General features: G+C 64.7%; 189 protein-coding genes, 1 tRNA gene and 3 pseudogenes (1 of these 193 cut by a window edge). 104 read left to right on the plus strand and 89 right to left on the minus strand.

Annotated features, from left to right (window positions below; translation table 11 throughout):
* Window positions 1-8,715 carry the 3' portion of a non-ribosomal peptide synthetase gene (locus QQ25_RS16395; RefSeq protein WP_082017540.1) on the plus strand. 693 nt of this gene lie to the left of the window's left edge, so 8,715 of the gene's 9,408 nt are visible here — the last part of the coding sequence; the start codon falls outside the window, past its left edge; it ends in the stop codon at window positions 8,713-8,715.
* A 26-nt stretch (window positions 8,716-8,741) separates the two neighbouring features.
* Here the strand turns inward: QQ25_RS16395 and QQ25_RS16400 are convergent, their stop codons facing one another.
* Together QQ25_RS16400 and QQ25_RS16405 are read right to left on the minus strand one after the other, a co-directional pair.
* Window positions 8,742-9,416: a methyltransferase family protein gene (locus QQ25_RS16400; RefSeq protein WP_039379599.1), complete on the minus strand. Its 675-nt coding sequence runs from the start codon at window positions 9,414-9,416 to the stop codon at window positions 8,742-8,744.
* Window positions 9,417-9,606: 190 nt separating this feature from the next.
* Window positions 9,607-9,683, minus strand: a tRNA-Leu gene (locus QQ25_RS16405).
* Between the two features lie 83 nt (window positions 9,684-9,766).
* On the opposite strand from QQ25_RS16405, the gene QQ25_RS16410 reads away from it, so the two are divergent.
* The 7 genes from QQ25_RS16410 to QQ25_RS16440 all read left to right on the plus strand — a co-directional run bounded on the left by QQ25_RS16410 (window position 9,767) and on the right by QQ25_RS16440 (window position 16,034).
* Window positions 9,767-10,393: a two-component system response regulator PdtaR gene (locus QQ25_RS16410; protein WP_039320683.1), complete on the plus strand. Its 627-nt coding sequence runs from the start codon at window positions 9,767-9,769 to the stop codon at window positions 10,391-10,393.
* Window positions 10,394-10,590: 197 nt separating this feature from the next.
* Entirely contained in the window at window positions 10,591-11,802 is a 1,212-nt protein-coding gene (locus tag QQ25_RS16415; RefSeq protein WP_039379601.1) for a branched-chain amino acid ABC transporter substrate-binding protein, read from the plus strand.
* 84 nt (window positions 11,803-11,886) lie between these two features.
* Window positions 11,887-12,924, plus strand: coding sequence for a branched-chain amino acid ABC transporter permease (locus tag QQ25_RS16420; RefSeq protein ID WP_039320064.1), 1,038 nt, complete (start codon window positions 11,887-11,889; stop codon window positions 12,922-12,924).
* Window positions 12,921-14,123, plus strand: a complete 1,203-nt coding sequence (locus tag QQ25_RS16425) for a branched-chain amino acid ABC transporter permease (RefSeq protein WP_039379603.1) — start codon at window positions 12,921-12,923, stop codon at window positions 14,121-14,123. The genes QQ25_RS16420 and QQ25_RS16425 overlap by 4 nt, the downstream gene beginning before the upstream one ends.
* Window positions 14,120-14,974 (plus strand): ABC transporter ATP-binding protein, encoded by an 855-nt coding sequence (locus QQ25_RS16430; RefSeq protein WP_039320068.1) that lies wholly within the window; start codon window positions 14,120-14,122, stop codon window positions 14,972-14,974. The genes QQ25_RS16425 and QQ25_RS16430 overlap by 4 nt, the downstream gene beginning before the upstream one ends.
* Window positions 14,958-15,704, plus strand: coding sequence for an ABC transporter ATP-binding protein (locus QQ25_RS16435; protein WP_039320071.1), 747 nt, complete (start codon window positions 14,958-14,960; stop codon window positions 15,702-15,704). The genes QQ25_RS16430 and QQ25_RS16435 overlap by 17 nt, the downstream gene beginning before the upstream one ends.
* Before the next feature lie 3 nt (window positions 15,705-15,707).
* Entirely contained in the window at window positions 15,708-16,034 is a 327-nt protein-coding gene (locus tag QQ25_RS16440) for a YnfA family protein (RefSeq protein WP_039320074.1), read from the plus strand.
* Between the two features lie 5 nt (window positions 16,035-16,039).
* Here the strand turns inward: QQ25_RS16440 and QQ25_RS16445 are convergent, their stop codons facing one another.
* Both QQ25_RS16445 and QQ25_RS16450 read right to left on the minus strand, forming a co-directional pair.
* Window positions 16,040-16,924 (minus strand): SCO6745 family protein, encoded by an 885-nt coding sequence (locus tag QQ25_RS16445; RefSeq protein ID WP_039379604.1) that lies wholly within the window; start codon window positions 16,922-16,924, stop codon window positions 16,040-16,042.
* Between the two features lie 8 nt (window positions 16,925-16,932).
* Window positions 16,933-17,649: a FadR/GntR family transcriptional regulator gene (locus QQ25_RS16450; RefSeq protein ID WP_039320079.1), complete on the minus strand. Its 717-nt coding sequence runs from the start codon at window positions 17,647-17,649 to the stop codon at window positions 16,933-16,935.
* Between the two features lie 123 nt (window positions 17,650-17,772).
* Here QQ25_RS16450 and QQ25_RS16455 point away from each other — a divergent pair, with 123 nt between their 5' ends.
* Together QQ25_RS16455 and QQ25_RS16460 are read left to right on the plus strand one after the other, a co-directional pair.
* The gene (locus QQ25_RS16455) at window positions 17,773-18,300 is read left to right on the plus strand and encodes a gluconokinase (protein ID WP_039320081.1); all 528 of its coding nucleotides are present in this window, start codon (window positions 17,773-17,775) and stop codon (window positions 18,298-18,300) included.
* On the plus strand, window positions 18,297-19,727 hold the full coding sequence (locus QQ25_RS16460; RefSeq protein ID WP_039379606.1) for a GntP family permease: 1,431 nt from the start codon (window positions 18,297-18,299) through the stop codon (window positions 19,725-19,727). Before QQ25_RS16455 ends, QQ25_RS16460 begins: the two co-directional genes overlap by 4 nt.
* Window positions 19,728-19,735: 8 nt before the next feature.
* Here the strand turns inward: QQ25_RS16460 and QQ25_RS16465 are convergent, their stop codons facing one another.
* Both QQ25_RS16465 and QQ25_RS16470 read right to left on the minus strand, forming a co-directional pair.
* On the minus strand, window positions 19,736-20,266 hold the full coding sequence (locus QQ25_RS16465) for an RDD family protein (RefSeq protein ID WP_039320087.1): 531 nt from the start codon (window positions 20,264-20,266) through the stop codon (window positions 19,736-19,738).
* 9 nt (window positions 20,267-20,275) lie between these two features.
* Window positions 20,276-21,043, minus strand: a complete 768-nt coding sequence (locus tag QQ25_RS16470; RefSeq protein WP_039320090.1) for a DoxX family protein — start codon at window positions 21,041-21,043, stop codon at window positions 20,276-20,278.
* A gap of 144 nt (window positions 21,044-21,187) precedes the next feature.
* Here QQ25_RS16470 and QQ25_RS16475 point away from each other — a divergent pair, with 144 nt between their 5' ends.
* The 3 genes from QQ25_RS16475 to QQ25_RS16485 all read left to right on the plus strand — a co-directional run bounded on the left by QQ25_RS16475 (window position 21,188) and on the right by QQ25_RS16485 (window position 23,885).
* Window positions 21,188-21,886, plus strand: coding sequence for an MBL fold metallo-hydrolase (locus QQ25_RS16475; RefSeq protein ID WP_039320093.1), 699 nt, complete (start codon window positions 21,188-21,190; stop codon window positions 21,884-21,886).
* Between the two features lie 44 nt (window positions 21,887-21,930).
* On the plus strand, window positions 21,931-22,749 hold the full coding sequence (locus tag QQ25_RS16480; RefSeq protein ID WP_039379607.1) for an acyl-CoA thioesterase domain-containing protein: 819 nt from the start codon (window positions 21,931-21,933) through the stop codon (window positions 22,747-22,749).
* A gap of 65 nt (window positions 22,750-22,814) precedes the next feature.
* Window positions 22,815-23,885, plus strand: a complete 1,071-nt coding sequence (locus tag QQ25_RS16485; protein WP_039379609.1) for a M20/M25/M40 family metallo-hydrolase — start codon at window positions 22,815-22,817, stop codon at window positions 23,883-23,885.
* Here QQ25_RS16485 and QQ25_RS16490 read toward each other — a convergent pair.
* The gene (locus QQ25_RS16490; protein ID WP_052235846.1) at window positions 23,839-24,363 is read right to left on the minus strand and encodes a GtrA family protein; all 525 of its coding nucleotides are present in this window, start codon (window positions 24,361-24,363) and stop codon (window positions 23,839-23,841) included. The genes QQ25_RS16485 and QQ25_RS16490 overlap by 47 nt on opposite strands.
* Window positions 24,364-24,448: 85 nt before the next feature.
* Here QQ25_RS16490 and QQ25_RS16495 point away from each other — a divergent pair, with 85 nt between their 5' ends.
* Together QQ25_RS16495 and QQ25_RS16500 are read left to right on the plus strand one after the other, a co-directional pair.
* On the plus strand, window positions 24,449-25,336 hold the full coding sequence (locus QQ25_RS16495) for an EamA family transporter (protein WP_101906152.1): 888 nt from the start codon (window positions 24,449-24,451) through the stop codon (window positions 25,334-25,336).
* A gap of 19 nt (window positions 25,337-25,355) precedes the next feature.
* Window positions 25,356-25,712, plus strand: coding sequence for a hypothetical protein (locus QQ25_RS16500; protein WP_039320101.1), 357 nt, complete (start codon window positions 25,356-25,358; stop codon window positions 25,710-25,712).
* Between the two features lie 2 nt (window positions 25,713-25,714).
* Here the strand turns inward: QQ25_RS16500 and QQ25_RS16505 are convergent, their stop codons facing one another.
* From QQ25_RS16505 to QQ25_RS16525, 5 genes are all read right to left on the minus strand, one after another.
* On the minus strand, window positions 25,715-26,560 hold the full coding sequence (locus tag QQ25_RS16505) for an ABC transporter permease (protein WP_039320102.1): 846 nt from the start codon (window positions 26,558-26,560) through the stop codon (window positions 25,715-25,717).
* Entirely contained in the window at window positions 26,557-27,432 is an 876-nt protein-coding gene (locus QQ25_RS16510) for an ABC transporter permease (protein WP_029107748.1), read from the minus strand. Before QQ25_RS16510 ends, QQ25_RS16505 begins: the two co-directional genes overlap by 4 nt.
* Window positions 27,433-27,437: 5 nt before the next feature.
* Entirely contained in the window at window positions 27,438-28,631 is a 1,194-nt protein-coding gene (locus QQ25_RS16515; protein WP_039320104.1) for a polyamine ABC transporter substrate-binding protein, read from the minus strand.
* A gap of 60 nt (window positions 28,632-28,691) precedes the next feature.
* Window positions 28,692-29,873, minus strand: coding sequence for an ABC transporter ATP-binding protein (locus QQ25_RS16520; RefSeq protein ID WP_407661805.1), 1,182 nt, complete (start codon window positions 29,871-29,873; stop codon window positions 28,692-28,694).
* Between the two features lie 296 nt (window positions 29,874-30,169).
* Complete coding sequence (locus QQ25_RS16525; protein ID WP_039320106.1) at window positions 30,170-31,636, minus strand: MFS transporter; 1,467 nt, start codon at window positions 31,634-31,636, stop codon at window positions 30,170-30,172.
* Between the two features lie 93 nt (window positions 31,637-31,729).
* Here QQ25_RS16525 and QQ25_RS16530 point away from each other — a divergent pair, with 93 nt between their 5' ends.
* Complete coding sequence (locus QQ25_RS16530) at window positions 31,730-33,118, plus strand: purine-cytosine permease family protein (protein ID WP_039379611.1); 1,389 nt, start codon at window positions 31,730-31,732, stop codon at window positions 33,116-33,118.
* A 2-nt stretch (window positions 33,119-33,120) separates the two neighbouring features.
* Here QQ25_RS16530 and QQ25_RS16535 read toward each other — a convergent pair whose 3' ends face one another.
* Together QQ25_RS16535 and QQ25_RS16540 are read right to left on the minus strand one after the other, a co-directional pair.
* Window positions 33,121-33,969: an alpha/beta fold hydrolase gene (locus QQ25_RS16535; RefSeq protein ID WP_039320689.1), complete on the minus strand. Its 849-nt coding sequence runs from the start codon at window positions 33,967-33,969 to the stop codon at window positions 33,121-33,123.
* 36 nt (window positions 33,970-34,005) lie between these two features.
* Window positions 34,006-35,028: a hypothetical protein gene (locus QQ25_RS16540; RefSeq protein WP_039320110.1), complete on the minus strand. Its 1,023-nt coding sequence runs from the start codon at window positions 35,026-35,028 to the stop codon at window positions 34,006-34,008.
* Between the two features lie 404 nt (window positions 35,029-35,432).
* On the opposite strand from QQ25_RS16540, the gene QQ25_RS16545 reads away from it, so the two are divergent.
* The gene (locus tag QQ25_RS16545; RefSeq protein ID WP_039379612.1) at window positions 35,433-36,320 is read left to right on the plus strand and encodes an ESX-1 system-associated protein; all 888 of its coding nucleotides are present in this window, start codon (window positions 35,433-35,435) and stop codon (window positions 36,318-36,320) included.
* 63 nt (window positions 36,321-36,383) lie between these two features.
* Here QQ25_RS16545 and QQ25_RS16550 read toward each other — a convergent pair whose 3' ends face one another.
* A complete protein-coding gene (locus QQ25_RS16550) occupies window positions 36,384-36,689 on the minus strand; it encodes a hypothetical protein (RefSeq protein ID WP_039379614.1) in 306 nt (101 codons plus the stop codon).
* A 180-nt stretch (window positions 36,690-36,869) separates the two neighbouring features.
* A complete protein-coding gene (locus tag QQ25_RS31570; RefSeq protein WP_308205470.1) occupies window positions 36,870-37,028 on the minus strand; it encodes a hypothetical protein in 159 nt (52 codons plus the stop codon).
* A gap of 30 nt (window positions 37,029-37,058) precedes the next feature.
* Here QQ25_RS31570 and QQ25_RS16560 point away from each other — a divergent pair, with 30 nt between their 5' ends.
* Window positions 37,059-38,273, plus strand: a complete 1,215-nt coding sequence (locus QQ25_RS16560; RefSeq protein WP_234711917.1) for an SAM-dependent methyltransferase — start codon at window positions 37,059-37,061, stop codon at window positions 38,271-38,273.
* On the opposite strand, the gene QQ25_RS16565 is transcribed toward QQ25_RS16560, so the two are convergent.
* Entirely contained in the window at window positions 38,251-39,279 is a 1,029-nt protein-coding gene (locus QQ25_RS16565; RefSeq protein ID WP_039320691.1) for an NADP-dependent oxidoreductase, read from the minus strand. The two genes, QQ25_RS16560 and QQ25_RS16565, sit on opposite strands and share 23 nt — an antisense overlap.
* Before the next feature lie 117 nt (window positions 39,280-39,396).
* Between QQ25_RS16565 and QQ25_RS16570 the strand changes: the two genes are divergently transcribed.
* The gene (locus QQ25_RS16570) at window positions 39,397-40,077 is read left to right on the plus strand and encodes a TetR family transcriptional regulator (RefSeq protein WP_039379617.1); all 681 of its coding nucleotides are present in this window, start codon (window positions 39,397-39,399) and stop codon (window positions 40,075-40,077) included.
* 73 nt (window positions 40,078-40,150) lie between these two features.
* Window positions 40,151-40,537 carry a hypothetical protein gene (locus QQ25_RS16575; protein WP_039320120.1) on the plus strand — a complete coding sequence of 129 codons (387 nt, stop codon included), beginning with the start codon at window positions 40,151-40,153 and terminating at the stop codon, window positions 40,535-40,537.
* 25 nt (window positions 40,538-40,562) lie between these two features.
* Here the strand turns inward: QQ25_RS16575 and QQ25_RS16580 are convergent, their stop codons facing one another.
* Entirely contained in the window at window positions 40,563-41,138 is a 576-nt protein-coding gene (locus tag QQ25_RS16580) for a TetR/AcrR family transcriptional regulator (RefSeq protein ID WP_039379619.1), read from the minus strand.
* A 47-nt stretch (window positions 41,139-41,185) separates the two neighbouring features.
* On the opposite strand from QQ25_RS16580, the gene QQ25_RS16585 reads away from it, so the two are divergent.
* Complete coding sequence (locus QQ25_RS16585; RefSeq protein WP_039379620.1) at window positions 41,186-42,040, plus strand: phytanoyl-CoA dioxygenase family protein; 855 nt, start codon at window positions 41,186-41,188, stop codon at window positions 42,038-42,040.
* A gap of 13 nt (window positions 42,041-42,053) precedes the next feature.
* Here the strand turns inward: QQ25_RS16585 and QQ25_RS16590 are convergent, their stop codons facing one another.
* Both QQ25_RS16590 and QQ25_RS16595 read right to left on the minus strand, forming a co-directional pair.
* Window positions 42,054-44,060: a fatty acid desaturase gene (locus QQ25_RS16590; protein WP_039379622.1), complete on the minus strand. Its 2,007-nt coding sequence runs from the start codon at window positions 44,058-44,060 to the stop codon at window positions 42,054-42,056.
* A 130-nt stretch (window positions 44,061-44,190) separates the two neighbouring features.
* Window positions 44,191-45,432 carry a PucR family transcriptional regulator gene (locus QQ25_RS16595; protein ID WP_039379623.1) on the minus strand — a complete coding sequence of 414 codons (1,242 nt, stop codon included), beginning with the start codon at window positions 45,430-45,432 and terminating at the stop codon, window positions 44,191-44,193.
* 188 nt (window positions 45,433-45,620) lie between these two features.
* On the opposite strand from QQ25_RS16595, the gene QQ25_RS16600 reads away from it, so the two are divergent.
* Both QQ25_RS16600 and QQ25_RS16605 read left to right on the plus strand, forming a co-directional pair.
* Entirely contained in the window at window positions 45,621-46,364 is a 744-nt protein-coding gene (locus tag QQ25_RS16600; RefSeq protein WP_052235848.1) for a TetR/AcrR family transcriptional regulator, read from the plus strand.
* 165 nt (window positions 46,365-46,529) lie between these two features.
* The gene (locus QQ25_RS16605; RefSeq protein ID WP_082017541.1) at window positions 46,530-47,543 is read left to right on the plus strand and encodes an AurF N-oxygenase family protein; all 1,014 of its coding nucleotides are present in this window, start codon (window positions 46,530-46,532) and stop codon (window positions 47,541-47,543) included.
* Between the two features lie 64 nt (window positions 47,544-47,607).
* On the opposite strand, the gene QQ25_RS16610 is transcribed toward QQ25_RS16605, so the two are convergent.
* Window positions 47,608-48,813, minus strand: a complete 1,206-nt coding sequence (locus QQ25_RS16610) for a DUF7373 family lipoprotein (protein WP_131546176.1) — start codon at window positions 48,811-48,813, stop codon at window positions 47,608-47,610.
* A gap of 389 nt (window positions 48,814-49,202) precedes the next feature.
* Between QQ25_RS16610 and QQ25_RS31365 the strand changes: the two genes are divergently transcribed.
* On the plus strand, window positions 49,203-49,370 hold the full coding sequence (locus QQ25_RS31365; protein WP_234711918.1) for a hypothetical protein: 168 nt from the start codon (window positions 49,203-49,205) through the stop codon (window positions 49,368-49,370).
* A 60-nt stretch (window positions 49,371-49,430) separates the two neighbouring features.
* Here the strand turns inward: QQ25_RS31365 and QQ25_RS16620 are convergent, their stop codons facing one another.
* Window positions 49,431-50,057 carry a hypothetical protein gene (locus QQ25_RS16620; protein WP_039379629.1) on the minus strand — a complete coding sequence of 209 codons (627 nt, stop codon included), beginning with the start codon at window positions 50,055-50,057 and terminating at the stop codon, window positions 49,431-49,433.
* Window positions 50,058-50,724: 667 nt separating this feature from the next.
* Window positions 50,725-51,696 (minus strand): LysR family transcriptional regulator, encoded by a 972-nt coding sequence (locus QQ25_RS16625; protein WP_052235850.1) that lies wholly within the window; start codon window positions 51,694-51,696, stop codon window positions 50,725-50,727.
* 221 nt (window positions 51,697-51,917) lie between these two features.
* Here QQ25_RS16625 and QQ25_RS16630 point away from each other — a divergent pair, with 221 nt between their 5' ends.
* Entirely contained in the window at window positions 51,918-52,673 is a 756-nt protein-coding gene (locus tag QQ25_RS16630) for an SDR family oxidoreductase (RefSeq protein ID WP_039379631.1), read from the plus strand.
* A 198-nt stretch (window positions 52,674-52,871) separates the two neighbouring features.
* Here the strand turns inward: QQ25_RS16630 and bioB are convergent, their stop codons facing one another.
* Both bioB and QQ25_RS16640 read right to left on the minus strand, forming a co-directional pair.
* Window positions 52,872-53,936, minus strand: coding sequence for a biotin synthase BioB (gene bioB / locus QQ25_RS16635; RefSeq protein ID WP_039379632.1), 1,065 nt, complete (start codon window positions 53,934-53,936; stop codon window positions 52,872-52,874).
* Window positions 53,937-54,132: 196 nt separating this feature from the next.
* The gene (locus tag QQ25_RS16640; RefSeq protein ID WP_039379634.1) at window positions 54,133-55,581 is read right to left on the minus strand and encodes an FAD-dependent monooxygenase; all 1,449 of its coding nucleotides are present in this window, start codon (window positions 55,579-55,581) and stop codon (window positions 54,133-54,135) included.
* 92 nt (window positions 55,582-55,673) lie between these two features.
* Here QQ25_RS16640 and QQ25_RS29760 point away from each other — a divergent pair, with 92 nt between their 5' ends.
* The 6 genes and pseudogenes from QQ25_RS29760 (at window position 55,674) to QQ25_RS16665 (ending at window position 60,246) form a co-directional block, all read left to right on the plus strand.
* Complete coding sequence (locus QQ25_RS29760) at window positions 55,674-56,315, plus strand: TetR/AcrR family transcriptional regulator (RefSeq protein WP_052235851.1); 642 nt, start codon at window positions 55,674-55,676, stop codon at window positions 56,313-56,315.
* Between the two features lie 90 nt (window positions 56,316-56,405).
* Window positions 56,406-57,572, plus strand: coding sequence for an 8-amino-7-oxononanoate synthase (locus QQ25_RS16650; RefSeq protein ID WP_039379635.1), 1,167 nt, complete (start codon window positions 56,406-56,408; stop codon window positions 57,570-57,572).
* 148 nt (window positions 57,573-57,720) lie between these two features.
* A complete protein-coding gene (locus tag QQ25_RS16655; protein WP_201774234.1) occupies window positions 57,721-58,341 on the plus strand; it encodes a hypothetical protein in 621 nt (206 codons plus the stop codon).
* Window positions 58,342-58,671: 330 nt separating this feature from the next.
* Entirely contained in the window at window positions 58,672-59,331 is a 660-nt protein-coding gene (locus QQ25_RS16660; protein WP_052235852.1) for a PAS and ANTAR domain-containing protein, read from the plus strand.
* 113 nt (window positions 59,332-59,444) lie between these two features.
* A pseudogene (locus QQ25_RS31370) lies at window positions 59,445-59,585 on the plus strand (phosphoenolpyruvate carboxylase); the annotation flags it as partial.
* Window positions 59,586-59,643: 58 nt separating this feature from the next.
* Window positions 59,644-60,246 carry a TetR/AcrR family transcriptional regulator gene (locus QQ25_RS16665; protein ID WP_039379639.1) on the plus strand — a complete coding sequence of 201 codons (603 nt, stop codon included), beginning with the start codon at window positions 59,644-59,646 and terminating at the stop codon, window positions 60,244-60,246.
* Here the strand turns inward: QQ25_RS16665 and QQ25_RS16670 are convergent.
* Complete coding sequence (locus QQ25_RS16670) at window positions 60,239-61,387, minus strand: DUF1214 domain-containing protein (protein WP_039379641.1); 1,149 nt, start codon at window positions 61,385-61,387, stop codon at window positions 60,239-60,241. The genes QQ25_RS16665 and QQ25_RS16670 overlap by 8 nt on opposite strands.
* Window positions 61,388-61,466: 79 nt before the next feature.
* Between QQ25_RS16670 and QQ25_RS16675 the strand changes: the two genes are divergently transcribed.
* Window positions 61,467-62,702 (plus strand): sulfotransferase family protein, encoded by a 1,236-nt coding sequence (locus QQ25_RS16675; protein WP_039379642.1) that lies wholly within the window; start codon window positions 61,467-61,469, stop codon window positions 62,700-62,702.
* Between the two features lie 65 nt (window positions 62,703-62,767).
* Complete coding sequence (locus QQ25_RS31635) at window positions 62,768-63,013, plus strand: cyclic nucleotide-binding domain-containing protein (protein WP_082017543.1); 246 nt, start codon at window positions 62,768-62,770, stop codon at window positions 63,011-63,013.
* Between the two features lie 173 nt (window positions 63,014-63,186).
* On the opposite strand, the gene QQ25_RS16680 is transcribed toward QQ25_RS31635, so the two are convergent.
* Window positions 63,187-64,143 (minus strand): alcohol dehydrogenase catalytic domain-containing protein, encoded by a 957-nt coding sequence (locus QQ25_RS16680; protein ID WP_039379644.1) that lies wholly within the window; start codon window positions 64,141-64,143, stop codon window positions 63,187-63,189.
* Window positions 64,144-64,286: 143 nt separating this feature from the next.
* Complete coding sequence (locus QQ25_RS16685; protein ID WP_039379646.1) at window positions 64,287-65,258, minus strand: GlxA family transcriptional regulator; 972 nt, start codon at window positions 65,256-65,258, stop codon at window positions 64,287-64,289.
* A 165-nt stretch (window positions 65,259-65,423) separates the two neighbouring features.
* Between QQ25_RS16685 and QQ25_RS16690 the strand changes: the two genes are divergently transcribed.
* Together QQ25_RS16690 and QQ25_RS30605 are read left to right on the plus strand one after the other, a co-directional pair.
* Window positions 65,424-66,092 (plus strand): DJ-1/PfpI family protein, encoded by a 669-nt coding sequence (locus QQ25_RS16690; protein WP_276015326.1) that lies wholly within the window; start codon window positions 65,424-65,426, stop codon window positions 66,090-66,092.
* A gap of 77 nt (window positions 66,093-66,169) precedes the next feature.
* Entirely contained in the window at window positions 66,170-66,607 is a 438-nt protein-coding gene (locus QQ25_RS30605; protein ID WP_101906149.1) for a hypothetical protein, read from the plus strand.
* Window positions 66,608-66,905: 298 nt separating this feature from the next.
* Here QQ25_RS30605 and QQ25_RS16700 read toward each other — a convergent pair whose 3' ends face one another.
* The 4 genes from QQ25_RS16700 to QQ25_RS16715 form a co-directional block, all read right to left on the minus strand.
* On the minus strand, window positions 66,906-68,564 hold the full coding sequence (locus QQ25_RS16700) for an acyl-CoA synthetase (protein WP_039379647.1): 1,659 nt from the start codon (window positions 68,562-68,564) through the stop codon (window positions 66,906-66,908).
* Window positions 68,561-70,291 carry a DUF3556 domain-containing protein gene (locus QQ25_RS16705; RefSeq protein WP_039379649.1) on the minus strand — a complete coding sequence of 577 codons (1,731 nt, stop codon included), beginning with the start codon at window positions 70,289-70,291 and terminating at the stop codon, window positions 68,561-68,563. Before QQ25_RS16705 ends, QQ25_RS16700 begins: the two co-directional genes overlap by 4 nt.
* Before the next feature lie 120 nt (window positions 70,292-70,411).
* The gene (locus QQ25_RS16710) at window positions 70,412-71,080 is read right to left on the minus strand and encodes a TetR/AcrR family transcriptional regulator (protein ID WP_039380068.1); all 669 of its coding nucleotides are present in this window, start codon (window positions 71,078-71,080) and stop codon (window positions 70,412-70,414) included.
* A 56-nt stretch (window positions 71,081-71,136) separates the two neighbouring features.
* A complete protein-coding gene (locus QQ25_RS16715; protein ID WP_039380069.1) occupies window positions 71,137-72,060 on the minus strand; it encodes a metal-dependent hydrolase in 924 nt (307 codons plus the stop codon).
* 130 nt (window positions 72,061-72,190) lie between these two features.
* On the opposite strand from QQ25_RS16715, the gene QQ25_RS16720 reads away from it, so the two are divergent.
* Genes QQ25_RS16720 through QQ25_RS16730 form a run of 3 tightly spaced genes read left to right on the plus strand, consistent with a single transcriptional unit; the run spans window position 72,191 to window position 76,628 of the window.
* Entirely contained in the window at window positions 72,191-74,164 is a 1,974-nt protein-coding gene (locus QQ25_RS16720) for a flavin-containing monooxygenase (RefSeq protein WP_039379651.1), read from the plus strand.
* Window positions 74,164-75,606 carry a phytoene desaturase family protein gene (locus QQ25_RS16725; RefSeq protein WP_039379653.1) on the plus strand — a complete coding sequence of 481 codons (1,443 nt, stop codon included), beginning with the start codon at window positions 74,164-74,166 and terminating at the stop codon, window positions 75,604-75,606. The genes QQ25_RS16720 and QQ25_RS16725 overlap by 1 nt, the downstream gene beginning before the upstream one ends.
* Complete coding sequence (locus QQ25_RS16730) at window positions 75,603-76,628, plus strand: zinc-binding dehydrogenase (RefSeq protein WP_039379654.1); 1,026 nt, start codon at window positions 75,603-75,605, stop codon at window positions 76,626-76,628. The genes QQ25_RS16725 and QQ25_RS16730 overlap by 4 nt, the downstream gene beginning before the upstream one ends.
* Before the next feature lie 2 nt (window positions 76,629-76,630).
* Here QQ25_RS16730 and QQ25_RS16735 read toward each other — a convergent pair whose 3' ends face one another.
* Complete coding sequence (locus QQ25_RS16735; protein WP_039379656.1) at window positions 76,631-77,527, minus strand: alpha/beta fold hydrolase; 897 nt, start codon at window positions 77,525-77,527, stop codon at window positions 76,631-76,633.
* Window positions 77,528-77,594: 67 nt separating this feature from the next.
* Here QQ25_RS16735 and QQ25_RS16740 point away from each other — a divergent pair, with 67 nt between their 5' ends.
* The 3 genes and pseudogenes from QQ25_RS16740 to QQ25_RS16750 form a co-directional block, all read left to right on the plus strand.
* A complete protein-coding gene (locus QQ25_RS16740; RefSeq protein WP_039379658.1) occupies window positions 77,595-79,370 on the plus strand; it encodes an N-acyl-D-amino-acid deacylase family protein in 1,776 nt (591 codons plus the stop codon).
* A complete protein-coding gene (locus tag QQ25_RS16745; protein ID WP_039379659.1) occupies window positions 79,363-80,277 on the plus strand; it encodes an alpha/beta hydrolase in 915 nt (304 codons plus the stop codon). Before QQ25_RS16740 ends, QQ25_RS16745 begins: the two co-directional genes overlap by 8 nt.
* A gap of 85 nt (window positions 80,278-80,362) precedes the next feature.
* Window positions 80,363-80,584, plus strand: a pseudogene (locus QQ25_RS16750) (YybH family protein); the annotation flags it as partial.
* 601 nt (window positions 80,585-81,185) lie between these two features.
* Here QQ25_RS16750 and QQ25_RS16760 read toward each other — a convergent pair.
* Entirely contained in the window at window positions 81,186-81,695 is a 510-nt protein-coding gene (locus QQ25_RS16760) for a MarR family winged helix-turn-helix transcriptional regulator (RefSeq protein WP_039379661.1), read from the minus strand.
* 242 nt (window positions 81,696-81,937) lie between these two features.
* Here QQ25_RS16760 and QQ25_RS16765 point away from each other — a divergent pair, with 242 nt between their 5' ends.
* Complete coding sequence (locus QQ25_RS16765) at window positions 81,938-82,876, plus strand: NAD(P)/FAD-dependent oxidoreductase (protein WP_039379662.1); 939 nt, start codon at window positions 81,938-81,940, stop codon at window positions 82,874-82,876.
* Window positions 82,877-82,949: 73 nt separating this feature from the next.
* Window positions 82,950-84,182, plus strand: coding sequence for an ISL3 family transposase (locus QQ25_RS30205; RefSeq protein WP_234711920.1), 1,233 nt, complete (start codon window positions 82,950-82,952; stop codon window positions 84,180-84,182).
* A gap of 202 nt (window positions 84,183-84,384) precedes the next feature.
* Here QQ25_RS30205 and QQ25_RS30840 read toward each other — a convergent pair whose 3' ends face one another.
* Window positions 84,385-85,395, minus strand: a complete 1,011-nt coding sequence (locus QQ25_RS30840; protein WP_082017585.1) for a TetR/AcrR family transcriptional regulator — start codon at window positions 85,393-85,395, stop codon at window positions 84,385-84,387.
* Here QQ25_RS30840 and QQ25_RS16780 point away from each other — a divergent pair.
* Window positions 85,361-86,212, plus strand: coding sequence for a phytanoyl-CoA dioxygenase family protein (locus QQ25_RS16780; RefSeq protein WP_052235854.1), 852 nt, complete (start codon window positions 85,361-85,363; stop codon window positions 86,210-86,212). The two genes, QQ25_RS30840 and QQ25_RS16780, sit on opposite strands and share 35 nt — an antisense overlap.
* Before the next feature lie 97 nt (window positions 86,213-86,309).
* Here the strand turns inward: QQ25_RS16780 and QQ25_RS16785 are convergent, their stop codons facing one another.
* Both QQ25_RS16785 and QQ25_RS16790 read right to left on the minus strand, forming a co-directional pair.
* Window positions 86,310-87,302, minus strand: a complete 993-nt coding sequence (locus QQ25_RS16785) for a DUF2332 domain-containing protein (protein WP_039379665.1) — start codon at window positions 87,300-87,302, stop codon at window positions 86,310-86,312.
* 212 nt (window positions 87,303-87,514) lie between these two features.
* On the minus strand, window positions 87,515-87,877 hold the full coding sequence (locus QQ25_RS16790; RefSeq protein ID WP_039379667.1) for a VOC family protein: 363 nt from the start codon (window positions 87,875-87,877) through the stop codon (window positions 87,515-87,517).
* A 473-nt stretch (window positions 87,878-88,350) separates the two neighbouring features.
* Between QQ25_RS16790 and QQ25_RS16795 the strand changes: the two genes are divergently transcribed.
* Together QQ25_RS16795 and QQ25_RS16800 are read left to right on the plus strand one after the other, a co-directional pair.
* Window positions 88,351-88,950 (plus strand): HAD-IA family hydrolase, encoded by a 600-nt coding sequence (locus tag QQ25_RS16795; protein WP_039379668.1) that lies wholly within the window; start codon window positions 88,351-88,353, stop codon window positions 88,948-88,950.
* A gap of 337 nt (window positions 88,951-89,287) precedes the next feature.
* A complete protein-coding gene (locus tag QQ25_RS16800) occupies window positions 89,288-89,836 on the plus strand; it encodes a DUF1062 domain-containing protein (protein ID WP_039379670.1) in 549 nt (182 codons plus the stop codon).
* Between the two features lie 219 nt (window positions 89,837-90,055).
* Here the strand turns inward: QQ25_RS16800 and QQ25_RS30215 are convergent, their stop codons facing one another.
* The gene (locus tag QQ25_RS30215) at window positions 90,056-90,892 is read right to left on the minus strand and encodes a phosphotransferase (RefSeq protein ID WP_162627803.1); all 837 of its coding nucleotides are present in this window, start codon (window positions 90,890-90,892) and stop codon (window positions 90,056-90,058) included.
* 732 nt (window positions 90,893-91,624) lie between these two features.
* Here QQ25_RS30215 and QQ25_RS29775 point away from each other — a divergent pair.
* The 7 genes from QQ25_RS29775 (at window position 91,625) to QQ25_RS31535 (ending at window position 99,015) form a co-directional block, all read left to right on the plus strand.
* Window positions 91,625-92,779: an alpha/beta hydrolase family protein gene (locus QQ25_RS29775; RefSeq protein ID WP_052235855.1), complete on the plus strand. Its 1,155-nt coding sequence runs from the start codon at window positions 91,625-91,627 to the stop codon at window positions 92,777-92,779.
* Entirely contained in the window at window positions 92,766-93,401 is a 636-nt protein-coding gene (locus QQ25_RS16815; RefSeq protein ID WP_082017547.1) for a TetR/AcrR family transcriptional regulator, read from the plus strand. The genes QQ25_RS29775 and QQ25_RS16815 overlap by 14 nt, the downstream gene beginning before the upstream one ends.
* Complete coding sequence (locus QQ25_RS16820) at window positions 93,398-93,766, plus strand: hypothetical protein (RefSeq protein ID WP_039379674.1); 369 nt, start codon at window positions 93,398-93,400, stop codon at window positions 93,764-93,766. The genes QQ25_RS16815 and QQ25_RS16820 overlap by 4 nt, the downstream gene beginning before the upstream one ends.
* Before the next feature lie 273 nt (window positions 93,767-94,039).
* Window positions 94,040-95,059 (plus strand): LLM class flavin-dependent oxidoreductase, encoded by a 1,020-nt coding sequence (locus QQ25_RS16825; protein ID WP_082017549.1) that lies wholly within the window; start codon window positions 94,040-94,042, stop codon window positions 95,057-95,059.
* Between the two features lie 339 nt (window positions 95,060-95,398).
* Window positions 95,399-95,719 (plus strand): hypothetical protein, encoded by a 321-nt coding sequence (locus tag QQ25_RS16830; protein WP_039379676.1) that lies wholly within the window; start codon window positions 95,399-95,401, stop codon window positions 95,717-95,719.
* Window positions 95,716-98,049, plus strand: coding sequence for a TPR repeat domain-containing protein (locus tag QQ25_RS16835; protein ID WP_131546180.1), 2,334 nt, complete (start codon window positions 95,716-95,718; stop codon window positions 98,047-98,049). Before QQ25_RS16830 ends, QQ25_RS16835 begins: the two co-directional genes overlap by 4 nt.
* Window positions 98,050-98,892: 843 nt before the next feature.
* Window positions 98,893-99,015, plus strand: a complete 123-nt coding sequence (locus tag QQ25_RS31535; protein ID WP_264020353.1) for a hypothetical protein — start codon at window positions 98,893-98,895, stop codon at window positions 99,013-99,015.
* Window positions 99,016-99,171: 156 nt separating this feature from the next.
* Here QQ25_RS31535 and QQ25_RS16845 read toward each other — a convergent pair whose 3' ends face one another.
* Window positions 99,172-99,897, minus strand: a complete 726-nt coding sequence (locus tag QQ25_RS16845; protein WP_039379680.1) for a TetR/AcrR family transcriptional regulator — start codon at window positions 99,895-99,897, stop codon at window positions 99,172-99,174.
* Between the two features lie 64 nt (window positions 99,898-99,961).
* Between QQ25_RS16845 and QQ25_RS16850 the strand changes: the two genes are divergently transcribed.
* Entirely contained in the window at window positions 99,962-101,149 is a 1,188-nt protein-coding gene (locus QQ25_RS16850; RefSeq protein ID WP_052235856.1) for an FAD-dependent monooxygenase, read from the plus strand.
* Window positions 101,150-101,283: 134 nt separating this feature from the next.
* Here QQ25_RS16850 and QQ25_RS16855 read toward each other — a convergent pair.
* The 5 genes and pseudogenes from QQ25_RS16855 to QQ25_RS16875 all read right to left on the minus strand — a co-directional run.
* Window positions 101,284-101,633, minus strand: a pseudogene (locus QQ25_RS16855) (amidohydrolase family protein); the annotation flags it as partial.
* A gap of 713 nt (window positions 101,634-102,346) precedes the next feature.
* Window positions 102,347-102,646: a type II toxin-antitoxin system PemK/MazF family toxin gene (locus tag QQ25_RS16860; protein ID WP_039379684.1), complete on the minus strand. Its 300-nt coding sequence runs from the start codon at window positions 102,644-102,646 to the stop codon at window positions 102,347-102,349.
* Window positions 102,643-102,879 (minus strand): YlcI/YnfO family protein, encoded by a 237-nt coding sequence (locus QQ25_RS16865; RefSeq protein ID WP_039379686.1) that lies wholly within the window; start codon window positions 102,877-102,879, stop codon window positions 102,643-102,645. Before QQ25_RS16865 ends, QQ25_RS16860 begins: the two co-directional genes overlap by 4 nt.
* 286 nt (window positions 102,880-103,165) lie before the next feature.
* The gene (locus tag QQ25_RS16870) at window positions 103,166-103,477 is read right to left on the minus strand and encodes a type II toxin-antitoxin system PemK/MazF family toxin (RefSeq protein WP_039379687.1); all 312 of its coding nucleotides are present in this window, start codon (window positions 103,475-103,477) and stop codon (window positions 103,166-103,168) included.
* Window positions 103,467-103,700: a hypothetical protein gene (locus tag QQ25_RS16875; protein ID WP_039379689.1), complete on the minus strand. Its 234-nt coding sequence runs from the start codon at window positions 103,698-103,700 to the stop codon at window positions 103,467-103,469. The genes QQ25_RS16870 and QQ25_RS16875 overlap by 11 nt, the downstream gene beginning before the upstream one ends.
* Window positions 103,701-103,868: 168 nt before the next feature.
* Here QQ25_RS16875 and QQ25_RS16880 point away from each other — a divergent pair, with 168 nt between their 5' ends.
* Complete coding sequence (locus tag QQ25_RS16880; protein WP_039379690.1) at window positions 103,869-104,783, plus strand: decaprenyl-phosphate phosphoribosyltransferase; 915 nt, start codon at window positions 103,869-103,871, stop codon at window positions 104,781-104,783.
* A gap of 253 nt (window positions 104,784-105,036) precedes the next feature.
* Here the strand turns inward: QQ25_RS16880 and QQ25_RS16885 are convergent, their stop codons facing one another.
* Window positions 105,037-105,840, minus strand: a complete 804-nt coding sequence (locus QQ25_RS16885; protein ID WP_039379692.1) for a ParA family protein — start codon at window positions 105,838-105,840, stop codon at window positions 105,037-105,039.
* Window positions 105,841-106,113: 273 nt separating this feature from the next.
* On the opposite strand from QQ25_RS16885, the gene QQ25_RS16890 reads away from it, so the two are divergent.
* From QQ25_RS16890 to QQ25_RS16900, 3 genes are all read left to right on the plus strand, one after another.
* Complete coding sequence (locus tag QQ25_RS16890; RefSeq protein ID WP_039379694.1) at window positions 106,114-106,665, plus strand: YaeQ family protein; 552 nt, start codon at window positions 106,114-106,116, stop codon at window positions 106,663-106,665.
* Window positions 106,666-106,770: 105 nt separating this feature from the next.
* Window positions 106,771-107,919 (plus strand): LLM class flavin-dependent oxidoreductase, encoded by a 1,149-nt coding sequence (locus QQ25_RS16895; RefSeq protein ID WP_039379696.1) that lies wholly within the window; start codon window positions 106,771-106,773, stop codon window positions 107,917-107,919.
* A 44-nt stretch (window positions 107,920-107,963) separates the two neighbouring features.
* A complete protein-coding gene (locus tag QQ25_RS16900) occupies window positions 107,964-108,404 on the plus strand; it encodes a hypothetical protein (protein ID WP_039379697.1) in 441 nt (146 codons plus the stop codon).
* 95 nt (window positions 108,405-108,499) lie between these two features.
* Here QQ25_RS16900 and allB read toward each other — a convergent pair whose 3' ends face one another.
* Entirely contained in the window at window positions 108,500-109,867 is a 1,368-nt protein-coding gene (gene allB, locus QQ25_RS16905; protein WP_039379699.1) for an allantoinase AllB, read from the minus strand.
* A gap of 223 nt (window positions 109,868-110,090) precedes the next feature.
* Between allB and QQ25_RS16910 the strand changes: the two genes are divergently transcribed.
* On the plus strand, window positions 110,091-111,596 hold the full coding sequence (locus tag QQ25_RS16910; RefSeq protein ID WP_101906144.1) for an NCS1 family nucleobase:cation symporter-1: 1,506 nt from the start codon (window positions 110,091-110,093) through the stop codon (window positions 111,594-111,596).
* A gap of 11 nt (window positions 111,597-111,607) precedes the next feature.
* Complete coding sequence (locus tag QQ25_RS16915) at window positions 111,608-112,330, plus strand: aspartate/glutamate racemase family protein (RefSeq protein WP_039379702.1); 723 nt, start codon at window positions 111,608-111,610, stop codon at window positions 112,328-112,330.
* A gap of 57 nt (window positions 112,331-112,387) precedes the next feature.
* Here the strand turns inward: QQ25_RS16915 and QQ25_RS16920 are convergent, their stop codons facing one another.
* A complete protein-coding gene (locus tag QQ25_RS16920; RefSeq protein ID WP_039379704.1) occupies window positions 112,388-113,203 on the minus strand; it encodes a bifunctional allantoicase/(S)-ureidoglycine aminohydrolase in 816 nt (271 codons plus the stop codon).
* Window positions 113,204-113,211: 8 nt separating this feature from the next.
* Window positions 113,212-114,489 carry a DUF6986 family protein gene (locus QQ25_RS16925; RefSeq protein WP_039379705.1) on the minus strand — a complete coding sequence of 426 codons (1,278 nt, stop codon included), beginning with the start codon at window positions 114,487-114,489 and terminating at the stop codon, window positions 113,212-113,214.
* Window positions 114,490-114,666: 177 nt separating this feature from the next.
* Between QQ25_RS16925 and QQ25_RS16930 the strand changes: the two genes are divergently transcribed.
* From QQ25_RS16930 to QQ25_RS16940, 3 genes are all read left to right on the plus strand, one after another.
* On the plus strand, window positions 114,667-115,428 hold the full coding sequence (locus QQ25_RS16930) for an IclR family transcriptional regulator (RefSeq protein ID WP_039379707.1): 762 nt from the start codon (window positions 114,667-114,669) through the stop codon (window positions 115,426-115,428).
* Window positions 115,429-115,553: 125 nt separating this feature from the next.
* Window positions 115,554-117,239 (plus strand): GMC family oxidoreductase, encoded by a 1,686-nt coding sequence (locus tag QQ25_RS16935; protein ID WP_039379709.1) that lies wholly within the window; start codon window positions 115,554-115,556, stop codon window positions 117,237-117,239.
* Between the two features lie 88 nt (window positions 117,240-117,327).
* Entirely contained in the window at window positions 117,328-118,137 is an 810-nt protein-coding gene (locus QQ25_RS16940; RefSeq protein ID WP_039379710.1) for an LLM class F420-dependent oxidoreductase, read from the plus strand.
* On the opposite strand, the gene QQ25_RS16945 is transcribed toward QQ25_RS16940, so the two are convergent.
* Window positions 118,086-118,709 carry a TetR/AcrR family transcriptional regulator gene (locus QQ25_RS16945; RefSeq protein ID WP_052235857.1) on the minus strand — a complete coding sequence of 208 codons (624 nt, stop codon included), beginning with the start codon at window positions 118,707-118,709 and terminating at the stop codon, window positions 118,086-118,088. The genes QQ25_RS16940 and QQ25_RS16945 overlap by 52 nt on opposite strands.
* A 95-nt stretch (window positions 118,710-118,804) precedes the next feature.
* On the opposite strand from QQ25_RS16945, the gene QQ25_RS16950 reads away from it, so the two are divergent.
* The 3 genes from QQ25_RS16950 to QQ25_RS16960 all read left to right on the plus strand — a co-directional run bounded on the left by QQ25_RS16950 (window position 118,805) and on the right by QQ25_RS16960 (window position 120,625).
* Entirely contained in the window at window positions 118,805-119,659 is an 855-nt protein-coding gene (locus tag QQ25_RS16950) for an alpha/beta hydrolase (RefSeq protein ID WP_039379712.1), read from the plus strand.
* Between the two features lie 157 nt (window positions 119,660-119,816).
* Window positions 119,817-120,158, plus strand: coding sequence for an ArsR/SmtB family transcription factor (locus QQ25_RS16955; protein ID WP_039320175.1), 342 nt, complete (start codon window positions 119,817-119,819; stop codon window positions 120,156-120,158).
* Entirely contained in the window at window positions 120,155-120,625 is a 471-nt protein-coding gene (locus QQ25_RS16960) for an SRPBCC domain-containing protein (protein ID WP_039379713.1), read from the plus strand. Before QQ25_RS16955 ends, QQ25_RS16960 begins: the two co-directional genes overlap by 4 nt.
* Before the next feature lie 93 nt (window positions 120,626-120,718).
* On the opposite strand, the gene QQ25_RS16965 is transcribed toward QQ25_RS16960, so the two are convergent.
* Window positions 120,719-121,402, minus strand: a complete 684-nt coding sequence (locus QQ25_RS16965; protein ID WP_039320180.1) for a DUF4304 domain-containing protein — start codon at window positions 121,400-121,402, stop codon at window positions 120,719-120,721.
* Between the two features lie 111 nt (window positions 121,403-121,513).
* Window positions 121,514-121,780, minus strand: a complete 267-nt coding sequence (locus QQ25_RS16970) for a hypothetical protein (RefSeq protein ID WP_131546182.1) — start codon at window positions 121,778-121,780, stop codon at window positions 121,514-121,516.
* 112 nt (window positions 121,781-121,892) lie between these two features.
* Here QQ25_RS16970 and QQ25_RS16975 point away from each other — a divergent pair, with 112 nt between their 5' ends.
* Complete coding sequence (locus QQ25_RS16975) at window positions 121,893-122,129, plus strand: type II toxin-antitoxin system Phd/YefM family antitoxin (RefSeq protein ID WP_039320185.1); 237 nt, start codon at window positions 121,893-121,895, stop codon at window positions 122,127-122,129.
* Complete coding sequence (locus QQ25_RS16980) at window positions 122,126-122,533, plus strand: type II toxin-antitoxin system VapC family toxin (protein ID WP_039320188.1); 408 nt, start codon at window positions 122,126-122,128, stop codon at window positions 122,531-122,533. Before QQ25_RS16975 ends, QQ25_RS16980 begins: the two co-directional genes overlap by 4 nt.
* A gap of 85 nt (window positions 122,534-122,618) precedes the next feature.
* On the opposite strand, the gene QQ25_RS16985 is transcribed toward QQ25_RS16980, so the two are convergent.
* Entirely contained in the window at window positions 122,619-123,185 is a 567-nt protein-coding gene (locus tag QQ25_RS16985) for a dihydrofolate reductase family protein (RefSeq protein ID WP_039320191.1), read from the minus strand.
* A gap of 60 nt (window positions 123,186-123,245) precedes the next feature.
* On the opposite strand from QQ25_RS16985, the gene QQ25_RS16990 reads away from it, so the two are divergent.
* The gene (locus QQ25_RS16990; RefSeq protein WP_234711922.1) at window positions 123,246-124,187 is read left to right on the plus strand and encodes a hypothetical protein; all 942 of its coding nucleotides are present in this window, start codon (window positions 123,246-123,248) and stop codon (window positions 124,185-124,187) included.
* 14 nt (window positions 124,188-124,201) lie between these two features.
* Here the strand turns inward: QQ25_RS16990 and QQ25_RS16995 are convergent, their stop codons facing one another.
* From QQ25_RS16995 to QQ25_RS17005, 3 genes are all read right to left on the minus strand, one after another.
* Window positions 124,202-124,810, minus strand: a complete 609-nt coding sequence (locus QQ25_RS16995) for an LGFP repeat-containing protein (RefSeq protein ID WP_039379717.1) — start codon at window positions 124,808-124,810, stop codon at window positions 124,202-124,204.
* A 313-nt stretch (window positions 124,811-125,123) separates the two neighbouring features.
* Window positions 125,124-125,552, minus strand: a complete 429-nt coding sequence (locus QQ25_RS17000; RefSeq protein WP_039320702.1) for a cellulose-binding domain-containing protein — start codon at window positions 125,550-125,552, stop codon at window positions 125,124-125,126.
* A 184-nt stretch (window positions 125,553-125,736) separates the two neighbouring features.
* Window positions 125,737-126,207 (minus strand): hypothetical protein, encoded by a 471-nt coding sequence (locus QQ25_RS17005; RefSeq protein ID WP_234711923.1) that lies wholly within the window; start codon window positions 126,205-126,207, stop codon window positions 125,737-125,739.
* A 798-nt stretch (window positions 126,208-127,005) separates the two neighbouring features.
* On the opposite strand from QQ25_RS17005, the gene QQ25_RS17010 reads away from it, so the two are divergent.
* Window positions 127,006-127,290 (plus strand): DUF1905 domain-containing protein, encoded by a 285-nt coding sequence (locus QQ25_RS17010; RefSeq protein WP_039320195.1) that lies wholly within the window; start codon window positions 127,006-127,008, stop codon window positions 127,288-127,290.
* Window positions 127,291-127,315: 25 nt separating this feature from the next.
* Here the strand turns inward: QQ25_RS17010 and QQ25_RS17015 are convergent, their stop codons facing one another.
* Together QQ25_RS17015 and QQ25_RS17020 are read right to left on the minus strand one after the other, a co-directional pair.
* Entirely contained in the window at window positions 127,316-128,161 is an 846-nt protein-coding gene (locus QQ25_RS17015) for an MBL fold metallo-hydrolase (RefSeq protein ID WP_039379719.1), read from the minus strand.
* Window positions 128,162-128,171: 10 nt separating this feature from the next.
* Window positions 128,172-128,831, minus strand: coding sequence for a TetR/AcrR family transcriptional regulator (locus QQ25_RS17020; protein ID WP_039320200.1), 660 nt, complete (start codon window positions 128,829-128,831; stop codon window positions 128,172-128,174).
* 95 nt (window positions 128,832-128,926) lie between these two features.
* Here QQ25_RS17020 and QQ25_RS17025 point away from each other — a divergent pair, with 95 nt between their 5' ends.
* Together QQ25_RS17025 and QQ25_RS17030 are read left to right on the plus strand one after the other, a co-directional pair.
* The gene (locus QQ25_RS17025; protein ID WP_234711924.1) at window positions 128,927-129,883 is read left to right on the plus strand and encodes a zinc-binding dehydrogenase; all 957 of its coding nucleotides are present in this window, start codon (window positions 128,927-128,929) and stop codon (window positions 129,881-129,883) included.
* 69 nt (window positions 129,884-129,952) lie between these two features.
* Window positions 129,953-130,603: a maleylpyruvate isomerase family mycothiol-dependent enzyme gene (locus QQ25_RS17030; RefSeq protein WP_157847830.1), complete on the plus strand. Its 651-nt coding sequence runs from the start codon at window positions 129,953-129,955 to the stop codon at window positions 130,601-130,603.
* Here QQ25_RS17030 and QQ25_RS17035 read toward each other — a convergent pair.
* The gene (locus QQ25_RS17035; protein ID WP_082017550.1) at window positions 130,577-131,068 is read right to left on the minus strand and encodes a MerR family transcriptional regulator; all 492 of its coding nucleotides are present in this window, start codon (window positions 131,066-131,068) and stop codon (window positions 130,577-130,579) included. The two genes, QQ25_RS17030 and QQ25_RS17035, sit on opposite strands and share 27 nt — an antisense overlap.
* 84 nt (window positions 131,069-131,152) lie before the next feature.
* Here QQ25_RS17035 and QQ25_RS17040 point away from each other — a divergent pair, with 84 nt between their 5' ends.
* A complete protein-coding gene (locus QQ25_RS17040; protein WP_234706114.1) occupies window positions 131,153-131,884 on the plus strand; it encodes a PAS and ANTAR domain-containing protein in 732 nt (243 codons plus the stop codon).
* Window positions 131,885-131,968: 84 nt separating this feature from the next.
* Here QQ25_RS17040 and QQ25_RS17045 read toward each other — a convergent pair whose 3' ends face one another.
* Window positions 131,969-132,730, minus strand: coding sequence for a dienelactone hydrolase family protein (locus QQ25_RS17045; RefSeq protein WP_039379722.1), 762 nt, complete (start codon window positions 132,728-132,730; stop codon window positions 131,969-131,971).
* Between the two features lie 480 nt (window positions 132,731-133,210).
* Between QQ25_RS17045 and QQ25_RS17050 the strand changes: the two genes are divergently transcribed.
* Both QQ25_RS17050 and QQ25_RS17055 read left to right on the plus strand, forming a co-directional pair.
* Entirely contained in the window at window positions 133,211-133,714 is a 504-nt protein-coding gene (locus QQ25_RS17050) for a DinB family protein (RefSeq protein WP_039379724.1), read from the plus strand.
* A 33-nt stretch (window positions 133,715-133,747) separates the two neighbouring features.
* A complete protein-coding gene (locus QQ25_RS17055; protein ID WP_039320210.1) occupies window positions 133,748-134,167 on the plus strand; it encodes a nuclear transport factor 2 family protein in 420 nt (139 codons plus the stop codon).
* Window positions 134,168-134,407: 240 nt separating this feature from the next.
* Here QQ25_RS17055 and QQ25_RS30845 read toward each other — a convergent pair whose 3' ends face one another.
* Window positions 134,408-134,785 (minus strand): hypothetical protein, encoded by a 378-nt coding sequence (locus tag QQ25_RS30845; RefSeq protein WP_131546184.1) that lies wholly within the window; start codon window positions 134,783-134,785, stop codon window positions 134,408-134,410.
* A gap of 133 nt (window positions 134,786-134,918) precedes the next feature.
* On the opposite strand from QQ25_RS30845, the gene QQ25_RS17060 reads away from it, so the two are divergent.
* Window positions 134,919-135,248, plus strand: coding sequence for an ArsR/SmtB family transcription factor (locus tag QQ25_RS17060; protein ID WP_039320214.1), 330 nt, complete (start codon window positions 134,919-134,921; stop codon window positions 135,246-135,248).
* The gene (locus tag QQ25_RS17065) at window positions 135,248-135,940 is read left to right on the plus strand and encodes a cation diffusion facilitator family transporter (protein ID WP_039380090.1); all 693 of its coding nucleotides are present in this window, start codon (window positions 135,248-135,250) and stop codon (window positions 135,938-135,940) included. The genes QQ25_RS17060 and QQ25_RS17065 overlap by 1 nt, the downstream gene beginning before the upstream one ends.
* On the opposite strand, the gene QQ25_RS17070 is transcribed toward QQ25_RS17065, so the two are convergent.
* The 3 genes from QQ25_RS17070 to QQ25_RS17080 all read right to left on the minus strand — a co-directional run bounded on the left by QQ25_RS17070 (window position 135,941) and on the right by QQ25_RS17080 (window position 139,818).
* The gene (locus QQ25_RS17070; protein ID WP_039380092.1) at window positions 135,941-137,185 is read right to left on the minus strand and encodes a S1C family serine protease; all 1,245 of its coding nucleotides are present in this window, start codon (window positions 137,183-137,185) and stop codon (window positions 135,941-135,943) included.
* 478 nt (window positions 137,186-137,663) lie between these two features.
* Window positions 137,664-138,074 carry a transglycosylase family protein gene (locus tag QQ25_RS17075; protein ID WP_039320217.1) on the minus strand — a complete coding sequence of 137 codons (411 nt, stop codon included), beginning with the start codon at window positions 138,072-138,074 and terminating at the stop codon, window positions 137,664-137,666.
* A gap of 388 nt (window positions 138,075-138,462) precedes the next feature.
* Window positions 138,463-139,818: an alpha/beta hydrolase-fold protein gene (locus QQ25_RS17080; RefSeq protein WP_039320221.1), complete on the minus strand. Its 1,356-nt coding sequence runs from the start codon at window positions 139,816-139,818 to the stop codon at window positions 138,463-138,465.
* A 438-nt stretch (window positions 139,819-140,256) separates the two neighbouring features.
* Here QQ25_RS17080 and QQ25_RS17090 point away from each other — a divergent pair, with 438 nt between their 5' ends.
* Both QQ25_RS17090 and QQ25_RS17095 read left to right on the plus strand, forming a co-directional pair.
* A complete protein-coding gene (locus QQ25_RS17090) occupies window positions 140,257-140,646 on the plus strand; it encodes a TA system antitoxin ParD family protein (RefSeq protein WP_039320227.1) in 390 nt (129 codons plus the stop codon).
* 37 nt (window positions 140,647-140,683) lie between these two features.
* Window positions 140,684-141,262 (plus strand): ATPase, encoded by a 579-nt coding sequence (locus QQ25_RS17095; RefSeq protein WP_039379727.1) that lies wholly within the window; start codon window positions 140,684-140,686, stop codon window positions 141,260-141,262.
* Window positions 141,263-141,287: 25 nt separating this feature from the next.
* Here the strand turns inward: QQ25_RS17095 and katG are convergent, their stop codons facing one another.
* Window positions 141,288-143,543 carry a catalase/peroxidase HPI gene (gene katG, locus QQ25_RS17100; RefSeq protein WP_039379729.1) on the minus strand — a complete coding sequence of 752 codons (2,256 nt, stop codon included), beginning with the start codon at window positions 143,541-143,543 and terminating at the stop codon, window positions 141,288-141,290.
* A gap of 36 nt (window positions 143,544-143,579) precedes the next feature.
* Window positions 143,580-144,011, minus strand: a complete 432-nt coding sequence (locus QQ25_RS17105; protein WP_039379731.1) for a Fur family transcriptional regulator — start codon at window positions 144,009-144,011, stop codon at window positions 143,580-143,582.
* A 173-nt stretch (window positions 144,012-144,184) separates the two neighbouring features.
* Between QQ25_RS17105 and QQ25_RS17115 the strand changes: the two genes are divergently transcribed.
* The 4 genes from QQ25_RS17115 (at window position 144,185) to QQ25_RS17130 (ending at window position 147,433) form a co-directional block, all read left to right on the plus strand.
* Window positions 144,185-144,823, plus strand: coding sequence for an FKBP-type peptidyl-prolyl cis-trans isomerase (locus QQ25_RS17115; protein WP_101906143.1), 639 nt, complete (start codon window positions 144,185-144,187; stop codon window positions 144,821-144,823).
* Window positions 144,824-144,871: 48 nt separating this feature from the next.
* The gene (locus QQ25_RS17120; RefSeq protein WP_039379734.1) at window positions 144,872-145,477 is read left to right on the plus strand and encodes a class I SAM-dependent methyltransferase; all 606 of its coding nucleotides are present in this window, start codon (window positions 144,872-144,874) and stop codon (window positions 145,475-145,477) included.
* Between the two features lie 150 nt (window positions 145,478-145,627).
* Window positions 145,628-146,065: a hypothetical protein gene (locus tag QQ25_RS17125; RefSeq protein WP_039379736.1), complete on the plus strand. Its 438-nt coding sequence runs from the start codon at window positions 145,628-145,630 to the stop codon at window positions 146,063-146,065.
* A gap of 9 nt (window positions 146,066-146,074) precedes the next feature.
* Window positions 146,075-147,433, plus strand: coding sequence for a TIGR01777 family oxidoreductase (locus QQ25_RS17130; RefSeq protein ID WP_039379738.1), 1,359 nt, complete (start codon window positions 146,075-146,077; stop codon window positions 147,431-147,433).
* Here QQ25_RS17130 and QQ25_RS17135 read toward each other — a convergent pair.
* Window positions 147,423-147,986: a hypothetical protein gene (locus tag QQ25_RS17135; protein WP_039320244.1), complete on the minus strand. Its 564-nt coding sequence runs from the start codon at window positions 147,984-147,986 to the stop codon at window positions 147,423-147,425. The genes QQ25_RS17130 and QQ25_RS17135 overlap by 11 nt on opposite strands.
* Window positions 147,987-148,255: 269 nt before the next feature.
* On the opposite strand from QQ25_RS17135, the gene QQ25_RS17140 reads away from it, so the two are divergent.
* Both QQ25_RS17140 and QQ25_RS17145 read left to right on the plus strand, forming a co-directional pair.
* On the plus strand, window positions 148,256-149,542 hold the full coding sequence (locus QQ25_RS17140; protein ID WP_082017552.1) for a glycosyltransferase 87 family protein: 1,287 nt from the start codon (window positions 148,256-148,258) through the stop codon (window positions 149,540-149,542).
* A 4-nt stretch (window positions 149,543-149,546) separates the two neighbouring features.
* On the plus strand, window positions 149,547-150,764 hold the full coding sequence (locus QQ25_RS17145; RefSeq protein ID WP_039379740.1) for an NAD(P)/FAD-dependent oxidoreductase: 1,218 nt from the start codon (window positions 149,547-149,549) through the stop codon (window positions 150,762-150,764).
* Window positions 150,765-150,795: 31 nt separating this feature from the next.
* Here the strand turns inward: QQ25_RS17145 and QQ25_RS17150 are convergent, their stop codons facing one another.
* The 3 genes from QQ25_RS17150 to QQ25_RS17160 are packed head-to-tail and all read right to left on the minus strand — an operon-like array spanning window position 150,796 to window position 153,748.
* Window positions 150,796-152,145 carry an NAD(P)/FAD-dependent oxidoreductase gene (locus tag QQ25_RS17150; protein ID WP_101906141.1) on the minus strand — a complete coding sequence of 450 codons (1,350 nt, stop codon included), beginning with the start codon at window positions 152,143-152,145 and terminating at the stop codon, window positions 150,796-150,798.
* A gap of 25 nt (window positions 152,146-152,170) precedes the next feature.
* On the minus strand, window positions 152,171-153,340 hold the full coding sequence (locus QQ25_RS17155; protein WP_039379742.1) for an RNA polymerase sigma factor: 1,170 nt from the start codon (window positions 153,338-153,340) through the stop codon (window positions 152,171-152,173).
* Window positions 153,341-153,748: a YciI family protein gene (locus tag QQ25_RS17160; protein ID WP_039320252.1), complete on the minus strand. Its 408-nt coding sequence runs from the start codon at window positions 153,746-153,748 to the stop codon at window positions 153,341-153,343.
* 242 nt (window positions 153,749-153,990) lie between these two features.
* Between QQ25_RS17160 and QQ25_RS17165 the strand changes: the two genes are divergently transcribed.
* Together QQ25_RS17165 and QQ25_RS17170 are read left to right on the plus strand one after the other, a co-directional pair.
* Window positions 153,991-154,221 (plus strand): hypothetical protein, encoded by a 231-nt coding sequence (locus QQ25_RS17165; RefSeq protein ID WP_407661800.1) that lies wholly within the window; start codon window positions 153,991-153,993, stop codon window positions 154,219-154,221.
* A gap of 25 nt (window positions 154,222-154,246) precedes the next feature.
* Window positions 154,247-155,095, plus strand: a complete 849-nt coding sequence (locus QQ25_RS17170; protein ID WP_039379744.1) for an SMP-30/gluconolactonase/LRE family protein — start codon at window positions 154,247-154,249, stop codon at window positions 155,093-155,095.
* Window positions 155,096-155,104: 9 nt separating this feature from the next.
* Here the strand turns inward: QQ25_RS17170 and QQ25_RS17175 are convergent, their stop codons facing one another.
* The 9 genes from QQ25_RS17175 to QQ25_RS17215 form a co-directional block, all read right to left on the minus strand.
* On the minus strand, window positions 155,105-156,661 hold the full coding sequence (locus QQ25_RS17175) for a threonine/serine exporter family protein (protein ID WP_039320259.1): 1,557 nt from the start codon (window positions 156,659-156,661) through the stop codon (window positions 155,105-155,107).
* A gap of 64 nt (window positions 156,662-156,725) precedes the next feature.
* Entirely contained in the window at window positions 156,726-157,382 is a 657-nt protein-coding gene (locus QQ25_RS17180) for a class I SAM-dependent methyltransferase family protein (RefSeq protein WP_039379747.1), read from the minus strand.
* Between the two features lie 212 nt (window positions 157,383-157,594).
* On the minus strand, window positions 157,595-158,518 hold the full coding sequence (locus tag QQ25_RS17185; protein ID WP_162627801.1) for an extracellular catalytic domain type 1 short-chain-length polyhydroxyalkanoate depolymerase: 924 nt from the start codon (window positions 158,516-158,518) through the stop codon (window positions 157,595-157,597).
* Window positions 158,519-158,696: 178 nt separating this feature from the next.
* A complete protein-coding gene (locus tag QQ25_RS17190; protein ID WP_039379749.1) occupies window positions 158,697-159,710 on the minus strand; it encodes an alcohol dehydrogenase catalytic domain-containing protein in 1,014 nt (337 codons plus the stop codon).
* 73 nt (window positions 159,711-159,783) lie between these two features.
* Entirely contained in the window at window positions 159,784-160,440 is a 657-nt protein-coding gene (locus QQ25_RS17195; RefSeq protein ID WP_039379751.1) for a maleylpyruvate isomerase N-terminal domain-containing protein, read from the minus strand.
* Between the two features lie 9 nt (window positions 160,441-160,449).
* The gene (gene cynS / locus QQ25_RS17200) at window positions 160,450-160,917 is read right to left on the minus strand and encodes a cyanase (protein WP_039320269.1); all 468 of its coding nucleotides are present in this window, start codon (window positions 160,915-160,917) and stop codon (window positions 160,450-160,452) included.
* 26 nt (window positions 160,918-160,943) lie between these two features.
* Window positions 160,944-162,794, minus strand: a complete 1,851-nt coding sequence (locus QQ25_RS17205) for a fatty acyl-AMP ligase (protein ID WP_039379753.1) — start codon at window positions 162,792-162,794, stop codon at window positions 160,944-160,946.
* Between the two features lie 10 nt (window positions 162,795-162,804).
* A complete protein-coding gene (locus tag QQ25_RS17210; protein ID WP_039320273.1) occupies window positions 162,805-163,248 on the minus strand; it encodes an SRPBCC family protein in 444 nt (147 codons plus the stop codon).
* The gene (locus tag QQ25_RS17215; protein WP_039320275.1) at window positions 163,245-163,577 is read right to left on the minus strand and encodes an ArsR/SmtB family transcription factor; all 333 of its coding nucleotides are present in this window, start codon (window positions 163,575-163,577) and stop codon (window positions 163,245-163,247) included. The genes QQ25_RS17210 and QQ25_RS17215 overlap by 4 nt, the downstream gene beginning before the upstream one ends.
* Before the next feature lie 104 nt (window positions 163,578-163,681).
* Here QQ25_RS17215 and QQ25_RS17220 point away from each other — a divergent pair, with 104 nt between their 5' ends.
* Window positions 163,682-164,455 (plus strand): DUF899 domain-containing protein, encoded by a 774-nt coding sequence (locus tag QQ25_RS17220; protein WP_039379755.1) that lies wholly within the window; start codon window positions 163,682-163,684, stop codon window positions 164,453-164,455.
* A gap of 43 nt (window positions 164,456-164,498) precedes the next feature.
* Entirely contained in the window at window positions 164,499-166,052 is a 1,554-nt protein-coding gene (locus QQ25_RS17225; protein WP_039380097.1) for a class I adenylate-forming enzyme family protein, read from the plus strand.
* A 19-nt stretch (window positions 166,053-166,071) separates the two neighbouring features.
* Here the strand turns inward: QQ25_RS17225 and QQ25_RS17230 are convergent, their stop codons facing one another.
* Window positions 166,072-166,446, minus strand: a complete 375-nt coding sequence (locus tag QQ25_RS17230) for an NYN domain-containing protein (protein ID WP_039320719.1) — start codon at window positions 166,444-166,446, stop codon at window positions 166,072-166,074.
* Window positions 166,447-166,543: 97 nt separating this feature from the next.
* Between QQ25_RS17230 and QQ25_RS17235 the strand changes: the two genes are divergently transcribed.
* The 4 genes from QQ25_RS17235 to QQ25_RS17250 are packed head-to-tail and all read left to right on the plus strand — an operon-like array spanning window position 166,544 to window position 170,354.
* Entirely contained in the window at window positions 166,544-167,818 is a 1,275-nt protein-coding gene (locus tag QQ25_RS17235; protein ID WP_039379757.1) for a GTP cyclohydrolase II, read from the plus strand.
* Complete coding sequence (locus QQ25_RS17240) at window positions 167,815-169,032, plus strand: URC4/urg3 family protein (RefSeq protein WP_039379759.1); 1,218 nt, start codon at window positions 167,815-167,817, stop codon at window positions 169,030-169,032. The genes QQ25_RS17235 and QQ25_RS17240 overlap by 4 nt, the downstream gene beginning before the upstream one ends.
* A 9-nt stretch (window positions 169,033-169,041) precedes the next feature.
* A complete protein-coding gene (gene upp, locus QQ25_RS17245) occupies window positions 169,042-169,671 on the plus strand; it encodes a uracil phosphoribosyltransferase (RefSeq protein ID WP_039320284.1) in 630 nt (209 codons plus the stop codon).
* The gene (locus QQ25_RS17250) at window positions 169,668-170,354 is read left to right on the plus strand and encodes a CPBP family intramembrane glutamic endopeptidase (RefSeq protein WP_101906140.1); all 687 of its coding nucleotides are present in this window, start codon (window positions 169,668-169,670) and stop codon (window positions 170,352-170,354) included. The genes upp and QQ25_RS17250 overlap by 4 nt, the downstream gene beginning before the upstream one ends.
* Window positions 170,355-170,373: 19 nt before the next feature.
* Here the strand turns inward: QQ25_RS17250 and QQ25_RS17255 are convergent, their stop codons facing one another.
* The 3 genes from QQ25_RS17255 to ripD all read right to left on the minus strand — a co-directional run bounded on the left by QQ25_RS17255 (window position 170,374) and on the right by ripD (window position 172,967).
* Window positions 170,374-171,156, minus strand: a complete 783-nt coding sequence (locus QQ25_RS17255; RefSeq protein ID WP_039379761.1) for a hypothetical protein — start codon at window positions 171,154-171,156, stop codon at window positions 170,374-170,376.
* Between the two features lie 54 nt (window positions 171,157-171,210).
* Window positions 171,211-172,269 carry a M48 family metallopeptidase gene (locus QQ25_RS17260; protein WP_039320286.1) on the minus strand — a complete coding sequence of 353 codons (1,059 nt, stop codon included), beginning with the start codon at window positions 172,267-172,269 and terminating at the stop codon, window positions 171,211-171,213.
* An 80-nt stretch (window positions 172,270-172,349) separates the two neighbouring features.
* Entirely contained in the window at window positions 172,350-172,967 is a 618-nt protein-coding gene (gene ripD, locus QQ25_RS17265) for an NlpC/P60 family peptidoglycan-binding protein RipD (RefSeq protein WP_039320288.1), read from the minus strand.
* A 346-nt stretch (window positions 172,968-173,313) separates the two neighbouring features.
* Here ripD and tenA point away from each other — a divergent pair, with 346 nt between their 5' ends.
* Window positions 173,314-173,997: a thiaminase II gene (gene tenA / locus QQ25_RS17270; RefSeq protein WP_039379763.1), complete on the plus strand. Its 684-nt coding sequence runs from the start codon at window positions 173,314-173,316 to the stop codon at window positions 173,995-173,997.
* Between the two features lie 63 nt (window positions 173,998-174,060).
* Here the strand turns inward: tenA and tpx are convergent, their stop codons facing one another.
* Window positions 174,061-174,555 carry a thiol peroxidase gene (tpx, locus tag QQ25_RS17275; protein ID WP_039320292.1) on the minus strand — a complete coding sequence of 165 codons (495 nt, stop codon included), beginning with the start codon at window positions 174,553-174,555 and terminating at the stop codon, window positions 174,061-174,063.
* 61 nt (window positions 174,556-174,616) lie between these two features.
* Between tpx and QQ25_RS17280 the strand changes: the two genes are divergently transcribed.
* Window positions 174,617-175,510, plus strand: a complete 894-nt coding sequence (locus QQ25_RS17280) for an aminoglycoside phosphotransferase family protein (protein WP_039320726.1) — start codon at window positions 174,617-174,619, stop codon at window positions 175,508-175,510.
* Window positions 175,511-175,522: 12 nt separating this feature from the next.
* Here the strand turns inward: QQ25_RS17280 and QQ25_RS17285 are convergent, their stop codons facing one another.
* Both QQ25_RS17285 and QQ25_RS17290 read right to left on the minus strand, forming a co-directional pair.
* Complete coding sequence (locus QQ25_RS17285; RefSeq protein ID WP_131546186.1) at window positions 175,523-175,846, minus strand: hypothetical protein; 324 nt, start codon at window positions 175,844-175,846, stop codon at window positions 175,523-175,525.
* 160 nt (window positions 175,847-176,006) lie between these two features.
* A complete protein-coding gene (locus tag QQ25_RS17290; RefSeq protein ID WP_039380099.1) occupies window positions 176,007-176,975 on the minus strand; it encodes an o-succinylbenzoate synthase in 969 nt (322 codons plus the stop codon).
* Between the two features lie 128 nt (window positions 176,976-177,103).
* On the opposite strand from QQ25_RS17290, the gene QQ25_RS17295 reads away from it, so the two are divergent.
* Window positions 177,104-177,355 carry a hypothetical protein gene (locus tag QQ25_RS17295; RefSeq protein WP_039320296.1) on the plus strand — a complete coding sequence of 84 codons (252 nt, stop codon included), beginning with the start codon at window positions 177,104-177,106 and terminating at the stop codon, window positions 177,353-177,355.
* Between the two features lie 18 nt (window positions 177,356-177,373).
* Window positions 177,374-178,036, plus strand: coding sequence for an MOSC domain-containing protein (locus QQ25_RS17300; RefSeq protein ID WP_039379765.1), 663 nt, complete (start codon window positions 177,374-177,376; stop codon window positions 178,034-178,036).
* A gap of 56 nt (window positions 178,037-178,092) precedes the next feature.
* Here the strand turns inward: QQ25_RS17300 and QQ25_RS17305 are convergent, their stop codons facing one another.
* A complete protein-coding gene (locus QQ25_RS17305) occupies window positions 178,093-178,746 on the minus strand; it encodes an HD domain-containing protein (RefSeq protein ID WP_039379767.1) in 654 nt (217 codons plus the stop codon).
* 159 nt (window positions 178,747-178,905) lie between these two features.
* Here QQ25_RS17305 and QQ25_RS17310 point away from each other — a divergent pair, with 159 nt between their 5' ends.
* Window positions 178,906-179,877 (plus strand): GlxA family transcriptional regulator, encoded by a 972-nt coding sequence (locus tag QQ25_RS17310; protein ID WP_039379769.1) that lies wholly within the window; start codon window positions 178,906-178,908, stop codon window positions 179,875-179,877.
* Window positions 179,878-179,886: 9 nt separating this feature from the next.
* Here the strand turns inward: QQ25_RS17310 and QQ25_RS17315 are convergent, their stop codons facing one another.
* Window positions 179,887-180,576: an Rv0518 family GDSL lipase gene (locus QQ25_RS17315; protein WP_039320305.1), complete on the minus strand. Its 690-nt coding sequence runs from the start codon at window positions 180,574-180,576 to the stop codon at window positions 179,887-179,889.
* 168 nt (window positions 180,577-180,744) lie between these two features.
* The gene (locus QQ25_RS17320) at window positions 180,745-181,959 is read right to left on the minus strand and encodes an acyltransferase family protein (RefSeq protein ID WP_039320308.1); all 1,215 of its coding nucleotides are present in this window, start codon (window positions 181,957-181,959) and stop codon (window positions 180,745-180,747) included.
* Between the two features lie 408 nt (window positions 181,960-182,367).
* Here QQ25_RS17320 and QQ25_RS17325 point away from each other — a divergent pair, with 408 nt between their 5' ends.
* Window positions 182,368-182,616 carry a hypothetical protein gene (locus QQ25_RS17325; RefSeq protein ID WP_162627824.1) on the plus strand — a complete coding sequence of 83 codons (249 nt, stop codon included), beginning with the start codon at window positions 182,368-182,370 and terminating at the stop codon, window positions 182,614-182,616.
* A gap of 46 nt (window positions 182,617-182,662) precedes the next feature.
* Here the strand turns inward: QQ25_RS17325 and QQ25_RS17330 are convergent, their stop codons facing one another.
* Window positions 182,663-183,217, minus strand: a complete 555-nt coding sequence (locus QQ25_RS17330; RefSeq protein ID WP_039379771.1) for an Rv1352/Rv1906c domain-containing protein — start codon at window positions 183,215-183,217, stop codon at window positions 182,663-182,665.
* 101 nt (window positions 183,218-183,318) lie between these two features.
* Here QQ25_RS17330 and QQ25_RS17335 point away from each other — a divergent pair, with 101 nt between their 5' ends.
* The 5 genes from QQ25_RS17335 to QQ25_RS17355 form a co-directional block, all read left to right on the plus strand.
* A complete protein-coding gene (locus tag QQ25_RS17335; protein WP_039379774.1) occupies window positions 183,319-184,479 on the plus strand; it encodes an alkaline phosphatase family protein in 1,161 nt (386 codons plus the stop codon).
* Window positions 184,480-184,526: 47 nt separating this feature from the next.
* Window positions 184,527-184,859, plus strand: coding sequence for a DUF732 domain-containing protein (locus QQ25_RS17340; RefSeq protein WP_039320318.1), 333 nt, complete (start codon window positions 184,527-184,529; stop codon window positions 184,857-184,859).
* 39 nt (window positions 184,860-184,898) lie between these two features.
* Window positions 184,899-185,378, plus strand: a complete 480-nt coding sequence (locus tag QQ25_RS17345; protein ID WP_052235859.1) for a DUF5078 domain-containing protein — start codon at window positions 184,899-184,901, stop codon at window positions 185,376-185,378.
* Between the two features lie 413 nt (window positions 185,379-185,791).
* Window positions 185,792-186,265 carry an MmpS family transport accessory protein gene (locus QQ25_RS17350; RefSeq protein WP_082017554.1) on the plus strand — a complete coding sequence of 158 codons (474 nt, stop codon included), beginning with the start codon at window positions 185,792-185,794 and terminating at the stop codon, window positions 186,263-186,265.
* Window positions 186,262-188,740 (plus strand): MMPL/RND family transporter (locus QQ25_RS17355; protein ID WP_039379776.1); only part of this gene is annotated, 2,479 nt, incomplete at its 3' end. The genes QQ25_RS17350 and QQ25_RS17355, both read left to right, overlap by 4 nt.

Here is a 188,740-nt window from a genome sequence, read left to right on the forward strand (position 1 = left end):
TCTTCCGTCGTAGCCAGAGCCCGCGGCCTGGCGAAAGCTCTTGGGGTGCGCCGCGCGTCGGTGATCACCGCGGCGTATGCGCTGCTGGTGCACGGCGAGGTGGGTGGATCCGCGGTGGCACTCGATTTTCCGGTGAGTAGACGGGTGCATCCACAGGCCCTGATGGTGCCCGGCATGGTCTCCGGCGTCGTGCCGTTGATTCTCGAGCTGTCGCCCCGATCCACGGTGGCAGACTTGTGTGGGCACGTGGACCAGCAGATCCGGGATGCACTGCGTCATCAACGCTTTCCGCTGCGGGCGATCGAGAACAAGTCGCGATTTCAGGGCACCGGTGAGCCGTCGACCCGGCCTGCGATCAACTTCATTCCGACCATTCCGATAGCCGATTTCCATGGCGCGCCAGGGTCGGGAACTGTCACGCACACGGGACTGGTGGATCAGTTCGGGTTGGTTTTCCTCCAGAAGGACGACGAGCTCTTTCTCAGCACGACGGGTGTAGGTCAGTTGTTCGTCGGTTGCGACGCCCGCGACCTGGCGGACCGGTTCGAACGGGTATTGAGTTCGATGACGGCCGACCCAGGTCGGTTGCTTCCGGCGGTCGACGTCCGTCAACCACCCGACGAATTGGATGCATGCGGAAACCGGGCTGCCCTTGGTGTGGCCCTGCCGGTGTCGGTGTCGATTCCGGAGTTGTTCTCCGAGCAGGTGGCTCGTGATCCGGGTGCGTTGGCGGTCAGTTTCGGTGATGGTTCGATGTCGTATCGCGGACTGGATTCGGCCTCGAATCGGTTGGCGCAGTTGCTTGTCGAGCAGGGCGTCGGTCCGGGTCTGCGCGTGGCGTTGTTGTTCTCGCGGTCGGTTGATGCGGTTGTGGCGATCCTGGGGGTGCTGAAGACGGGCGCGGCGTATGTGCCGGTCGATCCGTCGGTACCCGATGCTCGGCTGGATTTCGTGTTGGCCGATTCCGGTGCGTCGGTTGCGGTGACGACCGCTGATCTGGCCCATCGGTTGGGTGGGCACAACTTGACGGTGATCGATGTCAACGGCCGTGCGGTGTACAGCCGGCCGTGCACCGCGCCGGAAGTGGCGGTGGCTCCCGATGATGTCGCGTATGTGATCTATACGTCGGGGACGACGGGCGTGCCCAAGGGCGTGGCGATTGCGCATCGGAATGTCATTCGTCTGCTTGACGCGATCGGTCGGGACGTGAAGTTGTCGGCGGGTCAGGTGTGGGCGCAGTGTCATTCGTTGGCGTTCGACTTTTCGGTGTGGGAGATTTTCGGCGCACTGTTGCATGGTGGCCGGTTGGTCGTGGTGCCCGAGTCGGTGACACGTTCGGCTGAAGAGTTGCACGCGCTGTTGATCGCCGAGCGGGTCGGCGTGTTGAGTCAGACGCCGTCGGCGTTTTATGCGTTGCAGGCGGTGGATGCGACGCAGCCGGAGAATCCGATGGCGCTGAAGGTCGTCGTGTTCGGCGGGGAGGCACTGGATCCGTCGCGCTTGGGCCCGTGGCTGACCGAGCATCCGAGGCTGCCGCGGTTGATCAACATGTATGGGATCACGGAGACGACGGTGCATGCCTCGTTGCGTGAGATCACTGCCGCTGACGTTGGGCGTGCGGTGTCGCCGATCGGTGTGCCGTTGGCGGATCTGGCGTTCTTCGTGCTCGATGATTGGTTGCGCCCGGTGCCTGCGGGTGCAGTGGGCGAGTTGTATGTGGCCGGCGCGGGTTTGGGTTACGGCTACGTCGGGCGGGCAGAGTTGACCTCGACGCGGTACGTGGCGTGTCCGTTCGGTCGTACGGGCATGCCGGCGACGCGGATGTATCGCACCGGGGATCTGGTCAGCTGGGGTGCCGATGGGCAGCTGCGGTATCTGGGGCGTGCCGATGAGCAGGTCAAGATCCGTGGATATCGCATCGAGTTGGGTGAAGTCCAAGCTGCGTTGACGGAGTTGGATGGTGTCGGTCAGGCCGTGGTGATCGCCCGTGAGGATCGGCCGGGGGACAAGCGGCTGGTCGGCTATATCACCGGTCCGGCCGATCCCGCCGTGTTGCGTGCCGCGTTGGGGGAGAAGCTGCCGCCGTACATGGTGCCCGCGGCCGTCGTCTCCATCGATGCGTTGCCGTTGACGGTCAACGGTAAGCTCGACAAGAAGGCCTTGCCCGCACCGGAATACCAGCATCGCGATGACTACCGGGGCCCGTCGACTCCGACCGAGGAGATCCTGGCCGGCATCTATGCCCAGATTCTGGGCCTGGACCGCGTCGGCGTCAACGATTCGTTCTTCGAACTGGGCGGCGATTCGCTGCAGGCCATGCGCCTGGTCGCCGCGCTCAACCGGACCCTGGACGCCGGGCTCGAAGAACGTGTCGTGTTCGACGCCCCGACGGTTGCCCAATTGGTGCTCCGGATCGGCGCGGAAGAACGCAGGCAGCAGCCATTGCTGGCCGGCGAGCGGCCGGCGGTGATGCCGTTGTCCTTCGCGCAGAGCCGGTTGTGGTTCATCGACCAATTGCAGGGGCCGTCACCGGTGTACAACCTGGCGGCAGGTCTGCGCCTCGAAGGGTCGCTCGATGTCGACGCGCTGGGCGCTGCCTTCGCGGACGTACTCGAGCGCCACGAAAGCCTGCGCACCCTGTTCCCGACAGTGGATGGAACGCCCCAGCAGCTGATCGTTCCGGCGGATCAGACCGGGTTCGCCTGGGACGTCGTCGACGCCGCGGGATGGCCGGAAAGCCGCTTACAGGATGCGATCGAGGAGGCAGCCCGGCACAGTTTCGACCTGGCTACCGAGATCCCGTTGAGCGCAAAGATTTTCCGCGTCGCAGACGACGAGCACGTACTTGTCGTGCTGGTGCACCATATCGCCGCCGACGGTTGGTCGATCACACCACTGGTGGCCGATCTGGGCAGGGCGTACGCCGGCCGGTGCGCAGGGCACGCCCCGGACTGGGAGCCACTGGCGGTCCAGTATGCGGACTACACATTGTGGCAGCGCGCGCAGCTCGGCGATCTTGAGGACAGCGACAGCCGCATCTCCCGGCAACTGACGTTCTGGGCCGACACCCTGGCGGGCATGCCCGAGCGTCTGGCGTTGCCCACCGACCGTCCGTACCCCTTGGTGGCTGATCAGCATGGTGACCGGGTCGATGTGGAGTGGCCGGCCGACCTGCAGCAACAGGTTGCTCGGCTGGCTCGCGATCACAATGCGACCAAATTCATGGTGGTCCAGGCGGCGCTGCTGACCCTGCTTGCGAAGCTGAGCTCCAGTTCCGATGTGGCGGTGGGCTTCCCGATTGCCGGGCGCCGTGATCCGGCCCTCGATGATCTGGTCGGGTTCTTCGTCAACACCTTGGTACTACGCGTGGATCTGGCGGGAGATCCTAGTATCACCGAGGTGCTGGCCCAGGTACGAGCCGGCAGCCTCAGCGCCTTCGAGCATCAAGATGTGCCCTTCGAGGTGCTCGTCGAGCGGCTCAACCCCACCCGTTCGCTGACCCATCACCCTCTGGTCCAGGTCATGTTGGCCTGGCAGAACGTTCCCGGACACGGCACGTCCGGCGGCTTCGCCCTCGGGGACCTGCGGGCCGACCAGATACCTCTGGACACCCATACCGCCCGGATGGACCTCTCCTTCTCTCTGGCCGAACGCTGGACTGAAACCGGTGATGCCGCGGGGATTTCCGGCACGGTGGAGTTCCGCACCGACGTGTACGACACCGCTACTGTGGAAGCGCTGATCGATCGGCTGCAACGGGTGCTCACGGCGATGGCGGCCGACCCGACCCGGCGCTTGTCGACGATCGACGTGGTCGATCCGGACGAACAGGTGCGCCTGGCCACGGTGGGTAACCGAGCAGCCCTGACCGGCCCGTCGCCCGCGCCGATGTCGATTCCGGCGCTGTTCGACACACAGGTGGCCCGAGACCCTGGCGCGGTGGCTGTCAGCTTCGAGGGCAGCCACATCACCTACGGAGACCTCGACCGGGCCGCTAACCGGTTGGCGCACCTGCTCATCGAGCAGGGCGCGGGGCCGGGGCAACAGGTCGCGCTGTTGTTCTCCCGGTCGGTCGAGGCGATCGTCGCGATCTTCGCGGTGCTCAAAACCGGTGCGGCGTATGTACCGATCGACCCCGCGGTGCCCGATACCCGATTGGACTTCGTGCTCAGCGATTCCGCGCCGCTGGCAGCGGTCACCACCACGGATCTGGCCGATCGGCTGTCCGGGCATGAACTGAGCGTGGTCGCGATCGACGACGCCGCGGTGGCCGGGCAGCCCGATACCGCCGTGCCGGGACCCGCGCCGGACGATATCGCCTACCTGATCTACACCTCGGGCACCACGGGCGTGCCCAAGGGGGTGGCGATCCCGCACCGCAACGTGACCCGACTCCTGCAGGCACTGGACGGGTATCTCGAACTGTCGACGGAACAGGTTTGGGCGCATTGCCATTCGCTGGCCTTCGACTTCTCCGTGTGGGAGATTTTCGGCGCCCTGCTGCACGGTGGGCGGGTGGTCGTGGTGTCGGATTCGGTGGCGCGGTCTCCTGAGGAGCTCCACGCCCTGCTGATCGATGAACGCGTCAGCGTGTTGAGCCAGACGCCATCGGCGTTCTATGCGCTGCAGACCGTGGACGAACTCTCGCCGGCATCCGGGTCTGAGCTCGAACTCGACCTGGTCGTGTTCGGTGGTGAGGCGCTCGACCCCACGCGCTTGGCTGAGTGGCTGCAGGACCATCCGGCATTGCCGCGGTTGATCAACATGTACGGCATCACCGAGACGACGGTGCATGCCTCGTTCCGTGAGATCACGTCCGCTGACGTCGAAGCGGCGGTCAGCCCGATCGGCGTTCCGCTGAGTCATCTGGCTTTTTTCGTGCTCGACCGTTGGCTGCGGCCGATGCCGGTCGGTGTCGTGGGCGAGTTGTACGTGGCCGGTGCGGGTTTGGCGGCCGGCTACGTGGGTCGGCCGGGCTTGAGCGCGTCGCGGTTTGTGGCCTGCCCGTTCGGGACACCGGGAACGCGGATGTATCGCACCGGGGATCTGGTCTGCTGGCGCCAGGACGGGGAACTGCACTACCTGGGACGTGCCGATGAACAGGTCAAGATCCGTGGTTATCGCATCGAATTGGGCGAGATCCAATCGGCACTGACAGCTTTGGACGGTGTCGAGCAGGCCGTCGTGATCGCGCGTGAGGAGCGCCCCGGCGACAAGCGCCTGGTCGGCTACGTCACCGGGCCCGCCGATCCTGCCGAGTTGCGTGCGGCACTGGGGGAGACGCTGCCGCCCTACATGGTGCCCGTCGCGGTTGTCGCCATCGACGCGTTGCCGTTGACGGTCAACGGCAAACTCGACACCCGTGCGCTGCCGGCGCCCGAATACCAGGACGTCGACCACTACCGCGCCCCGGCCACCCGCATCGAAGAGCTGCTCGCCGATATCTTCGCCCAGGTCCTCGGGCTGGAGCAGGTCGGCGTCGACGATTCGTTCTTCGACCTTGGTGGCGACAGCATTTCGGCCATCCAGGTGATCTGGCGTGCCCACAGTGCCGGCCTGACGGGTCGCCCGCGCGACATCTTCGTGCAGCAGACCGTTGCCCGGTTGGCGCGGGTGGTGAGGATGGCCGACAACACCGGCAGCGTGACCGACGTGGGGCTCGGCCCGGTGGTGGCGACCCCGATCATGTTGTGGCTCAAGAGCCTGGAAAGTCCCGGTGGCCCGATCGACGAGTTCAACCAGACCGTGGTGCTGCAAGCCCCGGCCGGTGCCACCGACGCCGACGTGGTGATCGTGTTGCAGGCGTTGCTCGATCGGCACGGCATGCTGCGCCTGCGCGCCGCGGACGACGGGGCGGGCGGATGGTCGCTGACAGTGCCGGACGCCGAAGCGGTGGACGCGCGCGCGTACCTGTGCACCGTGGACCTGTTGACCGAGGACGCCCTGGCGGCGGCGCGATCACGGTTGGATCCTGCCGCCGGCGTGATGGTGAGCGCGGTGTGGAGCTCGTCCACGGGACAGCTGGCATTGGTCGTCCACCATTTGGCCATCGACGGCGTGTCGTGGCGAATTGTCTTGGAGGACATCAACATCGCCTGGACGCAGCATCGCGGCGGACAACCCGTGCTGCTGCCCCCGGCGGGCACGTCGTTTCCGAGATGGGCCGAACTGCTGTCGGAGTACGCCCGTCATCCCGACGTCGTCGCCCACGTCGACGTGTGGCGGCAGGTGGCATCGATCCCCGCCGCGTTGCCGGCACCGCAACCGGCCGATGACACGTTCGCCACCGCGGGTTACCTGACCGAGTTCCTGGATGCGGAGACCACCCACATGCTGCTCGGCGACGTGCCTGCGGCATTTCACGCCGGGGTGCACGAGATCCTGTTGATCGCTTTCGCTTTGGCGTGGGCACAGTACCTGGGTACCGGCGGCGCCCCGATCGCGATCGACGTGGAGGGTCACGGGCGCCAGGACGATGTGGCCGGTCTGGGCGGTGGTGAGGACAGAGGTGTCGACGTGTCCCGCACCGTCGGGTGGTTCACCACCAAGTACCCGGTGTCGTTGAGCTTCGGCGGCCGGGGCGGGGGGCTGCGCTGGACTCAGGTGGTGGCCGGTGATGCGGCGCTCGGTGCGGTGATCAAAGACGCCAAAGAGCAACTTCGATCCCTGCCCGACGGGCTGACCTACGGTCTGCTGCGCTATCTCAACCCCGAAAAGGAGCTGCCGGCAGCCGATCCCGTGATCGGATTCAACTATCTCGGACGGCTGGGCTCCCCGGCGGCCTATGCGTCTGGTGACGTATGGCGCTTCAGCCAGGAAGGCCTGTCGTTGACCGGCGCCGCCGGAGCGATGCCGATCGTGCTGGCGCACTCCGTCGAGCTCAACGCCGTCACGATCGACACCGACACCGGTCCGCATCTGAACGCCACCTGGACGTGGGCTCCCAGTGCGCTGGATCGCACGGCCGTCACCCGCATCAGCCGGTTGTGGTTCGACGCGCTGGCAGGCATCTGCGCCCACGTCAGGCGCGGCGGGGGCGGGCTGACGCCGTCGGACATCGCGCCGGCCCGGCTGAGCCAGCAGCAGATCGACGCCCTCTACGATGAATTTCCCATCGCCGACGTGCTTCTCTTGACGCCCCTGCAGCAGGGACTTCTGTACCACGCCGGCATCGCGAACAGCTCCGGCGACGACGTCTACGCGGTGCAGCTGGATCTGGCATTGAGCGGTCCGCTCGACGTTCCGCGGCTCCGCGATGCCGTGCAAACAGTGGTCCGCCGGCATCCGCATCTGGCGGCCCGTTTCTGCCCCCAATTCGAGCAACCCGTGCAGGTCATTCCCGCCGACCCGGTGCCGCCCTGGCGGTATGTCGAGTTGGGCGCCAAGGGGATTGGCGTCGACGACGAGATTCAGCAGATATGTGCGGCCGAGCGCGCGGCGGTGTGCGATCTGGAGAACCAACCTGCCTTCCGGGCCGCGCTCATTCGCCTCGCGGACGGCCGGCACCGGTTCGTCCTGACCAACCATCACATCGTGCTCGACGGATGGTCGATGCCGATTCTGATGCAGGAGATCTTCGCCTGCTACCAGGGTCTGCGGCTGCCGGCGGCCTCGCCGTACCGCAGTTTCATGACGTGGTTGTCCGAACGCGATCATCATGCCGCCCACGCGGCATGGCGTGAGGTGCTGGCCGGTTTCGACACCCCGATTCTGGTCGGACCGCCGCAGAGGCTGCGGTTCGGGGAGCGATGCGTCGCCTTGTATCGGGTGCCTGCGAAGACCACGCGGGCCCTCACCAAACTGGCCCGCGCGCATCGCACCACCGTCAACGTCGTACTGCAGGGTGCCTGGGCGCTCCTGCTGAGCTCGCTGACCGGCCACCGTGACGTCGCATTCGGAACTGTCGTCTCGGGCAGACCTCCCGAGGTCGACGGTGCGGATTCGATGGTCGGTCTGCTGATCAACACCGTGCCGGTGCGGGCCACCTTCACACCGGACACCACCACGGCCGATCTGCTCGATCAACTACAGAGCGCCCACAACGACACGCTCGAGCACCAGCACGTGGCGCTCAGCGACATCCACCGCATGACCGGCCAGGACAGCCTGTTCGACACCGTGTTCGTCTACGAGAACTATCCGACCGAGGCCAAGGCGCAACCGGATGGCGACGGCTTGACCATCACCGGTTTCAGCAGCCGCGACTACTACCACTATCCGATCTCGGTGCAAGCCGGGCCGGGCCGCGAATTGGAACTCCGCGTCCAATACGACACCGATGTCTTCGACGCGGAAACCATCGAAGCGCTGATGGAGCGCTTCAAGAAAGTCCTGGTGGAGATGGCCGCCCATCCCGGGCGCCGCGTGTCGTCGCTGGGTCCGTTGACGAAGACCGACCGGTTGGACGCGTGGGGCCGCACGCCGGTGCCGCCGTCCGACGTCACCGATACGGATACCGATACCGACGGTGCCTACTGCCCTCCGGCCACCTTGATCGAGCAGATTCTGGCCAGCATCTTTGCCGAGGTGCTGGGCGTGGACCGCGTCGGGGTGGACGAGTCGTTCTTCGATTCGGGCGGCGATTCGATTTCTGCGATGCGCGCCATCGCCGCGATCAACGGGGCCCTCGACGTCGAAATCACGATGCTGACGCTGGTCGACGCCCCGTCCGTACGGAGGTTGGCTCAGGAGTTGTCCAACGCATCCGCTCTGTGACGGACCGGCCGCTCACGCGCGGCCGGTCACCACATGTAGGGCACCAGGCGGTAGCGCGCCTTCTCCGCGTATTCGCGGTATCCGTCCAATTCTGCGACGAGCAGCTTTTCCTCATCCCGGATGCGGAAGATGAGCACGATGAGGCCGGGTATGACAGGCAGAAGTCCCCAGTAGGAGCCGAGCGCCAGGGGGAAGCCGACGATGGTCAGCACGTTGCCGGTGTACATGGGGTGACGTACCAGCCCATACAGGCCGGTGGAGGCCAGCTTCTGGTCTGTCTCCACCTGCACGGTGGACGCCGCGAAGCTGTTCTGGATGACCACCAGGCTCGTGACACCGAGCCCGACGGCTACCAGAACGTCGCCGGCCACGCAGATCGCCCCTGGTACCGACGACCAATCGAAGCGGTGGTCCAGGGCGCTGACCACCACCATCGTCGCCAGCGACAGGTACCAGGCGGCGATCAGGACCTTCTGCACCACTCGGCTTTCGGCAGCCGGTCCTGCGTGCTTACGCCGTTGGTGTGCCTCGGGATCTGCGCGTTGCAGGTAGATGCTGGGGATCCACGTCGAAAGCGCGAACACCACGAGAAACACCCAGGCTTGCCAGAAGTCGAGGGTTCCGGCGAGTGAGAACAGGACCAACCCGAAGACGATGAGTTCGATCAGCCCGAATGCCACCACTCGCGCAACGGCTTTCACGAATCCTCCTGTCGTTCACCGCAGCACAGACCGCGGCGGGCGCAACAACGCTCGGCTCAACCTACCGTCGGTCAGTCCGCAGGAGGGTGCGATTGGTCTCAAGGGCTGAGCGGGATGTTCGGCGCCGCGCTGATCGGGTATCTGCCCGCCGCGCTCGTCGCCTGCGCCACTGCCATTGAATGACAGCGTGTGGTGCCCTCGGTGAGATTCGAACTCACACTGTACGGGTTTTGAATCCGTTTCCTCTGCCAGTTGGGATACGAGGGCGTGCCGATCAGTACTGCGGCCTACCACCATAGAGGATGGACCCGCGGTCGCCGAACGGTGGCCTCCACGACACAATGTTCCCCATGACCGGGTCACCGAACGACGCTGACAGCCCCCGCCGCGTGCTCATCGCCGAGGATGAGGCGCTCATCCGGCTCGACCTCGCGGAGATGCTCCGTGAGGAGGGCTACGAGGTCGTCGGTCAGGCGGGTGACGGCCAGGAGGCTGTCGAGCTCGCCGAGTCGCTACGCCCGGACCTGGTGATCATGGACGTGAAGATGCCGCGCCGCGACGGCATCGATGCGGCCTCTGAGATCGCCAGCAAGCGCATCGCCCCGATCGTCATCCTGACGGCGTTCAGCCAGCGGGAGCTGGTCGAACGGGCCCGCGATGCCGGGGCGATGGCCTACCTGGTCAAGCCGTTCAGCATCACCGATCTGGTGCCGGCGATCGAGGTGGCGGTCAGCCGGTTCAGCGAGATCTCCGCGCTGGAAAACGAAGTGGCGACGCTCGGCGATCGGCTGGAGACCCGCAAGCTCGTCGAGCGGGCCAAGGGTTTGCTGCAGAGCAAACACCAGATGACCGAGCCCGAGGCGTTCAAGTGGATTCAGCGGGCCGCGATGGACCGCCGAACCACCATGAAACGCGTGGCCGAAGTCGTGCTGGAGACGCTCGAAGATTCCGAGGAAGCGTCCGCGCCGGAGAACTGATCGGCGGCCCCGGTTGTTAATTGTGCGTTTCTGCCGGGCCGATATTCCGCGTTCAGCCAGTACCCGCGAGAGAACCATTCACTCAACATCCCGCACTGCGGCCGGTGGTTGGCTATGTTCTACCCGAAGCATCGGCGCCCGACCTTCACAAGGTCAGGGCGCCGGTGCCGCTGACAACTCTGACCCGGAGGTGAAGCGTGCGCGGTCGCGTGGCACGGAAAGCATTTGCTCTCGGAAGTGCGGGTGTGGTTGCGCTGGCGATTGCCGGCTGCAACCAATCCTCGCCGGAAGGTGAGACATCGCAGACCGATTTGAAGATCGTCGAGAAGGTTCAGATCGACGAGAACGGCGCCGAGGTCAAGGCGGCCGCCGATGTCGCCCCCGCCGATCCCGCCGGTGACGGCAAGGCCAACTGCCCGCCGGTGATGATCGGCATGATGGGCGCGCTCAACGGTCCGGACGCTGCGCTCGGCATCAACATCAAGAACGGTGTGCAGCTGGCGATCGACAAGCACAACGCGGCCAACGCCCATTGCCAGGTGCAGCTCAAGAGCTTTGACACCGAAGGCGATCCGCAGAAGGCCACCGGCGTGGCCCCGCAGATCGTCGACGAGGCGTTCATCGTCGGCCTGATCGGGCCGGCGTTCTCCGGCGAGACCAAGGCCACCGGTGACGTGTTCAACCAGGCCGGCCTGGTCGCGGCCACCGCGTCGGCCACCAACGTCACGTTGAGTGAGAACGGGTGGCGGACCTTCTTCCGTGGCCTGGCCAACGACGGCGTCCAGGGGCCTGCGGTGGCGAACTACCTCAAGAACACTTTGGGCCACAAGAAGGTGTGCGTGGTCGACGACAGCACCGACTACGGCCTCGGCCTGGCCCAGGCTGTGCGTGAAACCCTTGGCCCGGTTGCAGATTCGTCGTGCAACATCTCGGTGAAGAAGGGGGACAAGGAGTTCTCGGCCGCGGTCACCCAGATCAAGGGTGCCGCTCCTGATTCGGTGTTCTACAGCGGCTATTACTCCGAGGCCGCGCCCATCGTTCAGCAGCTCAAGGACGGCGGTGTGACGGCGACGTTCGTCAGCGCCGACGGCACCAAGGACCCGGAGTTCGTCAAGCAGGCCGGCGAATCGTCGAAGGGTGCCCTGCTGTCGTGCCCGTGCGGTCCGGCCACCGGGGCGTTCGCCGACGAGTACACCAAGAAGTTCAACCAGGCGCCCGGCACCTACAGCACCGAGGGTTATGACCTGGGCACCATCCTGCTCAAGGGCATCGATTCCGGTGCCATCACCCGGCCGGCTCTGCTGGACTTCGTCCGCAAGTACGGGGGCCAGGGGGTGGGCCGCAAGTACCAGTGGACCGACAAGGGCGAGCTCACCACCACGCTGATCTGGATGTACGAAGTCAAGTAGCCGACCAGGCGAAACGCGTCCGAGACCTCTCCCTGGACTCGGACGCGTTTCGTTACACACCACGAACTCAGGAGCCGCCGCCGGATGATCCACCAGTGCGTCGAGCAGTCCGCCTGCCTGGCCTCCAACATCAGCTTCAATCTGGATGGCCTGCGAGACGGCTTCTGGCAGTTGACGATCGACGGTCTGTCCTGGGGCGCGATCTATGCGCTGGTGGCTGTCGGTTACACCCTGGTGTTCGGTGTGCTGCGCCTGATCAACTTCGCCCATTCCGAGATCTTCATGCTGGGCATGTTCGGCGCCTACTTCTGTCTGGACGTCATTCTCGGTTTCACCCCGAGCGGCAACGCCTACAACAAGGGTGTCGCGCTGACCGTGCTGTACCTCGGTGTCGCCATGCTGTTCGCCACGCTGGTCTCGGGTTCGGCGGCGATCGGTCTGGAATTCATCGCCTACCGGCCGCTGCGAAAACGCAACGCCCGCGCGCTGACCTTCCTCATCACGGCCATCGGGATGTCGTTCGTGCTGCAGGAGTTCGTGCACTTCGTGTTGCCGAAGCTCTTGAAGGGCTACGGCGGCAGTAACGCTCAACAACCGATCGTCCTGGTCCAGCCCAAAACGCAGTTCACGATCTTCGGCGCCACGGTGTCGAACGTGACGCTGGTGATCGTGGGCGCGGCCCTGGTGTTGGCGGTGCTGACCGACATCGCGATCAACCGCACCAAGTTCGGCCGCGGCATCCGGGCCGTCGCACAGGACCCGACAACCGCCACGCTGATGGGTGTCTCCCGGGAACGCATCATCATGCGGACCTTCCTCATCGGGGGTCTGCTGGCCGGCGCCGCAGCGCTGCTCTACACGTTGAAGGTCCCCCAGGGCATCATCTACTCGGGCGGATTCCTGCTCGGCATCAAGGCATTCTCGGCAGCCGTGCTCGGCGGTATCGGCAATCTCCGTGGGGCACTGCTCGGCGGTCTGCTGCTGGGCATCATGGAGAACTACGGGCAGGCCGTGTTCGGAACGCAGTGGCGCGATGTCGTGGCGTTCGTCCTGCTGGTGTTGGTCCTGCTGTTCCGGCCGACCGGCATACTCGGTGAAAGCCTCGGGAAGGCGCGGGTATGAGCGAGCATCACGGTTCAGAGTCCGCCGGGGCGGTGACCAAGACGTTGCTGGCTCCGGGCGACGCCCTTCGGGGCTGGTGGTCGACGCTGCCGCGGTCGGCCAAATGGCTTGCCGGGATAGTGGGTTTCGGATTCCTGGCACTGCTTCCGCTGATCACACCCAGCTTCCTCAACACCCCCGGAATCAGCTTCGGCGGCACCATGGCACAGTTCGCGATGATCGCCATCATCGCCATCGGCCTCAACGTCGTGGTCGGGCAGGCAGGCCTGCTGGACCTCGGCTACGTCGGCTTCTACGCGGTGGGCGCGTACACGGTCGCGCTACTGACCAGCCCCGACAGCCCGTGGAACAAGGTGGGGCCCGACGGCTTCTTCAGCAAGGACTGGGCCTGGCTGTCCTGCGTGCCGCTGGCCATGGCCGTCACCGCGCTGGCCGGGCTCATCCTGGGGACACCCACCCTGCGGTTGCGTGGCGACTATCTGGCCATCGTCACCCTCGGCTTCGGTGAGATCATCCGGCTGCTCGCCGACAATCTGTCCGATGTCACCAATGGCTCGCGCGGGCTCAACCAGGTCGCCTATCCGCGACTGGGGGAGAGCGAGAAGCTGCCCAACGGGGTGTTCTCCAGCGGCAACTCGGCAGGCGAGGCGAACTACGGCACATGGTGGTTCTGGCTGGGCCTGATCCTGATGATCGGCATCCTGCTGCTGGTGGGCAACCTGGAACGCAGCCGGGTCGGTCGGGCCTGGGTGGCGATCCGCGAGGATGAGGACGCCGCAGAGGTGATGGGCGTCAACACTTTCCGGTTCAAGTTGTGGGCGTTCGTGATCGGTGCCGCGATCGGTGGGCTCTCGGGGGCGCTGTATGCGGGCCAGGTCCAGTACGTCGCGCCGCCCACATTCAACATCATCAACTCGATGCTGTTCCTGTGCGCGGTGGTGCTCGGCGGTCAGGGCAACAAGCTCGGCGTCATCTTCGGCGCGTTCATCGTGGTGTATCTACCCAACCGGCTGTTGGGCGTCGAGTTCCTCGGCATCAACCTCGGTGACCTCAAGTATCTGTTCTTCGGTCTCGCACTGGTGGTGCTCATGATCTTCCGGCCGCAGGGCCTGTTCCCGGTGCGCCAGCAGCTGTTGACCTACGGACGGTCGGCTCGACAGTTGTTACGCGGCAGCACGGAAAGCGAGCCGGTGCGATGAGCGAGCCCATGCCCGGCGTGACCGAGAGCGTCGAGGAACTGGCCGGGGTGCACCGGGAGATCCAGGCCGCCGAAGGCGAGACCCTGATGGAGATAAAGGATCTCACCGTCAGGTTCGGTGGACTGGTCGCGCTGGACTCGGTGAGTTTCAACATCCGCCGCGGCGAGATCCTGGGTCTGATCGGCCCCAACGGTGCGGGCAAGACCACCTGCTTCAACGCGGTCACCGGTGTGTACCGGCCCAGTGCGGGTTCGGTGACCTTCGACGGCGCCCCGCTGGGCCGGATCAAGCGTCACCAGATCACCCGCAGGGGCATCGCCCGCACCTTCCAGAACATCCGGCTCTTCGGTGAGATGACCGCACTGGAGAACGTCATGGTGGGAACCGATGCGCGGCACAAGACTTCGGTGCCGGGCGCCCTGGCGCGGTCGCCGCGGCACCGCAGGGAGGAGCGGTCGGCGATCGAGAGATCGGCTGCGCTCCTGCACTTTGTCGGCATCGCCCATCGCGGCGAGGAGAAGGCCAAGAATCTGCCCTACGGTGATCAGCGGCGCCTCGAGATCGCTCGCGCGCTGGCCACCGAGCCCAAGCTGCTGTGTCTGGACGAGCCGGCTGCCGGATTCAATCCGGCCGAGAAGGCGTCTCTGATCGAGTTGATCCGCAAGATCCGCGACGACGGCTACACCGTGCTGTTGATCGAGCACGACATGCGGCTGGTGATGGGGGTGACCGACCGCATCGTGGTGCTGGAGTTCGGCCGCAAGATCGCCGACGGATTGCCGCACGAAATCCGCGAAGACCCGACGGTCATCGCCGCCTATCTGGGGGTACCCGATGACGAACTCGACTGAGACCAGCAGGCCGGTGCTGCTCGAGGTCCGCGACGCGGTGGTGCACTACGGCCGGATCAAGGCATTGCACGGCGTATCGCTGGTGGTGCACGAGGGGGAGTTGGTCACGCTGCTCGGCTCCAACGGGGCAGGCAAGACCACCATGATGCGGGCGATTTCGGGCTTGCGTCCGTTGACTTCCGGATCGGTGTGGTTCGAGGGCCGCGACATCTCCCGGGTGAAGGCACATCAACGCGTCATCGACGGACTGATCCAGGCCCCCGAGGGGCGCGGCGTGTTCCCCGGGATGACGGTGCTGGAGAACCTCGAGATGGGTTGCTACGGACGTAAATTCGCGTCCCGTGCGGAGCACGACGAGCGGTTGGGATGGGTGTTCGACACGTTCCCCCGGCTGGCTGAGCGGCGGTCCCAGGTGGGCGGCACCCTCTCCGGCGGGGAACAGCAGATGCTGGCCATCGGCCGGGCCCTCATGGCGCGCCCGAGAGTACTGCTGCTCGACGAGCCGTCGATGGGATTGGCTCCGATGGTGATCTCGCAGATCTTCAAGATCATTTCCGAGATCAACGCGCAGGGCACCACGGTGCTGCTGGTCGAGCAGAATGCCCAACAGGCGCTGAGCCGGTCGGACCGGGCCTACATCCTGGAGACCGGAGACGTCACCCGTACCGGAGACGCGCGGGAATTGTTGGCAGACGACAGCATTCGTGCCGCATACCTTGGGGTCGCGTAGTCGATGGTGGGCAAATCGATCGCGTTGTTCGTGCTGGCGGCCGTCCTGGAGATCGGCGGCGCCTGGTTGGTCTGGCAAGGCGTTCGCGAGCATCGCGGTTGGATGTGGATGGGCGCCGGGGTGATCGCGCTCGGTGCCTACGGCTTCGTCGCGGCGTTCCAGCCCGACGCGCATTTCGGCCGGGTCCTGGCTGCCTACGGCGGGGTGTTCATCGCCGGGTCGCTGTTGTGGGGCATGGCCGCCGACGGATTCCGGCCCGACCGCTGGGATGTCACGGGTGCGCTCGTGGCCCTGGCCGGGGTCGGTCTGATCATGTACGCGCCACGCTGAACGGTTCAGTCCAGATGGGCGCTGTCGTCGTCGAGATCGTCGCGGCTCAGGCCCATGGGCGTGGCGGCCGGAACGTCACCGGTGGCCACCACCTGTCGGGTGATCGGCGTCAACACCCGGAACAGGGTGGTGATCTCGTCGTCGGTCAATGCATCCAGCGCACCCAACGACAGCGCGTCGGTGCGGTCCTCGATTGCCTGCTTGATGTCTCGCCCGGCGTCGGTGAGGTTGCCCTGGGCGTCCAGCCAGCCGCGTGAGCGCAGCTGGCCGGCGTAGCGCTCCCACTGCTCCTCGTCGTAATCGCGGCTGCGCATGATCATCTCGCGTGGCACCCGACCGGCCGCGGCGTGCAGCACGTTGCATTCCCGGCCACTGATCCCTTCCGAGACCAATACAGCGACGTGGGAATCGCCGCGTTGCTCGCGCAGCAGGGTGACCGCGTGCCACAGCTTGGCGATCGGCTCGTCGGGCCACGGCAGTGCCCGGTTGGCGGCGTAGAGAGGACGGCCGTCCAAGGGGGCAGTGCGGGCGGCTTTGGCGGACAGCTCGGCGGCAAGACGCGTCGACTCGGAGTCCGCGACGCCGGATCGGCGCAGTGCCGCCACCGCCGAGTCCGAGCGCAGCGCCAACAGTGTTGCTGGACTGGCTATGTCCCAGACTGCGGGCAGAGCCTTCGCGACCCGCTCTAGGGTGAAGTTGTAGAACGCGGCGGCGACGACGGCCGGCACGATGCCCAGCGGGGCCGACCGGGCGGCGAAGTAGCCCATCCAGAAGCCGCGGAAGCCGAGGGCATCGAGCGCTGCGCGCGGCTCGGGGGCGAAATAGGTGACACCGTGCACCGGTTCCAGACGATCGAAGAAACGACGTGCCAATGCGGGAGAACGGCCCATTCGCCTAGTTAAACATCGGGGCGATCACCGTTGGTCACCGCGGTGGCGGCCTCGTCGATGATGGCTCGCATCGCCTGTTCAGCGCCGTCCGCGTCCCGCAGCCGAATGGCCCGGGCCACCACATCGTGCAACTCGATTGCCGCCGGATTGGGGGTGTCCGGCATCAACCCGTGTTGGGTACGTCCGGCCAGGACCTCGGCCACCACGTCACTGAGGGCGCGGAACATCTCGTTACCGCTGGCCTCAAGGAGGGTCTGATGGAAGACCTTGTCCGCCAACAGGTATGCCTGGAGATTGCCCGAGCGCCCGTGCACCACCATGTCGGAGACGGCCGCGGCGAGGATGCGGCATTGGTCGGGGTTCGCGCGCCGGGCCGCGAGTGCCGCGGCGGCCGGTTCGAAACCTCGCCGCAGTTCGGACAGCGAGGCCAGCAGTGCGGCCCGGTCGCCCGCCTGTAGGCGCCACCGAATCAGCCTGGGGTCGAAGACATTCCACTTGCGAGGTGGCTGCACGGTGATCCCGACCCGGCGGCGCGACTCGACCATGCCCATCGACTCCAGCACCCGGATCACCTCGCGTGCGACGCTGCGGGACACCTCGTGCTCGGTGCTGAGCCGGTCCAGGGTCAGCACCTGATCGGCCGCCAGCTCGCCGGACACGATTCCGGTACCGAGCGCGGTGAGCAGGGTGGCATGCAGCGCACCGACGTTTGAGGGCGAGGACACGCTTACATCGTGTCATATAGGACGGTGCAGGGTTAAAGAACAGATCTAATCGCCCAACAGTTGCAAACGTATGCTTTTTGAGCGATGCTGTGTGACGGCAGACACACACATGAGGCGGGTTGTATGGGTTCACCAGTGGTGGTCATGGGCGTATCGGGGTCGGGCAAGTCGACCGTCGGTGCCGCGCTGGCGCAGCGAATGCGGGTGCCGTTCGCCGATGGCGACGACTTTCATCCCGCCGCCAACATCGCCAAGATGTCGGCAGGCCACGCCCTCGATGACGAGGACCGCCATCCGTGGCTGGAATCGATCGGCGAATGGCTGGTCGATCACCATGACGGCGGCGTGATGAGCTGCTCGGCACTCAAACGCAAGTACCGCGACCAATTGCGGCGACACTGCCCCGATGTGGTGTTCCTGTACCTGAGCGGATCACCGGAGGTGATTCGAAGGCGCCAGGCCAGTCGGCCCGGGCACTTCATGCCGGCGGCACTCCTCGATTCCCAGTTCGCGACGCTGGAGCCGCTCGGGCCCGACGAGAGCGGCATCGTCATCGACGTCGATCAGAGCATCGACGCCATCGTGCATGAGTACGTCGAACAAGCGGCAACCCAATCAAACACTGCGACAACAGAACAGGAAAACCGATGACATCGGCGCTCACCAACCTCGCGGCCGGGACCGAACTCGTTGAACCGGTGGCCGGCGGCGGGCAGCTGATCGTCGCCGCGCTGGCCGGGATCGCGCTGATCGTCGTTCTCATCACGATCGCCAAGCTGCATCCGTTCCTGGCATTGATCTTCGGCGCCCTGACGGTGGGTCTGGTCGCGGGGGAGAACATCGGGACCGTACTCGACTCGTTCTCCACGGGCTTCGGCTCCACCGCCGCAAGTGTCGGCATCCTCATCGCACTGGGTGCGATGTTCGCCAAACTTCTGGCCGATTCGGGCGGCGCCGACGAGATTGTGGACACCATCGTCGGCCACGCGTCCCCACGGGCGCTGCCATGGGCAATGGCGTTGGTGGGCGCGATCATCGGTCTGCCGATGTTCTTCGAGATCGGCCTGGTGCTGTTGATGCCGGTGATCTACCTGGTGGCCCGGCGTTCACAGCTTTCTCTCGTCACGGTGGGCATCCCGGCGCTGGCAGGCCTGTCGGCGATGCATGGATTCGTGCCGCCGCATCCGGGCCCGGTCGCCGCGATCTCGCTGCTCAACGCCGATCTCGGCATCACGTTGGCCTTGGGCGTGCTCGTCGCGATCCCGACGATCGTGGTGGCCGGTCCGCTGTTCGGCAAGCTCGCCGGACGCTGGGTCGTTCTCGATGTGCCCGACCGCTTCGACGCCACGGACGCGAGTGCGAACTCCGCCAACGGCACTGTCGCCGGCACCGCGACCGTGACGAACACCCGACCGAGCTTCGGCATCACCATTTTCAGCGTGCTGCTGCCGGTCGGCCTCATGATGGGCAAGGCGCTCGTCGACATCTTCGTCGACGACGAGTCAAACGTACTGCGCCAGACGTTCGACATTCTCGGGCGGCCCTTGATGGCGCTGCTCATCGCTGTGGTGGTCGGAATGTTCACCCTCGGCCGCGGTGCGCGGATGTCTCGCGAGCAGATCGTGAAGTGCATCGAGTCGTCGTTGCCGCCGGTGGCCGGCATCATCCTGATCGTGGCCGCCGGTGGTGGTTTCAAGCAGGTTCTGGTCGACACCGGCATCGGTACCCTGCTGGCGGAATGGGCCAAGGGCGCCAACCTGTCGGTGGTGCTGCTGGCCTGGGTGCTGGCCGTGCTGATCCGGTTGGCCACAGGGTCGGCCACGGTCGCCACCATCACCGCGTCGTCACTGATGCTGGGGCTCGTCGAGGGAATGAGCACCGGCGAGGTGTCGCTGGTGGTGCTCGCGGTGGGTGCCGGTTCGTTGTTCTTCTCGCATGTGAACGACGCCGGATTCTGGCTTGTGAAGGAGTATTTCGGGATGACCGTCGGTCAGACCATCAAGTCCTGGTCTCTGATGGAGACTGCGCTGTCGGTGTCCGGTCTGATCTTCGTGCTGCTGCTCGGGCTCGTGATCTGAGCCGGTTTTCAGCCTCGGACCACCTGTGTGCCGCCGGCGAGTTCGTCGTGCTTGCCCTGCTTGGTGGGGCTGGAGCTGATGGTCACCCCGATCACGATCATCGCGATGATGCCGAGGAACCCGCCCACGAGCGGGATGATCGGCAGCACGGTGAACGCGTTGCGGATCGCCGACTCTTTGGCCGTCGGCTTGGGTGTGTTGCCCGCGCCATGTACAGCCAGCCCGAGCAGCTTCTTGCCCGGCGTAGCGCCCGTCGTCACTTCGAGACCGACGAAGTAGACGAACATCAGCAATCCGCTGAACAGGCCGGTGACCCAGTAGCTCGACAGCGAATCGGTGATGAACGACAGGAAGAACGCCACGATCCCGACGATGATGCCGTCGATCACGCGGGCGAAGAACCGTCGGCCCAAACCGCCCGGGGCTTGGGTGCCATAGGGCGGGGGATAACCACCTGGAACTTGCCCACCGTGGGGCGGCGGATAGCCACCCGGTTGTCCGTACTGCCCGAATTCCGGTTGGTAGTCACCCGTGGTCATGCCACAACGCTACCGATCTCGGCGCTGGTCGAGTTGAGTTCGTGCGAGATCGGCCAGGGCCGCCGAGCGTTCGCGGGCAGCCTCGGCCAGCTCCGGCGCGCGTTCGCGGGCGACGAGGGCGAACTCCTCGGCACGTGCACGCGCCGCATCGGCGACCTCGGGACCGCGTTCACGCGCACGGTGGGCCAACTCGCCGGCCAGTTCGGTCGTCCGCTCCACGGCAGCGTCGGCCAACTCTCGGCCCCGTTCGGCCCCGACAGCAAGACCGTGGCCGATCTTCTCGGCGATGGCGCTGTCGGCGAGTCCGTCACCGCCGGCCGCCACACCCGGAACGGCCGCGGCGACACTGGCCGAGACATGGCGTGCGGCGCGGCGTCCACGCCAGGCCAGCGACGGTTTGCCCGCGGTGTCGGCCGCCGCGATGATCAGGCCGCCCAGCAGGCTCACGTCGGTCAGAAACTCCCGTCGCTGCGCCGCAGCCTGCTGTGGGTCGGAATCTTTCAGAAATGCCTGTGAGCCAATGCTTCTCGGAATCATCGTGACGGCCAGCGCGGCCGCGGTCAGCCGGGGAGCACGGCCGAGTGCCAAGAGCAGCCCACCTGCCACCTGAACCGCCGCGTTGACCCGGGCAACCGCGTCGGCATTGTTGGGAACCCCGGCCCCGACCGGGCCGGGCAGTGCGCTCAGCGCACCGAGCGTTCTGCGCGTCGTCTCGGTGGAGGCACTCGGGTCGCGCAGGGTTTCGACACCTCGGGCGATGAAGGTCGCAGACAACATGGGGCGGGCGATTCGTCTGATCAACATGAGCTAGTAGTTGCCCATAGCCCGCCTGGGCAAACCTGTGCGGTCAGGTCACCGGAGCCCGGCCGGAAGGAGTAACTTCGCAGGCGTGCGTCGCAGTGTCGGCATCGACGGTGGACGATGAACTTCGACTGGGAGCAGTTGGGTGCAGGGGTGTGGCGTACCCGGCTGCCATTTCTCGATGTGACGGTCGGACTCGTCAGTGGCGGCGAGCAGGCGCTACTGGTGGATTCCGGCACCACGTTGGCCGAGGCCGAGGGAATCGAGGCGGACGTCGCGGCGCTGACGGGGCAACGCGTCGGCCATATCGTCCTGACCCACAACCATTTCGACCATATCCTCGGTTCCTCCTGGTTCCGCGATGCTGAAATCCATTGTGCCCCAGAAGTTGCTGTCGCCATGACATCCGATCGTGCGCACCTGCGTGCGGATGCGATCGCCCACGGTGCCGCTATCGACGACGTCGACCAGGCGATCGCGGCAATGTCGGTGCCCACGCACCAGACTTCCGGCGGCACTGTCGATCTCGGTGGCCGGTCGGTGAACGTCTGCCGTCCCGGCCGAGGTCACACGAGTCACGACCTCATTGTTTCGGTGCCTGACAGACACACGGTGGTGTTCTGCGGTGATCTCGTCGAACAGTCGGGAGACCCTGTCGTCGATGCCGAGTCCGATCTCGTGGCCTGGCCGGCCACGCTCGAGGTGGTGCTGGCCGCGGGCGGGCAGGACGGAGTGTTCGTTCCGGGCCATGGTGCCGTCGTCGACGCCCATTTCATTCGGCTCCAGCAGCGCTGGCTCGATGCGCGGCGCACTTCGTGATCCCCGCCGACGAATTTAGTTAGCCCATATGCGACGATTCGCCGATGACCGAGGTTGACGCCCATTTCGTGCAGTCCGAGCCGGACAGGTTCCAGCCGACCCGCTTTGCGCAGAGCCACTGGGGTGAGGATCACCTCAACGGCCCGGCGCTGGTCGGGCTGGCGGCCCGGGCGCTGGAATGTGCCTTCGGACTGCCAGAATTTCTGCCGGCCCGGCTGACGGTCGACCTCTTCAAGGCTGCGCGTGGTGTACCGACCATGACAAAGGTGGCGTTGGTCCGCGATGGCCGGCGGGTCCGCAACTCCGAATGTGAGCTGGTGCAGGACGGCGTGACCGTGGCACATGCGACGCTGGTGCAGTACCGGTTGAGCGAGCCACCGCGGGGGCAAGAGTGGACAGGCCAGGCCCGGTTCGAACCGCCGGCCACACTGGACGCGGACCGGATGACCTATATCGGCAGCGACGCCGCGGGGTGGAGTCGCTCCATCGCCGAACATCAGAACGCGTCCCGCAAACGGTTCATGAACCGCACCATCACCGTGGTGCAGGGGCAACTGAACTCACCGTTCGTGCGGGCGGCGATGGCCGCCGAGGGCACCAGCCTGGTGACCAATCTGGGCACCGCCGGCGTCGGCTACATCAACGGCGACCTGACTGTCGCACTGTCGCGGTTGCCCGGTGACGAGTGGATCGGCGTGCAGGCCGATTCGCATCTGGCCGCCGGTGGTGTCGCCGTGGGCGCTTCGACACTGTTCGACAGTGCCGGACCGTTCGGCACCGGCCTCGTCACCGCCATCAGCAACCCCGCTGCGCAGATCGATTTCACCAACGACCCGTTTCCCGAACGCAGCGCACCCAGGTGAGGAGCTGACCCAGCGCCCGTCACCGGCCGAGGTTTCCACATCCGCGCCACCGGGCAATCCCAGGTATGCCGGTTCTGGACGACGGGTACGAGCGTGAGTTGTTACAGGAACTGTTGTTCGCCTACGGACCGTGTGGGCAGGAAGACGCTGTGCGCGACGTGTGTCGTCGAGAGCTCGAACCCTACGCCGACGAACTGTGGACCGACGCCGCCGGGAACCTCGTCGCTCTGATATCCGGCGCGCAGCGCAGCGCCCCTGTCACCAGGGTGCTGGCCCACCTCGACGAGTTGTCGATGCTCGTCAAAAGAGTTGAGCCGGACGGCACACTGCGGCTGACGCCGTTGGGGACGATGTACCCCGCCAACTTCGGCCTTGGCCCGGTGGCTGTCCTCGGTGACAACGAAACCATCTGCGGTGTACTGGCATTGGGTTCGGAACACACCACGCAGGAGACCGCACACGTCTGGCGGACGAAACCGGATCAAGGCGACAAGGCACTGGACTGGCCCGATGTCTACGTGTTCACCGGGCAACAACCCGATTCTCTCGAGAAGTCCGGCATCGGGCCGGGTACCAGGGTGTGTATCGACCGCAGCAAGCGTGAGCTGGTCGAGGTGGGCGACTACCTGGGCTGCTATTTCATGGATGACAGGGCGGCAGTGCTTTCCCTGCTACTACTCGCACGACGAGTGCACGAGAGCGGACGACGGCCCGCCGGAGACGTGTATCTGGTGTTCACCACGAACGAGGAGGTCGGCGGGGTAGGGGCGGCTCACGCCTGCCGGACGCTGCCCGGCGATCTCACGATCGCTGTGGAGGTCGGCCCGACAGAGGCCGAATACGGCACCACCGTCACGGGTGGACCGATCGTGGGCTACAGCGATGCGCAGTGCGTGTACGACAAGGACATCGCCGATCGTTTGTGCTCTGTCGCAGACCATTTGGGTCTCGCGGCGCAGCCGGCAGTGCTCGGCGCCTTCGAATCTGACGCATCCCATACCAAGGCGGCGGGTTTGTCCCCGAAAGCCGGGCTGCTCTGTCTGCCGACCCTGAGTACGCACGGCTACGAGGTGATCTCCCGAACCGCGGTCACCGCGGTGCTCGACGTGTTGGCCGAGTTCGTGGCCGGCTCTTGACTGTTGCATCTGACTGCCGGAACACCACCCAGCGCAGGGCGCTGTACATGTAGATCGCCTCGCACCCTCCGGCGACGATCCTGGCCAGGTGGTATTCGACTCCCAGCGCCGCGAGGCCACTGGAAACACCGAGGATGAACGCGACGTAGTTCAGCAGGACGACCACCACGTAGACGGTCAGCTGGGGCCCCACCGCTGCGTGCGAGCGGAAGTTCAGCGTGCGGTTGAGGTAGTAGGCAAGGCCGAACGCCCCGGCATATCCGACGGTCACCGCGACCGGCAGCGGCGCCCGTAATCCGCCGTGGAGGGCGGTCAGGATCGCCAGATCGACGCCGAAGGTGAAGGTGTTGATGAGGGCGAAGCCGAGGAACGTCGGCGCCACCACGGCATTCAGCGGCGCCGGCAGGGCACGCACGAGCAGGACGCAGAACCGGTGAAACCGCTCCGCTGTACACCCCCGACCCGCTTCGCTGCGCACATGGACACCGTCGCATCGGAAAGTGTCACGACCGTGAGCACCGAGCGAACATCATCGGAGTGCGGGCCTTTGACAGGATGGGGCCATGGCCGAACGCTGCACCACTCAGGCGGGGCATCCGGCTCGTACCGGCGCGCTGATGGCCATGGCCTCCATGCTCTGCGTACAGATCGGCCTGGCGGTCGCCGTCGGGTTGATCGACCAGGTCGGCGCCGAGGGCGCGGCATGGCTACGGCTGGCGTGGGCCGGGGTTCTGATGCTCGCGATCGTGCGGCCTCGCCCCTCGTCCTTCACGAAGTCGGCATTCTGGACCTGCGTCGCGCTCGGCGTCGTCACCGCCGGGGTGACGATGCTGTTCATGGCGGCACTGTCCCGCATTCCGCTGGGCACGGCCAGCGCGCTGGAGTTCCTGGGCCCGCTCGGGGTCGCCGTCGCGCACGGCAAGGGCCGTAATCGGATCCTGTGGCCCGGGCTGGCGGCGGCCGGCGTCGTACTGCTCACCGAACCGTGGACGGGTGACGTCGACCTCGTCGGCGTGCTCTACGCACTGAGCGCCGCCCTGTGCTGGGCCTGCTACATCCTGCTCACCCAACGCGTCGGCGACGAGGTGGCCGGCATCAAGGGGCTCGGGGTGTCCATGCCGGTCGCGGGTCTGGTCGGTACCGCGGTCGTCGGGCCATCGGTGTTTCCTCACCTGACCCCGCAGTTGCTGCTGATCGGTGTGGGACTGGCGATCCTGCTGCCGATGGTGCCGTTCGCCCTCGAGATGTCCGCGCTGCGTTATCTGAGCACCGCCGCGTTCGGCACGTTGATGGCGCTCGAGCCGGCGTTCGCGATGCTTGTCGGCCTCGTGCTGCTGCGTCAGATCCCGGCCCCGGCCGCCGTGGTCGGCATCTGCTTCGTGGTGGCCGCCGGGATCGGTGCGGCGCGCACCGGAGCGCGCGACACACCGGTCCCTGCCGAGATCGGTTGACCGGATTACGCTGGCGCCAATGTCACGTGGAATCTTCAATTCCCCCGTCGTCCGGTGGTTCAACGCGGCCGCGGTGGGCCTCACCCGAGTTCCGGTGCTCGGCCGGTGGATCGGCCACGGCGTGGTCGTCATCCGGTACACGGGGCGCCGGTCGGGCCGCACGTTCGAGACTCCGGTTTCGGTAACCCGCGACGGCAACCAGGTGACCATCAACGTGATGACGCCGGACAGCAAGAACTGGTGGCGCAACTTCCTCGGTGAGGGTGGTCAGCTCACCTTGCTGAACCTGGACGGCAGCGACCGTACTGGGCATGCCGTCGCGCACCGTGACGACCGGGGCAAAGTGGCCGTCACGGTGCAGCTCGACGCTCGCTGAGCTCAGGCGTCGATCCGCTTGCGCCGGTACAACGTGCCGACCATGAGCAGCAACAGGCTCACCACCAGGATCGCCGTGGCCAGCACGTTGATCTGCGGAGGCACTGCGGCCTTGACCGCCGCGTTGACATACAGCGGATAGGTGACCGTGGAACCGCTGACGAAGTAGGTGATGATGAAGTCGTCGAGCGACAAGGCGAACGACAGCATCGCCGCGGCCACGATGCCCGGAACGATCAGCGGCAGCGTCACTTTGAAGAATGTCCGGCTGGGGCTCGCGCCGAGATCCATCGAGGCATCCTCGAGCGTCCAGTCGAAACCGCGCACCCGGGCCCGCACCGTCATCGCGATGAAGCTGACCTGGAAGGCGATGTGGGCCACCACGATCGTGGTGTAGCCGGTGGCCCAACCCAGATCGAGGAACAGGGTCAACAGCGAGGCACCCATGACCACCTCGGGCGCGGTCAGCGGTAGCACCAGAAAGGTGTCTACGGCCTTCTGGCCACGGAAACGCTGGCGCACCAGGGCGATTGCGACCAGGGTGCCCAGCACCAGGGCCACGGCGGTCGACACGGCGGCGACGTTGAGGCTCAATTTCAGGGCCTCGGTCAGCGCCGGATACTTGAACGGGTGCGCCCAGTTGTCGAGGGTGAATCCCTGCCAGGTGTAGTTGAACTTGCCTGCCGGATTGTTGAACGAGAACAGCACGATCACGAAGATCGGCAGGAACAGGTACAACAACACCAGCCCGGCGATGAGCCGTAACACCAGGTCGCCCCATCGCGGGGAGCCCTTGACGATCTTCGGTTCGGCCGGGTTGATCGCGGCCTCGACTGCGGCGGCGGTCATACCAGATCCTCCGTTCCCAGGGCCCGGGTGTAGAGCAGCACACCGACCAGGATGATGGCCATCAGCACCATGCTGAGCGCCGCGGCGGCGGGATAGTCCTTGACCACCAGGAACTGTTTCTGGATCACGTTGCCGATCATGCTGGTCTGGGTACTGCCCAGATAGTCGGCATTGATGAAGTCACCCGCGGCGGGGATGAACACCAGCATGCTGCCCGCCAGCACTCCTGGCATCGACAGCGGCAGAATCACTTTGGTGAAACTGCGGGCGTTCGACGAGTAGAGGTCTTTGGACGCCTCGATCAGCCGGGGATCGATCTTCTCCAGGCTCACGTACAGCGGCAGGATCATGAAGATGATCCAGTTGTAGGTGAGGCCGCCGATCACAGCCCAGCTGGTCGACAACAATCTGCCTTCGTCAGGCAACAGACCGATGGTGCCGAGCGCACTCACCACCCAGCCGTCATCGGCCAGGATCGTCTTCCAGGCGATCGTGCGGATCAGGAAGGTGACGAAGAACGGCAGGATCACCAGGCCCAGGATGAGGTTCTTGAACCGGCCGGCTTTGAACGCGATGACGTAGGCCAACGGGAAGGCGAGGATCGCGCACAGCACCGTCGCGACGAACGCGTACCCGAACGTCCGCAGAATCTGATCCTGATACTCGGTGAAGGCGTGCGCGTAATTGCCGAAGTTCCAATCGAACTCCAGCGTCGGCAAATACACCGAGCCGCCCGACGTCGACAACGACGTGCGCGCCAACGAGAAGAACGGCACCACGAAGAAGATCCCGAGGTAAACCAGGGCCGGCAGGATCATCAGGTACGGGGCGATCTTGCTCCGTTGCCGGCTGCTGGTGGCCACACCTGCCATCGGCGTCAGCCTCCGGTCACGGCGGCGTAGAGGCTGTTGAACTCTTGGGTCTGCTCGTCGGTGAGGGCCGCCCACGACTTCAGTTTCGCGAGGATGTCGGCAGGCGGGTTGATCAACGGATTGCCGGCCACCTTGGGGTCGATCTTGGCGAGTTCATCGGTCATGTCGGACAAGACGGGCACGAACTGGGTGAAGGCGATGAGCTTGGCGTAGTTGGCCCGGTCGTACACATAGTCGATCCAGGCCTCGGCGGCCTTCTGGTTCTGTGTGGTGTAGGGAATCACCATGGTATCGATGAACCAGTCGCCGCCGGACTCCGGAACGATGAACTTCAGGTCCGGATTGTCGGCCTGGAGCTGCACGACATCACCCGAATATGCCTGGGCCACAGCGATATTGCCCGCCGCGAGATCGTCGGCGTAGTCGTTGCCCGTAAAGCGCCGGATCTGGCCCTTGTCCTTCTGCTCGCGGATCACGTCGACGGCCTTCGTGACCGCCTCGGTGGTCGGATCCTCGACGGAATTGCCCTGCCACTGCATGATCATGCCGAGCCCGTCCTGGACGTCGGAGAACAAGCTGACCCGGCCCTTGAACGCGGGATCCCACAGGTCCTCGATCTTGGTGATGTCACGCCCGGTGGCCGCGCGGTTGTAGGCGAGACCCACCATGCCGGTCATGTAGGGGGCGGTCACCTTGCGCCCCGGGTCCACCTTCGAGTTCAGCAGGTCCTGGCGCAGGTTCTTCTTGTTGGGGACCCGGGTCTCGCTGATCTCGTTGAGCCACTTGAGTCCATTGAGCCGAGCCGCCATGAATTCGGTGGGCACCACGAGGTCGGCACCGATGTCTTGCTTGCGCGACAGCGGTTCTTTGGCCTTGGCGAACCACTGCTCGTTGTCGTTGAAGTCTTCTTTGTAGTCCACGGTCAGACCCGACGCGGTCTGGAACGCGGCGACGAATCCGTCAGCCATGTACAGCGGCCAGTTCGAGATACGGACGGTGCCGGTGGCCGGTGACCCGTCGTCGGGTGCCGCCGAGGTGGTTGGGGCACTGGAGTTCTCACCTGAACTACACGCGGCCAGGACCGAAGGCCCGAGCGCCAGTGCGGCTGCGGCAGCCGCACCGCCACCCAGGAATCGGCGACGTGATGTGCGGTTCGCGGTGAGCCGGGCGAGCAGTCGGGGGTCGAGGTTGTCGGGCATGGGCGACCTTTCGGGGAATTCGGGCGCTTCCGTAAATGAGGGGAATTGGATGGAGAGTGTCTAGGCGTTGTCGTCGAGCATTTCTTCGAGGTCTTCGGCGGTGGGGATGTCTGCCGCCGGAAGTACTCGCGAAGCCTCCGGTGACCAACTGACATGTACGGCATCTCCCGGACGCAGCAGCGGCAGGTCCTGCTCGGGTCCGACATGGGCGATGATCGTCGAATCATCCGGTGCGGCAAGGGAAAGCCGTAGAACCGGACCCTGGAATGTCAGATCTCTGACGGTGGCGGGTACGGTCGCGACGTCGCCTGACGGCTGATCGAGCGAGACGCGTACGCGCTCGGGACGGATCATCAGGGTGGCGTGCCCGCCGGATTCGATGGTGGTGTCGCCGGGTTTGGCCTTGAGCGTCGTTCCGAGTACGTCGATCTCGACGAAGTCCCGGTTGGTCCGCCCGGTCTGCCGGCCCGGCCACAGGTTGGCCTGACCGATGAAGCTGGCGACGAACACCGTTGCCGGACGGTCGTAGATCTCGGTGGGACTGCCGATCTGCTCGACGTTGCCGTTGTTCATCACCGCGATCCGGTCGCTCATGGTGAGCGCCTCTTCCTGATCGTGGGTGACGTAGATGAACGTGATGCCGACCTCGCGCTGGATGCGTTTCAGTTCGAACTGCATCGCATGGCGCAGTTTGAGGTCGAGGGCGCCGAGCGGCTCGTCGAGCAGGAGCGCACTGGGGTAGTTGACCAGGGCACGCGCCAATGCCACGCGCTGCTGTTGGCCGCCGGAAAGCTGGCCGGGTTTGCGCTTGGCGAAGTCGGTGAGCCGCACGATTTCCAGCAGCTCGTCGACGCTGCGCTTGATCTCGGTCTTGCTCTTCTTCTGACTACGTGGCCCATAGGCGACGTTGTCCCACACGGTCATGTGTGGAAACAGCGCATAGTGCTGGAAGACGGTGTTGACGTTGCGCTTGTGCGGTGGCACGCGCGAGACGTCGACCCCTTCGAGCCGGATGGCGCCATCGGTGGGGCTTTCGAACCCCGCGATCATGCGCAGCGTGGTGGTCTTCCCACAGCCCGAGGGGCCGAGCATCGAGAAGAACTCGCCCGATGCGATAGAGAAGTCCGCGTCGGCCACGGCCACGTAGTCGGCGAACCGCTTCGTGACATGGTCGATCTCGATGACGGGCGCGCCACTCCGTGGCGTGCCGTCGTGTTCCGTCGATTTGTCGACGGCGGTGATATCTGGGCCGGTCAGCGGTCTCCTCCTCCGGTGCAGCTTGGAAGCTGTCGGTAAACAATCGCGGATAACGGCCACCTTCGCAAGCGATTCCGCAATGAATTAACAATTTTTCAATGGAATCCTTCGTCTGAAGCGGCTTGACAGCGTGATTCCATAGCGCGGCGGCTCAACGGCCACGGTGGGCCCGGTCAGTTCCGGACTGGTCGATTCCAAGGGCCGGACGGGTGGTCCGGCCGGCTCAGTTTCGCAGTTCCCGGCGTTGCCACGACAGGAAACCGGCGACTGGGGACGGCGAGTCAGCCCCACTCGTGGTTCATCGCGCGAGACTCCGACAGCGTGTGCACGGACTCGCCGTGTCGGTCTGGTGCACGGGACACCGCGATGAGCGCCATCGCCATCGCGGCGGTGACCGCGCCGGCGACGAAGATGGTCACGAAGCTGCCTTCCGATGGCACCATCCGATGCCCGAGCAGCACGGCGACGACGGCCGCCGCCACCGAGCTGCCGATCGTTCGCGCGATGGCATTCATGCTGGTGGCGATGCCCGTCTCGCCGCTGTCCACCTCGCTGACGACCAATGCGGGCAATGCGCCGTACCCGAGGCTGATGTAGGCGTTGGCCAGCATCCCGGCCACCACCACCTGCCAAGGGTGATCATGTGCGACGGCGAGCATGACGAATCCGGCGATACCCGCGACGGCGGCGACCACCAGGACTCGGCGGGCGCCGTACCGGTCGATGAACCGACCACTGACGAGTGCCACCACAAATCCGGTGAGGGCTCCCGGGAGCAGGAAGTAGACGCTGGCTTGCAGCACCCCGGCGCCGAAGCCATAGCCGGCGACCTGGCGGGACATCTGCACGAACTGGGTGAGGCCGAGGAACGCGAAGTACAGACCCATTCCGACCAGGATCGTGGCCAGATTGGTCAGCAGGATGGGTCGTCGGGCCAGCATCGTCGTCGAGACCAGGGGATCGGCGGCACGTCGTTCCCACCACCACCAGCCGATCAGCACGCTGACGCCGCCGAAAAGAAACCCGATCGTGCCCGGGTGGGTCCATCCCCACGAGTTGCCCTGGGTGATGGCGAGCAGCACCGACGACAGCCCGATCGCCAGGCCCGCCGCGCCCAGCCAGTCGATGGCGCCACCGGCGGCAGCGGGGCGACTGGGTACGACCACGACGGCCACCACGATGACGACGGCGGTGAATGCGGTGGTGAGCCAGAAGACCCGGTGATACCCGGCGTCGCCCGACATCATCAGGCCGGTGACGACGAGGCCCACGCCGCCGCCGAAGCCCAGCGTTCCGGACAGCACCGACATCGCACCGACCAGGCGATCCTCGGCGAGCTCCTCCCGCAGGATCGCGATGCTGATCGGGTAGAGCGCGTAGGAGGCGCCCTGAAGAACGCGCGCCGCCACCAGTAACGGGACCGACGCCGTCACCGCGGCCAACACCGAGCCCGCCAACACGACCACCAGCACGCCGAGCAGCACGCGTTTCTTGCTGTAGAGATCGGCGAGCCGGCCGATCAGCGGAGTCGAGGCGGCTGCCGCCAACAGGTTGGCGGTGACGGCCCAGCTGACCGCCACCCCCGAGGTGTTCAACTGACGGGCGATGATGCCCAGGATCGGGACGACCGCGGTCTGCAAGATGGCGACCGTGAGTGCCACCAGGCTCAGGCCCGCGATCAGGACACCGGCGCGGCGGCCCGTCTCCCCGGACGCGGGGGAGGACCGGTCCACTTCGGTCCTCGCCACTTCCGCTCCGATCGTTAGCTCATCTTGATGTTTGTCCGATTATGGCGCGGGTCCAGCCCAGGTGGGCACACCGGGGCCGTGGTCGAATAGGTGATGGCATTCGGAGTCGGTGCGCTCAACGCGTCCACGTTCAGCGGGCGCCGCCCGACCGGCTCGGGTGATCTGACCGTGGAGACTCACGGGATCACACCGCTGGCAACAGACCAGAGATATGGCCATCCAGCCCGCCTGTTCACCGTGTGGTTCGCACCCCAGGTGAACATGACCGGGGTCTTCACCGGGACACTCGCGATCACCCTGGGGCTGGGGTTCTGGCTGGGACTGCTGGCCATGGTGATCGGCACAGTTCTGGGTTCGGCCGTCGTCGCCTACCTGTCGACGTGGGGGCCGCGCACCGGAGCGGGTCAGCTTCCGAACGCGCGCATGGCATTTGGCGGCGCGGTCGTGGTACCCGGCATTTTGCAGTGGGGATCCTCGATCGCCTGGGACGCGCTCGTCGGCCTGTTCGGCGGGGAGGCGCTCGCAGCACTTCTGGGCATCCCGTTCTGGAGCGCGGTGTTGATCGTGCTGGCCGTACAAGGCGCCGTCGGCTTTTTCGGCTACGAGTTGATCCACCGCCTGCAAGCGGTGTTGACCGTGATCCTGTTCGTCACGTTCGCGGTCTTCACGGTCAAGCTGGTGAGTGGCCATGACATCGTGGTGGCGCCGTCGGCGGCCGGTGCCGATCTGGCCGGAGCGTTCATCTTCGAGATCACGATCGCACTGAGCCTGGCCGTTTCCTGGGCCAGTTACGCCGCAGATTTCAGTCGCTATCTCCCGGCTGACTCGTCGCGGCGGCAGGTGTTCGGCTACTCGTTCGCCGGGATCGTGTTGGGCTACGTGTTCGTTCAGGGCATCGGGATCGCGGCCGCATCCGTCATCGGTGATCACACCGCCGTCGGTGTCCATGCCGTGATGGGCGGGGGTCTGCTCGGCGGTCTGGCGTTGCTGGTGATCGCGCTCGCCGCGATCGGGTCGGGGGTGATGAATGACTACAGCGGTTCGTTGGCGTTGCAGACCATCGGTGTGCGAGTGCGCAGGCCAGTGTCCGCGATCATTGTGACGGCGCTGGCATTCGGCTTGATCCTGTGGTTGCACGCCGCCGATACGGCGACCCGGTTCACCGACGTGCTGCTGTTGGTCAGCTACTGGATTCCGGCGTTTGTCGCTGTGGTCGTGGTGGATTGGGTGATCAGGGTTCGCGGGCGCAGCAGTATCGATCCGAGCGTCGAGTCCGTCTCGCGCCGTGACGCAGCGGCTGCCCTCATCGCCTTCCTGATCGCCTACGGCGTCGCCGTCCCGTTCATGAACACCACGCTGATCCAGGGCGCGGTGGCCGCCGCATGGCACGGGGCCGATATCGCCTACTTCGTCAATTTCATTGTCGCGCTGGCGTTTTACGGTGGCTATCGGTTGCTCACCCGGCGCGACAGTCGACCCTAACGCTAGGCCGGATAGGTGGCGAACCGCTGCAACAACATCTCCGCGACCTCGACCGGCTTCTCCTCCGGAAGCCAGTGCGAGGCCCCGTGCAGCGTTTCGAACCGATAAGGACCGCTGACGTACTGCGCGGTGTCGTGTGCCGGTTTCGCAGTGATCGCGATGTCCCGGTCGCTCCAGACGTACAAAGTCGGCACCGTGATCTTCGACGAACCGCCCCGGCCCGAGCGACTCATCGGCACGGCCCGGTACCAGTTGAGCGCGGCCGTCAAGGCCCCCGCTTCGGCCATGGCCCGCGCATCGCGTTCGGCAGCCGCCGGGGGTAGCCCGCTGCGGATCAGGGATTTGGCGATGGTCGCGCCCTTGCCGTCGCGTCCGAGCATGAATCGTTCGGCCAGCCACGGAAGTTGGTTGACGTACATGTACCAGGACGCCAGTCCCTGCCGGCTGGTGAGCAGGGACCGCAGGAAGGCCCGCGGGTGGGGAACCGACAATGCCGACAGAGAGGCCAGCCGCTCGGGTGCGTACTCGGCGACGCCCCAGGCCACCGCAGCACCCCAGTCGTGGCCGACGAGGTGCACCCGTTCGGCGCCGCTGGCATCGATCAGCGCGAGGGTGTCCTTCACCAGCTCCTCCACGCGGTAGTCGCGGCGGCGAAGCGGCCGGGCGCCGGGCGAGTACCCACGCTGGTTGGGTGCCAGGCACCGGTAACCGGCGGCGGTGAGCAGCGCGATAATTGGCTGCCAGCTGGCGTTCTGCTGCGGAAAACCGTGCAGCAGCACGACCACCGGGCCGTCGGCGGGACCGTCGTCGATGACGTCGAACACGAATTCCCCGCGGCTGTACTGATCCATATCCAGCATCATGCCAAGCCGGCCGCCGGCCGATGATCAGGCGTTGTCTTTGGAGGAGATGTTGTTCAGCAGGCTCTGGGCCTGACGGTCCACCATCCCGGTAATACCCTGCTGCGAAGCTCCGAACAGCAGCGAGTAGCCGACCACGTGGGCGCTTGTGGTGAGGCTGACGCCGTTACCGGCAATGCCCGCCTTGACCATCAGCAGACCGGCGACGGCGGTCAACGCGCCGGTCGGAAGCTTCAGCAACAATGAGGCCATCGGCACCGCGTAGGCGGTAGACGTCCCTTTCATCTTCCGGATTGCCAGAGCGCCAACAAGGCTCGCGCTCACCAGGCCCAGCAACTCAGCGATCGCGATGTCGGCCCCCGACAGTGAGGTGCCTGACGTGACGAGCCCGAAGGTGTCGGATCGATGCGCGCCGACGACGGCGACACAGACGGCGAGCAGCGCCAGCACTGCCGTGGCGCCGAGAAGGATGTTGCGGAAACTGCGCAGCCGCATGTTCTCACTGTCCGACGCGGCGTGGACGGCCTTTACGTTGTGCGCCAGCGCTTCCCGGTCGTGGTCCGTCCACTCGGCGCGGCCCATGATCTCGCGGATGGTCGTCACCGAGTCATGGCTTTCGCCGAGAAGTTCCTTACCGGTGGTGACGATCTCGGGCAACCGCGCTCGGACCACATCGGGTGTCGCCAGCCGGATGACCGCCACATCCACGGCGTGAATGCGAAGCCAGGCGGCTTCCACTGCGGCTCCGTTCAGCAGACCCCGCAGCCCGCGTGGCGCATCGACGATCCGGTTGGCCTCCTCGAGCCTGCTCCGCGCGTCGAGATAGCCCGGGTCGTCCCGGCTGTCAGCCGGGATCCGGTCGAGCTCGACCCGCAGGTCCGCCAGCCTGCCGCCGGCCACTTCGCGCCATACCGACGCGGGCCGGGGGCGCAGCCTGTCACGAGGCTCGGCGCCGGTGCGCTCATCGAGGGCAGGCGGCGATTCACTGCCGGCGAGGGTGAGCGTCCGGCGGTCGCCTGTCGCGGAGTGCGCAGCGGCCACGGAGGTCATGTCCGCACCTCATACGTCATCGTCATCACCGTTCGGCAGCTGTACTGGCGGGTCGAGCATTCTCAGCATCGCCGCGACGGGGTAGTGAGGACACGCGTAGTGCACTACCTCAATCTGTCCTTCGCGGGTTCCGCCCATCCCGTTGCGGTAGGCCGGCGGCTGCAGTGTCCTCAGGCCGGTTCCGTTCACCGGTCAGGCGGTGTGCTCGGCTCCGCAATTACGTCGTTGCCGACGAGATTTGTTATTTGCCAGTCGATCCCGCGCAAGCACCGACTTCGGCGGTCGTGACCTTTCGGTGGCCAACTTGTGACGGCAACGTGGCGGCCCTCGGCTGCCTGCCCGGTTGCAGCACCCGCGCACCGTGTTGTACCAATCATCAGGTGTGGACGAGAGGGATCATCTGAATGACCGGTATTGGGGCAGAAGATGTTCCGGGACGCTGGCTCACCGCGACGGAAATCGCGCGTGCGTCACAGCTGCGTGAGGACCTCATCGAGCGGTTCCTGCCTGCGACGCAACCCCAAGAGAACCTCTACGGACGCGACCTCGTGTCGGTGGCGCGGTTCGTCAAGGTCCTCACCGACCTGGGGACGCCAACCGCAGCCGTCGAAGTGGCGGTGACCGAACTACGGGCTCGTCCGGACGCGGCATTCAAGGTGGCGCTTCAAGGGGCGGGGGACGGCGGCCGTTGGCCGTTCAATTCCCGCCCGGATGCCGGCTTCGCCAAACACCACAGGATGAAGACCGTGATCGGAGTGACCACCGCCGCGGCATTGCTGGTCGGCGGCGTCCTGACGGTCGCGTTGTCGGGGCGCGAGCATGAGCCGACCGCTGCCGAACCGGAAACGTCGGCCGCAGCGAAACCCGTTCCCGCCGAGGTGATTGCGTCGTCCGAGCGTGCGGATCCGGGTGCCAAACCCGCCCAGGCATTTGCCGCGGCCAAACCTGACCCGGTGTGTGCTCAATGGCAACGGGCCAGTGCCGGATTTGACGGCAAGCAGCAGGCATGGGCGAAGACGGACCACCGTGTGGCCGCCGCGCGCTGGTCGCCCAAGCAGCGGGCGGTGACGATGTCCGTTATCCCGGTCATGCGACAGGAGGCGGCCGAACTGCGCCGTCTGGCAGACGCGTCAACGGATCCGCTTCTGAGCGGCCTGCTGCGGGCCCAGTCTCGGTACGTGGACAACTATGCCGCCAAGCTGCCGAAGTTCGAGCCGGCAGATCATGCGAGCTGGTCTGCGGCCGCTGCTATGGACGGTGCGGTGAAAGCGGTCTGCTCGACGCCGCGTTGAGCGTCGCCTCCCGGTATCTGGTGGGGCACCAGGGGATGGGTGCCCCACCAGGAACCGGTTCGGCTACAGCGGAATCCAGGTGCCGAGAAACCAGAAGCCCCAGCCGCGTCCGTCGCCGGAGGGCATCGGGGTGACCCGCTGGCCGTTCCACTCGAATGGCTGATGGTCGCGACGTCCCTGGTCGATCCCACGACCGTGCCACTGGTCGGGCTGGGGACCGCGGTCGTCACGGTGCTCACACGGCGTGCCCGGACGGTCGCAGCCAGGGCCTGGATCAGCGCTGGCAGTGCCGCCGCCGAGACCAAGGAGGCCGGCCGCACCGATCGCTGCCGCCATCGCCGATACGCCCACGGATTTCTTGAAACGCATTGCTCTACTCCGTTTCTGACTGGTGCGACGACGGTGCCGCACGGAGAGCAAAGCTATTTCGTCATGTTGTGTTTGCCCTGTCCGCAGTGTTGGCGCGGGCTGTGTGAGCGGTAACGAATGAAGAACGCCCGCGAACCGTCACCCCGGGGAGAATCCGGGGTGACGGAGGGCGAACCTTCGTTAGTACGTCGGCACGAACACGCCGTTCATCCAGACGCCCCAGTGGTTCCAGCCCTCATCCCATACCTGCGGGTTTCCGGCACCCCACGCCGGCGACGCAGGCTTCGGCGGTGCCCAGGCAGGCGGTGTGCCGGGGTTGGGGCCACCTGGGATGGTCATCGATATCATCGGCTGGTTAGGTGCCGGTGCTTGCGGTGGAGCGGCATTCGCGGCGGCCGCACTCAGTCCGGCGGCTCCGGCCGCCATCCCACCTGCAACAGCTGCACTGGCAATGATCTTGGTGATCTTCATAGCAAGTCGACCTCCAATCTGAATGCGAATGATTTCGCCAGATCCATTGGCTATCCGACCTCGTGGAGCCGTAAACCTAATCAGCACAATGAAAAGAACCGAGCGGGCTGCGGCGCATCGGCATTTGTCGCGGCAGCTGCGGGAATGGTTGACGGCTTGCACGGCCGCGGCCTAGCGTCCTGGATGTCGCACATGAATGACCGTGGGCCACGTCATATCTCTGGGGGAAATGTGGGGGAAGCAAGTTCTGCGGTGCCGGTCGACGGTGTCGCGATGACGGCGATCGGGGTCGCTGTCATCCGCATGCGCGAAAGTCGACGTCCGGATCGGCTGTACCTCGATCCAGTGGCACAATCGTTTGTCGACGCAGCGCGTGAAGGGTTTTCGTCCGATCGATGGACATCCCTGGAGCAGGTCGCCGACCAGTTCTACGAGGGACGCTCGGTGGCGGTCCGGTTGGTCGATGACCGAGTCCGGGATGCGGTCGGCGCCGGTATCACGCAAATCGTCGTGCTGGGCGCAGGCTTGGACACCCGGGCGTACCGGATGGACTTGCCGGCCGAGGTGACCGTTTTCGAGGTTGACCTACCTGAGCTCTTCGCCTTCAAGGAGCCTGTACTGGCAAGACAGGCGATCGAACCCACCTGTCACCGCCACGTCATCGCGGCCGATTTGCGGGGGGATTGGTCGACGGCCCTGTGTGAGAGCGGCTTTGAACCGGAAACACCGACGTTGTGGGTCGATGAAGGCGCTCTGGCCTTTATTCCCCCCGCCGCGCGTCACGACGCGGTGGCGGTTCTCAGCGAATTGTCAGCGCCGGGTAGCCGATTCGGTGTCAGTCAATACTCGGTCGACGCCACCAGCGCCCCGTACACCGGGCTACGCAACCTCATGGGCAGCGGCGATTCAGAAGACGCGCCGCGGCAAAGTGATGCTGGGCAAAGTGATGCCGACGTGCGGGCACAGCTGAATCGCCTGGGCTGGGACACCGAATTCGAGAGCTGGAACGACGCGGTGGCGCGGCTGGATCGCACGGTTCCGGCGGCCGATCCATCGGTAGGGCACATCGCGGCTGTGCGCCGGGGCACCGTCAGCTTTGACGCGGCTCGTTGATCTTGACCAGCATCTTGCCGATGTTGGCGCCGGTGAACAGCCCGTTGAGTGCGTCGATGCTGGATTCGAGCCCCTCGTACACGGTTTCGCGGTGCACCAGCAGCCCCTTCTGTTCCCAACCCTGCAGTGCGGTGAATGCCTCGTCGAAGCGCGCCCATTCCTCGAGTGCGATGAAGCCCTGCATCGTCGAGGCGGTGGCCAGCAGGTTGACGTAGTTGGACGGGCCCGGGTGATCACCGTTGAGATAGCTGGAAATGATGCCGCACATCACCACGCGTGCCTTGTGCGCCAGGTTGGCCAGCACGGCATTCAGAATGTCGCCGCCGACGTTGTCGAAGTAGACATTGATTCCGTCGGGGCACGCTTCCCGTAGCGCGGCGGTCAGGTTGCCTGCCTTGTAGTCGATACAGGCATCGAAGCCGAAGTCTTCGACCACGGCACGGCATTTCTCCGGACCACCGGCGATACCGACCACGCGAGCGCCGGCGATCTTGGCGATCTGGCCCGCCACCGACCCGGTGGCACCCGCGGCCGCTGATACGACGACCGTTTCTCCGGCCTGTGGATTGCCGACGCCCTTCATTCCGAAATAGGCCGTGGCGCCGGTCGGCCCGTAGATCGACATCACGGCCAGCGGATCGGTGTACCCGACCACCGGTGTGCTGAAGAGGTCGTCGCGGATGATCGCGTAATCCTGCAGTCCGGTCAGAGTGGTGACAAGGTCGCCGACTTTGTATGCATCACAATGTGTTTCGACGACCTCGCCGATTCCCGCGACCCGCACCACCTCGCCGAGTTCGAGGGCCGGAAGGTAGCCGGGCTCGCCGTCCAGCCACGTGCGAGCGGCAGCGTCGATGCCGACATAGGTGGTGCGCAGCAGCGCCTCGCCCTCCGCGGGAGCCGGAGCAGGCGTCGTCACCATCTCGGTGTCCTCGGGGGAGACCAGACCATTGGGGCGGCGGCGCAACAGGACCTGACGGTTCTGGCGGTGCACGGTGTCAGTCATGTCGCGGCTCATTTCTGTGGCGGCTTCGAGATGCCCATCCGAATTTTCATATTGATTCTTAGAACTCCCATCGATTAACGTCAACCCCCAGATCGGAGCGCCAGGCAGGAGGATTGCGTGACCTCCAACGACTCAACGCCGCGTCGGGGCCGCCCGCCACGCATCGACCAGAGCGCGATCGTCGCCGCGGTGCGTGAGATCGGCAGTGAGAACGTCACCATGCGCCGGGTTGCCGAGCACCTCGGTATCAGCCTTCCGGGGCTGTACCACCACGTGAAGAACCAGGACGATCTCCTGAGTCTGGCCGCCGAGAGCGCACTCGTCATGTCGCCACCACCGCGGTACACCGGCGAGCACTGGGCAACCTGGATGCGAAGCTACGCGTCGTATATCCGGACAGTGCTGGCCTCCGAGCCGGCGCTGGTGGAGAAGTTCGTCACGGGCGGGGTGCGCGACGAAATGGAGATGCAGTGCAACGGCGATGCGGTGGAGGTGCTGGCAGAACACGGCCTGGCGCCTGATGACGCGATGGCCGTGTGGTCCGCGGTGAGCGCGATCGCCATCGGCAGTGTCACCGAGGCGCATCGCGAACACCTGCACGCTGACAGTGGACAGCCGTGGCTCGCCCGGATCTTCAAACTCCTCGCCAAACGTCCCGTATCCGACTATCCCACGCTGCGTGCAGTTGCCCAGTCCGGTTATGACCCGTTCAGCGATGACACTTTTCAACAACGAATGACGATGTTGCTCACCGGCATAGCGGTGCAATACGGGCTTCCGCCGGAGCCGACGGGTTAGCCGGCGCGTCGTCCCCGGTTGATTTTGCTGGTTGTAGGCAACGGCGTGGCCGATGTGGTGGACAGTTGCCAGTATGAGTAGCCAGAAAGTGCCCAAACCCAGCGACCTCAAATCAGCCGCTCAGGCGGCGGTCGACACGGCCCAGTCCGCCGTGGGGGCCGCGCAGGCGGTGGCGAGCGGCGCGATGCGTATCCCACCTGCGTCGGCTCAGCTCGCCGCGCAGTTGCCCGATTTGCTCGAGAATCTCGCTGTCGCGACCGAACGGCTGAACACCACGCTCGACCGGACCGAACGGTACATGGCGATGGCCGACCCGATGTTTCGGACGGTAGACCGCCTGCTGCCGCAACTCGAATCGTTGATCAACACTGGCAACGACGTTTTCCGGATGCTGACCAACATCCCCGGCATCTCGTCCCTGAACCGAATCACCGGCCGCGGCCAGGCCGGCCGGGACTGACAGCGGGTGGTGCAGCACCGCCCGCCTACGTGATGCCGAGGACCGCAGCGGTGAAGCGCCAAAGCAGTTGTGTGGCTTGGTCGGAGTTCGGTGTCGGGGTGACCCGCAGTTGTTGTGCGATGCCGTGGCGCAGGCCGCCGATGACATAGGCGCTCGCACCGTCGGGGTCCAGATCAGCCGGTAGCTCACCGAGGTCCTGGCCATGGCGGATGTTGGCGGCGGCGTTGTCGATGAGGTCGTGGATATAGGCCGCTTCGAGTTCGGTCAGCTGTGGATCACCGGCTGTGCGGTTGAGCAGGATCGGCGCCAGCGGATCGGCGAGGTGGTATGCGACGAAGCGGTGGGTGCGGTTGCGTTCGCGAGTCGCCCAATCGCCGGTGGGGAGATGGGCATCGGCGATCGCGTGGCGCAACCCGTCGTAGAACGCGTCGTAGATCGCGGTGAGAAGCCCGCTTTTCGAACCGAAGTGGTGGTAGAGCGCGCCGGTGCTGAGGCCGGCGCGGCGGGTCAGCCCGCTCAGTTCGATGACACCGTTTCCGTGGACGAGTTCGTCGCGGGCGGCGTCGAGTAGTTGTTGACGCCCGATCGGGGCCCGTGCCATAGTGCGAACCATAACAGAAGTCAGTTATGTTTCGGGTAGGGGCCGCTATGAGCACTGAAGTGACATCGTTGATGGAGTTGGCCGGCGATCTGGCAGGTACGTATCGACGGACCCGCAGCAGTGGTGAGCAGATCGACCCGAAGGTAGCCGAGGCAGACCTGGCGGCAGTGCTGCGTGACGGGTATGTGATCCTGCCCGATCTGCTCACCGCGGCCGAGCTCGATGCCATTCGCGACTCTGTTGAGTCGCTGCTGGATCAGCGGGGCCGCAACGGATTCGAAGGACGCACAACCCAGCGGGTGTACAGCGTGTTGAACAAGACCCGCAGCTGCGACCACCTCGCCGACCATCCGCGGGTGCTGGCGCTGCTGGATCGGCTGCTGATGCCGAACTATCTGTTGTCGATGTTGCAGGTGATCAACATTCTGCCGGGGGAGCAGGCCCAGTTCCTGCACACCGACGACGGTTTCTATCCTTTGCCGAGGCCACGAAAAGCGTTGAGTGCGGCCACGATCTGGGCAATCGACGAGTTCACCGCCGACAACGGGGCCACTGACATCGTCGCCGGTAGCCACGAGTGGGGCAACCGGCTGCCCGAATCGGCCGAACGTGAGCCTGTGGTGATGAGTGCCGGATCGTGCGTGTTCTTTCTCGGGACGTTGTGGCATGGCGGAGGCGCCAACCGAACCGCGAACGCACGCTTGGCGGTGACGGCGCAGTACTGCGAGCCGTGGCTGCGCCCGCAGGAGGCGTTCACCTTGTCGATGACCCGTGACACGGTGCGTGCGGTATCCGAAGACATTCGCCGCATGCTCGGCTACAGCATCCACCCGCCATTCATCGGCCAAGTCGACGGCATGCACCCGAAGCGTCTGCTCGAATCGGGTGCACAGCCCCTCTGATGTATCCCTCGCGTCAGGTGTCGTAGTCGACGGCGACTGTGGGGGTCGTCGGATGCGATTGGCAGGTCAGGATGAAGCCGGCGTCGACCTCGGCAGTGTTGAGGGCAAAGTTCTGCTCCATCGACACCGCTCCGGTGTTGATCTTGGCTTTGCAGGTGCCACACGCGCCGCCGAGACAGGCATATGGGGCGTCGATGTTGTTCTTCAGGGCGGATTCGAGGATGGTTTCACCCGCGGCGAGTTCCACGGTGTGCGCCGCGCCGGACAGCGTGATGGTCACGTCGGCCCCGACGAAGCCTTCGATGTGTGCGGGTTGCTTTGTGCTGCGGAACAGTTCGAGATGTATCCGCTCGGTCGGCAGCCCGGCAGTCATGAGGCCCTCGTGTATGGTCATGACGAGATCGCTTGGGCCGCAGAGGTACCACCGCGCGATCGAGATGGGATCGTCGGCGAGCAGTCGTCGGACCATCGCCAGGTCGATGCGGCCGCGAAGAGCGGCGGGGTGGTGCGCCTCGGCTGAGCGGATGTGGATGACGCGTAACCGGTCGGCATATCGAGCTTCCAGTTCGTCGAGTTCGTCGGCGAACATGGTCGACTCTGCGGTGCGGTTGCCGTAGAAGACGGTGAAGCGGCTCTCGGTTTCGATCTCCATGGTGGTGCGCACGATCGACAGGATCGGCGTGATGCCGCTTCCGGCCGCCACCGCGACGTAGTCGCGCCGGGCCAGTGGTTCAAGGGGTGCACCGAAGCTACCCGTGGGTGTCATCAGCTCCAAAACATCACCGGCGCGCAGGGTTTCGACCGCGAAGGTTGAGAAGACCCCGCCGGCGATGTGCCGAACTCCGATGGCCAGTTCTCCCGATGCGGCAGAGGTGCAGATCGAGTAGTTTCGTCGCACCTCCTTCCCATCGATGCGGTGTTTGACGGTCAGATGTTGGCCTGCCTGGAACCGGAATTGGTCGCGGAGGTGATCGGGAACGTCGAACGTGACCTTGACGCTGTCCGGGGTCAGGGGCTCGACGCGTTTGACCGGGATCGGGTGGGTACTGGCGTGGCGCGCCGCAGACGATCGCGGCATTCGTACCGGGAGCAGCGCGGCGAGCTTGCCGTTGAGTCGTTTCCACTCGTGGTACTGAGCGGCGTCGAGCTGCTGCCCGAAGACGGTGCTCATTGCCGAGTCGCGCTCGAGGTAGGCAGCCTCGTTGCGCCGCCAGGCCGCGACGTAGCGGTAGAACGGGACGGAAGGGTGCAGGTGATGGACCAGGTGATAGTTCTGCGACAAGAGCAGGGGAGTGAGGATCCACTCTGAGCCGACGCGGTTGCGTGTCGCGCGATAGCGATTGTCGCGTTGGGTGTCTTCCAGGTCATGGTGGGGCAGCCAGTCGAACCACCAAGCCAGCACGAACATCGCCACCCGCTCGGGAATCAGGTAGATCAGCGCGAGGGTCCACAGCTGCCCGGTAAGGGCGGCCGCCACGATCACCGTCACCGAGACCGTCATCAGGGCAACGGTTTCCAAGATCTCGGTCCGTGGGCGCCGGCGCAGGTTGCGTATCAAGAACCCGATGTATGGCACGTCCATTGCCGGGAAGCGGATGGGCAGCTGCCACCAGGGCGCGGCGCTGACGAAGTGATCAGGATCGGAGTCACCGTCATTGGTGTTGCGGTGGTGCTCGATGTGGATGAAGGAGAACGACTTGAACGAGATCAGTGGCGAGACAAAGAACATCGCGACGCGGCCGAAGGCGACGTTGACCCAGCGATGTGAGCTGATCGAGTAGTGCGAGGCGTCGTGCAACACGGTGAACAGGATGAAGATCGCCGCGGCGCTCGCGGCGATGGTGGCGAGCGCAGGCAGTGCGTCGGTGACGGCAGCCCAGGTGGATGCGCTGAAGAGTGCAACCGCGAAGGTGAAGATGCCGACGATCGGCCAGGACAGCGCAGGTACCCGCTCGCCCGGATCAGGCAAGGCATGCTGCGAGGGTGCCGGGGGCCGGGAGTCTTGAGCGGTGGTCAACATCGGAGTCCTTCGCGCTCGGGATGAGATGCCTCGAAACCTATAAACCGCCGACGTCGGCCAACAAGGCCCTCTCAGCCCTCTCCGGTGTGCCGTCAGCACATCCCGGCGCGCTCGGTCTCCGGCGGTGAGGCTACGGCTCGCGCAGTACCGAGGCCCCCAGCACGTCGCAGACGAGTAGGGCGGCGTGCAGTTCCGCGACCTTGATCGTCGCGGCCCGGCCCCTGCGGTCCTCGGCGCGACGCATCCTTTGCAGGACCGTGTTCTTGTGGACGCCCAGGGTCTGCGCGGCGGCCGTCAGACTGCCTTGCGCGTCGAGAACGGCCAGCAGTGTGGTGCGCTCGTCCCGCTCTTTCGCAGCATCACGTGCGAGATCGCCGAGCTGAGCGGCGACGAATGCCCTCGCCGCATCCAGATCGCGCGAGATGGCGTCCACCAGGGCGATATCGCTGAACTCAGTGATCGATGGCGCCGCGCGCCCAGACAGTTCGATGACCCGGCGCGTACGCAGAGCCTCGAGGTGGGAGGTGCGAAATCCGGCGGACCCCGGATGCGGCGAGCCCACCGCGATGTGAACCTTCTCGCCGCCGCCTGCCCACTCCGTTGCCATGCCTGTCAGTGGCGTTCTCGGGCTCCCGGTGAGCGATACCCACCCCCACACACCGAGCGGGCCATCGGTCACGACGAGGGAGTGAGCGGACCCGAGCGACCGACCTACTTGCCGGGCGAGTCCCTCTAGGTCGACACCGCGGTCATCGGTCCAGCATGCGAAACCGATCTGCCGACCGGTGAGCCGGTGGCTCAGCACGCGTTCGGCCCGGGCGTTGTCGATCCGTTCGCCGGCGAGCAGTGCCCGTACGACATCGTCGCGCTCGGCCCTCGCCTGGTTCTGGCGCCGATCGAGCTCGGCGACATACTCGGCAGCCACCAGACTGGAGATGCGGTCGATGTATCGAAACCCGTACCGCTCGAGATCGACAAACGTCCTCAGCGCGACGGCGGGATCGTCGATCTGGTCAGTCAGCCAGCCGGAGAGCTTGTCGGTGAAGTACTCGTGGCCCAACCGATAGAACCTCAGCATCACATCGACGCTGTGCCCTCGTGATGCCATTACTCGCGCGTGTTCGAGGGCGGTCACCGGCGCCTCGGCCGCCGTTACGTCAATCCCATGACGGAACATCGAAAGTACCGCTTCGAGATTCGACGAGCACGATCCCAGGGTCAGGCCGCGAAGCTCGGCGTCGCCGCCAACCTCCGGTATTCGCTCGGCGATGTATTGGGCCATGTCCTCGGCGAGGTCGGACACATTGGTCAGCAAAGACGCAGCGATACCGCTTCCGACGTCCGCACCATGCGCCGGCTCCCGCGCGTCCATAACTGCACACTAACGGCGACAGAACGTCGAACGCCGCGGCTCGACACCAGGAGAGCCGTATTCCTGGCGGCCATCCCGGTGAGTTCAGGATCGGACAGACGGAATGCGTTTCCACATGAAACACTGAATTCCCGTAGCGCTGGCAAGAGCCTTCTGGGCTTCACGATGCTGGAAGTGGAGATGACGACGTGGGTGCCGTTCCCACTGCCTCCGATAACCGCGCCGGTGAGGCGCATCCGATCCACGATGCACGTTGGGCTGAACACAATTCGGCCAGGCGTGCCCGTCTCGTCGAGGCTGCGGTAGCCCTGTTGGACGAGAAGCCGGTTGGCCGCGATGTGAGCGTTGAGGAGATCGCCCACCGGGCCGGTCTGTCCAGGTCGGTGTTCTACCGGCAGTTCGACAGCCGGGAAGTCTTCGATTGTCGCGTTCGGACGGTCATTCTCGATCAGTGCTTCGACATGTATGCGGCGAACCTCGATTTCTCGACGGGATCGATCGATGAGATCGTCTCCAGAACCGCTGGCTCGCTGCTTAATTGGCGGATCGAACACCCTGCCTGGTATGCCTTTCTCGGTACCGGCCCGACCGATTTCGACAATCCGGAGTCGGACGCGGTCCAGAGCCTCAGTCGCCGCTTCGAGAGGCTTATCGACGCGCTGCTCTCCGAAATCGCACAGTTGGTCGGCCTCGATTACGCACCGTTGCGAACGTTGCCGTCTGCTGTGGTGGCGATGGTCGACGGCGCCTTCACGCGATGGCTGTCGGATCCGTCGCCGGTGCAGAGCAGGGCACAGGTTGTGCGTGACGTAGCCGACTTTGCGTGGTACATGCTCGACGGTGCGGCGCGCCGCAGCGGATTGCACGTCGATCGGGGCCAGACGGTTGGTGAAGTGATAGCGGCCGCGTCTGGCCCCGCGCCTCCGCATTGACTTGGCCCACAAGCGGACGCGCGCCACATGCTGCGCAGTCTGACTGATCGCCCGCTGCACCCTTGACAGGCGTATGGGACAGGGTGTCTCATACCACCAATGAATGGGACTCAGCGTCCCGGTAAATCGACCCGGGTGCTGATCTTGCCTAGGAGTGGCGACGTCATGGCATTAACGAAGGCGGTCCGTCGGTGGCGGGACGGGATGCAGGTCAGCGACGACGCGGACTACTGCACGAGGCTGGAAACCCTGTCAGAGGGATCGGTGCACCGCAACTTCCATCCGTACTTGGACATCCCGTGGGATTCGCCGGAGTTCACGGTGACGGAGGATGACCCGCGCTGGGTGCTGCCCAGAAGTGACCCCATGGGCGCGAACCCGTGGTACCAGGCGCAGCCGCTGGACAAGCAGATCGCGATCGGCATGTGGCGTCAGGCGAACGTCGCCAGGGCCGGCCTGCAATTCGAGAGCATGCTGATCCGGGGCATTCTGAATTACACGTTCTGGGTGCCCAACGGCAGCCCCGAATACCGGTACTGCCTGCACGAGGCGGTGGAGGAGTGCAACCACACCCTGATGTTCCAGGAGTTGGTGAACCACACAGGCGTGGACGCTCCGGGTTTGGTGCGGTGGCTCAGATGGATCAATTGGCTACCCCCGCTGTTCGCGAGTCCGATGCCGACGTTCTTCTTCATGATGGTGTTGTGTGGCGAGGAGCCGATCGACCACCTGCAGAAATCCATCCTGCGCGAGAGCGGCAACGTCCACCCGATCATGGAGCGCGTGATGGCGATCCACGTCGCCGAGGAAGCCCGACACATCTCATTCGCTCACGAGTTTCTGCGTAGACGAATCCCGGAGATGCGGCGGTTCAACCGATTTGGGCTGTCGATCATGTATCCGCTGAGCTTCCGGCTGGCAGCCAAGCTCATCGCCAAACCTCCGCGCTCCTTCTGGCGTGAGTTCGACGTTCCGCGATCAGTCAAGAAGGACATCTACTGGCGGTCACCCAATTCCCGGGCGATGCTGCGCGAGATCTACGGCGACGTGAGGATGCTTGCCGAGGACACCGGCCTGATGAACCCGATCGCCAAGATCCTGTGGCGAATTCTGCGAATTGACGGTCCGGCATCGCGCTACCGGAGCGAACCGGTGCGCCAAGCTGTCGCTGTGGGTTGAACACACTCGGTGAAGGCCTTCTGGCACACGGCACTTCGCCGGCCACCTACGGTCGAATCGAGCGTCAGCGCGGTGAGTTGAGCATCAGATATTGCGCAGCGGTGCGTTGGCCGACGTCGAGCTTCTGGCGGGAGAAGACGCGGAACGCATAGCGGCCCGCGCCGGCGACACATTGGAACATCTTGTTTTCAGGCCCGCCGCGGCCGCTTGTGCCGTCGTAGCAACGTGATTGGGGCAGTCCGGGCACCGGCGGTATCGGTTTGAATTCCGGATCACCATCGGCATCCTTGACGAGGGCGTCTGTAAACCGGCGCGCTGAGGCGGGATCTTTGGTCTGGTACACGACCGTGGTTCCTCGCACGACGGCATCCACGCCGGTATGGGTGTAGAGCTCACCCATGGTCGCTGTGCTGCCCTCGTAGGCCAACGCGCCGTGCGGGCCGTAGACACCTTGGGTGAAGTCTTTCGCGTCGCTTTGCTGATGAAGCGTCGCGGCATACAGGCCATCGGGATCAAGCGGCAGATCGCCAAGTCTTGCGGGGTCTGTCGGCGTGAACTCGTCGATGCGTGGCACTTGTCGGTCCAACGTCGCGGCCGCGAGATCGGCGGCGACGCCCAGTGATTCCTGGGAGTTGACGAACTGGTACAAGACGTACGGGCCATGCGCGGTGTAGCTCTCGACGTAATGGGCGCCGTCACCCGCATCGAAGGTGGTGCCCAACGCCTCAGGGTGCCGGGGGATGGGGAAGGGGGTGCGTGACCCGCGTGGAGCGGGCACCGCGGCCATCTGATGGGCTGCGTCGGCCGCGGTCGGCACATCCGGAAAGCGGGCCACCATCACCGTCATGGCCTTCGTGGGCCCGAATCGCTGCGCGGCGAACCCGGCGACATAGCCGTGCGATTCAAGGATCCGTTGTGTGTCGCTGGTGACGAATCCGTCGACAAGCGCGGCCGTCGGTAGCGGTATGGCGGTACCGAGGCCATTGAGGTTGCCCTGGGCCGTGATGGTCTTCTCGACATCGCCAGGCAGAACGAGATGCTCAGCCATCCGCTGTGATTCGACAACGTGACCACGACCGCCCGCGGCCCCCAGCGGGTCGACGGGCTTGGTGGGGTAGTTGCCCGGGTCGAGGACGGCAACGATCGCCCCGTCGCTATTGGCCGCGAGGGCCGGGTCCCGGACGGCGTGCCCATCCTCCACGGATGTGCAGGCGGCGACCGTCATCACCGACATCGCCAAGGCCACAGCGATGCCATCGGTTCTCCGCACCGCTGACCTCCCCGGCTTGCCTTTACGGTCGCCAGTATCGCAGAGGTAACGACGCGGTCGGCGCACCAAATCTTGTCGAGTTGTCGGCAATCCATATGAATCGGCAATGCGTTTCCTATGGGGATAGTTATGCGTCACGTATGAATTCCTGGCCATAAATTCGAACCTGGCTAAACTCGATGAAAAGGCCGTGCACCAAATAGAGCGTGCACCGAATAAGAGTCGGAAAGGGAAATAAATTGGCGAACGGCAGAGTCGCAGGGTGCGTTGTCGTCGCGTCAGCTGCGGCCTTACTGGGATTGTCCGTACCTGCGACTGCGTCAGCGGCGCCGACCGGTCAGACGTCAGCACAAGCGACGATCAGTGAGCTTGAGGCCCAGGGATTTCGGGTGATCCTGAACAAGGTCGGCAACGCGCCGATGGATCAATGCACGGTGACCGCCGTGCGCCAGGGCACTGACGTCAAGCATTCGTGGGTGCAGCGGGGCCCCACCGGCAGAGTAAACAATCTCGTGCGCTATACAACCGCGTACGTCGATCTGATGTGCAAACGCTGAATGTCCCGCAAGAGCGAATTCACGCACCGATAGGGTGCGTCAATCCGATTCTGTTCTGAATTACGGGCGAGTGCTGGTCACCGAATGGAGAATGAACCGACCCATCTCACCCGCAGGCAGATAGGGGCTGGGCAGTAAGGTCACCGTGCGTCCCTGGAAGCGCTCGTCAGGTTCGTCCAACGCGCGCACACCGGTAGCCGGGTCGGCGACGCAGAATCCGTCCACCGAGATGGCGAGGTTGTCGAAGGCCGCTTCGGTGTCGGCGTACCGTCCGGGGGCTTCGTTGAGCCGTTCCAGCAGCGCAAGTGGCTCCAGGCCGCGCAGTGCGAATATGTCTGTGCCATCGAGAAACAGCGGGCGCTGCTTTTGGGCCGGCATGATCTCGACGAGGCGGTCAGCTTCGTATCGCAAGACAAGGCCCGGGTTGCCACGCGTTTCGGTCACGCTGTCAGGGGCAGGGCCACTTTCTGCATACGCGGCGATGAGAGCCTGCTTTTCCTCTGCGGTCATTTCGTCGCCGAAGGTCGCCAGGGTGTCGCGCAGGATGTCATCGGGGATTCGATCATTGCCCCGCCCGGTGACAGCGCCGTAGGTATCCGACAGGGCGTCAACCTGTACTGGAGACATGCCAAATTCGAGCTTGCCCAGTCCCTTACGGGGAAAGACCGTCCAGTCAGCTTGTGCCATCGTGATTCCTCAATCTCTCACCACATGCCTCTGACGCCCGCTATGAGGATGTCACGAGACTCGGCCCGACTCCTTCTCGGTTGACTGCCCGGCCGCCTGGTTGCGGTGTGAGCCGGGAGGATGAGTTTGCGGCGCAGGGCTCCGCGCGGTGCCAACGGCAACCAGATGGCGAGGCATTCGCCCGCGAGGAGCGGGGCACCTAAACCCGTTACGGCGCAGCACAATCCGTCACCGTGACGGATTGTGCTGCGCCGTTGCCCTTTGGTCACGGAAAGGGGATAGGAGGGATCGCGGACGGAAGTTGAATCCGGGGAAGCTCAGCAGGCAATTCCACTAGCGGTACGTCTGCCGGAATTGGCGCCCGCGGAATCTCGTTCGGCAGCTGCACGATGGGGACGGAGCTCGGCAATGGCACCGGCGGAATTTCGCTGGGCAACGGGAACGGTGGTACATGGACCGGCGCCGGAAGCGTCGTCACCGGATCATCCGAAGCAGTTGCCCGCGACGAGTCGGCGCCACAGCCGACAGTCAATACCACAGTAGACACCAGAGACAAGAGCAGCGCAGCTCGTCGCGTCCCAATCAACATCTGGCCCGGCTGCCGGGGTCGCGGGTGCCTCCGCTAAACGAACGGTTAAACCAGCAACATGTATGACGTGTACGCATCTCACCCTTGTGGAGACTGGCGATCGACAGGTGTCCTGACGAGGGTACTTCGCGCGGACTTTACGAAGACCTCAACGAGGGGGTTGTGATCATCTGCCCGGGTAAAGACGGCGACCTGGCACGGTTCGATGCCGTCGACGGGCATAGTGACGAGGTCGTCACGCAATGTGCTGCGACGGTCGTCGGCTGGAACCAGGGCGACGGCCCGTCCGTCGGCGACAACCTCGAGCTTGTCCTCGAATGTGTCCACCAGTATTGGACCCGGCTCCGGGCCACCGTCTGGCCGAGGATGTAGGCGCCAGAATCCGGTCCAGGCTGCGGCCATGCCGGCAGTAGCGACGAGGGGTTCGTCAGCGAAGTCGCCGGCGCGGACCGATTCCTTTCCGGCAAGACGATGGGTTGTGGGAACGAGGAGCGCCCGAGGCTCGTCGTAAAGGACCGTCACCCGCAGATCGTCGGGAGGAACCGGAAGCGGGGTGCGGGCCACCAAGACGTCGACTCGTCCGTCGGTCAGGGCCTTCGCCTCATCCCAGTCGAGGTGTTGCGTTCTGACGTGCAGATCGGGATGGTTTCGCCGCAGATCACGCACTGCGGCAGTGATCATGAGGTCCTCGAGGTAGCCGACTGTGAGGGTCCGCGATGGCGCGGCGGCCCTGGCGGCCAACGCCGCCTGAGTAGCCATGTCCAGAAGGCCTTGCGCCCGTGGAAGAAATGCCGCGCCGGCAGCGCTGAGGACGCTGCCGTGCGGGGTGCGCTCCAGCAGGCGGACTCCCAGTGCGGCTTCGAGTCGTTTGATTTGACGGCTCAACGACGGCTGGGCAACGTGCAGAGCTTCTGCCGCCCGACCGAAGTTCAGGTGCTCAGCGACGACGGTGAAGTACCGGACCAACCGTAGGTCAAGATCGAGGACCGGATCGGGGATTGACGGCTGATCGTCGTAATCCTCACGCCCTTCGTCTGCACTGTCCGCCATACGCTCACGGTACTGGGGGTCGCCTCTCGGTGGCGGGTCGAGCAGCTGATGCGCTGACGCCTCAGGTCCCTCGTGTGATGCATCTGCTGCATGGCCGGTTGCCGAACAGGTCTTGGACGCCAATTGGCGCCGCGAGGTCCACTGACAGTGCGCCCCCGACAAGAACACGAGTATTCAAATGGGCGCGAAGACAGAACGTAAACAACAACATCGGAGAAATAGTGACTGACACCTCGCAGCCGTACAGGGACAGGAACATCGTCATCACCGGAGGTAGCACCGGGTTCGGTCTGGCGACGGCCCGCCTCCTGACCGACGGTGGAGCCCGGGTGATGATCACCGGCCGGAACCAGGAGGCACTTGCCGCCGCGCAAGCAAGTCTTGGCGACGCGGCCATCGCCGTAGGCAGCGACGCCGCGTCGTTACCGGACATCGAGGCACTTGCCACGCGAGTCAAAGGTGAATTTGGCACGCTCGACGGCTTATTCGCCAATGCCGGCATCAGCGGCTTCGCACCGTTCCTCGAGACCAGCAAGCACATGTTCGAGCAGCTGCTGAGTATCAACACACTAGGTCCGTACTTCACGGTTCAGAAACTCGCACCCCACCTCGCACCAGGCAGCGGAGTCGTCCTCACCACCTCTGTAGCAAACACACTGGGACTGCCGATGCTGAGCGCATACTCGGCCGGCAAGGCTGCCGTGCGCGCGATGGCACGCGGACTCGGACGTGAGCTGCTGCCGCAAGGAATTCGGGTGAATGCCATCAGTCCCGGGCCCATCGATTCCGGTGTCCTCGCTAAGTCGATGCCACCCGAGGTAGCCGCACAGACCGAGTCACAGATGGCGGCCGACAACCCGATGCAGCGCATGGGATCGGTCGACGAGATTGCGAAGGCTGTGGTGTTTCTGCTGTTTGACGCCACCTACACAACCGGCGCTGAGTTGGTTGTCGACGGCGGCGGTTCACAGCTCTGAATCACGTGCACCGCGTATGTCCGGTGTAACTCCCTGGCGGGGACGCTGGCGTTTGACGCAATCGGAATTCGTATCGCCCTACGTGACCCCGAACCGCGTGATCGGGCCGCAGTCGCGGATGAACCGAGGCCGTTTGAATTCGCCCGATTACACACATCATCACGGCGAGATTCCCGTTCGTCGCAACGTTCAAGGCCGTCAGGTATTGGAGGGCAGGGCTGTTCCGGCTCCGCGGCGTCGAAGGGCGACCAGATCGTGGCGGGCGCGAGGCAACGTCGGCTCATCGACTCCTTCAATGGTGAAGCCAGCGTCAATGATCATCTGACGGTCGTCATTGCCTGGTTGGCCCTCGCTGGTGAGGTAGTCGCCCAGGAAGATCGAGTTGGCCAAATGCAGTGCCAAAGGCTGCAGAGTGCGCAGGTGGATTTCGCGGCCGCCTGCGAGCCTGACCTCGACGTCAGGGAAGAAGAAGCGGAATAGGGCCAAGATGCGAAGACAGCGATCCGGGGTGAGATCCCAGTGATCGCCCAGCGGGGTGCCGTCAAACGGAATGAGGAAATTCACCGGTACCGAATCGGGGTCCAGTTTGCGCAGTGCTACGGCGACATCGACGACATCCGTATCAGATTCTCCCATTCCGAAAATGGCGCCGGAGCACGGCGACAGTCCGGCGGCCGCGGCGCGGCGCACCGTGTCTACCCGGTCGGTGAATGCGTGAGTGGTGCATATCTCGGCGTAGCGGTCCTCGGCGGTGTTGAGGTTGTGACTGTAGGCGTGTGCGCCCGCTGCCGCGAGACGTTCGGCCTGGCCGTCGCTGAGCAGCCCGAGGCACACGCAGACTTCGACCTGTGGATGATCGAGTTTGATTGCGGCGATGGTGTTTTCGATGCGAGTGAGGTCGCGATCACCGGGGCCGCGACCACTGGCGACCAGGCACACACGTTTTGCGCCGGCTTCGACGGCGCCGCCGGCGATCTGAGCTGCTTTCTCCGGAGCGATCCATGAGTATTTGAGTACCTCGGCCTGCGAGCCGAGACGTTGCGAGCAATAGCCACAGTCTTCCGGGCATAGGCCGCTCTTCATGTTCACGATCGTGTTGAGTTTGACGCGCTTGCCGAAGAACTCCCGGCGGACTCGAGACCCCGCGGCCACCACATCGATGAGCTCATCCGAGCCCCTGAGTAACGCTAGGGATTCGTCGCGGGTGGGCGTCTCCTTTCGAAATGCCTTCTCCGTCAACGTAGATAACAGATCTCTCGTCATGAGAGCCAACCTAACTCACGATTGAACACTGTTCAAGTTACTGGTTGACGTGCTATTTCATTAGTTGTGCCATCGGCCTACGCCGCTGCACCCTCCAGTTTTGGTACCCACCACATCGGTGTTCGCAGGGGCACCTCGGTTCAGCTGTTGCGGCGGGACTGGTTGCGAGATTGCGCCAGCCCGGTGATGGATCTAGTTAGGCGAACCACGTGTTGAGCGCTTCTGCCAGTCCGATCCCGCGGTGATCGCCTGTCCACGCAACATGGCCGTCAGGGCGCACCAACACAGCTGCCGGGGCGGCTATTTCGCCTAGAACCGGGATTGCCCAGGTGTCAGCGGCGCGGGCGTCGACGACCGAGACCCGCGCCGCCCACCGCGTCATATCGAGGCCGATTCGCTGGTCGAGCGACAAGAGTATCCCCCGGACATCGTGCAGTAGGCCGAAGAGTCGGCTTGGGCCTTCGGGAGTTTGGAGGTCGAGGTCGGGCATGCGACGGCCGAGTAGTGGGTGTGCGCCGCCAAAGTCGTAACCAATGTCCAGCCCGCACATCATCGCCGCGATTTGGGCGCGGGGCTCGGCCAGGGTGAGCAGCTCTGTCATGGTGTCCCGTAGCGCCTCGACACGGGGACCTGGTCCGTTGAGGGCACTTTGGGCCATGGTGTTGCGCAGTACGCGCTCGGCCACTGGATGGCGCTCGGTTTGATAGGAGTCCAGCAGACTCTGGTCGGAGGTCTCGTTGATGACCTGACCCAGTTTCCAGCCCAGGTTCACGGCGTCCTGCATCCCGGTGTTGAGACCTTGGCCACCGATCGGAAAGTGAACATGGGCAGCGTCACCGGCTAGAAGCACGCGTCGTTGACGATAGGTGGTGGCTTGGCGGGTGGTGTCGGTGAATCGGGAAACCCAGGCGGCACTGCGTAACCCGTAGTCGGTTCCGCGCGCCGCGATCAATGCGGCGCTGACATCCCGCAGAGTGGGTTCGTCGGTGTTGGTGATCGTGGGTTCCGTCACCATGATTCGAACGGTGTCTTCGCCGTCGAACACAAAGAATGAGTGAAACGTAGGGTCCCGGTGTAGTCCCCAAGGTGGGGTGTCGGTGAGTTCGACGTCGGCGACCAGACAGCTCGTCGATGCCCCCCATCCCTGGAAGGCGATGCCGGTCGCTTTGCGGATGCGGCTGCGTCCCCCGTCGCAGCCCACCAGGTATGCAGCGTGGAATTTCGCGCCGCTGGCCACGGTGACATCAACACCTGCGAGGTCTTGGGTGAAGCCAGACACGTCGCATCCGTAGTGGATCGTGACTCCGAGTTCGGATACCCAGTCGGCAAGGATGTTCTCGACACGGTATTGCAGCAGCGCCAGTCCATAATTGTGCCGCGTCGGCAGATCTGACACATCGAAGAAGATCCCGGAGTAGTGGCCATTTTGGCCAATCATCCCTTCTTCTAAGAACCGATCGACGATCCCGCGCTGGTCAAGGACTTCCAGCGTGCGCGGCGTCATCCCGCCGGCCCGAGAGCCCTCCAGGTTGCGGTCGGTGCGGCGTTCGAGCACCGCGACATCGACTCCGGCCAGCGCCAGCTCACCGGCCAGCATCAGCCCGGTCGGCCCGGCGCCGGAGATGAGCACGTCGTGTTCGATCATGTAAACCTCCCGCCTCCGGTGAACATTGTTCACCTGAAACGGTAAGTGGACTTGAGATCATCGTCAACACCGGCGATCTAGGCTGGGTGGCGATGGTGAAACGGGGTTGGACGCGCGAGACGCTGGTGGCGCTCGCGCATCAGTACGTGAGTGACCACGGAATCGACGCGTTGACCATGCGCCGGTTGGCCACCGCAGCAGACGTCAGCCCGAGCGCCCTTTACAAGCATTTTCGTGATCGAAAAGACCTCCAGCGAGCGATGGCCGACGCGGTCTACGCGACGATCGACCTATCCGACATCGATACCGCCGATTCGTCAGTGCAGCAGGTAAAAACCTGCTGCCGACGCATGCGCGCCGCCATGTTGGCGTTCCGTGACGGCGGACGCATCATTGCTGGCTCCTACGCGCCCTTGGAGGCGACGCTCGCGCTGTCGGCGACACTGAGGACACTGCTGGAGTCTGTCGCTTTGCCCCATTACAGTTCAGGGCACGTCGCGGCGTTGTTGCGTTCGTATACAATCGGATTCGTCATCGACGAACAGTCGTTTCTCGAACTCGAAGCCAGTGGTGAATGGGTCGATTTGGTCGGACAGATCACCGAACGCGGCTATCATCGGCGCGCCGACGCCGATGATCTCATCGCCATCGTGACTGGCGACCGCGACCAACGGTTCGATACCGGCCTGGACATGATCCTCACGGGACTCGTTCGCGACAGCGCTAGTCGCTAGCACCGTGCGCGGTGGCCCTAAATGCTTCCAAGCCACAGGGACAGCCTGCTATTTGACCGACTTGAACACTGTTCAAGTAGAGTCCGCGGAATGAGCATCGAGGACCCGCTCGCGTGGTTAGAGGCCGTCGCCCACCACCGGTTGCAGAACGGATTGCATCGGCAGTTGCGCCCACGGGTTCCTCACAGCGGGCTGATCGACCTGGCGTCCAACGACTACTTAGGGCTCACACAACACCCCGACGTGATCGCGGCAGCCGTGGATGCGGTGCACAAGTGGGGCACCGGATCGACTGGTTCTCGGCTGGTGACCGGCAGCACCACCGATCATGAACAGCTTGAAGGCGAGTTGGCCGAGTTCGTCGGCGCGCAAGCAGGATTGGTGTTCGCGACCGGATATGCTGCCAATCTGGCCGCAGTCACCGCCCTCGCCGACGCGGACACTCTCGTGATCTCCGATGCGCACAACCACGCATCGATCATCGACGGCTGCCGTCTGTCGCGGGCACGGCTACAGGTCGTGGCGCACAACGACACCGCTGCGGTCGCGCGTTTCCTCGCGAGCCGCACTGAAGCCAAAGCCCTCGTGGTGACCGAGTCGGTGTTTAGTACCGATGGCGACCTTGCCCCACTGAATGACCTGCACAGCAACGCACGCCGCTACGGCGCGGTGCTCGTTGTCGACGAGGCCCATGCGATCGGTGTACGTGGGCATGGGGGTAGAGGCCTGGTCCACGAAGTGGGCCTGGCTGGCACACCGGACGTGGTGATTACTGCAACGCTATCGAAATCGCTAGCGGCACAGGGCGGTGCTGTACTGGGAAGCGAAAAGGTGCGTTCACACCTGATCAACGCCGCACGCACCTTCATCTTCGATACCGGATTGGCACCGGCCGCAGTCGGTGCGGCGCTGGCGGCGCTGCGCGTGTTGCGTAGGCACCCCGAGATGGCTTCGCAGGTGCTTGCCAACGCCGCGACCATCGCCCGGATAGCACACGTCGACGCGCCTCCATCGGCGGTGGTTCCGGTCGTGCTTGGTGAGCCGGACGTCGCCTACGCCGCGGCGCAAGCCTGTTGGAGGCGAGGGCTGAATGTCGGCTGCTTCCGACCGCCGTCGGTTCCGGCGGGCACCTCGCGACTGCGGATCACCGCGCGTGCGGATCTGTCCGAGAACGAGATGGCAGTCGTTGAGACGGTGCTGGGTGAGGTGTTCGCAAACGCCGACGTCATCCGCCCAAGGCAGCCGCAGCGAGAATAGCGTGCCCAACCGAACGATCCGGCAGTGACCGCCGACGCTACCCCCGGCGCTGCTGACCTTGGGCGCGAGCCATGGTCGCAGTGAACGCTGATCACCGCGTCCAGATTAAGCTCGATCGGTGCGAATGCAATTGATCCCTGGCAGGCTGGTGGAAGTCCCCACCCCGGATGCGTCTGGTATCGACCGCCGATCATTCGGTGAATTCATTGGCGCCCAAGGCGAACTCGCCTCGTATGCGTTGGGTTGGACGACGGGTGCTGATCCACACGCAGCACGTATCAGTGTGGGAATCGGTGCTGGTAACCCCGGCGGCGGAACCTTCCATGCCGTCGTTTTCGTCAACGACGGCTCACCCGCGTACTCTCTGGTTGACGCGCCTTTTGAGCAGGTCCCACAGGGTGGGCCGGATCTGACAGCCGACCAAGCCCGCGCCCATCAAGACCTGCCGTTCATATGGTGGCTCGTTGATTTCATCGCCGAACAGGACGGTCGGGCCTGGTGGATGCGGCACTGGCTGATGCAGACGCCCTCCTTTCAGACCCCAGGCGTCTTCGGCAAACATGAGCCCATTCTGCGAGTTTGCCACCACGCCAACGGGACATGGCACCTTGCTGGCTCGGCCCATTCCGATGACGGGCGATTCGGGCATCTACACCATGCCATCGACGAGGATCCCACCTTGATCGAAATACTGAACCTGGAACCGGGTCAGCAGGCCACCCGCGGCGCCCGCGGCCAGGCTTGGCGACGCGTCGATCTCAGCCACTGAACCGGGACCGCCATCCGCTCGATCGAGCCCCGGCCTATGCGCCTTCGGGTTTCGTGAGAAGGCTGGCTTGGCATTGTATTTGTGGACAGCCCAAATGTGGTTGATTAAGATAGAAACACAATCTATTCAGTTACGAACCGGCAATTCGTGGGCCTGCCTTGGATATCGGCCGATCGCGAAGTATGTCAGGTGATGCGCGGTAGTGGGGACGTTGCTTCGGCTCGTTGCACGATGCCCCGATGTCGGAGGCACCCATGGCGGGTTCGGCCGCCGGTTTGCGGTTGCGCCGGGCGGCTGCATGCAACTCGGCGGGACGGGAGCCTGGATCGCATGGGGTGGTTCTCTTTCTATTTCGATGATCAGCGGTGGGAATGGTCGCCGGAAGTGCAGGAGTTGCACGGCTATACCCCGGGCACCGTGACACCCACGACCGACCTCGTCCTGCGGCACAAGCATCCGGAAGATCGCGACTATGTCGCCGCGACCATCGACGCCATCGTTAGCAACCGTGGCGCACTGAGTAGTCGTCACCGCATCATCGACACCGCCGGCGGCGTGCATTGGGTGCTGATCATCGGCGATCGGTTGACCGACGGGAACGGCAAGGTCATCGGCACATCCGGGTTGTACCTCGACGTGACGCCGGTTGAGTTGGCCCGCGAGGCGGAAGCCCGGCGGCGGGAGTCGCTCGTCAGCGCGCGGGTCGCTGAGATCACAGCGAACCGGGCGCGGATCGAGCAGGTGAAGGGAATGATGATGCTCATCTACGACATCAACGAGGAAGTCGCGTTCGGAGTCCTTCGGTGGCTGTCGCAGACGCATAACGTGAAACTTCGTCAACTGGCCGAGCAGCTTCTCGTCGATCTGCAGGCCACGGTTAATCAGACGCTGGACCAATCTCGCTTCGATCGCGTGCTCCTCACCGCGCACGAGCGCCTCGCCGTAGGCGACCACGCCGGAGACGGGACGCACTCGCACGAACCGATGTAGCCTCTCACGCAGGAGTCGCGCAAGCGTTCGTCACACGCGCTGATGCACGGCGTAGCCGTGCGCCTGTACTCGACGCGGCGCGACGCACATTCGCCGATGAAGGGGTGGATGCCTTCCCCTACCTGGAGACGCTCAACCATCTTCAGGTCGAGCTGCTGCGCCGGTACCGGGCGGGGGACACCGACGAACTGGTGCAGCGCGGCACCCTGCTCACGATGAGCGGCCTAGCCACCGCGCTGCGAAACAGCGGCTGACAGACACCATTACACTCCGGTGTATTGATCATCATGCATCAGACAGGTCGAGTCAGGTATGGGACGCAGAGGATGGCGCGGTGCACCGCCGGCAGATGACGCCGAGGCCCGCAAGCGCATCGTCGACTCCGCACTGCGGATGATCGAGCGGCACGGACCGCAGCGCACCACGTTGTCGATCATCGCCGACGACCTCGGCGTCACCCGACCGACGATCTATCGGCACTTCGCCACCACCGAGGAGATGCTGGCCGCGGCCGCCGATGTGGCGCTGGCAGGTTGGACCGCGCGTATCGGCGAGTTGACGGTGGGGCTCGACGATCCGGCGGAGCTTCTGGTGCAGGCTGTGGCCTACCTGATCGAGCGGTTGCCGGAGGAGCCGTTGCTCGCACTGCTGCTCGACACCGACCGTGCTCGAATGGTCAGTCAGCGCATGGTGTTATCGGAGGCGGTCGCACGATCGCGAATCATGTTGGAGCACACGCCAATTGACTGGGCGTCGCTGGGGTTCGCCGGCCCCGCGATGGACGACCTGGTGGAATACGTGTTGCGGATGATTCAGTCGATGGTAATCGCACCGTCGGACCCGCCACGGTCTCCGGCGGTATTGCGGGCATATCTGCGCCGGTGGATCGCACCGGTGCTCGTCCCCGTCAGCTGAGCGCAGTCGGTGCCTCGGCGACCGGGACGACTGCGGTGTGCGGGTGTTCGGGAAGTTCGTCCGCGTGGAACCAACGGAACGACATCAGTCCTTCGGGATGGTCCTTGGTCGAGATGGCATTGGGATGATCGAGCAGCTCGCGGCTGATCACAATGGTGACCGAGCCGTCGCTGTTGGGTACCGCGGTCCCGGAATTGATTCCGGCCCGGCCGTATTCGACGTCCAGGGCCGCCATGTACTGGTTCCACAGTGTCAAGTTCCAGAATCGGCAGGCCGGATGGCTCGACGTGATCACCAATGCCTCTCCCGGTTCCAGCGAGAATCCGCCGAGGCAGTAGCAGGCATCCTGCATCGAGTAGCCGAAGGTGGCATCGCCGGCCCGATACGGCGGCGCCAGGGTATTCGAGGTCAGCGCTTGGCCGTCGGCCAGTTCGACGGGCTGGCGTTCCATCAGGATCAGCGGGATCAGGGCGTACATGTCCTTGGCGAACCGCAGCGCGGCGCGCAGCCCGCGGGCCACGTCGGCATCGGACTTCGGCGGCGCGACCTCGAGCCCGGCATGATCGATCACCTCGATCTCCCAATCGACGCGGCGGCCGGTGTCCGGATGCTCGTGATAGTCGCGGGTGAGAATGCCGCGGGCATCGGGGGACAGTTCGATGAACGGCCCGTCGTAGCCCTGCGGGCGGCGGGGTCCGAGCACGGCCGCGAAGCGCCCGCTCTCGTCCACCCCGATATCGGTGTCGTAGAGCAGTCCGACGGTGCGGTTCGGCCAGGCGCCCGGTTCCGGTTCGTTGTAGACCGTGACCGAGTACATCGCGCTGTCGTTCGCCGCACCGCTGACCCGGTAGGTACGGCGCGGATCCACCACCGCATACCCGTAGTAGCAGTCGGTGTTGTCACCGCCCCAGCGCCGGTCGGGCCGGAACGGCGTCAGCGTGTCGATGAACCTGGGTGCCACCGGGTCGGCGAAGAAGTTCATGTCCAGCGACAGCGCCAGCATGGTCGCCAGGTTCTGATAGCCCTCGGCCACCGCGAGCTGACCACGCACGGCCTTGGGGCCATCCAGGAAATTGGTGTCGAATTCCGCGAAGGCAGAAAGCAATTCGCGCCACGCCGCCGCGCTCTCGGGGGTAGACATAGGGCAGATCATAAGCGCAGGTGAACTTACAGCACAACACTTCTTGTAAAAACTGTAACGCGCCGCTACAGTCCCGATCATGACCGATGCGATTCGCCTCACCGATCTGGCCCGCCCGACATTCTCGCCGGAGGCCCAACAGGTCATCGACGGCATGGCCGCGATGGCCGATTATTGTCCGCTGACCGCCGACGGGCTCCACCAGCAGGCCAGCGCACAGACGGGCCTGAGCGACTTCGGTGATCAGGGCTACCGCGACCGAATGGACGTGCTGCTGCAGGCGTTTGGTGAGCTGCCGAATTTCACCGCGTTCGGCCGCACCTACGCTTTTTCGTTGATGCTGACCTTCCTGAAAGGCCGGCTGCGGGTGATCGACCATCTGAAGCGGCACCCGGAAATCTTCGACGTCGAGGTGAAGGCTCCGCTGATCATCGCCGGCCTGCCCCGCACCGGCACCACACATCTGCACAGCATGCTCGCCGCCGATCCGGCACTGCGTTCGCTGCCGTACTGGGAGGCCCAAGAACCGCTGCCGGCTCCGGGGGAGGAAGGCACCGTCGAACCTCGGCGGCAGCGCACCGGCGACGCGCTGAACATCTCCAACACCTTGATGCCGTACTTCCAGTTGATGCACGAGATGACCATCGACCACATCCATGAGGACATCGGCCTGATGGTGCAGGATTTCGCCAGCGGGTTCTTCACCACGCTGACCCACCTGCCGCGTTGGTCGGATTACCTGGCCACCCACGATCAGACCTCGGGCTATCAGTTCCTGCGGCTGATGCTGCAGGTGCTGACCCACCAGGACGGTCGCGACCGGCGTTGGGTTCTCAAGAGCCCGCAGCACCTCGAGCAGTTCGTGCCGCTGCTCAAGGTCTTTCCCGACGCGACATTCATTGTCACGCACCGTGATCCGGTCGAAGTGGCAGTGTCGATGGCCACCATGATGACCTACACCATGCGGATGAGCGTGGACAAGGTCGACGTACCGACCGTCGCCAACTACTGGATCACCCGCATCGAGGAAATGCTGAACGCCTGCATGCGCGATCGCGATCTGCTGCCCGCCGACCGCTCGATCGACGTTCGGTTCGACGAGTTCATGGCCGATGATCTGGCGATGGTGCGACGGGTCTGGGACGTCGCGGAATACGCGCCGAGTGAGGCATCGCAGCGCGCCGTCGCGGATTACCTGGCCGGCCACACCCGTGGCAGGCTCGGCCGAATTGACTACCGCACCGAGGATCTCGGCCTGGACCGCGAACAGCTCGAAGCACGCTTCGCGCCCTACGTGGCCCGGTTCGTCCGGTAATGCGGTTACAACCCGGCCCGGTTGCGGACCGCGTTGATCGCGCCGCGGCGGCGCTTGTTGGCTAACTGAACCAGGTCAGTTTCCCAGCTGGCTACACGATCTTCACCGAAGGCGACCCTGGTGAAGAGCTCTACCTCATCGAATCAGGCAACGTGAAGATCGGCCGAACAGGCACTCGTCGACTTCGCTCAACGCGGGTGGATAACCACCGAATCCAAAACCGTCAAAATCCTCGCTCCCGACCGTCTCGCGCGCCGCGCGAGATGAAGTGTCCACGAAAAGCTGAAGACGCGATGGTGTGGGATACGTAGTACCTGGCGGACCGATCTGCACTGGACTGTATTTGTGGGCGCTCATCGCTCCTGCCCGAAGACAGGTCACAACGACCTAACCCTGACCACTCACCTGGATCAATTCGTCTCTGGACTGCACATCGAACGCAATTCCTCCGGTCCTATTGTCAAGGGCACGCGCGTTCCAGAGATCATCCCGGCATCAAGACGACCTTTCCGAACTTGCCTGGTGCGGCGAGCCGGCCGTAGGCGTCGGAGTATTTGTCAAGTCGATATTCCGTCTCGATCGGCACCTGGATGCGGTTGTCGGTGAGTAGTGGCACAACCTTCATCCGGATGTTTTGGGACAGCGCTGCCTTTTCCGCGTGGCTGCGACCCCGGATCGTCGTACCGATCAATTGGGCGCGTGCCAGCATCAACTCGAACAATGGCAATGACGCCGCGGCTCCAGCTTGCACACCGACAACGAGTAGGCGCCCGCCGGTGCTTAGTCGGGAAACCCGTTGCAAGCAATCGGCCCCGCCCACGAGCTCAACGATCACATCGAACGCGTCCGCGTCGGCTTCCTCGTCTGGGGTCACCACGATCAAGTGTTTCTGATCGGGGACAAGATTTCTCACCTTGCCGTGCAGTTCGCGACGACGCACACTGGCGACCACATCGGCACCTGTTGCCGACGCGATTTGCAGCATGGCGGTACCCACGCCTCCGGCGGCACCGGTGATCAACACGCGATCGCCGACTCCGACCTGCGCCTGCGTCACCAAAGCGTCCCAGGCAGTGCTGAATATTTCGGAAAACGCACCGGCCTGCGCCCACAGCACCTCAGCGGGCACCGGGATCAGCAGATCGGCCGCGACAACCACACGTTCGGCGTGACCACCGCCGCCAAGCAGTGCCATCACCCGATCCCCGGGCAAAAAGCCCGTCACGGACGCGCCCACCGCGAGGATCTCTCCGGCGACCTCCAGACCAGGGATATCCGGTGGCCATCCTGGCGGGGCTGGATAGTCGCCACGCGCCTGCTGCAGATCCGCAGCGTTAAGTCCTGCTGCCCGAACACTGATCAACACTTCTCCGGGTCCGGGAACCGGCTCATCGCGCTGTCGCAGCTCGAACTGTCCGTTTCTGATTACGATCGCACGCACCTCTCAACCCTATGGTGGTTAGCCTCGTGCATTCACTCATTCATGCGGCGAGCGTTGCGCCGGAGGGCGCTGGCGAAGTGTATGTGTCTGCTCCACAGGTATGTTGATCGTGTACTTCGCTGGGACTTGAGTGTTCGTGCCGTTCAATTTTGCGAGTCGCTGCGGGCGAGGTCGCGGCTCTGGAAAGCCGCGCGGTACGCGGTCGGACTCGTGCCGACGATGCGTTTGAAGCGGTCGCGAAACGCGGTGGGGGAGCCGAAGCCAACCTGATTTGCGATCCGGTCGACGGGTCGGTCGGTGGTTTCAAGCAGGTACTGTGCCTTCCGGATTCGGGTGCGGTGTAGCCACTGCAATGGTGTCGTGCCGGTCTGTTCGCGAAAACGACGGTTGAGGGTTCGCGGACTCATTCCCGCATACGACGCAATTTCGGCGAGCGTCAAATCGCTGTGCGCCTGGGCATCCATCCACTGCAGTACGGGCTCCAGGGCTGAGCCCTGGGGAGTGGGTGGCAGGTCGCGGACGATGAACTGGGACTGTCCGCCTTCGCGTTCCAGTGGCATGACCGACAGCCTGGCGGCGTCGGCGGCCACCGCCGAGCCGTGATCTCGACGGATGAGGTGCAGGCACAGATCCAACCCGGCCGCAGCGCCGGCGGAAGTTAGGAACTGGCCGTTATCTACGTACAGCACACCAGGATCCACCTCGATCTGGGGATATAGAACGGCGAGCTCTGTGCCTTTGAGCCAATGTGTGGTCGCCCGCAGTCCGTCAAGCAGACCGGTCGCGGCAAGGATGAACGCTCCGGTGCAGATCGAAGCTATCCTCGTGCCGTTGGCCGCCGCTCGACGCAGCGCATCGACGACATCGGTGGGGACTGCGACGGTGGGGTGGGTGCACCCCGGCAAGATGATCGTGTCTGCATCGTTGAGCGCTTCAAGTCCCCATCGCGTTTGGAGGGTGAGCATCTCGGTGTCCACCGCGCGACCGGGAGCGCAGACCTGGACGCGATAGGCGGGCCGACCGCCGGGCAGTGGGGTGCGGGTGAACACCTCTATCGGGGTCGCCAGGTCGAAAGGAACAACGTCGTCCAGGGCCAGTACAGCGACAGTGTGCATGGCAATACGCTAAGACCTCAGCTCATACCCGCCAACGACATCGGATAGGCCTATCCCACAAAGGCGCCGGACAGAGGTGGCGAGAATCCGTTGATATTGGGCAATCCAGCCGGTTCTGTCCGCGCTGAGCGGTGATTAGCGTCCGTAGCAGCGACCGAAAGGAAGATGATCGAAGTGTTAGCGCAGATCGTGTTGTTCGACGGGTTCGCCCCGCTCGATGTCATCGCACCGTTCGACGTGTTGGCTGCGGGGCGGATTTTCACCGGCGGTGCCGTCGAGGTCGAGCTTGTCTCGGCCCAGGGGCCGCGGCAGGTGCCCAGCGGCATCAGTCCGCTGTCACTGGAAGCGACGGCCCGGTTGGATCCACGACGAGCGGACGTGATCGTTGTGCCGGGTGCGGCCGGAAAGTTCAGTGGAGCAGACGAACTCGATGACGACAACATCGCCGTGATCCAGGCCCGCACGCTATCGACCGAGCTGCCGGGCCTACTCAAGGAGGCAATGGAGCGTCCCGAACTGACGATGGCTACGGTGTGCGGTGGTTCGATGGTGCTTGCGGCGGCCGGCCTCATCGATGGTCGGTCGGCGACGACGCATCACCTCGGGATGGATGCGCTGGCCGGCATGGGTGTAATAGCGATCGATGCCCGCGTGGTCGACGACGGTGATTTGGTCACGGCCGCCGGGGTCACCTCCGGGCTGGACTTGGGAATCTATCTGCTGGAGCGGGAACTGGGGCCGCGTATCGCCCACGCGGTGGAGGCACTGTTCGACTACGAACGGCGTGGCATCGTCTGGCGAAACACCGGGCCGGAGCCGCTGATTGCGGTCTGAGGAGACTCATCCTGAAGTCAGGCCCTTGCGGGAAGCATTGATCCACTATCGAATATCGTTGGCTAGCTGGAGGTTCCATGACAGCGACATCCGTTCGGCCCCAAGCCTTTCTACGCTTCGCAGCGTGGGCGTTCCTGATTGGTTGGGGCTTGCACGTTCTCGATCATTTGCGTCGGGGAATGTCGGCGTCGCCGGCATTCGTGATGGCCGGCGGTGCGGTGCAGGGCTTGGCGGTGATCGTTGCGATCGCGATGGCGCTGAGGGGTCATCGCCGGGCGCCCGAGGTAGCGATCTTCACCGGGGTCGGCAGCGCACTGGTCTTCACATACGCGCACCTTCTGCCAGATTTCTGGCCTCGCTTTCAAGACAGCTTCCTGAGCGGTCCGCGCATCAATGTCACCTGGTTTTCCTGGGTGACGGCACTGTCTGAGATTGGCACCGGACTTCTGTTTGCCTGGGCCGGATACCGCGCGAAAGCCAATACCCGCGAAGTTGCCGAGCAGGATCGCGGGTAATCCGCCTGACTGTCACGTAGGTCGGGTGACGACCCAGATTCCGATGACTCGCGCATGGCGCACACTCATTTCTGGCCGCGGTTTTGGGATGGTGGCGGCTTCGCGTCTGCGTTGCTGTTATCGGGCGGAGAGGGCGATAGTTGAGCGTCTAATCTGTCGAAGTAGCCTTCGTATGCGCCGACGATATCGACCTCGACTGGATCTAGGTGCCACTGGATACCGATACCTTCCATAAAGGCCAGGGGCCCTTGACCATCCGACGAAACACCCCGCCTGGTGGTGGTGGCGTGTGGTGTCGTTAGCTCGAGTCGGTGGCGATTGTTTTCGCCCATCGATAATCGGCCTTGCCTGCCGGTGATCGCATGACTTTGTCGACGCGGATGAAGGCCTTGGGGATCTTGTAACGTGCGATCTTCAGTGCGCAGGTGTCCGCGAGGTCGTCATCGGTTGCGGATTGGTTGTCGGCCATCTGGACGACGGCGACGACTTCGCTGCCCCAGCGCTCGGACGGGCGGCCGACAACGACGACGTCGTAGACGGCGGGATGGGAGGCTATTGCTCGCTCCACCTCCTCAACGAAGATCTTCTCGCCGCCGGAGTTGATGGTGACCGAGTCCCGTCCGAGCAATTCGATGCGGCCGTCGTCGAGGATGCGGGCGCGGTCCCCGGGCACTGACCAGCGAGTGCCGTCGATCGTCGGGTAGGTGCGGGCCGTCTTGGCTTCGTCCTTCAGGTAGCCCAGGGGGATGAGATCCCTTCGTGCCAGCCATCCTTCGCCCTCACCAGGATTCAGAACCCGGCTGAAGTCATCATTGACGACGGCGGTGTCGAACTGTGGATTGAACGTCGCGGTCTGCGGTGCCATTTGTGCGGCCGACGCTGCGCTCATCATCTGGATGCCGGTCTCCGACGAACCGACACCGTCGGATAGCACGACGTGTGGCAGAGCCGTGAGAATCCGGTCGCGCACCGTGGGGGTGAGCGGCGCGGCGGCGTTGGCGATGCTCACCAGGTCGGGGAGGTCGTAGTCGCCGGATTCGAGTTCCTCGACCAAGGGTCGTCCGATGGCGTCGCCGACGATCGGGATGGTGAAGATCCTCTCGCGGTGCGCCAGGCGCAGCACGGCCGCCGGACGGAACCCGTCGACATCGTCGGGAATCACCAGGAGACCGCCTCTGGTCATCGTGAAGAAAGTTGCCCACTGGGCGGCGGCGTGCATGAAGGGCGGAATGACGAGCAGCGAGAATCCCGTGCTGGCACAGGCCTGCTCGGCCAGTTCTTGATACGAGCCCAGCGGATGGTTGCGGCCCATGGGCCGTCCTCCCATGGATGACAGGAAGATGTCGTGTTGGCGCCACAGCACGGCCTTGGGCATCCCGGTGGTACCGCCGGTGTACAGGACGTACAGATCGTCTCCGGTAGGTGTAGGCATCCCACTGTCGGGAACCGGTGTGGTGATGATCGATTCGTAGTCGACGGCGCCGGGCAGTAGGTCGTTGCCCGAGTCATCGGCAACTTGGATAAGCACTTTCAGGTGGGGGAGGCGGCCTCGAATGGCCGCGACACGTGGCGCGAATTCTGCGTGGTACACCAGTGCGGCAGCGCTGGCGTCGTGGAGCAGATAGATCAGTTCCTCCTCGACGTAGCGGTAACTCACGTTGAATGGCGCGACGCGGGCGCGGTAGGCGCCGATCATCGATTCGAGGTACTCGTTGCCGTTGCGTAGATAGATCCCGAGATGGTCCTGACCGGACTCATGGCCGCGCAGGTCACTGCGCTCGGTGTGGCAGCCCAGACCGATAGCGCTCAGGTGGTGTGCGACACCGTCGATGCGCGCGTTCATGTCGGCGTAGGTCAAGCGGAGATCGCGCCAGACGAGCACCTCCCGGTCGGGGACGGCTGCGGCCAGTGTGTTGAATACCGTGGACAGGTTGAACTGCGCTTCAAGGGCGTTCACAGATTTCCTTCGCGGATTTGGAGTGGGACGTCGTTCTGCCAGGGCTGTCTCGATACGCAGTCGGCGACTTTGAATGTGCCGCTTTCGAATTCGCCGGTTGCCGCGTCGACCAGACGGTATTCCTGGCGTTGGCGATGCATGGGTTGTCCGTCGAGCATGACGATCCGCACTTCACCGGGTTCGAATTTGCACCGCGAATGCAGCGCGGCGGCGAGTTGTTCGTGATGGAGGTGGCCGTCGCCGAACGCCCAGCCAAGGGCGTACGCGGCGACCGTTTCGCCCTCGACGGCGGTGTAGTCGAGCTCCCGGCCGGCGGGGACGGCACGATCCAGCAACGTCATGACGGCACGGCCGTGGGCGAACATGGACCGGAATGCGTAGCCCATGTGCAACGGCAGTTCGGCCTTCTCCTTGCTGCCGAAGAGTTTCTCGAAGTACTTGTGCTGTAACAGACCCAAGCCGACTCGCTGGTCGGCGATCTTCTGGCTGGCGGATTCGGTGAAGAGCCAGACCGACGTGTCCCAGTTGCCGGCGTAGTAGCGCATTCCCGGCAGGAAAGACACTTTCCGTGGCCATACGTGTCCGATTGCCACAGTCGTCACTAGCACCACGACGAAAGCTGCGATGAACCAAGGTTGTGTGACATCCCCGAGCCCGGCGTCGCTATGTGCCAGAAAGATCGCGCCAATCCCGTAGATCATGAACACGTTCCACTCCAGAGGTACCCCGAGTGGAACGGAGGTAAGGATGATCAGATGCAGCGCGACCAGTAGTAGTGCCGCAATCTGCGTGATGATTCCACCGCCGGAGAAGAACAGCACCAATGGCACGCAGAGTTCGATCACCGTCCCGACGTGGGCTAGGAGCGCCGCGATCCAGCTCGGTCGCAGATCGTCGGGGTAGTCACGGAATAGTTTGCGTTTCAGCCACTTCGACCGTATCAACGGATTGTTCGCCATCATGGTCGAGATGACGAACGGAAAGTGTCGATTGAGCTTGGACGTCGCCGCACCCATCCAGATGGCCACCATCACCACCTTTGCTGCGACGATCATGTCCAGGCCCGGCAGAAGGAACGCGACGGTGAGAGTGCCGTAGACCTCCCCTCGCGCGGCCAAAAAGACCACTTTGTCCCGCAGTCCCATCGCCGCGAGTACACCCACGACGATGGCGATCTTCCACGTCGGTATCAGGCCGACGGATGTCGCAGGGGCAGAAAGTGGGCCAGTGCCGTCCGACAGGAGTGCGACGACCGTCGCTACAAGCAGTGCCGCGTAGAGTGCCACGTCCACCGGGCTCCGACGATCACCGGCTGTGGACGGGATCCTCATTGGCCATGGCGGCAGGCGAACTGTACCGGTCCGCAGCCAATATAGGGGTGATCCCATCGGGGGCGCGACCCTGCCGGCGAGTGGCCCGAATCCGCAACCCAGGCCTAGCACCTCGAACAGCAGAGTCCACAGCACGACCTTCTGGAACACGATCGGCTCGCTCCACCACGTTGCGACATCGGTCCAGCCGTCGATGCCCTCGGTCGCGAGCGCGAACCCCATGCCGATGAGTATGTAGAGCACGATCTTGATGGCGTAGACGACGTAGAGCACGTCGGGATTCCCGGTGCCGCGCTCGGCGATATGACGCGCCATCAGCCTCAGACGGTCGCTGCGTGCGGTGGCCCGCCACGCGTCCATGTCCACGACCGGTAGGTCCGAACTGAAAAACCCCACGCTTGTACCCCGCTCTGACGACGTTGGCTAGACGCAATCTAAACTATGTCTAGCCAATGTGCCAGGGGCAGGAGTCAGCCGGTACGACGATCTGTCGCCGAGACGTTAGTAGGTCGATGCTTAAGAGGCCGGCCGTCGATGCTTGCGTTGCGGTGCAGACACTTTCGTCAGTGACTCCATCGCCGTGGCGAAGCGCGGATAGATGACCGCCGGCCCTACCCAGCGCGCCAGAAACACCCTCAGTTCGTCCTGGCCGCGGGGCGCCCGGCCGTTGTCGACCAGGAACGAGTAGAGCAATCGGAGCAGGAACTCGGCGAGTTCGCCCAGGGCGTCTTCGTCGAAGCCGTGCTTCTCCCAGTCGACTTCGTACCTATGCAGCATGGCGCGGCTGAAAGTCAGGGCGGTGTCGGAGGTGAGCGACGCACTGACGTCGCCCTGCGACCGCCTGTTGAGGATGAAGCCGATCCGCTCATCGCCGGCGAGATTCTCGATTGCATAGGCGAGGCCTTCGACCACCGCGGTGACCGGGTCCGTCTCTCCCTGCACGTGTTTGGCGAGCTGCTCGAGGAACCCACTCCCGGACCGCATGGCGGTGGCCAGCCGCAGCGCTTCGGTGCCCGGAAAGTAGCGGTATACGGTCTGCCGCGTGACGCCGAGATCCCGCGCTACGTCAGCGATGCGCATCGCCGATCCGCGCTCGGCGATGATCTCGTCGGCCGCGTCGAGAATCCGGGTGATGGCTTCCTCGTCTGAAGCGGGGGAATTACCGCCCCAGCCGTGACTGCGCACCACTAGCCGAGCATCCGTGTCACAAGCATGCGGCAATCATATCGGCGATGCTCATGCTATCCGCCGGTCACGCCGACCGAATACCAGCGTCCAGCACTCTTGGGTTCTTCGTTGTAGCGGCGAAACCACCGCGCGGCGAAGTGCGGCAGTCGCTCAAAGGTGGGGTCGTGACTTGGGCCCTGCGACCGCACCAAACCGATCGCCATCTCGGCGAGCTCGCGCTTCGGCACGCCGCTGTAGGTGGCTTGCCTGGGTGTGCTGAATTGGCGGGCTGCGCGTTGCGAAGACCGCATCGCACGCAACGACAGGCCCGCGGGCAGCATCGCTGCGTATGCCCCGCCGTCCGCTTCGGGGACGTGCTTGCGGAAGCCGGTGGAGATGATCTTCAGCAGCTCGTCGATGTGCCGGATGACTCCCGCGATGGTTTTGAGCCGATACAGGTAGCTGTCGTGAACGGCGTCATACACCATCAGCGCGGAACTGCGATGTTCGATTTCCTCGACGAAGTGCCAGAGGAACAGTGAAGCGACGCGCTCGTCACCGGGTTCGAAAAGCTTGTCCTCGTGGTCCAGGAACACTCTGAAGTATGGAGTGAACGTCGCCTCGATCACAGCGGTGTAGCCGAGCCGCCAGGCCAGTGTCTTGGTGGCGGTGAGGTGATCAAACGAAGCGTGCACCTCGTCCATGGTGTCCCGTAACCCAGGCCAGCGCCGAGTGAGTGCCCGAAAATGACTCAGGTGCGCAGCCGAATGCTGAGCTTCCTGGCGCAAGTAGAGATCAGCTTCCTCTGCCTTCTGGGGATCGCGGATGAGTGGGATGGCCTCGCGGGTGGCCTCGACGATGAACTTCTCGAAAGCCGGCGCGAAGAAGGTGATCAGGTTGCATTGCATGGCGAATGCCGGCCGTTGCGGGTTCCAGTTGAACGGCACATCCTCTCCCGCGAAGTCGAACCGAACCCGCCGTACCTGTAAGTCTGCCATGTCGCGTCCCATCCTTCGGTGTGGCACCTGACCGGCACCGGCTCGATCCTGGCTCGTTGAGAATGCAGAAAAGTCAAAACGTATGGCCTCCCCTTGACCATACGATAACTCAACTATGTATGGTGAGTCTATGACTCGCTCCACGGTGGACGTCGGCAGTGACGCACCCTCGCCTGATCTGGCCCGATTGATCGGAATACCGTTCGACGACACCGATGACGTCATCAGGGCGGCCGTCGAGCAGGCGAGTGTGCCTGCTCTCCTGATGTCGATAGTGCACATGACCGGCGATATGAGCCTGCTACAGGAATTGCCGAAGCCATTCATGCTCCTCGCGATGGACTTGCAGGGGGCGATGAGTGAGCTGGACAAGGAAACGGTGCGCCGGCGTGCCTTTGAGGTGATCTGCGATTACCGCGACCGGGGCTGCCCACCGCCGTTTGTTCCGGATCCCGAACAAATGCGCACGATGCTCGACGTGATTTCTGCGGGCACGGTGACCGAGGAGTTCGTCGAATACATAGCAGCCGACCTTCGCTTCAGCGATGCCGACCAGAGTGGACCGGTGTTGGCGTCGACACCCGAACAGCGCAACGACTTTCCGGTCCTGGTCATCGGATGCGGCGAGGCGGGTCTGCTGGCCGGAATCAAACTGAAGGCTGCTGGGGTGCCGTTCACGATTGTGGAGAAGCAGTCGCGGGTGGGTGGCACCTGGCTGGCAAACCGCTACCCCGGTTGTCGCGTCGACATCGCCAACCAGTACTACGCGTACTCGTTCGAGCCGACCGATCACTGGACCCATTATTACTCCGAGCAGCCAGAGATCCTCCGCTACCTTGACAACGTCGCGGACAGACACGACATCGGCCCGTTTATCCGGTTCAACACCGAAGTCACTGGCGCGCACTGGGACGAAGACACCGCAACCTGGTCTGTGCGTATCCACGCAGCAGACGGCACCGAGGAGGTGGTGACCGCACGCGCATTGATCTGTGCTGTGGGGCAATTCAGCAATGCGGTGATCCCGGATATCAAGGGCGCCGACGATTTCGAAGGGCTCTCTTTTCACACAGCGGATTGGCGTGATGGTGTCGATCTGACCGGCAAGCGGGTGGCAGTCATCGGCGCGGGCGCGAGCGGATTCCAGCTGGTGCCTGCGATCGCCGATGTGACGGCGCATATCGACGTCTACCAGAGGACACCGCAGTGGATGGCACCAAACCCTATGTATCACGAGGCCATCCCCGACGGGGCGAGGTGGGCGATCCGGCACCTGCCGTATTACGGGCGCTGGCTACGGTTCGTGTCGTGGTGGCCGATCGCCGATGCGCTCGACGAGCAGGTTCAGATCGATCCCGACTGGGACACCGGCGGACTGTCCTGCAACGAGTCAAACCACGCCATCCGAGAGATGTTTATCGCCTGGATGCGAGCGTTCTGTGATGACGAGGAACTTCTGGAGAAGGTCACGCCGAAATATCCCCCGATGGGAAAGAGGACGCTGCAGGACAACGGAACGTGGCTCAAAACATTGCAGCGTGACGACGTAGAGCTGATCACCGACGCCATCTCTGAGATCACCCCGGACGGTGTCATCACCGTGGATGGGTCACACCGTCGCGCCGACGTGTTGTTGTGGGCCACGGGGTTTGATGTGAACCATCAGTTAGGACCGATCAACGTGCGCGGTCTTGACGACATCACATTGAACGACGCCTGGGGTGACAGCCCATATGCCTATCTCGGTATCACCGTGCCCGGCTTTCCGAACTTCTTCTGCATGTACGGACCTGGCACCAACGGGGTGAACGGCGCCAGCATCATCTACAACTCCGAATGCCAGATGCGCTACATCATGGGCTGTATCGACATGGTCATGGCCGCCGACGGCCGATCTGTGATGCCGAAGCAGGAAGTATGCGATGACTACAACAGCCGCAGCCGGGAGCGGCGCAAGCAAATGGTGTACACCCACCCGGCGGTCGTGAACAGCTACTACAAGAACGCGGACGGCGACGTCCCGACGCTGTACGCGTTTCGAATCTTCGACTACTGGCGATGGACAAACCGACCGGACCCCGACGATTTCGAACTGCGCGAATGATGAGAGGTGAGCAGGCGCTGATTGTCGGAGCCGGTCCCAACGGGCTGGCTGCGGCAGTGACCCTGGCTCGCGCCGGGATGTCGGTCACTGTGCTCGAGGCTGCCCCCGCTATCGGCGGCGGCACCCGCACCGTGGATGCCATCGTGCCGGGCCTGATGCACGATGTCTGCTCGGCGACCCACCCAATGGCCGTCGGCTCACCGTTCCTGCAAAGTTTGGATCTGCAGCGCTACGGCTTGTCATGGCGGTATCCCGAGATCGACTGTGTGCACCCACTCGATGATGGATCAGCCGGGGCGCTGTACCGCTCGGTCGAGCAGACCGCCGCGGGTCTCGGCGCCGACGGAAACCGATGGCGAAACTTGTTCGCGCACAACGCCGAACACTACGACGCCCTCGCCGGCGACATTCTGCGACCATTGCTGCGCGTGCCCAGGCGTCCGCTCGCTCTCGCACGGTTCGGGCTTCCGACGTTGCTGCCCGCCTCAACGCTGGTGAAGTACTTTTCGACCGAACGCGCGAAGGCGCTGTTCGGAGGTGTTGCCGCGCATGCTTTTCAACCATTGAACCGGCCACTGACATCCGCGATCGGGCTGGGCATCCTGACCGCCGGTCACCGAGCCGGCTGGGCGGTTGCCGCGGGCGGGTCTCAGGCGATCACTCAAGCCCTGGCCAGGGTGCTGGTCGAACTGGGCGGGCACATTGTCACCGGCTGCCGGATCGCGTCGGCCTCTCAGCTACCGCCCGCTGACATCACCCTGTTCGATCTCGACCCCGAGTCAGTGGTCAAGATACTCGCCGACCGGCTGCCGCCCCGGATCATGAAGGCATTCGCCAGGTTCCGGCGCGGTCCTGGGGCGTTCAAGGTCGACTTCGCAGTCGAAGGTGGTGTGCCGTGGACGAATTCCGCTGCGCGTCGAGCCGGCACCGTACACGTGGGCGGTGCATTCTCCGAGATCGCCTGCAACGAACGTGCCCTTCACCACGGCCAGATGCCGCAGCGTCCCTTCGTTCTGGTAGGTCAGCAGTACCTCGCTGATCCACAACGATCGGTTGGTGAGGTGCACCCGGTCTGGACATACGCCCACGTGCCCCACGGCTACACCAGTGATGCGACCGAACCCCTCATCGCTCAGATCGAACGGTTCGCCCCGGGATTCCGGGACCGGGTGGTAGGGCAGCAAGTCCGTTCGCCGGCGCAGCTACACCGCTACAACGCCAACTACGCAGGCGGCGACATCAACACCGGAGCCAAAGACGTCCGTCAGCTGGTCTTCGGTCCGCGTACGACATTGTCGCCCTACAGCCTGGGCATACGCGGCATGTACATCTGCTCGGCGGCCACACCGCCGGGACCGGGTGCGCACGGGATGTGTGGTTATCACGCAGCGACGCTGGCATTGCGTCAATGGCAACGACGAGAAAGGACGGTGTCTGCATGAGAGGTGTAGTGATCGATACACCCGGGGAGGTTCGCGTCGAGACGTTGCCTGACCCGCAGCTTCCCGGACCCGACGGGGCGATCGTGCAGGTGCTGTCCGCAGCGATATGTGGATCGGATCTGCATTTCTACGACGGGGATTACCCACTTTTCGCGCCGATACCGCTCGGACATGAGGCTGTCGGCACCGTCGTGGAGACCGGTCCAGGTGTGCGCAGCGTCGCAGTCGGAGACCAGGTGCTGGTGTCGTCGGTAGCCGGTTGCGGTAGGTGTGCCGGCTGCGCGACCCACGACCCTGTGACGTGTATCGACGGGCCGCGAATTTTCGGCGCCGGTGCGCTCGGCGGTGCGCAGTCAGAGCTGCTCGCGGTGCCATCCGCCGATTTCCAATTGCTGCGTGTACCTGAGGGTGTCAGCACTGAAGGGGCTCTGCTGCTCACCGACAATCTCGCGACGGGATGGGCTGCCGCCCGGCGAGCCGATTTTCCGCCCGGAGGCACGGTGGTCGTCATCGGGTTGGGGGCGGTCGGGCTGTGTGCGGTGCGTGCCGCGCTGATCCTCGGTGCGGCAACGGTGTTCGCCGTCGATCCCGTCGAGGGCCGGCGGAGGCGGGCCGTACGGTTAGGGGCCACGCCATTGCAGCCGCCAGCGCTGGACGCTGTGCTGGATGCCACCGGCGGGCGCGGGGCGGTGTCCGTGATCGACGCGGTCGGTAGTGACGCCACGATGAACGACGCGCTGAGTTTGGTGCGGGCCGGCGGCACCGTCTCGGTGGTAGGGGTGCATGACCTCAACCCGTTCCCGTTCCCGGCCACGCTGTGTCTTACCCGCAGCATCACCTTTCGGGGAACGTTGGCACCGGTGCAGAGCACGTGGCCCGAACTCGTGCCCCTGTTGCAGTCGGGGCGCCTGGACGTCGACGGGATCTTCACCGGTAGCATGTCGCTGGCCGACGCTCCCGCTGCCTACGCGGCGGTCGCCGCCAGGACGGCCGATTGCGTGAAGGTGACGCTCACCATGTGAGGTCAGTTCACCTTCAGGTACTCGGCGATCGCGTTGAACACCGCGTCTGGCTGATCGATTTGCAGGAAGTGTCCGGCATCGGGAATCCGGACCACTCTGCTGCCCGGCGGCAGCGCGTCCAGTGTGCCGTCCAGATAGCCGATCTGCATGGCCCCGTCCTGTTGTCCGTGCAGAACCAGCATCGGGGTCCGCGGCACCTTGCGCCAGAAACGCTGCAGACCCGCATAGTGCGGTGCCACACCCGCGAAGCGAGCCGCTGCCCGGTAGTAGCCGATCGCCGCCTTCCGGTGCGCCACTGTCGGCAGGGCCGCGAGCGTTCTGTGCACATCGTCGCCGACCTGTGCTCCACGTGGCGACCAGTCCTTCCATAGCCGGGGAATGATCGGCGCCAACATCCGCTCCGGCAGCCACGGGAATTGGAAGAACAGCACGTACCAGCTGTTGCGCAATTGCTTTGCGCTCATCCGGATTTTGCGTCCCACACCAGGGCCTGTCTGGATCGATGCCACCGGCGGCAGCGCCAATGACACATAGGAGCCAAACGGTGCTCCGGCGTACGCGGCAAGCGCATTGGTGGTCCATGCTCCCCAGTCATGGCCGATCAGGACGGCGTCATCGCCGCCGCCTAGGTGAGTGTGCAGATCGATGAGGTCGGTCATCAAGGCGCCGATGTGGTAGTCGCCGTCGGGAGCGGGACCGGTCGGTGCGTAGCCACGAGTGAAAGGCGCGACGACGCGAAACCCCTTGTCTACCAGCATGGGTGCGATGAATCGCCAGGTGTGCGCGCTATCGGGGAAACCGTGTACGCACAGTGCCAGCCTTCCGTCCTGTGGGCCCCAGGTCAACGCGGACATCCGCACCCGCGGGAGTTGAAGTTCGATCAGATCGGGGTCAGCCATTCCATGACCATACAATAATCAGTATATGTATTGTGAATAGGCGACCCGACAGTAGGAGTGGACTCCAATGAGTTTCGACGTGGTGATTAAGAACGGCCGCTATTTCGACGGCACCGGTGGGCCGTCCAGTATCTGCGATGTCGGCATCCGAGACGGACGCGTCGCCGCAGTCGGCGTGCACGGCATGGTCGGCATCGAGGAGTTCGACGCGGCGGGTCAGTGGGTCATCCCGGGCCTGATCGATATCCACACTCACTACGATGTGGAAGTACTCAACGGTGCAGGTCTATCTGAGTCGCTGCGACACGGAGTCACCACCGTCATGGTGGGATCGTGCTCCATCTCCACCGTGCATGTCGGGGGCATTGACGCGGGAGATCTGTTCGGCAGAGTCGAGGCGATCCCGCGAGACTACGTCATCGCCGCGATCGACCGGCACAAGACCTGGTCCAATGCAGAGGAGTACATCCAGGCCCTCGAAAAACGCCCGTTGGGACCCAACGTGGCGGCGTTCATCGGTCACTCGGATATGCGCACCGCCATCATGGGGTTGGAGCGCGCCACCACCTTGGAGGATCGGCCCACAAAAGCTGAGCAAGCCCGAATGGAGCAGTGGCTTACAGAGGCCCTTGACGCCGGCTTCGTCGGATTGTCGTCGCAGCAACTGCTTTTCGATCGACTCGACGGCGATGTGTGCCGCTCGCGCACATTGCCGTCGACCTATGTCAAGCGACGCGAGATGCGACGTCTGACCCGGTTGGTGCGCAAGCGCGGGCGGGTACTGCAAAGCGGTCCTGATATCCAGCACCCATTGCGCGTCGCGGCGCAACTCGCACGCTCGATCGGTGGACTGCGTCGACCTCTGAAGATCAGTTTTCTGGCCGCCGCCGATGCCAAGTCCAACCCGATCGGCTACAAGATCCTGACCGGTGCGGCTCGACTGATCAACGCCTTGGGCGGTGACTTCCGCTGGCAACACCTGCCGGTCCCGTTCGAGGTATACGGGGACGGGATCGATCTGGTGATCTTCGAAGAACTGGGTTCCGGCTCTGCAGCGCTGCATATTCGCGATGAGATCGAACGAAACGCACTCATGCGTAACGAGGGCTACCGTCGCCAGTTCCGCAAGGAGTACGACGACAAATTCGCTATCGGCGCTTGGCACCGCGACTTCTTCGATGCCGATATCGTCTCGTGCCCGGACCGCACCGTCGTCGGCAAAACGTTCGGTCAACTGGGACTGGCGCGCGGCGTCCACCCGGTCGACGCGTTCCTTGATCTCGTCCTAGAACACGGCCGAAACCTGCGCTGGCGCACTGTCATATCCAACCATCGCCCGAAGATTCTCAAGCAACTGGCAGTCAATTCCGGTGTACAGGTCGGCTTCTCCGATGCCGGCGCGCACCTGCGCAATATGGCGTTCTACAACAGCGGGCTGTGCCTGCTGCGGCATGTGCACCAGAGCATCGAGGCCGGTGCGCCGTTCATGTCTGTCGAACATGCGGTTCATCGGCTGACTGGGGAACTGGCACAATGGTATTCACTTGATGCTGGACATCTGCGGGTCGGGGACCGCGCGGATATCGCGGTGATCAACCCTGCCTACCTTGACGAATCCCTTGACACCTACGCCGAGGAACCCGTCGAGCAGTACGGTGGCCTATCCCGGATGGTCAACCGCAATGACGACACCGTCACCGCAGTACTCGTCGGCGGCCGAACGGTGTTCCGCAAGGGTGTGCCAACCTCCCTTGTCGACCGGGTACGAACAGGCCGATTTCTCAGGGCTGGGCGCAAGCTCAACGCACCGCCGGTGCCGGCAACGGCCTCCGCCGATGCGTAGCATGGGCTACGCGCTTGTCGACCCAGAACTTCGTAGGGCGGCGCGAGTACTTCCCAAAGGGTATGCGCTACAACATGGGTTAAGCGTTCCACGGGCGCTGATGAAGCTGGCGGCCCGCGCAGGTCGGATACCCAGCGTGGCCGTTGAGCATGTCAACCCGTACGTCACCGTCCGGGTCCACCGCCCCGCCAGCGTAAGTGATGCCGCGCCAGCGATGTTGTGGATCCATGGTGGCGGCACTGTCATGGGCAGCGCTTCTCAAGAGGACCGGTTCTGCCGAAAGCTCGTCAACTTCACCGATGTCGCGGTGGTGGCGGTCGATCATCGGCTTGCGCCCGAGAACCCGTATCCGACCCCGGTCGAAGACTGTAACGAAGCATTGCGCTGGCTGATACGCCAGCCCTGGGTAGATCCATCTCGGGTCGCGGTCGGGGGCGCAAGTGCAGGCGGTGGCCTCGCTGCCGCCGTGGCGCAGCTCGCCCACGACCGGGGCGAGATCCCCCTCGCCCTGCAGATGTTGGTGTATCCGATGCTTGATGATCGGACTGGCCCGGATTCCGGCCACCGAAATCGGGTGATGTGGTCGCCGCGCGACAACGAGCTCGCATGGGAGTGGTACCTCGGCGGCGCCGACCGGAACGCGGCGGTGCCGGCACGACGCGTCGATGTTTCAGGGTTGGCGCCTGCTTGGATCGGAGTCGGCACACTCGACCTCTTCCACGACGAATGCCGCACCTACGCTGGCCGACTCCGCCAAGAAGGTATTCCCGTGCACGAAGAGATCGCTCCCGGAGCTTTCCACGCGTTCGATCTGATAGCTCCGAATGCGTCTGTTTCACAGCGCTTCTTCGCCAGTCAGTGCCGCGCGCTCAGAGCCGCACTCATCGGCGACGACGCGCACGTCTAGAAGGGGGGATTTGACTACGCCGCAGAACACTGGGTGTTTCTCATCCCAAATGTCCACTTGAGGTCCAACTGGCGCCAGGCGCGCGCCGGTGCGGGGCCAGGAGCAGCTGCGGGCCGGTTTCGAGGCCTTTGCCGCGGTGAAACCCGGTTTCCGCTACGGCGACGGGCACGAGGTCATGATCGCCGGCGACATCGCCGTGCATATCGCGCCGTGGACGATGAGCGGCACCGCTCCCCACGGCGCGCCGATCGCCCAGAGCGGCCTGTCGGTGGCGACCCTGCGTCGCCGCGGCGGGCGCATCGCTTGAGGCTGGCCCACTCCAGTGAGTTGCGGCTCTCGGTACGCAGGGCTGCGGCCAATCCCGAGATGGTCGGCCGGGCCGTCAGATTCGCCGCGCGCAGGCAAGGAGGACCGACGTCGCCGGTTGCGCCCCAGGCCGCCGCGATCGGGGCTGACCGAGCTACCGCTAATCGGGCGTGCCGCACCTGGGTTTCGTTCGTCTTGTCGCCGAGCGGCTGGGTGACTCCTTCACACGATCCGCAGCCGGTGCGCTGATGGGGGCAACCGCGTGTTGTCTTCGGCGCGGCGGTAGCCAGCGATGTGGGCGACCTCGGCTTGCACGTTCTCGATCATTTGCGTCGGGGAATGTCGGCGTCGCCGGCATTCGTGATGGCCGGCGGTGCGGTGCAGGGCTTGGCGGTGATCGTTGCGATCGCGATGGCGCTGAGGGGTCATCGCCGGGCGCCCGAGGTAGCGATCTTCACCGGGGTCGGCAGCGCACTGGTCTTCACATACGCGCACCTTCTGCCAGATTTCTGGCCTCGCTTTCAAGACAGCTTCCTAAGCGGTCCGCGCATCAATGTCACCTGGTTTTCCGGCTCTTCGATCTTGACCGGGCATGCGAGGAGTTACTTGCCCTCGGACGGGTTGAGTTGAGATTCCAGAGTCTCGGCGAGATGAGTCAACGCATTCAGCACCTTGTTCCAGTCCTTCCCCAGCCCCGCCAGCAGTCTTGCGTGTGCCTCGAGTTCGCGGGGGAACACGTCATCGACGGCGCTCATTCCTGCATCCGACAGTGCAATCAGCGCTGACCGTCGGTCAGCGGGATTAGTTGTGCGACTGATCATTCCCTTGCGCTCTAAATTGGTCAGGGTCTTGCTCACCCCTGCCCTCGACATGCCGAGGAGCTCGGCGAGACGGATGGCTGTGACCGCTTCGTCTGCGTAGCGCAGCGGAACGAGGAGCTCCACTTCCGCGGCGGTAAGCACGGCTTCGGCGTAGACCGGTTCGACGGCGGCATCGAGCAGTGAGGAGATGTGTTTGATCTGGGCCACGATCTCCATCGGGGAGGTGTTCAGCGCGGGGTTGCGCTCAGTCCATAGCGTGATCGTCTGTGCTCGAAGCGAAGGATCGGACATCCCGCCCCCTTTGTTAACTGGTGAACAAATCTGTTAGGTTGCGAGCCTACCCACGGTTCCTGGCGGTGACCGCGATGGCCTCGTGTAGTTCTCTGACGCGTGCCGGGTGGGATGTGCTGCGCCCGTTGGAGTGCGTGGCCGTCAACGCTGTCCGGAAAACCGTGAGCGTCAACGTTTATCGGCCTAGCGGCCCTGACTGAAGCGCGTCTACGGGGCCCTGGGAATTTTGGAGGGGAGTTGTAGTGGAAGACGATGTCGTGGTGATCGGTGGCGGAGCGGCGGGGCTGAGTGCCGCGACGGTGCTGGCGCGTGCCCGCCGCAGGGTGACGGTGGTCGATGCCGGCGAGCCTCGGAACGCCCCGGCCCAGCACGTGCACGGTTTCTTGTCTCGTGACGGCATCGCTCCGGCGCAGATGCTTTCAATCGGCAGGGACGAGCTACTCGGGTACGGCGGGCAGGTTGTGCAGGCTCGGGCGACGGGGATCGAGCAACTCGGAGACCGAGGGTTCGTCGTGCGATGCGACGGCGCCGGCGATCTCACAGCGCGTGGCGTTGTCGTCGCGACAGGGCTGCGCGACGAGTTGCCCGAGATCCCCGGCCTGCGGGAACAATGGGGCGTCGACGTTTTGCACTGCCCGTACTGTCACGGATACGAGGTGCGGGACATGCCACTCGCGGTGCTCGGTGGCAACAACCGGCCATTCACGCTGCATCAGGCGTCGCTGGTGCGGCAGTGGTCCTCGGATGTGATCTTTTTCCCGAACCGGATAGTTCTGACCGTCGAGGAACGTACTCGGCTGACCGCCCGAGGGATCCGTATCGTCGAAGGCGAGGTTGCCGGCCTGGTGGTGAAGGATTACCAGTTGAGCGGTGTCGAGTTTGTCGACGGCCAGATTGTGCCGAGGTCGGTCGCGTTTGTCGGTCCGCGGTTCGTACCCTACGACGAGCTGCTGACCTGCTTGGGTTGTGAAGCTGGCGAGGGCGGGTGGGTGAGCACCGATCCCACGGGCCACACGAGTGTGACCGGGGTGTGGGCGGTGGGCAACGTCGTTGATTCGCCGGCTCAGTTGATCAACGCCGCAGGTGCAGGCACGAAAGCTGCGATTGCGCTCAACCACTTCCTCCTCGAGCAGGACGTTCAGCAAGCCGTCGCAGCGACTCCAGCGATCACAGGTGACTGAGCAGGCAACCCTGCTATTCGGGATGCCCGGCGTCCGGGTTGTCGGCGTCAATCATGAGGCGGACGGGGCTCGGGTGCTTGAGCTAGTGACCGATGAGGAGACCGCGGCGGCATGTCCGTCCTGCGGGGTGTTATCGACATCGGTCAAGGAGCGAGTCACCACCAGGCCCAAAGGCATCCCCTACGGGGAGAATCGGATCCTGCTGCGATGGAACAAAATCCGGTGGCGGTGCCTGGAGGACTACTGCGAACGGGGTTCATTCACCGAGTCCATCGGGCAGATTCCGGCCAGGTCCCGCACCACCCTGCGGCTACGCACCCAGATAGGCGCCGCGATCGGCGACGCCGCCCGATCGGTCGTCGAGGTGGCCACCGCACATGGGGTGTCCTGGCCGACAGCTCACCGCGCGTTCGTCGAGCATGCGCAGCAACTACTCGCCGAGCCCGAGCCCGTCCGGGTACTCGGCATCGACGAGACCCGGCGCGGCAAACCCCGCTGGGAGCGATGCGAGAAGACCTGCACTTGGGTGCGGATCGATCCGTGGGACACCGGGTTCGTCGATCTCTCCGGCCGGCAGGGTCTGCTGGGGCAACGGGAAGGGCGCACCACTGCCGCCGTGATCGGCTGGCTTACGGAACGCACACCCGAGTTCCGAGAGTCGATCGAGTATGTGGCCATCGACCCGGCGGCCGTCTACGCGGCCGCTGTCCATACCGAGGGCCTGCTGCCAAATGCGACGCTGGTGGTCGACCACTTCCACCTGGTTCAGTTGGCAAACCAGGCGGTGACGAAGGTCCGCCGCCGAGTGACGTGGGAACTGCGGGACCGTCGCGGCCGCAGGGTCGATCCGGAGTGGGCGAACCGCCGTCGATTGCTCACAGGGCGGGAGCGACTGTCGGACAACAGGTTCGCACGAATGTGGAATGCGATTGTCGACGAGGACCCGAGTGGGCAGATCCTGTCCGCTTACATCGCGAAGGAGGAACTCCGCACTTTACTGGCGACCGTCCGTGTCGGCGGCGATGGGCACCTGACCCGGCACCGTTTGTACCGGTTCCTGGCCTGGTGCGTGGATTCCAACATCCCGGAACTTCTCGCCCTCGCTAAGACCGTCGACGTGTGGTGGCCGAAGATCAACGCGTTCGTAACGACCGGGATCACGAACGCCCGCACCGAGGGCTACAACCGGCTCGTGAAGACGGTCAAGCGGACCGCCTGCGGATTCAGGAACAGGGAGAACTCGGTACGACGGATACGATTCCACTGCACCCGCAAACAGCGGGCCGCAACCCGGACTTGCAGATGATTGCCCGGTCAAGATCGAAGAGCCGGTTTTCCTGGGTGACGGCACTGTCTGAGATTGGCACCGGACTTCTGTTTGCCTGGGCCGGATGCCGCGCGAAAGCCAATACCCGCGAAGTTGCCGAGCAGGATCGCGGGTAATCCGCCTGACTGTCACGTAGGTCGGGTGACGACCTAGATTCCGATGACTCGCGCATGGCGCACACTCATCTTTGGCCGCGGTTTTGGGATGGTGGCGGCTTCGCGTCTGCGTTGCCGTTATCGGGCGATGAGGGCGATAGTTGAGCGTCTAATCTGTCGAAGTAGCCTTCGTATGCGCCGACGATATCGACCTCGACTGGATCTAGGTGCCACTGGATACCGATACCTTCCATAAAGGCCAGTACCTCGGCAGCGACGAGACCCGGGTTGGCGTCGGCTCGGATTGTGCCGTCGCGCTGACCGCATTCAACGATGTCCGCCAACCCTTTTCTGAAGGTCTGGTAACGAACCATGCGGTCTTCGCGGGCGGGATAGTCCGGGTCGAAAGCTTCAACGGCCATTACCACGCCGAGCCGGTCAAGGTTGGCCAGCCCGGGATCTGAGGCAACCACGCTCGCCCACGAACGCAGTGACCTCAGTTGCTCCATCCCGGTCGAGGGCTCTTCGGACAAGATTGCCGAGGCGCTCAGGACGTCGCTGATCGCGCCCACCTCGCGCAGCAAGTCTTCTTTGGTGCTGAAGTGATGGATGATCGCTGCTTTGCTCACGCCTATCTGCTTGGCGATCGCGTCCAAGGTCGTACCTCGGGTTCCACCGGTGGCGAAGAGTTCGACCGCAGCGCGTAAGAGCTCATCGCGCCGCGACGGTCGACCGCCGTAGCGTCCCCGCGCCTTCCGCGAGCGGTCGCCGCCTGATCCGGAGTGATTCCCGCCAGGCGTAGTCACGTCGGAGTTGTCGTTTATCACCGGTGGGTTGGGCGGAGGGGAACTGGCCATTCGGCCTCTAACAGTATCGGAGCCGGGCTGCGCGAGTGGGCGTTCGCCCGACGCTTTCGGCGTGACGAGGCTTGACAGATCTAACATACCAATTGGTAAGTTAGTCTCGTCCTGGGCGGATGCAGTTCCGGCGGCGGTTCGCCATCTGGCAGAGAGGAAGACCATGGTTGCTGTCCATGTCCCACCGTCGACGTCCGCTGACGAAGTGGCCGAGGTGCTTGGCTCCGACGGCGTGTGCATCGTCGATGAGCTTGCTGATGAGGATCTGATGGACCGCGTCGAGGCTGAGCTTCGGCCGTATATCGATGCTTCGCCTAGCGGCGTCGACCCGGGCGGCGACTTCCAGCCCCGACGCACCGGCTCGTTGATCGAACGATCGCCGGCGGTCCGCAAGCTGATCTCTGACTCGCTCGTCCTCGGAGCCGTGCAACGTGTGCTCGACAAGACCACCCGCTTCCAGCTGCATCTGACGGAGGTGATCACTGTCGAGCCCGGGAGTCCCGGGCAGTTCATCCATCGTGATCAGTGGGCGTTCGAGTGCCCATTTCCTCGGGGATACGAGGTCATGTGCAACACGATGTGGGCCCTGACCCCGTTCACGGGGGCGAACGGTGCAACCCGGCTGATCCCAGCCAGCAACCACTTCGAGGATGGCCGCCTGTTCGAGGAGACCGACACTGAGCCCGCGGAGATGGCACGTGGGTCTGTGCTGATCTACACCGGCTCGCTGTACCACGGCGGAGGCGCGAACCGCACCGAAACGCCTCGCAGCGGCATCAACATCACCTACTCCAGCGCTTGGCTGCGCCAAGAGGAGAACCAGTACCTCTCCGTCCCGCTCGACCTAGCGCGCACGCTCGACAACGACTTCCTCCGACTCATCGGCTACGACCGAGCTGGCTTCGGACTGGGCACCTGGGGCGACCGCCTCGATCCCTTGACCTTCGTCAAGCCAGACGAGGGCTCGACGGGCATCATGTCCGAGACCCAGAACGAAGCAAGCCGGGCCGGCAACCCCAAGCTGCTACTCCAGCCGGTTCCCCGCGCAGACACGTAGCGGATGGCCGATTTTCAGTCTGCTTTGGGGCGCGTATCCCGATCCGGACGGCGACGTGTCTTGGTCGGCCCGCCTGGGTTCGGCGTACCGGCAGTAGCTAGGCCGTGAGTGGTGGCGAGGTGAGGATGGCTATGTTGCCGCCGTGCCCGGACGACGTGGCTACGGGCTTGCCATCTAGGGCTGCGATGAAAAGGTCGTTGGGACCGAAGGATTCGGGGAGCCCAGCGATTAAGGGGATCACGCCGCGGCCTTCGAAGCTGATCCAGCGGGCACCGCTGTGGGCGATCATCCTGGCAGCCTGACGGCGTTCCTTCAACGAAAGGTAGGCCAGGGTGGCCGAGTGCTGGATGACAGGGGTTACCCCGGCGGGCACCTCTGCCAGGAGCTCGGCCAAGCCGTCGCGCAGATCGCCACGATCGATGCGGGTACCCACGCTCGCTGCGAGTTTCAGGGCCGCTGAGAGTCGATCGCGTCGATCGTCGTGCTCAGGCCAGACAAGTGTCCTCAACCAGGCGGCGGTATCTGGGTCCGACGCATCCAGCGGGTTAAGGTCGAGTCCGGCACGCCACACGATCTCGGGGCAGCGGAGATTCTGCGGCAGGGTTCCTGCAGTGATGTTGCAGCCGATGACGACAGGGGACGGGCCGGTGGATGGGTGCACGACGGTGCCGTCGGAATAGGTATAGCTGTAGCGGTCGGGAATTAGGCACAGTCCAGCGGCGGCGCCGACTTCGATCAACGCGATGGGGCCCGGGATCTCATGCATGAGTGGGAGCAAGACTGCGCATCGTGCGGGCTCGTTGGTTTGGGTGGAACGCCCCATGATCGTGGCGCGCAACCGATCCCAGTCACCCAAAACGCCTTCGCGCAAAGACTCCGCGTCGCCGGGCCTGGCCCCGTGCCAGCGCAGACAGGCGAACACCAGATTCGGTTGCCGCTTGGCCTCCGGAAGCGTGGCCAGCCGAGCGAGCACCGCCGAGTCCTCGGCGACCGTGCATGCCCACGACTCCAAGCTAGGTGAGCTGCCCCGGGCCTGCTGATCGGCGAACCGGACATACAGCTCCGCGACCCTATTACCCACATCCACCATCCCAGAACGCTCCTCTTGTCACAGAGCTTGCCATGCGGTCTCCCGCGCAACACCGTCACCAAAGCCTTCAAGGTGGTTCAACTCTTTAGGTCGGCAACTCGTTGGCACACCCGCACACTCGAATTACACAAGGATTCACGCAACTTGGCTGCGTGTGAAGCGCTTCCAAGTGCCAAAGGCTATGCACGCGCTCGCCTGGAAGGTGGCGGGCTCTACATCATGGTTGTGATGCAGAAGGGATGACCGGCCGGATCGATGAGTACGCGCCATTGGTCTGGCCGCGGTTGGGTTTCAGCTTTGGTGGCCCCAAGGGCCACGATGCGTGCCTCTTCGGCATCAAGGTCTGTGACTGCAAGATCGAGGTGGAGCTGTTTAGGCACCGCGCCCTCTGGCCACGTAGGGGCCGGGTGGTCAGCGACCCGCTCGAAAGTCAGAAAGACTTCTGCTCCTTTGAGAACGACCAGTTCGTCCGTGGATAGCGCCACCGACAGGTCAAGGACGTCTTTGTAGAAGTTTGCGAGCGCGATCGGATCGTGGCAATCGAGGGCGATTGCTCCCAGACGAGCGTTTTCCATAAGAGTCCCTTCGTTGGTTGGGCTTTGGCCCCAGGCCGAAGAGGCCGCCCTCGCGCACCGCAGACACTTGGTTAACTCAAGGTCCAAGTCCCATTTGACGGAAGTTCCGGCCAATAGCGGCGTTTCGCGTTGGGCGCATTGTCAATTCGGTCGGTATCGGTGGTGACTTCTGCGGGCCGAAGGACGCCATCTGTGATCATGGTGAGCATATCCGGTACTGCCGCGCGGACGGAGGGCATACCCATGTGTAGACCCCGGTCCGGTCTCACCTTTACAGCCATGGCATCTCTCCACCTCCTTCCTACTCCATTGCATAGTTGCGCGGGGAGGGGAGATCGCTGCCACCGTTCGCGGCAGCCGGTGGGGGCGTCGAACGCCCCGACCGCTTCCTGGTTCTCCCATAACGTGACCCCGAGCGGGTGAAGACGTCATCGGTGCGCCGACGCTGGTGCACACGGCGATAGTGTCGGTCCGTGATTTGCGCGGCGGTGTTTGACTTGGATGGCGTCATCCGACACTTCGGGGTGGACGATGTCGTTGATATCGAGCGGCGCCATCATCTGGACGAAGGCGCGCTTCAGGAGGTGGCGTTCTCGCAACCACTCCTATCCAAAGTTACGACGGGACAGATGACCCGAGACGAGTGGGTGCATCAGATCGGAGAGCAGATCGGCAACGCGACTGCCGCAGCGGAATGGTCGCGCCTCACTCCGTCCATCGATACAGACATACTCAGGCTGGTTGACGAGCTGCGCAGCATCGGTTTGATCACAGCGATTTTGACGAATGGTACGAACACAATCGCCGCCGAGCTCGCCGATTCCGGGATTGACGCTCATTTCGACGAGGTCTTCAACTCTGCCGACATCGGTCACGCGAAACCCGACAGTCGAGTGTTTAGGCACGTCCTGGATGCATTGGGCCGCGAGCCGACGGAGGTGTTCTTCACTGACGACGCTGCATCCAAACTCGAGGGCGCACAATCCGTGGGTTTGGTCACCCACTTGTTTTCAGGGGTTGCGGAGCTGCGGTCCGCCTTAACTGAAGCCGGTGTCAAGCTCCAGGCCCGATAACGTAGGTCTGGCAGGTCTTCGATAAAACATCGCACCGATCGACATCAACTCTGGGGCAGCCACCCGAACATTTCGTCGGGCCTCAACCAACTTGAATGTCAACCGCGGTGACAGCCGTCAACAACGTCTCGCCCACTCACTCAGCCGTTAGCGCTCGAAAACCGGTGGTGCAGAGCCGCTGAGCGCCACTACCATGCTGCCGAAGCAACTCGTCCAGCCGGAGATTATGCCGTTGTACACCGTGTGAGACCTCCCAAGCGCTGATCAATCGCGCGCCGCACATGCGTGCGCCGCGCGTCTTTTGGCGCGGACTTCTCGCTGAAACAGGTGTATTTCTGTGCTCAAAAACTGGGCGGTCGTGCCCACCTGCCTGCCCCTCGTTGACCGTCGTTGCCAGGCCTGCACGTCTCAGCGCTTCCAGGCAAGCGGCAAATTTCGCGTCAACGCAAACCACAAGCTCATCGACGCATGGCTCCTCATGCTCTGTGCCGTGTGCGGCAAGACTGCGAAACTGTCGGTCTTGGAACGGGTGAGCGTGCGATCCGTGCAACCCGAGCTGCTAGACAGGCTGCACCACAACGACATTGACTTGGCCGTTGAGCTCCTCCAGGATCCGGTCCTGCAACGCCGCAACCGCATTGCACTCGACTGGGACAACGCCTGGCGCCTCGACACCGACGGATCGCATCACCTCGACCGCGACGTGATCGATGTGGCCGTGCGCTTTGCGGCGCGTATCCCGATCCGGCCGGCGAGATTGATTGCTGAAGGTTTCGGTATTTCGCGAACCGAGGCCGAGAAGCTAATAGCCGAAGGCAAGGTCGTTTCAGCACAACGGCTCAGCGGCAAGCTTTCCGGTGATTTCGGCTTCACACTCAAGCGCTGAGCACTAGCGACTCCGCTGCCAAGAAGTCGATCCCGACCGACCTGTTAATGCTCCGCTTCGGCCATTCGCAAGTCGCGAGATCACCACAGCCGGAAGAACCACCTGCGTAACCCTCCATAGTGTTCACCCCTGCGTCGACCGTGCAAGTTTGCCTCAGCTGGGGACTATCAACGCCAAGCGCGGCGTGGTCGAGTGCGATCGGTTGAATCGCTGTTCATATTAGGTATTTGGGATCCGGTCTCGCAGTAGTACGGCCTTGGCAGCTTGCGCGTAAGCCCCGGGCCGCAGTACTTGCGCCCAGAGCGCGCTGTGGACGCTTCGGAGTTGACGGCACAACTCGAAGGTTGTCCAGGAGGGTTGTGAATCTACAACGACGGGCTCCTCAACTAATGCCGCGTAGTCCCAGTCAGTCGGTCCTACCCAGGCATCTTCGAAGTCCGTCCATAGTGTTCCGTGTGTGGTGGCCAAAATGTTGCCCGGGTGCGTGTCTCCGTGTAGTGGCTGGCTGATCACGTTCGCCAGCGACTGATCGAACCACGCGATGGTATTGGCGAGCTGCGTTCGTTCTGGTTCGGTCCAGGTCAATCGCTCGCTGCCATGGCGAAGGTCTGCGAGCGGGCCGAAATCGGTGAGGTCACCGTGGAATGTCAGCAGCGCCTTGTGCATGGCCGCGATGCTTTCGGTGAGTTCAGCGGGGTGTGGCTGGATGTCGATGAGATGGTGGTGTTGCCAGAACGTGCAGTACCCGTGGGTGATTCGGTGTGGTCCGTGGGCAATTTCGGGGCTGGGTTGCACGACCGGGAGTCCATGACTGCGGAGATGCAGCGCTATCTCTAACTCAGCTCGAAGATGACGCTCCGGATTGGGCCGAATGACACGACTCAGCCGCGGTACCCGAGCGACAACCGGGGTCGGGAAAAGCCATAACAGTAGATTGGAACGATCTCGCAGGATACGTGGTTGAGTGCAGCGCAACCCATGCGTCGCCGCGACCGCGACCACATCATCAATGATCGCTTCAACTACGGATGAATGGGCCATACGTCTTGCTTGCACGAAGTCAAGGGTACGACCCCGGATCGCTTGTGATTCACGCGTTGCGATCAGCGAGTCATGGTGAATGCTAGGCGTTTTGGTGTTGTTTCGCCAGTGTCGTGGCGCCATGTTTGGCGACGATGACGGCCCGCAGCTCGTCTGGGTGTAGATCCAGGCGCGGGAGACGCTGGCGTGTTGGGCGCCACGCCCTGTCATCGGAGCGGAGTCGTGGTCGAGGATTCGGCGCACGACAAGACCAGAGGCCCCCGGCTATTGGGGCAGTACCTAGGAGTCTGACGCGGCGGTGAAGTCCGGCCTTGTTGGCGCAGCAACAGGGAGGTCACGGGCAGCATCCGGACGTAACGCGTCGAGTATCAGACGTAGGTAGCGCCGCCACAGGTCAGGGCGTACCCCTGCGACCGGGGCGGCGACGCTGGAGGGGGCGCCCAGCAGCAGGACGATGTCGCGTCCGGTGATATCCCGTCGTATCCCACCGGCCTGCCTGGCGCGCGGTCAGTTGCTCGGCGATGTCGGAAGACCCCTCGTGAAAAGTTTTTACGGACTTTCGATTACGGGGCCACCCCGGTAGCGCTCGCTGGACAGTAGGGGGTGTCGGGCCGAGGCGTTGCCTCACCCGCCGTCGGTGATGAGCGCACGACTCCCGAGCCGGCGGACTCGGTCAGCTTGGGTGCCGCCTGCTACATTTAGATATGAGACGATCTCGTCTCATATTGTGAGCGGAATGGACCTGCTATGACTCGAGACAACATCTATTTCACCGATCCCTTCATGGACTTGGCGTTCCTGCACACGCTCGCCCTACACGGATTCGGCGGTGCCGAACTAGGGGAGTGCTACCAGGCTGCGGCTCAGATCGCAGACGGCGACCCAGAAAGCTGGCGCAATGCCTGGGAAGCGCTGGCCCGGCGGACGGAAGCCACAGCGGTGCTCGCAGAGCAACGCGGAAACACGATTACCGCCCGCAAGGCGTACCTTCGGGCCGTCACCTATGACCGCAACGCGGTGGTTGCTGTTCGACCCACCGATCCGCGATACCGCGAAGGGCTGCTGCGCTGCCGCGAATTATTCGGTCGGTTCGGTGAGCTGAGTGATGTACCGATCGAGCGTATTGAGATCCCGTACCAGGGAACATATTTACCGGGATATCTCCTGCGGCCGTCTGACGACGGTGTACCCCGGCCGACCATCGTGATCGGCGACAACGTGAGTGAGGAGCTCTATTACTGGGTCGGACCGCCGGCGATGGAGCGCGGCTACAACGCACTCCTAGTGGATCTGCCCGGAATCGGTCTGAACCACCTCGACGGTGTCAACTTCCGGCCCGACACTGAAGTACCCGTCGCCGCGGTGATCGACTACCTGCAATCTCGCACCGAGGTGGACGCCTCCCGGATCGCCGTCTACGGCGGAGGGGAACCTGGCGGCTACATCATGACTCGCGCAGCCAGCCGTGAACCGCGTATCGCAGCATGTGTGGTCGATCCGCTGGTCTACGACCTCTCTCCAACCATCGCCCATTTTGAGGACGCTGTCCTGTCAACGACACGTTCCCCGGGCGCGCCCGCGACTCTGGGAGCGATCCTGGCCGAGAGCGGCCAGGCGTTGATCGCGGTGGGCATGGGTGACCCTAGCGTGATCGAGCAGATGACGTGCGAACCCAGCCAGATCGCCTGCCCCCTATTGTGTCTCAGCGACCCCAGAGATTCGGAAGTCCTGGTCGCGCAGGCACGCCACGCAACCAGCGCAGCCACACATCCGGCGAACGCCACCCGGATGTTCACCGTCGAGGAAGGCACGCGCGGATACCGTCAACTCGACAACTTCGCGTTGAAACACGCAGCCATGTTCGATTGGCTGGACACAGTTTTCGAGAATGTCGATGGATAGCGACGCACGGCAGCGCCCCGAGCGGCGCCGACCCGGCCGACCACCATCGGAAGGGGTCGACGCAGCAATCGAAAACGCCGCCCTCGAAGTCGTCACCGATGTCGGATTCGACGCCGCCACGCTGGATGTCATCGCCGAGCGGTCGGGGATCGGCCGAGCCACCATCTACCGCCGCTACCGCAGCAAAGACAACCTGCTTGCCGCGGCCCTTGAACGGGCCATCGGAACCGTCGAACCGCCCGATACTGGCGACACCCGCGGCGACTTCGCGATGCTGCTGGGCCAATTGCCGCCCGAAGGCCCCAACCCGGCCCGGTTGCTCGCCGCAGTCGCAATGAGTACGTCACGAGACGAACTGCTGGAAACCCTTCACCGAACGCGCGTGATCCCTCGGCGCGAGGCGCTGCGCAGCGTCCTAGAGAAAGGCATGACGCGCAACGAAGTTCGCGCCGACCTCGATGTGGATCTGTTCATTGATCTCGCTGTCGGAGCGCTCACCTGGTACCTGCTGGCCAAACCGACGACCAAACTGACACCGCAACTGATCGCCAAAATCGTCGACATGCTCTGGAACAGCGCAGCGCCCGCTGGGCGCGATACACAGAACCGAGAACTAGCATGAACCACACGACGATTGCGGCGGTACTCGATGACCTGTTCGGTCACCCGCGCGCCCCGCTCGACGAGATCCTGGACAAGCATTACAGCCCGGATTTTCGTCAACGCACCAACGGGACGTGGGTCGACCGGGAGAGATTTGCTAACCACCACGCCATGCTGCGTGAGCAGGTCGCTCACGCCGACGTGGCAGTCGCCGACGAACTCGTCGATGGCAACGCATACGCCGAGCGACACACCGTCTCTGTCACCACCCGCGACGGCAACGAAATATGCACCGAAGTCTACCTTTTCGGCCAGTTCGCAGACGACGGCCGATTCCGGTGGATCGAAGAAGTGGTCATGCCGCTGCCGACGCGATCAACCTAGCCACGATGCTTACGAGCGGAAACTTCTGCCTCGGGTGGGAGGTGGGCGGGGCGATACGCGAAGTTTCGGTGAGGTCGATCGTACTGGGCCGGTGGGGATATCACGCGCCCCGCACGGCCGCCTTCGAGGGCGAGCCCCGCGTGGGGGTGCGTCGTGTCATTCTGGCGATGCACGCTGTCCTTTGCCTCTCCAGGAGTGGTTCATTCGGTGCTGTGCAGGGGTCGGTGTGAGTGGGGTGGAGCCAGATGGTGGACGACGGAAGGGATTCGGTCAATGACCGCTGATGAGGCCACCTTCGGGGTGCTGCTGAACTTTGGTGCAAGCCAGGGGGACTCGGTTGAGCAGGTGTTCGACTTCGGGGCCGTCCAGGCTCACACTGCCGAGCAGTTGGGGTTCGATGATCTGTGGGTTACCGAGCATCACTTCATTCGGTTCGGGATCAATCCGAGCGCGTTGACCGCAGCGGCGTTCCTGCTGGGCCGCACGCGGCATGTGCGGGTCGGGACGTCGGTCGTGCTGTCGCCGTTGAGCCATCCGGTCGAACTCGCCGAACGCGCCGCTCTGCTCGATCAACTCAGCCACGGCAGATTCGAACTGGGTCTGGGCCGCGGCGGTTACCGGCGCGATTTCGAGGTGCTGGGTGTGGACTTCGCCCGGTGGGATGAGGAGCCCTGTGCAAGTGCGCAACGCATCCTGGAGCTGTGGCGATCGGGTGAGCAGAACCCCGGCACGGGCGAATCCCTGACTTTGCAGCCGCCGGTGCGGACAAAGCCGCACCCCAACCTGTTGATGGCCACCGCCAGCGCAGCCGGGATCGCATTCGCCGCGCAGTGCGGGCTACCGCTACAGCACTACTTCGCCACCCCGGCCGAGCAACGGATGCAGCTGCAAGACCGGTACCGCGAGCTATCGGACGGGACCGCGGCTGCGCCAAAACATCTACACACTCTCATCGTTATCGTCGACAGCGCGGACGGGCGTCGCGAGCAGCTGGCGGGCGCACTCAAATGCTCCTTCCGTGACGGAGATCATCCCCATGTTCCGCAGGCCATGAACCGCCACCACGGCCCTGATGGGCAGCCAGGCAGCCCTGCAGAGATGGCCGACATCGTCGCCGGAAACGCCATCATCGGCGGGCCCGCCCAGGTCGTCGACGAGTTGGGGCGCTTCATACAGACCACCGGCGCACAACGAATTGCTGTGTACCCCGAGGCGATCGGCGACCACAAGCTCGCCATCGCCACCCTGGAAGCGCTCGCAGCCGACGTGTTGCCTCAGCTACGCCGCCAGTGACGAGCACATAGAAGTCCAACCGCAGAACGGGACCACGGCCTGCTGCCGGATAGTCGTCTACGAGTCGATGGTGAATCGATGCTGAAATCGCAACCCACGTAACCGAATGCACCGTGAAATACAGACAACAATTGTCCATGTGTTGTTTGACAATGAATTTGGGTCCACACGTCCGACCCTGGCGCGCTCGTCGTGGGCATCTTGTCGTTGATACCGAATGGCTTACTGCAAGGACGTTAACCATTGCGCCACAACAGATTAAGAGGCTAACGTGGGTCGTGACGATCCGCGATGAGGCGGCGTAGGGGCTCGGAATCAATCGAATCTACGGGGGCTGAGATGTCGTTGAAAGTCGATCTGGATCAGATGCGTAGCGTTGGTGGCCATCTGATATTCCACGGCAACGAAATACTAGGTTTGAAATTCGAGCCGAAGGCGTTGGGTGCCGACTCATTGGCGCTCAAGTCGGTCGGCGCTGCACTTCGGATTCAGGATGGTGTGTTGAACACCACGTTGATTCCGTCATGCGGGGAGCGGTTGGCCGAGACCGGCGAGATCATGGGTAACTGCGCGACCATGTTCCAAAACCAGGACGAGGGAAAAGTGGTCGACCTGGCGAATATGTTCACGAAGGCGACCGGCGCGTGGGGTGTTCAATGAGTTTTACCAAATCCCAGGTGGAGAACATGAACCCCAACACCATCGCCGACATGGCCTCTGGTTGGGACAAACTCGGTGTAGCGCTCGAGCAGAAATTCGATCAGTATGTCTCGTTGCTGACCAACACCACTGGTGGTGGCTACTGGGAGGGGCTCGCAGCCGAAGCCGCCCAGACACGCGCTGATGGTGATCGCAGGGTGGCGATCCAATTGGTCGACAAACTTCAAGCAGCCGCCGAAACAGCGCGGGGTGTCGCCACCGCCATCTCAACGGCGCGAACGAATCTGGAAAACAGAGTCGTCTCCATCGAGCTGCAGAAGTTCACGGTGGGTGAGCAGTGGGGTGTCACCGACAACCTTGCTGACATAGATCTCTACGGCCCCGATTTCCTTAAGCAGCGGAATGCGCTGCGCGTTCAGTTCTTGAACGATCTCTCAACCCTTGAGCAGGCGCTGACCACTGCCGACACCAACGGCGCCGCCACCATTGATGGCCTCGTTGCCAACCTGATCGCCACGTTCACCGATCCGGCGTCGTTGAGTGGCCAACAGGGCTCGGCCGATGGCACTGCCCTCAATGAACTGGCAGACGGCAACGGAACGCTCAGCCCCGATGCGCTGCAACGACTTATCGAGGCCGGTTCGCTGACACCCGAACAGGCCGAGGCACTGCAGTCCGGACAAAAAGTCGAGCTCTCGGCCTCGCAGATGGAGTACCTCAACGCGCTGATGAACTCTTTGGACGGCAAGTCCCCCAAAGAGATCGAGCAGATCCTTGAGACCCTTCCGCCCCAGGCGCGCATGGGACTGGCCAATACCCTGCAGATCGTTTCCAACCAGCGGGTCACCGCCACCATCCAGGGCGATGCAGAGGTGCCGTCCAACGGCGGATTCGGACTGCTTCCGCAGGAGATCCAGGACTCTCTCACCCGCAAAGACTTGGTGACAGACGGGCCTTCTCCCTACACCATCAGACTTAATGGGGTCGCCGACAACCAGGCGATCGCCCGTGTCGCGGCCATGAGCGGCTACGAGATGCGCTCGGGTTCTGACCTCGATCACGAGATCCTGGATGTCGCTGGGCAATACCTGGACGGGCAAGTCCGGGCAGAGACCAGCGACGGTAGGCTGATGGTGTTGTGGGCTGACAACGGCAGTGTCGATCCGCAGGCGGCACAGATCACCGAGCCGATGTTCACAGCGGTCGCCGACGACAAATTTGCCGTCGCGGCCGCACTCACCGACCCCGCCACCGGCAACAAACTCATCGAGAACATATTCCGCCATGAGTGGCAGGACGACGGGACGGCAATCTCAGCGCTGTTCGACACCTCGGCCAATCAGGCGGTGGCGCCACCCGGCAGCGATCCCGCCGACGCGAAACGCGCTGAGTTGCATGGGGATATCGCTGAGGTGGCCGCTGACTACATGTCCAACAACAAGGATGATCTGTTGCGGGTCCCGGGCCTCGAGGACAAGGCCTCGGTCGGCCAGGTGAATCCGGAACTGATTCGGCATCTCGCCGACGATCTGGCGCCGTACTACAGCACGTTCGCGGGATCGGAGGCCATCCCCGGCGTAGACCATTTCACGGACAAGAAGGATCTGGCCGCGATGTATGCCGTGCTGGCTAGCGATCCGCAGGCTGGGGGGGCGGCAGCCGTTCACACCTATGTGCAGGAGAACGCGCTGGCCGCCCAGTACGGCAGTGGCGAAAGGCCGAGCACCCACGGGCAGATCGCCGGCCAAATGCACAGTGCGCTGGTGGAAGGCACGCTAGAGGCCAAGACAGCCATGGACAAAAATGACATCTACGACGCGCAATGGCGGCTGGCGGTGGATACGGCCAACTTCGATACAGCCAAGTCGGTTGCAACGGCCGCCTTCGACGCCGCCGGGAACAAGCCCTTGAAGTGGCTTACCGACATCTTCGCCCCACAAGCCAAGCTAGAACAACTTGGCATCGTCGACCAAGCTGAGGTGGTGAACCCCGACAACGGCAAGCCTCACGAGGTGGCGACGTCCATAGTTGATTCGGACGTGACCATGCAGAATGTGCTCAACGGCCTGCTGGCGAAAGATCCCTCAGTGGTCAACGACCCCGTGCTTGCGCCGCTGCGCGTGACGGACCCCGTGACCGGGGATATCCAGTTAAAGGTCGACCAACCAAAGGCCGACCAACTAAAGGTCGACGGTCTCGACGATCAGCAGGTACTCAAGGACCATCTGTATTCCGCCTACGGCATCAATGTTGACCAATGGGGAGTCGAATTCAACTGGGGTACATGGGCCGGGAGCTTGAAAAGCCCCTCGGGAGATTCGGAACCCTAGTGAGGGACAGCCCACGTGAGGATACGTCGTGAAACTCTGCGATGCGCGCCCCGTAACGGTTCGGAGAGTGGTCATTTGGCGCCGCGGATAATCCTGGGTGTGATCGTGGCGAAGCCACGCGGCGCACGACGGAAGGGGTCCCCGCAATGGGTGCTGCCCACCTTCGGGCTCCTCCTGAACTTCGGTGCAAGCCAGGGCGAATCGCCAGAGGTGTTGAACCAGCCTGATGCCGCCGGGCAAAGGCCACGTCGAGGAGCATCTTGCTAACGCCGGGTAATTCTCCTGCCGGAGGGTGAGCATGGCAGATCGCAGTGAAAAGACGCTATCAGATGGAGGCGCTGAGTTGGACCGTGAACAGCAGGAACTCGAAGGATGGCGGTCAACCATCATGTCCGATCTGCAGGGTCCGGACGTGGCTGCAGCGACCAGGGCGCTGCTGGACCTAACGTATGGCGATCCGGATCGTCGAGCCGTCGAAGTCGTCCTAATGCGCCAACTTTCGACTCCGGATGTCCACCATCAGGTGAAAGAGTTGGCTGTCACATGTATGGGACATATTGGGAGACTTCATCGTGCCGCAAGCCCTGACGTGGTTCATCGACTCGAAGGGTTACTCAACGACCCGACCCTGTGTGGGCGGGCCGAGGATGCACTCGGGGACATACGCGCCTTTGCAGTCGATTAGCAAGACCGCGCTCGCGGGGTTGTCACCGGTTTTCTGCTCGGCGAAGCGCCGTCGCGTAAACGGCCGCGGTGGCGTCGCAGACGCGAGAGCCAAGAGCAGCGCAGCTCGTCGCGTCCCAAGCAACATCTGGTCGATGGCGTCGAGGTAGTCCAGATGTCTTGATTGAAGCGCATCCAGTTGCCCGAGACCAGAACGACTTTGTCATCGTCGGCGATGTAGTCGATGATGTTCTTGAGCTTTTGGATGCGCCGGTGCTGATCTGCGCGCCGCCGAAGGAATAAGCCGACGTGCCACCCATCCCGATGGCCCCGAAGCTCACGGGCTCGGGACACTGCCGGAGATGTTGTCAAGACCCGTGGATGAGGCGCTTTCCGGAGACCCACGTGTCTCGGACGCTTCGGTGTTCGACCCTGAGCTAGGTGCTTGCGGAGGTCGGTTTATCGGTGGCGGCCTGCCTTCGCATAGTCGAGTCCGAGGGCCTGGCAGATTTCGCGCAGTAATTGCTCGAAAACCGGTGTGAGATCAGTGAAGACAAATTCCACCTGCCGGAACACCTCCATCACCAGCAGCCCGTACAGCCGCATCCAGCACTGCAGGAAGACGTGGGAAGCCTCGGGTGGCAGCTGTCCGCCAATGGAGTTGGAGTAGACATCGAGTTGTTTACGCAGGGAAGGCTCGAGGCGGGAGAGATCCGGCACTGGAAAGGGTTTCGACTCCCACAGTGTCGCGATCTCGTCGCGGAAGACGGCTTCGAAGGACAAAGCCGCATCGTGGCTGAGCGACTCGGGCCCGATCGTGTTCGCCGGCGTCGTGAACATCAGGCCGAACTCCGCTGGATGCGCTGTCGCCCACGCACGCAACGCCCGACACATGGCCAGAATCCGTCGGGACGCGGAGGCATGCGCGTGTGCCGCACGCACGCCGGCCAACTCGCGTGTCACCTCCATATAGCAGTCGGCCGTGAGCGCTTGCATCAGCGCCTCGTGGTTGGGGAAGTAGCGGTACAACGCCGGGCCGCTCATACCCATCTCGCGCGCCACGGCGTTGACGGTCACCGCTCGCGGCCCGTCCTTGACCAGCAGGCGCCGCGCGGTGGCGTGAATTTCATTCAGCGTCGCCTGCCGGACCCTGTCCCGCCGAGGGGGCAATTGTTCCGTTGCCATGCTACGCATACTAACGTAAGTTAGATACTATAACTGCACTGACACTATCGAGCGGAGGCGAAGCATGGGCGACACGGCACTCGTCATCGGCGCCGGCATCGGAGGGCTCGCCGCCGCACATGCTTTGCGGCGCAACGGCTGGCAGGTGGAGGTCTACGAACGGGCGAAGGACTTCGCTCAGCCCGGTTCCGGGCTGAGCCTCGCGCCCAACGCCATGCGCGCGTTCCGACACCTCGACCTTGATTCCGCCGTACGCGGGGAAGCTCGACGGCTGGACGGTCTGGAATCTCGCTTGCGGACGGGGCATCGGGTGATGCGAATCGAATCTGACACGCTCGCAGCGCATTACGGCGACGGCTTCTACTCGGTAGGGCGCCGCGAATTACACCGCGCGCTGCTGGACCCGCTCGATGCCCCGGTGCATACCGCACACCGGGCGCTGAACGTCATTCCCGACGGGGGAGGTGCCATCGTAACCCTGGAGGGCCCGAACGGCCTCTCGGCGGTGGCGGCCGATCTGGTCGTGGCCGCCGACGGCGTGCACAGCGCGCTCCGAACCGTCCTATTCCCGGACCATCCCGATGCCAGATACGCGGGCTACGCGGCCTGGCGGGGCATCGTCCCGGCCGACAAAGCTGGGCGATTCGATGCGCAATGGCTGACCGAGACCTGGGGTCAGGGCCTACGCATCGGCATTCGCCCCCTAGGTGACGGCCGGATCTACTGGTACGCCCTCGACACCGCTCCCGCGCACGCCATTCCCGCACCAGATCTATCCGCCCTCCTGCCACGCGTCGTCAACTGGTCTGGGCAGGTCGGCGCGGTACTGGCAGCGACCCCAGCGGAGACCGTGCAGGTGCACCCCGTGCACTATCTCGCGACGGCCCTGCCCAGGTTCGTGCGCGGACCAGTAGCACTACTCGGCGACGCCGCCCACGCCACCACTCCCGACCTCGGCCAAGGTGCCGCCCTAGCGGTCGAAGACGCGGTGGTGCTCGCGCGCGCGGTCACCGAACGTGGTGTCGACGAGGGTCTGGTCAGCTACGACACCGTCCGGCGGCCACGCGCCCAGCGCATCGTCGAACGCTCTGCTCGGATGGGCAAAGCGCTGCAAGGCAATACCCGCGTGACGGCCCGATTGCGGGATCTCACCGCCAGGCTCACCCCAATCACTGCCGACGCGGAGTTCACGCGCTCGCTGTTCGGCTGGATACCGCCCAACACACAAGACCCGCTGTCCGCTGCCGGATAGTCGTCTCGCAGCTGAGTCGAACACAACCGCGGTCGTTATTGCCGAGCAGAACCTCGGCTCGCACATTTGAGCGGCGGCCCATGTGTCGAGGATGTCGACGCACCGATGTCCGCCAGCCAGTACTTCACGAAGCTTCAATCTTGGTTCCCGGTAATCGATTTCGCTGCCATGGCGAAATCGGCAAAACTGGCTTCAGTCTTCTCGCGGTTCGACAGTGACTGTATCGAGACGTCGTGTCCCTGCGCGGCATCGCGTAGTGCGCCGACTGTGGCCTGTTCTTTGGTGATCTGGGTGAACGGATCCAAGTGGTACCAGCGCATGGCGTTTTCGAACATCATCTTGTTGATCTCGCTGTCAGGTACATCATGCTCGGTGAGCACTTCGTGCAGTTGTTCGGGGCCCCGGGCCACATGGAATCCGAATGCGGATAGTCGGCCTCCCAACAGATATTGTCGATCCCAACCTGGTTGCGGAGCTGCACACCGTGTCGTGGCACTTCGCCGGCAGATGGTTGGCGAACATGTTTGGGGGCGACAGAAGAGCAGCGCAGCTCGCCATCGCGTCCCAATTAACATCTGGACAGCATCCTTACGGTTCACCAACGACGCTAACACCGGCACAACATTGGCGCTGTCGTCAGGCTTCGCCTGGGCTGCCGAAGGCCGAAACGAGCCCAGCGTGCAGTCCAAAGTGCCTGTGGTGCAGCCATATCCACGTACCGCCGACAGTATGCCAAATCGTCACTGTGACGGTTTGAAGGCAGGAGGGCTCCCTGGATGGGCGGGCCCGGATTTAGCCTCGGCGGTCACTGCCAAGGGCTGGCACGAGCACCGGCCGACCTAGCGTTGGGCGTCGCGGGCCGGCCCGTCGCTTGTCGCTTGTGCGGTCCGCACATCACACAGCCGCCACGAGCGAGACGGACGATGGGCGGGCGCAGGAAGGTCCCGGTGAAGCGACTTCGATCCGCCACGCCACGGGCACAGAAGATCGGCTCGACGCCAACAACTCCCGATGTCCAGCCAATTCCGGAATGTGCCGATAAGCTACATTATGACAACTAAAAGTCGCCCTATTACGCTGCGCCCCAATCGTTTTCATCTATCGAACGGCCAGTGCAGTGCAGCAACCGTGTAGCTACCGTCTAACGTGGCGGTGACAACGGGAGGGAACTCCCCGCACAGCAGCTGCCCTTGCTTGTCAATCAAGATCGAAGGCGTGCCGAATCGCCGTTGTCAGCAATTCCTCTTGATCAGGAAGAAGGAACCCGATCTGGCGCCCCAGTGCGGCAACCGGGATCGTGACAATGTTGTCGACGCTCACGACGGAATCTTTCTCAAGCCCGTTACGCGCACCGACTGGAACTTCGGTCGACAAGCCGCGAACTGTTCCGGTGATCGGTGCCACGGTGACTCTGGTTAGGTGAGGCCGCACGCGCTCCCGAGTCAGGATCAGAACCGGCCGAGCCTTATCAAGCTGGGCGATGTGAATTGGTCTCAATCGATATCCAGCCCGAACGTAGAGGCATGAGCGGCGAGCGCATCGAAGTCGTCGTCTGCGGTGGTCGGCTTGGCGAGGATCGCCGCGTCGCGGGCAGCGATCAGCCGGCGTCGCTCACGTTCGAGCGCTTTGAGTACGAATGACGCGCGGCTCTCGACGTGCCGCTGGTCCACTTCCCTGTCAATGAAATCGACGACTTCGTCCGGAAGTCGAACGGCGATCTGCTTGCTCATAGCCCAATGGTACCGATATGGGATGCGAAACGCTACCAATGAGGGCCGAATGCATGCACGATTCAGCAAACGAACTCGCGCCGGAACCACGCGAAGAAGTGCCAACTGGTCACGCCACAATGATCCCGGCAATATCGCCCCTTCCCTGCCGCATCTCGACTGATGCGCTGTCGCGGATGAAGTAGGAATACGGCGGAATCGAATATGGCGGGTTACCAGTAACGGTACGCCCTATTGCGGTGCACCCCAGGTGTTTTCATCCCATGGTGATGCGACTGTGCGGCGCTTACAGATCTAGGACGATGCGCAGTGCCGCGTCAACGCGGCGCATCTCGTCGAAGCTCAGGAACCCGACGCTCTTGCCGAGACGGCCTGGGTCAACGGCCGCGGCCTGCTCGGCAAGAACCCGGGTGTTCACACCGCCGATTTCAACCTCGGGACGAAAACTGGCTGCACGAGCCGACGTAGATGTCGGGGCCACCAGCCAGGTCGACAGCGGCAGCTGATCTGACTGGACAACCACGGCGTAGCGGGAGCCGGACTGCTCGTGACCGCGACTCCCCCGCGGGGCATGCAAATGAAAGACCTCACCACGCACGCAGCGTCTCCATATCGCGCAGCACCTGCATGGCCTCAGCGCGGTCCGACTCGTCGGCAGCAAGCCTTTCCGCCTCAGCGCGAATCGCCGCACTGGCCTTCCGCCGTGCGGCATCAATGAGGGCAGATCGAACGACTGCAGACACTGCCGCGCCATCTTTGGTCAACACCTCCAGCGCCTTCGCTGTGTCTTCGTCCGGCCGGAAGGTAATTGTGTCAGCCATAACGACAGTGTACGACGTTTTGTAAGACAGGCACCCGATTCACGCGATGGGCTGAAGAGGCGCGCCATCCCAGACCCAGGAGCAATCCGCGACAACGGCCGCCAAATCTGCTTGTTGTCAGGCGCGCCAGTACGACCTGCGGTTATTGCTAGTCGATAATCACGACTTGTGAGCGAACAAGCATCCACCCTCGTCGGGCCGCCTCCCAACCTTGCCGTCGGCATTATCAAAGCGCTGCGACCCCGGCAATGGATCAAGAACGTCCTGGTGGTGGCTGCGCCTTTGGCGACTCTGGGCGGCGATGTCCACTACGACTACCGTGATCTCTTCTTCAAAGTAGGTGTCGCGTTTGTGGCGTTCAGTTTGGCTGCATCCTCTATCTATCTCGTCAACGACGCCCGTGATGTGGAGGCCGACCGCCAGCATCCCACCAAACGCTTCCGGCCTATTGCCGCCGGGGTGGTCTCCCCTGCCCTCGCCTACGCACTGGCAATCGCGCTCGCCGCGACGACGCTGGCGATCTCGGCGGCGATTGCACCATCGCTCGCACTCGTGATCGCGGTCTACCTGGCGATACAACTCGGGTACTGCTTCGGTCTCAAGCATCAAGCCGTGCTTGATATCTGCATCGTCTCCTCGGCATATCTGATGAGGGCGATTGCTGGTGGCGCAGCGACCGGCATCCCGCTGTCGCAGTGGTTCTTATTGGTGATGGCGTTCGCATCGCTGTTCATGGTTGCCGGCAAGCGCTATGCCGAACTGCAGCTCGCTGAACGGACTGGCGCGAAGATCCGCAAGTCGCTGGAGAGCTATACGAGCACATACCTGCGATTTGTGTGGACGATGTCCGCCACTGCCGTCGTTGTGTGCTACGGACTGTGGGCGTTCGAGCGCGATGGACATTCTGCGTCATGGTTCGCCGTCTCGATGGTCCCGATCACGATCGCAATCCTGCGCTATGCCGTCGACGTCGACGGTGGCCTTGCCGGCGAGCCGGAAGACATCGTTCTGGAAGACCGCGTGCTGCAGGTACTCGGCCTCGCGTGGATCGCGATCATTTGTGCTGCAATCGTTTTAGCTTGAGTCGGCCGGTGGGTGTGCACGTCCCGGACGGTCCCCTACGCTACGGGCACTCCGCCGGCGACCAGAAGTCCGATCATCGGCAACCGACAACAACGTGTTGCGATCACGCACATGACAGGTGGCTGTGCTCGAACTTCCGTCGGTGCATCTCTTTACCGGGTGAAATACGGCGGAATCGAACATGGAGGGTCACCAGTCATACACGGCATACGGCACTCGTTATCCCGTTGTTCCCCAACATATTTCGCTAGCGTCACCGGCCGCTCGGGTTTCGTCCCAGCAGGTCGCGTTCCAGGAAATCTCGGAAGATTCGCGCGAGATTCATCGCGATTGGGTCGGAATAATCACCGAGTCGGTTTCCGAATTGAAAGGCCTCATTAATAACGGCCCGACGTGGCAGTTCAGCGCGGACCTCGTCGCCAAATTCCGTCTGCACCCGTTCCCTGATCGACTGATCGATGCCGTTTCTACGGTCGAAACCGGATAAAACCACACCACACCACCTGAGTGGATGTGTTCGTTGGATTCGCTCAACTCTGTCACGGGCCTCGCGGGCTTTGCGTACCGCATCAAGGGTCGGAGTGATCGGCGCGTACGCAACATCGCCTAGATGCATTGCCAGGGCTTCCAGAGAGCCAGTGCGGCCGCCGGTGTCGATCAGGACAACCTCATAACGGCCAAAGATGCCGGCAGCGTCGAAGATGGCCCGCAACAATCCGGTGTCCGGCACTCCGAAGCCCGCAACACGGCCTAAGGAAGCACCCGCAGGTAGCAAATCGATGCCGGGCCATCTAGTTTCAATGATCTCCTCATCGATTCGCTTCGCCCCCTTGTCGGGATTCCCCCAAAAACTGATTTCGGCATCCTCAAGCACCGAACCCAAGCCGGTCGAATGCTGCGACACCCCAAAGTGATTAGACAGATTTCGCTCTGGGTCTGCGTCGACCAACAACGCGGAGATCCCGGCCCGCGAGGCCTCTCCCGCCAGCATCATCTGCCATAGCGTTTTCGCTGTTCCGCCCTTACCCGAAAGCACCAGCACCGAAACAGCTACCATTGCGAACCCCTATGCCATGCCTGACTCACCTCGCCGTATTCCCCCATCGTGTTCGCGCTGTTGCCAGACACCATGCGTTCTCAGCTTATATGTCGAACAGCGGATATCCCTTCGGCATCCGAAGGAGCGGAGGCTGTCACGCGGGCACGGGCCGTGCCGCAGCCGCAGAGGACGTTGCACACGCCGTGCTATACGCCGACGGCTAGCGCGGCGGTCTGGCCACTCGAAGCGGCCTGCCTGCTCGGGGAACACCACCAGGGTGGACACTATGACGTGGCCCTTTCTGCAACAGTGTTCAAAGTCGAACTTGGCGTCTCCGATGTCGATCACGGTTACTACGCCGATCACACGCTGACCGTGGCCCGCCATCCCAGTGAGACCGATGAGCGGATGGTGGTGCGGTTGTTGGCGTTTGGGCTGCGCGCACACCGACTCAGCGACGTCGACGGTGAGTTGGCGTTCGGAGCGGGCCTGTCCACCCCTGGTGTACCGGACTTGCGGCTTGCGGACTACACGGGCCGGATCCTGGAGTGGATCAACGTTGGCCAGCCCGATGAACGCGCCTTGGGTAAGGCGGCCAGCCAGGCTGACCAGGTGCTGCTGTTCCCGTTCGCCGCCGGCGTGGCCACCTGGTGGCGCACCGTGGGACCCAAAGTCGCGAAACTGCCGAACCTGTCGGTGGTGCAGATACCGCACGCGCCGGTGCAGCAACTGGCCCAGAGTGTCGATCGACGGGTCTCGGCACAGGTGATGGTGATGGAAGGTCAGGTGACGATGACCGTGGGCGGTGTCGACGCCACCTTCACGCCCGAGCCATTGCAATGAACGCCTGAGCCCGAGGTCCTACTGGGTCGGGTGTTAGTCCGATACTCAGACAGGCTCGTTCGCCGCAGCTGATAATTGGGTGATCGTCGGACGTGAGGGATCTACATGGGATTTCGAGTCGGCCTAATCGACACACTCGCCTACACGCGCATCGGCCCGTTGGCCATGACTCGCGCGAGTTACCTCACCGCGGTGATGGCGGGGGTCGACTCGTTCTGGGTGGCCGATCACCTCAATGCACTGACACCCCGGTCCATCATGACGGGAAAGTACCTCGGCTCGACGGCCGCCAAGTTGATGCCCCGACCCGACGCCATCAGCGAGCCGTGGACGGCGCTGGGCTATCTCGCCGCCAAGAATCGGTTCGCGCGGCTGCGACTCGGGACAGCTGTCACCGATGCCGGTCGCCGCAACCCCGCGGTGACCGCGCAGGCAGCCGCCACGTTGCACCTGCTCACCAAGGGCGGGGCGATCCTCGGCATCGGCACCGGCGAACGCGTGACCAACGAACCTTACGGCGTGGAGTGGTCCAAACCGGTCGGGCGACTGATCGAAGCCCTCGCCACGATTCGCGCGTTGTGGGACTCCAACGGTGAACTCGTTACCCGCGATTCCGAGTTCTTTCCCTTGCACAACGCGATCTTCGAGCTACCGCCCTATCGCGGGAAATGGCCCGAGATCTGGGTGGCGTCCCATGGCCCGCGCATGCTGAAGGCCACCGGCCGCTACGCCGACGCCTGGTTTCCTGCAGCGGTTGTCCACCCGAAGGACTACGCAGCAGGCCTCGATGTCGTCAGGGCGGCGGCTTCCGATGCGGGTCGTGACCCGATGTCGATCGTGCCGGCCAGCCTCGTCATGGTTGTGACGGGCCGCAGCCGCGATGAAGTCGATGAAACGCTCGGCTCTCAGCTAAGTCGCGCGTTCGCGCTCAACATCCCCGCCAAAGAATGGTCTCGGCACGGGGCGCGGCATCCATTCGGGGACGACTTCACGGGCATGCAGGATCTCATTCCGCAGACCCTCGACGAGCAGGACGTGCTGGCCGCGACCAAGGACGTTCCGCGATCGCTGCTGACCGCGAGCATCCTCAACGGCACACCCGCCGAAGTGCTGGAACAAGCGGCGGAGCTGCGTGACGCTGGACTGCGCTACGCCGTGGTGGTCAACATGAGTGCTGCGCAACCTGATATGAGGCGTGGCATGGCCGCGAGCGTCCCCTTCGTCAGGATCCTGCGGCAGCTGCGGAAACTCTAGCCTTCGGAATTAGTTGATCAGCACGTTCGGTTGGCAATCGAGCCGTGCTTGACAGCGGTTGCTACGCTCAGTTCGGCTGTGGGGTGCGTGACCTCGCGGCCTATTTTTGTGCCCTCGGCCAATTTTGGCCGGGGGCTTTCTTCGTGTCTGGAGGAAGCATGACTGAACTCATCTCAGACGGAGCGGTTCCAGCGATTGCCGATGCTCTGTCCGACATGTTCAAGAAAGACCCGAACTGGTCGATGTTTCACGACGGAGGCTACGAGCGGTTCGGTGGGGGGCACGACGACGGCAGGGTCTGCCCTGAATGCGGCGCGTTATGGGGGTTCATGCGGATGTACATGTGGGTGAACCGCACGCTCAACATGTGGGCCAACCTCGACTCGTTGTATTGCCCGAAGGGTCATCACTGGAAACTGGTGTGCGTTCCGCCCACCGACATTGATCAGTCGGGTTTTTCGGGTGCCGGTTGGGCCGTAGCTTAACGGGCGCATGATGCGCAGCACATTCGACGTGTGCCGATCAGCGTCTACCCGCTGGCGAACACGCCGCTGGGCCGTCGGGCCGGTATCGACTGGCGCTACACGCCCCCGCGGCGCAGCATCCGACCCTGTGCGGTCTGGAAGTCAATCTTCTTGCCGCGCAACCACGTACTCGTCACGACACCGGCGAGTGCACGTCCGTCGTACGGGCTGATCGGGTTCTTGTGGTGCAGCTTGTGCACGTCGACGACCTGTGCGGACTCGGGCTCGAAGATCGCGAAATCGGCGTCGTAGCCGAGCGCGATCTTGCCCTTGTTGTTCAGTCCGGCGAGCGCGGCGGGTTTGGCCGCCATCCACTCGAGCACCTGCGTGAGCTTTATCCCGCGACGCTTCGCCTCGGTCCAGATCAACGACAGGCCGAGCTGCAGCGACGCGACACCTCCCCATGCCACGCCGAAGTCGCCGTTCTCGACGTCCTTCAGGTCGACCGTCGACGGTGAGTGGTCAGAGACGATGCAGTCGATCGTGCCGTCGAGCAGGCCCTGCCACAGCAATTCCCGATTCGACGCCTCTCGGATCGGCGGACAGCACTTGAATGCGGTCGCGCCGTTCGGGATCTCCTCGGCCAGAAGCGTCAAGTAGTGCGGGCACGTCTCGACAGAGATCTTGACGCCGTCGCGCTTCGCGGTGGCGAGCATCGGCAACGCGTCCGACGACGACAGATGCAGAATGTGCGCGCGGGCACCGGTCCAACGAGCGCGTTCGATAACCTCGGCGATCGCCACGTTCTCGGCACCACGCGGCCGCGACGCCAGAAAGCGTTCGTACCGGTCGCCCTCGGCCGACGGAGCATGGTCGATGGCGCGAGAGTCCTCGGCGTGCACGATCATCATGGAGTCGAAGCCGGCCAGCACGGCCATGTCCTTCTCCATTTCATCGGCGTCGAGATGCGGGAACTCGTCGACGCCGGAGTGCAGCAGGAAGCATTTGAAGCCGAACACGCCCTCGTCATGCAGGCCGCGCAGATCGTCGGTGTTGCCCGGAATCGCGCCGCCCCAGAAACCGACGTCGATGTGTGTCTTGCCAGATGCGGCCGCGCGCTTGGCATTCAGTGCTTCGACGTTGACCGTCGGCGGAATCGAGTTCAGCGGCATGTCGATCAGCGTGGTGACACCGCCCGCCGCCGCTGCGCGAGTAGCGGAGTCGAACCCCTCCCACTCGGTGCGCCCCGGCTCGTTGACGTGCACGTGCGTATCGACCAAGCCGGGGATCATGACCTGGTCGTCGGTGAGTTCGACGATCTCCGCGCCGGTGAGTCCACTCCCCAGCGGCTCGATCGCGACAACGCGACCGTCGCGGATACCGATCTCGCGGGCGACGATTCCCGCCGTCGTCAGCGTGCGCTCGCCACGGACCACAAGGTCGAATTCGGGGTGGTTGGACCGCTCCCCTGTGTCGGCGGTCATCGGCAGCCCTTCATTGCTACGAACATGATTCCTCATCGTGGAAGTAAAACTCCATCGTAGAGCGACATTAGATGTGAGCGTCGACACAGTCAATCGGGCCAAAAGCTTGACACGCGGCGTCTAGATACGCGTTACTTATCAAAACTGTGGAGTATTTCTTCCACAGAGTGGAATGTTTGCGGCGACGCCGAGCGTCGGCGCTCTGACCATGACAGGCTTATTCATGCGCACAGAGTCAACCGGGCTGATCGACGACTCCAATCGTGACGATGTAACCCCACTCGCCGACGTGAGTCCGGATCTGTACAACGCCGATCTGGCGCCCACCAAGCGCGAAGGTCGACGGTGGGGCGCGTACAACATCTTCACGTTGTGGGCCAACGACGTGCACAGCCTGGGCAACTATTCGTTCGCCATCGGACTGTTCGCACTCGGCCTAGGCGGCTGGCAGATCTTGTTGGCGCTCGGACTCGGCGGCGCCTTCCTCTTTCTACTGCTCAGCCTTTCCGGGTTCATGGGCGAAAAGACCGGTGTCCCGTTCCCGGTGATGAGCCGCATCGCCTTCGGCATCCGCGGCGCGCAGATCCCCGCCATCGTCCGCGGCGCGGTCGCGATCGCATGGTTCGGCATCCAGACCTATCTCGCGTCCGTGGTGCTGCGCATCCTCATCATCGCGCTCGCACCGTCGGCCCAGACTCTCGACTCGAACAGCTTCCTGGGGTTGTCGACACTCGGCTGGATCTCGTTCGTCGCGCTGTGGGTGATCCAGGTGGTCATCGTCAGCTACGGCATGGAGATGATCCGCAAGTACGAGGCCTTCGCCGGTCCGGTCATTCTGATCACGATGGTCGCGCTCGCGATCTGGATGCTCAACAACGCCGACTGGTCCATCGCATGGACGACGCCCGACTCGCTGACCGGCCTCGACATGTGGCTGAAGATCGTCGGCGGCGCCAGCCTGTGGGTCGCGATCTACGGCACGTTCGTCCTCAACTTCTGCGACTTCACGCGTAACGCAACGTCGAAGCGGGCGATCGTGAAAGGCAACTTCTGGGGCATCCCGCTCAACATGCTGGTGTTCGGCGGCATCGTCATCACGTTGGCCGGCGCTCAGTTCCGCATTGACGGACGCATCATCGACGCGCCCGCCGACATCGTCAAGGAAGTCCCCAACACCCTGCTGCTGGTGCTCGCCGCACTCGCGCTGCTGATCCTGACCGTCGCCGTGAACATGATGGCCAACTTCGTCGCACCGATCTATGCGCTCAACAACCTGTTCCCCAAGCACCTGAACTTCCGTCGCGCAGCATTCATCTCGGCCGTCATCGGTCTGGTGATCCTGCCGTGGAACCTGTACAACTCCCCTGCCGTGATCAACTACTTTCTCGGTGGCCTCGGTGCCATTCTGGGGCCGCTGTTCGGCATCATCATGGCCGACTATTGGCTGGTGCGTCGTTCCAACATCAACGTTTTGGCCCTGTTCACGACCGACGCCGACGGTGAATACCACTACGCGAAGGGCATCAACGTCCGTGCCGTGGTCGCCCTCGCCATCACGGCGATCGTGGCCCTCCTGCTGGCGTTCCTGCCGGCGTTCAAGGTCGTCTCGGAGTTCTCCTGGTTCATCGGCGCAGGACTGGGTGCGATCGTGTACCTGCTGGTCGCAGACCGCCGGGGACCGTTCAACGATGTTTCCGGCGAGCCGATCGCCGTGGCCAGCACGCACTAGTAGGGACCGCCATGAGAATCCTCGTAGCCAACGTCAACACGACGGTTTCGATGACCGATGCGATCGCTGAGTCGGCGCGCGGTGTCGCGTCGCCGGGCACCGAGATCATCGGAATCACACCGCGTTTCGGTGCGGATTCGTGCGAAGGGAACTTCGAGAGCTATCTCGCAGCCATCGCTGTCATGGACGCGATCACGTCGTACCCCGAGCCGTTCGACGCGGTGATTCAGGCCGGCTACGGCGAGCACGGTCGGGAGGGTCTGCAGGAGTTGCTCGATGTCCCGGTGGTGGACATCACGGAGGCGGCCGCGTCGACGGCGATGTACCTCGGACACAAGTACTCGGTCGTCACCACGCTCGACCGCACCGTCCCACTGATCGAGGACCGTCTCAAGCTCGCCGGCCTCGACGCACGATGCGCGTCGGTGCGGGCGTCCGGCCTCGGTGTGCTCGAACTCGAGTCGGATCCGGAGCGGGCCGTCGAGGCGATCGTCCGCCAGGCGCGAGAGGCAGTCGAGAACGATCACGCCGAAGTGATCTGTCTCGGCTGCGGCGGCATGGCCGAACTCGAAGAGAAGGTGAAGGCCGCGACGGGCGTCCCGATCGTCGATGGAGTCCGCTCGGCGGTCACCATCGCCGAAGGTCTGGTCCGGATGGGTCTGTCCACGTCGAAGGTGCGTACCTACGCGACGCCGCGCGAGAAGAAGGTCACCGGCTGGCCTTTTCGGTTGTAGGCCAACGAGATCGACGAGAACGGGCGCCTCTTGCGAGGCGCCCGTTCTCGTCGTGCGTCAGAGCATGATCTGTCGGTTGACGTCCTTGTACAGCAGGTATCGGAAGTTGGACGGCCCGCCGGCGTAGCACGCCTGTGGGCAGAAGGCGCGCAGCGAGAGGAAGTCGCCTTCCTGAACTTCCACCCAGTCTCCGTTGAGGTGATAGACGGCCTTGCCCTCGAGCATCAGGAGGCCGTGTTCCATCACGTGGGTCTCGGCGAACGGAATGGACGCGCCGGGCTCGAAGGTGACGATGTTGACGTGCATGTCGTACCCGAGGTCCTGCGGGTCGAGCATCCGTGTCGTGCGCCATTTGCCGTCGGTCCCCGGCATGGCCGACGGTTCGATGTCCTGCTCGTTGCCGAACTTGACCGATACCGTATGGCCCTCGATGGCCTCATAGCGCTTGCGGATCCATACGAACGTCGCGTCGGCGTCGCCGTTGTTGTGGGCTGACCAGTCGGTGCCTGCCGGGAGGTAGGCGAAGCCGCCCTCGGTGAGGGTCTGCGACTGGCCTGCCGCGTCGACGGTGAGCGCACCGGAGGTGACGAACAGGAAGCTCTGCACCTCGGGCTGCGGCTCGGGTCGCTGTGCCCCACCGCCCGGTTTGACCTCGACGATCGCCTGGTAATACGTCGTCGCACCACCGGCCACGGGTCGGTTGATGATCCATGCCCGGGTATCGGTCCACTCCGGGAACACCGAGGTGACGATGTCCGAGAGGACGCCGCGCGGGATCACCGTGTAGGCCTCGGTGACGATGGCGCGGTCGGTCAGCAGATCGGTTTGCGGGGGCAGGCCGCCGCGGGGCGTGTAGTACGACGCTTCGGTCACTGGGGGGGTCACTGATTGCTCCTGGTTGTGCGGCCGAGCGCGATGTCGCGCACGGTGGACGTGGGAAGGTCGGTGGCGGTCTCGATCTCGTCGGCGGTGAGGGCGCCGCACACGCTGCCACGATGGATCACGTTCGCGAGTGCGCGGGCGGTGGCCGGCTCGTCCATGACGGTCGAGTCGAGTCGGTGAACGTAGTTGCGCAGGCGCGTCGCGGCGGGCGCGAAGGCGCCGCGATAGAACGCATAGGTCGCCAGGTATCGGGTGACGAGTTGGGCGGGGTGCATGTCCCAGCCCTGGTAGATGCCGCGTTCCAGATGGCGCCGGACGAGGCGCGCGTGCAGCTTCCACGCCACGGCGACGTTGTCGGGCTCGCCGACCGGGAGGATATTGGTCGAGCCGTCGGACATGTGAACGCCCGTGCCTGCGACGGCCAGTTGCATGACGTTCTTGGCGTGGTCTGCCGCCGGATGTTCCATCGACTGGTAGGCGGCGGCGATACCGAGGGACGCCGAGTAGTCGTAGGTCCCGTAGTGCAGCGAGCTGACGCGGCCCTGGCCGGCGTGGATGAACTGGGCAACGGGTGCGCGGCCATCGGCGCCGAGGATCGCCTGCGGCGTTTCGACCTGCACTTCGAAGCGGATGCGGCCGGCCGGCAGTCCGTTCGCACGTTCGAGCGCGCTCGCGACTTCGACCATCGCCTCGACCTGGTCGACGGACGTCACCTTGGGGAGGGTGAGGGTGAGGCCGTCGGGCAGGCCGCCGGATTCGACGAGTCCGCTGACGAACATGTCGAGCGTGCGCAGTCCGCGCGCACGGGTGCCTGCTTCGAAGCACTTGAAGCGGGTGCCGACGAACGGCGTCGAGGTGCCTGCGTCGAGCGCGATCCGCAGTGCGGCGATCGCGTGTGCGACGTCGGTGTCCTCGGTCGCATCGTCGAAGGTGCCGTAACCGTCCTCGAAGTCGATGCGGAGGTCTTCGATCGGCTCGGTGGTCAGCTTGTTCTCGACGAGGGCTGCGAGCGTCTCGGGCGCACAGTCGGTTCCGCTGCTCGCACCGACGAGTGCGGCGACCGCGTCGAGCCCGCCCGCCTCCTTGGCGGTTGCCCGAGCGGTGGCGCCCCAGTCTGCGGGCGTCGTCGCCGAGTACCGGTTGCCCGGGACGTAGACGGTGTGGACCGGTTGCCGACGGCCGTCATCACCGGGGTATTGGTTCACCAGTTGCGCGTCGGCGGCCGAGAGGCGGCGATCGACGTCGGCCAGCACCGCATCGTCGAGGCGTCGTGTCACAGGCGTCTCCCTCCCCTGTCGGAAGCTTCTGTGGAAACAGAATTCCACATTGTGGAGTTTAGCGCGAGGGTATCGGCACCAAATGTCCCGATCTGCCACCCGAACACGTTTCCATATTGCGGAAACTATCTTGCGCATGTTGGATGGAACGACAATCGTCGACCGGGAGTGGAGTGCATGGCGGAGAAGTCGGGCGGCGTGCAGTCGGTGGAGCGCGCGTTCGAGTTGATGGAATTGATCGGACGTGCCGGAGGAGAGTGCTCGCTGACCGAGTTGTCGGCAGAGTCTCCGTTGCCGCCACCGACAATCCACCGTTTCCTGCGCACATTGGTCGGAATTGGCTATGTGCGCCAACTGCCCAATCGCCGCTACGCGCTGGGACCGAGATTGATTCGCCTCGGTGTCGTGGCGAACCGCCAGCTGGGGGCGGTCGCCGCTCCGGTGCTGCAGTCGTTGGTCGACGAACTCTCGGAGACGGCAAGTCTTGCTGTGCTCGACGGTGACATGGTGATCTACACCGGACAGGTGCTGCCTCCGAAGCTGACGGGGACGAACAGTGAGGTCGGCAAGCGCGTCGGTCTGCACACAACCGGTGTGGGCAAGGCGGTTTTGGCTGAGTTGGATGACGCACGCATTCTGAAATTGGTTACGCAGTCTGGATTCCCCGCGCCGACCGAGAACAGTGCGTCGACCCTTTCTGCGGTGTTCGCGAACGTCGAGCGCGTGCGCGTCGACGGCTATGCGATCGACAATGAGGAGTTCGAGATCGGTGTTCGCTCCGTCGCGATGGCGGTGCCAGGCGCTCCGACACCGATGGCAATCGGAATCTCCGGGCCCTCGGCTCACGTCAGTGAGGAATTGATCGCTCGAGCCGTTCCCGCACTGAAGAACGCGACCGGCGTGATCTCGGAAGCCCTGATCGGGGCAAGGGAGCGGTAAACCTTCGTATCGAGCTCCACCCCAACTGTTTTCGTCTGACGCGACCACTACTCACCAACCCACGGGCAGTACGTTCTGGGGAGGAATACAACGGAATCGAATATCGCGGAGGAACATTGCCGGAGATGAGCCCTGTCGCCGAGTTCGACTTCGTCATCGTCGGCGCAGGCAGCGCGGGCTGCCTGCTCGCCAACCGGCTCAGCGCCAACCCTGATCACCGTGTGCTCTTGATCGAGGCCGGCGGCAAGGACGACTGGTTCTGGATCAAGATCCCGGTGGGCTACCTGTACACAATTGCCAATCCCCGCACCGACTGGTGCTTCACCACCGAGGCCGATCCAGGCCTGGCCGGCCGCAGCATTCACTACGCGCGGGGCCGCGTCATCGGCGGCTGCTCGTCGATCAACGCGATGATCCACATGCGCGGACAAGCCTCCGATTACGAACTGTGGGCACAGGCCACCGATGACGAGCGATGGCTTTGGGGTGGCCCGGGCAGCTCCGGTGAGACCCTGGCGATCTATAAGGAGTTGGAGGACTACTTCGGCGGAGCAGACGAGTGGCACGGCGCCGGTGGTGAGATCCCGGTCGAGCGGCCGCGGGTGCGCTGGAAGATCCTGAACGCCTGGCAGGCCGCCGCCGCCCAGGTGGGCATCGACCCGATCGACGAGTTCAACCGCGGAGACAACGCCGGCAGTGCGTACTTTCACGTCAACCAGCGGCGAGGCCGTCGCTGGTCGATGGCCGACGCTTTCCTGCATCCGGTCACCCACCGACCCAACCTCACCGTCTACACCCACACCCAGGCCTTGCAGCTGCTGATGGACGACCAAGTCCACGAGGATCAGCGGCGCGGTGCCTGGACCACAGCTCAACGCCGCGCGACCGGTGTGCGGCTGCTCAAAGACGGCCAGATCATCGACGTCCAGGCCCGCCGCGAGGTCATCTTGAGCGCCGGAGCGATCGGGTCGCCTCATCTCATGCAGGTCTCCGGCCTGGGTCCGGCCGGGCTGCTCACTCAGCAGCAGGTGCCGGTGGCCGTCGATCTGCCGGGTGTGGGCGAAAACCTCCAGGATCACCTGCAGCTGCGAACGGTCTACCGGGTGCGGGGCGCCCAGACCGTCAACACGCTGTACCGGAATTGGTTGACCCGTGGAGGCATGGGACTTCAATACCTGTTGCTGCGTTCAGGGCCGATGACCATGCCACCCTCCACGTTGGGAGCTTTCGCCAAAAGCGATCCCGCACTGGCCAGTCCCGATTTGGAGTGGCATGTGCAGCCCTTGTCGTTGGCCAAGTTCGGCGAACCGCTGCACCCTTTCGGAGCGATCACTCCCTCGGTCTGCAATCTGCGGCCCAGCTCGCGGGGTCACGTGCGCATAGCCGGCGCGGATCCCCTGATCTACCCGAAGATCTCCTGCAACTACCTGTCGACTGACGCCGATCGTGAAATCGCCGTGCGGGGCTTGAGGATGACCCGGCAGATCATGGCGGCGCAACCTCTCGCCCGCTACTGCCCAGAAGAATTACTTCCCGGCCCGCAACTGGTGAGCGACGACGAGCTGCAGCAGGCGGCCCGTGAGCTCGGCACCACGATCTTTCATCCGGTGGGCACCTGCGCGATGGGAGCCTTTGACACACGCGGTCTGCCGCGGTCGGCCGCCACGGTGCTCGACACCGACTGTCGCGTGTACCGCGTCGCCGGCCTTCGAGTGGTTGATGCTTCGGCGATGCCCACCATCACTTCCGGGAACACCAACGCGCCGGTCATGTTGATCGCAGAACGCGCCGCGCGAGCGATCCTGGGATAAGTCGGTCAATGCCGAGTGGTCCCCGGAATAAACTCCGCGGCCAGTGGACTTGGCTCAAGAGTCGCCCCTCCCCGACTCAGGAGCATCCATGACTCGTCCTGTCCGCGTTGCCGTGCAGATCCAGCCCGGCGGCACACCCGTTTACCGCACATGGCGCGACGCCGTGCTGGCCGCCGACGACCTCGGCGTCGACGTGATCTTCGGCTACGACCACTTCCACCGCCCAGCGCTGGAGGCCATCGTCGACGGCAAGCCCATCCTGTCGGACGCGCAGCCCGACGTCGCCAACTTTGAGGGTTGGACCGCGCTCGCGTCGTGGGGCGAGATCACCTCACACGCCGAGATCGGGCTGCTCGTCACCGGCGTCGGCTACCGCAACGCAGACCTGCTCGCTGACATGGCGCGCACCGTCGACCACATCAGCGGCGGCCGGTTGATCCTCGGCCTCGGCGCAGGGTGGTACGAAAAGGATTACACCACCTACGGTTACGAGTTCGGCACCTTCGGCTCCCGCTTCGATCTGTTCGACGACAGCTTGATCCGCATCGAGCAACGGCTCGCTGCACTGATTCCGCCGCCGGTACGCAAGCTACCGATCCTCATCGGCGGCACAGGACCCAAGCGCTCGCTGCCCGCAGTTGCCCGCCACGCCGACATCTGGCACGCGTTCCAGGACCTCGACGCCTTCCGCAGGGCCAGCGATCGCGTCGATGAGCTGGCGGCGACGTTCGGCCGCAACGGCGCTGACATCGAACGCTCGACGCTGTGGGAAAACCCCGACAGCGCCGATGCTTTCCGCGAGGCAGGAGTCACGTTGTTCCAGACCGAACTCACCGCCGACAACGGTTACGACCTCGCGTCTCTCAAGGAGGTGCTCACCTGGCGGGACAACGGGTGAGGCCCTCCGCCTTTCCTCATGCGCAAGATCAACTCGACCGCCTCCTGCGGGTGGGCTCCTGGCGTCAGAACCTCTTGCAAGAGCAGGCCACGAATCGCGGCTATGGCGACGGTAGCCAAGCTCTGCGCTTCTTTGGTGTCGCACCCTTCCCGTTCCGCGAGCGAGGCCAGCATGGTGGTCAGGTCATCGAGCGAGTCGATGAATTCGCGAAAGTGCTCTGGGTTGTACGCGGCGAGTCCTACGACATGGAAGAAGCCGCGGGCACGCGACAGTTGCGCCGGCCGGGTGTAGGCCCGCCAGATCGCGACGACGAGATCGTCAAAGCTGCCCTGGTGTGCGGTCTTGAAAAGCGCTTCGTTGTCACGAGATCGCTGCACTGTGAGCATGGCCGCCAAGACGCCTGACAACGACCCGAAGTGGTACCGCAGCAGGGCGTGGCTGGTCCCGGCCCGGGCGGCGACCTCACGCAGCGACACCTCCGGCGAGGGAAGGCCATCGTCGAACGCGTCGAGAAGCCGGGCAAGAAGACGGTCGCGGGCGTCGTCTTTGCGTTCCGCGCTTGACAGGACCATTCCTGCAGTTTATCCATTGGATAAGAATCATCCAATGGATAACATCCGCCAGAGGTGCCGAGCTGCGAGGCCGGCCGAGTTGTGAAGGGCCTTCGATGAGCTCCATGTGGCAAGGCTGTCTCGCCGACACCGACTATTTCGAGATGCGTTCCAGCGGTGGGCGTGACTACGGCGTCTGGGTTACCACGCCGCCGGGCTACAACCGCGCCACGACGCAAGCGCCTGTCGTGTATGTACTCGACGGGAACTGGGCTGTGGGCCTGACTGCCCCGCTGATTGTCACCCAGATGGACCCCATGCAACGGATCCAGCCCTACATCCAAGTGAGCGTCGGCTACGCGGGCGAGGAAGCGCAAGACTGGGATCGGCTGCGCAACAGAGACTTCGTGCCACCGTGCGAGCCCATCGCCCAGGAGCTCATCGATGCCGTGGAGATGAGCCTGAAATCGGGCATGAGGACCCGCGAGGAAGCCGACGCGTACCTCGCCGAGTTACGCGACACCCACGCCGACGTGTTCCTGAGTTTCCTGACCGCAGAACTGCACCCGCGGATCGAACACGAATACAGCACGGCCGCAAGCGGTCACGGCCTTTTCGGCTACTCCTACGGCGGACTGTTCACTCTCTACGCTTGGCTCACCGGTGCCACGCTCTTCGCGAGCATCGGCGCGGGCAGCCCCGGCGTCATCGCTGAAGACAGTCAGATCTTCGCCCAGCTCCATGAGCTGGGTGACAGACCCCGTGCCGCCAAGCTTCACGTGACCTTCAACGACCGAGAGCTTCTCGGAGACTTGGCCGTCTACCAAAGCCTCGCGAAGAACACAGCCACCGTCCTGCACCGCCTCAACTCCCGCGGCGAAGCGGTCACCAGCGAGGTCCTGCACGAAACGCACCTCACTGGCCTACAGGCCTCGTTCCTCAGTTACCTCAGAACCTGCCGCCCTTTGTAAGCGCGAACGTCGCCGCTCTGCGCCAAGCGGCCCCGACGGCGGGACCGCCTGGCACTGGCCGACATTCTGCGGCAGCCAGCCGCGCAGCGAGCCCCGGGCCTCAGCGGGTAATACTTAGCCCTTGCGCTAAGTATTACTTTCCTGAATACTTAGCCAAGTGGCACAGTATTCAGCCGAGCTCGATGAAGTCTTCCTGGCACTTGCAGACCCGACCAGGCGGGCCGTGATCCATCAGCTCGGACGTGGGCCGGCAAGCGTCGGCGATCTGGCCCGCGAGGCCACGATGACACTCCCCTCGTTCATGAAGCACGTGCGGATGCTGGAGGCGACCGATCTCATCCGCACGGTGAAGGTCGGTCGCGTGCGTACCTGCAATCTCAACCCGGAACGGCTCACGGTTGTCGAAGATTGGCTGACGCAGCAGCGTCGCGTTTGGCTGGAGCGCACCGACCGGTTGGAGCATTTCGTCACCAATCCCAAGGAGCAGAACACACCATGAATTCCGATCTGGACCTCAGCATCCAACGCATCATTCGCGCGCCCCGCAAGGCCGTATGGCAAGCGTGGACCACCCCCGAGAGCCTGGCTCAGTGGTGGATACCGTCACCGACTCTGTGCCGCGTCGATCGGTTGGAGGTCCGCCCGGGAGGTGCGTTCGTCACGCAGATGAGCGATGACGGACGCACGTTCGTCTCGCATCTGGACGCGTGCTTCCTGTTGGTTGACGAGTTCGAGCGATTGGTGTTCACAAACGCTGTCGACAGTGGGTGGCGTCCGGCGAGCCCCGCTCCTATCGCAATGACAGCCGAGGTCACTATGCGCGACCACGCGGATGGCACCGACTACCGCATCGTTGCCCGCCACGCCGACCCAGCCGCCAGAGCCAAGCATTCCGAACTCGGCTTCGCCGATGGGTGGGGCACCGTCGCCGACCAGCTCGCACGCGTCGCGGAAAACGCACAGTGAGCGTGACTACTCAGATGCCGACGACTCCCCCGCCCAATTTGCGCCTGGGAAGCGGGGATAGAACCGGCGCGCTTCAGTTCGCGACGGCGTCCGTCAAGGACGCTCACCCCCGCCAATGGGAGTAATCGGGTCAAGCACCCCGCGCTCCCGCAGAACCGGCGCACAACACCCTACAGCCGCGCTGATGTTACGGCTGAAGATCGACCAACGCTCTTGACTCCCAAAGCAATTGTGCAACGTCGTGACGTATTCCGTAAGCGTCTCGATATCGTCGATAGCCGCCAGGTAGCGGCAGGTCTTGTCGTATTCGATCAGCAAGTTGTTGTCGACCGCGTAGCGCACCAACTGCTTTGTGGTGCTTATCCGTTCCATCGCAGCCAGCGCCAGATCTATGCCGTCGCAGAGCGCGGCAGCGAACTGCCGCATGTCGGTGCGATCGTTGAACCGCACCTCGTGAGGCAGATCGGGTACCAAATGCTCCCAACGACGTTGCAATAGCGAACCTTTGAGGGGATGACTCATTCGCTCGTATCCAGGGCACGCGGTGTCGACCTCAGCCGATCCGATGCCTACGTTGACAAAGAATCCATGCCACGACATCGTGCCGTTATGCCGGTCGGCTTGAAAGTTGATGATGTCGTAGAGCGGTCCCCGGTCCCGCTCGAAGCCCGAGCCCGCTACGTCGAACCCGCGCGCCCGCAGGAAGGGACCGACATCGGCGGAAACCATGACTGCGTAAGCACGTTGCAATGAACCGTCGGCCGTCCCCTCACCCATGGCCCTAAGGCTAAGTCGCCGACGGAGCCCTTCTGGACACCAATTTTTATGCCGGCTGGGTGTGCACACGGGGGTGCGCAGAGATCGAGGACGATGCCCTGTGCGGGGTAATCACCGTTGTGCAGCAGCGCGGTGCACAAGCTCGAGGACCAGACTTGTCCAGTCCTTCTCGGTGAGCGGTTTGCCGCGATCGGCCGCCTTCGTTTTCCAGGCGGTGAGGGCTGCAAGGACGTCGTCATCGTCGCGACGCCGGTACTCGCCGGCACCGGTGGCGTCGCCCGCGGCTTCGGCGAGTAGCCGATCCTCGTGTTCCAAGTAGGCGTCGACAAGGTCATCGGCGCAATGGGCGGGGTGGAATGGCACTGGTTGCGCTCTCATACCCCACGCTAGCAGCGCATCAGCGCGCATTGTCCCGCGAACGACCAAGGTTTCAACTGGCGCGCACCTGTCGGACTAGTTGCACTAGTCCGATTCGGGTATCGTCAATTGCATGAAAACCACCACAAGCACCGAGGCCAAGGCCCGCCTCAATGCCCTGCTTGCGGAGGTGGCCGAGACGGGTGAGTCGGTAACCATCACCAACCATGGGAAACCTGTCGCCATACTGTCGCCCGCTACCCCGACCCCGCGCCGGTTCGGACAACTCGCCGGCCGATTCGTGATTCCTGAAGACTTCGACGCCCCACTGGATGAGGCGGAGCTTGCACTCTGGGAAGGCAACGAGTGATCGGCAACGCGGTCCTTCTCGACACGAACGTGCTGCTGTGGTGGGTCGTCGAGCCCGACAGGATCGCGGAGCAGGTGCGCGAGCAGCTGGCAGCACCGTCGGTCGAACTGACCGTATCAGCGGCGTCCGCATGGGAAGTGGCCATCAAAGTGCGCGCAGGCAAGCTCCGCGGCGGCGACGCATTGCTGTCTGTGTGGGACGAAACGCTGTCGAGCATCCGGGCCGATGTCATTGACATCACGGCAGCGGACGCGATCATGGCCGGAGGCCTCCCCTGGCCTCACCGCGACCCGTTCGACCGAATGTTGGTGGCACAAGCCGCACGTCGCGGCCTGACAATTGCCAGCAGCGACAGCGCAGTGCTCGCCGGAGCAATTTCGCCGACGCTGGACGCCCGCAAGTGAACAGGCGCTGTCACGACCAACTGCTGCTGCGCTCGACTCTGAATTGCCTGGTGCGCAGCATGATAGTGATCGGCTGCGGGTCCGATCAGTCGCGTTTCGCCTCGTAGCGCAGCAGAACCGTGCCACCCGGGAAGGTGCGGTTCTCCAACAGTCGTAGCGAAATCCATGACGGCAGGGTCGGGAAGAACGGGATGCCGCCGCCAACGGCGATGGGCGCCATCACGATCCGGTATTCATCCACCAGTCCCGCCTGCACGATCGGTGCGGCCAGCGTCGCGCCGGCCACCTCCAGCGTGCCGTCGGTTTCGGCTTTCAGCTTCGTCACCACCTCGACCGGATCGCCACGCTCGAGTCGGGAATTCCAGTCGACGGACTCCAGGGTGCGCGAGAACACGACCTTGGGCATGTCGCACCAGACGCGGGCGTAGTCGAGGATCAGAGGGGTGGCGTCCGGATCCTTGTCAGCGGTCGGCCAGTACGCGGACATCAGCTCGTAGAGCCGCCGGCCGTAGAACGCACACGCGGTCTCCCGCTCGAAGTCGTTCCAGTACTGATGTAGCTCGTCGCTCGGATCGGACCAGTCGATGTTGCCTTGCGCGTCTGCGATGTAGCCGTCCACCGACACGTTGAAGCCATAGATGAGTCTGCCCATGCAGATCAGACTGCACCGGAAGGCAAAACTCGTCGCTGTCGCCACGCTGATTCCCACAACGTGGCAGCAACGGTCGCTCATCTGCGAAAATCGACGGGTGGCTTGCTCGATTCCGAGGTCGCGGCGGTGAGCGTCGACGACGACCTCGACTCGCTCTACGGCACGCGCCCAGAGGAGTTCACCGCTCGGCGCAAGGAATTCGCGGACGCCGCACGCAAGCGCGGTGACGCTGAGGCGGCCAAGGTGATCGCCGCGGCTCGACGACCGACGATGGCGGCATGGGTGGTGAATCGGCTGGCCCTGATCGACGCGACGGTGCGACCGAGATTGGCCGAACTGCATGACGCCCTGCATGCCGCACACGCAGCCATGGACGGGCAACGCATCCGCGAATTGTCCGCGGTGCAGCGGCGCCTGGTGCAGGAACTGACCCGCGCCGCGTTTGCAGCCGCCGAGTTGGATCCGACGGCGGCGGTGCGCGACGACGTCACGGGCACGCTGCAAGCGGCGATCGCCGATCCCGATGTCGCCGCACGTCTGGGCCGGCTGTCTCGAGCCGAAGAGTGGTCCGGCTTTGGTGACTTCGGAACTTCGTCCGCGGTCATCACTCAAACGCGGCCCGAGACGAGGTCGACGTCGCGGAAGTCCCCGCCGCCGTCGACAAAGAAACCGCCGGACCGGGACGCCGCGCTCGATGAGGCCCGCCGCGACCGCGAGAACGCGAAATCCGCTGTGAATGCCGCGCGCGCCGCTCACGACGACGCGGTCGCCTTGGTGACGGAGCATCGGGCAAGCGTCACAACCGCGCGTCGGCGCTACGAGAAGCTGCTCGAGGCGGTGGCCGCCGCTGAGCATGACATCGAGGCGGCGACGACGGAGCTGGACGCAGCGGAGCGGTCAGCGCGAGTGCTGCAGCAAAGGTTGCACGCTGCTGAAGCGGCTGTGACGCAGGCAGATTCACGACTGGACCGGGTCACCCATTCAACTGACGATCCTGACTGAATGCTCCTCGCCGGCTAGAGCCCGGACGGTACGACCTTGTCGTTGACTGTCACCTCGACCAGGCCGGTCTTCGTGTTGTACTCGATCTTGCCGTGCTCGAAGGTCGACACGAGCAGATCGCCAACGGTGTTCTCGTCGCTGGTCGGAACGCCCAGCGGACCTGGCGAGCCGTTCTTGCCGCCGAGCTGTGGAATGCCATTCGGGTCGCGTTCGACGTTCCAGGCCTCCCGGATCTTGCCCCCGGTGATAAATGCAGGGGTGCCAGTCTTGTCGTTCTTGGCGACGATCACGCCGCCCTGAAACTGCTGGAACACCACACCGCTCTCCCGCGTTCCCGCGTTGCGGTCACCGGTCAGTGGCTTGCCGAGCGCCTGCTTCTGATCCTCGGTTGCCGTCGAGTACTTGGCAGCGATCGGGCCGGTCAGCGTCACCTCGACGTCCCGCTCCCCGATGAGCTTCACTTCAGCGGGCGGTGCCGGGGCTTCAGCGGTGGACGTGGCGATCAACCCGACCTCAGGCGACACCGATGCATCGACATTCTTGCCATTGCTGCAACCGACCGTGATCAGCGCGACGGCGGCCAGGCCGACGACTGCCCTGCGGCGGCATGCGATGGTCCTCATGATGTCCTCTCGCGTCTTCGTGTGTTCTGGGGCGGTTGCGGCTGAGCCCTCGCCCAGCCGGGACTATAACGGAACCCCACGAGTGCCGCAGGCGGTCGCGCTCTTCCTGGCACCCGACAGTCCAGCCGTCGTGGACGACGAATCAGAGCACCCGAGTACAGGATCGCCGCCAGCCGGCGCCCCCTGCCGTCCTCATCGTACGCAACTGAACATACTGGTGCACAAGCGTTTTCATGGAATCACGCAACAGATGCCTGCCGGTCGGCGTCGGATCATCGAGACCGAAGGCCGGGGTCTCGATGCAGTCGGCTCCCTAGGTGCAGAAATACTGCCCGTTGAGCACACAATTCAGCGGCGGCGTGTAGGAACCGCTCAGCACGCCCCTCATACCACCTCTGGCGGAACCACCCGGCGGGATGATGCGATTCCAGTTGACGGGCGTGAGGACATAGTGCGTGCCGGATCGAGTAAGGGTGCTACTCCACGTGTGAGAGACAGATTCGCCCACGGGTAAGTCGAATTCGAGCTTCCAATCGGCCATCGGCGCCATGCTCAAGTTGGTGATGGTGAAGCGGGCGATGAAACCGGTCTGCCACGTCGAAGTCACCGACAACGTCGCCATGGCCGCAGCGGCATGAGCTGCCGGCGTGATGACGATTCCGAGGAAGGCCACGGTGAGTACCGACACGGCGACGTGAAGCGCTGTGCGCCAGCGCTTCACATGACTGCCCCATTCGGCCACAGCGGTCAACACTAGAGCCGAACAGGCGACATCGGCCCGCGCTTCGCCGCTACGCTGCAGTACATTCGCCGAATTGAAACCATCACGAAATGCTTTCGACGCGGGCGAACTCCCGTGGGGAACGGCCAAGCCAAGCCTCCAACCGCAGCACGAGCCGCGATGATCAGGCGCTTCCAGCCAGCGGTTAGGTGACCGGATGCGGCGTGGCGCCGGCGGCCTCGCTGTACAAGCTTGCGGCCGCGCTCATCGCGGCCTTGACCGTGTTGTAGTAGTGAGTTCCAACCCCGCGGCTCCGGAACTTGAACAGTTGCGGGTTCTGCGCGAGAGTGGCCGCCAGCACAGTGTCGCTGGTGATGCCGTATTTCTTGGACGTCTCGGTGAACCGGGTGATGAACCGGGCGATCGCCTTGTTGGGATCTTGACGTTCGGCCACAGTCCCGAAACTGGCCTTCTCCTGGAACAGGCCGATGACCTCATCGGCCGCACCTCCCGGGCCGCCGTAAGCCTGCACACCTCCGGATGCGGTTGGGCGGAATGTGGATTCGATCTTCGCGGTGGCGATGATGGTCTTGATCTGGTCTTCGCTCAGCCTCGCGGCCCGCCCCTGGCTCACGATGGCTTTGACAATGTCCTGCGCGCTCGAATCCTTGGTCACGACCACAGGCGTGGGGAGGGTGGGTGCCGCGGTTGTGGCGACTGGAGCGCTCGCCGGCCGTTGCTCAACCGCGACAGCTGCATCCCGGTGCATCGGAGGAAGAACCAGGGTGGAACCGCCCAAGCCGGTAACAACGAGACACGTGGTGATGACTCTCTTCAGTTGCTTCTGTTTTCCGGACGTCGCGATCAGTCGGTCGACTTTCGACAAGGTCTTGCTCTTCTCTGTGGGGTTTGAACTTGTGGATCCGTGGGTCGGGCACGGACACCCCCCTTCCAACCCCGCGCCTCGAGGTGAAACGACAGGGTTGAACTGCACACTGGCCGTTGTGCGGCGACCAAAGCACCGACCGACCAGTGCGCACCAGAACAGTTTGCTGTGCGCTTGGGGCGCGGCGGAACGAGCGCCCAGCTCGCCGCCGACACGTCACTTTTGTGGCAACAACCACCCCATTTGCCACAAAGTGATCTGTGTCACCTTGCCTGGCATTACTACGCAGTAGCAATTAGCCATGCACTGTATTGGAACATTTCTGTTCCTGCAAAACCCCAGTACAGATTTGCCGAGAAGGTGCTTGAGCCGGCTGGATTCTGCGGGGATGCTCGTTTGCCCTAGACCGCCCGGGGCAACAATTGAGTCGCTCGGCTGATAGGGCGGCAGAAGAACGTCAACGTCGCCCTCACAGGGCGTGAAGCCATTCACTATTGGCAGCCCGGACGAAGCGATGAGTCTTCGACTGCGGCGGAGTCTGATTGAGCATGACGATCACAACGAGATTGCCACTAAAGGACGACGATCATGGTTGACCCGCAACCACTGGACATCACGTTTACTGCTCGCCTGGGCAAGGTGCGCCCAGGAGACACCTGGACCTGCGTCCAGCTACCTGACTCGGCACAGATCTTCGGCACCCGTGGTCTGGTCAAGGTCGCAGGCACCATTGACAGTCAGCCGTTCACTGGAGCGTTCATGGCGCTGGGCGACGGAACCCACAAGCTTCCGGTGGCTGTTGCCATCCGCAAAGCCATCGGGAAGAAGGACGGAGACCACGTCACGGTCCACCTCACAGAGCGGCTGAAATGAAACGACGCCACCTGCCCTCGAAGCGCTAATTCGATTGATTTGCAACATATTTCGGATTGCTCCACAGAGGCAGCCAGGTGCCGTGATCCGCGACGCACAGAATCGATGTGAGGCCGGCGTCGTCGAAGGCACGCACGATGTCGTCGCGCCCCTCGGTGAAGTGTGCCCAACCGTCGTAGTGGGCGGGGATGTTCACCGTGGCGCCGAGCACGGCCGCGGCCGCGGCGGCTCGGATGCTGTCGAAACTGACCGACCGATGCCCGAACTTGCCGGGGACGCGGGCAGCGCCGGCGTGCAGGACGGTGGCATCGACTTTACCGACGCGACAAGCGATTTCGGCAACAACCCGGATGGAGGCGTTGTCGCCGCTGATGTACACGGTGGGCAGCCCACTGCCGGACAGAACGAATCCGATGACTTCGCAGTTGATGTTCCCGTCCGGGTCGCGCTCGCCGTCCTCGGGACCGTGGACCGCGGGGACAGCGGTGACCGTGAGCTCGCCGCCGCCTGGCCGCGGAAGGCTGTAGGTGCTCCACTCAGTCATGCCCACCGCTGGGGAGCCCAGCCGACGGGCTCCGCCCAGTGTGGTGAGCAGCAGCGGCGCGGCCAGGGCGAAAACGCGGCCACGATCGTCGAAGTTGTCGGCATGGTTGTCATGGCTGACGAGAACGACGTCCACGGCGCCGAGTTGGTCCTCGACAATGGCCGGGCCTTCGGTCTTGGTCAGGTAACCGTGTGGGCCTGGGGCATCGAAGGTGGGGTCGCTGACGATACGCAGTCCGCCGAGGTCGAGAACGGTGGTCGGGCCACCGACGACGAGGGCCGCACAATCCTGTCGGGGCAGCTCGGATTGCGTTGTGACAGTTGCCATGGCAGAGCTCCTATCGTCTTTGCGTTGAGTGTGAATCTGGAATCTGTCGCACGACGCACGGAATGAGCCCCGGCGAGCGTGGCAACTTCCCCGTCGCACCGGACTGCCGGAACGCGTCGATGGCCAGCGCCGCAAAGCGGCGGGCCGCGACCTCCCGGTCAGAAGGCTCTGTCGAAGACAGTCCGCGCCCGGCCAGCAGAACGAGCACAAGATCGTCGATGACGAAGTCGCGGCGCAGCTCGCCGGCCGCCTTCGCGCGTTCGGCGAGTTCGGCGAGCTTCCGCAGCACCAAGGCGCGGTGAGTGTCCAACGTGTCGATCTGAGGGTTAGCCGACGTGAACGCGTCCACGAAGCCCTGGTTGCGGCTGTTGAGGACGCTGATCCGTTCGATGACCGAGCAGAATCCTCGCCACGGGTCCGGATCGGCCCAACCATCATTCACGATGTCTTGACACGATCGCATTTCGTCCGCGAAGGCCGCGTTGACCAACATCTGCTTGGTCGGGAACCGTCGATACAGGGTTGCGGGACCGACTCCGGCACGGCGCGCGACCTCACGCATCGTGATGTCCATTCCGCGTTCCGAGAACAGCTGTCGCGCGACCTTGAGGACACGGTCCCGGTTGTCCTGTGCATCGGAACGGAGCATGTGAGGCAAACGATCGGTCATGGTTCTCACTTCGCGGAAGTGGACGGCAGCGTCCAATAACGTCGCAGACGATACCGCAGACAACACGGAGCGAGACGGAGGCGATGGTGCGCGCAGTGGTGATAAAGGAATTCGGCGACCCGAGCGGTATGGCGCTGATCGATGCGCCATCCCCGGTTCCCATGCCTGGACAGGTGGTCATCGAGACCGAGGCGATCGGGGTCGGCGGCGTCGATGCCGTGATTCGCCGCGGCACACTCGCCGGATACGGGTTCCCCGAGGGGATGATCCCGGGCAGCGAGGTCGCGGGCACCGTCACCGAGGTCGGGGCCGATGGCGACGCAGCGTGGGTGGGTAGGCGCGTGTGGGCGTTCACCCGTACCGGCGGCTACGTCGAGCAGGCGGTGACGCGCATCGAAGACATCGTCGCGTTGCCGCAAGGCTTATCGTCGATCGACGCGGTGACGCTGGGTAGTTCGGCGACCGTCGCGCACTTCGCACTTGCCCACGCGCACTTCGCCCCTGGTGAATCTGTTCTTGTCCGCGGTGCGGCGGGCAGCATCGGCATCGCGACAGTCGAAATCGCGGCGCGCGCTGGTGCGAGCGCTGTCGCAGTCACGACGTCATCGCCAGAGCGCGGCAGTCGGCTCCGCGACCTGGGTGCGACGCACATCCTCGACCGCGCCGGCGAAGGCGATTCCGCTGCGCCGACGAGCTTCGACGTGATCATCGACATCGTCGGCGGGACAGGCCTTCCCGCATTCATCGACCGCCTCGCACCGAACGGGCGCCTGGTGCTGGCCGGTGTCGTGGCCGGACTGCCACCGGCGGATTTCGGGACGCGGCTCATCAGTGTGGACGCATTCCAGCAGTCCCGCTCGTTCGCCACGTTCAGCCTCGACACAATCCCTGCCGACGCGACGGCCGCGGTTCGGGCCGCGCAGTTCGACGCGGCGGTGCGTGGGGAATTGCATGCCGTCGTGCACGACGTCATGTCCCTTGAGATGGCAGCCGAAGCGCACCGTCAGATGGATCAAGGGACTGTGTTTGGCCGGATCGTGCTCGCGCCGTGAGAGGGAGCGGCACATCCAATCGCGGGAAACCCGACAATCGGCGCCGACTGCTCCGTAACACTGATGGACATGACGATCACAGATGATGTCGAGGCCGAACGGGCGGCATTCGCTGAATCGTTGATCGCAGCGGGCCCTTCGGCTTCTACCGCATGCGGAGAATGGACCGCACTCGACCTCGCGGCCCACGTAGTCGGTGAAGAACGCTACGGCGGTGTGACGACCTTTATCGCTCGATCCCTTGTGGTGCGGGGCGTATGTGTCACCGGCACACCAAAATTGGTCGATACCGCCCTCCGTCTGGAGCGACGGCGCGGCTTCACGGCACTGATCGACCGGTTGCGGCGACCAATGCCGCGGCTGCTGCTGCACCCGCGCGTCGCGCCACTGGCTCTGTTCGAGTACTGGACGCATCACGACGATCTCATCGGCTTCGACAGCGGTTCCCACGCCGTGCCGAGGACGCTTGTGAAGGTCATTCCGCTTGTGCTGCGTTACCAGCTCAGGCAACTGCCCGCCGGCGTACGAGTGACCGTCGACAGCAGCGAGGAGAACCAGCGGTGGTCGGTCGGGCCGAAGTCGGGCCAGGAGGTGATTGTCGGCGGTTCTCCCCCGGACCTGATCCGATGGCTCTCGGGGCGGACGACGCCGGGCGACATCACCATGACCGGTCCCGACAACGTCGTGCAGGCCCTACGTGTCTTCGCCGGCCGGGTGTGACTGCCGGCCCGGGCGTCTCGCTGAATCTGGATTGTGCCCGGACCCATGACGCTGCCCGCTGCGCGCCCCAGCCGTCTGCCGTGGTGACTGGAGGCTTGGCGTTGGCTGGTCGGCCTCGAGGGCAGCGTTGCGCAATTCCAGCCTGCTGTTGACGGATTCGAGCCGGAGGTTCTCGTCCTGTAGATCGAGAATCTGCACTATGCCGGCCAGGTTGACGCCTTGGTCAACCAATTCGGTGATCCGCCTCAGCTGTTTGATGTCGTCATCGCTGTAACGTCGGGTGCCGCCCGCGGTTCGTGACGGGGTGATCAATCCCCACCGCTCGTAGAGTCGCAGCGTCTGCTGCCCGATCCCGGACAGCTCGGCGGCCACCGAGATCCCGTACACGCCGCGCGCCGACCGCGCGACCCCTTCCTCCTTCGTCACACCCTTTCTCCGTCCTCCGTGACCAATCGCTTCACCCATTTTCGTCGGGTAAGGGTAGATGCGTCGATAGAACAAGTCTATGCTTTCAGACATAGGTTTTCCATTCCGGACGGAAGGCCAAATATGGTGGAGCGTTCATCAGATCTCACGCCGGACGTGGGCGAGAGGGCCACGCCCACCCTTGTCGTTCCCGAAACGGCAATCGCCTCGCCGGACGGCGACGGAAGCATCGTTCGGGAGCTCACCGCTGTGGAGCAGGTCATGGGTTCCGGTGCGCCACAAAGGGTCGGCCGATTCCGGTTTCTACTGGACGGCCAACGCTGGGAATGGTCCGATGCCGTGGCGCGGATGCACGGCTATGAACCCGGCACGGTCCAGCCCACCACCGAGTTGCTGCTGAAACACAAGCATCCTGAGGACCGTGAGCAGGTGGCTGCGGTGCTGGACCTCGTTTTGCAGGGCCAGCCGTTCAGCAGCCGGCACCGAATCATCGACACCGCCGGCCACACCCATTTGGTGATCGTGGTGGGTGACCTTCTGCGGGACGACCAGGGCACCGTGACGGGCACCTCGGGCTTCTACATCGATGTCACCGAGGCCCAGCAGTCCGACATCACCGAGATGATCTCGGATATCGCCGCGTCGCGGGCGCTCATCGAGCAGGCCAAGGGCGTCCTCATGGCGGCCTATGGACTGTCGGCTCAGCGGGCATTCGAGATTCTGGTTTGGCGTTCCCAGGAGACGAATACCAAACTGCGTGAGTTCGCAGCCCAGTTCTTGGAGGCCATCTCCGGCAAGGTTCCGCCCACCGGCCTGACCTACGTCGATCAGGCGCTGCTCACCACCTCTCGCTGAGCCCGGGCGCCGCGCCAAAATGCCCGTCACCGGCCTCGCCCACCGCAGCCGCCACGATGGCGCCTCCACGGATACCGGTTGACGTCAGTCCGATCCACTATTCGCGGCACGGCCAAGGTGGCGGACGAAGAATCGAGCCGAACTGTCGCATGCATGTTCGGGTGCCGAGTGCGGCCGGCCCGAATGGGCGTGCAACGTCTTCTCCACCGAGCCGAAGGCATCGAACAATGCGACCTCGTACGTGCGGTTGAAATCGCTGTTGTCCCACGGGATCCAATACTCGACCGGGACGCTGATCCGTCGTGCGGACTCGATCAGCGTGTCGTCCACGAAAACCCCACCCAAGCTCAGGGCAGCGATCCGGGGTTCGACCGCGGCCAACAGCAGCCCGGTCACGACCCCCAACGACACACCGCCGTACCCGACCGGCGCATCGGCACAGATTTCTGGGCACTCCTGTAGAACGTCCAGTGTCGCTTGCCATTCCGGTACGGCCCGCTGCGCCAGCGACATGCTGTAATCGATGACGATGGGGGCGATCGGCTCCCCCGCCGCGCGGGCCTGATGGATTGCCCCGGCCCACTGTTCATCCTGCCGGCTGCGCGGCCGGTCGCCATGCCCTGGAGCATCGATGGCAGCGACGGTGAACCCGTGGCCGGTAACGCTGTGAAGAGCGTTGGCCACCAGCCCCGGAGACTGCTTGTGCATGCCGCCGGAGTGCCCCAACAGCAGCAGCGGGCCGCCTACCGATCTGGATGCGGGCGACCACAGGACGCCGGTGACCTCGCCCACGACGAAATTGCGTTCGATGACACCGTCCGACGATGTCGCAGAAGTGAAATGCATGGTGTTGCCTTTCGGGATTGCCTGATTCAGGCGCTCCCGGCGACACCGAATGTCAACGCCCGACCGTGAGCACGAGTGGGAGCACCCACATGATTCCTGCGGTCATGGGTCTCACCTCCTCGCGTAATGCCACGGTCTCGCGGACGCTATCAAGCCACCGCGGATCCCGTCCAACGAATTTCCGGGGGCGCCTGGCTCGTCATCTGAACCCGGAGTCGTCAAGTCGTCTCCCTGAGTCAAGATCTCCGACATACTGGCTCTGACAGCAGACCGTTCTGCGTATCGATCGGGACTGTGATCGCGGCGCAAGGGCGCACATCGCCCGATTTTGGTCCGCATCTGCGCGGCAGCGCTGCCCCCCGGTCGCCATCCGGCGTCGGACACCTCACCTCTCCCCAACTGCATCGCTATATCCACAGCTGCTGCCATCACGTTCAGCCGCTACCCGCCACAGCACCCAGAAGAACGGAGCCAAAACCCATGAATACCAGCCGGATCACCAATGGTAATGAGCGAGAGGTCATCGAGAACATGCTCGACCACAACCGTCAGGCGCTCATCGAGACCGCGCGTGGCCTGTCCGAGGCAGACGCCCGCCGTCGGCTCGTCACATCGCTGACGACGCCGATTTCGCTCCTCAAACATGCAGCTGCCGCGGAAAGGATTTGGTTCCAACGGTTCTGGGCCGGCCTCGACGATTCTGAGTGCGACGGATACTCCAACCGCGACGAGGGCACCTTCTCTGTCTCAGACGACGAGTCGCTAACGGACGTCATCACCGAGTTCGAGGCCGCAAGCCGGCGGTCGCGAGCCATCGCGTCGAGGTTCGACCTCGACGACACCAAGGACAATCCTCGCGAAGGCACGGTCAGCATGCGATGGACCCTGCTCGCGATGATCGAAGAGTTCGCCAGACATGCGGGTCATGGGGACATCCTTCGAGAGCAGATTGATGCCTGCAACCGGGCGCATGAAACTCCTTGAGCTCAAGTGCAGTTGAGATATTACGGTTGAGCGATGACGACCCAACGCCCCAAACTCAATGACCCGACCCTCGACGGCTCGCATGCGGTGCGTGATCTGATCGACCAACTTCAGCGGGGCGGCGACGCGGGCGAAGCCGACATCTACGACAGCATGTTCGCCGATGACATTCTTTGGGGCACTCCGAAAGGCATGGTGCTCCAGGGATATTCGAACCTCAACCCGATTCACCGTCGGATGATGGACGGTCCTCCGGTTGTTCCACCGTCACGCTTTGAGCTCGCGCAGGCCGTCTGTCCCGCGCCCGGGGTGACCGTTGCGCAGATTCGCCGCAGCGCGATCGACGGCGGTTTCAGCGAAATGGCGATGTATGTCCTGGTACGGAACGGCGAGAAATGGTGGGTCGCCGCGGCGCAGAACACACCGGTCGTCGATGCCTTGCCATCCACGTGAGAGGACCCCTCCGACCACCGCATGGCGGGGATCGTGGGACGTTCGGTAACTACCGTTGCCTGGGCGGGCGCACCGCAACGTTGAGCACGTCAGCAGGGTCATCGAATGCACATCGGTTTTTGACCTCCCCGTCAAACATTGACCGGGTGTTCGAACTTTCCGCCAGCGAAGCTCCGGTTTTCATCCGCGGCACCCGCGGAACTGCAAGCATGGGCGATACCGGATCGGCGATGGCAAACGTCAGGCCGACTCGCGCAGGCCCCAGGTAAAGGAGCGGCAGATGAGTTGGATGATGACTTCTGAGGTACGAAGCGCGCTGACCAGAGCAGCCGTGGCGGCAATTGCTGGACTATCCGTGTTGAGCGCGGTGCTTCCAGCGAACATCGCGGCCGTTGCTTCGGCGCCACCCGGCATGCCTGCGGTTTTTGAACCCAACAGCCCGGATGATCCGGCGTGCGCGACAGAGGGGTGGAATCCGTCCTGCTTCGGTGGCATGTACGACCAGGTGCCCGACGACGGCATACCCGGAGACGACGCGGCCGGAGGCGGGATTCCGGCACCGGCAATGGTGCCCAATGTCGACGGGTCGATGAGCCCGCCCGGTACACCTGGCGCCATCTAGGCGTCATCGCGACAACGCCGAAGGCCGGCCCACGTCGCGCGGGACAGGTGCTCGACCGTGTGCACCGAATGCGAGACGCGCGATTGTTCAGCCTTTTGTGAATACAGAAACAGATGTACCGTAGCTGGCGTGGAGACGCTTACGCAGGTGGCGGTGTTGGCTCGATTCGGTCATGCCCTGTCGGATCAAACGCGGTCCAAGATCCTGATCGCCCTCAAAGATTCTCCGGGTTACCCGGCCGACCTGGCGGAGGCGGCGGGGGTATCCCGGCAGAGTATGTCCAACCACCTTGCCTGCCTTCGTGGTTGCGGCCTGGTCGTGGCAGTTCCAGAAGGCCGGCGCACCCGCTACGAGCTCGCGGACGCCAAGCTCGCCCATGCCCTGAACGATCTGTTGCATGTGGTGCTCGCCGCCGAATCGAAGCACTGCCCGAACGCCGCGTCCGCCGAGTGCTGCTGATGGCCGCCGAGGTCGGTCACCCCACCGCTTCCCCGGCCCCGGCGCGGCGGGCGTTGCTGCACAAGCGAATCCGATGGTTCGTGGCCGCCACCATCACCTATAACGTGATCGAGGCGATCATCGCGATCGGCGAAGGCGCAAGGGTGTCCTCGACCGCGTTGATCGGCTTCGGGCTCGACTCGGTAATCGAGGTGTCCTCGGCTGCCGCGGTCGCTTGGCAGTTCTCAGGTAAGGACCCGGAGGCTCGCGAGAAGGTCGCCTTGCGCATCATCGCGATGTCCTTCTTCGCACTGGCCGGATACGTGACGGTCGAATCAATCCGCTCGCTCACCGGCGCGGCTGAAGTACGGCACTCAACAATCGGTATCGCGCTGACCGCTGCCAGCCTGGTCGTCATGCCGCTGCTGTCCTGGGCTCAACGCCGCGCGGGCCGTGAGCTCGGCTCGCGTTCGGCGGTGGCCGACTCCAAACAGACACTGCTCTGCACCTACTTGTCCGGCGTGGTACTTCTCGGCCTGGTGCTCAACAGCCTGATCGGCTGGAGCTGGGCCGACCCGATCGCAGCGCTCATCATCGCCGGTGTCGCCGTCAACGAAGGACGCCAAGCCTGGCGCGGGCAAACCTGTTGCGCGACCACCGTTTCCGACAGCATCACCGAAGACGTCAGCCCACACACCTGCTGCGACGACTGATTACGCCTGCACCTGCCCCAGAGTGACGTCCACGGTCCGCGACGTTCCGGACGCATCCTCAAAGGTCAGCGTCACGGTGTCCCCCGGCGCCTTGGAGCGCACGGCTGCGACGAGGGCGTCGGGCCCGTCGATCACGCGATTGTCGACCTTGGTGATCACGGCCCCTTCCGGCAAGCCGGCGGCTGCTGCCGGTCCGCCGGCGACGACTCCGGCGACAGCGGCGCCCTGTGCATCATTGCCGGAGAGCTGCACACCCAGTGATGCGTGCTGCACGGTTCCGGTCGAAACAAGCTCGTCGGCAATACGTTTGGCTTGATCCACCGGGATGGCGAAACCCAGCCCGATGGACCCGGCCGGAGCGCCAGCCTGCGAACCCTGGCCCTCACCCAGGGATGCGATCGCCGAATTCACTCCGATGAGATCGCCGTTCATGTCGACCAACGCACCTCCGGAATTGCCCGGGTTGATCGCCGCATCAGTCTGAATGGCACTCATCACCGAATGCTGGCCGGTCTGCCCGTCGCCGGTCGCCACCGGGCGGTCCAGCGCGCTGATGATGCCGGTGGTCACCGTCCCCTGAAGGCCCAGAGGGGATCCGACCGCGACCACATTCTGACCAACCTTCAGGTCTTTCGAGGAACCGATCGTGATCGGGGTGAGCCCGGAGATGTTCTGCGCCTTCACCACCGCTATGTCGTCGTCAGGGTCGGTGCCGACCACGGTGAACGGCGCCGTGCGTCCATCCGACATCGTGACGGTCGCCTGCATCGCGCCGCCGCTGCGACCGGAACCATCGGCCGAAGGTCCGTTGGGCGAGTACTGGTTGCCGTCGGGGAACTGTCCGCCTGGGAACTGTCCACCGGGAAACAGGCCGCGCGGAAATCCGGGGAATTGGCCCTCAGGTGACGCCTCGGCGGCCATCGGACCTTGATCACCGGCACCTCGGGCCGCCGAGGCCACGACGTGGTTGTTGGTCAGGATCAGGCCGTCTTCACTCAGAACGATGCCGGAGCCCTCCTCCCGCCCTTGCGCGGTCTCGACCTGCAATTTCACCACGCTGGGCAGCACCTTGGCGGAGACCTGTTCGACAGATCCGGCCGGTGCAGAACTCTTCGGCTGGGCCGGAGCGGCTCCCGCGGCCGGCGACGGTTTGCCGATGCGGTCAGCGGCGGGCGCCTGTGCGACCGGCGTCGGGCTCGCGGCGTGATCCACCACGGCAACCGCGGCCACCGCGCCGGTAGCCATCGCGACGGCGGCGGTGCCGGCGACGAGCACGCCGACGCGGGACTTCTTCTTCGGCTGTGAACTCTCGTGCGCCACAGGCGCGTCGAACTTCTGGGTCGTCTCGGGATGCACCCCATAAGGCGGGTACGGCTGCTGATAGCCCTTGCGGCTCCATGGGCTCGGATCCTGTTGATCCGCCGTCCGTTTCGCTTCCCAGCCACGGTTGCTATTTTGCGACGACATCCCCGACCACTGATTCATCTGTTTGCTTCTTCCCTTGCGACACCGACATTTATGCGCCGTGCCGGCGCCTACGTAGATGTTGCAGTTCCGCACTGAGGGTTTGCTGAGAGTAGGTTCGGTGCGGCCCAAGACTTTCCCGGCCGCACGTGGGGGCGGTCACACGGACACAGAAGCGAACGCCGAGCGAAAGGGCAACGGAGCCAAGACCCTACCCAGCCGAGCAGTCGGCGGCTCACCGCCACCGGGGAATGTGTTATCAGGACAGCGGATTGAGCACCACGGTGCACAGACGCGGGAGATGCCCGATCGGAATCCACGCCACCATCTGGCGGCAGGTCCCGGTGGCCATGCCGATCGGCCCGCCGCAGACGGGCCACGCACCAAGCCCTTGGGTTTGCAACACGTTGCGGGCCACGCGAATCTGTTCCTCTCGACTGGCCGCAGCGGGTGATCCCATACCGCCATGGGAAGCCCACGTGGCCGGCGTGAACTGGAGCCCACCGTAGAAGCCGTTGCCGGTGTCGGCAGACCAATTGCCGCCAGATTCGCATTGCGCCATCGCGTCCCAGTTCGGTTCTGCACCGGCGTGCGGGACTGTCAGGACGGTCTGAGCCAGAGCGATCGCACCGATGAACCCGAAGACGGTGACGACCTTGCGCACGCGCATGTCGATCCCTTCGTGGCGGCGTGCATGCCGGTAATTGCGGGCGAAAAGACTGATTTGCAGCCCATCGTGATACAGAGTTTACCCATGGGGTGAAAGTAAAATAGCCGTGCTAGAGAGTCTAATTATCTTCTTTGAGTTTATTTAATAGTTATGCGGCTGATGGGGCTGATGAGCATGGCCGGGGTCGGAACCGGACGCAGTAAAACTGCAGTTCAGCGACCTACAGCACGGAGAGGCTCAGGCCGGCGGCAGGCCTGCGAGGGTTTCTAAATTTCAAGGCAACCGCTGTGACAATTGCTCACTATCGTGAATTCAGGTTCTAAAGCGGTAGCAGTGAAAAGAATGAATTCTGATGTAATTGTGACAGTTGAGAAAGATGTGGTTGTTGTTACAGGGGGCTACCGACAACACTCGCCGGACGCAGGCGGGCGATGATCCCGTCCAGATCCCGAATGAACATGTCGGGACGGAAGACGTGACCGCCGGGCGCCTCGTGCGCTTCGAACGGGATGCCGGCGCGCCCGAGAAGATCGCGGAACTCCCGTTGGCCGGCAAGGACCTGCGTCTCGTTCACGCTGTCGAACCAATTGAGCGGATCCGGACTCGTGCCTGCAACAAGGAAGATCCGCTTGTTGCGATAGCTCTCGATCCGCTCGACCGGGTTGTCGGCACTGACCCTGAACTGGTCCCAGAGCGGGGCTCCATAGACCGTTCCACCAGCGAGATCGAGGACGGCCGAGGTGATGTTCGCCCAGTGCACCACGAGGCCGAAATCGCGACGCAGACTGGCCGGACCGGAATGGGAGCTGACCGACGCGAAGTGGCCGTAGTACTTGGCCGTGTACTTCAGCGCGCCGAAGCCGCCCATCGAGAAACCACCGACTGCGCGGCCGTCGTACTCGGCGTATGTACGGAAATTCGCCTCGATCCAGGGCAGCAGCTGTGCGATGTGGAACGTCTCCCAGTTGCGCGGTCCGACGAACGAGGTGACCGGATTGGAATACCAGCCGGCGTGACCACCGTCGGGCATCACCACGATGATCGGCTTCCCGGCCGTCCAGTCGCGAATACCCATGAAGTCGAATGAGCGGAAATCGTCGTTGCCGCCGTGGAACATGTAGAGGACGGGATAGGTGCGGCCGCTGGTGTGGTAGTCGTCCGGAAGCAGGACGTTGACGCCGGGGTTCCAGCCGATGGCGGCAGTCTGGAACCGGTAGTACCACAGCCGGGGATCGTTCTCGTTGCGGTCGACGATGCGCAGCCCGAACCCGTCGCCGCGACCGCTGAAGATGACCAGCGCCTGGCCGGCGTTGATGTGACCTGGGTCCGGGATCCCGTTGACACCGGCGATCGGCGGATAGAACGAGGCATCACCGTAGAACTGTGATGCCAACCCCGACAACGTATCTCCCGGAGCCACCGTGTACCTCTTGAGCTCCGGCACGATGAGCGGTTGCCCTGGATTGACTCCGGCATCCTCGGCTATACCGCTGGCGGCAGCCACCAAGCGGGACAACTCGGCGTGGCCGTAGAAACGTGAGGCAACGGCAGGCAACGTGTCCCCGGGTGCGACGGTGTATCGCGTGTAATCGGGAAAGACCAGTTTTTGTCCGACGTTGACGACGTCAGGATTGGGAATTGCGTTGGCCGCCACGATCAGCCGGTACAGTTCCGCGTCTCCGTAGAACCGCAGCGCCAGCGCTGAGAGCGTCTCCCCCGACGCGACCGTGTGAATCCTGACCATGGTCCCCTCCTTCAGTTGTCACGAGATCGGGGCACGAACTCGGCTGCCCTGATGCCCACAAGTCTAGGCGCGCAGCGAACTGAAACGGTTGACTTCTAAGGCTTTACGGACGTTCGGCACAACTCGCCGCAGAGGTGTAGGTCGACGGTATGACCCGTGCGCAGTCGTCGGCAAAAAACGGCGACCTTGCCGGTTGTACCAGTCGGCGGGATTCTCCGGGCCCCCACTCACCGAACCGGCCGCCCCGCACGTACGAGCGTGGCGATCGCGTCGCCATCCATCGTTTCGCCGCCTCCGGCGCCGGCAAGCTCGATCACCACGAGGCTTCCTATGATCTTGACAAGATGGGTGCGCGGGTTTCGGCGGCATAACGCGGACCCAGCCAATCTTGTAGCATTCTGCTACGCTGGTTTCAGACTGCTACAAAGGGGGCACGTCATGACCGAGACCGCAGACCGGGTGACCCGGTTCGCCGCCGACCTGATGGACAGTGCTGCCGCGGAAGGCGCACGTCAGAGCCGATCGGCCAAACAGCAACTCGACCACTGGGCGCGGGTCGGTCGGGCCGTGTCGAGCCAGCACAGTGCGGCGCGCCGCAAGGTGGAGTCAGCGTTGGCGGGCGAAATCCCCCTACGCGAATTGACCGCCGAAGAAGGCATGGTGTTCGACGCCGAGATCGCCGCCTCCATCGAGGAGAGCCTGGCACGTGCCGACTACGGCAAGACGCTGGCCGGCCGCGGGATCACCACCGTGGCTCTCGACGACAACGGCGAGATCGTCCAGTACCGCCCCGACGGCAGCACCGCGGTGCTGGCGCACCAGCAGTGACCGTGGATTGCGCTGACTCAGACCGCACCGCCGCGCGGTGAAGCGCCTCGACCTCGTCGTCGGCTGCAACGGCGCCGGCAAGTCCACCTTCGTCGAACTCACCCTCGCACCTCTGCTGCCCGGCAGCGCGTTTGTGAACGCCGACGAGATCGCCAAGCGACGATGGCCCGAAGACCCGGCCCCGCACTCCTACGAGGCCGCACTGGTCGCGGCCGAAACCCGGGCCAAACTCATCGAACTCGGTGAGTCCTTCATCGCCGAGACCGTGTTCTCACACCCGTCCAAGCTCGAGCTCATCGACAACGCACACGCGGCCGGATACACGTTGGTCCTGCACTGCCTGCTGATACCCGAAGACCTTGCTGTTCAGCGAGTGCGCCATCGGGTGCAAGCGGGCGGCCACGATGTCCCCGAGACGAAGATCCGTGAACGCTACCAACGCCTTTGGGACCTCGTCGCAGTCGCCGCGATGCGTGCGGACGCCGCGACGTTCTACGACAACAGCACCATCAGAGGCCCGCGGATCGTCGCTCAGATCGCCGGCGGATTCGTCATCGGATCACCTACCTGGCCGAAATGGATTCCCACCGTGCTGAATTCCCGCTTGTCGGGGTAGGTGACATCATGGGCCACCGCTCGGCTCAGTCGAGGTCGAAACGATCGTTGTTCATCACCTTGACCCAGGCCGTCACGAAGTCCTCGACGAACTTGGCCTCGTTGTCCTCCTGCGCATAGACCTCGGCGACGGCACGCAATACTGAATTCGACCCGAACACCAGATCATTGGCCGTAGCCGTCCACCTGAGTTGACCTGAAGCGCGATCTCGGCCCTCGTATACGTTCTCTGCGGTCTCCGAGGGCTTCCACTCGGTACTCATGTCGAGAAGATTGACGAAGAAATCGTTGGACAATGCTCCGGCGTTCTCCGTGAACACGCCATGCTTGTTGCCACCATGGTTGGCGCCCAACGCGCGTAGGCCGCCGACGAGGACGGTCATCTCTGGCGCGGTCAGGTTGAGGAAGTACGCCTTGTCCACCAGCAACTGCTCCAGTTGCGCTTTCTCGCCCGGCCGCACGAAGTTGCGGAATCCGTCGGCCTGCGGTTCGAGGACCGCGAACGATTCGACGTCGGTGTTCTCCTGCGAGGCATCGGTGCGCCCTGGGACGAAGTGCACTTTGACCTCGTATCCGCCGTCTCGGGCGGCCTTTTCGATCGCAGCAGACCCGGCCAGGACGATGAGGTCGGCCAGCGAGATCCTCTTGCCGCCGGATGCGGAGGCATTGAAGTCCTGCTGCACCCGTTCCAGCACCGGAAGCACCTTGTCCAGCTCGGACGGTTCGTTGACCTCCCAGTTGCGTTGCGGCTGCAGGCGCAACCGTCCCCCGTTGGCGCCACCGCGCTTGTCGGTGCCCCGGAAGCTTGCCGCCGCGGACCACGCCGTCTTCACCAGCTGCTGCACCGACAGGCCGGACTCGAGGACCTTGCCCTTCAGGGTCGCGATGTCCTGCTCGTCGACCAGCGGGTGGTCCACGTCGGGCACCGGGTCCTGCCACAGCTGCGGTTCGGGTATCCACGGACCGAGGTAGCGGCTGATCGGACCCATGTCGCGGTGCAGCAGCTTGTACCAGGCCTTGGCGAAGGCCTCGTTGAGCTCTTCAGGGTGCTCCAGCCAGCGTCGCGTGATCGGGCCATAGGTGGGGTCCACCCGCATCGAGATGTCCGTGACGAGCATCGTCGGCTTGCGCGGCGGTCCGCCGAACGGGTCGGGAATGATCGACTCCGCGTCTTTGGCCTCGAATTGCCAAGCACCACCGGGGCTCTGGGTCAGCTCCCATTCGTGGCCATACAGGATCTCCAGGTAGCTGTTGCTCCACTTCGTCGGAGTCGTGGTCCAGACGACTTCCAGGCCGCTGGTGATGGTGTCGCCGGCCTTGCCCGAGCCGAATGCGCATTTCCACCCCAGGCCCTGCTGTTCGATGGGCGCGGCTTCCGGTTCGGGACCGACCAGGTCGCCCGGGCCGGCGCCGTGCGTCTTGCCCAGCGTGTGTCCGCCCACGATCAGCGCGGCCGTCTCCTCGTCGTTCATCGCCATCCGGCCGAAGGTCTCGCGGATGTCGTGGGCCGCTGCCAGCGGATCCGGCTTACCTTCGGGCCCTTCGGGATTCACATAGATGAGGCCCATCGTGGTGGCACCGAACGGGTTGGCCAGCTTGCGGTCGTTGTCGTTGGTACCGCCGTACCGCTTGTCGGTGCCGAGCCAGGTGTCCTCCTGGCCCCACAGGATCTCCTCGGGCTCCCAGATGTCCTCACGGCCGAACGCGAAGCCGAAGGTCTTGAATCCGGCGGACTCCAGAGCGACGTTGCCTGCGTAGATGATCAAATCGGCCCAGGAGATCTTGTTGCCGTACTTCTGCTTGATCGGCCAGAGCAGCCTGCGCGCCTTGTCCAAGCTCACGTTGTCCGGCCAGCTGTTGATCGGGGCGAACCGCTGCGCGCCCTGGCCACCACCGCCGCGCCCGTCGAAGATGCGGTACGTCCCGGCGGCGTGCCAGCTCATCCGGATGAACAGCCCGGCGTAGCTGCCGTAATCGGCAGGCCACCAGTCCTGCGACGACGTCATCAGTGCGAGCATGTCCGACCGCAGGGCGTCGACGTCGAGCTTCTGGAATTCCACGGCGTAGTCGAAGTCGGCACCCAACGGGTTTGCCTCGGCCGGATGCCGGTGCAGTCGCGTCACGTCAACCTGATCTGGCCACCAGTCCTGATTGGTCAGCGGTGCGTGGGCCTTGGGCTTGGGTGACTCGATGACCGGATTCTCGGATTCGCTGTGGCTATGGGTTTCGGTATCGGCGTGTGGTGGACGGGCGTCGGAGGTATCGGAGCTGTTCGGAGGCATTACATTCCCTTTCATCTTCGTGTGACGGGTTCGCCATCAAGTGGTTCGAGCGCGGGCGCAGTCAGGACATTGACCCCAATAGATGACCTCGGCTTCATCGATGGCGAAGCCGTTGTCATCCGATGCGGTCAGACACGGCGCGTCGCCCACCGCGCAGTCCACATCGGCGATGACTCCGCACGATCGGCATACGACGTGGTGGTGGTTGTCGCCGACGCGAGTCTCGTAGCGAGCCACCGATCCGGTCGGTTGTATCCGGCGTACCAACCCGGCCTCGGTCAACGCATTGAGCGCGTCGTACACGGTCTGGTGCGAGACGTCGGGAAGCCGGCCGCGCGCCGCACGGATGACCAGGTCGGTTTGGGCGTGTGGATGTTTGTTCACCGCGTCGAGCACCGCCAGCCGGGGGCGGGTGACGCGGAGCCCGGCCGAACGCAACATGCCGGTGAAGTCGAGGCGTTCAGCCATCACCTCGAGTGTGGCGGCTAAGTTGGAAGGTATCAAGGTTCTCACCAAACTCACTGCGGTACAACGCCTCTGATCGGGCTACTCCACGCGCCGGGAGACGTTTGCCGGGCATCCCGGAGTCGCGACACCGGCCGTGGACAATGCCCGCGCCATGCGGCTGTAGCGTGACGAGGATGAACTCCTTTCGCGTGCCTTCCTCGTTTGTGCTCGTGGCCTGCGCCGCGTCGTTGACCATGGCGCTTGCCGCGTGCGGCTCGGACACCGAGACCTCCTCGGCCACGTCGTCGGCGAGCACGCCGTCGGTGGCCGATGCGCTCACCCCCTCCATCGCCGAGACCGCCACCGAGGCCGCCGCCTGTCCGACGGCCGCGCCGCAGACCGCCGGCACTCCCGAATGGACGTTGTCCGGGGCGACCGGAAGTGTCGCTGTCACCGGCTCAACCGACACCGCGGCACCCGTGGTCAAGGTGACCGGACCGTTCAGCGTCGCCGAGACGCAGGTGCACACCCTCAAGGCCGGTGACGGTCCCGTCGTGTCACCGTCGGCCAACGTTTCGGTCTGCTACATGGGCGTCAACGGACGCGACGGATCGGTGTTCGACAGCAGTTACGAACGCGGCGAGCCGGTCGACTTCCCGCTCAATGGCGTGGTGCCCGGGTTCCAGAAGGCCATTTCGGGACAGAAAGTGGGATCCACGGTGGCCGTCGCGATGACCTCGGCCGACGGCTATCCCGAGGGTCAACCCGCCGCCGGTATCCAGGCGGGCGACTCGCTGATCTTCGCGATCAAGATCCTCGACGCCCAGGGCTGAGCTACACCGCCCGCCCGGAGCCGGCTACCCGCTTGCGACAATGCTCATATGGTCGAGCCGAGCATCTGGATGCAAAAAGTCGCGGCCGATCCCGGCCACTCGCATTGGTACATCGAACGCTTTCGCGCCATGGAGCGCGCCGGTCAGGACCTGGCCGGTGAAGCTCGTCTGGTAGATGCGATGGCGCCGCGCAACGCCCGGATCCTCGATGCCGGCTGCGGTCCCGGGCGGGTGGGCGGATATCTGGCCGGCGTCGGACACCAGGTCGTCGGCGTCGACGTGGACCCGGTACTGATCGAGGCGGCCGAGAACGATCATCCAGGGCCCCGGTGGCTGGTCGGCGACCTCGCCGAACTCGACCTGCAGGCACGTGGCATCGCCGATCCGTTCGACATCGTCGTCTCGGCGGGCAACGTCATGACGTTCCTCGCCCCGAGCACCCGGGTCCAGGTCCTCGGGCGGCTACGCGCACATCTCGCCGACGACGGCCGAGTGGTGATCGGATTCGGCGCCGGCCGCGAGTACGGGTTCGATCAGTTCCTCGACGACGCGGCGACGGCCGGTTTGGTTCCGGATCAGTTGTTGTCCACCTGGGATGTTCGTCCGTTCACCGAAACCTCGGACTTCCTCGTCGCGATCCTGCGGCCCGCTTAGCCCGAACCCAGGCCGTTACCGACACGGCTGCGGTTCGAATGACGATGTCGGTCAGACTTCGAACACCAGCGGATTTCCGCCGCGATCTTCGGTATTGCCCTGAACACCGGGGCGATCTACTATCGGTTGTAGTACGTCGATGGGGGTCACATGACGGTACCGACAATCCTTGCGGCTCAACGCTTTCTGTGCGCGACCGCGTGGGCGTTCCTGCTCGGCTGGGGCCTGCACGTGATCGATCACCTGCGGCGGGGAATGTCTGCGTCCCCGACATTCATCATGGCCGGCGGAATGATCCAGGGCGTGGTCGTCGTCATCGCGATCACCATGGCACTACGCAGCATTCCACGAGCTCCCGAAGCGGCGATCTTCGCCGGTGTCGGAAGCGCGCTGGTGTTCAGCTATGCGCACCTGCTGCCGAATTTCTGGCCGTCCTTCCAGGACAGCTTCATCAGCGGACCACGCATCAATGTCACCTGGTTCTCCTGGGTGACAGCCCTGTCCGAAATCGGCACCGGCCTGCTGTTCGCCTATGCGGGCGCGCGGGCGAGAAACGCGCAGTCCCTGTCCGTCCCGAATCGCGGGTAACGTCGGTCGATGAGATTGGTGTACTCCAGCATCATCGACGCTCCGGCTGAAGAAGTCTTCGCCTGGCACGGCCGGCCCGCATTCACCAGACTGTCGCCGCCATGGCAACCGATGCGGCTCAAAACCGAGGCGTCCTCACTGCGCGATGGCCGCGCCGAGCTCGCCCTGCCCGGCGGTTTGCGGTGGGTGGCCCAGCACCAGGCCGACGCCTACGATCCGCCCCGGCGCTTCGTCGACAAGATCGCCGGCGCAGCACCGGCCTCGTGGCCGGCGGCGCTGGCGGTGCGCTGGAAGCACATTCACGACTTCGAACCCGTCGACGCCACCCACACCCGCATGACCGACCGGGTGGAGACCCCGGTTCCCGGGCAGTTCCTGCGCCCGATGTTCGCCTATCGCCATCGTCAGCTGGCCGACGACCTCGCGGCACACCGCCAGGCCCGCGAGCAGGGTCTCACCCCGATGACGGTCGCGGTCACGGGCGCGTCCGGGCTCGTCGGCTCGGCGCTGACCGCCTTCTTGAGCACCGGCGGCCACAATGTGATCCGTCTGGTACGCCACCCGCCGTCCAAACCCGATGAGCGCCAATGGGACACGAGCGATCCCGATCCGGAGCTGCTGGACGGCGTCGACGCGGTCATCCATCTGGCCGGCGCGTCGATCGCCGGGCGCTTCACCGACAAACATCGCCGCGCCATTCGTGACAGCCGCATCGAGCCGACCCGCAAGCTCGCCGAACTCGCCGCGCACGCCGACGCTGGACCACGGGTCCTGATCAGCGCCTCGGCGGTCGGCTTCTACGGCCATGACCGCGGCGACGAGGTGCTCACCGAATCAAGCGAACGCGGCGACGGATTTCTGGCCGACGTCGTGGCCGACTGGGAGGCCGCGCTGGCACCCGCCGAAGGAGCCGGTGTGCGGGTGGTGCGTGTCCGCACCGGGATCGTGCAGTCCCCGAGCGGTGGCACCCTGCGCTTGCTGCGCCCATTGTTCGCGGCCGGCCTGGGCGGGCGTATCGGTGATGGGCAACAGTGGTTGCCGTGGATCGGCATCGATGACTTGGTCGACATCTATCACCGCGCGCTGTGGGACAACCAGATGTCGGGCCCGGTCAACGCCGTGGCACCGGAGCCGGTACGCAACGCTGACTACACCGACACGCTCGGTCACGTGTTACACCGCCCGACGTTTCTGCCGGTGCCGGCGCTCGGGCCCCGGCTGCTGCTGGGCGACCAGGGCGCGCGCGAACTGGCCTGCGCCAGCCAACGCGCCGTCCCCGCGGTGCTCAGCGCGGCTGAGCACCGCTTCCGCCATCCCCACCTGGATCAGGCGCTACGACACGTTTTGGGACGCGAGGTCACGGCGTAGGCGCGGCCGGCGGCGCGGCGGCGCCCGGCTGCCGACCCGGAGCGTTGTATTCGTAGCCGGGAGGCGGCGGACCGTCCAACGGGTAATACCCGGGTGGCAACGGTGGTCCCGCCGGTCCGGTGCCTGGCGCCGGCGCGGTGATCGGTGTCTCCGAGCCCGGGGCGTTGATCGATTGATACCCGGGTGGCAGCGGCGGCGCCGGGCCCGCTCCGGGCGGCGGCGCGACGCCCTCGGGTGCTCCCCCGCCGGCCTGGAACCCGCCCGGATCATGCGCCTGGTGCCAGAGATCCCTGAGTGTGCCGACCGGGCCCGATCCGTACTGGCCGGAGCCGTACACCGGGTTGGCGATCTCGGGCACCTGCGGCGGACCGGCCGGGGCCGGCGGCGGTGGCGCTGCCATCGCGGGGTCCGCCGGGGCCGGCGGCGGATCAGGGAGGGCCGGATCGGCGGCCGCCTGTGCGGAGCCGGCCAGCACGGCTCCCGCGACGCTCAACCCGGCGATCGCGAGCTTCGCGGCCCTGGCTGAGACGGTGGCTCGGCGCGCTTCGGTCATCAGTCCGGCAGTCCTCTCTGTCACGCTCTCCGACGGTCCTGGCCGGGATACAGGGCAGGTACCGGGCGGTCCGTGCATCGTCGCACACTGCGCCCGGTGAAGCGCGGCTCGCACGATATCGCCATGTGTTGGCCATGCCGAACACCATCCGACAAGCGGTTCATATATTGGTTGGTTGTTGCGTGCGAACGTGCTTCGTTCACCAGTCGGGGGTCGGCTGGTTCGCAACGTGAGGGGGCTCGATCATTTCTTCTCCAACGGTCAGGGCGGTGTCGACGCGAACCGTGGCGATCGCATGGCTGGCCGCCGTGGTGGCGGTGCTGGCTCAGCAATATCTGGAACCGTTTACGGCGGGCTCCCACATGGGGCTGTTCACCAACGGCGGTGACCTCGACGTCTATCGCCACGGCGGACAACAGCTGCTCGACGGTCAACCGCTGTACGCCACGGAAGTGCCCGGAGGCGGTTGGTTCACCTACCCGCCGTTCGCGGCCATCGCCTTCATCCCGTTGGCGCTCACGAGTTTCCCTGCCGCTCAGGTGATCTGGATGGCGGTGTCCTTTTCGGCGTTGGCCGCCACGATCTGGCGATGCGCCATGTTCCTCGGCTACCGGACCGATCGCCGACTGGTCCTGCTGGCCGCGGCGATGAGTGTGGTGGCGGTGGACATCGAGGCCGTACGCGGCACGCTGTGGCAGGGGCAGGTGAACCTCGTCCTGATGGGACTGATCGTCTGGGATCTCACCCGACCGCCGGACGCTCGCCTGCGGGGATGGTCAGTCGGCATCGCCGCGGGCATCAAGCTGACCGCCATCGTTTTCGTGCCGTATCTGTTCCTCACCCGGCAGTGGCGCGCGGGCGTCACCGCGCTGACGACGGCGCTGGCAACCGTCGCGGTCACCTGGTGCGTCCTACCGACCGATTCGACGACCTACTGGCTGCACGCGGTCTTCGAGACAGACCGCATCGGACCGCTCACCCATCCCGGGAACTTCTCGATCGGCGGGATCATGGCCACGTTGGCCGCACCTGCACCGATGCCGACACTGTGGTGGATGCTCGGGATCGGCGCCGCGGCGATACTGGGTTTCGTTGCCGCACAACAGGCGCACAGAACCGGATATCCGCTGCTGGCGATCGCACTCATCGGCATGCTGTCATGCACGGTGACGCCGCTCGCGTGGGGACATCACTGGGTGTGGACGGTACCGCTGCTGGTCACCCTGGTCGACCGGGCCGTGCGAACCGCGGGCCCGCGCCGAGGCATCTGGGTGGCCGGTGCGGTGGCCGTCTACCTGGCGGTCTTCATGTGGTTTGCCGCCTGGCTGTATCGGACGTCGCATCGCCTGAGTGCCGGGTACCCGACTTACGTCGAAGCCCTCGATGCCGCGATTGCCACGATGACCAGGCTGGACAAACTTCTGGTCGTTTCCACAAACCCCGCGCTGTTCATCGTCACCGCCGTCACGACCATCGTCGTCCTGCGGCGCAGACCGGACCGAAACCGAATGCCGGGCGATATCGGCGCCCACGGTTTGTCCCGCGTGGCAGGCTGAATCGGTGGGTCGCGTTCTGATCATCGGATCGGGTTTCGCCGGGTTGTGGGCAGCGCTCGCCGCGGCCCGACGGGTAGACGAGATCGGATCAGCGGAGGCCCCGGTCGAGATCACCGTCATCAGCGACCGGCCCTTCCACGACATCCGGGTGCGCAACTACGAAACCGACCTCACGGAATGCCGGATCCCGCTGGGCGAACTGCTCGATCCCGCCGGTGTGGCCCACATCGTCGCCGAGGTCACCGCAATCGATGTCGAGGCTCGCACTGTCACCGCGCAGCAGGGCGGGCGAACGCTCGTCGTCGACTATGACCGTCTGGTGTTGGCGGCAGGCAGCCGGGTCGCGCGACCTGATGTCCCCGGGCTTGCCGAGTTCGGTTTCGACGTCGACACGTTCGACGGCGCCACCCGGCTGGCCTCCCATCTGGACGCCGTGACCGCCGATCCCCGAACAACAGGAGCTGCAACGGTCGTCGTGGTCGGGGCGGGGCTCACCGGTATCGAGACCGCGTGCGAGTTACCCGCGCGCCTGGCCGCGATGTGCGCCGGCACCGTCACGCCCCGGGTTCTGCTGGTCGACCACAATGCCCAGGTGGGGTCGGATATGGGTGCATCGGCGCGGCCGGTGATCGAAACGGCGTTGGCCGAGAACGGGGTTGAGGTCATGACCGGTGTCAGCGTGGACGCGGTTGACATCGGCGCGGTCACGCTCTCATCGGGAGCCATGGTGCCTACTGCGACCGTGGTGTGGTGCGCGGGAATGCGGGCCAATCCTCTGACGGCGCAGTTCCCGGTGACGCTCGACCGGTTCGGGCGGTTGCCGGTCGACGACTTCCTTCGGGTCGACGGGGTGTCGGGAGTTCTCGCGGCAGGCGATGTGGCCGCGGCCAGAGTGGACGATGGTCATCTGTCGGTGATGTCGTGTCAGCACGGCAGGCCGATGGGTCGGTACGCCGGGTACAACGTGATCGGCGACATTCTCGGACTCCCGATGCGTGCACTTCGAATCCCTTGGTATGTCACCGTTCTCGATCTGGGTCCGGCGGGCGCGGTCTACACCGAGGGCTGGGATCGGCGAGTCGTGGCAACCGGGACGGTGGCCACGGCCACGAAGCGGACCATCAACACCGAACGGATCTACCCACCGCTCACCGGTGACCGCAAGGCGTTGCTCGCTGCCGCCGCACCGGATCTTCAGTCCAGGCCGGAGCGGGGCGGGTAACTGATTACTGAAACCGGCGCGAAGCCGGTGTTCAGGTTTTGTCGCGCTCCGGAGACGAATCAGGTGGCGGTGGCAGCGCATCCCACGTCGTCCACGTGTAGCGCTGCTCGGGAAGGCCGGCGGCACCGAGCATGAATGCCCGGTGCGAGCGGCTGGCGCGCGCGATCGTGACCAGCCAGGTGCCGACCGTGCTGAACCGGTTGCGGATTCCCGCCAGGAACGCGATGTGGATGAAACCCCACGCCAGCCAACCGAAGAACCCGGCCACCTTCACCGGGCCGACTTGCAGAAGTGCTTGACCCCGGGCGATATACGCCGCTGAGCCGAGGTCGCGGTAACGAAAAGGCTTTCGGGGCTTGCCTGCGAGTTCTCGGCGGACACACGACGCGACGTGCAACCCGCCCTGCATCGCGTTTTCGGCGACACCGGGGAGGTTCTCGCGGCCGGCCAGGTCGCCGATCACGAACACCTCGGGATATCCGGCGACCGAAAGGTCCGGCTCCACAGCGATTCTGCCGCTGCGATCGGTCTCGGCGCCCAGCACCTCGGCGATGTGCCGGGCGAACGGCACAGCCTCGACCCCCGCGGTCCACAACACGGTCCGCGCCGCGTATTGCTCGTCGGGACCACCGGCTTTCGGAGAGATCGTGACCCCGTCCCGACGGACGTCGGTGACATGAACACCCATGTGCAACTCGACGCCCAGCCGGTTCAGCGATTGCGTCGCCTTCTCCCCCAGCTCGGGACAGAATGCCTTCAGCACCCGCTCACCGCCGTCGAACAACAGCACCCTGGCTTCCTCGGGATCGATGCTGTGGAATTCGTGCGCCAAGGTTCGGGTGGCCATCTCCCGGATCTGCCCGGCCAGCTCGACTCCGGTAGGCCCGCCCCCGGCCACGGCGAATGTCAGCCAACCGTCGCGTTCGGGCCCCGGCGGCAGCGTCTCGGCGATCTCGAAGGCGGTGAAGACGCGCTGCCGGATGTGAAGCGCGTCATCGAGCGTCTTCATCCCCGGCGCCCATTGCGCGAAATGCTCTTTGCCGAAGTAGGACTGCTGCATTCCCGCCGCCACGACGAGTACGTCGTAGTCGATGGTGAACGTCGTCTCGTCCGGCCGGCGGGCGGTCACCTGACGCGACTGAGGGTCGACGTCGACCGCTTCGCCGAGCAGGGTGGTGACGTTGCGGTGACGCGCGAACTCCTCACGCAGCGGGCGACTGATCTGCCCGATGCTCAACGTCCCAGTGGCACATTGGTAGAGCAGCGGCTGGAACAGGTGTCCGGCCGCCCGGTCGAGCAGGGTCACGTCGACGTCCACGCCGCCCAGGCGGCGCGCACAGAACAGGCCGCCGAATCCCCCACCGATGATCAACACTCTCATCCGACTGTTGCCCACAACTAGGAGGTTAGCCGCCGCCGGAGGAAATGCGACCGTGCAGGACAGACGCGCGCAGGGTGAGGTGGTTGCGCTCGGCAAGCGATTGCGCCTCGGCGGCGGCCCGCACGTAGAGCTGTGCCGCGGTCGCGATGTCGCCCGCACGCTCATGCAGATAGGCGGCTGCGGCGGTGTGACGTGGCAGCGTCGGCTCCAATTCGGCGAGCGCCGCGAGCCCTGCCCGCGGACCGTCTGCCTCCCCCACGGCGACCGCTCGGTTCAGCCGCACCACCGGACTGTCGGTGAGGGCGACGAGTTCGTCGTACCACTCGACGATCTGCACCCAGTCGGTCTCCTCGGTGGACGGCGCGTCGGCGTGCAGCGCCGCGATCGCCGCTTGCGCCTGGTACTCGCCGAGCCGGTCCCGGGCCAGTGCGCCCTGCAGGATGTAAATCCCCTCGGCGATGAGGTCACGCCGCCACAGCGTTCGGTCCTGGTCCGCCAGGGGAACCAGGGTCCCGTCGGCACGGGTACGCGCCGGACGCCGGGCATGGTGCAAGAGGAACAGCGCGAGCACACCCGCGACATCCGGGTCGTCGGTGGTCCTGGCCAATTGGCGGGCGAGCCTGATGGCCTCGGCGGCCAGGTCGATGTCGCCGGTGTAGCCCTCGTTGAACACCAGATACAGCACGCGCAGGACGGTGCCCAGATCGCCGGGACGATCCAGCCGAACTGTGCTGACTGTGCGCTTGGCGCGGCTGATCCGTTGCGCCATGGTCGATTCCGGCACCAGATAGGCCTGCGCGATCTGGCGGGTGGTCAGGCCGCCGACCGCACGCAGCGTCAGCGCGACGGCCGACGACGCGGTCAGCTTCGGATGTGCGCACAGGAAGTACAGCTGCAGCGTGTCGTCCGCCGCCGAGGCAGGTTCGGCCGCCGGTTCGGCCAAGACCTGCGCCTCGCGGTTGCGCCGCGCGACATCGGAGCGCGTGGTGTCGAGGAATCGCCGCCACGCCGTCGTGACCAGCCAGCCCTTGGGATCGTCGGGTCGCCGGGTCGGCCAGGTTTCCCAGGCGCGGACCAACGCCTCCTGTACGGCGTCCTCGGCTGTCGCGAAGTCGGCCCCGCGGTGGACGAGAGCGGCCAGGACGCCGGGAATCAGATCCCGCAACTGGGCCTCGTCCACCGCGCCGGGCTCCATCTATTCGGTCACGGTCGGCGGGGCGGTCAGGAACGGACGTACCTCGAGCCACTCGTGGATGGGCCTGCCACCCGCGCCGGGCGCCGCGGACAGTTCTCCGGCAAGCTCGACCGCACGGTCATAGGACTCGACGTCGATGATCATCCAGCCTGCGATCAGGTCCTTGGTTTCGGCGAACGGGCCGTCGGTTACCGGCGGCTTACCCTCGCCGTCGTGGCGCACCCAGGCCCCCTCCGGGGCGAGGGCCTGGCTGTCGACGTACTCGCCGCTGTCTTTCAGGCGATCCGCGAAATCGTTCATGTACTGGATGTGGGCCTCGATCTCGGCCGGCGTCCACTGGTCCATCGGGATGTCGTTGACCGCTGCGGGCGCGCCTCGGTAGTGCTTGAGAAACAGGTACTTGGCCATGGGATTCTCCCTTCAGTTCTGCGACCCTAGTTGGTCGCTCACCTCTGGGACGGAGCCGTCGCGGCGTTCTCGACATCCGGCACAGAAACTTTTCTGATCTCATCCGCGGGCCACATCGTGCGGGTTCAGGATGACCGATGTGCCCGTCGCCTACCTCAAGTGCAGAATCAACCACTTCGTTTGGCTAAGCTTCGGGTACCAAGTTCTTCTCCAGTCGAGCACCGAGGTGGACATTCATGTTCATGAGCAAGGCAACCCTGGCGACCATCGCGGCCACGGGCATGTTGGGGGCCGCCATCGGCCTGGGCACCGCCATCGCGAGTGCCGATCCCGACCCGAGCCTCCCGCCGCCGCCGAATGCGCCCAAGAAACCGGCCGAGACGTGGCAAGGCCACCCGATGGTGTGGTGGAACCTGCCCGCGGGCGGCCACTGGGGTGTCTGGATCAACGGCGACTTCCTTCCGTTCACCTGATCGCTGAACCGGACCTGAGGGCCCGATGACATCGGTCGAGGCCATCGCCGCGGCCCCGTTCCTCGACGGGCTCGTCTACGGCGAAGGGCCACGCTGGCACGGTGAGCGCCTGTGGTTCACCGACGGACTCGCCGGCCGGGTGTACTCGGTCGGCGAAGCCGGTGACCTCGCAGTCGAGGTCGAACTCGCACGGGCCTCGGGGCTCGGCTGGCTTCCAGACGGAACACTGGTGGTGTCAACGCTTTTCGCGGCCGAGCTGCACCACGTCGACGCCGCCGGCAGCGTCACCGCCTCGTACGACATCAGTGACGTCGCATGGTCCACCAATGATCTGCTGGTGGCCCCGGACGGCCGGACATTCGTCGACCTCTACATCGCAGACGGCCGTACCATCACCGGCAGCATCGGGCTGGTCGGCGCCGACGGTACCGTGCGGGTCGTCGCGCGCGGGCTGTCGATGCCCAACGGACTCGGCATCCTGCCCGATGGGTCGACCCTGGTGGTCAGCGAGACCCACGGGTCGCGGCTGTTGGCCTTCACCGTCGGCCTCGACGGCAACCTGGGCAGCCCGACCGTCTTCGCCGAACTCGGACCGGACCGGCATCCCGACGGATTGTGCGTCGATGCCGCGGGCGGAGTCTGGGTCGGCTGTTACGACACCGCGGAGTTCCTGCGTGTGATCGCCGGCGGAGAGATCACTCACCGCATCGGGATCGACCGCGGCTGGGCAGTCGCACCTGCGCTGGGCGGTCACGACGGCCGAACGCTGTACCTCGTGGTCGACGACACGACCCATGAAGGCCTTCTGGCGGGCTCGTCGACCGGACGGATCCTGCAGGCGCGCGTCGGCGTTCCCGGTGTGGGATCACCCTGACCGGCTGATTCAGTGGCCAGGTTCCGCACTCTCATCGGCGTCCGGCTCATCGGCAGGGGCCGCTTCCAACGGGACGCTTTCGCGTTGAACACCGACAACCGGGGTGTTCTCGGCCGGTTGTAGCTGCACCACCTGGCCCACTGCCCGGCGCAGCCCCGGCGGCCCTTCTTTGCGGAAGAACTCACCGATGCGTCCGGCCCGGTATCGCAATGGCGAGCCGAGTAGTTCACCCATCACCACGCCGCTACCGAGTGCCAACGCCGTCGCGGCCGCGGTCAGCAGGTGCGCCAGTCCCTCACCGAACTTCTCATCCACGGCGAAGGCGAACACCGCCCAGAACACCGCGAGGCCCGGCAGCATCGGCATGATGCCGGCGGTCGCCGTCACCAGCGCCGGAGACTGCCGGCGAATGGAGATCAGCGTGGCCAGAAAACCGACACCGACCGCCGCGATGCCGGTGGCCGCCCACTGGCCGAACCCGGCGGTCCCCAGGCCGATCAACGTGAGCTCCGCCAGCCCGGCCGCGAGCCCGGCCGTGGGTAGCGAACGCAGCGGTGCATAGCTGGCCATGGTCAGACAGATCCCCGCCAGCGCGGCACCCAGGACCGCCAAGACGATCGGCAGTGGTCCCCTCGGCGTGATGAAGGTGCCCGCGGTGTTGACGTGCAGTTCGATCTCGACGCCCAGCAGCGTGGCGGCCTGAAGCGCCCCGGTGATGCCGACGACGATGCCCGCGGTGAGAAAGACCGCATCACCGAGGCGCGCGACCGCGGTGACCATGTACCCGGTCAGCGCATCCTGTACCGCACCGACCAGGGTCATGCCGGACAACAGCAACACGATGCCGGTGGCGACCAGCGCGCTGAGACCCTGTCCGGCGTAGCGGTAAGCCCCCAGCGCGATCACCGTCGCGATCGCCGCGCCGACCGCATGCTGGAAGAAGAACGGCGTACCGATGCGGTTCAGCAGCCGGCCGACCCGGTCGATCAGCGCGGCGGTGAGGCTGGCCAGCAGGCAGGTCAACCAGTTGCCGCCCAGCAGCATCGCGATGCCGAGCGCGAAACCCGCCCATCCGGCCGTCGCGAGCCACCGAGGGAACGGATGCGGGCTCTCGGTCAGCTCATCCATGGCCTCGTGGGCCTCGTCGACGGTGATACCGCCGGAGGTGATCCGCCGCACCAGCCGATCGAGCTGGGCAAGCCGGGTGTAATCCGTCGACCTGGTCCGCACCGCGCGCATGATCGTGACCGGTGGACTGTCCGCGGTGGGCAGCGCCGACACGATGATCGTCGCGACAGTGATGTCGACGACGCAGTCGGTGAGCCGGTAGGCCTGGGCCACGTCCTGGGTGGTGGCGACGACGTCGGCGGTACCGGACCCCGACGACAGCATGACCTCGGCGAGCCGGATGGTCAGGTCGAGCACCTTGCGGGTGTGCACGTCACCCATCCCGGCCGATGCGCGACTGCGCCGGCCGGCGACCGGTGCCGGATCGCGGCGTCCGCGCAGCGCCATACGCAGCCCCCCGCGCAAGCGGGCCCTGCCGTTCAGGCCTTCCTCAGTCATCGTTCAAAAGCGTACTTAGGAACGGGCGGGTCCCGGTGGAACTACGGCCCAGCCTGCGATGTCGTCAGCCGGCGCGGTCGGCCGCCCGGATCACATCGGAGCCGACGAAGTCGAAGATCTGGGCACCGGGCACCAACGGTTCGGGCTGCCCGGTGAACCGATGGGCCCCGACTCCATAGCTCACCTCCGGTGACGACACCCAGATGAGGTCGAAGGACCGCTCGTCAAACCAGTTGAGGATCAACGGGATCCGGTCCGGAACGGTGCGCCCGCGAGTCCACAGCACGGTGGCACCGGATTTGGCCAGCTGCGGGAAGAACCCGATCGTCCGCTCGATGTCCTCATCGGTGATGTTCCCGAAGATGCCGCAGGCCACCACGATGTCGGCGGGTACCAGGTCCGCGTAGTGGTCGGTGAGTGCGGCGTCACCGGTCACCACCTCCACCTCGCTCAACCCGTACTTGTCCACGGTCCCGGCGGCGACCTCGGCATTGCGGGGATCCAACTCGACCAGACGCGCCCGGATGTCACGGCGACGCGGATGATCCGCCAGGACCTCCAGCAGATCCCGGCCTTGGCCGGCGCACAGGCTGATGATCCGCAGCGGGCCTGCCGGAGCGTCGTCCAGCGCTTGCCGGATCAGGGTCTGCACCGCGCGAAGCCGGTGTGCCAACGCCGAATCGGGCCGGTCGTAATCGTCATGCCAGGTGTGCCAGTCCACGTCCGGACCCTATCGCCGCAATCCTCCTGGCTCCGGCGCGCCTGCCGAGGACGTGCCCTGCCACTTGACCGTGACCGCCCGCGACGGATTCGTGAATCCTACTGGTACGCAACGCTGTTCGATCCAGCGCGACCCGGGTTCCCGACCTGCGCACCAGTTAATCGCGGCGTGATCAATATTGGCGGCCGGATCGCTCGGTCGCCAGGAAGCGACTATCTGCCGTGAGAGGCGAAGAACTGGCCGGACAGGTCAGAGGCGTCGAAGGCTCGACTTGCTGCGCCCACGCTCTGGACCGGAAGTAACTCGGGCACGCCCGGCCACGTGTGCCCGCCGCCGTCGATCCGCATGAACACCACCGCTGTTCCGGCCGCACACCCATCGGAGGCGATGCGGTGGGTCTCGGTGCCGTCGCCGGTGCCGGGCAGCAGCTCATCAGACGGTGCCGGGCACCCGTTGGCCTGCCGCCACCGGTCCACCATGGCCGGGCCCGACAGCACGGTGCTCCCTCCGCCGCGCCCGGTCATCGGCCCTCCGTCGAACGGCACGATGGGGTCCGCTGTCCCATATGTGGCGAGCACCGACACCGGTCGCGATGGACTGCAACCGACATTCGTCCCGAGCGTGCCGGCGACCGGCGCGATCGCCGCGAACAGGTCGGCCCGGTCGCACGCCAACCGGTTGGCCATGAACCCCCCGGCCGACAAACCAGTGGCATACACCCGGCCCCGCGGGATGCCGTTCTCGGCGACGAGGCGGTCGACGAGCGTCGAGATGAACCCCACGTCGTCGACGCCCTGCCGGTCCGGCACCGAGGCGCCACGACCGTCCGCCCAGCTGTAATCGATGCCATCGGGATAGACGACTGCGAATCCGTGGGCATCCGCGACCGCGTCGTAATGGGTGAGCGCCGCCTGCTCGGCACCGGTCGCACCGGCGGCATGCAGATTGACCACCAGCCCCGACGGCGCCCCTCCGGCCGGCAGGTGGAGTCGGTAGGTGCGCATCATGCCGCCGAAGTCGATCTGCGCCGACGGCACGGGCGCCGCCCACGCGGACGGGACGCCTACCGTCCAGCCCGATAGGGCGATGAGCGCGGCGAATACCGATGTTCTGAGCCATCCCGGCGTGAAATGCACCGGGGCAGAGTAGATGTCACGGACGAACTTTCGGACAACACCACGTGGCCGTCCGGACAAAATCCGCCCGGCAACCGTGTCCATCCGCTTCCATCCCATCCCGGCCCCCACCGATTCGTCGTCCAGCAAACGAAGTACCGACGCTACCTGTTCACAGCGACGGGCGGGGTGGGATAGATCAGATCGTCAACACCATGCGGTAGCGCGCCTGGCCCTGTTCCATCGCCGCGTACGCGCTCGCCGCCTCGGCGAGCGGACGCTCTTCGATGAGTGCGCGCACCCCCGACAGCACCGCGAAATGCATCGTCTCCTCGACGTCCCGCGCCGTACCGGACGGGTGCCCGGAGATACTCAGCGCGGGCTGGATCAGTTGCACCGGGCTGATCGGCAACGGGTCAGCCGACACCCCGATCGCCACCAGTTCGCCGCGCGGCGCCAGCCCGCCGACGGTGTCGGCCATGGCCTGCGAATTGCCCACGGTGGCCAGCACCACGGCCGCGCCGCCCAGATCGCGCAGCGCCGCACTGACGTCCCCGGCGGTCGAGTCGATGTAATGCCTGGCCCCCAGCGAGCGGGCATCGGCCTCCTTGCCCGGGCCACGGGCGATCGCCACCGTCTCGAAACCCATCGCATGGGCGAACTGCAGGCCGAGATGCCCCAGGCCGCCGACACCCAGAACCGCGACCAGATCGCCCGCAACGGCACGGGTGTGGCGAAGGGCGTTGTAGGTTGTCACCCCGGCACACCCCATCGGGGCGGCCTCGACGAAAGACAGTTCGTCGGGGATCCGGGCGAGCGCATTGGCCGGCACCGTCACCGATTCTGCGTAGCCGCCCGGGTAGTGCAGGCTCGGTATCTGTCCCTTCTCACAATGAATGAAGAAGCCTTTACGGCACTGGGTGCAGACCCCGCAGTGGCCACCGAACCAGCCGACCGCGACGCGGTCACCCACTGCGAAATCGGTGACACCGGAACCGACTTCGGCGACGGTGCCGGCGATCTCGTGGCCCGGGGTCACCGGCCAGGCCATACCCGGGAACCCGCCGTTGACGATGGCCTGATCGGTGCCGCACACCCCGCACGCGGCCACGGCCACCCGAACCTGGCCCCGCTCCGGTGAGACGGTCTGTGTGTCAACGAGTTCCAGGGCACCGCCTGAGGATTGGACGTGAACAGCTCGATGTGTCGACATGGAGATCCTTACCGTCGCCTCTGATGTCAGGTAATCATCGACTGTTTGCGGCCCGCTTGACCAGAGAATGCGATCAGCCCAGCACAATCGGCAGTCGCGCCGCCGTCGCCCCCAGTTCCGACTTCTCCGAATCGGTCGGGGGCCGTCGGCCCGTGCCCACCCGCAGAACATCGGTGTCGGAGAACGTCGCGGGAAACCGGAAACCCGTGATGGCCTGGAACATCGCCCGAGATTCGGCCAGGCCCGACGCGGGCGGGCCTGGCATCGTCGGCAGGTGTGCGACGAGATCAAGGTGGTGCAGCGTCCATTCCAGAACGTAGGCGTTCAGGTAGTCCCCGACGGTGAGCACCTGCTCCTTCGTACCCACCCGCAGGTCGGGGTCGGCGAGGTCGGCCGCTCGCCCCGCGGCCGAGCCCACGTCGTCGAGATGGAACGCGAGCAGCGCCGGATCCTCGTATGCCGCTGCCAGCCGGACGGTCAGCGCGTCCAGGGGATCCTCACCACCCGGAGGTGTGCCGGTGACCTCCCAGTAGGTCAGTGCATCGCGGGTCGGTAGGGACTCGGCCGGGGTGGCCAGGGTGATCAACACGTCCTGGGCGTCAATGATGAGGTGGCACACCAGATCTCGAATCAACCATCCGGCGCATCCGGACGGCCGGCCGAAGTCGCCGGGTGCGAGCCCGGCCACCGCCGCACGCAGCGCGGCCCACGAATCCGAAAACTGGCCCACGACTGCAAACTAGCAGCGGACGATTCTCTCGGCAGCCGTCCAGTCGTAGGGCAGGAACTTGCCGTCGAACGTCACCACCACTCGGTCACCGGCGGGGTGCGATTTACGCTGCACGTCGACGCTGAAGTTGATGGCGCTCATGATGCCGTCACCGAACTGTTCGTGGATGAGTTCCTTGAGCGCACCGCCGTAGACCTGTAGCGCCTCGTAGAACCGGTAGATGGTGGGATCGGTGGGCACGGCCGTCGGCAACCCACCACGCATCGGCACCGCGGCCAGCACCGGAATCACCGACTCGTCCAATCCGAGCAGGTCCACGATGATCCTGCCGGCCTCGACCGGAACCGGATGCTGTCCGAGCAGCGCAGAAACCGTCCACACCACGGGTCTGTCGATGGCATCGGCCAGCTGCTGCCAGGTCAGGCCCTTGGTAAGGCGGGCTTCCACGATCGCGGCGGTGATCTCGTCTCTGCTCATATAGGCAGCATGCCCGCGGTGAGCGGTCACCGCACGCCCAATGTGCCCTCCAGATACTCACTGCGGCATGCCAGCCGGGCCAGCTTGCCGCTGGTGGTCCGCGGGATCGCACCGGCCGGAAGGAACCGCAGATCGGCCACGGTCAAACCGTGCCGAGCGGCCACCGCCGCGCGGATGGCATTGTCGGCCTGCTGCGGGTCGGCCCGGCTGGTGCCGGCCGCCCGCTCGGCGATCACCACCAGCCGGGCGCCGTCACCGTCCGCGCTCACCGTGAACGCGGTGACATAGCCCCGCCGGACCAACGGGGAGGCTTCTGCCACGGTCGCCTCGATGTCCTGTGGGTAGTGGCTGCGCCCGCCGATCTGCACCAAGTCCGCCATCCGGCCCGTCACATAGAACTGCCCCTCGAAATACACCCCCAGATCGCCGGTGCGCAGCCACCTGGCGTGCTCCGGCAGCCCTTCCGCGTGGCTGCCTGAGGCAAGGCGCGAGTGCAGTGTCACCCCGAACGTCTTTCGCGTCTCCTCGGGCCGGCCCCAGTAGCCTCGACCGATGTTGTTGCCGTGCAACCAGATCTCGCCGACCTCACCGTCGGCCACTTCCTCAGCGAGTCTGTCGGCGGTCGCCGGGTCGACGATCACCGCCCACAGGCTCCGGGCCGGGTGGCCGCACGATACGTGTGCGACGGCGCCTTCGGCGTGGGCCTCCACGCGGACCGCTCGCCCCATTCCGAGCTGCTCGCGGTCGAAATAGACCACCGATGCCTGCTCGGCCGGAGCGATCGTCGAGATCAGCAGAGTCGCCTCGGCGATGCCGTAGGACGGTTTGAAGGCAGTCGGCGGCAGCCCGTACGGCGCGAACGTCTCGTTGAATGCCGTGATCACCTCAGGGATCACCGGTTCGGAGCCGATGATGAGCACCACATTGCTCAGATCGATGTCCTCCCCCGCGGCGGGTACACCGCGCTGGGCGGTCCACTCATAGGCGAAGTTCGGTGCGGCAGTGATGACGCGGCCGTGTTTCGATGCCTCCGACATCGCGCGGACCCAACGCTGGGGGCGACGGATGAACGCGGTCGGCGACATCAGCGTCGAGTGCCCGCCATACACCGCGGGAAACCCGATCATGGACAAGCCCATGTCGTGATACAGCGGTAACCAGCTGAGGCCGTGGGTGTTTCGGTTCAACAGATCGATGGACAGGATCATCTGCAGCAGGTTGGTGCCCACCGCACGATGGGTGATCTCCACTCCGACCGGCGGACGCGTCGAACCGGAGGTGTACTGCAGGTGCGAGACGTCGTCGGGATCGACCGGAATCGGGGCGAAACCGTCCCCGTCAGAATCGGGTATCGCGTCGATCAGCTCCACCCGGGGACGCCCGGACTCCGGCATCTTCGCGAGGAACTCCTGCACCGCGGCATCTCCGGTGGAGGTGGTGAGCACCGTGGCCGGGCGGGAATCCAGCAGCGCCGTTTCGAGTCGTTCGGCGTGGCCCTGCAATTCGGGCGCGAACAGCGGCACCGCGATGTTTCCCGCCTTGATCGCGGCGAAGAAGCCGACGACATAGTCGAGGCCCTGGGGCGCCAGGATCGCGACGCGGTCGCCACGCGCGGCAACCTGTTGGAGCCGCGCCGCGACAGCCCTCAGCCGAACACCCAGCTGAGTCCAGGTCAGCTCGATGACCTCGTCTTCGCCGTGGCTGAAATCCAGATAGCGGTATGCAACCAGGTCACCGACGTGAGCGATGTTGCGGTCGATCAGGGAAATCAGCGTGGTCCCCGGGGGCAGCACGATGCCGCCGGCCTCGTCCAGGCAGTCCTCGATACGCAGCAGTCCTGCGGGAGCCTCATATTGAACCTGAGAGCCACTATCCATGACCGCAAGTCTAGGGCGCGGCACCTTCGAGGAGGGCTCCCAGTTGCTCGAGCGTGAGGGTCCAGCCGCTGTGGAAATTGTCGAATTCCTCTGGCGGCAAAAGGGAATGCTCGATCGACATCATGGTCTGCCCGTCCGCGGCCGGCTCGAACTCGACGTTGACGATGCTGACCACGGTGGGGTCGAGCCAGTCTGAGTTGCTCCAGGTGAATCGCAGCACATGGGGCCGCTCGATCACCAGGAACTGGCCGGTGATCAACACGGCTGCGCCGGAATCGTCGACGTCGAACCGCACGATCCCGCCGACTCGCGGTTCGACCACCACCTCGACGCAGTGCACCGGGCGCGGGCACATCCACTCCCGCAGCGACTCGGGGTCGAGCCATTGGTCGAACACGACATCGGGAGCCGCGGGCATCAGTCGGCGCACGCGCACTGTCGGTGCGTCGGTCATCGCGAATCCGCCTGTCGCCGCAACCGTGCGGCCAGCGCATCGGCGCGACTCGACCAGAAGTCCGTCTGCTCGTTCATCCACTGCTGGGCCATGGTCAATCCGTCCTGCTTGAGCGACACCCAGTGCTCGCGACCACGGACCTCCCGCTGCACCAGACCGGCGGCTTCCAGTACCCCGACATGCCGCGAGACGCCGGCGAACGTCATGGGCAACGGCGCGGCCAAGTCGCTGATGCGCGCATCACCGCGACGCAGCGCCTCCAGCAGCCGACGACGGGTCGGATCGGCCAGGGCCGAGTAGGCACGGTCCAGGACTTGATCTTCAACCACCTTGTTGACTATAGCCGCGAGTCGTGGTGTGCTGAAGCTATGTTATTCAACTGAGTTGTTGAATGTTTGACCCGGGATCAACAGCACCGACGACGGGAGCAACCGTGAAGAATCCACCCATCGTGCCTGCGGCGGAATGGCAAGCCGCGCTGGAAGAAATGCTGGTCAAGGAAAAGGAATTCACCAGGGCACGCGACCACCTGGCGGCGTTGCGCCGGCGTATGCCCTGGACCCCGGTCGACAAGGAATACGCCTTCGAAGGACCCGAGGGCAAGGCGACACTGCTCGACCTGTTCGCCGGGCGCCGTCAGTTGATCGTCTACCGCGCATTCCTCGATCCGGGTGTGGACGACTGGCCGGAGCACGGTTGTGTCGGCTGCTCGTTGATGGCCGATCACATCGGCAACCTTGCCCACCTCAATGCCCGCGACACCACACTCGTCTATGCCTCCCGCGGGTCGCAGGCCGACATCACCCGGATCAAGGCGCGCATGGGCTGGAGTCACCCGTGGTACACCATGATCCCCACCGAGGGCGCGGAGTTCGACGTGGACTTCGGAGTCGACGAATGGCACGGCACCAATGCCTTCATCCGTGACGGTGATCAGATTTTCCGCACCTACTTCATCAACGACCGCGGCGACGAAGTGTTCGTCAACACCTGGAACTTCCTTGATATGACGGCGCTCGGTCGACAGGAGAGCTGGGAGGATTCCCCGCCGGGTTATCCGCAGACCAAACCGTACGAGTGGTGGTCCTGGCACGACAACTACGCCGCGCATGAGCCGTCGCGGTGGTTCGGCAACCCCGACCCCGACAACCCCCACGATCCACGCCCACCACGCGATGGCGCGTGCGGAGCCTGCGGCGGCGACTGACACCGCGGCGCTGTCCGCCCGGCCCATTGGAGAAGATGGTCGGGTGACGCCATCCCCGCTGACCATCCCCGCTCTGCTCCACCGCGGCGTCGCCGAGTTCGGTGAGTCCGCGTATCTGGTCACCCCCACCGACCGACTCACCTACGTCGAGGCCGAGCGGCGGTCCGCGCGCCTGGCACGGTGGTTGCTCCACGAGGGGGTGGGCAAGGGCACCCGCGTGGGCCTGTTCTTCCCCAACAGTGCCGAGTGGGTGACGTGGTGGCTCGCGGTGTCGCGGATCGGTGCGGTCGCCGTGCCGCTGAGCACGCTCTACACCCCCGCCGAGATCGCAAAGGTGTTGCGCCTGGCCGACATCGGGCTGCTGCTTGCGCCCGACACCGTCTTGAACATCGATGTCGCCGAACGGTTGGAGGCCGCCCTGCCCGAGCTGGCCGACCAGCCCACGAACCGACTGGCACTGCGCGCCGCCCCGTATCTGCGTCGCATCGCGCTGACCGGCGGGGTGGACCGGCCTTGGGCGTCGCGGGGCTGCCACGAGAGCGCCGAGCTGATGCCGGTCGACGTCCTGGCCGCTGCCGAAGCCGAGGTCTCCCCCGCCGACCTCGCCGTCATGGTTCACACATCGGGGTCCACCGCCGATCCCAAAGGGGTCCTGCACACCCACGGCACGCTGGTGCGTCAGACCTCGACCTGGCCGAGCGCCATCCGGGCCATCACCGGGTCCGAGGATCAATCCCGGGTTCTGTGCGCGATGCCGTTCTTCTGGATCGGCGGACTGCTCGCGGTCACCGGTGCGCTGCACGAACCGGTCACCGTTGTGGTCATGCCGAAACTGGATCCGGCCACCGCGCTGGATCTGGCCGAACGCGAACGCATCACGGGGCTCGTCGGCTGGCCCGCGTTCACCCAGCGGTTGCGCGAGCATCCGTCATTCGCCGAGCGAGACCTGAGCAGCGCACCGATGCTGCGCGACGGCCCGCTCGACATCGCCATGACCGATGTGCCAGACGGATTCCCCGTGCACCGCACGATGTCCGAGACCGCCGGCGGATTCGCCTTCACCGACATGGCGATCGTCGACGAACACGGTTCCCCCGTCGTGCCCGGTGACACCGGTGAACTCCTGGTCCGCGGAATCGGGGTGATGGCCGGATACAACAAGCGTGAACGGTCCGACACGTTCGACGCCGACGGCTGGTACCACACCGGCGACAAGGTTTACCGGCGCGACGGCGATCCCCGGCTGTTCTACGTCGGCCGTACCACCGACCTGATCAAAACCGCAGGGGCCAACGTCTCCCCGTTGGAGGTCGAGGCCGTCATCGCCGAATCCGCCGGTGTGGCGCAGTGTGTGGTCGTCGGCATCGATGATCCGCAGCGCGGCGAAGAAGTCTGCGCGATCGTGGTGCCCACCGCAGAGCTCGATCTGGACTCCCTGGCCGCGCGCGCCCGCGAACAGTTGTCCGCCTACAAGGTGCCCACCCGGTGGGCACTGACCACCAGTGCCGGGATACCGACCCTGTCCAGCGGAAAGTTCGACCGGAAAACCCTGCGGCAGTTGATCATCGATGGACAGATCAAGACGGTACGCCGCTGAACCCAGAAACGATCTGAGCTCAGAAACGATCGATGAGGTCGCGGAACCCGGCGGCCGGTTGCACCGACGCGCCCGCGGCGCGAACCCGTTCGGCCAGTGCGCTGTCCGATGTCGCGACGGTGATCTCAGCGGGCAATGAATGCGCATGAACCAACCGCACGATCTCGTCGTCGGCGGAATTCGCGGCCGCCCGCGGGGCGTGACGGATGTCTATGACCGATGACGCGATCGGCGGCGTGAGCGGCCCTTCGAGCACCACGGTCACCCGCTGCGCCTCGGCCGTGGCCCAGCGCTCGAGCCGCTCGACCAAACTCACCAGCGCGCCGCGGCGGTCCTTCCACCAGCCGTCCGGCTTCGATCCGATCACGTTCATGGCGTCCACGATCCAGCGCACCCCACCGACGGTACGGGCACACCGCATGCAGAACTGGCCGAATCGGGGTTGACTGGACGGTCTCACCGGGCGCATGCGCGGAGGAAGGAGCACCGACATGGTCGTCGAATCAGGTGGTGCATCCGCGGAGCCGGCGAAGGCCCGACACATTCGGTTGACATCGCACAGTGCTGTGGCGGGGACGCCGACGATCCAGTGGGCCGCACCCAGCGCCGCCGAGCGGGGTCCGGTGATCGGTACCACCACCACACGCGCGCACCGCAACGTGATCGGCACCCACAGTGGGTCCTACAGCGTGTACCGGGCACTGGCCGTCGCCGCCGGTGCACTCTCGCCGGAACACCGCGCAGATCTGACCAACACCGCCCCCACCGATGTGATCGGACCCTATCCCCAGTGGAGTCAACCGGACACGATCGTCAGCCTGGACCCCTGGGGGGCGATGGTTTCCGAAGTGTTCACCGCCGAGCTGGCCGCCGGTTACGACATCCGGCCGACCATCGCGGTGACCAAGGCTCATGTGCTCGTGCCGGAGATCGCCACGGCCATCGCTGCCGGACGGCTACATCCCGATGGCGACGTGCTGCTGGAAAACGGTGCGGCACTGGTGACCAAGGCCGCGATCGAGCCGGTGTGGTTCCTGCCGGGGGTGTCCGCCAGGTTCGGCTGTACGGAGAATGCGCTGCGCCGGGTGTTGTTCGAGGAGACCGGGGGCATGTACCCCGAACTCGTCACCCGCGGTGATCTCGAGGTGTTCCTGCCCCCGATCGGCGGGCAGACCCTCTACATCTTCGGTGCACCACGCGATCTGGCCGATCCGACTGTCGAACTGACGGCTCGCGTGCACGACGAGTGCAACGGTTCGGATGTTTTCGGCTCCGACATCTGCACGTGCAGGCCCTATCTCACACACGCGATCGAGGAGTGCATCGCCGGCGCCCAACGCGGCGGGGTCGGGTTGGTGGCGTATTCCCGCAAGGAAGGCCGCGCACTGGGCGAGGTGACCAAATTCCTGGTGTACAACGCACGCAAGCGCCAGGACGGCGGCGACACCGCCGACCAGTACTTCGCCCGTACCGAATGCGTGGCGGGCGTGCAGGATATGCGGTTCCAGGAGCTCATGCCCGATGTCCTGCACTGGTTGGGCATCCGCAGAATTCACCGCCTGGTCTCGATGAGCAACATGAAATACGACGCGATCACCGGTTCCGGGATCGAGGTCGGCGAGCGGGTCAACATCCCCGACGAGCTGATCCCAGCCGACGCCCGGGTCGAGATCGACGCCAAGATGGCGGCCGGCTACTTCACCCCGGGGCCGGTGCCCGGCGCCGCCGAACTCAAGATCGCCAAGGGCCGCGGACTCATCCCGTGACCACAACCCTGGACGGCTCGGCGGCCGTCGCCACCCTGCGCACCACCGCCGCGATTCGCGAACGGGCCCAACATCTTCTCCAACGGGCACGGGCCGGCAAGTCCTCCTGGTTCCGCGTCGATGACGACGCCCTGGACCAGGCGGCAGTCACCGTCGCCGAAGTGACGCGTAGCCGCTACCCCACACTCGCCATCCCGTACCACAGCCGGTGGCGTCATTTCGAGGCCGGCGGCGTCGACCGCCGAGCCGAATTGGCCACGCGCACAACAAATAGGGACACTGCAGCCCAGGCTCGCTCGATGATCGACCTGGTGGTGGTGAGCGTGCTACTGGACGCCGGCGCCGGAACCGCCTGGCATTACCGCGAATCGGGCACCGGTCTCGATCTGAGCCGGTCGGAAGGGCTGGGCGTGGCCAGCTGGCACGCATTCCGCAACGGATTGTTCTCGAGCGATCCCGGCGATCCACTGCGAGCCGATGCAGCCGCGTTGCGTGCCCTCGACGTCGACAGCCTGGCCGGCGCCTTTCAGGTGGGCCCTGAGAATCCGTTGGTGGGACTCAACGGTCGGGTCGAGCTGCTACGCCGGCTCGGCACGCAACTGGCCGCCCACCCTGATGTGTTCGGCCCGCACGGCAGGCCCGGTGGACTGTTCGACACGGTGCCCGGCCCGGCCGTCGCGGCGCACGACCTCCTCTCCTCCCTGCTGCGCACACTCTCCGGCGTGTGGCTGAGCGACAACGCCATCGATGGCCAACCACTCGGTGACTGCTGGCCGCATGAGGCCGTTGCCGGACCCGGCCTCTCGCGCGGATGGATGCCGTTTCACAAGTTGTCGCAGTGGCTGACCTATTCACTGCTCGAGCCGTTCGAGTGGGCAGGCGTCGCCGTCACCGACATCGACGCCCTCACCGGGTTGCCCGAGTACCGCAACGGCGGCCTGTTCCTGGATACCGGCGTCCTGCGGTTGGCCGATCCTGCGCTCGCCGAGCGGGACTGGGCCGTGGGTGACGAGATCGTGGTGGAGTGGCGAGCATTGACCGTCGCGCTGCTCGACGAACTGGCGCCGCTCATCGTCGGCCATCTCGGGGTACCGCAACTGCCGCTCGCCTGCGTACTGGAGGGCGGAACCTGGGCGACCGGGCGCACGCTCGCCGCTCGCCTGCGCGGCGGCCGACCTCCGTTGTCCATCGTCAGCGACGGCACGGTCTTCTAGGAGGACACCATGGGCAACCTGCACGTCATCGACCATCCGCTGGTGCAGCACAAGCTGACCCTGATGCGACAGAAAGACCTGTCCACCAAAGGGTTTCGCCAGCTGCTCATCGAGATCTCGATGCTCATGAGCTATGAGGTGCTGCGCGACATCCCCGTGCACGACATCGACATCGAGACGCCACTGGAATCGACCACGGGGGCCGTGATCGACGGCAAGAAACTGGTGTTCGTGTCCATCCTGCGCGCAGGCAGCGGCATCCTGGACGGCATGCTCAGTGTGATGCCCAATGCCCGGGTCGGCCACATCGGCCTGTACCGCGACCCGAAGACCCGGGTGGCCGTGGAGTACTACTTCAAGCTGCCCAGCGATCTTCAGGAAAGAGACGTGGTGGTCGTGGATCCGATGCTGGCCACGGGCAATTCGGCCGTCGCGGCCGTCGACCGCATCAAGGAGTTCGGGCCCCGCTCCATCAGATTCGTCTGCCTGCTGACCTGCCCAGAAGGGGTCGCGGCGATGCACGAGGCGCATCCGGACGTGCCGATCTACGCCGCGGCACTGGACCGGGAACTCGACGAACAGGGCTACATCGTGCCCGGCGTCGGCGATGCCGGAGACCGCATCTTCGGAACCAAGTGACCACACACCGTTGGGGCCTGGGCGCCTTCCTGATCGTCGAGGCTGTCTACCTGCTCACCTCCGCGGCGTTCGGCGTGTTCGCCCCCGCCGGTCCACCGCCGGCCTGGTTGATCACACTGGCCATCGGCGCGCCGACACTGGTGGCCGCGGCACTGGCCATCGCGATCGCGACGTGGCGAGGCAACGGGCCCCGCATCGACTTTCGGTGGCAATGGTCCTGGCGCGCTATCGGTATCGGGTTGGCCTTCGGCATCGGCGGACTCTTCGTCACCCTGCCCGCGGCGTTGCTCTACCAGTCGATCGTCGGACCGGACGCGACGTCAGCCGTGGGAGGCGTCTACGAGGGCGTACGAACCGTCTGGCCCGTCGCGGTGACCGTGTTGCTCCTGGTGGCGGTCATCGCACCGATCTGCGAAGAGGTGGTCTACCGCGGACTGCTCTGGGGTGCGCTCGAACAACGCTGGGGCCGGATCACCGCGGTGACGGTGTCCACCCTCGTGTTCGCCCTGGCCCACCTGGAACCTCAGCGCGCCCCGTTGCTCCTGGTGGTCGCAATCCCAATTGCGATGGCCCGCTTGTATTCCGACAGCTTGTGGGGTGGCATCATCGCGCACCAGGTGACCAACCTGCTGCCGGGAGTCGTGATGATGTTCAGCCTGCTGGGGATGATGCCCACCGGCTGAGGGCGTGTACTCCGCCTGCCTACCGCTTGCGGTCGCGCACCTTGTACGTCGAGGGCCACGACATACGGGATTCGTCGCCCACCAAGGGAGTTCCGGACCCGCCGACCCGGACGTCGTAGGCTTCCTGCCCGGCGCCGACCTCACGGTTGGCATGCTCCTGAGCCAGGTAGTAGAGCTGGTCGATCTCGGCCTCGGAGAACGCCACGAACGTCGTCTTGCGCACGATGTCGTTCATGCCCGCCGTCATCCGGTCGGGCAGGACACGTGAAGCCATCGAGGCCAGGCCCAACAGGGCGAACGGGATGACCCAGTAGAAGACGAACGACAGCGGCGTCTTGGTGTCCAGGATCGTGGCATCACCCTGCACGATGGGCGGGATGGCCGCGGAGATGGTCATCCCGGCGAAGGCGCCCACCCAGATCCAGGTCAGGATCTTGACGATCCGTTGGAACAGATCGCTTTCCACGACTCCCGGCGGCTGACCCGCCGACGCGAATTCCAGCACGAACGGCTTGCCGATCAACAGGCCGATCAGCGCGACCAGGAAGATACCCACCGTGCTCAGCGGCTGTATCCAGCGCTCCATCACGTCCTGGCTCAGCACCACGGTCAGGATCGTCAGCACGATGAAGGTCGCGAGTGCGCCGACTTCCAGGGTGCGTCCCGGTGCGCCGGAGATCCGGCTGATCACAAACGTCGCGATGGCCGCCACGAGAGCCACCAGCACGGCGACCAGGAACGGCACATTTCCGACGAGTACCCAGTAGATGATCCACGGCGCGAAGCCAAACAGGATGCCCACGAGCGCCAGTCTATGGGCTTACCGTTGCTCCGACGGCAACCACCCGGCCGGGCGCTACTCTTCGCCCGGCCTGTTGGCGCGGCGCCACTCGGAGATCTTGCGGCCCATCGCGTCGGCAGCACTCGTCGCTGCCTGCCCGACGCCGTCGACCACCCCACCCAAACCATCCCGGATGCCTCGGATCAACGGGTCGTCGGATTGATCGAATCCGTCTTTGTAATGGCGGGCCGCCGCGCTGACATCCTCGGCCCAGCTCGCCGTGTCATCGTCGGACCGCAGCGGATAGTCACCCGCCATGATGGCCCCATATCCGCCGGTATCGACCCACTTGGTCAAAGCGGCCGCCCGCAGCACCGAGAAGGGATGCGTGCGCAACTCCAGGTTGAGCAGTTTGAGCAACCCATCGCGCATGTCCCCGGTGGCGTCATAGTCCCGCGCCTGGGCCAGGAACGCCTGCGTGTCGAGCTTCTCGAGGTGACTGCCCGCCGCCAGCTTCAGCTCGACCCGGATGGCGGTATCGAAATCCTGGCCGCACAACAGGCCCGCGCGGTCCCCGGAGAGCTCGGATTTGCGTTGCCATTCCTGCAGGGCCGCGACGATCGCGCGCAGAGCCCAGCCGCCGATCGGGATGAAGCCGAACGAGGCGCCCAGGCGCAGCAGATGATTGAGCATCGTGCGGTAGACGGCATGGCCGCTGAGTGCATGGCCGAGCTCATGGCCGATGATGAACCGCATCTCGTCGTGTGTCATCAGGTCGTACAAGCCGGAGGTGATCACGATGAACGGATCGTCCATTCCGATGCAGTACGCATTGGCTTCCGGCGACTGGATGACGAACATCTCCGGACGCACCGGAGCGTCGAGCACCTGGACGCACTCCTCGAGCAGCGCATCGAGGTCGGCGAACTGCCGCGGACCCACCCGTGCCGAACTGGCCAGATACAGCAACCGGTGCTTGCGTTCGCGCAACATCCCCGACAGCACCTTGAGGATCTGATCGAACCCCTTGAGCCGACGCAACGCGGTCAGCGCGGTCCGGTCGGCCGGGTGCTCCCAGGCCCGCGAACTGATGTCGGGAAACACGGTTCGCGTGATCGCGGGGGTCTGTTCCATCGGTTGTGTGCGCCCTTCGTCGTCGACGGCTCACAGCCTACGGAGGGTTGCGCTACCTCAGACTCACCAAATTTCGGGTGTCAGGCGATGATGCGGACCAGGTACGGAGTCATGCCCTGGGTCCGCACGGGCGTCACGGCGACCGCCGGCTCAGTGCCCTGGATCATCTGGTTGTTGCCGAGGTACATCGCCACGCTCTGGGTGCCCTCGGGCCCGTAGAAGATCAGGTCGCCGGGCAGTGCCTGCGACGGCAACACCTTCTGCCCCACCTTGTACTGCTCGCCCGAGGATCGCGGCATCTTCACACCGGCCCCGGCGAAGGCGTACACGATCAAGCCGGAGGCGTCGAATCCGACCACGTTCGAGGACGGATCGGGAACCAGGCCGACGCCCGGAGACACCATCGGAGCGGTTACCGCCGGGGTGGAGAGGCCAGGTGTCAAACCGCCCCCGATGGCAGGCGGGGTGACCGGCGTCAGACCCGGGGCGGGCAGCGTGCGCGCGACGCCACGGGTGGGTCCGTTGACGTCGCCGCCCCCGTAGCTGAAAGGCACACCGCGCTGCGACATGGCGCGGGCGATCACGAGATCGACATAACGCTGGTTGCCGGTGGGGCGTTCGATCGGTGCGGCGCCGGCCAGTCCGGGAGCCGCTACCAGAAATGCCAGACCGAGCAGAAGGGCAAAGGTACGTCTCATCGAACATCAACTCTCTCGACCACCGGACGACGACATCGACTGCGGGTCGTCGTCAGTCGAGTCAACCATTTGTACCGCGCACCGCGCGTTTTGCCCAATCCGTATGGGGCACAAGCACGATCAGATGCAGTACCGTGACCGAACGGTTACCGCTCAAGCGGTTGTCACTGCCAGCGGAGTCGCCGGCCACAGCGGCGCGGGCACCGCTGATCCGGGATGACGATCTGCGCCACGGCAAATCATTCGTGAAGGAGCCGCTCAAAGCGCGCCGCCACGAAAATCGTTGCGACAGACTGCTTGCGGAGGTGGCGCCCAACATTTGCGGGCGACCTGCCACCATGGTGGCATGCGTCCCGATGCGAAACCGCAATCCTGGTCGACCCAGCTGTGGGAGACCATCGAACCGACATTCGCCGCGATCCTGGCGCACCCGTTCCTGACCGGCCTCACCGACGGCGGCCTGGACGACGGCGCATTCGCGCAGTACGTGGCACAGGACGTGCACTACTTGCGGGACTACGCCCGCGCGTTGACGATCGTGGCCGCCAGGGCGCCCACCCTGGCCGACACCGCGATGTTCAGCCGGCACGCCGCCGAGGTTTTCGATGTCGAACTCGGGCTCCACAACGAACTGCTCCCCGAACTGGGGCTGGATGCGGCTGCACTGGACGCGACGCCGGTAACCCCGACCACCCGCGCCTACACGAGTTATCTGCTGGCCACCGCCTATGGCGGCGGATTCGCCGAGGGACTGGCGGCGGTGCTGCCCTGTTACTGGATCTATGCCCGGGTCGGGGCGACGCTGCTGGAGCGCGGTTCGCCCGATCGGCGCTACCAGCGGTGGATCGACAGCTACGGAGGCGAGGAATACGCGGACACCGTCGCCGAGGTGCTCGATCTCACGGATCGGCTCGGACCGACACTGAGCGGGGCGGAAGCGGCCGCCGCTCAAGCTCATTTCGCGGTCACAGCGAAATACGAGTGGATGTTCTTCGACGCGGCCTATCGCCGCGAGCAGTGGCCGGTCTGATCGCCGGCACTGGTTGCGCTCGGTCCCTCACCGACGCGTCGCGCCGGTGAGGGACCGAAGCGACTACTTGAGGGCGGCCAGCGCCGCGTCGTAGTTCGGTTCCTGGACGATCTCCGGCACCAACTCGGTGTAGGCCACCTTGCCGTCGGCGCCGACCACGACGACGGCACGCCCGAGCAGGCCGGCCATCGGGCCGTCGGCGAGTGTGATCCCGTAGTCCTCACCGAAGCTGTCCCGGAACGCCGACGCGGTGGTGACGTTCTCGATGCCCTCGGCACCGCAGAACCGCGCCTGCGCGAACGGCAGGTCCTTCGACACACACAACACCGTCGCGCCGCTTGCGGCTGCACGCTCGTTGAAGGCGCGCACACTGGCCGCGCAGATCCCGGTGTCGATCGACGGGAAGATGTTCAGCAGCACGGCCTTGCCGTTGTACTGCTCGCTTGTGACCGCGCCGAGATCAGTGCCGGTGAGCGAGAAGCTGGGGGCCGCGCTACCGACTGCGGGCAGGTTACCGACCGTGTTGATGGGGTTTCCCTTGAGGGTTATCTGTGCCATAGGGCACAGTCTGTCAAAACCGGATGCCTCGCGGACCGCCCGGGGTGCGACGATGGTCGCGATGATCGATCTGCCCGAGGGCGTGCGTGCGATGGGCGCGCGAGGGCCGGAGTGGCAATCGTGGGTCGACGGCCTGCCCAGACTGATCCGGACCCAGTTCGACGAATGGGACCTGCACGCCGACGGGCCCGCCGATTACGGCTATTGCTCGATCGTGTTGCCGGTGCGGACCGGCGACGGTGTACCCGCCGTCCTCAAGTCCGCATTTCCCGATGACGAGTCAGAACACGAGCACCTGGCGCTGCGCCGGTGGGCAGGTGCCGGTGCGGTCCGGTTGCTGAGCGCCGACCCGCACCGCCGGATGATGTTGCTGGAACGGCTACACAAGCGAAACCTCAACGAGCTCTGGGATATTGAGGCATGCGAGATCGTCGCGCAGCTGTACCGCCGAATTCATGTGCCTGCGCTGCCGCAACTGCGGTCGCTGGCCGATCACACCGCCCGGTCGACCGCTGATCTGAAGCGACTCCCCCGCAACGCGCCGGTGCCACGTCGGCTGGTGGAGCAGGCGATCACCCTGGGCGACGATCTGGCCGCCGACCCGGCGGTCACCGGCACCCTGATCCACGGGGACCTGCATTACGAAAATGTGCTCGCCGCCGACCGCGAGCCTTGGCTGGTGATCGATCCCAAGCCGATGGACGGGGACCCGCATTACGAGGTCGCGCCGATGCTGTGGAACCGCTGGGACGAGCTTGCCGGCTATGTTCGCGACGGCGTCCGGCGCCGGCTGTCGGCTCTGGTCGATGCCGCCGGGCTGGATACCGATCGCGCCCGAGCCTGGGTCATCGTCCGCATGATGCACAACGCGATGTGGGAGCTGACGGAGACGCCAGAACCCGACGCGGACTGGTTGACCACGTGTGTGGCGATCGCCAAGGCCGTGCAGGACTGAGTTTCAGCGAGCTCAGATCACCTTGTAGGTGAGGTCGTACTGGGCGCGAGCGCCGCGGAACTGCTGGGTGAGCTCTCCGCGCCCCAGGTCGTCGGAACAGATGAGTATCGAGCCGACATCCTCCATCTCGTCGGTACGCACATCCACCTCCCTCAACACGATCTCGAGCTTGCCGTCAAACGGCAGCAGCCGGTCCAGATCCACCACATCCCCCTGGCACATCGACACCGCCTTGAACTGGAACCCATCCGCTCTGCTGATACTGAGCTCGTCGGTTCCACCAGAGTCCTGGGTCTTGACGGCCCGGAGTTCCGACAGCTTGGCGAACAACGACATGGCATCCTCCGTTGGATCTTCCCGCCAGCGGTAGCTGACCACGTCGATTCTCGAGTCGCCGGTGGCTCGCGCACATGCGTAGTGCGCTACTTGAATCTCGTGGGCAGCACGTGCCGGGCCGCTGCAGGCAGTGCCTGGCCGGAAATCACATCAGCGCAGTTCAGGATGCAGATACGGCGCTCTGCAGACGCGCGCGCCACCATGCCGCCCGGCCTTCGTCGGTGACGGCGTACCGCTCGAGCCGGTCACGCTGCGGAGCCGGGGGCATCGGCGCGACGGGAAGGTAGCCATCGACCACAACCAGGGAACGCGAATCCGCGACCAGGTCACCGGCCAGAAACTCCCTGGTTCCCAGTTCGCACGCGAACGCCAGCTCCGGTAGCGCACCGGCGAGGGCGAGTCCCGAGGCCAGGCCGATCGTCGTCTCCAGGGTTGAGCTGACCACACAGGGCAACCCGCACGACTCGGCGACCCGCAACGCGCGCCGGGCGCCACCCAACGGTCCGCTCGCGAGCACTGCGATATCGGCGGCCCGGCCCAGGCGCAGACTCATCGGGTCGTCGGCATCGCGGACCGACTCGCCGGCCGCCACGGGCACTTCGACCCGGCGCCTGACCTGCGCCAGCTCATCCAACGTCCGGCATGGTTGCACGACGAACTCCAGACCGCCGGCAGCGCGATCGAGGGCCGTGATGGCGGTGACCGCGGTATCCGGATCCCACCGGCCCTTGGCGACGCATCGGAGTACTCCGCCCGCGCCGAGCCCGTCACGCACGGCCCGTACCCGCTCGACATCCTGCGCCAGCCCCTCGACACCCACCTCGATCGCCGCCGTCCGGCAACCCGATGCCGCGGCGATCTGCTGAGCGCGGGCGGCGTCGACGGTCGCGGGAATGGTGACCGCGACGGGCACTCGCCCACGCACCGGATCGGGAAAACCGACCGTTCCCGGCTCGGTCGCCGCCGTGAGCCAACGGCCCAGCGCATGCTCGTGCGGCAGCGGGCTGAACTCCCCCCAACCCTGCGGGCCCTCGAGCAGCATGCCCTCGCGAACGGTGAGCCCACCGACCGGCTCGACAGTCGGAATGGCGAACACGGGCGCACGCTCGAAGTCGATCAGGGTCTGCACAACCACGTGACGCTAGCGGACGGGCCCGCCTACGGGCGGACAACGGGGCAACTGCCGGTACGTGGCCGGTGTGCCACCTAGACTGCGGCCATGGGTCGTGGCAGGTACAGCTCATGAGGAGACAGCCGATGACGAGCGCAATGTGGCGCGGGGTGTTCACCGTGGTGTCGGCCGCGGTGCTGTCAGCCGGGTCGATGGCGGTGGCCACCATCGTGGCGCCGGCCGCCGGTGCGGCCTGCCCGCCCGGGGAAACCGGTGTCACCAACGGCTGTTCGCCGTTCTGCGTGCCAGGCCGGCAACTCGATCTGGCCACCGGACTGTGCCTTCCGGTGCCGCCACCTCCTGCCGCGCCGAATGGCGTTGCGACAGCGGCCTTCTAAGCCACTACGCTGTCCGTCATGGCGCAGGTACTGACGGTCAACGTGGCCCATCCACGACCCAACACCGCCGAGGGGCGTGCCGTCACCGGCATCGACAAACGCCCCGTCGACGGAGCGGTCGCGGTGCGCGCCCCCGGCCCGATGCACGGCGGGCTCGGCAGCGGCCTCGTGGGCGACACGATCGGCGACCAACAGTTCCACGGCGGAGACGACCAGGCGGTGTACGCCTACGCACGTGAGGACCTCGACAACTGGCAGACCGAGCTGGACCGTGAGATCGCCAACGGTGTGTTCGGCGAGAATCTGACCACCGAGGGCATCGACGTCACCAACGCCGTCATCGGTGAACGCTGGCGAGTCGGGACGCACGGTCTGGAGCTCGAGGTGTCCCGGCCGCGCATCCCCTGCCGGACATTCGCGAACTGGTTGCAGATCAACGGGTGGGTCAAAACCTTTACCAGAACAGCGATTCCGGGCGCCTACCTCCGCCTGGTGACACCCGGACCGGTGTCGGCCGGCGATGAGATCGTGGTGACCGGCCGGCCGGATCACGACGTCACCGTCGGGTTGGTGTTCCGTGCCCTGACCCTGGAGCCACAGCATCTGCCCGCAGTCCTGCAGGCACCCGCGCTGCCACAGCCCCTGAAGGAGCTCGCCGAACGCCGCATCGGCACGGCGTGATCGACCGGTGAAGCTGGGTATCCCGATTTCGGCTGCGAATCGCCTTGCGGCTCTGACTATTCCGGCCAGCCGTTCTTGAGGATGATGTCGACGAAATCCTCACGCACGAACGAGTCGTCGAAGTGCGCCAGCACATCGGCGTTGACGGTGCCGAATGTCGACCCCGGGCGCTGCTGCACCCCGTCGGTGAACGCGCGCAGAATCCGGTTCTTGAAATCCGGCCGCGGATGCACCGCGGTGACAGCGCTCAGATCCTCCGGTGTCAGGTCCTCCCGGCCGATGCCGAGAACGTCGGTTTCGACGCCCGCTGTCACCAGGGCGATCTCGGGGTCCAGGAACTCGGGGACCCCAGGCGTGGTGTGCAGTGCGATGCCCAGCCATACCTTGCGCGCAGCCGCCTCGTCGAACCCGCGCTGCAACAGGAAGTCCCGGGCGGCGTTGGCTCCGTCGACCTCGAACCTCAACTGCGAGGTCGTGCGGTAAGCCTCGGTGAGTCCGATGTCGTGGAACATCGCTCCCACGTACAACAATTCGAGATCGGGCCGCAGGCCGCGGCGCAGGCCCTGCAGCGCACCGAAGTAGAAGACCCGGCGGGAATGATCGAAAAGCAGATCGTCCTCGACGTCACGGATGTACTCGGTGACGTCTCGCGTCAGCGCGGTGTCGGGCAATTCGACGCCGGCGATGTTGTTGGTCAGGGACGTGGTCATGATGTGGCTCCCAGGTTGTCGGTTCTTCGGTGGACGTAGGCGGTGCGGGTCAATGAGTCGGCGGGTGCCTGTTGATCTGAGACCAGTCTGCGTCGCCTCCGGCGGCCGGACCCGTGGCCGATGCGCCACCTTTCCCACAACAAGCGACACAATGGGCGCATGGGACACGCTGTGGGACCGCGCGAGATCGTGATCGTGGTCTTCGACGGTATGAAACTGCTGGATGCCGCAGGCCCCGCCGAGGTTTTCGCCGAGGCCAATCGATTCGGTGCCGACTACCGCCTACGAATCGCCTCAGTTGACGGCGCCGACGTCACCACCTCGATCGGCACGACGTTCGCGGTGACCGATCGCATCGCGGAGATCTGCGACGTGGACACCGTATTGGTCTCCGGCGGAGACGATCTCGTGGGCCGGCCGATCGATCCCGAGCTGGTCGCGTCGCTTCGAGATCTGCCCCTGCGGACCCGGCGGCTCGCCTCGATCTGCACAGGGTCGTTCATTCTTGCCGAGGCCGGACTGCTCGACGGTCGCCGGGCCACCACACACTGGCGGCACGCGCGGCTGTTGGCGCGGGCGTATCCGAGGATCACCGTCGAGCCTGACGCGATCTTCGTGCGGGACGGCGACGTCTACACCTCTGCGGGGGTGTCGGCGGGCATCGACCTGGCGTTGGCATTGGTGGAATCGGATTGCGGAGCCGACCTGGTGCGCGACGTCGCGCGGTCGCTCGTGGTGTACCTCAAGCGTGCAGGCGGCCAGTCCCAATTCTCCACACTGGTCGAGTCGGATGCACCCGCAGAATCCGCGCTGCGTCGGGTCACCGATGCGATCGCGGCCGATCCCGCCGCCAACCACAGTGTGAAAAGCCTTGCGGCCCTGGCTTCTTTGAGTACCCGACAGCTGACCCGGCTGTTCCAGGCCGAGCTGAGCACCACACCGGCGCGCTACGTCGAAATGGTACGGATCGATGTCGCACGGGCGGCTCTCGACGCGGGACGCCCGGTCGGCGAGACCGCCCGACTCGCCGGGTTCGGGAGCCCCGAGACCCTGCGCCGGGTGTTCACCAGCCATCTCGGGGTGTCGCCGAAGGCCTACCGGGACAGGTTCCGTACCACGTCGAGGGGCTGAACGCGGTCCTCAGACCCAGCGCGGGAGTTCCTTGCCGATCAGTGGCGCGATCTTGTCGGCCATGTAGGCATGGCCGGCGTCGGTCGGGTGGATCCCGTCGGCACCGATCAACTCCGGGCGATCGAAGAACCAGCGGTCGGCGATCGGATCGACGAAAGTGGCACCCACCTGTCGCGCTTGATCCCGCAGGATGTCGCGAACGCCCAGCAGATTGGGCGGCACGTCGGCATTCACCCATGGCGGCCCGATCACCAGCATCCGGGCGGTGGGGGCGGCCTGGCGGGCCATCGTCAGCGCGTCGTGGCTCAAGCGGGTGTAGATCCCGAGGTCGGAGTCCTTGTCGTTGCGCGATCCGAAGAACACGATCAAGGCGTCGTCAGGCTGCACCGCGCGGGCCGTGAGGTCGGCGAAGACGCTGCCGTGATTACCGCGCGCCTCGTAACCGGCGCCGCCCTCGGCCACCACATCGGCGTCCACCTGCACACCGCGCTGCGACAGCTTCTGCCAGGCCAGCGGCGCCCAGTTCCTCGGACCCATGCCGCCTTCGGCAAGCATGCCGGTGGTGTACGAGTCGCCGATCACCGAGATGTGGTTGATCTGCGGGTCCAGACCTGACGTGACATAGCGCTGCTGAGGGGTCTGCATGAACAGCCCGACCAGAAGAGCGAGCGAGACGATGAAAGTGGTCAGACGACTCACTGCAACCTCCACTGCCGGCGGGACCCATCCATCCCGGACCGCGATACGCCGAACAGCCTATGGGGTGAACCCCGGCCGAACATAAGCGGTCGATGACACACCGATAACAAGGGCATAACAACCTGTCGCGCAGCGGGTTTGGATAGTTACAGCAGTCAGCTGCGGCAGTCAGCCCGCACGGGCGGAAACCTTGTCGGACGTGTCCTCGAGCTCGGTGTCGATCCGGTGCAGTTTCGTGCCGACCGAATCAACAGGACGGATGTCGACCATCCTGCGCATCCACCGCCTGGCCGGCTCCTCCACGAGGTGATAGAGCGCTACTGCTCCCAGCAGCGCGATCGCGAACAGGCCGACGAGCGTCGCTTTGCCCGACAGCGTCGGTGTCAGGGTGAGCTCGAATTGCCTGGTGGTCCAGATCCACGCGGTATGCACCAATTCGTGCACCATGTACAGACCGAAGGAGATCTGTCCGCCGTAGACCAACAGCCGCGTCGACAGCAGCGCCGGCAGACTCCCGACGCCGACCGCCAGGGCCACCACTTGCGGGACGAACAGAATGTCGACCAGCCCGCCGGCATCGCCGACGGTGTTCAACGGGTGCGCATCGAAGAAGTACAGTCCGCCGACGATCAGGGCGCCCAGCACGATCGACAGGTAGCCCGCCCGCCGCTGGGTCTGTTCGGTCAGGTGCAGCTTGCGAACCGCCGCACACGCCAACGCACCCGCGGTGAACTGCATGACGATGCGAGGCAGCCAACTCCACGGGCTGTAGAAGTGGCCGGTGGCCATCAGCAGCACCATCGGCGGCACGGCCGCAGCGATGGCCAGCACGACCAGGCTCCGTGCCCGGGTGGCCCGCGCGATCCGGAAGATGACCAGGATCAGTGCCCCGAATAGCAGGTACGCCAACCATTCGGCACTGATCGACCAGGCCGGTCCGTCCCAGCTCGAGCCGTCGAAGTAGGGCTCGAACCACAGTTGGACGAGGAACAGCTGGCGCACATAGCTGACGGCGTTGTAGCCGCTGGTGTCCTCGGGTGGGATGTGCCCGACGTTGAGAGTGAAAATCAGCCACAGTGCCGCCAGGTGCAGCGTGACGAGGTAGACCGGCCACACCCGCGACAGCCGCAGCCACAAGAAGTGAAGCGTGGCCCGGGTGGACCAGGTCGGGCCCATCCTGTCGATGTAGTTCCAGGTCAATACGAATCCGCTGAGGATGAAGAAGAGATCGACACCCTGGGCTCCGCAATCGAGTATCGGGGCGAGCGCCTCGGTGACATCGGGTGCCACCTGGTAGAGCAAGGGCCGGAAGTGGAACAAGACCACCCACACCGCCGCAACGATGCGCAGGCCTGTCAGGGCCTTGATCTCTGCGCCGCGCACAACACCCTTTTCCGTATCCACTCAGCTGTTTCGTCACTTCGCTGTTTTGTCATGTCATAGCCGCGGCTGGCCGGGCGGATCGGCCCGCGATACGCGCAACCGGCAGCTCTCGCAGACTAGCAGCGAGCCCTCGCGCAGCGCGCCGGCCGCGCCGTGTGTGGTTCCTGGGCAAAATCCGTATACCTGCTGTCACCGGCGCGGGTGATCTTGTGCAGCAAAGCAATTCCCGTACCGCCCGCGTCACCGTGGCCGCCGGGGCCGGCGATGACGCGGCGTGTCCGATTCCTGGCCGTCGACCGAAGGTCCGGATAGGCTCGGCGACGTGATCTCTCGGGGAGGTTTGAGATGACCAGCATCGTCAGCCGCGCTGCGGCGGGCATCGGCGCTGTCCTGGCGCCACTCGGCCTGATGGCGGTAGTCACGGTGGCCACGCCGGCCGTCAGCTGGGCCGACTGCGGAGCCGGAGAATGGTGGGACCCGGTGGCGAACGTGTGCCGCCCGCCGGTCGTGCCGTTGGATTGCGAGAACGGCGCCTGGTGGGATCCGGTGGCCAACACCTGTCGCCCGCCGGTGGTGCCTCCGCCGCCGATGTGCGACAACGGCTGGTGGTGGGATCCCGTGGGCAACGCCTGCCGGCCACCGCTGATCCCGGGCTGATGACTCACACGTGATGACTCAGGGCTGAGTCATCACGGCTGGGTCATCACGGCATCGGCACGGAGGACCCGTCGTAATTGCGGGCGTTGTTGTTGAGCGAATCCATCCACGCGCGCAGCTTGGCCTGGCCGACCAACGCCGGGATGGCACCGTTGGCCGGGGTATTCGGAACGGCGTCGGTGGGCTGCCACGGCTGGCAACCGCTGGTCTTGAACGCCTTGTCGGTGGCCTCGATCGTGATGACCTGCGGCTTCTTACTGAAGGCGTTGTCGATGATGTCGCCGCCGTGCAGATCGGCCATCCGCTTCCAGTAGCAGGTGCCGCCCTCGACCGGGCCCGCCGACGCGTAGTTGCCAGGCTGGACGTCGGTACCGACGATGAAGAGACCGTCGTGGTCGATCACCCCTGACGCCGCCGGCGCGGGCGCCCCCGCAGGTGCAGCGGGAGGAGCAGCCGGAGCAGCCTCCACCGGACCGGGCGGCGGACCAGGTGCGGGCACCGGCATCGGCGCCTCCGGATCCGCGGCGGCGATGCCACTGAACGCCCCACCTGCGGACACCGCCAAAGCGGCGGCGAAGATCACGGCTTTCATCGGCTTCATGAAAACCGAGCGTACCGGGTATGGCGAACTGGTCGGGCCCGCTTGCGCCGAGGTCTACGTCGCCAGAACCCCGCTGACGTGATCTGTGGCACGCTCGCGGAGTGGAGCTTCCGCGTCCTGATCCAGATGCCCCCCACCTGGCCGACGTCGTCCCTTCTGTCCTCGCCGCGATGGGAGTGCCCGGTTTCGATGCGCGACTGTCCTGGCCCGGCCCGATCTGTGGCGCATGCGTCTTGCTGATCGACGGGCTCGGCGCCGAGCTGCTCGCCGCCCATGCCGACGATGCCCCGGTGTTGACCCAGCTGGCCGGTCGGTCGGCCTCCCGGACGTTGGATGTCGGGTTTCCCTCGACCACGGCGGCCGGATTGGCGGCGATCGGCACCGGATGCCGATCGGGCGAGCACGGCCTTGTCGGCTACTCGTTCCGGGTCCCCGAGGCCGGCCCGGAATTCGACGTCGTCAACGCGCTGCGGTGGCGTCCTCACCCGTGGGGCCCGGACCTGCGTGACCGGGTGGTACCCGAACGGATCCAACCGTTGCCCACCACGTTCGAACGGGCGGGAGCGGCCGGGTTCGAGGTCTCGGTGGTTTCGGCCGCCGAACACGCCGGTTCCGGCTTGAGCCGGGCGATCCTGCGCGGCGGGACCTACGTCGGCGTGCACGCCCTCGGCGATCTCGCGGCCGGAGTCATCGCCGCCGTCGCAGGCCGTGGCTTCTGCTACGGATACCACGCCGACCTCGACCTGGTAGGTCACCTGCACGGGCCCGGCTCCCCCGCGTGGCGCATGCAGTTGCGGCAGGTCGACCGCCTGGTGGAGTCTATATTGGCGGCGCTGCCGTCAGAGTGTCTGCTGGCTGTGGTGGCCGACCACGGCATGGTCAGCGTTGACCAGGCCCACGTGACCGACATCGACGAGTGCGGACCGCTGCTCGAAGGGGTGGCCGCGGTCGGTGGCGAAGCCCGCGCCCGCCACATCTACACCGCTGACGGGGCGGCCGATGACGTCCTCGCCGCGTGGCGCGCCACCCTGGCCGATTCCGCGTGGGTGTTGTCCCGCGACGAGGCCATCGCCGCTGGTTGGTTCGGCGCCCGGGTGCGCGATGGCGTCCGGAATCGCATCGGCGACGTCGTCGCTGCCGCCCGTGGATCGGCCGCGATGCTGCGCCGAACTGCCGAACCCCTCGAGTCCGCGTTGGTCGGCCACCACGGTTCGCTGACGAGTGCTGAGCAAAAAATCCCGCTTTTGTCGGCAATTGGATGAGTGAAGCACCCGACCGGAACAGGCTTAGATGGGCTAAGATTCACCGCATGAAGCTTGCAGGCCTGGCAGCAATCGGCGCCGCGGCGGCTATCGCCTTCGCCGCTCCCGCACATGCCGAGATCGACACCGATTTCGCTAATGAGCTGCACACATTCGGTATCTATGGGCAGCGTGACTACAACGCGTGGATCGCCAAGATCATGTGCAAGCGACTGCACAACGGGGTCGACCACAACGCACAGGACTCGGTCGGTTTCGTGAAGAAGCAACTGGCCAAGGACAGCTCCGACGCGCAGGCGTGGCAGTTCCTGGGCACCGCCATCAACTACTACTGCCCCGATCAGCGCTTTATCTACGAACAGGCCGCCACGCGGCCGTAGTCTGATTTCCGACGCCGATCTGACGAGTCTTGGAGCGAGATGTTGAACCGCAAGAGTGTCAATGACCTGATCCGCGGCGGCGTGGCCGCCTGTGCGGTCGCCGCCAGCCTCGCCGGCGCCGGCCTGGCCGGGGCCGGTGTCGCGTCGGCCGACGCCACCGACGACTACCCGATCCCCAACCGGATCCTCAAGACGCCGTGCACCGCCGAGCAGATCATGGCCGCGGCCCGCGACGTCGAGCCCGTGTACTACGAGCGCTACATGATCGACTACAACAACAAGCCGGTCGCCGACCAGCAGGGCGCCCAGGACCGCATCCACTGGTTCTTCTCACTGGATTACGCCGGCCGCCGTCAGTACTCGGAGAACATGGCGACCAACGCGTTCTTCGAGAACATGTCCTGGCGCTGGCCGAACTGGGCCAAGCTGTTCTTCAACAACAAGGGCGTCGCGGCCAACACCACCGACGTCTGCCAGAACTACCCGCCCAACGACATGTCCGTTTGGAACTGGCACTAGTCACAAGATTTCCACCGGGCTGGGTCTGGCGGCCGACACGGCAGCGGGGCCCAGCCCATTCCGTTAGCTCCATCACAGTGGGCAGCTTCGCTTGGCCCGGTCTGTACCTGGCGCGCGACGAATATGGCTGCCTGACCTCGGCATACGTGCCCTGTGACGACGTTGAACGCCGTCACCGGCCGGCAGCATCGCGGCTGTGGCGTCACAGCTGTGTCACCGTTTTGCCACTCATTTAAATAGGCTAATATCTCGCTAACTTCAGTTAGCCATTCGGCTAGACAACGAGGCATGATCGAGGTGAACATGGTGCACAGGTACTGCCCCATCGACTGCCGTGCCGTCGGTATGTCGACCTCGCCCTGCCTACCCATTGCCCACATTGCCCACTACCGACGGACCGGTGCCCTTCCACGATGACCAATGCGACGAAAAGCTCTCGCCGGAAACAGTTTTCGATTTCGGGCCTGGCCAAGAAGTTCTGGATTCCATTGATCATCATCGCGGTGGTGTTGGTCGGCGGATTCACGGTGATGCGGGTACGCACGTTCTTCGGCGCAGGTGACGGCTCCGGCTTCGCCAGCGCCAAGGTCGATGACACCAAACCCTTCGACCCCAAGGTCGTGGTCTACGAGATCTACGGCGAGCCGGGCGCCACTGCCGACGTGAACTACCTCGATCTGGACGCGCAACCGCAGCGCATCGACGGGGTCAGCCTGCCGTGGACGCTGCGCTTGGAGTCCACCGCACCGTCGGTCTTCCCCAACATCGTGGCCCAGGGCAACGGCAGCACGATCAGCTGCCGGATCACCGTCGATGACGAACTCAAGGACGAGAGAACCTCCAACGGCGTCAACGCCCAGACCTTCTGCTTGGTGAAATCTGCATGAGCACCCACGACGCCCCGACCGACGCCTTCCCGGTCACTGGGCCAGGGCCTGCCAAGCACGGCGGGATCGCCAAGTGGATCCGGCGCCTGGCGGTGCCGATCATCATCGGCTGGATCGCCGTCATCGCTGCCCTGAACACCGTCGTTCCCCAGCTCGAAGAAGTCGGGAAGATGCGCTCGGTGTCCATGAGCCCGGACGAGGCGCCGTCGATGATCGCGATGAAGCGCGTCGGCGAGGTGTTCCAGGAGTTCAAGTCCAACAGCTCGGTCATGGTCGTGCTCGAAGGCGAAGAGCCGCTGGACATCAAGGCCCACGATTACTACGACGAAGTCGTCGCCAAGCTCGAGGCCGACAACGCGCATGTCGAGCACGTCCAGGATTTCTGGGGCGATCCGCTGACCGCCTCCGGCGCGCAGAGCTCCGACGGCAAGGCCTCCTATGTGCAGGTCTACACCGCCGGTAACCAGGGCGAGGCGCTGGCCAACGAATCCGTCGAGGCCGTCCAGAAGATCGTCGAAAGTGTCACTCCCCCACCCGGGGTCAAGGCGTATGTGACCGGCCCGGCCGCGCTGGCGGCCGACCAGCACATCGCCGGTGACCGCAGTGTGCAACTGATCACGGCGCTGACGTTCGTGGTCATCATCATCATGCTGCTGCTCGTCTACCGCTCCATCGTCACGGTGATCCTCACCCTGGTGATGGTGGTGCTGTCACTCTCGGCCGCCCGCGGCCTGATCGCGTTCCTGGGCTACTACGACATCATCGGGCTCTCGACGTTCGCCACCAACCTGCTGGTGACGCTGGCCATCGCGGCGGCCACCGACTACGCGATCTTTCTGATAGGCCGATATCAAGAGGCCCGAAGTGTCGGCGAGGACCGGGAACAGGCGTACTACACGATGTTTCACGGCACCGCGCATGTGGTGCTGGGCTCGGGCCTGACCATCGCCGGCGCCACACTGTGTCTGCACTTCACAAACCTGCCGTACTTCCAGTCACTGGGTATCCCGCTGGCCATCGGCATGGTCACCGTGGTCGTCGCCGCCCTGACTCTCGGCTCGGCCATCATCACGGTGGCCAGCAAGTTCGGCAAGACGCTGGAACCCAAGCGGGCCATGCGGACTCGTGGCTGGCGCAAGATCGGCGCCGCGGTGGTGCGCTGGCCCGGACCGATCCTGGTCGCCACCATCGCCCTGTCGCTGATCGGCCTGTTGACCCTGCCCGGCTACAAGACCAACTACAACGACCGCAAATACCTGCCGCCGGACCTGCCGGCCAACACCGGGTACGCCGCTTCCGACCGGCACTTCTCGCAGGCCCGGATGAACCCCGAATTGCTGTTGATCGAAAGCGATCACGATCTGCGCAACCCGGCGGACTTCCTGGTCATCGACCGGGTCGCCAAGCGAATCTTCCAGGTGCCCGGCATATCTCGCGTCCAGGCCATCACGCGTCCGCAGGGAACGCCGATCGAACACACCTCGATCCCGTTCCAGATCAGCATGCAGGGCACCACGCAGATGATGAACATGAAATACATGCAGGACCGCATGAAGGACATGTTGAAGATGGCCGACGAGATGCAGACGACGGTCGACACCATGCAGCAGATGCTCGTGCTGGTCAAGCAGATGTCGGACACCACCCACAGCATGGTCGGCAAGATGCACACCATGGTCGCCGATGTTGCCGAAATGCGGGATCACATAGCCGATTTCGATGACTTCCTACGGCCGATCCGCAACTACCTGTACTGGGAACCGCACTGCTTCGACATTCCCATGTGCTGGTCGATCCGGTCGATCTTCGACGCGCTCGACGGCATCGACACCATGACCGATGACATCCAGAAGATGATGCCGGACATGGATCGCCTCGATCAGCTGATGCCGCAGATGCTGACGATCATGCCGCCGATGATCGCGACGATGAAGAACATGAAGAACATGATGCTGACCATGCAGGCCACGATGGGCGGTCTGCAGGATCAGATGGAAGCGATGATGGAGAACCAGACGGCCATGGGCCAGGCGTTCGACGCTTCCAAGAATGACGACTCGTTCTATCTGCCGCCGGAAACCTTCAACAATCCGGACTTCAAACGCGGCATGAAGATGTTCCTGTCTCCCGACGGGCACGCGGTGCGGTTCATCATCAGCCATGAGGGCGACCCCATGAGCCCCGAGGGAATCTCCCACATCGCGGCGATCCAGAACGCCGCGAAGGAGGCGGTCAAAGGCACCCCGCTGGAGGGCTCCAAGATCTACCTCGGCGGTACCGCGTCGACCTTCAAGGACATGCAGGAAGGCGCCAACTACGACCTGCTGATCGCCGGAATCGCCGCGCTGTGCCTGATCTTCATCATCATGCTGATCCTCACCCGCAGCGTGGTGGCCGCAGCGGTGATCGTGGGCACCGTGGTGCTGTCCCTCGGCGCATCCTTCGGTCTGTCGGTGCTCATCTGGCAGCACCTGA

Origin of the sequence: Mycolicibacterium setense (genome assembly GCF_000805385.1) — a bacterium.
GTDB classification, from domain to species: domain Bacteria; phylum Actinomycetota; class Actinomycetes; order Mycobacteriales; family Mycobacteriaceae; genus Mycobacterium; species Mycobacterium setense.

Bases quoted from the DNA above. Each gene is read 5' to 3' on its own strand.
- QQ25_RS16485 (WP_039379609.1), top strand. From the start codon at position 22,815: ATGCCGGTTCTGGACGACGGGTACGAGCGTGAGTTGTTACAGGAACTG.
- QQ25_RS17325 (WP_162627824.1), top strand. From the start codon at position 182,368: ATGGCGGTAGTCACGGTGGCCACGCCGGCCGTCAGCTGGGCCGACTGC.
- QQ25_RS17350 (WP_082017554.1), top strand. From the start codon at position 185,792: ATGACCAATGCGACGAAAAGCTCTCGCCGGAAACAGTTTTCGATTTCG.
- QQ25_RS17205 (WP_039379753.1), bottom strand. From the start codon at position 162,794: ATGGATAGTGGCTCTCAGGTTCAATATGAGGCTCCCGCAGGACTGCTG.
- QQ25_RS16585 (WP_039379620.1), top strand. From the start codon at position 41,186: ATGAGCACTGAAGTGACATCGTTGATGGAGTTGGCCGGCGATCTGGCA.
- QQ25_RS17030 (WP_157847830.1), top strand. From the start codon at position 129,953: ATGACGATCACAGATGATGTCGAGGCCGAACGGGCGGCATTCGCTGAA.
- QQ25_RS16500 (WP_039320101.1), top strand. From the start codon at position 25,356: ATGTCACGTGGAATCTTCAATTCCCCCGTCGTCCGGTGGTTCAACGCG.
- QQ25_RS17075 (WP_039320217.1), bottom strand. From the start codon at position 138,074: ATGCGCGTGCGCAAGGTCGTCACCGTCTTCGGGTTCATCGGTGCGATC.
- QQ25_RS17045 (WP_039379722.1), bottom strand. From the start codon at position 132,730: ATGCATTTCACTTCTGCGACATCGTCGGACGGTGTCATCGAACGCAAT.
- QQ25_RS16995 (WP_039379717.1), bottom strand. From the start codon at position 124,810: ATGAGGACCATCGCATGCCGCCGCAGGGCAGTCGTCGGCCTGGCCGCC.
- QQ25_RS16565 (WP_039320691.1), bottom strand. From the start codon at position 39,279: ATGACTGACACCGTGCACCGCCAGAACCGTCAGGTCCTGTTGCGCCGC.
- QQ25_RS17130 (WP_039379738.1), top strand. From the start codon at position 146,075: ATGAGATTGGTGTACTCCAGCATCATCGACGCTCCGGCTGAAGAAGTC.
- QQ25_RS17165 (WP_407661800.1), top strand. From the start codon at position 153,991: ATGAGCAAGGCAACCCTGGCGACCATCGCGGCCACGGGCATGTTGGGG.
- QQ25_RS16960 (WP_039379713.1), top strand. From the start codon at position 120,155: ATGAATTCCGATCTGGACCTCAGCATCCAACGCATCATTCGCGCGCCC.
- QQ25_RS16445 (WP_039379604.1), bottom strand. From the start codon at position 16,924: ATGGGCCGTTCTCCCGCATTGGCACGTCGTTTCTTCGATCGTCTGGAA.
- QQ25_RS17190 (WP_039379749.1), bottom strand. From the start codon at position 159,710: ATGTCGACACATCGAGCTGTTCACGTCCAATCCTCAGGCGGTGCCCTG.
- QQ25_RS17175 (WP_039320259.1), bottom strand. From the start codon at position 156,661: ATGACTGAGGAAGGCCTGAACGGCAGGGCCCGCTTGCGCGGGGGGCTG.
- bioB (WP_039379632.1), bottom strand. From the start codon at position 53,936: ATGACGAGAGATCTGTTATCTACGTTGACGGAGAAGGCATTTCGAAAG.
- QQ25_RS17050 (WP_039379724.1), top strand. From the start codon at position 133,211: ATGAATACCAGCCGGATCACCAATGGTAATGAGCGAGAGGTCATCGAG.
- QQ25_RS16760 (WP_039379661.1), bottom strand. From the start codon at position 81,695: ATGTCCGATCCTTCGCTTCGAGCACAGACGATCACGCTATGGACTGAG.
- QQ25_RS16835 (WP_131546180.1), top strand. From the start codon at position 95,716: ATGAGTTTTACCAAATCCCAGGTGGAGAACATGAACCCCAACACCATC.
- QQ25_RS16465 (WP_039320087.1), bottom strand. From the start codon at position 20,266: ATGACCACGGGTGACTACCAACCGGAATTCGGGCAGTACGGACAACCG.
- QQ25_RS29760 (WP_052235851.1), top strand. From the start codon at position 55,674: ATGGTGAAACGGGGTTGGACGCGCGAGACGCTGGTGGCGCTCGCGCAT.
- QQ25_RS17055 (WP_039320210.1), top strand. From the start codon at position 133,748: ATGACGACCCAACGCCCCAAACTCAATGACCCGACCCTCGACGGCTCG.
- QQ25_RS16580 (WP_039379619.1), bottom strand. From the start codon at position 41,138: ATGGCACGGGCCCCGATCGGGCGTCAACAACTACTCGACGCCGCCCGC.
- QQ25_RS17120 (WP_039379734.1), top strand. From the start codon at position 144,872: ATGGTCGAGCCGAGCATCTGGATGCAAAAAGTCGCGGCCGATCCCGGC.
- QQ25_RS17310 (WP_039379769.1), top strand. From the start codon at position 178,906: ATGGGACACGCTGTGGGACCGCGCGAGATCGTGATCGTGGTCTTCGAC.
- QQ25_RS17080 (WP_039320221.1), bottom strand. From the start codon at position 139,818: ATGGTCAGGATTCACACGGTCGCGTCGGGGGAGACGCTCTCAGCGCTG.
- QQ25_RS17160 (WP_039320252.1), bottom strand. From the start codon at position 153,748: ATGGCCAAGTACCTGTTTCTCAAGCACTACCGAGGCGCGCCCGCAGCG.
- QQ25_RS16510 (WP_029107748.1), bottom strand. From the start codon at position 27,432: ATGGCAGGTGTGGCCACCAGCAGCCGGCAACGGAGCAAGATCGCCCCG.
- QQ25_RS16895 (WP_039379696.1), top strand. From the start codon at position 106,771: ATGGGATTTCGAGTCGGCCTAATCGACACACTCGCCTACACGCGCATC.
- QQ25_RS17340 (WP_039320318.1), top strand. From the start codon at position 184,527: ATGAAGCTTGCAGGCCTGGCAGCAATCGGCGCCGCGGCGGCTATCGCC.
- QQ25_RS16660 (WP_052235852.1), top strand. From the start codon at position 58,672: ATGGGGTGGTTCTCTTTCTATTTCGATGATCAGCGGTGGGAATGGTCG.
- QQ25_RS16725 (WP_039379653.1), top strand. From the start codon at position 74,164: ATGAGAGGTGAGCAGGCGCTGATTGTCGGAGCCGGTCCCAACGGGCTG.
- QQ25_RS16530 (WP_039379611.1), top strand. From the start codon at position 31,730: ATGGCATTCGGAGTCGGTGCGCTCAACGCGTCCACGTTCAGCGGGCGC.
- QQ25_RS16420 (WP_039320064.1), top strand. From the start codon at position 11,887: ATGATCCACCAGTGCGTCGAGCAGTCCGCCTGCCTGGCCTCCAACATC.
- QQ25_RS30845 (WP_131546184.1), bottom strand. From the start codon at position 134,785: ATGGCGCCAGGTGTACCGGGCGGGCTCATCGACCCGTCGACATTGGGC.
- cynS (WP_039320269.1), bottom strand. From the start codon at position 160,917: ATGAGCAGAGACGAGATCACCGCCGCGATCGTGGAAGCCCGCCTTACC.
- QQ25_RS17125 (WP_039379736.1), top strand. From the start codon at position 145,628: ATGACGGTACCGACAATCCTTGCGGCTCAACGCTTTCTGTGCGCGACC.
- QQ25_RS16505 (WP_039320102.1), bottom strand. From the start codon at position 26,560: ATGACCGCCGCCGCAGTCGAGGCCGCGATCAACCCGGCCGAACCGAAG.
- QQ25_RS17070 (WP_039380092.1), bottom strand. From the start codon at position 137,185: ATGGCTACCGGCGCGGTGGCCGCGGTTGCCGTGGTGGATCACGCCGCG.
- QQ25_RS16470 (WP_039320090.1), bottom strand. From the start codon at position 21,043: ATGTTGTCTGCGACCTTCATCGCCCGAGGTGTCGAAACCCTGCGCGAC.
- QQ25_RS17155 (WP_039379742.1), bottom strand. From the start codon at position 153,340: ATGGAGCCCGGCGCGGTGGACGAGGCCCAGTTGCGGGATCTGATTCCC.
- QQ25_RS30605 (WP_101906149.1), top strand. From the start codon at position 66,170: ATGACAGCGACATCCGTTCGGCCCCAAGCCTTTCTACGCTTCGCAGCG.
- QQ25_RS16850 (WP_052235856.1), top strand. From the start codon at position 99,962: ATGGGCGACACGGCACTCGTCATCGGCGCCGGCATCGGAGGGCTCGCC.
- QQ25_RS16620 (WP_039379629.1), bottom strand. From the start codon at position 50,057: ATGGCACAAGCTGACTGGACGGTCTTTCCCCGTAAGGGACTGGGCAAG.
- QQ25_RS16830 (WP_039379676.1), top strand. From the start codon at position 95,399: ATGTCGTTGAAAGTCGATCTGGATCAGATGCGTAGCGTTGGTGGCCAT.
- ripD (WP_039320288.1), bottom strand. From the start codon at position 172,967: ATGAGACGTACCTTTGCCCTTCTGCTCGGTCTGGCATTTCTGGTAGCG.
- QQ25_RS17010 (WP_039320195.1), top strand. From the start codon at position 127,006: ATGGTTGACCCGCAACCACTGGACATCACGTTTACTGCTCGCCTGGGC.
- QQ25_RS16430 (WP_039320068.1), top strand. From the start codon at position 14,120: ATGAGCGAGCCCATGCCCGGCGTGACCGAGAGCGTCGAGGAACTGGCC.
- QQ25_RS16865 (WP_039379686.1), bottom strand. From the start codon at position 102,879: ATGAGCAAGCAGATCGCCGTTCGACTTCCGGACGAAGTCGTCGATTTC.
- QQ25_RS16940 (WP_039379710.1), top strand. From the start codon at position 117,328: ATGACTCGTCCTGTCCGCGTTGCCGTGCAGATCCAGCCCGGCGGCACA.
- QQ25_RS16455 (WP_039320081.1), top strand. From the start codon at position 17,773: ATGGGTTCACCAGTGGTGGTCATGGGCGTATCGGGGTCGGGCAAGTCG.
- QQ25_RS16550 (WP_039379614.1), bottom strand. From the start codon at position 36,689: ATGCGTTTCAAGAAATCCGTGGGCGTATCGGCGATGGCGGCAGCGATC.
- QQ25_RS16495 (WP_101906152.1), top strand. From the start codon at position 24,449: ATGGCCGAACGCTGCACCACTCAGGCGGGGCATCCGGCTCGTACCGGC.
- QQ25_RS17150 (WP_101906141.1), bottom strand. From the start codon at position 152,145: ATGAGAGTGTTGATCATCGGTGGGGGATTCGGCGGCCTGTTCTGTGCG.
- QQ25_RS16480 (WP_039379607.1), top strand. From the start codon at position 21,931: ATGACCGAGGTTGACGCCCATTTCGTGCAGTCCGAGCCGGACAGGTTC.
- QQ25_RS17260 (WP_039320286.1), bottom strand. From the start codon at position 172,269: ATGGAACAGACCCCCGCGATCACGCGAACCGTGTTTCCCGACATCAGT.
- QQ25_RS16745 (WP_039379659.1), top strand. From the start codon at position 79,363: ATGCGTAGCATGGGCTACGCGCTTGTCGACCCAGAACTTCGTAGGGCG.
- QQ25_RS17105 (WP_039379731.1), bottom strand. From the start codon at position 144,011: ATGGCTGAACGCCTCGACTTCACCGGCATGTTGCGTTCGGCCGGGCTC.
- QQ25_RS17170 (WP_039379744.1), top strand. From the start codon at position 154,247: ATGACATCGGTCGAGGCCATCGCCGCGGCCCCGTTCCTCGACGGGCTC.
- QQ25_RS17040 (WP_234706114.1), top strand. From the start codon at position 131,153: ATGGTGGAGCGTTCATCAGATCTCACGCCGGACGTGGGCGAGAGGGCC.
- QQ25_RS16425 (WP_039379603.1), top strand. From the start codon at position 12,921: ATGAGCGAGCATCACGGTTCAGAGTCCGCCGGGGCGGTGACCAAGACG.
- QQ25_RS31570 (WP_308205470.1), bottom strand. From the start codon at position 37,028: ATGACCATCCCAGGTGGCCCCAACCCCGGCACACCGCCTGCCTGGGCA.
- QQ25_RS17305 (WP_039379767.1), bottom strand. From the start codon at position 178,746: ATGACCACGTCCCTGACCAACAACATCGCCGGCGTCGAATTGCCCGAC.
- QQ25_RS16875 (WP_039379689.1), bottom strand. From the start codon at position 103,700: ATGGCTGACACAATTACCTTCCGGCCGGACGAAGACACAGCGAAGGCG.
- upp (WP_039320284.1), top strand. From the start codon at position 169,042: ATGGGCAACCTGCACGTCATCGACCATCCGCTGGTGCAGCACAAGCTG.
- QQ25_RS16720 (WP_039379651.1), top strand. From the start codon at position 72,191: ATGACTCGCTCCACGGTGGACGTCGGCAGTGACGCACCCTCGCCTGAT.
- katG (WP_039379729.1), bottom strand. From the start codon at position 143,543: ATGCCTCCGAACAGCTCCGATACCTCCGACGCCCGTCCACCACACGCC.
- tenA (WP_039379763.1), top strand. From the start codon at position 173,314: ATGCGTCCCGATGCGAAACCGCAATCCTGGTCGACCCAGCTGTGGGAG.
- QQ25_RS16670 (WP_039379641.1), bottom strand. From the start codon at position 61,387: ATGTCTACCCCCGAGAGCGCGGCGGCGTGGCGCGAATTGCTTTCTGCC.
- QQ25_RS16605 (WP_082017541.1), top strand. From the start codon at position 46,530: ATGGCATTAACGAAGGCGGTCCGTCGGTGGCGGGACGGGATGCAGGTC.
- QQ25_RS16545 (WP_039379612.1), top strand. From the start codon at position 35,433: ATGACCGGTATTGGGGCAGAAGATGTTCCGGGACGCTGGCTCACCGCG.
- QQ25_RS16735 (WP_039379656.1), bottom strand. From the start codon at position 77,527: ATGGCTGACCCCGATCTGATCGAACTTCAACTCCCGCGGGTGCGGATG.
- QQ25_RS16690 (WP_276015326.1), top strand. From the start codon at position 65,424: ATGATCGAAGTGTTAGCGCAGATCGTGTTGTTCGACGGGTTCGCCCCG.
- QQ25_RS16845 (WP_039379680.1), bottom strand. From the start codon at position 99,897: ATGGCAACGGAACAATTGCCCCCTCGGCGGGACAGGGTCCGGCAGGCG.
- QQ25_RS17330 (WP_039379771.1), bottom strand. From the start codon at position 183,217: ATGAAGCCGATGAAAGCCGTGATCTTCGCCGCCGCTTTGGCGGTGTCC.
- QQ25_RS17235 (WP_039379757.1), top strand. From the start codon at position 166,544: ATGGTCGTCGAATCAGGTGGTGCATCCGCGGAGCCGGCGAAGGCCCGA.
- QQ25_RS16575 (WP_039320120.1), top strand. From the start codon at position 40,151: ATGAGTAGCCAGAAAGTGCCCAAACCCAGCGACCTCAAATCAGCCGCT.
- QQ25_RS17015 (WP_039379719.1), bottom strand. From the start codon at position 128,161: ATGGCAACTGTCACAACGCAATCCGAGCTGCCCCGACAGGATTGTGCG.
- tpx (WP_039320292.1), bottom strand. From the start codon at position 174,555: ATGGCACAGATAACCCTCAAGGGAAACCCCATCAACACGGTCGGTAAC.
- QQ25_RS16625 (WP_052235850.1), bottom strand. From the start codon at position 51,696: ATGGCGGACAGTGCAGACGAAGGGCGTGAGGATTACGACGATCAGCCG.
- QQ25_RS16675 (WP_039379642.1), top strand. From the start codon at position 61,467: ATGACCGATGCGATTCGCCTCACCGATCTGGCCCGCCCGACATTCTCG.
- QQ25_RS16640 (WP_039379634.1), bottom strand. From the start codon at position 55,581: ATGATCGAACACGACGTGCTCATCTCCGGCGCCGGGCCGACCGGGCTG.
- QQ25_RS17300 (WP_039379765.1), top strand. From the start codon at position 177,374: ATGGCGCAGGTACTGACGGTCAACGTGGCCCATCCACGACCCAACACC.
- QQ25_RS17020 (WP_039320200.1), bottom strand. From the start codon at position 128,831: ATGACCGATCGTTTGCCTCACATGCTCCGTTCCGATGCACAGGACAAC.
- QQ25_RS16975 (WP_039320185.1), top strand. From the start codon at position 121,893: ATGAAAACCACCACAAGCACCGAGGCCAAGGCCCGCCTCAATGCCCTG.
- QQ25_RS16815 (WP_082017547.1), top strand. From the start codon at position 92,766: ATGTCGATGGATAGCGACGCACGGCAGCGCCCCGAGCGGCGCCGACCC.
- QQ25_RS16950 (WP_039379712.1), top strand. From the start codon at position 118,805: ATGAGCTCCATGTGGCAAGGCTGTCTCGCCGACACCGACTATTTCGAG.
- QQ25_RS29775 (WP_052235855.1), top strand. From the start codon at position 91,625: ATGACTCGAGACAACATCTATTTCACCGATCCCTTCATGGACTTGGCG.
- QQ25_RS16985 (WP_039320191.1), bottom strand. From the start codon at position 123,185: ATGGGCAGACTCATCTATGGCTTCAACGTGTCGGTGGACGGCTACATC.
- QQ25_RS16715 (WP_039380069.1), bottom strand. From the start codon at position 72,060: ATGGCAGACTTACAGGTACGGCGGGTTCGGTTCGACTTCGCGGGAGAG.
- QQ25_RS30840 (WP_082017585.1), bottom strand. From the start codon at position 85,395: ATGCACACGCCGTCGGAGCCAAGCACCTCGGCCACTTCGTCAGCGGAC.
- QQ25_RS17065 (WP_039380090.1), top strand. From the start codon at position 135,248: ATGGCCGCCGAGGTCGGTCACCCCACCGCTTCCCCGGCCCCGGCGCGG.
- QQ25_RS17285 (WP_131546186.1), bottom strand. From the start codon at position 175,846: ATGTCGTTGTTCGCCAAGCTGTCGGAACTCCGGGCCGTCAAGACCCAG.
- QQ25_RS16515 (WP_039320104.1), bottom strand. From the start codon at position 28,631: ATGCCCGACAACCTCGACCCCCGACTGCTCGCCCGGCTCACCGCGAAC.
- QQ25_RS16820 (WP_039379674.1), top strand. From the start codon at position 93,398: ATGAACCACACGACGATTGCGGCGGTACTCGATGACCTGTTCGGTCAC.
- QQ25_RS16540 (WP_039320110.1), bottom strand. From the start codon at position 35,028: ATGACCTCCGTGGCCGCTGCGCACTCCGCGACAGGCGACCGCCGGACG.
- QQ25_RS16590 (WP_039379622.1), bottom strand. From the start codon at position 44,060: ATGTTGACCACCGCTCAAGACTCCCGGCCCCCGGCACCCTCGCAGCAT.
- QQ25_RS16730 (WP_039379654.1), top strand. From the start codon at position 75,603: ATGAGAGGTGTAGTGATCGATACACCCGGGGAGGTTCGCGTCGAGACG.
- QQ25_RS17210 (WP_039320273.1), bottom strand. From the start codon at position 163,248: ATGACCGACGCACCGACAGTGCGCGTGCGCCGACTGATGCCCGCGGCT.
- allB (WP_039379699.1), bottom strand. From the start codon at position 109,867: ATGACCGCCGACACAGGGGAGCGGTCCAACCACCCCGAATTCGACCTT.
- QQ25_RS16595 (WP_039379623.1), bottom strand. From the start codon at position 45,432: ATGGACGCGCGGGAGCCGGCGCATGGTGCGGACGTCGGAAGCGGTATC.
- QQ25_RS16410 (WP_039320683.1), top strand. From the start codon at position 9,767: ATGACCGGGTCACCGAACGACGCTGACAGCCCCCGCCGCGTGCTCATC.
- QQ25_RS16740 (WP_039379658.1), top strand. From the start codon at position 77,595: ATGAGTTTCGACGTGGTGATTAAGAACGGCCGCTATTTCGACGGCACC.
- QQ25_RS16785 (WP_039379665.1), bottom strand. From the start codon at position 87,302: ATGGTGGATGTGGGTAATAGGGTCGCGGAGCTGTATGTCCGGTTCGCC.
- QQ25_RS17280 (WP_039320726.1), top strand. From the start codon at position 174,617: ATGATCGATCTGCCCGAGGGCGTGCGTGCGATGGGCGCGCGAGGGCCG.
- QQ25_RS16910 (WP_101906144.1), top strand. From the start codon at position 110,091: ATGCGCACAGAGTCAACCGGGCTGATCGACGACTCCAATCGTGACGAT.
- QQ25_RS16790 (WP_039379667.1), bottom strand. From the start codon at position 87,877: ATGGAAAACGCTCGTCTGGGAGCAATCGCCCTCGATTGCCACGATCCG.
- QQ25_RS16475 (WP_039320093.1), top strand. From the start codon at position 21,188: ATGAACTTCGACTGGGAGCAGTTGGGTGCAGGGGTGTGGCGTACCCGG.
- QQ25_RS16945 (WP_052235857.1), bottom strand. From the start codon at position 118,709: ATGGTCCTGTCAAGCGCGGAACGCAAAGACGACGCCCGCGACCGTCTT.
- QQ25_RS16825 (WP_082017549.1), top strand. From the start codon at position 94,040: ATGACCGCTGATGAGGCCACCTTCGGGGTGCTGCTGAACTTTGGTGCA.
- QQ25_RS17345 (WP_052235859.1), top strand. From the start codon at position 184,899: ATGTTGAACCGCAAGAGTGTCAATGACCTGATCCGCGGCGGCGTGGCC.
- QQ25_RS16440 (WP_039320074.1), top strand. From the start codon at position 15,708: ATGGTGGGCAAATCGATCGCGTTGTTCGTGCTGGCGGCCGTCCTGGAG.
- QQ25_RS16435 (WP_039320071.1), top strand. From the start codon at position 14,958: ATGACGAACTCGACTGAGACCAGCAGGCCGGTGCTGCTCGAGGTCCGC.
- QQ25_RS16935 (WP_039379709.1), top strand. From the start codon at position 115,554: ATGAGCCCTGTCGCCGAGTTCGACTTCGTCATCGTCGGCGCAGGCAGC.
- QQ25_RS17295 (WP_039320296.1), top strand. From the start codon at position 177,104: ATGACGAGCGCAATGTGGCGCGGGGTGTTCACCGTGGTGTCGGCCGCG.
- QQ25_RS16460 (WP_039379606.1), top strand. From the start codon at position 18,297: ATGACATCGGCGCTCACCAACCTCGCGGCCGGGACCGAACTCGTTGAA.
- QQ25_RS17035 (WP_082017550.1), bottom strand. From the start codon at position 131,068: ATGGGTGAAGCGATTGGTCACGGAGGACGGAGAAAGGGTGTGACGAAG.
- QQ25_RS17115 (WP_101906143.1), top strand. From the start codon at position 144,185: ATGAACTCCTTTCGCGTGCCTTCCTCGTTTGTGCTCGTGGCCTGCGCC.
- QQ25_RS17090 (WP_039320227.1), top strand. From the start codon at position 140,257: ATGACCGAGACCGCAGACCGGGTGACCCGGTTCGCCGCCGACCTGATG.
- QQ25_RS16665 (WP_039379639.1), top strand. From the start codon at position 59,644: ATGGGACGCAGAGGATGGCGCGGTGCACCGCCGGCAGATGACGCCGAG.
- QQ25_RS17135 (WP_039320244.1), bottom strand. From the start codon at position 147,986: ATGACCGAAGCGCGCCGAGCCACCGTCTCAGCCAGGGCCGCGAAGCTC.
- QQ25_RS16930 (WP_039379707.1), top strand. From the start codon at position 114,667: ATGGCGGAGAAGTCGGGCGGCGTGCAGTCGGTGGAGCGCGCGTTCGAG.
- QQ25_RS16965 (WP_039320180.1), bottom strand. From the start codon at position 121,402: ATGGGTGAGGGGACGGCCGACGGTTCATTGCAACGTGCTTACGCAGTC.
- QQ25_RS16915 (WP_039379702.1), top strand. From the start codon at position 111,608: ATGAGAATCCTCGTAGCCAACGTCAACACGACGGTTTCGATGACCGAT.
- QQ25_RS16535 (WP_039320689.1), bottom strand. From the start codon at position 33,969: ATGGATCAGTACAGCCGCGGGGAATTCGTGTTCGACGTCATCGACGAC.
- QQ25_RS16885 (WP_039379692.1), bottom strand. From the start codon at position 105,840: ATGGTAGCTGTTTCGGTGCTGGTGCTTTCGGGTAAGGGCGGAACAGCG.
- QQ25_RS16650 (WP_039379635.1), top strand. From the start codon at position 56,406: ATGAGCATCGAGGACCCGCTCGCGTGGTTAGAGGCCGTCGCCCACCAC.
- QQ25_RS16685 (WP_039379646.1), bottom strand. From the start codon at position 65,258: ATGCACACTGTCGCTGTACTGGCCCTGGACGACGTTGTTCCTTTCGAC.
- QQ25_RS16970 (WP_131546182.1), bottom strand. From the start codon at position 121,780: ATGAGAGCGCAACCAGTGCCATTCCACCCCGCCCATTGCGCCGATGAC.